Below are 217,798 nucleotides of genomic sequence, written 5' to 3'. Positions count from 1 at the left end.
TACCGCTCGCCCGGGTACCCTTCGGCGTACTTGTTCGTCAGCGCACTCCCCTGGGCTTCTAAGACCGCCTCGCTGGCGTGATTCTCGCTGGCAATCATCGCCAGCGTCTCGTTCTGTCGTCGTACCTCACCCGAAAGGGCGTCTGCGACGGCCGGATCAACGTCGCGGACGTGACTGTAATCCATACGAGATAGGGAGGCCGTGCGTCCAATAAGTGTGTCCACTTTGGCCGCAGTCGCTCACCGGCAGATCGGCGCAGGAATCACCGAACCGGTGGTCGTACAGAAAGCGAATCAGTCGAGTATGTCCCTGGCGACGTCGGCGAGCGTGTTCGCGGAGGCCGCCTGCAGTCGTTCGTCGTCGAGTTTGAGCCGGAGTCGGGGGCGACCGACGTCGATCGGAACCTTCTCCGTTGCGATCACTCCCGCCTCCTCCAGTTCGGATTTCGTCCGGGAGAACGTCGCTTTACTGGCGATCCCGACGTCCTCGCCCCACTTCGAGACGTCGTAGAGCAACACCTCGTTTTTCGCTGCCACGAGGAGGCTGATCGTTACCTCATCCAGCGTTGCGTCCGCAGGTGGAGCCTCCTGTACGGAGTCGAGAACGGCGTCGAAGTCGGCCCGGACCTCGGTTCCGAGGTCCGCTTCGAGCGACGATCGAATCGCAGAGATCGCCGGCGTCCGGAGGGTGAACCGCTCGCCAGCCTCGAAAGCCGACTGACAGGCGTCGTTCGCCGTCCGGACAAAGCCCGCATCCGTAGTCACCAGACCGGCAGCCGCGTCACCGAGGGTGACGACAGCCGTGACCGACTCCTCGGTCACGAGAAGCGCGTTTTCCGTCCGCTCTTCGGTGACACGGAGTTCGAGGACGCCGGCCTCGACGAGATCTGCTGCGTTGCTCGCGAGGAGGAACTCGTCAGTCACCGTCTTCAGGGTTTCCCGGGCAGTAAGCACTCGCAGTTCCGGTACCCCATCGGCGTCGGTCGCAAGTCCAACGAGCGATTCGAGGAGAGCGGGAGTCGGGCCGGTCACGTAGACGACGTCGGCGTCGGATCCGAGCGCGGCGTCGACGACGGTGTCGAGACCGTCGCCGAGCACGTTCGTTTCAGAGGGCATACGCCACAAAATACGTCAGACAGTATTTAATTTAACGGCATAGATGGCGATATATACTCGGCAGCGGCCCGGGCAGATCGTTCCAGCGCGGGGTGTTCAGTTCGCGCGTTTGTCCCGAATAGAGACCGGTCAAGGGGGACCGACTCCGAAAGCCGTCGAACCCGCCGGTTTTTCACGCGCAGCGCCGACAGGGACGGTATGACAGACACGATCGCGGTCGTCGGCAGCGGTCCCGCTGCTGCTGCTGCGGCGGCTGCATTCGAGGACATCGACGCACAGGTCGGCGCTGAACCCGAAGACGCGGTGCTGACGGTCGTCGTCGTGCCGGCGGGTGCGGGGCTCCCGGCGGGCGTCGCCGCCGATGGACGGCTGGTCGTCGTCGAGATCGGCGGCATCGGCGGGCACGCCCGTGAGGACCTCGACGCCGCCGTATCGACGTTCGCGGGATCAGGTGCCCGGTTCGCCGACCTTCGGACGCGCGTCGCCGCGACGACCGAGGACGGGGGATCGCCGTCGGGCGACCGCAGTGCCGTGCGCTTCGCCGGCGCAATCGCGGGACGGCGAGCAGTCGCGCTGCTCGCGGGCGACGGCGCCGTGGCCGGGACCGCCGTCGAGGTCGCCGGTGCGAGCATCGTCGCCGAGCGGCGGGTGCTTCCGGTTCCGGATCCGACCACCCGGGATCGGGAGGTCCGTCGGGACGACCGGACAGTCGACGTCGACGACGCACTCGCTCGCGCGGAGCAGGCGCTGGACGAACGGACGGGGATCATCACACAGGTGGGCGAGCGCGAGTCGTTCCCGGTTCCGTACTATCTCGCGGTGACCGCCGACACGAACGGCTTCAGTGACGCACGGGCGGCCGAGTTCGCCGCCGGAGTCGACCTCGACTGGGATGCCGCGTTTATGAAAGCACTCGGCGAGGGGCTAGAGCGATACTGCGCCGGCGTCTACCGCGGCGCGGAGTTCACCGTCGAGCCTGAACGAACGCGCGCGAACCCTGTCCCCGTATCGCGGTTCGTTCGTCCGGACGATGCAGGCGAGGTCGATGCGGATACGCCGATCCCGTGGGTTCCCGGCATCGACCTCCAAACCGACGAGACGGCGTCGCTTCCGGCGGAGTTCGTCCACTATCCGCCACCCGAGGAACGGTTCAAACCGCCGATCACGACGGGGCTCGGGCTCGGGAACTCCGGTTCCGAGGCGTTGCTCGCAGGCCTCTACGAGGTCATAGAGCGGGACGCGACGATGATCGCGTGGTACTCGACGTTCGAGCCGCTGGCGCTCGACGTCACGGACGATACCTACGACGCGCTCCGCAAGCGGGCGAGCGCAGAGGACCTTTCGGTGACGACGCTGCTCGTCACGCAGGACGTCGACATCCCTGTCGTCGCCGCCGCCGTCCACCGGGACGGCGAGTGGCCGCGCTTCGCCGTCGGGTCCGGCGCGTCGCTGGATCCCACCGCTGCCGCGCAGTCGGCACTCGCGGAGGCGCTGCAGAACTGGATGGAGTTGCGGTCGATGGGGCGGGACCGTGCCGTCGAGGAGGAGGGTGCGATCGGCGAGTATGCCGACTTCCCGGCGGCCGCACGGGAGTTCGTCGACGCCGAGGCGACGGTACCGGCCGAGACGGTCGGCCCGGACGACGCTCCGAGCGGAAGCGCGGAACTCGCGGCAGCTGTGGAGGCGGTCGCCGACGCCGGCCTCGATGCGTACGCCGCGCGGACGACGACAGCCGACGTCGAGGCGCTCGGCTTCGAGGCCGTCCGCGTGTTGTGTCCGGCGGCACAGCCGCTGTTCCAGGGCGGACCGTTCTTCGGGGAACGCGCACGGACTGTCCCGTCGGAATTGGGATTCGAGCCCGAACTCGATCGCCCGTACCACCCGTTCCCGTGATCACAGCCTCGCGGTGGCGGGGGCCGACAGGCGAGGCGGTTCCGCGAGAAGTGGAGCGCTGACAGCAAACGCGATTCCGCCAGAGATGAAGCGCTAACAGCCGACACGCTGTGCGAACACGCGGCGCTGTGTCGGACACCCGCGAGACGCCGCGTGGCGAGGATCAGGTCACACGGCCGCTGGCCGCGTGTTCGGATAAAAAAGTACGGAGGGGATGCAGCCGTCGATCAGACACCGAACGTCGCCCGGATCATATCCCGCGTTCCCGGCCCCAGCCCCACCGCGAGGACGGCGATGAGCAGGAGGATCGTGTAACGGGGGCTCTCCTCGAAGATCTCCTCCTCGAAGACCCACAGGACGAACGTGGCGGCGACCAGTTTCACCACGAGGAAGGGCCAGGTGTCGCCCGTGACCGCGAGCACCGACGACGGGAGCACCGAGCCGGTGACGTCGACGACGAACTGGTTGACTGGATGCTTCGGCACGAGATTCCGGCCGGCGCCGAGCGCGGGCATCCAGTCTAAGCCGACGACGTTGGCGACGCCGTCGACGGCGTGTCCCCAGAGGACGACAAAGCCGATCCGCTCTGTCCCGGCGTTCACTTCGGGGACGAACCGTTCGATGAGCCACCACGTCAGGGCCGCAGCCAGCGTCGCACCGAGGAGGACCGTGACGAGGACCTGCGGGTAGAATTCGACGCCCGAGGCGCCGGTGACGACGAGCGAAACGAGATAGCCGAGCGTCACGAGCAGGATCACCGAGCCGATCGCAAAGAGGAGTCGATCGTACCGCTCGACGACCTCCGCTCGGGTCGCAGCCACGGAGACGAGCACGGCAGCGAGCGCCACAGCGAAGACGGTGAAGTAGATGATCGGGCTGATAAACAGCGTGTTCAGCGGGTAGGTAATGAGCGCCTCCCCGGCGGGAATCGCGTCGTTGGCGTCCTCGACGACCCGGAGCGCACCGCCGAAGAGCACGAACGGGAAGAACGCATAGAAGAACCGTCGATCGGTTCCGAGATCCAGACGGCGCAGGAGGAAGACCACGCCCACGAGCGCGACCAGGAGCGTCACCATATAGCCGACCTCGGAGACGAGCGTGTAGCCGGGGTAGGCGACGGGTTCGGTGGCGCTCGTACACGCGCCCGAGTCGTACAGGTACTCGACGGTGCTCCCGGGGCGAATCGCACAGACGGCGGAGTTGGCGTCCGCCTGGACCGGCCCCCAGAAGTAGTGCCAGATGAAGCCGTCGTAGACGGCCTCCGGGAAGGCGAGCGTTCCGGCGACGAGCGCGACCACGGCGGTCAGCACGCCGCCGGCCCAGAGCCGCTCGGGATCGGCGCCGATGCGGTCGGCGACTGTTGACATACCCGATAGGCCGGCGGCGGGCGTGTTGAGGATTCCGGTCTCCGGCGCGTGCGACGGGCAACCGTCGGTGTCGAGAAAAGGGGGAGCAGGCGGGCCCCTCGCCCTGGGAGCGTGGAGAGTGATCAGGCGGGTCCGTCGGCGTCGACCGGGCCGATGTCGCGGGCGGCCGCGAGCACCGCATCGTGGATACGCCCGTTGGAGGCCACGAGGCCGGCCGAGTCGTGTCGCCACCGGTCACCGGAGAGATCCGTGACAGTCCCGCCCGCGGCCCTGATCATCGAAACGCCGGCCATCGTGTCCCACGGGTGGGGGCGGACGTTCGTCACCACGCCGTCGAGCGAGCCGTCAGCGACGGCCGCCAGTTCAGCCTGCGCACAGCCGATCCGGCGGATGTCGCCGAAGCGCTCGAGGACCGCAGCACACGCCCGCTCGAACTGGCCGCGGTCGTCGAAGTCCCACCACATCGTCGGCGCGACCACGCAGGCCTCCGGATCGGTCCGCTCGGAGACGGTCACAGAATCGCCGTTCAGATAGGTCGCCTCGCCGTCGGTCCAGTAGACGTCCTCGAGTGCCGGGAGGTTCGTCGCGGCCGCGACTGCCTCGCCGTCCTCTACGGCCGCGACAGCGGTCGCCCACGTGCGCGTCCCCCGGACGTAGTTGTTCGTGCCGTCGATCGGATCGATCACCCACGCGCTCCCGCGGTCGGGGACGGTTTCGCGCGTCTCGGCCTCCTCGCCGACGATGACGTCGTCAGGAGACGCATCCGCGATGGTCTCGACGACCGCCGTCTGCGCGTCGCGATCGGCCTGCGTCACGACGTCGGTTTTCGCGCCCTTGCGCTCGACGTCGATGACCGTGCGGAACCGGGAGTCGGCGACGTCGGCGCCGGCCGCGGCCGCCCGCCGAGCGAGCGCCGCTCTGTCTGCTGGTGACATAGGAGACGATTCCACCTGCGGTCCCTAAACGCCCGGGATCCCGAACGCGCCGATCCCGAGGTCCAGCACCGAGTTCACGAGCAGCAGAATGACGAGCGCGGAGAGCCAGGCGCCGAATCCGATGATCGCGGCCTTCACCCAGCCGCCGGGATAGCGCCAGTTGATGACGCCGACCCACACGATCAGTGCGATGAGCGGCCCGACGAGCGGGATCCACGAGGTGAGCGCCCAGCCGACGGCACCGAGAAACGCGGTGAGGATCGCGTGGCCGTAATCGTCGACGTCGCTGACGATCCGGGCGCTGATGTAGATAGCGAATCCGCCGATCAACAGAGCGATCACGAACGCGACGATCGAGCCGACAAACGGGACTGCCATACGCCCACCTCGGCTGCCAGTGGGGTATACTTGTGCATCGATGGCGATATCCGTCGAGTGCGGAGCGAACGAGCGTTGTTCGGGTCATCCGCGACAATTAACTCGATTTCGAGTCTGAGTACACTTTAGTAATCCGGGCACTCATATGCATCTATGCGCCCCTCTGACGCGGCACGCCAACTCCAGTACGCGGTTGCCTCACGGACAGATACCTACGACTACGAGATCAGCCACTGGGAAGCGAACGCCTACGAGGACGTCTTCGCAGACGTCGCCGACCGCGGCGACCTCACCGACGTGATGAGCGTCGTCCAGGAACTCGGCGACCGGTTCGCCGACGGCTCTCGTCCCTCCCAAGCGGAGGCCCGCCAAATCGCCAACGGCATCGTCACCGCAGGCGGCCGTCCCCTCGCCGACGGCGGCGACGAAAGCTAAGCCCGCTGCCCGCGCCGTCGAGGGCGTCCCCGCGACGGTCCCTTCGAGCGTTGCGGCCATCCTTCCGCACTACAGGACAGTCATAGAAGTCCAACTCCAGCAGCCGCCGGCCCACGCGCTCTCACGATCGAATTCGCCCGCTCGATACGTCGATCGTGGATGCTCGCAGTCGACGTCACTCGGCCTTCGACACTAGCTGCAAGTGGTCCGGGTCGACGTCGCCCCCACCCTGCTACACTATAGTAGCGTTTGCAACTGATTGCTCATTCGATCGCACGACCGCGTGCGATCGTGTGAGTGAAGACTTGCGAACGCTACTATAGCTGCAAGTGGTCCCCGGGTCGACGTCGCCTCCGCCTGCTACACTGGCCGCAGATGTTCGCAGTCGCCGGTGTGTACGACCCGTTCGTCGTCGTCGGTCCGGACGACGAGGCTCCCGGGGAACTGGACGTCGATCGCCTCGCCGACGATTGTCTCCCCGGGGGTTTCGACGCGGACCCGTTGCCCGAGCGTCGCAGCGAGCGCGCGCCACTCGTCGAGTATCGCGTGGAGGTCGGTGTCGCCGCCAGTGAGGTCGTGGAACGTCTCCAGGAGACGCTGCAGAAACACGCGGCGATCGACGTCACCGGTCGCCTCCCGGAGGCTCGTCGCCCCGTCCGGGAGTGCGCCGGCGTCGACGTTCGCGTTCACGCCGATGCCGACGACGAGCCACGAGACGCGATCGGCTTCGCCCTCCATTTCGGTGAGGATGCCTGCGAGCTTCCGCTGTGTCGGCTCCTCGCCGGCTAACAGAACGTCGTTGGGCCACTTGATGACCGCTTCGGCGCCCGCCTCCCGGGCCGCGCGGGCGACGGCCACGGCGGCCGCGAGTGCGTAGACTGGGATCTCCGCCGGCGGGCGCTCGGGTCGCAGGAGGAGACTCGCCCAGACGCCGCCCGACGGCCCGATCCATTCGCGGCCGAGCCGTCCGCGGCTGCCGGTTTGCTCGTCGGCGACGACGACGAGGTCGGCTTCGCCCGTCTCGGCGAGTTCGCGGGCGCGGTCGTTCGTGCTCCCGATCTGGTCGTGATACTCGATCCGGTACGGCGCCTCGAGGCCGAACGCGATGGCTTCGGCGCCGTACTCGGGGATCTCGACCACGCGGTAGCCGTCGTCGCCGCTCTCGATCCCGAAACCCGCCTCGCGGAGCGCCTCCACCTGCTTCCAGACGGCCGCGCGGGAGACGTCCAGGCGATCGGCGAGCGCCGGGCCTTCGATCGGCCCGTCCGCGAGCGCATCCAGTAGCGCGCGTCTCGTCTCGTTCATCGTCGCTCACTCCAGGTGACAGCGGTTGTCATCCTCGCCCACTCCGGGTTGGCTGAGAGATTCATCTCCGATCATTCCAGAACGACGAGCGTGTCGCCCATATCGACGCTGTCGCCCTCCTCGATGTGTACCTGAGTCACCGTCCCGCCGCGTTCGGTGACGACATCGTTCTCCATCTTCATCGCCTCGAGGACACAGACGACGTCCCCCGCGGCGACATCATCGCCCGCCGCGACGTCGACCGAGAGGATCGTCCCCTGCATCTCGGCGGTGACCTGCTCGCCGTCGCCCTCGACGACGACCTCGCCGCCGTCGTCGCTCTTCGACTCCTCGGGACGCGAGCGGGCCGATCGCTGCCCATCGCCAGCGCCCCCACCGCCGACGGCGTCGACCGAGGGTATCGGCGGCGCGCCGCGCTCTTCGAGGTTGACCTCGAAGCGTTTGCCGTTGACCTCGACAGTGAACTCCCGTTCAGTCATCTCCTCGGCGTCGCCTTCGTCTGTCGCCTCCTCGGCCGCCGCATCGGCGGCGCCCCACCGTTCGACTGCTTGATCGAGTCGCGCGGGATCGAGTTCCTCATCGAGGTACTTCGTCGTGTGCTCGCCCGCGCGGAACGTGCCGTCGGTCACCATCAATCGGTGGAAGGGAACGATCGTCGGGAGCCCCTCGATATCGAACTCCGAGAGGGCGCGTTCCGAGCGCGCGAGACACTCCTCGCGGTCGCCGGCGGCGACGATCAGTTTCGCGATCATCGAGTCGTAGTCGCCGCCGATCTCGTCGCCCTGCCGGACGGCGTCGTCGACGCGGACGCCGATGCCGCCGGGCGGGTCGTAGGTCTCCAGGGTGCCCGTCGCGGGCGCGAACTCCTCGGCGGCGTTCTCGGCGTTGATGCGGTACTCGATCGCGTGGCCGTCGAAGGTGACCTCGTCCTGTGCGAAGTCGACTTGCTCGCCCGCGGCGATCCGCAGTTGCCACTTCACGACGTCGATGCCGGTGATCTCCTCGGTGACGGTGTGTTCGACCTGGATGCGCGTGTTGACTTCGAGGAAGTAGAACTCCCCGTCCTCCAGGAGGAACTCGACGGTCCCCGCGTTGGTGTAGTCGGCCTCGCGGATCCCGCGCCGGGCCGCGTCGCCGATCTGCTCGCGGAGGTCCGCATCGAGCGCGGGCGAGGGTGCCTCCTCGATGACCTTCTGGTGGCGGCGCTGCAGCGAACAGTCGCGCTCGCCGAGGTGGCGGACGTTCCCGTGTTCGTCGGCCAGGATCTGGATCTCGATGTGTCGCGGCGAGTCGAGGTACTTCTCGACGTACACGGAGGCGTTGTCGAAGTACGCCTCGCCCTCCCGCTTTGCGGCTTCGAGTTGGGACTCGATCTCGTCGGCCGAGCGGACGACTTTCAGCCCGCGACCGCCGCCGCCGCCCTCGGCTTTGATCGCGACCGGATAGCCGTAGTCGTCGGCGATCGCTTTCACCTCGTCGATGGAGTCGACGGGATCGGTCGTCCCCGGAACGACCGGCACGTCGGCCGCCGACATCAGCGACCGCGCCTTCGTCTTCTCGCCGAGGCGCTCCATCGCGTCGGCCGGGGGGCCGACCCACCGCAACTCGCTTGCCTCGACCTTCCGCGCGAACTCGGCGTTCTCGGCGAGGAAGCCGTAGCCGGGGTGGACCGCGTCCGCGCCGGCCTTCCGGCCCGCCTCGATGACGGCCTCGTGGTCGAGATACGAGTCCGCCGCGCGAGCGGGCCCGACGTTGTACGCCTCGTCGGCGAACCGCACGTGCCCGGCGTGTTTGTCGGCGTCGCTGTAGATCGCGACCGTGCGGACGTCGAGATCGCGGCACGCCCGCATCACCCGGAGCGCGATCTCCCCGCGGTTGGCGACGAGAACCTTGTTGAACATTTGCCGATGTGTTCCGATACGTGGCACGTCTATCTGTCGGTTCCGCACGAAGGGGCGTTCGACAATCGTCGAGGTGATCGGGCTTGGCCGGTCGCGGGCGGAACGTTGTCCTTCGGAAGTCGCGGATCGGAGCGCTCTCGAATCCGTCGTTGTTCGCACGCTGATCCCGAAAACTGAACGTTCGTCAGCGAACGGTGTAGCTCAGAGAATAGAGGTGAACGTTCGTGAAAGACGGCGCGAATCCAAACCGCCTTATGTGTGTGTCACCCAGGCTCACGATAATGACAGTACGTGTCGGAATCCTCGGCGCAACGGGCGCGGTAGGACAGCGATTCATCCAACTGCTCGACGACCACCCGACGTTCGAGCTGGCGGCGGTCACGGCCTCCGAAGCCAGCGCGGGCAAGTCGTACCGCGAGGCGGCGAAGTGGCGCGTGAACACACCGATCCCGGACGACGTCGCCGAGATGACCGTCGGCGCGACGACGCCGGAGGACGTCCCGAACGACGTCGATCTGCTGTTCTCCTCGCTGCCGTCGGGCGTCGCTGCCGAGGTCGAACCCGCGTTCCTGGAGGCCGGCTACGTGGTCTCCTCGAACTCCTCGAACGACCGGATGGCGCCGGACGTGCCGCTGACGATCCCCGAGATCAACCCGGGACACCTCGACCTCATCGAGATCCAGCGCGAGCAGCGCGGCTGGGACGGCGCCCTCGTGAAGAACCCGAACTGCTCGACGATCACGATGGTGCCGACGCTCGCGGCGCTCGACGAATTCGGCCTCGAAGCGGTCCAGGTGTCGACGCTGCAGGCGGTCTCCGGCGCGGGCTACTCGGGCGTCACTTCGATGGAGATCATCGACAACGCCATCCCGCACATCGGCGGCGAGGAGGAGAAGATGGAGACCGAATCCCGGAAGCTCCTCGGCAAGTTCGACGGCGCGGAGGTCGAACTCCACGGGATGGACGTCGCGGCATCCTGCAACCGCATCCCGACGCTCGACGGCCACCTGGAGAACGTCTTCGCGGAGACGGCCGAGGACGTCACCCCCGAGGAAGCCGCCGCGGCGATGCGTGAATACTCCGGCGTCGACCTGCACTCCTCGCCGGAGCAGCTCATCCACGTCTTCGAGGATCCCGACCGCCCGCAGCCCCGACTCGACCGCGAGCGCGGCGACGGGATGCAGGTCTCCGCCGGCGGCATCCAGACGACCGAAAACGGCCTGAAGTACAACTGCCTCGCCCACAACACGATCCGCGGTGCAGCCGGCGCCTCGCTGCTCAACGGCGAACTGCTCGTCGAAGAGGGCTGGGTGTAGCGGACTGTCGTCGCCGCTTCCGGGAGCCGAGTCCGGCCCGAGCCTGTCTGTAGCTGGACATATTCCCCGTCAGGTTTTGGTTCCTCCCGATCAACTCATACGGTGACGATGTCAGAGACACCCACAGTCGACGACAAGGCACCGACGTTCACCGCGACGTACAGGGGCGGCGACCACGAGACGTTCGACCTCGCCGACAACCTCGGCGACGGCCCCGTCGTACTCGCCTTTTTCCCCGGCGCGTTCACGCCACCGTGTTCGAACGAGATGGTGGCGCTGCAGGAGCACCACGACGACTTCGCGGCCGCCGGCGCGACGCTGTTCGGCGTGAGCGCCGACTCGTCGTTCTCGCTCGGCGCGTTCGCCGACGAGCACGGTCTCGAGTTCGACCTCGTGAGCGATATGGCCGGCGACGCGATCGAGGCGTACGGCCTCTCGATGGACATCCCCGAGTTGGGGCTGTACGGCATCGCCAACCGCGCCGTGTTCGTCCTCGACGACGAGGGAACGGTGACCTACCAGTGGGTCGCCGACGATCCGACAAACGAACCCGACTACGACGAACTGCTGGACGCGGTCGAGAGCGCGTAGGCGCTCCGAGAGCGGATATTCGGCCGACTCCGACCGCCGGCCGCTCACTCGACGCTGAGCGACAGCCGGTCCCGCGGGATCGACTCGCCCTCGTCGTGGGTAGCGACCCCGACGGTCAGGCTGAGGTCCTCGGCGTCGACAGCCTCGCCGAACGTGACCGCAAAGAGCGTCCGCGTCTCCTCGAAGGCCTCGACCGACTCCGAGATGTCGGCGGCCCGCACCACGACCGAGGGACTGTCGACGCCGCCGTTGATCACCTGGAACTCGTCGCCGTCGACGAGTTCTGATTCGACTGCCGTGATCGGGACGTCCCCGTCCTGTTCGACGGTGCAGCGGTACTTCTGGAGACCGTTCGGCGCGCCGTCGAGGGTGACGGCAGCGACGGCCTCGGAGCCGGCACCCGCTTCGAGGGCGCTTCCACAGCCTGCGAGGCCGACCGAAATGGCCGCCGCCGCGGTTCCGAGGAATCGTCTCCGTGTCGATGCCGACCGGGTCGGTGTGTGTGCGTCCTGCGTCATCATTCGAAGGCGAGTGCGACTGCGTCGTCCATATCGAGGTCACCGTCCTCGTCGAAGTCCAGGGCGGCGACCTGTTCGCTACTCAGTTCCGTGACGTCGACGAAAGAGAGCGCGACTGCGTCGTCGAAGGTTACCTCGCCGTCGCCGTCGACGTCCTCGTAGCGCCCGTCACCGTCGGGATCAGTCGGCGCTGCCCCGGTGTCGGCACCCGGCAGCGACTCCTCGAAGAGCCCGCCGGCCTGCACCTCGACGGAGATGCGGTCGCCGGAGACCGAATCGCCGTCGTCGTTCTGGAGGTTCTCGACCTCGATCTCGACGTCGTCGGCGCTCAGCCGCTGGTCGTAGGTGAGCCGTGCGATCGTTCGGGGCTCCTCGAAGCCGTCGACGTCGCCCGCCAGATCGACAGCCTGCACGGTCGTCGCCCGCGGGCCGTCAGAGACGACCCGCAGTTGACTGTCGGAGACCATCTCGGCCTGCGTGTCGGTCACCGACGCGTCCACGGCGGTCCGCACCGTAACGCCCGCGCGCTCGAAGCCGTTCGGCATCTCCGACACCGAGAGCACGACCGTCGAGGTACCGCCCTCGCTGCCGCCGTCGTCGGCCGATCCGACCGAGAGCGTCGCCGACGGCGTCGAACCGACCTCGTAGCTGTTGCCGTCCTCGTCGCCGAGGGAGTCGACCGACACTGCGGCCTGGGTGGTCCCCGATTCGACACCTTCGACGGTCAGCGTCGCGATGTGGGCGACGCCGGTGTCGTTCGTGTCCATCAGTGCGCCGCGGATGACGGCGCCCGCGCCGTCGCCCTGGATCTCGGTCTGTTCGACGCCCGCGTCGCCTTCGAGTTCGACGTCCGTGATTCTCGCCGTCTCGGTCGATTCGAGACGGATCTGCGCCTCGACGGCACCGACGCCGCCGTCGACGCCGGCCGCGACGAGTCGCCACTCGGTCTCCTCCCCGACGCCGACCGACGCGCTCGCGGGGCGGAGTGTCACCCGCGGGCCGTCACCGGGTTCGGGCGTTTCTGTGTCAGGTGGTGTCGCGGTCGCCGTCCCGGCATCCTCGCCCCCGAGATCCAGCGTCACCGAGTCGTTCCGGAACGACTCCTCGTCGGTGGCTTCCTTCGAGGCGACGGCCGTTATCGTCCCGGCGTCGCTGCCCATCTCGTCTGTGATCCTGACGGTCGCGACGCCGTCGAGGCCGGTCTCGTAGGCCTCGCCGCCAACGTGGACCGTCGCCGAAACCAGCGCGTCGTCGTCGCCCCGCCGGACCTCGAAGTCGACCTGATCGCCGGGTTCGACGGTCGACTCGTCAGCCGAGATCGAAAGTGGCGTCGCGTCGGCGGAGCCCTCGACGGAGAGTGAACTGCCCGGCGTCGCGCCGACGTCGTAGGGGTCACCGTCTTCGTTCCCGAGTGATTCGACGTCGAGGGAGACGTCGGTCGAGCCCTGATCGGTGCCCTCGACCGAGACGGTGCCGATCGTCACCGACCCGGAGTCGTCGGTGTCCATCAGCGCCGCGCGGACGAACACCTCCGAACCGTCGGATTCGACGTCGACGGTCTCGACGCCCGGATCGGCGTTCAGTTCGACGTCGCCGATCGACGCGACGTCGGTGTCGTCGACGGAGATCGTGGCGGTCACGGCCCCCACGCCGCCCTCGGCGTCGGAGACGACGATATCGTACTCCTGGGTCTCACCTGCGGCGACGGTCGCTGTCGTCGGCGTCAGCCGGACGGTCGTCGACCCCGCCGTCTGCGCCCGGATGTCCGCATCCGACAGCGCCGCTGCCGGCGCCTGGGCATCCGTCCCTCCGTCCGCGGCGGCACCGGCCGCCGCGACGCTACCCGCGCCGACGACGCCCGCGACACCACCGAGCGCGACGACGAGAGCGAGGACGACCGCGAGTCGCTTCCCGCGCCGTGTGGAATCAGTGCGTCTCATTGTCACTCGTCGAGTCGGGCGAAGAGCGCTTGCACGTCGGTCACGTCGACGTCGCCGTCGCCGTTGAAGTCGAACCGCTCGACGTTGTCCTGGACCGCGTCGCTGTCGAGGTTGGCGAAGAGCGCCTGTACGTCGACGGCGGTGAACGCGCCGTCGCCGTTGACGTCTTCGTAGAGGCCGTCGCCGTCGAGGTCCTGCGCCGGGTTGCCGTCGCCCGTGACGTCCGGAACCGGTGGCCCCCCGGAGCCCTCGCCGAGGGCGTAGAGGATTCCATCTGTGCTCGCGGCGTAAACGCGGTCCTCGACGACGACCGGCGGGGCGACGACGGCGCCGCCGGTCTGGAAGTTCCACAGTTCGTCCCCGTTGCTGGCGTCGTAGGCGTACACGTAGTTGTCGTCCGCGCCGAAATAGAGCACACCGTCGGCGTAGACTGGCGAGGTCGGCGTCCCGTTGAGGGACTCCCGCCACTGTCGCGTTCCGATCGACGGGTCGATCGCGTGAAGCGCGTTGTCGCCGGTCGAGGCGACGTAGAGCGTTCCGTCGGCGTAGACCGGGATCGTCGAGATACCCGAGATGTCCCCGAACCGCCAGTTGACGCTCCCTGAGTCGGCGTCGACGGAGTAGACGGCGCCCTCGTTTGTTCCGGCGTAGAGCGTGCCGTCCGCGTATGAGAGGCCCCACGTTTTGCTGTCGCCGCCGGAGAGGGTCTGTGTCCACTCTTTTGAGCCGTCGGATTGAGAAAGAGCCGTGATTCGCGCCGGATAATCCCAGCGATCGTCCTTGCGGTTTGTCACGTAGACCACGTCATCGTCGACGATAGGCGTCCCGAGCGGCCCCATATACGCTAGGTCAGTCCGCCACGCTACCTCGCCGTCGGACGGGTCAAGCAAGTACGCGTCGCGAACGTCGTCTTTCGATCCCGTGGCAAACAGTTCACCGTCTACGAGCGTCGGGCTTCGGATGTTGCTCGCGTTGACCGAGGACGCCCAGAGCCCCTCGCCGTTTGCGGCGCCGAACGCCAGAACCCGCCCCGTCGTCGTCGGGAGGTAGACGACCCCGTCACCGACTGCAGGCGACGACGACAGCGACCCGTTCGTCCCGGCAGACCACACCTCGCTCCCGTCGGCCGTCGAGACGGCGTACAGCGTGTTGTCGTGGCTCGCCTGGAACACCCGGCCGTCGGCGACGATCGGCTGTGCGGTCAACCGATCGCCGGTCTCGAACGTCCAGACGTCGTCGGCGCCGTCTTTCGGGCCGCTCGCGGGCGCGACGCCGCTGTTGTGGGCGTCGTACCTGAACATCGGTACCGTGCTGCTGTCGGCCGTCTGGCCGCTGGCGCTCCCGCTCGCGCCGGCAAGCGCGAACGCGCCCCCCGCGGCCGCAGCCAGCCGCATCGCCTCCCGTCGCGTGATGTTGTGCGTCATCCTTATCGTGTCGTTCTATTATCACGATTCGGGGTACAAGTACTTTGTCTCAGTAAGAGACGAGAGTAATCATTATCAACGCGCGCCGATCGGCGTGGCTATCAGTTCCATCGGGTACGCCGTTCCCGGGTTATTCCCGGATGTTGTCGAAAAAACGCGCTTCGGCTACCGCTTCGCGCCCGGATTCGTCACCGCGCCGTTCGCGGCCGACCCGAAGTCGTTGCCGTACTTCGCGAGCACGCCGGAAGTGTAGGCGGGTTCCTTCGGTTCCCACTCCTCACGGCGGGCGTCGAGTTCCGCGTCGGAGACGTCGACGGAGAGTTCCCGATCGGGAATGTCGACGGTGACCTCGTCGCCGTCTTCGAGCAGCGCGATCGGCCCGCCGACCGCGGCCTCGGGTGCGACGTGGCCGACCATCGGGCCGCGGGTCGCCCCGGAAAAGCGGCCGTCGGTCAGGAGCGCGACGTCGTCCTCGTGACCCTGGCCGACGACGGCGGCGGTGACGCCGAGCATCTCACGCATTCCGGGGCCACCTTGCGGCCCCTCGTTGCGGATGACAATCACGTCGCCCGATTCGATGTGGCCCTCCTGGACGTAGCGCATCGCCGCCTCCTCGCCCTCGAAGAGGCGGGCGGGGCCGGTGTGGTGGAACTTGTCGTCGCCGGTCACCTTCAGGACCGCGCCGTCGGGCGCGAGGTTGCCGGTGAGGATCTTGATCGCGCCCTCCGCCTGGTAGGGGTCCTCAACGCTGTAGATGAAGTCGCCGGTGATCTCGTCGTCGCTCGGGAGATCCAGTTCGTCGAGTTCCTCTGCGATCGTCCGCCCGGTGACGGTTAGCGCGTCGCCGTGGAACAGTCCGGCGTCGAGCAGCCGGCGGATCACGACCGGCACGCCGCCCTCCTCGTGGAGGTCGTTCATCGTCTTTGTTCCGCCAGGCTGGAGGTTCGCGATCTTCGGCGTCTTTCGCGAAATCTCGTCGAACTCCTCGATCGAGAGGTCGATGCCCGCCTCCGCGGCGAGTGCGAGCAGGTGGAGGACGGCGTTGGTCGACCCGCCGATGGCGACCTGCAGGGCGATGGCGTTCTCGAAGGACTCCTTCGTGAGGATGTCGGAGGGTCGGACGTCGTTCGCGACGGCGCTGAGGACGGCTTCGCCGGAGCGGCGCGCGACCTCGTAGCGCTCCTCGGATTCGGCGGGCGCGTCGGCGGTGCCGAGCGGGGCCAGCCCCAGCGCCTCGGAGATGGAGGCCATCGTGTTCGCGGTGAACATCCCGCCGCAGGAGCCGGCACCGGGGCAGGCGTGGCGTTCCAGGTCGTCCAGTTCGTCGGCGTCCATCTCGCCTTGCGCGTAGGTGCCGACGCCCTCGAAGACGTTCTGGATGGTGACGTCGCGGCCCTGGTGTTCGCCGGGCATAATCGACCCGCCGTAGAGGAAGACAGTGGGCAGGTCCGTCCGGATCGCGGCCATCATCATCCCGGGGAGGTTCTTGTCACAGCCCGCGACGGTGACGAGTGCGTCCATCCGCTCGCCGAAGGCGACGAGTTCGACGGAGTCGGCGATTACTTCACGGGAGATCAGGGAGGCTTTCATCCCCTCGGTGCCCATCGAGATCGCATCCGAGATGGTGATCGTCCCGAACTCGATCGGCATCCCGCCGGCCGTCTCGATGCCCTCGATGGCGGCGTCGGCGACGTCGTCGAGGTGGACGTTACACGGCGTGATGTCGGCGGCGGGGTTGGCGACGCCGACCATCGGCGAGCCGAGATCCTCGTCGTCGAACCCCATCGCGCGGAACATCGCGCGGTGCGGCGCCTTGTCGGGCCCCTCGGTGACGTCGGTGCTGGGAAGGTCGGGATCCTTCCCGGTGGAGAACGTCTCCTCGTCCTCCTCGCGTTCGGGTGGTTCCTGCTTGCTCATACACGAGAGGTGGTCGCACCGGCATTAAAAGGCCACGGGTAGGCGCTGTCGGTGGTGTTTCGACGAGACTGAGAGGACGACGTCCCCGTGACCGTCTCGAACTCCAAAAGAGCGGCTACCGGTACTTCGATATCGTTCGATACGGGACGTAGTAGCCGGTGTCGTCGATCCACGTCGACAGCCACTCGTCAGCGGTCGATGTATCGATCTTGCCTGCGTCGATCGCGGCCAGTAAGACGCCGACTGAGCCGACAACGTCCAGGTCCTGTTCTTTCGCAAATGCCCGAGCACCTCCGTCGTCAGTCAACAGTCGGCCGTCGTGTGCGTCCGCCAAGGCGAACGCCTGTGCTTCACCGGGGTCGAGATGGTCACTGACGACCGCTTCTCCCTTTGCAACTGCATCCGAGATCGTTGCGACTGGAATCTCGACGTCGAGTATATCGAGTGCTGACTCAAGATACGGATGGTCATCGACGCCGTGTTCGAGTTCCTCGCGAACGACGGGAACCGTACAGATGCCAGAGAGATCTGCAACCACCCACAGCTCGTCGATGTAGGCGAAATTCGAGAGGACAGTCGTGTCGAGAACGCTCAGGTTCGCTGGAATCCCGTCACCGCTCATTTCGCACTCGACTCCTCGTCATCCGAGTCCGCATCATCGAATTCAAGATCCGCCGCTGCCGCAGTCTCGTAGGCCGCATCTTCCTCGTCTGTGAGCCCGATTCGGAGTTCGACGCCGTGCTCACGGAGGATATCACGCATCGTCCAGCGGTCGACATCGGCAAGTCTCGCAGCATCACCGAGCGTGATGCGCTCGCGGTTGTAGAGCGCGACTGCAGCCGCAATACGCTCGTTTTCGTGGTCCTCGAAGTATTCACGCACGAACGCTCGCAACGCATCGCTTTTGCCACCGAACACACCAGCCTCGACTGCCCCCTCGATGAGGAGATCGAGGTCGTCAGGATACGAACCGGTGATTCGCGCCATTGTTCTATGCTGGACTACGTCTTCATACTATTTATGAACCGCGCCGAGCTGCTATTTGCATCCGGAAGAGAGGTTTCGCCTGTCGCTCCCGATGACCGGCGTGTGTGAGCGAAGAATCGTACACGCTATTACAGCCTACTCCTCGGGCCGCGTCGCCAACCCCGCGAGATGCGGCGCCTCGGGCACGATGAGTTCCTCGCTGCCGAGCCGTGCGGCGTTCTCGCTCCCGGGAAGACAGAACAACGGAACGCCCTGGAGGATGCCCGCGGTCGCCCGGGTGCCGACGACGCGCGTACCGATCTCGTCTTCGGAGTAGCGGCGGAACAGTTCGCCGAATCCGGGCAGTTCCTTCTCGAAGAGGCCGCTCACTGCCTCGATCGTGACGTCGTCCGGCGTGACGCCCGTGCCGCCGGTCGTCACGACGACGTCGACCGCCTCGCGGTCCACGAGGCCGTCGACGGTCGATTGCAGGCCGTCGAAGTCGTCCGGGACGACTTCTCTGGTGGCGACCTCGTGGTCGGCGGCCTCGAAAGCCGCCGCGATGGCGTCCCCCGCGGAGTCGTCGTCGAGCGTGCGCGACGTGGAGACGGTGACGATAGCCGCACCGACCGACTCGACGTCGTGGGCGTGGTGGTCGTGATCGTGACCGTGGCCGTCGTGGGTGTGGTGATGCTCGTCGCCACCGTGGTCGTGGGCGTGGCCGTGATGGTCGTCGTTACCCTGATCGTGGTCGTGAGCGTCGCCGTGAGACTCCTCGTGACTCTGATCGTCTTCGGTCATACGACTGGCTTTTCGCGCCATCGACAAAGATTCCCAGTATTCCCGACGAGGACGCGGTCGGTCACTCTCGCCTCCGAGGACCTCTCGGCCGTCTCGATGACCGAACTACGCCAAGAAAACCACGACCGCCGAGAAGCGACGAGAAGCGGGCGAGGGAGACGAAACGGAACGAACGATTCAGTTCAGTTATCGCCGGCTTTCGACTGCCACTCGTAATCGCGGCGCTTGGCCGACTTGCCGAAGCCACACGAGGAGCACTTCTTCTTTTTGACGTGGTAGGATTTCTCGCCGCAGCGGCGACATTTGACGTGCGTCGTCTTGTTCTTCTTTCCTTGGCTTGGGGTTCCTGCACCCGTCATGTTCTTATCGTGACGACGTTGTCGCCGCGTATAATCGTTGTGTCTTCGACCGCCGTGACGTCCAGTTCGGCCAGGACGTCGTCGTCGACGTCGGTCGGTGGCTCCAGGACGGCGTTCATATGCTGGTCGTAGCCGGCGAGGGTGCCGTAGTACGCAGTCCCGTCTTTAAGCGTGACCGTGACGACATCTTCGAGTGCGGCTTCGAGCACGTCCAGGGGTCGTCCGCTCATATTCCAAGCGGCGCCCGTTTCGGTATTAAACCTGCCGGACCGCTGTGCGGTCGCGTGAGTCGATAGCGGCGATAGTCTCGGTAGCGGCACCTCCGCCACTCGCGTCACCGCCTCCGACGCGGTTTTGGGGCCCGCGGGCGTTCGTACGGTCGTGGTATACATCACTCGTGGGCTTCTCGACGCGCTGTTGGAGATGGCGGCGGACGAAGAGCCGTCGTCGATGGAAGTCGTCCTCGCGTCGACACCGGCGGCCGACTTCGAGGCAGATCTGCAGTTAGAACCCGATACGCCGGTGCTGACGCACTTTTATTTCCCCGAAGCGAGCGGCTCGGTACGGGCCGTCTTCGGCGTCGATCTCGGGACGCCCGCGGGACGCGGCCGCGCCCGATTCGTTTCCCATCCGCAAGGGCCGCTCGAAGCCACCCGCGAGGACACCTTCGCCGCCGCGGTCGTGGTCGCAGTGCCGCCCTGGGAGGAGTCGTCGTGTGCCGCCTTCGACCGCAACGACCGCGAACTCGACCTCGACGTGCTGGACGTCGAACCGCCGCGGGAGACGCTCGCGGGCGAGTGATACTGATTACTCTCACTTTTCCCCGCCGAGCGCCATCCCCGGTGGCGGCGCTCGGCGGGAGGACGAGAGTAATCAGTATGAGAGGCAGACGATAGGGGAGACAGAAAGCAGGTCGAACGGGACTTACCGTCGGGTCCGATGCGGTCGATGTACAGACAGAGGCACTACCGTTCAAACGGGTTCTCGGAGGCTGTGAGACGGGTGATGTCGGGAACGCCATCGAACCCGTCGTCGAAGCTGTAGAGATAGCTGAACTCTTCCCGTTTCATCGCCGCGACGATGACCGCATCTGTCAGCGAAAGCGGTTCGTACCGTCGGAACAGCGAGCGGCCGGCGTCAAAGTCGGACTTCGGCGTCCGCTTGAGTGTGAATCCGCTGCTCTCGATGAGCGCATCGAGTGTGTCGGTCGCAACGTCGTGGCCAGCCCGCGCTTGCAGGTAGTTAACCACTTCCTCAAGAACGTCGCTGAGCACGTAGGCGGTCGGGAGCGTGCCGCGATCGATCGCCTGTGTGATCTCCGTACCTCGCTCGTGGTTCTGATCGCTCGCGAGACGGGCCGCGATGAGAACGTTGGCGTCCACGACGACAGCCGGCATCAGTAGTCCCCGGCGACGAGATCGTGATCGTCGGCCGCGTCGGTCGACTCGCCGATATCAACCGGATCTAGCTGTGAAAACGCACCGTACTGTTGCTTGATCAGTTCGACCGAGAGCGTTCCGTCTTCATCGACAGACCAGCGGAGTTTGTCACCCGCTTCGACGCCGGCCTCACGCCGGACCGCTGCCGGGACCGTGATCGAGAAGCTCTCGTTTACGGTCGTTTCGTCTTCGACTTCGTGTGACATAGCCGAACGTTCGCGATACCGACGAAAGTAATTTACCCTCAAATTTGCTTTTTGAAGCAGAGCAGTTCACGTGAGCGACGTCCGAGATTCAGCCCGGAAGATCAGATTCCGGCCTCACCGATCCAGATACCCCAGGTCAGTCAGTTGCTCGGCGATGTCCTCGAACTGCGCCTCGGTGAGTTCGCCCTCTCGCTGGTACTGGATGACGATGCTCCGGAGAAGAAAGCGAACGAGGTCGCTCGTGCTCGAAAAGCTGGTCCCCTCGATGGTCTCGTCGACCCGCTCGGCCAGATCCTTCGGGATCGAGACGGTCGTGTACTCGGTCATCGGCGTGGGTAATGTGTGACGGCGGGTGGACAAAACCCTGTGGAGTCGTGGGCGTAGTCTCGGCCGGAGCCGGGGGTTTTTCCACTCCCCACACCCTACGGTTGGTCGATGGCTGTCAGACCACCGCAACAGGACGGCGACGAGCCCGACTCCTTGGAGTTCGGTATCGCGGCGCTCTCTCCTTATCTCTCGGAGTCGAATCTCACATTTCCTGCGACCACCGACGAGGTCGTCCGCGCGCTCGGCGACCCCGAGATTCCCTACGACGCCAACGACAATACGGTTGCACTCTCAGAGGCGCTTGCGGCCGTCGGTCCGAGCGAATTCGACTCCAAGCGGGAGTTGCTGGACACGCTGCATCCCGTCTTCGAAGAGTATCGCGCTTCGGGCGGGGGGATCTTCTCGCAGCTCCGGGCGCTGTTGCCGTTTTGATCGAGTGATCACTGGACTCCGAGCGGCGGAATTCTTTTGTGACGATACGCCGTCGGTTTATGTATGACAGCGGCTGACGGCGACCCGGAACTGTTCGCCGTCCTCGAAGCGGCAGCCTGTGCAGACGCGGATGTCGAGTTCGCAGTCGCGTTCGGATCAAGAACTACGGGGAAAGCCACCAGTACGTCGGATCTTGATCTTGCTGTCAAGTTCTCCGAAGAGCTGTCAGACAGCGACCGGTTCGAAAAGCGGTGTTTCCTGTCGGGATCGCTCCAGCAGGAGGGTGTCCCATTTATTGATGTCTCGGATATCGAGACGCTCCCGCTTGAGGTCGCCCACGATGCTGTTAATGGACGGCTCGTCTGCGGCGACGAGGACGCGTTCGCGCAGTTCAAAGAGAGTATCGAAGCAACATTCGACGACCGGCGAGACGACCTTCGTCGAGAGCAGCGTGCCGTAATCGACCGTATCGCGGAGGACGGACTGCGTGGCTGACGAGCGTGTCGTCTCGATCAAACTCGAACCGACGAAGATCTCAATAAACCGACCTACTCCTGCTGGTCGTCGATTCGCTGCAACGTCTCCCGATGGAGCGTCAGCACCAGATCCGCGAGTACGCCGAACATCAGCAGTTGGACGCCGACGATGATGCCGAATCCCGAAACCACGGCGAGCACCTCGTGGGAGACGTTCACCGTGACCCACTCGACCACGACATAGACTGCGATCAGGAACCCGGAAACCGTCGAGAGGACGCCCAGACTCCCGAAATAGAACAGAGGATTGTTCGTCTTCGCCCGCCGGTACAGTTCGAGGAAGATGATCCCGCCGTCCCGGATCGGTCGGAGGTTCGTGTCTGACCCGGAGGGCCGGGGGTAATACGTGATCGGGACGACCGTCGTGGGGATGTTTCGCTTTGCGCACTCGACGGCCATCTCGGTCTCGATACCGAAGCCGTCGGAGGTGAGCGTCATCGATCCGAACGATTCGCGCGTGAACGCACGGTAGCCCGAGAGGATGTCGCCGAAGCTCTCGCCGTGGACGAACCTGAACCCGCGGTTGATCATCCGGTTGCCGAGTTGGTTGAAGCGCGTCATCGCGCCCTCTTGGAGGTCCGCGAAGCGGTTGCCGATGACGTGCTCGGCGTCGCCGTCGCGGAGGGGTTCGAGCATCGCGTCGGCGTCGTCCGCGTGGTACGTCGCGTCGCCGTCGAGCATCAGCACGTACTCGCGGTCGATATGTTGGGAGACGGCCTCGCGGACGGCCTGTCCCTTCCCGGAGCCGGACTGGTAGACGACGTCTGCACCGTGCTCGGCGGCGATGTCGTCGGTGCCGTCCTCGGAGCCGCCGTCGACGACGAGGATGCGATCGAAGCCCGCCTCGCGGAAGTCGTCGATCACGCGGCCGACGGTCTCAGCCTCGTTGTAGGTGGGCACGAGGACGCAGACGTCGTCGTAATCCATCGTGGGGACTGCGTCGGGGAGTCCTAAAAGTGGTTCCGGAACGGAGTTGCTACTATTGTGTAGTTGGGAGTGGAACGATCAAGAACGGCGGGGAGAAGGCATCGGAAGCCCCCGCGCTCTCGACTCGATGGGCTCGCTGCGGTCCTCGTCGTTCGCTCCGCTCACTCCTGCGGTCCTGGCATCGCCCGTCTTCGTCGAGAGCGCGGCCCCTTCCAGTCCCACCCGTCGGCGGTTCTCCGGCCAGCAATCGCATAACAAAACAGGGCCCCAGCATTACTGGAGGAACCGAGTTCAGTCGCAGTCGCAGTTCCCCTTTACCACGTGAGCCCTTCGTAGGTGATCTTCGGCGTCGGTTCGATGATGCGTCGGCCGTCGACGACGACTAGCTCTTTCATCGCCTCGAACCCGTCGTCGAGGGCGGCGAACTCGTCCCAGTCGGTGACGACGACGGCGCCGACGGCGCCTTCGAGTGCCTCGGCGGCCGATTCCGCGTATGTCACGTCCGGGAACCGCTCTCGCATATTTTCGGTCGCAACCGGATCGTAGCCGACGACGCGAGCGCCGCGCGCTTGGAGGCCCTCGATGACTTCGATGGCCCGCGAGTTTCGGGTGTCGTCGGTGCCGGGCTTGAACGCGAGACCGAGGACAGCGACGCGCTCGCCCTCGACGTCGACGTGTGAATCGAGGAGTTCAAGCAGGCGTTCGGGTTGTTTGTCGTTGAGTTCGACCGCCGCTTCGAGCACCGTCGGCTCGTAGTCGTTCGCCTTCGCCGCCGCGATGATGGCGGCGACGTCCTTCGGGAAGCAACTGCCGCCCCAACCGACGCCGCTCCGGAGAAACTGCTCGCTGATCCGGTCGTCGAGACCGATCGCATCGGCCACCTCGTAGGCGTCGATGCCGAACTCCTTGCAGATGTTCCCGAGGTCGTTGATGAGGCTGACCTTCGTCGCGAGGAAGGCGTTGTTCGCGTACTTGATCATCTCTGCCGTTCGGGTGTCCGTCTCGACCACGGGTGCGCCAGTTTCGGCTTCGAGCGGGGCGAAGACCTCCTGCATATCGCGTCGGGTGCGCTCGTCGTCAGCGCCGAGCACGATCTTGTCCGGATCGAGGAAGTCGGTGACGGCCGTTCCCTCCCGGAGGAATTCGGGGTTCATTCCGACACCGACGTCCTCGCCCGCGGTCCGTCCGCTGGCGGATTCGATGATGGGTGTGAGGACGTCGTCTGTGGTGCCCGGGACGACGGTGCTCTTGACGACGACGGTGTGCCACCCGGATTTCCCTTTGAGGGTCTCGCCGAGTTGCTCCGCGCCGGTTTCGATGATCGAGAGGTCGATGCTGCCGTCGTCGTACTGGGGCGTCGGGAGACAGAGGAAGGTGACGTCCGTCTCGAGAAGTGCCTCGTAGTTCGTGGTCGCTCGGAGTCTTCCGGTTCCGTTTTCGCCGGCGTGTTTCGCGACGAGTTCCGGGAGTCCCTCTTCGTGAATCAGGGTGTCGCCGGCGTTGATCGCCTCGACGACGTCGGCGTCGACGTCGATGTTGACGACGCTGTGGCCGAGATCGGCGAAGCACGCTGCGATGGTGGTGCCCACGTACCCGCTGCCGATGACGGAGATATCCATCTTATCGAAGACTGGGAGAGCGACCACAAGAAGGCTTAGGTATCAGTAATAGTTCCGAATAACTCTGAGAAATTTCATAGAGAACCCTGTGAATACGCCGGAGCCAGCACTCAGAGCCACTGGACCCCGACGTTCCACCGCGACGAACGACCACGAGAGCAATCCCGCCACCATAGCTCCTGGAAATCAGTAGATCGCTGGGTCAAACTTTCGCGGCGCTCTATAATATGATTCTCTGACCTTGACACCCCTACGGTGGCAAAAGAAAAGATATTTGACTGGAACCGAGGGGCACAAACTACGTATGGAAGTAACGAAGGCAGTGATTCCAGCAGCTGGATTCGGGACGCGATTCCTCCCCGTCACGAAGGCCCAACCGAAGGAGATGATGCCTGTGTTGGACAAACCGACGATTCAGTACGTCGTCGAGGAGGCCGTCGAAGCCGGAATCGACGATATTCTCATTATCACCGGCCGTGGAAAACAGGCCATCGAACGACATTTCGACAAGTCCTACGAACTCGAAGACGCACTGAAAGCCGACGAGAAACACGAGCGACTCGACCGCGTGCGGGAGATCGCCGACCTCGCGGACATCCACTACGTCCGGCAGATAGAGCGGGACGGGCTGGGGGATGCGGTCCGGTACGCCCGCAAGCACGTCGGCGACCAGCCGTTCGCGCTGTTGCTCGGCGATACGATCATCGAAAGCGAAACACCGTGTACAGCAAATCTCATCGATGCTGCGGAAACTCACGAGACGTCGGTCCTCTCGTTGGAACGGGTTCCGTGGGAGGATGTTCCCTCCTACGGGGTCGCCGACGTAAGTGACGTCGAGTCGGCGGGTGAGAGCTTCCCGGTCGCTGACTTCGTCGAAAAGCCACCGCGCGAGGAGGCACCCTCAAATCTGGCGATTTCCGGCCGGTACGTGCTCACTCCGGAAATCTTCGAGCTTCTGGAGGCAACGGAGAAGGGCGTTGGCGGCGAACTCCAGTTGACGGATGCGATCCGGAAACTCGAGTCTGTTCGAGGTTTCGAGCTCGACGGCGACCGCTACGACATCGGGAACATCCCGAGTTGGCTGCGGGCGAACTTCGAGATGGCGCTCAACCACGACGACGGCGAAATGAACGACGCCGTCGAGGACTTCCTGGAGGCCCACTTCGCTTGAGTCGGATTCTCGTCACAGGAGCGGCGGGGTTTCTGGGGTCGTTCCTCTGTGATCGCTTGCTGGAGGATGGCCACGAGGTCATCGGAATGGACAACCGCGTAAGCGGCCAGACTGGAAACTTAGAAGAGGCGTTCTATCACGATCGGTTCTCGTTTTACGATCACGACGTCACGGAGTTCATCCACGTCTCTGGTGAGTTGGACGCTGTGTTACATCTGGCGAGTCTCGCCTCGCCGGTGTTTTATCGAGATTATCCGATCAAGACGCTGAAAGTCGGCGCCTTGGGGACGCACAAAACGCTTGGATTGGCGAGGGAAAAGGACGCGACGTATCTGTTCACCTCGACGAGTGAGGTGTATGGCGATCCGGAGGTAAATCCGCAGCCGGAGTCGTATCGCGGCAACGTCGATCCCTACGGCCCGCGGTCTTGTTACGACGAATCAAAACGGTACGGAGAGGCCCTCGTGCGGGGATATAGTGACAAACACGACCTGGACGTTCGAGTGGCACGTATTTTCAACACGTATGGCCCGCGGATGCGCCTCGATGACGGCCGGGTGATCCCGAACTTTATGAAACAGGCGCTGACGGGGCGGGATCTGACTGTGTACGGTGACGGCGAGCAGACGCGGAGTTTCTGTTACGTGTCGGATATGATCGACGGGCTGGTTGCGTTGCTGGAATCCGGTGTTGAGAACCCGGTGAACATCGGGAATCCCGACGAGCGGACGATTAACGAGTTGGCAGAGGTCGTGTTGGAGGTTACGGAGAGTGAAAGTGGGATTACCTACGAAGAATTGCCGCCGCAGGATCCGCAGGTGCGGCGGCCCGACATCTCGAAGGCGCGGTCGGAATTGGGCTGGGAGCCCGAGGTGTCGCTCCGGGAGGGGCTCGAGCGGTCGGTGGAGTTCTTCCAAGCAGAGATCTGATCGGCTTCGTAGGTGGAGGAGATCGTTTCGTCCCCGATATTCGTTCTGTGGTCGGATCAGTATTGGTCCGACTAGGAGTTGTCTCAGTACACACTTGTAGTTCCGCTGGAACTGTCGTGAAACAATCCCAACCTGAGATATGACTGATTACGACGACCTCTTCGCGGAGACGGCCGCTTCCGAGAGTCTCTTCCCCGACAAGCGGGCGCTCGATCCACTGCGCGAGCCCGAGGAGATCATCGCTCGCGAGCCCCAACAACGGCAGTTGGCGCGGCTGTTGAACGGCGTCCACGAGGGGTATCTGCCGACGATCGTCTCGATTTATGGCCCGCCGGGGACGGGCAAGACGATCACGACTCGGCGTGTCTGTCGGGTGTTTGCGACCCGGAAGGAGTCGTTTGCGTTCGAGTATGTGAACCTCGAGAAGTGTCGATCGCTGTTTTCGGCCGCCAACGAGATCACCCTGGAACTGACTGGCGAGAAGAAGGGCGCCTACGAGGGGTTAGATGGTGTTTTCAAGGGTATCTGGACGGCTCTGGAAGAATATCCTGAGTGGACAGCGCTACTATTGGACGAGATCGATCACATTCAGCACGACACCAATTACGATCCCAACGACTTCTTTTATCGACTGTTGCGCGGGGAGGGCAAACTGCGACGAGAGCTGAACCTCTCGGTGTTTCTTGTGAGCAACGAACTATTGGCTGTGGATCTTCGGTCGGACAGTCGGATACAGAGTGCGATGGACGGCGAGGAGGTGTTCTTTCCGCCGTATGGGATCGATTTGATGGACCGGATCTCCGGCCACGGATCAAGCGGGCGTTCCGCATAGGGGCGGTGCCCGACGCTGTCTTTGAGTATGGGGTTCGGGAGGCTGCCCGCCGGTGGGGCGACGTCCGGAAGGCGTTGCGGCTGTTCCGACAGGCCGGTGAGACCGCGATTGAACGGGGACTAGATCAGGTGACGCTGGACTGTCTCGATGCGAATATAGAGAAGACGGATAAGGAGGCGGTGACGGAGAAGTTGTTGCAGTTACCGTTCAATCATTTTTTGATGTTGTTGGGCATCGTCAGCCGGACTGACCGGCAAAGTGGAGATATTATCCAGCCGGTGACGACGGCTGAAGTCGTCGAGAGTCCCCACGCTCGAGATCTGTCCGAGGAATTTACCCCGGGCGAGCGTGCGGTCCGGGACTTGGTGACCGATCTCGAAACGATGGGGCTTCTCGACACGTGGATCGAATCGCGTGGCCGCGATGGGCGCGTCAAACAGATCGAGACGACGTTCGAGCCCCAATGGGTACGGGATGTCTGGGAACGCTACCTCGACGAGACGGATCAAATCGATCCGGAGGCGCTGTTGGTTGATCCGAACGAGGGCCAGTAGACGGGCTGATGAGTACAGGAATTGCGGTGGGTAGTATCCTGTCGTTGTCGCGCCGACGGGCACGGCCCTCGCGTGCTCGCTATCTTAGATGTGAAATTCCGGAGCAAAACCAACGCGTCACGGTCAGAGGGGCTGTGAAAGAGTTCACCACACGGGAAGGAGGTGATGACAGCGGGTGAACTATCGAAGTGGTGATCCGCCGTCACTGGCGGTGCTCACTTACGTGTAGTTCAGCTGAGGAGGGACCGAATCGAACGGTTCGATAGCTGTGGGGATGGCGACTTCGTCGCGAAAAGTCCGCCCAAATCGTGTACTAAAGTGATTGGAGCCACCCGAAATGGTGTGGTGAACTAGTTCATTTCTCAGTTTTGTATGTAGAAGTAAGAGTGCGATGTTGACAGTGAGGAGCGAGGATGATGCTGATTGCGGACGTTTCAAACGTTTAATATTAAAAACTGGATTTGTTTGATGATGACTCGTCTGTATCAGGGCCGTGTTTGCTCTGTCAACGACTTCGGTGCCAGCCTCAAGATATGCGCCTTGTTCCCCTGGAAATTCAATACGACAGGCCGATAACCTCCTCTGATCCAGCCAGTAGCTACTGATAGTCAGGAAAAACCCATTCGACGCTCGTCGTAAAATGTACTGTCCCGCTGTCAACGAATGTAGACGGAAGGCCAAAACACGCGGACGTTCGACACAAAATATTGATCACTCCGCATCGTGAGTCAGGGAGTATGAAGGCAGTCGTCCTCGCCGCCGGCGAAGGAACGCGGCTCAGGCCGTTGACTCGGACGCGGCCGAAACCGATGCTTCCGATCGGGAATCAGCCGTTACTCGAACACGTACTCGAAGCCGCCCGCGAGGCCGGCATCGACGAATTCGTGTTCGTCGTGGGCTACAAACGCGAGCGGATCCAGAGTCACTTCGGCGACGGCGACGACTGGGACGTCGACATCGAATACGCCGTCCAAGAGACCCAACTCGGCACGGGCCACGCGCTGCTGCAGGCCGAATCGCACGTCGACGGCAACTTTCTCGCGCTGAACGGCGACCGGATCATCGAACCGAGCGCCATCTCCGCGGTGATCGACGAACGAAGGGAAACCGGACAGCCAGTAATGGCGGTGACGCGACACCGGAATCCCGAAAACTACGGCGTCGTCGAACTCGACGGGGAATCGGTGCGCTCGATCGAGGAGAAGCCGCCAGCGCACACCGTTCGGACGGACTACATCAACGCGGGCGTCTACGGGCTGGGCGAGTCGATCTTCGATGCCCTTCGTGAGACCGACACCGAGGGCGAACTCGCGATCACAACAGTGCTAAGGGAGCACCGAGACGCGCTGCGGGCGATCCGCTTCGACGGCCTCTGGCTCGACGTCTCGTATCACTGGGACATCCTCTCGGTCAACAGCCGGATGCTGGATCGGCTTGATAACGACGGGTCAGGCTCCGGAAGTGCTGAGACGGCAGCCGTCCACGACCGCGCGACTGTCGTCGACGGGACCGCGCTGGGTTCGGACGTGCGCGTTTGGCCGGGCGCGACCGTGCTCCCGGGGACGTCGCTCGGCGACAACGTCGAGGTCGGCTCGAACGCCGTCGTCGCCAATTCCGTGGTACTCACGGACGCGACGATCGGCGACGGCGCGATCGTCCGCGACTGCGTCGTCGGCGAGAACGCGACCGTCGGTCCCAATACAACCATCGAAGGCGGCGAGGCGGACGTGGTGGTCGACGGGAGTGTTCACGAAGACGTGCGTCTGGGCGGTGTCCTCGGCGACAACGCACAACTGGGCGGTGCTGTGACCGTCTCACCGGGGACGGTGCTGGGCAATCACGCGTCCGTCGAATCTGGGGCCGTCGTGGCGGGGTGGATCGAGACCGACGCGGTCGTCAGGAGGGGATAAGATGTGTGGAATCATCGGCTACGTCGGAATCGAGGACGCGCTTCCGATTCTCCGCGACGGACTCTCGAACCTCGAATACCGGGGTTACGACTCCGCAGGTGTGGCCTTCTGCGGTGAGGGCGTCGACGTCTACAAGCGGGAGGGCGAGCTGTCTGCACTCAAAGCCATCCTCCCCGAAAGTTCGACGGCGACGACCGGCATCGGGCACACCCGGTGGTCGACGCACGGCGAACCGACCGACGCGAACGCGCATCCTCATACCGACGAGTCAGGCGACGTCGCGGTCGTCCACAACGGTATCATCGAGAACTACGACACGCTGCGGGCGGAGCTGGAGGAACGAGGCCACGAGTTCACGAGCGAGACTGATACCGAGGTCGTCCCGCATCTCGTCGAGGAGGAACTCGACTCGGGGAAGGGGCTGGTAGATGCGGTATCGGCTGCTGTCGAGCGACTGAAAGGGAATTTCGCGCTCGCCGTTGTCGCCGCCGGTCAGGAGGGGATCGTGGCCACCCGGCGAGGCAATCCGCTCGTACTCGGCCACGCCGACCACGGGACCTTCCTCGCGAGCGACGTGCCGGCGTTCGTCGAGCACACGCGGCGAGTAAGCTACCCCGAGGAGGGCGACCTGATCCACCTCACTGACGAGGGGGCGACGGTGTACGCTGACGGCAAGCAGGTCTCCCGGGAGGTCATCGAGGTCGAGTGGGACGCCGAAGCGGCTGAGAAGGGCGGCTACGAGCACTATATGCTCAAGGAGATCCACGAGCAGCCGACGGCGCTCCGGCAGACCATCTCCGGGCGGATCGATCAGGTCCAAGGGGAGGTCGATCTGGAACTCGACCTGCCGGCCGAGTATCTCAATTCCCTGGAGGAGATCCAGTTCGTCGCCTGTGGGACCTCGTATCACGCCGGGCTGTATGCGGCGAAGCTGTTCGAGGAGTACGCCGACGTTCGGGCATCGGCGGAGATCGCCTCCGAATACGAGTTTACCGGTGGTCGGGATCCCTGGCGGACGCTCGTCGTCGCCGTGACCCAGAGCGGCGAGACCGCCGACACGCTGTCCGCGTTGCGGCGGGCGAGACGGGCCGGTGCGCGGACGCTCGCGGTGACGAATACCTTGGGCAGTACGGTGACTCGGGAATCCGACGACACCGTGTTCATCCGCGCCGGACCGGAGATTGGCGTTGCGGCCACGAAGACGTTCTGTTCGCAGGTGGCGACGCTTGCGCTGTTGACTGTGTACGTGGGTCGGCAGCGCGGGACGATGTCGTCGGGAGACGCGCGGGAGTTGCTGTCGGACCTCCGTGGGCTTCCGGGGGCGGTACAGCAGGTGCTGGATAGAGAGGAGCAGGTTCGTGTTGCCGCCGAGGAGTACGTCGACGGCGACGCCTTCTTCTTTATCGGTCGGCGGCTGGGTTCGCCCGTGGCACTGGAGGGCGCGCTGAAACTGAAAGAGATCTCGTACGATCACGCCGAGGGATTCGCTGCGGGGGAGCTGAAACACGGGCCGCTGGCGCTGGTGACGTCGGAGACACCCGTGCTGGCGATCCTGACGGAGGGCGCTAGTGCGAAGGAGACGCTCAATAACGTGAAAGAGGTGGAGTCGCGCGGAGCGCCCGTGATTGGGTGTGCGTCGGAAGTGGTGGATGCGGAGAAGTTTGTCGATGAGGTGTTCGAGGTTCCTAATCTAGGCGAACTGGAGCCGCTGGTGGCCAACGTCTACTACCAACTGTTCAGTTACCACGTGGCGAATTCCGGGGGCCGACCTATCGACAAGCCACGGAATCTGGCGAAAAGTGTGACAGTGGAGTAACGATCCCGACGCGATACTAAGGAGCAATGGCCGGAGAGACAATGAAGTTCGTAGCAATCAACATAACCGACCGCCATACCAGGTGTTGTCCGTATCGCAGTGTTTTTGCACTCGGAGAAGTCTCTGAAACGGTTCAATACTGGATGGTCAATCTTAATGTTTCAGGTGGAGGAAGTAGAATCAATGGTAGCGATTATCTGTGGACGACAGGCTGGGAAAGACAGGAATGACCGCCGATAGGAAAGATTTCGAGGCCGCACGGCTCGGTACAGAAGATCCACACTCAACACTCAATACGGAGGCTGTGCTCTCGGGTGCCACGGTCGTTATCCCCACCAACCGCGAGGATAACTACACCCAGGAATCGATCCCAGAATGGCTCGACGTGGTCGTCGCTACCGAAGAGGGGCTGAACGTGGCGCGCAACCGTGGTATCGAGCGAGCGTCGGGCGAATGGATTGTGCTCGCGGACGACGACATCACCTTCCCGACAAGTCTGACGGCGGCGTTGGTGGACTCGATGCATAAGCGCCACCTCGTCGGCTTGGAAGACTTCTGGCCGATGCGATATGTGATTGGGCGCTTCATAGTGTTCCATCGGTCGCTCTGGGAACTCGTCGGGGGATTCGATGAAACACGGCCACATGGTGGCGACACCGACTTCACAATCCGCTGTGAGAAAGCTGGTGCGCGGGTGATCCGCCTGCCACGCCGCCTAATCCCTCACCATGATGCGACCTCGAGATTCTCAAAATTCCAGCACTTAGAGTGGCTTACATACCTCTTCCGACGTCACCCCCGCCGGGTCGCGATACCCGCAATCAAACTCGCCCTGAAAAACATCGGAGTGCTCACGCCTCGAGAAGCAGACTACCCGGAAGGATGGGCGAGTACCGTTTGGTCACCGCCAAGCGAAAATCGGGGTGAAGAGTAGTTATGAGTGACGCAGGGGCGGGTCCAAACGTTTTGCTAGTCGTGCTCGACAGCGTGCGAGCGCGCAACACGTCGTTGCACGGTCACCACAACGAAACTACGCCCTACCTCGAATCGCTCGCGAAAGAGGGGAGACAATACGAACAGGCGCGAGCACCAGGGACCGAAAGCATCTCAAGTCACACGAGCGCCTTTACGGGCTATCACGTCCGGGAGCACGGGATCACCAACCGCCGCAACAAGCTTATGAATGGCCATACCATCTGGGAGCGGCTAGCTGCGGACGGCTATCACACGGGGGTATTCTCGAACAACCCGTTTCTCACTGAACTCCCTGTCGGTCTATCTGAGGCGTTCGACACCGTGGTTGGTCGGTCGCGGGAGCTTCCATATCCGGACGCTGTAAATCCGAAGGACTTCGTCATCGACGCGGACGACGGCCCTAAGAAGTATTTCGCGTTCTTCCGGGCCGCGTTCGATAACGGCCGTCCCGTCGGCTCCCTTGTGAATGGACTTACGTTCAGACTCCCGGACCGCTACGAACAACGGTTGCCAGCCGCGTTCCGGGCTGACGCCTCAGCGACGGTGTACGCGGAGGAGTTTCTAAATTGGGAAGCACGTGTAGACGGAGCCTGGGCGGCCTGTGTCAACTTTATGGATGCTCACTTCCCTTACGAGGGCGACCCATACGATTTGTGGGGCGATAAAGAACTCGAACGGCTTCAAGATACGATGGATGACCAGGTGTGGGAGTTCGTGGGCGGCCAACGACCCTGGTGGCAGCGCGAGGCACTGGAAGCACTGTACGATGGGGCGATCCGTCGGTGCGACGCCGAACTTGAACGGATTGTAGAGACGCTTCGCCGACGGGGGCAACTGGAGGATACCCTCGTCGTCGTTACGGCCGATCATGGTGAGGGATTTGGGGAACGGAGCCTCGTACGTCCCGACCAGCGTTGTGTCGGCCACGGCAACGGCGGCCTGATGGAGGAACTGCTCCACGTCCCGCTCGTGGTGCGACATCCGGCGATCGAATCCGGAGACGTAGTCGAGACTCCCGCGACGCTAACGGCGTTCCCCACGGTCGTCGATTCGTTCGTCACCGAAGACCTGGATCCGACCACGAAGCCGTTCGTTCCCGAAGGACCAGTTGTCGCTGCCACTGACGGCATCGACCCCGATACCCAAGAACGTGCTCGCGAGTTCCTCGGCGATCTCAACGTGCTGACTGCATCTGCGGACGCAGTCTATACCAGGACAGACGCTGGCGTCAGGAAGGCAGTCAGGTGGGGGAATCAAGAGGCCTTGATTACAGTACAGGACGCCCGCACGCGGTGGCGTGTCGGTAATGCAGCCGATGTCGATGAAGTAACCGAGAGGTTCGAGGACCGGGGAGTTCACGCAGAGGCCGACGATGTAGACGACGCGGTACAAGAGCGTCTCGAAGATCTGGGATACGCGTAGGAGAGTGTTCTCGAAGGCGACCGGATTCGGTAGAGTGCCTCGACAGATGGAGTGGCCTACGGGCAGAACGGCCGTCACGAACGGGAGATAACGGAATGACTCGATGGATCAACCTCAGACGTATCCTAGGTCTTCGAGATGCCTACGCGTCGCGTCGTCGATGTCCTCGTCCCCACGCTGTTTGATTCCTGTATCAGTGATTCCCTCGAAGGCGTCGTCCAGGTCTCGGCTCGGATCGGGAGTTCCATCGGTTTCGGCGACGGCGTAGGAAGTGCGGGGGTCGACGACCTGCACAGTTCGGGTCCGGTCGCGCCAGGCGACGTGCTTTCTAACGCCAGGACCGTGATCAACGTACGCAGCACGCGAACGACCATCAAGCGTGTCAAGTGCCTCCTCGGAAGCGTACTCGCGAGCCCGTATTTTAGCGGACTCCGGAAGCCCGTGATAGGAGACGAGTGTGTCGCCGTCGACGAGCGGACGTGTTGGGTCGTCACCGTCTAGGGCAGCCGCGACGGTGGCGGGGAAGTGGGTAAGTGATACTGGCGCGGAGACGCGTCGCGCACGCTCTTGTCCCGGTTCGCGGACGACAAGTGGCACGTGGATCAGTGGTTCGGCGATACCGGGCCCGTGGCCGGCTAAACGGGCTGGCTGGACGTGACTATATTCCCCGAAACACTCGCCGTGGTCTGAGGTGATGACGACGAGGGTCTCGTCCAGTTCGCCTTGATTATCAAGCTCTTCGACCAAGCGGCGGAGTTGGGCGTCCATCTGGTGGATCGTACCGTCGTACAAGGCTTCTAAGGCCTCGCGCTGCCACCAAGGCCGTTTCCCCCCCACGAACTCCCACACCTGATCGTCCATCGAGTTCTGAAGCTGTTCGAGTACGTCGTCGCTCCATCGATTGTGGCCGGATTCCGGCTGGTAGGGGAGGTGTGCGTCCATCAGGTTGACGCAGGCTGCCCAAGGTCTGCCGACGCGCTTGACCCAGTCGAGAAATAGGTCGACGTAGACATCTGCACTAGTTGTGGGTGAGAACCGACTAGGGAGTAATTGCGGGTAATCCCAGGCAAGTTTCACAAGCGCACCGTTTGCGATCGATCGGATGGGCCGATCGTGGTCGAGACAGGCCTGAAGGTAGGCGCGAAACTGACCCTGTCCCTCCCGTTGGACGAACTCGGTCGGATCAAGCGCGTCCCGGAAGGGAACGTTACGCGGCCCCTCGACAGTGTCGAACCCCCGGTCCAAACCAGAGTCGCTAACGGTAATAAATGGATTTTCAGAGAAGACACCTGTGTCGTAGCCAGCCTCGCGTAGATCCTCGAAGACTGTGTGTCCCGGTTCGAGGATATCAGTAGGGCTCGCAAGCCCGTGTTCCTCGACGTGGAATCTTGTGAACAGGCTCGCGTGACTTGGCAGGCTCCAAGTTCCCGGGCTCCGTGCCTGTTTGAAGACCGTCGCTTGCTCCGCGAATGTGTCGAGGAACGGGGTGGTTTCGTTGTGATGGCCGTGGAGTGATGTATTTCGGGCCCGAACGCTGTCGAGAATCACGAGAAGAACGTTCATTGAGGAAGAGCTGCTGGTACTCCGTTCCATACCTACTGATTGAAATCGGTTCATATACCTACACCGAAATGAGAAATGCTCTCAAGAAACCCCTTCGGATCAAAGATGTCAGTTAAGCAGGTGTGAAGCTTCCGGGCTCACGATCGGATCACCGGCTAAACTGGCTTTGACGATGTGGTCAAAAAGTTCGTTGCCGGGCGTGACGTCGTCGTGAGATACGGGTAACAGTTCGACTTCGCCGGTTTCCTCATTGGTCTCCGAGTACGGCCAATCGATGTGTCGTGTAACGAGTAATCGGTACACATATCTGATCGCCCGTGTGTGCTCTTCTTCGCTCAGTTCGAGCGTCTTGAGCTGATCAAGGTAGTCGAAGTACCCTCTTTTTGTGTCGGCATCAAACGTGAATCCGTGGTCTCGGTAGTGAGTGTCTCCAGCAACGACTACCGGCCCCCCATTGTATGCCATCTCGAACCCGACCGTCGAGTTGTAGACGATTGCAACGTCGATCTCGTCGAGGAGCTGATACGTGTTCACGTCTGTCTCTGGGGGCAACATTTCGATATTCCCGGGAAGTGGTCTGTAGTGTTCAGTGATCCACTCACCCACCCGTTCGTTCGTACCAAACTTCGACTCAGCCGGATGTAATTTTACCACGAGGGTCTCTTCCTTGTGCTCGTTGAACCACTCAATTGTGTCTGAGATCCACTCGAATGGATCGTCGTACGCAGCCTCACCCGCTTCAAGTGAGGCATCCCAGATCAGGTTGGTGAACATCGCCGCAAACGTCCCCGAGCCACCGTCGTCGACAGACTCCGACTCCTGGGTGGTGTAGTGTACCCTGGTGTGGTCGCCCGTTTCCCGACCCGACATAATCCGGTTGACGTGAGCTCGCTGCTCGTCGGACAGTGGCTCGTTGAGCAGCGAAGTGAGAAACTCGTGATCCTCGAACTGGGGGAGCCACGTTGAGTTCGCGGTTCGACCGAATAGGAGGGCCCGGTCGCGATACGCACGGGAACTGCTGTACCCGACTACACCGTTTGCATCTGCTACTGCGAGCGGAACACCCCCGTAGACGTACGCAGGATCGTTCGTGAAGCAGGTCTCGAAGTCATACTCGTCGAAAAGCGTGTAGAACGCATCGGTAAGATGACAGGCGGTTACCAGGAAGCGTCGGACGATTTGTCGTTCCTCTGGATCGCTCATCACATGGTATTTCTGCAGAAATTTTCGAGCCGATGCCGTGGCAAACTCCGCTACGTTGATCCCTCGATAGGTCGATTTGTCGCCGTTGAGGTACGACTCGACGCCGTACGCGACATCGCCGGGGATTAGATTCTGGAGGTCTACTTGGTCAAAGCCGAACGCGTCAGCCAGCACCCGCCCGTGGTGGTTACAAAGGTGACATACTGCGTCGCTGTCCCAGTCTGGCGACTTGCGCATACAGAGTTCAAGATCGGCATTACAGAGTGGGACGATGGGCCGGTATCCACGCGTCCTGAAGGCGTGCCCGATGATGTACGTTCGGTAGGCGTTCCGGTTTGATCCTTCGACCGTCGGGAGCAGAACGTATCCTTCTACCTCGTCATCGGCAAGCGAATACTCGGCGATCCGGGGGTCCACCTCGTAGTCGATCCTGTCCGATAGGTGGTCGTACACTTGGGCGATTCCGTCCCCGAGTCCGAGGATATGGGCGGATTCAAGGGTTTTGCGTTTGAGTTCTAAAGGAAGATCCATATCTCTCGCTCACGCCGGTAGCTATTTAACCACACCGAAGCGGCAGATCTCGTCACGTGTCGTGGTTGTTGGATAGCACGGAGGCTATCCGATGAGACTGTGGTCACTGAACATTCAGATGCAGGGCGGTTATCACGAAAATCATATTCAGTTAGTGGGTTGACTCTACGAGATTCCCGATAACCTCTAGCATATGTATTACCAATAGGATTGAATATTTGTACACCAAAACGGCATTGAGCTAATCAGATAGTCCGATTCAAGACGGGAACAGGATAGTGAAAATTATGCTGTTGCACACGCATAGACATTTCTCTGGTTTACGCTTGATAAGATTGTTAGGTGACTGAATTTAGAACTGGTACACACAGATTGTATTCGTGGTCATTCTTTTCAACGATAACAGTATATATTTGGTTTCGATAACACGAAGTTCCAGTGTCTATCGGTGCAAATTCAGTAGATTGATGAGGAGGCTGGAGAAGCTTTGAGTAAATGACTTCGGGTCAGAATGTCCTCCTCACTGGAGGTGCGGGCTCAATCGGTCGATCTCTCATTCCGAGACTCTTAGATCACAATCCGAATGTTCTCCGAATTCTCGACAATAATGAACCTGGACTCGCCAGATTAAAATCCCAATTCGACGACGACCGTTGTCGCTTTCTGGCAGGTGACGTCAGAGATAAGGACCGGTTAGATCGTGCGATAGAGGACATTGATATCGTCATCCACACCGCTGCGATGAAACACGTCGACGTCTGTGAATACAATCCCTTCGAGGCGGTGAAGACAAATGCACTCGGACTCCAGAACGTCGTTGATGCCGCTATTGACTCCAGCGTAGAGCGTGTTCTATTCACGAGTAGCGACAAGGCGGTCAATCCGGCGAACACGATGGGAACGACAAAACTGCTCGGGGAGAAATTGATTACCGCCGGAAACAAACACAGCGGTCGATCGGATCTACGTCTCGGATCTGTCCGTTTCGGAAACGTCATCAACTCTTCGCAATCAGTGATTCCACTCTTTACTGATCAGATCCGTGAGGGCGGGCCTGTCACGCTTACTGACGAGCGAATGACTCGATTCTTCCTCACATATGACGACGTATTCGACCTCGTACAGCAGGCGATCGAACGGATGCAAGGCGGAGAAGTATTCGTGTACAAGATGCCAGCAATCCGGATCGAAGACCTCGCAGAAGCGATGATTGAGACTATCGCACCGAAATACAACTACGATCCGACCGATATCGATCTCAAACTGATTGGTCGCCGTCCCGGAGAAACGTTCCACGAAGAGATTATGACCGATCGAGAAGCAACACGTGTTTATGAGAACGATTCGTTGTATTCTATCCTGCCGGAAACTACGGAATACCTGTCCTATAATTCACCCGAAGGGTTTGAGGAAGCCAACAGTATCGTCCGGTCGTCGGAAACAGCAGAAAAGTTGACGAAAGGGGAGATCGTAACGCTTCTGCAACGGAACGGTATTGGAGGTGACGAATGAGCGAGACAGTCGTAGTTACCGGTGCTGCGGGGTTCATCGGACGCTGGGTCGCCAAGGAACTCCTCAATCGAGGATATACCGTTCGTGGTATCGACGACCTTTCGAACGGATCCAACCGCAACATCGAAGCGTTTCGCGATCACGACCACTTCGAGTTCCTCAAGGGAGATGTGCGTGACGAACAGATCGTCTCGGATCTATTCGAGAACGATCCAAGCGCCTGTATCCATCTCGCTGCCGAGATCGACGTTCAGGAGAGTTTAGAAGACCCACAGGCCCACTTCGAGACGAACGTGGTCGGGACAAAAAACGTCCTCGAAGCCTGTCGGAAAACGGATACGCGACTTGGGCTCGTGGGAACCTGTATGGTGTACGATGTCGCCGACTCCGATGAAGGAATTGATGAAGAGCATCCAGTCAAGCCTACCTCTCCGTACGCCGGTTCAAAGCTCGCAGCTGAGAATCTGGCGGAGAGTTACTACCACGGGTATGACCTCCCAGTGGTGACGTTACGACCGTTCAATACCTACGGACCATACCAGAAGACGGGGATGGCCGGCGGAGTCGTCTCAATATTCACGAACCGTGACCTCGTCAGTGAGCCGCTCAAGATCTTCGGTGACGGAACGCAGAGTCGGGATCTCCTCTATGCAACTGATTGCGCCCGATTCATAGTAGAAGGGACGTTCTGTGATGAGGCGCTCGGAGAGGTACTCAACGCGGGTACTGGAACCGACATTTCGATCAACGACCTAGCTGAGTTGATCGCAACGGAGGGGACAGAGATTACGCACGTGGAACACCACCACCCTCAGAGCGAAGTCCAGACGCTCCGCTGTAATCCGAGCAAAGCCGAGGAGATGCTGGATTGGAAACCCGAGGTTTCGTTAGAAGATGGAATCAGTCGGCTCCGAACGTGGCTCAGCGAGGCGGATACTGAGTAACTATGTTCGACGAGCTACCGGCATACTACGGCGGTAAGCCGATCCGAGAGTCAGTTCTCGGGTACGGCAGTCAGAGTATCACCGATCACGAAAAAAAGGCGGTCGTCGACGCACTCGACGGCGACTATATTACGCGGGGGCCGACGGTTGAGGAGTTCGAAGACCGTGTTGCCGATTTCGTCGGTGTCGATCACGCCGTTGCGACGACCTCGGGAACGACTGCGCTTCACCTCGCCGGAGAAGCCGCTGGGTTTAGTTCTGGCGACGAGGTGATCACGACACCGCTGACCTTTGCCTCGACAGCCCACGCGGCGACGTATACTGGTGCGACACCAGTGTTTGCTGATATCGATCCGTACCGACGCACGCTCGATCCTGAGGCGGTTCGAGAGCAGGTAACCGACGATACTGAGGGTTTGATTCCGATGTACTACGGCGGCCATCCGCCGGATATCGGGGCGATGCTGGATATTGCAGATGAATATGATCTGACAGTGATCTGGGATGCCTGCCATGCGTTCGGTGGAACGTGGCGTGAGGAGCCAATCGGTGCCCAACGTGATATGGCGATGTTCAGCTTTCACCCAGTCAAGAACATCACCACCGGTGAAGGGGGAATGGTTGTGACCGACGATGACGAGTTGGCCGAACGGCTGCGACGACTACGGTCGTTCGATATGAACTATGATCCTGAAGGCCATAAGGACGAACCGTGGTATCAGGTGGCTGAGGGACTGGGATACAATTACAATTTCACCGAAATTCAGGCTGCACTCGGGTTAGCGCAGTTGGATCGAATTGACGAGTTCAAACAGCGTCGAGATGAGATTATCGCGCAGTATGACGAAGCTCTAGAGGGGATCTCGGGGGTTCGAACGCCACCAGAACCGGTCGAATCCGATCCGATGTATCACTTGTATGCGATCGAGGTGAGCAAGGACTTCGGCTGTGATCGCAAGGAGTTCGTGAACGCGATGCATGCAGAAAACATCGGTGTACAGGTGCATTATGTGCCGTTACACTATCATCCGTACTTTCAAGAGGAGTTTGGATACGAACGCGGGCAGCTCCCTGAAACAGAGGCGGTGTACGACGGGCTCGTGAGTTTACCGTTACATCCAGAAATGAGTGATACAGATGTTGATGATGTCATAACTGCGGTTCGGCAGCTGGCTATGTATCACCAGTAGGAGCGTTTATTTTCTTTCCGCTATGCGATTACAATATGGAGACTCTCAAGATTGGTGATCGGCCTGTTGGTCCTGATGAACCGACGTTCATTATTGCCGAAGCCGGGTCGAACCACAACGGTGATCTGGCGACTGCTAAAGAGTTGATTGATGTCGCCGTTGATGCTGGGGCGGATGCGGTGAAATTCCAGACCTTCCGAGCGGAGGATATGTACGTTGAAGACAGTGGTGAGGTAGAGTATCTTGATGACGACCGCTCGATCTACGAGATAATCGAGTCGATGGAGATGCCACACGAGTGGGTTCCAGAACTCTACGATTACTGTACTGAACGAGGAATCTACTTCCTCTCCACACCGTTCGATGTGCAATCTTCCGAGGTACTCTCGGACTACGTCCCAGCGTGGAAGGTCGCAAGCTACACTAGTAGTCACCATCCATTTCTCCGCAAACTGGCCGATACTAATAAGCCGATCATCATGTCGACCGGAGCCCACGAACTATCAGAGGTTCGGGAGTCGGTCGATGTGTTGGAATCTGCCGGCGTATCGGAGCTCGCACTTCTCCAGTGTGTGGCTGCTTATCCAACTCCACTCGAAGAAATCAACGTTCGCGTCGTTGAGCTGCTCGCCGACGAGTTCGATGTTCCAGCCGGCCTCTCAGATCACACTCTCGATCCAGTGACTGCACCAACAACCGCGGTCGCTCTGGGGGCAAGTATCATTGAGAAGCATTTCACTCTCGACAAGACTATGAATGGCCCTGATCACCAGTTTGCGCTTGAACCCGACGAACTTGATGAGATGATAACGGCAATTCGAGACACAGAAAGCGCGCTTGGAACAGATGAAAAGTCGGTACTCGATGTTGAGTCTGAACTTCACGACAAGGCCCGGCGTACAATTCACGCGGTCGACGATATCGCTGCCGGCGAGACTCTCACGACGGAAAACATCAAAGTGCTCCGGTCGGGTGAGCAGGAAGCCGGACTGCATCCCAAGTTCTACGATGAAGTCGTAGGAAAAACCGCTGTCCGTGACATCCAACGAAGTAGTGGCATACAGTGGGAAGATATCGACGCTCAGTAAGACGATATCAGGCCATCAGATTTTTCATCGTCCTTGTCGTCCTTTTTTCGAATCTCGACATCGACATAGTATCGCTCGCCGTTGATGTCGAGATACGCATTGTCGAATGGTGGGAAAGTGAGTGCTCGTAGCCGATCAAGCAGTGTTTTGACGTTAATTTCTTCGCTCGGATCAAGTTCACACAACTCGACGAAATCTGTCTTTGTGTGGTAGCTCCCGTCTGCGTCGTCTTGGGAACTATATTTGATGTCACCGGACTTGATATTCGGCCATGTTTCGGTGAATAACTCGAACTGTGCGTCTTCAAGACGCTGATGCAGAACCTTTCCGGTATCGGAAAAGTCGGTTTCGACCTGCTTTTGAGCGATAATATCACCAGTATCGAATTCCGTACCCATACTGTGAAGTGTGACTCCGGCTGGCGTCCCCTCGATCAGCGGCCAAACGTTCGGACTCTTGCCACGGTTGTAGGGGAGATACGAGGGATGCAGGTTGATTGCGTCCTCAGACGGGATATTGAGAACCTCGGGCGGAACGAGATGATCGAAACCAACGGAGACGATGAAATCTGGATCAACTTGCCGGACGATATCGAGTTGGTCTGGTTCGGTCAGTAGAGCTCTCACGTCGACTTCGTTTCTATCGCAGAGCCACTCATAAATCTGCATTCCAGCATCGTTTACGCCGAGAAAGACGATATCCATCTTGTCCGGCTGAATGATACAGAACTGCATAATAATGACGAATCGGTATGTTCTATACAGTTAGATGTATGACGGCAACTATGTCCATACTCTGTGTCGTTGCACATCCTGACGACGAAGTACTTGGCGTTGGTGGCACACTCGCCCGACATGCGGTCGATGGAGAAGATGTCCACATCTGTATCCTCTCGGATGGAGTTACCTCTCGCTACAAGCATACAGAGACTGCCGATGATGAGATCGAACAGCGCCGACAGCGAGCCCGACAGGCGGGTAAGACACTCGGTGCAACTGTCAGTCTGTACGGCTTCCCCGACAATAGTTTCGACACCGTTCCGCTGCTCAATATCGTTCAGACTATCGAATCGGAAATCTCCGACCACGACCCTGATATCGTTTATACCCACCATTATGGCGATCTCAATGTCGACCATGAACTAGCCTGTCGGGCAACAATCACAGCTACACGTCCGTTGGCCGATAGCGGTGTCGACCGGGTGCTGGCCTTCGAGACGCTTTCGGCATCGGAGTGGTCGGTCCCACGACCGGATAACGCGTTCCAGCCCACGTCGTTCGTCGACATCAGCGACAGTCTCGATACGAAAATCGATGCTCTCTCAGTGTACGAACGGGAACTCCGCGAGCCCCCTCATCCCCGGACGATCGACACGGTGCGAAAGAATGCGGAGGTCTGGGGAAGCAAGGCAGGCGTTCAGGCGGCCGAACCGTTCGAGATACTTCGGGAGATCCAACGCTGAGGCTATTCGTGGACGAACACCTTGAGATAACGGGTGTCGATACGATTGTCGCCGTTATCGAACCGGACTGTAACCGAGTGTGTTCCAGGCTCGGTTGGTTCATATCCGACGGTTTCTCGATACGCATCTGAAACCGTAGTCGTAGTTTCGAAAATAACCGCATCGTTTAGTACCACCGAAACCGAGAGTTCGAACTCCGATGCGGCCAATGAGACAACAGTCAGCTCGCCACGATCACCAACTGTCAGGTTCGTCTCGAAGTTCGTCGGGTGTTCTGGACCCCTGATACCGGTGTAGCACCAGTCGTCCGGCGCATATTGTTGTCCCAGTTTATCACCCGGAGATAGTCCCCTGTTATGTGCGTATCTGTCTGCCCACCGAGAAGGACTTTCGCCAGGTTTGACACGCGTGAGACGTATCGTACCGCCACCGGTGCGAACATCGATACCCGCCTCCGGAACTACATCAATGACTTCTCCGGGAGTCGCATTCGCTTCCGGTACCTCAACCGGTTCGCACTCCCAGACAATGAGTCGCTCGCCGCTGTAGAACGTATACGCCCCGGGATACGGATCAGTCTGGGCCCTGACCCAGTCGTATTGCTGGTCAGGATCACGGGCCCAATCGATTAGCCCGTCTTGGGGCTGGCGGCGTGGCCTATAGGTCGCGTTCGATACCGTTTGGGGATCAGCAGACACTGAATCCGTTTCGAGCCGTCGTCGAACTGAAGAGAGAAGCTGGCAAGCTTTGCTTGCCAGTGCATCGAAGACGGTTGCGACATCATCGCGATGTGTAACTGGCACGGATCCCTGTGTGATAACATCGCCGGCGTCAACGCCCGCTTCATAGTAGAATAGTGAGATCCAAACCTCGTCTGCGCCATCGATGAGATTCCAGTTTACCGGTGCACCTCCGCGTCCTTCTGGAAGTCGGCTCGAATGAAACCCGAGAAAGCCACGGTCAGGGACATTTAGAACACGTGGTTTGATGATTTGTGACCAGCCACCACACAGACACAGATCCGGGTTGAGTTCTTGGAGCCATTCGAATGTTTCAGAGCTGTTGATGTCTTCGGTCTCGTGTAATCGACAGTTGGTGTCAGAAACGAGTTTGGAAAACGGAACGAAGTTGGCCTGTTTTGACGCTAATTTGCCGTCCGGAACAACCGCCCCGACAACATTCCACCCTTTCGCAAGCGTATGTCGAAGGAGGTGACGAGCGAGTTTTCGGTTACCGACGATGACAGTTCTCATCAGGTGTTCACATTGACGGACGAATCAAAAAACGCGCCGATCCACCAACGACTGGTAGTCAATTTAATCACGAGTGGCTATGTCAAGGATGCATTTTGTAATCCGTTCGGTCCCCTTACAATCTACGAGTCTTCGTCCGCATTGTCGTCGCTCGTATCGTAGTTCGTGGTCGGTGATGTATTCTTCAATCGTGTTTTCGAGCTGTCCTCGTCTCTCAATACAATTGTGCACAGTCGCAATATCGAGTTTCTGGAGGGCCGCCGCAATCGGCTCTTGATTATCCGCAACGGGAACACTGATAATCGGCGTCCCAAGCGCAAGCAGCTCGTAGGTCGTTGAACTTGATGTACTCACAGCGAAATCTGCTTGGAACATCCGGTCGACGAGATCAGTGGGGTCGCGTGCGACCGAGACCTCTGTAGAAACCTCTTCGCCGGCAGCACGGATTGATTGCTCTTGGGCGTCAGAAAATCCAGGACCAACGATTGTGTCAACGTGGATATCGAATCCATCAAATGCACGCACTACAGTCGGCGTCAGATTTGCGATGTCGCTTCCACCCATTATGACAATCGCTCGCTCCGGTTGCTCGCGCCACGGTGGCTCATCGTTAGCCTGCTCGCAAATCTCACGACGCAGGAGGACATAATCTGGTCCAAGACATAGTTGTGGTTCGGTGCCGACGAACTCGTAGTCAAGATCTTCGGCATATAGGTTGCCATTAATGAAAAGGTCGGCACAGATATTATGACAGTCATCGTCTTGTAGTACCGCGAGTGGGACTTGATCGCGGATCTCCCTCTGGTAGTTTGTATCGACAGGATACGAATCGGTGAATACTACATCCGGTGAGTTTGTGTTGACCCAGTTGACAAACGGCCCTGAATCACCTCTGGACGGGAGTTCAGTGACTTCGACAGTATTGGGGAACACCGAGTGGACTGCCTGTGGGGTTGTTGTCGCCACAGTAACTCTATGATTGCGTCTAAGGAACTCTTCTGAGAGTGCGTTTGAACGAATCAGATGGCCATAGCCAATATCTGGACCGCCATCCGCTCGGATGGTAACATCTATCGCCATCTCACGAACGAAATTGTCCTAGGTAATACTTTCCCGAAATACATTGATTCTGTCTGGTATTATTAATTCAAACGTTCGAACTTTGTGTGTGCCACCGGCCCATTGAGCTGCTGCAGAACGGTCCCCGAATTAAGTGCCGTTCCAATCGTCTCGAACACAGTGTCGACTGCGTCAAGGTAGTTAGTTATCATCTCTGGCGTATGGGCGTAGCTTGCATAAAGAGAGTCCGTTGTAAGGTAGCCTTGTTTAAGCATCTCCTGAACGAACAGCGTTTTGGCTGCTTGCCCTTCGTTATGTTCTATTGAGAAGTGTGGAAGCGGGTCGATCCCTGAGGTATGGAGCGGGATATTATGTCTTTCAGCTGCCCCCTCCCAACCTTCTCTCACTGAGCGACCAATCTCGATGAGATGCTTATGAACGTTTTCGGATCGATATTTTTCGATGGTAGCTAATGCCACAGCCGGCCCGATTCGCTCTGTCCAGAACGTACTACTGATGAAGCTTTCCTGTGCTTGATCCATCACGTGTTCACGGCCGACAACCGCTGAAATCGGATACCCGTTTCCAAGTGCCTTTCCGTAGACGGCCACATCTGGTCTGATTCCCAGCTTCTGGTGGTACCCTCCGATGTTTTCTCGGAACCCGGCAGTAATCTCGTCAATAATTAGCGGCGCGTCCTGCTCGTCTGCGATCTCCCGAATCCGCTCAAAAAAGCCCGGTTCGGGCTGCTCGTTTCGAATCGGCTCCATCACAATCGCACCTAGATCGTTCTCCGAGATGATCTGTTCCAATTCCTCTATTTCATTGTAGTGGAACGGGACACTCGTCCCTTCAAGACTCTGAGGGACTCCTTTTGGATCAAGTCCCGGAAGTAGATGATCTTCTAAATTCTCTTCGGCTTCGAGATTCGCCGCGAGATACCAGTCATGCCAGCCGTGATAGCCACAGAAGGCAACGGTCTCATCACCACTATACGCCCGAGCGAGGCGAACTGCTATCGATACTGCCTCACCGCCCGGCCGACCAAACCGCACCATATCCGCCCAGTCGTGCATCTCCACAAGAGTCTCAGCGAGTTCCACTTCCTCCGGTGGATTCAATGTGCTCATTACACCGTTGTCGATTGCGTTCCGTGCGGCAGTGTCGATATCTTCGTCACCGTATCCGAGGACACACGAGCCGATCCCCATATAGCTCATATCGACGTACTCGTTTCCATCCATATCGACAACAGTTGCCCCTTCGGCCTCTGTATAGTAGGCTGGCCACTGCTCAGGGGCGAACAACTCCGCCCGTTTTGAGAGTAACTGTGTCGCCCCCGGAATGAGTTGTTTTGCCCGCTCGTACTGAGCCAGTGTATAGGTGGGTTGCTCACGAGCTGGCTCCGCCTTTTCGTCCATAGTTACAGGTAAGTTGGCTCCAATATAATAAGTACCCGTATCTAGGTGTTAGCGATCCTCATTGATGTCACGGAGTTCGGGTGCGCGTTCAAGAAGTTCAAGTACGGATTGCTGATCAAACACCCAGTGACTGTCCCCGGTCAGTCGGTCGTACACTGTACGAATGAATTCCATATCGTCCGGATAATCAACGGTCCATCGGAGGATCGTATCCTCTTCGACGAACTCATAGGCGGACATATCGAGTACGTTCTCGACGTTTTTCGATCCAAACGCGTCCGACTTCCTAATATACGGGGTCACATGTTCCCGCTCATCCGGCTCAGTCGCCTCCTCCCACGCTGTTTCGAGCGTTTCTATGTCGAAGACTTCGACATCAAGGCCGTCAGGGTGTGTATACTCAAACGTGTTTGAGACGTATTCGCAGTTGGAGGCCTCGTATTCTCTAACAACACGGTCGACGACGGCTGGCGAGAGGAAGGGACAGTCTGCAGTGAGCCTTACCACCGTGTCGGCATCCATTTCTACAGCAGTCTGGTAGTACCGATCAAGCACGTCTGCTTCGCTCCCACGGATACACGGTATCCCACGTTCGGCACAGAATGAGGCTACCTCGTCGTCTGCAGGCTCGGTCGACGTTGCGACTACTACTCCGTCAAGCAATGATGCGTGGCTTGCACGTTCGTGGACGTGCCACAGCATCGGCTCCTCACCAATATCCATCAGTACCTTCTCAGGCAACCGAGTTGATCCCATTCTGGCTTGGATGATGGCAACTGTCTTGTTCATACTGTGGGCCTCTCAAGACAGTTATTTACGCTCTTGGATATCTCTCCTCTGAGATATATTACTCGGTGTTACTTACCGAAGGATTCGGTCATCACTACCGACTCACGAATCGTGTTCTTCACGTTGCATCCCTGTTGGCGTGAAATATACCCTTGTTCGACGCGCCTGTCTGAGCCGTTCAGTCGGGGTATAGAACCGGTCGCCGACGGCGATATCAGAAAGTATCTCTTCCCCGTCTTCGTCTCGAACGCTCTCTACGATAAGACTCCCGTCTGGAGTGGCAACGTAGCCCCGTTGGTCGTCTTTCCGATACAGGATTCCAGTCTGGAACGGATGAAACGTACCGTCACCACGGAAACTCTCAGACTGCTTGAGGCGGACTTCGATTCCGTTTACAAACGTCTTTGCGCCTTCGTATGGATCACTGAACGCCCGGATGAACTGAACGATTTCTTTGAGCGACCATTCCCAGTCGATATACCCATGTTCTTCGGTTGAAAGCCGCGGCCAGTAGGAACTGAGATACTCCGGCTGACTGGTGGTCTCGAACTCGCGCCCGCCAGCAATACCCTCCAACAACTCTGTGACGATCTCCGCCTCTTTCTCGTTTGCGTAGGCTGCGTACTCTACAGGAGTTGTACATGATTCTGGGAACCGGTACTCGTCGGTCAAGAGTATGTTTCCTGTGTCGATACTCGGTGTAACCAAGTGCGCCTGACTGTATCCCAACGGGTCGTCCCGGAGGATCCGCCACGAAAACCCACCGCCACCCCGATCCTGTGGAAGTCGTGACCCATGAAAGTTAACGAGCCTACCATTATGAGCATCGATGACGGATTCGTCAAAAATCCACGCCGCTCCGAACGAGAGTCCGACTGTCTGTCGTCCAACAAGTTCGTTCACCTGACTGCTTTGATTTACATCATCCGTGACAACGGTTTCAACGTCTTGTGACCGAAGCAAGTCGACCATTGCTTCTCCGTCTATCTCAGCTTCGGCCTGCCGAGGCGCGGTTACAACAGCTACTTCGAATCCAAGTTCTCGTGCTGTTTTTATCGCCTCAACTAATACCTCTCCAGCCCCGTACGCTACCACACGTTCAGTTGTATCAAATGACACCATAGTGAAGACTAAATCGCTACGGGTATGAGAATTACTCTCTCAATGTCGCAGGCGAAACGTGCCGACCGGTTGTGGCTGACTTTCGTGCAGCGAGTGCAACAGCGAGGTCGTTCCATCCACATGATATTGGACAAATCGTCTCCTCACCGGTCTGTACACTGGATAAAAAGTGTTCCATCTCATCAACGTACATATCGTTCATCGTCCAGTCACCCGGCCGATCGAATGAGTACCAAGTATCTTCCTTAGAAACGTACCATTCTACCTGTTCGTCCGACCACGACCAGCGGATCGTACCCTCCTCGCCAATGATGTGGCATGATCGACTGTACTCTCTTTGTACATAATCGAGGTGGAACTCACAGATTGTCCCCTTACTCGTCTTGGCGAGGATCCCTGCGACATCGTTCGTCTCGATCTCTAACTGACTCTGTTGGCCTGCCATCGCAGAGACCGTGTGGAACTCGTCGAAAAACCATCGGGCATAATTTATTTCATGGATACAATCGAGAATAACACCGCCGCCTAAATCCTTCCGGGCACTGTAAGATTCTCTGTAGTCCGTATCCGGAAACCAGTCCGGTAAATAACTCCCAACTTCGATTCGTGCTGCGACAATCGGCCCGATAACGTCGTTCTGGAGCAGTTTATGGATCTTTTTTATTTCGGGATGGAACCGGAGATTACAGCCAACGAGTGAAATGAGATCCTGTTCGGAGACAACCGCTTCGAGTTCGGCGACACCGTCCATCCTGTCGGAGAGCGGTTTTTCGATGAATAGGTGGCAGCCCGCTCGTGCGGCTTCCGCTGCAATATGTATATGAAACCGGTTGGGTGTACACACGACGGCGATGTCGGGGTTCTCCGAATCAAGCCCATTGGAAAGCTCTGCAAACGTTTTTACCCCAAGTTCTGTCGCCAGTTCGGTACGTACCTCTGCAACTGGATCCACGACGGCTACTTTTATGCCCAACCGTTGTAGATTTCGTGTATGCCTTCGTCCGATAGAGCCACCACCGACGACCAGAGCGGTCTCTGTAACTCCCATTAATCCATATCTGTATAGGAGTGTGATGATTGTATTGGTCTCGGCTGTTTGCTGTAGTATTGGGGCGGCAGTCATCCGTGTTCGATTAAATCTGAGAACGTCAAATCGTCCGGGCACCAACTCTGACTGATCGCATTCAGATAGACGAATTCGGGTATTCAGCGAGCAAGTACGATCGGCGCTACTGGAAAATATTACTGAAAACGCTCTTGGGTAGCAGATTGTTGGTCAGATCTCAGCAGTAACTGGAAGTCGTAGCGGGCAAGGGTAGCGTGACACGCCACCCGACAAACGATGATCCCACTAAAGGCGTTCGTCTCGGAGCGTCGGGCCGCGAATCTGCTGGCACAGATTTACTGGCGTGACGGCGTCTATTGCCCGCGTTGCCGTACCGAGCCTGTGATTCGGTACGGCAGCTATCAGGTGGTCCAGCGACACCAGTATAAGAATTGCGACCGTACGTTCGGCCGTGTTTAGTCACGCGATGGCGAACGAATGAACCGCTGACGGGTGGGATTGGAAGAGGCCGCGGTCTCGCTGAGCGAGACGACGCAAGGACCGCAGCGAGTCGCAGCCAGAGAGACCGCAGGGGCTTCCGCAATCTTCATTCCTTCCTTCTCATCGATTTCACACCTAACTAAACAGTATCGTACGGAGACGGCATATTTTTTTATTTGATACCCATCTTTTGGTCTAATGAGTGACCGCCCAGAATACTCTATTGCGGTTTGCAACTACAATATGGCCGATACGCTAGAGATATCCCTCCGGAGTATGGCCGACCAAGTCGACCCCGAGCAGTTCGAGGTAGTCGTCGTCGACGGGGGATCGACCGACAGTAGCCAGGACATTCTCCGTCGTCTTGAAGACCAGTACGAACACGTACGCGCAGTGCTCGACCGCCAGGACGAGATGGACTGGCTCGGTGGCGACCGTAATATCTCCTTCGAGGAGTCTCGCGGCGAGTACGTCCTCGAATCACTCGACACCGACGATCGCTACCACGACGGGATCATTAAGGACTTTGTGACAATCTACCACGCTCTTGAACCTCACGTTGACGGCGAGTTCTTCCTTTCGGGGACAGGAATCAATATGGCCCCGCGATCGCTTCTGCTGGAGGTGCCATACTACGATCTCGGCGGCGCCGAGGATCGGGACTTCTGGCGGCGGTTGTATGCTCGCGACGCGCTGATCTGGCTTGATCACGGACCGGTTTCCGATCAGATCGGCTATCACAAGAGTCTCCGTGACCGGATTGGCCGAGATATCCACGGAAAGATTTGTGATTTCCAGTCCGGTATCTCCTTCTGGAGCACCATCGCCTATACTCTCCATCACAAGCACCACTACATCCTCGAAGAGCGTCGATCCACCCCGGTCGAGTTCGTAAAACGGATGTACGATCTCGTCACGTACCCCTACGCCTATCTGAAGTCGCTGTCCCGCCACCATCACGACGCGCCGCCGGAGTTCCGACGACGAGGAGCGCTTGAACGCCGCATCGCCGAAACAAAAATAACGCTTCCGGAACTTGAGGCAGAGTATGACTTCCGGGTTGACCGGGACGCGCTGAGTCCGGCGGGGCGTGAGGCGTATCTCTCAGACTGAGCCCTGAGCAACCGGCAATCAGGATCCATCGCCCGATTTACGGCCGGGCCGGCAGGGACGGCACCCACGGGAGGACCTGCCCGAGCGTCACCCTGAAATGTCGGCTGACGACCAGCAAGACGAGGAAGTATGTGGCCGCACCGATCCCGACGACGACCAGCAGCCAGATCCAACTGCTAATGGTCAGTAGATTCCAAGTGAGCAGCTCCACCATACCGAACATAATTACCCCGGCAAGCACCTGATCGAGCATCGGTCGAGTCAGCACCACGCCTCCGAACAGACGATGTGCGACGACCTGGTAGACGCAAAATCGGGTGAACTCCGCGATGACGGTGCTCGCGATGACTCCAAGCAGCCCGAAGGCGTACCCAAGACCGATGGCGAGCGGGAGATGTAACGCGAGGATCGCGAGGCCGACGCGGAAAGACAGCCGTGGTCTGTCAGTGGCACGCGTGACGGTTCCGAGCGGGCTGCCGTACACTTTGAACAGCTGAAACAATGTCATACCGACGAGTGCTAAACCAGGGGCGTCCCGAAACTCCGGTCCGAACAGCGTCGTCATAAGCGCGTTCGGAATTGCGAGGGCACCGAACACCATCGGAATCGCGATCAAGCCGGCATACGAGATAGAGTTCTTCAAGTCTTCTCGAACACCGAGTCCGGCTGAGTCCCGACCACTGGATTTTACATCGAGCGCGTCGGTAATGCTTGAGGAAAACAGGACCGCGGGCTGTGCGAGCTGATTGGCGACGGTGTAGACGCCGACAGGACCGGGACCGACGAGCCACCGGATGAGCAGTACGTCAGCCGAGCTGTAGGCATTACTGACGAATGACGCGGGTATCACCCAGCGGGCAAAGTCGTAGATCCGTTCGAACGTCCGTCGGGTCGGTCGAGTCGGTAGTTCACCCGCTACCGCGACCGAGAGCACTGCTGACAGCACCGTGCCTACAAAGAAGCCAACGACGAGTCCGAATGCTTCCATTCCGAGCAGGAGGAAGGCAACCTGGAACCCGACGGTAAGCACACTCCGGGCCGAGTCGATCCACGATGAGAGCGCTGGGTACCCGATTCCGGCATAAAATCGATTGGTGATGTTGAACAAGCCGAGCGACAGGACAACCAGAATCACTCCGCCAGCCAACTCGATGGAGCCGAAGTATTCGACCGCAGGACCCTGCATCACGAGAAAGCCGAGAGCGACGAGGACGGAGAACACCAAGTGAATCAAGAGCCCCGCACCGAGGTACTGTGGAACATCGACATCAACCTCGCTTACACGTTTTTTGACTGCCGTTGCCGTCCCTCCAGGGACTTGCGTGAGTACGAACGCCGCTGCGAGAACTGTCCGGTACTCCCCTAATCCCACGTCCCCAAGTTCGTTCGCAAATATCACCACCCCGCCGAAGCCGAGAACGGCGTTTAGCCCCTTCGCCCCCAGCGCGACGAGCGTCTCGCGTCCGATCGATAGCGACACCGTCTCGCTGTCGGAGTCATCAGTCGATCCCGAGTTGTCGTCGTGGCTCGATCCGCTGTCGTTCGAGGAAGCCACCTCGTCACCCGGATCCCCATCGCTCATCGCCGATCATGTCGATGGATCGCCGCGCATCTCTGGCTGTTACGACCGGTATACAGGTTCGTCCGAATCATTCCATATACCCGAGGTCGGAAAGTCGTTCCTCAACGACCGCTTCGCGATCCGCGTCGTCGTCGGTACGAAGGTGAACCGGGGGTAACTCGTCCGAATCCAGAACGCTCGGGTCGACTGGCTCTTCGAGGAGGTCGGTCCTGGCCTCCCCGTCAAAATCCGGGGAAATAGGCTGACCGAGCGCCGCCATCACGGTCGGAAGCACATCGACGATGTTCAGATCCTCGGCGGTGCCGTCCCGAAACAGCGGACCGTCGCCAACGAAGATACCATTGTAGCGGTGCTCGAAGCTCGTCGTCGGGCTAGTGACACCACCCTGGGGAGACCACGCCCGGAGCGGGTGGTGGCCGGGTGCTGGACGGGCGAGCACGTCCGGGGCGTGGGGACCGGGCTCGTTGTACGCCTCCTCCGGCAGGAGCACGTCACGGAAGACGGCGTTCCCATTCCCGTCGGTGAGGGTCCTGAGCCCGTCGCAGATCTCCTCGCGGAGCGGCTCGGGATCCTCGACAGTGGGGGAGTCGAATCGGTCGTCGTTGAGGTAGATCGTGGCATAGCGGAGTTGCCAGGCCGTCGACCGGGTGTAGTCGGGATCGGGTCGGGTCGCAGTCTGGAGCGATGTCCCCCAGTCAAGGCCCAGGATGCGGTTGTGCACCCGTCGCATCGCGCTGTACAGCAGGTCCGACCGCTTGGCGACTGCCATCGCTATGTCGACAGCCACCTCGGACGCCGAGGGGAGACCCTCGGACTGTTTCTCGACGAGGTAGCCCTCATCCCGGAGCCAGTCGGCGATGTGGATCGTCGTGTGCTTCTGCTCGAACCCGTGGTCACTCATCAGAACGACGTTGTCGGCAAAGGCCGACAGCTTCTCGGCCCACTGGTCGACGTGCGTCAGGAGCTCCGTGTAGAAATCGCGGCGCTGGGCTTCGTTATTGAGTGTTCCCAGGATATGTCCGGCCCAGTCCGGGGTCGAAAAGAGCACAAATCCCACGTCCGGGTCATAAGTCTCGAAGGCCTCCGTTGCGAACTGCCCGCGGGCCTCCGAGATGTCGAGCACGTGCTGGAGGTAGCGCTTGGGACTCGTCTTGAGCTTGGGGTTGTGACTGAGGACGTAGTCGTCGTAGGCGTCCAGAGATTTGAGTTCATCCGGAACGGCTGTCGTCTTGTCCTTAGCGTCGAATGCGGAGACCACGTGGGTGTTATTCCCCTGCGGAATACGGTCAGCCGAAGCTGGGAGGTTGATGAAGATGCCGTCATCGAAGAAGTCACAGATCGCCGGATCGTCGGTCGTCGTCTTAACGGATCGGGTCGAATAGTCGGCATCTTGTGCCATCATATCGCAGACGCCGTGGCTTCCGGGGTCCTTCCCGGTCGCAAAGGACGTCCACGCCGGGAAGGTCGTCGGCGTATCGACGCTCATCAGGTCGCCGGATATCCCCCGCTCTCTCACCCGGTCGAAGTAGTCGAGCTCGATGTCAAACCGATCCAACATATTGTAGGAGAGACCATCGAGTCCGATGATGAGGAGGTCCATAGGGAACCAATTTTTCGGGCGCTGTTATGTGGCTTGTGTTTGGACGGTTTACCGCCGGGTTACATATACCCGAGATCCCGGAGCCGGTCCTCGGTCGCAGCGTCGACATCGGGAGTGGCGCTGCCGTCGCCGAGGCGTTCGGCGAACGCAGAGAGCGGGCCAGAAAACAACTCCGATTCGTAGGGCTCGATGTTGAACTCCTCGTCGACGCGCTCCTCCCAGCTAGCGCGGTCGGCATCGAGCCGGTATACCTCCTTACCCCTATTCCCGTCCCAGACGTACTTCCGGTCGCCCTCGTAAACACACCTGAGAGCTCGGTTCTTCTCTTCGGATACCTCGTCCATACGGTGGAGCTTGCCGCTGTACCCCGCTCGCTCGGCCGGAATTCGCTCGCGGCACACGTCCGGGACCTCGCCGTTCGACAGCCCGACGATTAGATCGCCCAGCGAGAGGTGCGAGATGTAATCCGGGACCTGACCGATCGACTCTGGGGCATTCACCACTACCTGCGGGACGTGCAACAGCGCTTCGGAAAGGCTGCTCCGGATGTGGCCCCACTGCTCGTCGTCGCCATCGTGTCTGAGGTTATCGCCGTGGTCGGACGTGATCACGAACGTCGTCTCGCGGTCGGTCGCCGCCTGCACCGCGTCGATGAACGAACAGACGACCCGGTCGAGGTAGTCGATTGAGGCCCCGTAGAGCCCCCGATAGCGCTCAATGAGTGTCTCGTTGCCTGCGTCGAGAACGTCTCCCCAGCTCTCGGTCTCGGAAGTCCAGTCCAGCGGGGCGTCGTGGAGATCGGGGTCGAACCCGACGATGTGCCGGACCGGGCCGTGTGCGTCCATCAGGTTCGCGAAGAGGAAAAACGGCTCCGAGCCGTTCTTGATCATCGACTGTGCCCGTCGGGTGATGGACTTCGCCCCGTCGTCGAGCGGTTTCGGGAGCGGCAGTCGCGCGGTAACATCGTCAAACTGGACGAGCGCTCCGTTGGCGAGGCTCTGTATTGGGTGATCGTGGGACAGCGCTGCTCGGAGGAAGGCGATCTGCTTGCCGAGGCCTTCTCGCTCGCAGTTCTGCCCGAACTGCCCAACGTGGATGCCCTCGGGGAACCGCCGGTCCGGGGAGACATCGGAGAAACTGTCGAACATTCCATCAAAGCCAAAGGCCGAACTCGCCCAGACGTTCGCTGAGATGCCCAGCGTCCGATGGTCTTCGAGCGCCCTCATAAACGTATCCTTGCGCGCAAGCCCCGAGAAGTCGCGGCGGTAGGCGTGGATCCCGTTGTCCGAGGGGAGCTTCCCCGTGAACATACTCGCGTGGCTGGAGACGCTCCAGGAACTCACGGACCGACACTGGTCGTAGACGACGTCGGCCCGGTCCCGGAGCCTAGGGGCGTACTGGTCGAAGTAGTCCTTTCGGACCGTGTCGAGACAGAGGAGCACGACGTTTCGCATAGATAGCGGAATCGACGCGGCGACGGTTGATATGACCTTCGGGAGTCCAAGTCGTCACGGGTGGAAATAGGGAAACGTGCTCAGAAAACCAACGGCTCCACCTTCCAGACCCCAACCTCGGGTCGACTCAGAGGTACCCGAGGTTTCGGAGGCGGTCCGCGGTCGCGGCGTCGACGTCAAGGTCGTCCGCCGCCGCCCGGGCCTCCCGCTTGTACTCGCCGAGGGGCACGTCGAATAACTCCCGTTCGTAAGCCGCAACGTTGACGTTCGTTTCGGCGAGTTCCTCCCAGTTGGGGCGGTCGGGGGCGAGGCGTTTTCGTTCCCGCAGCCCCGAGGAGTCCCAGACATACTTGTCGGTGCCCTCGTAAACGACTCGGATCATACGGTCCCACTGTTCGCGTTCCTCCTCGCTGGCTGCCGCGGCCATATTGGACCCAATCCGTTCGGCGGGGATCTGATCCCGAGTGACTGTCGGAACCTCGCCGTTCGCCAGCCCGACCACGAGGTCGCCTAGTGAAAGGTGCGAGACGTAGTCCGTGAGTTTTCCGACCGTCTCGGGCGCGTTCACAACGATCTGAGGGACGTGCAGCAGCCCCTCGGTTAGCGGCCCCTTGTGGGCCATAAGGGAGTCGTCGGCTTCGAAGCCCATATTTTCGCCGTGATCGGCCGTAATCACGAACGTTGTCTCACGGTCGGTCGCCGTCTGTACCGCGTCGATGAACTCGCTCACCTGTCGGTCGAGGTAGTCGATAGAGGCAGCGTACAGCCCACGGGTGTGCTCGATGTCCTCTTCGTGTCCCTCGATCCCCTCGGTGTTCACCGCGTGGGTACTGAACTCTCCGGAGTGCCAGGACAGCGGCGCATCGTGGAATTCCCGGTCGTAGCCGCGGACGTGTGTCAGCGGGCTATGGGCGTCCATAAAGTTGGTGAAACAGACGAACGGCTCACGGGACTCCCGGGCGAGCCGGGTCGCCTCGCGGGCAACGATCTTTGCCCCGTCGTCGAGCGGATTCGGGACAGGCCACTCGTCGAAGCGGTGTTTGAGTTCCGCAAGCACGCCATTGGCGAGGCTGTGGAGCGGGTGTTCGTGGTCGAGAGCCGCCCGAACGAAGACGACGTATCGGTTGAATCCGCTTTCGTCGCACTGCTGCCCCCACTGCTCGACGTCCATACCATCGGGGAACCGTCGATCGGCCGAAATGCTCACGTAGTCGTCGAACATACCGTCGAAGCCGAACGCCGAACTTGCGTAAACGTTCGCGCTGGCGCCGACGGCACGGTAGTCCGGAAGCCGACCGAAAAACGTGTCCTCGCGCGCCAGTCCAGAGAAGTCGCGGTTGTACACGTGGATGCCGTGCTGATGTGGGAGCTTCCCAGTCATCATCGTCGCGTGGCTGGGGACGCTCCACCCACTGCCGGCGCGGCACTGGGCGAACTCCACGTCGGCCCGCTCCCGCAATCGCGGGGCGTACTTGTCGAAATAGTCCTTCCGGACAGTGTCGAGACAGATGAGGACGACGTTACGCATTGGGTGGACGATGGAAAGCGTCCGTGATGTGTGTTTCGTGTGAGGTTCCCACGGCGTGCGGGACGGAACGATTCGTTGACTGACCAACCGGTCCTCGTAACGACCCGATGGAACGACACGTATAAGAGGTGGATCGCCGGATTACGGATGATGAGCTCGTTACTGGTCACGGTCGACGCGCTCCGGGCGTCACACCTCGCCCAGTACGGCTACGACCGCGACACCTTCCCCGTCCTTGACGACCTGCTGGACACCGGGGGAACCCACTTTCGGGCGGCCTTCGCCAACGGCACCAACACCAAGATCTCCCTACCCTCGATCCTCTGTTCTCAGTACATTGCCCGTGAAGCGATCCAGGAGGGACCGACGGTCGCCTCGGCGCTCCCGGAGTCGGTCAGCACCGCCGGGATCCACTCGAATACCTACTTCGGAGGCGTCGGCACGGACGTGCCGGGGTTCGACACCTTCGAGGACTTCGGTGTATCTGGGACCGACAGCGCGAACCGGGGACCGCCCCACAAGCGCCTGTTCCGCCAGACTATGGATGTTGTGCGTCCCGTCGTCGAGAGGCTGGGCGTCCGGTCGGCCGCCGAGCGGATCCAACAGGTAATCTTCCCGGCGTCGATGATCCACGAGTTCTCAGTTTACGAAGACGCCGAGACGACGACCGACCGCGCGCTCACCTGGCTCGAGGATGTAGACGGGGAGTTCTTCCTGTGGGTCCACTATATGGACCCCCACCGACCGTACGGTATGGACCTCGACGATCCGGTCTACACCCAACCGGCCGACGAGGCCGAGATCGCTGATCTTATGTCCACCGCCGGCGTCCAGCCCGACTCGCTCACCGACGAGCAGCAACGCCGGATCGTCGACCTCTACGACTCAGATGTCCGATACACATCGAACCACGTGGGTAGGCTGTTCGACTGGCTTCGAGAACGTGGGTTGTGGGACGACCTCGACGTGATCCTCACCGCTGACCACGGCGAGGAGTTCTGCGATCACGGGTCGTACTTCCACCGGAACCGCCCGTACGACGAACTGATCCACGTACCGCTGGCCGTCAAGCGCGGCGACGGCAGAGACGGCGACGACGATGCCCCCTCGACCGTCAAGGAGCAGCGCGAACTGCTCGACGTCGCCCCCACCGTCTGTTCGTTTCACGGCGTCTCGCCCCCATCGGCGTTCGAAGGGGAGCCGCTATTCGAGGGCGACCCCCGGACGGTATTTGCGACCGGGTCGTTCAACGATGATGGTCAAGTCGTCGCCGCTCGCGACGGCGACTGGAAGTACATCGATGTTGCCGGCGGGTCCGAAGAACTGTACGACCTGTCGGCCGACCCCGGGGAAGGGGAGAACCTCGCGGAGGAGGACCCGGAGCACTGTGATCGACTCCGGGACACGATCCCGCGACACCTTTTCGAGTCCCAACCCGCCGGGCGGCCGGACGCCGAAGATGTTGACGAGGATGTCGCCCAGCGACTCGAAGAACTCGGATATATGGAGTGACGGGCGGCCATTCGGTGTTCGTGGCTGTGTTGAATCGCCATACTGCGGCAGAATTCACTGTTTCACAGCCCGCTTGATGTTATAGACGACACACATCAGAGCGATTTCTCGGAACTCACGGAACCCAGGAACGCGCTCGCACGGCGAAGCCGAGCGAGCGCTTGACGGCCGAGTTCACGGTTTCTGTCATAGAGCGCTGATTGTAGCGCTGTTCGTCGATTCTGGCGTTGTGCGCGTGATCGTAGGGTGCGAAGATGCGATGTTTGATTAGCGGGCGAATCCCGAGGTCACGAAGGGATTCGCGGAGCGATTTCTTGTCATATCCCTTGTCGGCGGCGAGGGACCGCAGATCGCCCGCGTTCCGGCGGGCGATCTGCTCAGCGAGGTCTGCATCACTTCCCTCACGGTTCGTTGAACAGTGGATGTCAAGAACAGCCTGAGACGCTGTATCGACAAGTTTCGTGACTTTGAGCTTCTGGACGCGGTAGCTTGTTCTCTGGCAGTAGTGGCGGCTTGCCGCCGACCGTTCGTAGAATGTGGCGTCAATCGCACCGTGTTTCGAGGGATCGTGCAGCTGCGCCGACTGGCGCAGCAGCACTCGGCAGACACTCATACTGATCCGGTCGAACGCTTTACACAACGTGGATGGAGAGGGAGGATCGGCCGTTCTGAGGCCGATCTCCGCGGTTATTTGCGGCATCTCCTTCAGCAGGTCGATCGTCATCCGATAGGACGTATCGAGGTAAATCCCCAGACAATGGAGGGAAACGAGCGTATGGTCGGCGAATCCGCCGCCACCTTCCGGGGCGGCGGATTCGTCCTCATCACCAGCAATTCTTTGAGCAATCGAGACAATCTCACCAGTGAAGCGGGAGATTTGGGTCATAGACAACTGAAGTCTCCCGCTTCAACTCCTTCGATTTAGCGAACGATTCCACCGCCGTCTGGTGATTCAACAGAGCCGTGTTCGTGGTTTGCCATCGGGTGATCTCGCCTTACTGATCACTTCGTCTATCCCTACTGCACCGCTCCGTAGACGGTAGCGACCTGCTCGGCGACGTCTCCCCAAGTCGGGAGCGATCCGGTTGGTGCTGGACGCTCGACAGCCTCGCGGACGCCCTCGGCTACCCCGTCAGGAGTGACGCCAACACAGTCGGACCGATCGGCCCAGTCGACCAAGGCACCGGCCTCTCGGACGACACAAGGCGTCCCAGCGGCCAGCGCCTCCGCCACAGTGATGCCGTAAGCCTCGAACGACGACAGTGCGAGAAAAGCGGCGGCGCCTGTATACAGGCTGGGAAGGTCCTCGTCCGGGATGAACCCTGCAAACGTCACGCGATCGTCAACACCTGCCTCGATGGCGATCCGTTGGAGGTCCTCGTCAAACGGGCCCGTCCCCGCTACTACGAGGTCATACTCCGGGAGATCCACAAGTGCCCGGATCGCGTGCTGGACACCTTTGTACCGCTCTAACCGGCCGACACAGAGGAGGTACGGGTGGTCGCTTGGTCCCGTGGCTGGCACCGCTGCTCGGAACCGTCCGACATTAACACCATTAGGGACGACCTGCGCGGACAGGTCAAAGTCATTGGCGAGCTGGCGGGCTTCCCAATTCGAGACCGCGAGTACCGCGTCGGCGCGGTGAAGAGCCCACTTGCCGATCGGACGGTACAGCGAGAGCAAGTGATCCCGGAGCCCAGAGGCGCTGCCGCCGTGGTAGTGGGGCGTGACAACAAGAGGTACGTCGTCAAGGCGCTCGACGGCGGCGGCCGCAAACGTCAGCGGCAGAGAGTGGTAGTTGTGGGCGTGAACCAAGTCGGGGTCGACTCGCTCGACCGCCCGGAGTACAGCGGGCGAGACGTGGACAGCCCCGCCGGGCGCGAGCGCGCGGACTCGTTTGACCCAGACTCCGTCGACGTACTCGTGGGCTGGGAGCCGACGGCCGTCGCCGCGGGTCCCTCGGTCGGCACTGACGACAACAACCTCGTGACCCCGGTCGGCAAAGCGAGTTGCTAGTTCGGCCACGTGGGTTTCGACGCCCCCGATATGAGGGCGGTACCGCGAGGTGACGTAGCAGAGCTTCACCGCCAATCACCCACCCCTTGACCGGACGGCGCCACCGCGGGCCGGCGCAGTCACTCGAATGCCTCCCGAGAGTCGCGGTCGACGGTCCAGGTGCCGTCGCCCGCCCCGCTGGTCAGCAGGTCGACCGAAGCGAGCCAAAGTGACACCTGCGAGTCGAGGACCGCGTACGGAGCGCCGAGCGGGCCAAGCGCGTCGCGCTGACCGAGCCAGACGTACGCTGTGACCGCGGCCGGGAGTACCAGCCCGAAAGGGCCGGCGACGAGCAACGCCGCCAGCGATGCAAGTGCGACGCCAGCCGCGATCAGCCACGGAGAGACGATCATAAACCACCAGTTCACTGGCAGCACCAGACGACCATACGCACCGTACTGCCCGAGCATATCCCGGTTGCGCACGAGCATCTGGAGCAGGCCTTTCGCCCGCCGGTCTTTCCGGGTGCGACGCGTACGGAATGAGGAGACGCCGGACTCGACGAACCGCATAGCCGGGTCCATCACAACTCGCTTGCCAGTCCGCCGGATTGCAAGCGCGAGTGCCGTGTCGTCCGCGATCGCGTCGGTCGGGACAGGTACATAGTCATCCTGCCGGAAGGCGACACAGGGGCCGTGGACAATAAACGTTGAATCGAGACGGGACTCGATGGCCTGAACGATAGTAAGCAGATTACGGTAGTTCGTCTCGACCGTGCTATCGCCCAGTACCTTCGTTTGTCGCCCAGTGACGACGCCCACAGAGGGGTCCACAAGCGTTGCGGCGGCTTCGCGAAGTACTCCCGGATCGAGTGCCGAATCGGCATCGGTCCGAAATATCACTTCGCCAGTCGCGTTAGCGACGGCCTCGTTGACGGCCGCAGCGACCCCCCGACGCTCGTCGTCGTGGAGGACGGTCAGCTCCGGCGCTTCGCAGTCGGCGAAAAACTCTCGCGCTACGGCGATTGTATCGTCGGTGCTTGCGTCCGCGAGAATCACCTCCACCTTCTCCATCGGGTAGTCAAGCGCGACGATGTCTGCTAGTTTGGTGTCGATAATGGCCGCCTCGTTGTATGTAGGGACGACGATACTGACAGTCGGCTCGGCGGTGCCCTTCTCGGCGGGGACGCCCTCCGGATCGAGAACGGCGTGCAGAAGCAGGTACAGGAGATACGGCAGGGCGGTGAGAACCGCAAGTACCCCTGTCAAGGCGAGGAGTCTGATCGCGAGCCGTCGCATACCCTCTTCTTCTCCGACGGCTTCCAAAACGCTATCGATGAGCACTGTTGGGTCCCTGCTGTGGTGTGTCCGCGTGAAGGCGGTTCCAATAAGAAGCGCTCTTAATTTGGCCAAAGAGGCACTGTTCAGACAATATCTAAAAGTGATGCGGGCGTATTTTTGCTCTCCATACAAGAAGTGCCCTCCCTCTTTACTGGAATTATCGGCTTCCCGGAATTAGGATTTATCGGTTGAGAGGCGACACCCGAGCCAGTATTATCGTAACGTTGTAACTGCTTGCTCATTCGATCCCACGGCTGCGTGCGATCAGACGCGTGAAGACTTGCAAACACTACGGCAAAAATTGGTATGTTTGAGGTAATCGATTCCCATACGTGCTGCCTGCTACACGTGCGACTGCCCCCGACCAGAATAATAATTTAGATCGGGTTATTCTTCTCGGAACTCTCAGAGAGACATCTCGTTTCCGACGCTATCTTTCTGAGCGATACCGTCCGCTTAACAAAAGGCTTATTCACGCTTTCCGAAACAATCTCTTCATAATGGGTTCACGTAGCGAAACAGATGGTGAAAGGAGCCAGTCCATCCTTGACATCGCAGAGGACTGGTACCATATCCCCGCCCTCCTCCTCATAATAGTCGCGATGGCGGCTATCCGACTCCAGTCGTATAGCGATTTTATCCGCGACGGCGAAGTATTCTTCTCCGGCAACGACGGGTGGTATCACCTCCGATCGACGATGTACACAGTCCAGAACTGGCCCTCCACGATGCCGTTCGATCCGTGGACGAACTATCCTTATGGGACGTTTGTCGGCCAGTTCGGGACGCTGTACGATCAAATCATCGCGACCGTTGCGCTGATCATCGGACTCGGCTCACCCAGCCCGGAGCTCGTCGCGAAGACACTGTTAGTCACCCCAGCGATCGCGGGCGCACTCGCCGTCGTTCCGGTTTATTTCATCGGTAAGCGACTTGCCGGCCGGCTCGCGGGACTGTTCGGGGTCGTCGTTCTGATGCTCCTGCCGGGCACGTTCCTCAGTCGAACCCTCGTCGGCGCCGCCGACCACAACGCCGTCGAGCCGCTCGCGATGGTCCTCGCCGTCGCCGGCTTCGTTATCGCCCTCCAGACGGCCGAACGCACGATGCCCGTCTGGGAGGTCGTCCACGAGGAACTGATCGAAAAACGCGAGATCGACACGCTCGAATCACCGCTCAAGTGGAGCCTCCTCGCCGGCTTCTTAACCGGACTCTACATCTGGACGTGGCCGCCGGCCGTCATCCTCGTCGGCATCATCGGCGTTTTCACGGTCGTGAAGATCACGAACGACGTCGTCAACAACCAAACTCCGGAACCGACGGCATTCGTTGTCGCAACGAGTATGCTCGTCGTCGCCCTTATGTCGATCCTCGCATTCGATCAGTCCGGATTCTCGACTACGATTCTGTCCTTCCTCCAGCCGCTGGCTGCCCTCGCGGTCGCCATTGCAGCGATCGGCCTCTCCTGGCTCGCTCGTGTGTGGGAAGATGCTGATCTCGATGGGACTCTGTATCCTGTCACAGTCGCCGGTATCATCATAGTCGGTGTCGGCACCCTCGCCGTCCTCCCGATCAGTCTCCTCGATCTCGTCATCAACAACCTTCTCCGCATCGTGGGCTTCTCAGCGGGAGCCGCCACCCGAACTATCGGCGAAGCCCAACCTTTCATCGCCCCCTCCAGCCTCCAGCGCTACGGCGTCGAGGCCGCCGGCCGGATCTCCATCGAATACGGTCTGACCTTCTTCACTGGGCTCGCAGCGGCCGTCTGGCTCCACGCAAGACCTCTCGTCCGAAAAGGAACTACCCGGGCGTATGGCTACATCGCGGGCGCACTCGCAATCATTACTCTTCTGTTCCTGGTCCCGCCGCTCCTCAACGGCATCGAGAGCGTCACCGGCGTCGACGAGCAGGTCGCCGGCCTCCTCATCGTCTCCGCGCTCATCGTCGGCGCGACCTACCTCGCCGAATACGACGCGGACAAACTCTTCCTCGTCGTCTGGGCGGTGTTCATCACCTCGATGGCGTTCACGCAGGTGCGGTTCAATTACTACCTAGCGGTCGTCGTCGCAATCTTCAACGCCTACCTCTTCGGCCAGATTCTCCAATGGCTCAACCTCAACGTCTCCGCACGCGAAGCGGTCGACGATATCGACGGCTACCAAGTGTTGGCCATCGTCGCCACCGTCCTGCTCGTCTTGGGCCCCGCCCTAGCAATCCCGATCACTGTCGGCAACACCCAGACGTCGCCCGCGTGGGAGTCCGCGCAGAACAACGGTCCCGGCGCGGTCACTGTCTGGGACGATTCCCTAGAGTGGATGCAGAGCAACACCCCCGAGGAAGGTAACCTCGGCGGCGCAGGCAACGCCGAGCAGATGGAGTACTACGGCACCTACGAGTACACCGATGACTTCGAGTACCCCGATGGATCCTACGGCGTGATGTCGTGGTGGGACTACGGCCACTGGATCACCGTCCGGGGCGAACGAATTCCGAACGCGAACCCGTTCCAGCAGGGCGCGACCGGCGCCGCGAACTTCCTGCTCGCCCCCAACGAGACCCAATCCGAGGAAGTCCTCGCCTCACAGAGCACCGAGGGCGATAACACCCGCTACGTGATGGTCGATTGGCAGATGGCGACGCCAGGCTCGAAGTTCGGCGCACCGACGGTCTTCTACGACGCCCAGGAGAACGTCTCTCGCGATGACTTCGTCCGGACGCTGTACCGCTTCGACGACGAGAACCAGGGGGAGTTCGTTGGGGCGACCCAGGTCCGCACGCAGCGCTTCTACAACAGCACGATGACGCGGCTCTACTACTACCACGGGAGCGCTCGTGCGCCCTCGCCGGTCGTCGTCGACTGGGAGGACAGACAGGTCCAGACCGGCAGCGGCGACTCGGTGACCGTCCCCTCGAACCCACAGGGCGAGACCTCGTTCGTCCGGACGTTCGACAATATGAGCGCTGCTGAGGAATACGTCGAGGAGGACGGAAGCGCCCAGATCGGCGGCATCGGATCCTACCCAGCAGAACGCGTCGAGGCGCTGGAACATTACCGCCTCGCACAGGTCAGCGAGACCTCCGCCGGGAACTCCATCCTCCGGGAGACCGGCCGCAGCGCACAGATCGCCGGGTACAACCCGCAGGTGGCCGTGCCGAGCAACCCCGCGTGGGTGAAAACCTTCGAGCGGGTCCCCGGCGCGACGGTCGAGGGCAGCGGCGCGCCCCCGAACTCGACTGTCACCGCGCAGACCGAACTCCGCGTTCCGAACACGAACTCGACGTTCAGCTACACGCAGCAGGCGGAGACGAACGCCGACGGCGAGTTCGAGATGACGCTGCCGTACTCGACGGCCGACTACGACGAGTACGGACCCGAGAACGGCTACACGAACGTCAGCGTGCGCGCGACCGGTCCGTACACGGTCTCGACGCCCGGCTCGCTCAACGAGAGCGGATACATCGTCACCTTCCAGTCGAACCTCTCGGTGTCGGAGGGGCAGGTCAACGGTGATCAGGACGGAACTGTCGAGGTCGAACTCGACCGGAACGCACAGCAGCTCCAGCTCGGATCCGGCTCGGGCGGTGACTCCGGCGAAGACTCGACGACCGACGGTTCGACCGACGACACGCAGTCGAGCCTGCGCGACCCGGCTATCACAGCCGACTCAGCGCGCGCGAGCTAACCGGATCACGTCCCCCTTTTTCGTCCGGTCGACAGGAACACGTAGATGAGTGAGAACTACCGTCTCGGTCACGGTGAGGACTTCGAGGGTATCTCAGCCGGCGTCAGTTTCATTTGTCAACGCTGTCAACGCGCTCGTATGGGTACGAGACAGATCCGAGTGAGCGAGGACCTGTACGCGCGGGTGAAATCCGAAAAGCAGCCGGGCGAAACGCTCGGCGAGGCGCTCGAACGGCTCGTGGGTAGCTACTCGCTTATGGACTTCGCCGACGAAGCCGCCGAACTCGACCTCGACTTCAGCGTCGAGGAAGCGACCGACGGGGCGGTCGGAGCGACGCCACCGTCCCAGGAATGATTCTCGACACGCAGTTTCTCGGTGCGCTCGTCGACGGAAGCGACGGCGCTCGTGCGAAAGCGGCGGAAATCGACGACCGACGGGTCCCGACTCGCGTTCCGACGGCGGTTGTCTGGGAGGCGTACACTGGTATCGGAAACGCCGCCTCAGCGGAGACGGCCAGACAGTTACGCGGGTTGTACGAGCGACTGCTGGCAAACCACTCGACAGTAGCGCTGACACCCGATGTTTCTCAGCGAGCCGGCGAGTTGAACGGGACGCACCTGAAGTCAGATACGCTGACCGATCTCGACGGCGCGGACTCGATCGTCGCCGCTCACGGACTGCTCCTCGACGAACCGGTCGTCTCGAACGACGGAGATTTTCAGGACATCGACGGCCTCGAAGTCGTCACGTACTGATACTGATTACTCTCGTCTCTTACCGCCGAGCGCTGCCAACGGGGGTAGCGCTCGGCGGTGAAAAATGAGAGTAATCATTATGAATTACGACACCCGAATCGACACGTCGTCCATCTCCAGAAACGCCGTCTCGTAACCGTCGTGACGGGCGACCTGCGGCGGCACCGTCGTCGCGATCGTCAGTTCGTCGCCGTCGCGGACCTCGTCGACAGCGGCGCCGTAGTGATACCCGATTTCGGGGTCGAGCGTGCGCTGTAGGCGGGACTCGGCAACAATCTCGCCTTCACGACGGAGCGTCGCTTCGAGCCCCATCATCGGGACCACGAACCGATTGTGCGGCGTCCGGGCCGACACGGAGAGATACGGCTCCGAGCCGAATCGCCCGTCTACACTCCCGGGATCGACCGCGAACGTCTCGAAGATGGCATCTCCGCTTCGTGCGCTTCCCAGGTGTCGTCCCGGAAGCGACTCGACGGCAGGCGCCCGGCCGACCGGCACGCCGTCCATCTCCATCGGTGCTATCGCGCCGCGCTCGCCCGCTTTCTCCGGTTCCGACAGCGAGACGTCGTGTAGTTCTTCGGTATCGAAAGCAAAGGAGATCCTCGCCGTCGCTGCCGACTCGAATGCGTCGGTGAAGCCACCTGTCCGACGGAGCGAAACGCCGCCGATCTGAACGCGCGCCTCGTAGTCGCCCTCGCCGTCGAGCGCGTAGTTCGCGCCGTAATGCATCCCCATCTGCTGTGAGAGCATCGGATAGGCGACCTCCTGGGAGACCAGCCCGGAGTCGTCGCGGATCTCGATCGTCACGCCGGAATCCAGCGGGAGCACCTGCCCCGTCTCCGTGTCCCACAGCGAGGCCATCAGGTGGACGTCGTCGTCGGCCTCGACGACCGTCTTCGAGGTCTCCGTGCCCGAGAGCGTCCAGAATCGGTGCGGGTAGGAGTACGTGAGCGCGACGCCGTACCGGTCGACTGTGGTCCGCCCGTACATCCCCATCCCTTCGGTCACCGCGGGCACGTAGACCGCATCGGGGCGATCCTCGGCGAGCGGCGGGTCGCGCCAGGCGGATTCCCGCTGGAAGCCGAGCGTCCCCAGACAACCAGCGGTACTGAGCAGGCCGCCGGCCGCGAGGCTGCCGAGGAACGCGCGTCGGGTCGGCGAGGAACGGGGTCGCGACTGGGGTGATGACTCCATCGTCACTGTTCTGGCCTTCGTTTCCGACGCAAATGACGGTTCCGAAGGGACCTCCCGCGTCGCTGGAGGCGCGCACCTGTTCGTTCGGCTGCAGCCAGTAGACCAGTATAGTCATCCACAGATTATTATATTCTTATTCCGTACCTCGACGTAATGACCGATCACTCGACTGCCCCCGACGACGTAAACGACCGAGCCGTCGACGAGTGGGTCGCCGAGACGACGCCGTTCGAGCGCGTACACAGCGTCGTCCGGCGGACGTACGATCCCCAGTCGGCAAAAGAAATCAGCGACCGTGCCCGTGTTTCGCCGACGACCGCCCGCAAACATCTCCGAACGCTCGCTGATGTCGGGGAAGTCGTGACCGAAGAGGATGGCCGGACGACGCTGTACCGGCGGTCGAAGACCGCAATCGTCACCGAACACGCCCAGCAACTACTCGCCGAGCGGACGACCGAAGAGATCGCGTCCGGGATCGCAGATATGAAGGCCGAACTCAGATCCTGGCGGGAGGAGCACGGCGTCGAGTCGCCCGAGGCGTTCGCCCGGGAACTCGACGTTGGCGACGCAGACACGGAACACGGGGCAGTGCTCAGAGAGTGGCAGACCACGCGTCGCAACCTCGCGCTTGCCGAGGCCGCCCTCGCTATCGACGACGTCTCGGACGTCAACCATCGCTCGGACGTCGATGGCGACGACGGGGAACCCGACTCCTCGGCCGTCGTATGACCGAGCCCGACGAGACGGGCGACGAACGGCCGGAGGGATTCGGCCCGATCGACGCCGGGGCGTTGCGCGAGATCCGCGATCTCTTCGTCGAACGGGAACCGTTCGTCGTCGAGGCGGAATTGGACGACCCGCTGAATCCACAGACGCTGTCGATCGAATTCGCCGACGGGATCAACGACGCGACGGCGGCGCGGTTCGACGTCCGGTGGAGCGTCACCGGACACTACGCGTTCCACTATACCGACAACGACAGTCGCGACTTCCGCTTCGACTGCCACCCGAAACCCGACGCGCCGACGCGGCACTTTCATACACCACCGGATGCACCCACTCACCCAGTCGAGCCGTCGTGCATCGAAGTGACTGAGCTTCCGATCGTTGCCCAAGCGGTGCTGGATCGCTGGCGTGCCGCCTACGAGGAGGGAACGCATCGCCGACTCAACGATGCGGAGAACCCGCCCTGAACACTCATAATGATTACTCTCACTGTTTACCGCCGAGCGCCACCCCCGGTGGCGGCGCTCGGCGGGAAGAGGCGAGAGTAATCAGTATCACTGCACGTCTTCGCGCGTGAGCCAGTCGTACTCCGCGTCGGCCCGCTTGCGCGCGTCGCTTCTGATTCCCCCGTAGTTGCGAACCAGGTCCGTCGTCGAGACGATCCCGACGACGTCGAGGCCGTCGACGACCACGAGCCGGTGGATGTCGTGGTCGTCGAGCATCTCGGCGGCCCGGCGCGCCGTCGTCGAGGGTCCGACCGTGACGAGCGGCGCGCTCGCGGCCGCCCGCACCGGAATCGACGACAGCGGCTCGTCAGTCCGATACGCCGCGCGGAGGACGTCGCTCTTCGTCACGATACCGGCCGGCTCTCCCCCGTCGGCGACGACCGCGCTCCCGACGTCTTCGTCGAGCATCCGCTCGACGGCCGTCGCAAGCGAGTCACCAACGTCTACAGTGACGACAGACGACGAGCAGATGTCGCTGACGCGCATACGACTGAATCGACAGGTGCAGTAATAAAACACCACCCGCATCGGCGACAGAACGAAGAGTGCCGCAGCCGGATACCCCCGTATGGCGGACGGACCGGGCACGGCCGCGCTCTCGGCGGCGCTCGGCGACTGGCGCCGCAACATCGGTGCGCTCCTCTTTGCGGTGGCAGTTCTCGCCCTCGCGGCGGCGATTGGAACGAGGGTTGCGTACTACACCGCGTTACTCCTGCTTTTCGCGACGTGGATGGCCTGGTTCGTGCTCGCCTGTATCGAATGGATCAGGCACGCCGAGTTCTGATACTGGCTGTTTCACTGTTACCGACGAGCGCCCGTCCCGGTGACGGCACTCACCGAAACGAGCACAGTCTGTATCATATCCCCGACGGATCAGTTCGGCGGACGATGCCGTCGAAGTCGTCGTCGAAACTCAGCACTCGGTCGATACCGTGTCGCTCTGCAAGCGCAATGGTCGTCGCGTCCGTGAAGCTCAATCGCTGATCGTCGTATCGTTCGAATATCGTCACCGCATCGTCGAAGACGGCCGCAGAGACGCGAATCATCTCGAAGACAGCCGGGAACGCTCCGGCTCCGCGAAGTCGGTCGCTCAGTTGCTTGGCCGAAGCGAACGATCCAGTCCGTCTACGGGCGAGCGTGATCGCCTCGTCGAACACGTAGTCGCTGATATACGGATGACCCATCTCTCCGTCGTAAACTGCTTCGAGCGCCGCTGCGGCCGACTCGTGTCTCGTCGCGTCCGTATCGTGATCGGCGTACAGGACGCCCGTGTCGACGAGGACGGTCATCCGTACAGGATCTCGTCGACGTCTGCTTCGTCGGTTTCGACGCCCGAACTGATCCGTCCCTCCCGCATCGCTTCTTTCTCTGCTGCCGAGAGCGGGACGGTAGACGCACGAAAGGAGTCGATGACCGCTTCGCGCGATTCGTAGGCATCGTCTATCAGGCGCGTCAGGAGCTCCTGTTGGGTGACCTTCTCGCCCGTTCGGAGACGAATTTCGGCCTGGAGCTCTTCGAGCCGGGACTTCGCGGCCTCGTCGACCTTTACCGCCGTGGCCATACTGAAGGTTCGGCCCGAACTGCGGTAAACGTTTCCACTCAGTTCACTCCGCTACTGATAGAGGTGATACATCGAGATGCCACTGGCGAGGAAAACCTCGGATCTGCGAGAGTACCGCTAGAAAACGAGGAGTAGATCGGTCGTTTCGGCGTCCCGTTAGAGGAAGTCTTCGACGTACTCGGCGACCTCGTCGGGCGTGTCGCCGACGGGGACGCCGGCGTCGTTGAGCGCGTCGATCTTCGATTCGGCGGTGCCCGTCCCCGACCCGGAGACGATAGCGCCCGCGTGGCCCATCCGCTTGCCCGGCGGCGCGGTGCGGCCGGCGATGAAGCCAGCGACGGGCGTGTCCATATTCTCGGCGATGTACTTCGCGGCCTGCTCTTCGTCCTCGCCGCCGATCTCGCCGCACATCACGACCGCCTTCGTCTCCCCGTCGGCCTCGAACGCCTCCAGGGCGTCGACGAACGAGGTCCCGATGATCGGGTCGCCGCCGATGCCGATCGCGGTGGTCTGGCCGATCCCGCGCTCGGTCAGGTTCGAGACGACCTGATACGTGAGCGTCCCCGAGCGGGACACGAGGCCGACGTCGCCGGACTCGAAGATGTTGCCGGGGAGGATGCCCAGTTTCGCCTCGCCGGGCGTGATGATTCCGGGGCAGTTCGGCCCGATGAGGCGCGTGTCGACCTCCGAGAGCCGCTTTTTCACCTTCGCCATATCCTGCGTCGGGATGCCTTCGGTGATGGCGACAGCGAGGTCGAGATCGGTGTCGAGCGCCTCGAAGATGGCGTCGCCGGCGAACGCCGGCGGGACGAAGATGACGGAGGCGTCGGCGTCCTCGGCCTCGACGGCGCTGTCGACGGTGTCGTAGACCGGCACGCCCGCGACCTCCTGGCCGCCTTTGCCGGGGACCGCACCGGCAACGACGTTGGTGCCGTACTCGATCATCTGTTCGGTGTGGAACTTGCCTTCCCCACCGGTGATGCCCTGTACCACGACGCGCGTGTCGTCGTCGACGAAGATGCTCATTGGCGTGCCTCCTGTGCGTTTTCGACCGCTCTCTGGACCGCGTCTTCGAGTGTCGCCTCGACGTCGACGAGATCCGTGTTCAGGATCTCCATTCCCTCCTCGGCGTTCGTGCCGGCGAGTCGGACGACGACCTGCTTGGGGATCTCGTCGAACTGTTCGAGCGCCTCGTTGATCCCTTTCGCGACCTCGTCGCCGCGGGTGATCCCGCCGAAGATGTTGAAGACGACGGCGTCGACGTTCTCGTCGGAGAAGACCATATCCAGGGCGTTCGTAACGCGTTCGGCCTTCGCGCCGCCGCCGATGTCGAGGAAGTTCGCGGGCGCGCCGCCGTAGTGATCGACGAGGTCCAGCGTCGTCATCACGAGGCCGGCGCCGTTGCCGATGATGCCGACGTTGCCCGAGAGGCGGACGTAGTCGAAGCCGTACTCGTTGGCCTTCGCCTCGAGCTCGTCGCCGGCGGCCTCGTCTTCCATCTCCGCGAGGTCCGGCTGGCGGAACAGCGCGTCCTCGTCGATGTTCATCACGGCGTCGGCCGCGACGACTTCTCGATCCGCGGTGACCATCACGGGGTTGATCTCGATCTCGGAGGCGTCCTTCGACTCGTAGAGATCGTAGAGCGTCGAGAGGATCGACGCGACGTCGCCCGCGATGTCGCCGGCGATTCCAGCGTCGTAGACGATCTTCCGCGCCTGGTAGGAGTGCAGGCCGAACGCGGGGTCGATATGCTCGCGTGCGATCGCCTCGGGGGTCTCCTCGGCGACGGACTCGATGTCGACGCCGCCCTCAGTCGAGACCATCGCGACTGGCATCCCCTCGCCGCGGTCCATCGTGATCCCGACGTACAGTTCGTTCTCGAAGTCGACGCCGGCCTCGACGAGGACCTTGTCGACGGTGTAGCCCTTCAGGTCCATCCCGAGGATCTCCTCGGCGTACTGGCGGGCCTCCTCCTCGTTCGTTGCGATCTTGATCCCGCCGGCCTTGCCGCGGCCGCCGACGTGTACCTGTGCCTTGATCGCCGCCGGGAAGCCGATGTCCTCGACCGCCTCGACGACCTCCTCGACGGTGGTCGCGAGGTCCGAATCGGGCACCGGAATTCCGGCGTCGGCGAAGACACCCTTCGCCTGATACTCGTGTAAGCGCATCGTCCGAATGAGGGGTGTGCGCCTGCATAAAGCCCGTCGATATCGGTTTCCGGCACGCGGAATCTCCCGGGGGCCGGAGACACCTGACTCATCCGCTCAGACGGCCGAATCCGTCCGTCTCGACCTCACTCGACGTACCGCTCCGCGTCGGTCAGCCGCTCCGTCAGCGTCCCGAGGAATCGGGCCGCATCGGCACCGTCGACGACGCGGTGATCGAAGCTCAGATCGAGCGTGAGCCGCTTTTCGGTGCCGATGCCGTTCTCGCTGTTCTCCTCGGGCACGACCGTCTCGCTGATCCGGTTCACGCCTAAGATTGCAACCTCCGGCGGGTTGATAACAGGTGTAAAGGAGTCCACGCCGAGCGGCCCGAGGTTCGAGACGGTGAACGTCCCGCCCTGGAAGGTACTCATCGAATACTCCCCCGCCTGCACGCGCGCCGTCAACTGGCGGCGCTCCTGCGAAATCTCCGCGAACGACTTCGAGCCCACGTCTTCGAGCACGGGCGTCACGAGGCCGTCGTCGATGTCGACCGCGACGCCGACGTTGTGCTCCTCGTAGATTCGGTGTGTGCCGTCCTCGAAAGTCGCGTTGAACGCCGGGTGTTCGGCCAGCGTCTCCGAGAGCGCACACAGGAGCACGTCGACGACGGACGGGTCGACGGACTCACCGTCCACGTCGAGTTCGGTATCCGCCGCCGCCAGCATCGATTCGGCCGAGATCTCCCGGCTCACAGTGACGTGAACCGCCTCCTGGTAGCTCTCCTGCAACCGGGAGGCGATCGTCCGCCGCATCGGGCTCAGCGACCGCTCGCTCGCAACCGTCCGCTCGGCTGGCTCGTCACTCGTCATCCTGGACCATCCACGCGAGGGTGTCGCCGCGGGCGAACTCGTCGTCCTCGCCGGCGACGATCTCGTCGAGCGTCCCGGCGACGGGCGCGAGCACGTCGACGCTGACCTTCTCGATCTGCACCTCACAGAGGCTGGCCGCCTCGTCGACCGCGCCCCCCTCGCGGACGAACCAGTTCACGACGACACCCTCGTCGCTGTCTGCGTCGTCCGGCCACGCCGCGAGCGTCACCGCGACGCGATCGTCGTCCGACATCGTCACTGTGTCCGTCGCACGGCCGCTTCGATATCGCTGGCGTCGGCGACGACCTCGTTCTCCAGCGGGCGCGAGTACGGGATGGGGACGTCCGGGAGCGCGACCCGTTCGACGGCGTCGAGCGCGCCGAGCGCCTCGTCGGCGACGCTGGCGACGATCTCGCCGGTCACGCCGTACGAGCGGTAGTCCTCGTCGACGACGACGAGGTTCCCGGTCTTCTCGACCGACTCGACGATCGTCTCGGTGTCCAGCGGGACCAGCGACCGGAGGTCAACTACCTCAGCGTCGATCCCGTCGGCGGCGAGGGATTCGGCGGCCTCGAGCGCCCGGTGGACGTGCAGGCCGAGCGTGACGACGGTCACGTCTTCGCCCGCCCGTTTGACGTCGGCACTCCCGAACGGGATCGTGTAGTCCGTCTCCGGGACGGGCGTCTTCGGCCCGTCCGGCGCGGGCAGCCAGCCGATCCCCATCAGCCGCTTGTGGAACAGATAGACGACGGGGTCGTCGTCGCGGATGGCGTTGTGCATCAGCCCCTTTGCCTCGTAGGCGGTCGAGGGGACGACGACCTTCATCCCCGGCATATGGGCGAACGTGCCGTAGAGGGTCTGGGAGTGTTGGGCGGCGTCGTTGTACGTGCCCCCGACGGCGGCGGTGAGCACCATCGGCACGGAGACGTTCCCGCCGCTCATATACGTGTTCTTGGCCATCTGATTGTAGATCTGGTCCATCGCGACGCCGAAGAAGTCGACGAACATCAGTTCGGCGATGGGTCGCATCCCCTCCTGGGCGGCGCCCACGGCCGCCCCGAGGTAGGCCGTCTCGCTGATCGGCACGTCCATAATCCGGTCGTAGCCGAACTCGTCGAGAAGGCCCTGCGTGGAGTCGAAGATGCCGCCGTAGTCGGCGACGTCCTCGCCCATATAGAACACCTCGTCGTTCTTGCGCATCTCGTCGGCGACGGCCTCGACCATCGCGCGGCTCATCGTCAGTTCGCGGTCGATCGTCTCGGACATCAGTCATCACCCCCCGCGAGGTCGAAGTCGGGCTCGCTATCTGTCACGCCGCTCGGCGGATTGACCCACATATCCTCGTGGGCGGCCGCCGGGTCGGGCTCGGGCTGTTCTTTGGCCCACTCGATGGCCGCTTCGACGCGGGCCTCGGCCTCCTCCCGGAGGGCATCGAGCTCCGCGTCGTCGACGCCGGCGGCGCGGAGGTCCTCGGCGAGCCGCTCGATCGAGTCGCGCTGGGTCGCTGCCGCCTGATCCTCCTCGGGGCGGTAGCTCTCCGGATCGCCCATAAAGTGACCCATCCGCCGGTGGACCTGGATCTCGAGGACCGACGGGCCGTTCCGGTCGCGGGCGCGGCCGACGGCCTCCCGTGCGGCCTCGTAGACGGCGACGGCGTCGTCGCTGTCGACCCGGCGACCGGGCATATCGAAGCCATCGGCCCGTTTCGACCCGTCCTCGAGGTCGGTCACGCGCTCTTTGGGCATACTGATCGCCCAGTCGTTGTCCTCGATGACGAACACGACCGGGAGGTCGTGGACGGCGGCGAAGTTGAGCGACTCCAGGAACGCCCCCTGGTCGATGGCGCCCTCGCCCAGGTACGCGACGGCGATGCTGTCTGTGTTGCGCTTCTTTGCGGCGAGTCCAGCCCCCGCGGCCGGGGGACAGCCCTCGGCGATGATGCCGCTACACGCGAAGTTGACGTCCGGATCGAAGAGGTGCATATGCCCGCCTTTGCCCTTTCCGAGTCCGGTCTCGCGGCCGAATATTTCGGCCGTCATTCGTTTCAGGTCGACGCCCTTCGCGATCGCGACGTGATGCGGGCGGTGCGGCGCGGTGACCGTGTCGTCGTCACGGAGGTGCTGACAGACGCCAGCGCCCGCGGCCTCGTGACCCGCCGCGAGGTGGAGCTCGCCCGGGATCGGCCCCGCGGAGATGTCGAACGCCGGCTGTTTGCCCTCCAGATACTCCTCCTGGAGGCGTTCCTCGTAGTGGCGCGCGGTCACCATGTCGCTGTACATCGCTTTGAGATCGTTAGCTGACAACATATGTCACATACTACAATTAGGAATTCTCGCATATAATAGTGAGTATTGGACTGTCACTTCAAGAGCGACGGCGGCGTGTCGTTCCGGTGCAGGCGGTCTTTCACGTTCCGTGCCGCATCCGCCGTCTTTTATACCCTTCTGTCCCGAACAGCCGTCCGATGCGCGCAGTCAGATTCCACGAACACGGCGGCCCCGAGGTACTGACAGTCGACGAAGTCGACGAACCCGAACCCGAGTACGGTCAGGTCGTCGTCGACGTCGAAGCCGCCGGAGTGAATCCGGTCGATACGTACTTCCGCGAAGGGGCATATCCCGTGCCGCATCTGCCGTTCATCGGCGGCGGGGACCTCGCCGGCACCGTCGCGAACGTCGGTCAGGGGGTCGACGGTTTCGCCGTCGGCGACCGGGTGTACGGCACCGGACTCGGCAAGGGGATGCCGGGATCGTACGCCGAACAGGCCGTTGCACCCGCAGACCACCTCGCACATCTCCCCGCCGAGATAGACTTTATCGAGGGCGCTGCACTCGGCACCGTCGGCGCGACGGCCTGGCAGGCGCTCGTCCACCACGCCGCGGTCGATCCCGCCGAGACGGTGCTCGTCCACGGCGGCAGCGGCGGGGTCGGACATATGGCCATCCAGCTCGCGGAGACGATGGGCGCTCGCGTTCACGCGACGGCCTCGCCCGAGCACGCCGACGACCTCGAAGCCCTCGGCGCCGACGAGGTCTTCGATTACAGCCGCTCGGACCTCGCGGACGCCGTCGTCGACGCCGGCGCCCCGGACGCCGTCGTCGACCTGCATATGGACCAGTACCTCCAGTTCAACACCGACGTCGTCAACACCGGCGCGACGGTCGTCGGCATCGGCAACGACACCGCGGAGGGCGGCTTCGACAACATCGGGGCCACGAAGGGCAAGGAGGTCACGTTCCAGTTTATGTCGCTTTTCAACGCCGACGACCTCAGCGCGATCCTCGCGCCGCTCGCTGATCTCGGTGCCCGCGGGGAACTCTCGCCGGTCGTCCACCGGACGTACGACTTCGAGGATGCCGGTGAGGCCCAGCGCGCGGTGCTGGAGGACAGCTTCGTCGGGAAACTCGTTCTGGAACCGTAGCGACCGGAGCAAACGGGTCGGCTCTCCGACCCGGGCCAGGAAACGGCGCTGGCGGACGAGCCCCTCTCGCCCGGATCTATTTACAATGATCATCCGTAATTCGTCCGCCAATCGCGCCGCTTATCACCCGCGTATCGAGTAGCCCGAGTCAATGAGTCAACGAGAGACGTGGGCGACGCGGGTCGGATTCATCCTCGCCGCGGTGGGCTCGGCGGTCGGTCTCGGGAACATCTGGCAGTTCCCGTTCAAGACCTCCGAGTACGGCGGCGCGACGTTCCTCGTCGTCTATCTGATCGCCGCGGTCGGTATCGGGCTCCCGGCGATGCTCGCGGAGTTCGTCGTCGGGCGGCGGAGCAACCTGAACGCCATCGGCGCGTTCGGGAAACTCGGGCACAGAAAGTGGAAGTGGGTCGGCGTCCTCGGCGTCGGGACCGGCTTCTGGATCCTGTCGTACTACAGCGTCGTCGGCGGGTGGGTGCTCCGCTACATCGGCGGCAGCGTTACCGGGGCGTACTTCGCCGATCCGGGGGCGTACTTCGGAAGCGTCTCGGCGGGCCTCGACGCGCTCGCGCTCCACGCGCTGTTTATGATCCTCGTCGTCGTCATCGTCGCGGGCGGCGTCGAGGACGGCATCGAGAAGGCGACGAAGCTGATGGTGCCGAGCATCGTCGTCATCCTGGCGGTCCTCGCGGTCTGGGTGTTCACGCTGCCGGGCGCCGCCCCGGGCTACAGCTACTTCCTCTCGCCGGACCTCTCGACGCTCAGCCTGAGCGTCTCCTTCGATCCGCTCCCATCGTTTAGTGGGCCGCTCACCGACGTAATCCCCTTCGCGGTGAGTCAGGCGTTCTTTTCGCTGTCGCTCGGGATGGGCGCGATGATCACGTACGCCTCCTACGTCGGCGAGGATCAGAGCCTCTTCGGCGACAGCATCACCGTCGTCGTGTTCAACAGCGCCGTGGGGATTCTCGCGGGCCTTGTCGTCATCCCGCTGCTCTTCGTGCAGGGCGTCGAACCCGGCAGCGGCGGCGCGGGGGCGCTGTTCGTCAGCCTCGCGACCGCGTTCGCGGAGTTGCCGGCCGGTCGCCTCGTCGGCGCCGTCTTCTTCATCGTGGTCCTGATCGCGGCGCTGTCCTCGGCGATCAGCCTCCTGGAGGTCGTCGTCTCCTACGCCGTCGACAACTACGGCGCGCGCCGGCCGCAGGTCGCCACCGCGCTCGGCGGACTCATCTTCCTCCTCGGGATCCCCTCCGCGCTGGACACCGCGTGGCTGACCTGGTTCGACACCCTGGCGTATCAGTTGTTGCTCCCGCTTTCGGTGCTCGGCGTCCTGGTCTTCATCGGCTGGGTGTACGGCCGGCCGGCGGTCGAGGAACTCCTCTCGGGGTCGTCGATGGGTGCGGGCGTCGGTGCGACCTGGCTGTGGCTGGTGCGAACGGTCGTGATCCTCGCCGTCCTCCTGACGCTGTGGCTCGGCGTGCAGACGCTCTTCTTCGCCGAGAGTCCCGCGATAATTCCGCCGCTGTAGCGAGCTGGGATCTCCCCGTCACTGTAGCGGCCCAGAAGGCGGCGTCTTCGGACTGCCCGGAGGGTCTCAGATCTCCGCCGACTCGCCGCGACACTGCCTGATGACTTCGCCGACGACGTCGCGGTCGGCGGCGATGATGTACCGACGCCCCTCGATCAGTTTCGTCGAGTGCTGGACAGCGACGTGGCCGTCGGTCTCGGCGATGACGACCGACCCCTCGGGGAGGGCGTCCGAAACGACTTCGCCCGCGGCGGGAGCGTCGTAGCCGACCCGGATGTCGAGGATTTCGAGGTCGCCGGTCACCTCCTCGATGGTCCGGACGTCGCTCCCGGAGAGGGCGTTGACCGCCGCGCGGACGCTGGCGCGCTCGGGAAAGTAGACCTCGTCGACGTACGCCTCGTACTCGTCGCCGGCTCGCTCTTCGATGCGGGCGACGGTCCGGAGTCCGGTGGCGTACCGCTTTGCCGCCATACAAACGACCAGATTCGTGTCCTGCTTGTCCGTGAGCGCGCCCACGACCCCAGTCCGCTCGGTGATGGCCGATTCGAGCACGGGAGGTTTCGTGGCGTCGCCCTGCAGGACTTCGATCCGTTCCCCCTCGATCCCCCAATCCGGATCGGGGTCGATGACGGTGACGTCCCGCTCTCGGTCGGCGAAGTGCTGTGCGACTCGGTGACCGACACGTCCGCTTCCGGCGATCACGACGTGCTCCGTATCAGTCATATTTGATCATTATAATACTGGTAAATAAGCCTCTCCCCGGACAGTTCGTGGTATTCAAACCGCAGCCCCGTTGTCGCCGCCCCGTCAGCCGTGTCGCGCCAGGACGTCGTCGGCGGATCGGAGCAGCGACCGGAGGTGGTCGGCGTCCGACAGCACTCGGATCTCGGCGTTCGGGAGCCGCGCACAGAGCCGTCGGGCGTCCGCGAGCGGGACATTCGTGTCCGAATCCCCGTGCCAAAGACAGGTGTCGGCGTCGACGTTCGCAAGGTCGATTCCCCACTCGGCCGCCGTCAGCGACAGTTCGGTCACCGCGCCGGCGGCAGTGTGAGCGAATGCCGTCAGGAAGTCGTCTTTCACGACCGCTGCGACCGCGTCGGGAATCCCCTCGGCGCCATCCTCACCCGTGTACTGGGCGATGACGAAAGAGGGTGCAAGCCGTTCTGCGAGCATCGACTGCCCGCGGAGCAGTCCGCCGAGCAGCGTCGGTGTCGTCGAAGCGAGGCCGACGAGTAACCGCTGCACTGCGGGGTACTGATCGGTGGCCTCCGGGGGCGTCGCGCCGCCGACAACGTCGACGCGCGTCACGCGGTCGGGGTGTGTCGCCGCCGTGGCGAGCGCGTGGGGGCCCCCGCCGGAGAACGCGGTCAGGCCGGCAGTTTCGGCCCCGATGTCATCGAGGACGGCAGAGACGAACTGCCCTGCGTCGCTCATCGTACGGTCCGGCCACGCGTCGGAGTCACCGTAGCCAGGGCGGTCTGGTGCGAGCAGTCGGACCCCGTGTGCTGCTGCCGCCGAATCCAACACTGCGCCGAGGCGTCGCGATCCCGGCGTGCCGTGCAGAAACACGACCGGCGTTCCGTCGGGATCGCCGTACGTCGCGTACGCAAGTTGTCGGTCGCCGTCGAGAGAGACCGTCGACGGGGGTGATGAGTCCGGTGATTCAGACGACGAACTGGAGGGCTGTGTCGTCATTACCGGTGGTGACGAGACCCGGCTACGAGAAGGTGGTGATGTGTTCGCGGACGGCCGGATTTCCGGATCGTCGTCGTTGCACGGACGGGGCACTCCGAAAGCGACTTACTCCCGAATTCGAGAGAGGTGATAATGACACGTGAGACGTGGGCGACGCGGGTGGGCTTCATTCTCGCCGCTGTGGGCTCTGCGGTCGGTCTCGGGAACATCTGGCGCTTTCCGTGGGTCACCGCCGACAACGGCGGGAGCGCGTTCCTGCTCGTCTATCTGGCCGTCGTGTTGCTCGTCGGCGTCCCGGGACTCCTCGGGGAGTTCGTGATCGGCCGGCGCGGAAAGCAAAGTCCCGTCGGCGCGCTTCGCAACCTCTCGGGCTCGCGGTCGTGGGGCGCGTGGGGTGTCTTCTACGTCGGCACCGCGGTCGCGCTGCTGTCCTTCTACAGCGTCGTCGGCGGCTGGATCCTCCGGTACTTCGCCGAGAGCGCGGTCGGCATCGTCGGCGGCAGCCCCGCGTACTTCGCCGCGCCCGGACAGTACTTCGGGGGCGCTGCGGCCGGACTCGACGCCCTCGGCTTCCATCTGCTCTTTCTCGGCCTGACCGCCTTGGTCGTCGTCGGGGGCGTCCGCCGCGGGATCGAACTCGGGACGAAAGTGATGATGCCCGCGGTGCTCGCGCTGCTCGTCGGCCTCGCGGTCTGGGCCGGGACCCGGCCCGGTGCAGCCGATGCCTACGCCTTCTACCTCCGGTTCGATCCGACGACGATCAGGGCGAACCTCTTCGACGTCCTCGCGCCGGCGGCCGGACAGGCGCTTTTCACCCTCTCGCTCGGGGCGGGGACGATGATCACCTACGCCTCCTACATCGACGAGGATCGCTCGCTGCCGTTCGACGGGACCGTCATCGCCGTCCTCAACACGCTCGTGGGCGTGCTCGCCGGACTCGTCGTCTTCCCCCTGCTGTTTTCGCTGGGCGTCGATCCCGCACAGACCGAACCGGGGCCGGGCGCGCTCTTCGTCGGACTGGCGGGGGCCTTCTCACAACTCCCGGCGGGCGCGCTCGTCGCGACAGTGTTCTTCGGCGTCGTCGTGCTCGCGGCGCTGTCCTCGTCGATCAGTATGCTCGAAATCCCGGTCTCGTTCCTCGTCGACGAGTACGGGGTCGGCCGGCGGCGCGCCGTGGGGCTGGTCACGAGCACCGTGGTCGTCACGGGCAGCGTCTGCGCGCTCGACCCCACGATCGCCGGGGTCGGGGTGTTCGGGTTCGTCGCGGGCCCGCTCGTCGACACGCTGCTCACGGCCGGCCTCGCGGCGGCGCTGCTGTTCGTCGGCTGGGTGATGGGTCGGGAGGCAGTCGCGGAGTTCCGCGAAGGGGCCGGGCGGGCGGCCGCGCTCGCGACGCCGTGGCTCCTCACCGTCGGCGTCGCGCTTCCGATCTTCCTCGTGTTCACGCTTCTGACGACCTTCGGCGTCGACGCTCGGCTGGGGCTCTGGCCGACGGTCCTCGTCGCCGTCCTCGTCGGCGCCGCTGCATTTCTCGGTCTTCGGACGGAGCGGTCGGTGGTGTGATCCGGACTGTTGTACCTATTGAGCGATCGGGACACCGTCTGTCGCGGCCGGAAACGACGCAGAAGCTCTCACAGTGGCTACAGCGATATGATAAAGTAACTCGTCTACAGTCGTATACATATGGGAACGAAGAGCGTGCGACTCGAAGAAGACGTCTACGAGCGCGTGAAGGCGCACAAACGGGACGACGAGACGTTCTCCGAGGCCGTCGAGCGATTGATCCGCGACGTCTCTCTGCTTGATATCGCCGACGAGGACGAAGCGTACGACGGGGAGCGCGCCCAGGCACAGAAAGCGGCGCTGGAGCGGACTGCTCGTGCGGATTCGGAGGCGACCGAGGAACGCGCGGAGAAGCGGTCCTGATGGTCGTACTCGATACCAACTTCCTCATCGATCTCGACAGCAACCGACCGGCAGCGATCGAGAAGGCACGAGAGATCGAACGGGCGGGGCGTCCCCGGCGGGTTCCACGTATCGTGATCACGGAGCTTTGGATTGCAGTTGGGAAAGGTACCGAGACGGAACAGAACCGCCAGAAATTCGAGCAGCTACTAGCCGGTCTTCCGCAGGTGGATCTCACCGCCCCCATAGCAAAACGGGCCGGCGAGATTGAAGGCCAGACGCAGCTATCCGACGGAAACGGCGTTGGTGTCGGAATGGCCGACGCGATAATTGCTGCAACAGCGATCGAACTCGACGAACCGGTCGTGACCGACGACTCGACGGATTTCGTGACCCGGATGCAGGAAGAGGCTGGCGTCTCCGAATTGCAGACCGAGCGCTACGCGTTGGAGTAATCGGTATGATCGAACCGTCTCGAACTCTCGCCGGTCGATCCGCTACGGGAAGGCGGGTGCGACCGAACACTTACGAATCCAACGAGAGCGTCCGCCGCCGGATCGCACCGCAACTCGGACAGACGTGACGGTACTGGACCGTCCGGCCGGCCGTCGCCGCCTGCCACTCCCCGTCTTTGTCGTCGTAGCCGCATTTCGGACAGACGAGGTCGACGTCGTTGTACTGCGTGCGGAGTCGTTCGAAGGGTGATCGGTGCGTGCTCGCCATTGTGCTAGTGAGTAACACAACGTCGAGCGATATAAACATCACTATTTTTCATATTAGATCCTGCGGAGACAGCCCACAACTATCGACGATCGACGAACCGAGCTGTACGGATTGCGGAAACCCTTTTGCCTCCCGTCGGTACGTACGTGACGATGATCGGAGGTGGTCCGACGTGACGATGGAGGACCGGATCGAGGAGCTGCGCGAGAAGCGCGAGCGCGCGCTGAAGGGCGGCGGCGAAGGCCGTATCGACGCCCAACACGACAAGGGCAAGATGACCGCCCGCGAGCGCATCGACTACTTCCTCGACGACGGGACGTTCAACGAGTTCGACCAGCTCCGGACCCACCGGAACCACAACTTCGGGATGGAGGAAAAACAGCTCCCGGGCGACGGCGTCGTCACCGGCTACGGCGAGGTCGACGGGCGGAAGACGTTCGTCTTCGCCCACGACTTCACCGTTTTCGGGGGTTCGCTCGGCGAGGTGTTCTCCGAGAAGATCACGAAGGTGATGGACAAAGCCGTCGAGGTCGGCGCGCCCGTCGTCGGGCTCAACGACTCCGCGGGCGCACGCATCCAGGAGGGCGTCCAGTCGCTCGGCGGCTTCGGCGAGATCTTCCGCCGCAACACGGAGGCCTCGGGCGTCGTCCCGCAGATTTCGGCGATTATGGGCCCCTGTGCCGGCGGCGCGGTCTACTCGCCGGCGCTCACCGACTTCACGTTTATGGTGAAGGACACCAGCCACATGTTCATCACCGGGCCGGACGTGATCAAGACCGTCACCGGCGAGGAGGTGAGCTTCGAGGAACTCGGCGGTGCGGTCACGCACGCATCCACCTCGGGCGTCGCGCAGTTCGCCTGCGACAGCGAGGAGGAGGCGCTCGACGACATCCGGCGGCTGCTGTCGTATCTCCCCCCGAACAACGTCGAGGACCCCCCGCGGGTCGAACCGTGGGACGACCCCGACCGCGAGGACGAATCGCTGAACACGGTCGTGCCCGACGAGCCCAGAAAACCCTACGATATGCACGACGTCTTCGCGGGCGTCCTGGACTCCGACTCCTTTTTCGAGGTCCACGAGGGCTTTGCGAAGAACGCACTCGTCGGCTTCGCGCGCCTCGACGGCCACTCCGTCGGCATCGTCGCCAACCAGCCCCGCGTCAACGCCGGCACGCTCGACATCGAGGCCTCCGAAAAGGCCGCGCGGTTCGTCCGCATCTGCGACTCGTTTAACATCCCTATCGTCACCTTCGTCGACGTCCCCGGCTTCCTTCCGGGAACCGACCAGGAACACGGGGGCATCATCCGCCACGGTGCGAAACTGCTCTACGCCTACTCGGAGGCGACCGTCCCCCTGCTGACGGTGATCACGCGGAAGGCCTACGGCGGCGCCTACGATGTGATGGCCTCGAAACACCTCGGTGCCGACGTCAACTACGCGTGGCCGACCGCCGAGATCGCGGTGATGGGGCCGCAGGGCGCAGTCAACATTCTCTACGACGAGGAGCTGGCAGCGGCTGAGGACCCCGAGGAGCGCCGCGACGAACTCATCGAGGAGTACCGCGAGGAGTTCGCGAACCCCTACACGGCCGCCGACCGCGGCTTCATCGACGCCGTGATCGAACCGACGGAGACGCGGGCGCGCCTGATCGACGACCTGGAGATGCTCCGCTCGAAGCGCTCGTCGCTCCCGGACAAGAAACACGGCAACCTGCCGATCTGAACCGATGAGGGCTGCAGACGACACCGGCGCCGACGACTTTCTCGATCGGCTCTCGCTCCCCGACGACGCCGACGACGAGGAGGCGGCCGCCATCGCCGCCGCCGTCGCCGCCCACCTACGGGACGGCGAGTTGGCCGCTGCGGCTGTCGCGGCCGCAGCCGGGGAGTCGGAGCCGACGTGGGACAGCGAGAAGTGGACGTTCGCGGGACGCGTCGCCGCGACGACCGGCCGCCGCGTCGACCGCGTCGCCGACGGCGCGCCGCGTGACAAGTGGACCGCCGCGGGGCGGGTAGAGCGATTCTGACATCTCCGGATTTGGCTTCTTCGGGAGGGCGTCATAGAACTATTCGCAAGGGTTCTTTTCACACTATTGAGTCTGAAGCACCCATCAGAACGCGCTTGCGAGTTGATCGTTGGAGCTTCTACCAATTCAGATAGATATTCTGATGGCCGTGCAAGATACAACGCGCGTACCGGTCAAACAGGTTTTTATTTAGAATTGACGATAATCTGTTGTGGAGATAAATAATCTACGTCCTAATCGGCGTTCTTACCGCCAACACAAGAGTTCTCCGGGTTCTTGCCACGACCCACCTTCCGAGTATTCCACGGCGTATAGTCTACGTCGCCAACGGCATTGTTGCCCTTCCCTTTCTTGTTGTCCTCGTCTTCGGGGCCTGTTGCGTGATCCCAATAGTTGCATTCAGCATCTAAGGTGTTGTCACCGTCTTTGTTCAGCGCGCCGATCGGTGTCTTTAGGAAATTGTTGAGATTCGCGGTCGCTTCGCTCGCAAGTGAGTCACCATCAATGGCGAACGCACTGCCGGGGTACGGAGCGCTCCCCGTGTCGTCAAACACGTCATAGACCGAACCGTCATTGACTTCCTCAATCGTATTCATCTCGACAGTCGTGTTCGTCGGGGAGTCGCCGGGGGCACTGCCTGTATGCGTGGTAACGATGCCGTAGGTCCAGCCCGCCGAGTGGACAGACTTGACCGTGTTGCCTGCCACCACGGTGTCCTCAACGACTCCCTGGACCTTGATCGCGGCCGCACCGCCGTAGTTCGGCCAGCCGGCTGCTGCGTCGCCCATATTGTCCATGTCACGCACCGTGTTGTGCTTGACCTCGGTCCCGGTTTGCTGTTCCGGACCATCGTTCCATAGCTGAATCCCGTTGATGGTGACCGAGTCCCCGGTGTTGTCGGCTGTCATCCCCTCGACGATGTTCTCTTTAATCGTGACGTCGCTCAGTTCACCGCTCACTAGGATACCGTGAGGGTCGAGGCCGCCGGCAACAAACGTGTTTGTCGGCGCTACTTTGAGGCGGCTGACCGTCGCATTGTCGGCTGACACCGTTACGCTTCCGTCGACTACGGCGGCGTCGGGACCGTCGGGGTCGTTTTCCCCTGTGACGGTTACTGCCTTGTTAACAGAGACAGACTCGGAATAGGTGCCAGCGCGCACGCATATCCTTTCCCCTTGATTCGCACTGTCTATAGCATCTTGAATCGTCGTATGGTCTTCTCCTCCATCGTCGTCTACGACTCTATCACAGCTCTGGGCTGCTACCCCGCTCGAAAACCCGGCAACACCGCTAACGCCGATTGCCGACGCAAGTGCACTGTTTTTCAATACTTTTCGGCGTGAAACCACCCATTCTCTCGGATTCTCTTGCACCATTGGTAAGTACTCCAGGTGAAAGGTCCATTGAGAACGTCGTAGTTATACATCCCTTACTCAACCTAAAATCAATGTTCGACTGGTTATGACCGGTACATCCTCTATATTCAGCAGCCAGTTCCTGACAGAATTTGGGTAAACAACGACCCTGTGTGATACAGCGTTCGTCTGTACTGACCGATTCCCGTGTGGTGTGGGAGGTCTTCTATGACACCCTTTCCTCGGGTCAAGATACCGGCGGCTACCGAGGCGACGACACCGAGAAGGAAGTCCCGATCAGGCCGACGAGGAGGGCTTCGAGCCGCCCTTCTTCCGCGTAATGTAGCCCGCGATCCGGTTGCGCACACCCTTCGATTCGACGTTCGTCAGGGTCGCGACGCTCTCTTTGTTCGTCTCGAAGTCCGTGTTGAACGCTTCCGGATACTTCTCCAGCAGCACCTTCCCGAGCTGTTTGACGTATTTGGGTTTGATCGCCATATCCACTCTTCCGCCAGCGCGCACAAAAACGATTCGTTCCGACTTGCGGGCCGCAGACGGCTGCAGGGCCACGCGATGGACAGCGGGCGCCGCCCGCAACCCACTATGGCGCCCGGCCGAGCCGCTCGTCGAGGATGAGTCTGGTCTTGGTGTCCTGTACCTCGTCGAGTTCGCGGGCGCGCGTGATCAGTTGATTTACCGCCCCCGTGTCGGCGGCGTCGACGATCAGGACCACGTCCTCCTCGCCGGAGACCTGCCAGACGAAGTCGACCTGCTCCCAGGTGGCCATCTCCTCTGACACCTCGGTCGTATCGACGTCGACTTTCACCGAAATTTCGATCATCGCCTTGATGTTGCCCGTCCGCGTCGAGACGGTGAAGCGCTCGATGATCCCCCCCTCGAGCAACCGTTCGACGCGGTTCCGGATCGTTCCCTCGGAGGTGCCCACCTGCGAGGCGATCTCCGTGTAGGGTGTCCGGGCGTCGCGTCGGAGGATGTCCAGGATCTGCCGATCGAGATCGTCCATACGGGGCCAACGGGTTCGGGGGGCTTACCGATTACGAAATTCGTAACTCAGCTACGAAAGTAACACTTAAACCCCCAGATCACGTCCGTTTCTCGTAATGTCGGACGCCTACCTGGCCCTGGAGGACGGCCGCGTGATCGAGGCCCGCGGGCGCGCTCCGGGACGGACCCGCGGTGAACTAGTGTTCACGACTGCGTATACGGGCTACGAGGAGAGCCTGACGGACCCATCCTACGAAGAACAGGTGCTCACCTTCTCGTACCCGCTCATCGGGAACTACGGCGTCCGAAGCGAGCGGTTCGAATCCGAACGCGTCCACCCGCGTGCGGCCGTCGCCCACGAGTTCACGGAAGACGTCGCCGAGTGGCTCGAAACGGAGAATGTCCCGGCGATCGACCACATCGACACCCGCGAACTGGTCACCTCGATCCGCGAGGGGGGGGCGATGAAGTGCGGCATCGCCGTCGGCGATGACGTCACACCCGAGGACGCGAAGGCCGAACTGGAGCAGTGCAAGGGGATGAGCGAGCACGTCGACATCGGCAAGCGCGTGACGACCGTCGAACACACCACACACGGCGACGGCGACACTGACGTCGCGCTCATCGACTGCGGCGCGAAGAAGTCGATCGTCGACTCGCTGGTCGAACGGAACGCGACGGTTCACGTCCTTCCGTACGACACGACCCCCGCCGAACTCGCCGACCTCGACCCCGATCTGCTTTTCATCTCGAACGGCCCGGGCGACCCGGCGAACTTCGAGGCCGCCGAGACGCTCGTCGACGAGTACGTCGGCGAACTCCCCATCGCGGGCATCTGCCTCGGCCAGCAGGTCGTCGCGCGGGCGCTCGGCGGCACGACCGAGAAGATGGACTTCGGCCACCGCGGCGTCAACCAGCCGGTTCGTGACCTCGACTCCGGTCAGGTCGTGATGACGACACAGAACCACGGGTACACCGTCGGCGAACCCGGCGACGAACTCGACGTCAGACAGGTCAACGTCAACGACGGCACCGCCGAAGGACTCGCAAACGACGACCTCGGCGTCATCACCCGTCAGTACCACCCCGAGGCCCACCCCGGCCCCCACGACTCGCTGGGCTTCTTCGACGACGTCCTGGCGCTGACCGAAGAGAGCACTCGCGCAGTCGCCGGCGACTGATACTGCTTACTCTCACTTTTTATCGCTGAGCGCCACCCCCGCTGACGGCGAATCCGTCCCTGATCGCCGCTACTCCTGTCGACAGATCGACGACAGAACGCTTCCGTTCGGCCGGAATACCCACGGATTTATGGCGAAACGGACGGTGGACCGATTTATGAGCCAACCGGAGATCGTCCAGAACGACCTCGCCGACGAGGACGTGGTCGCCCGCGTCGACCTCGGCAGCGAGGACGAACTGTACGTGACGCCGACGCGGACGCTGGTCTACCGCGCGGAGGGGCTGCTCTCTGACGAGTCCGTCGAGGAATACGCCCACGACGCCGAGCGGATCACGGTCTCGGAGGGGCGTCGGAAAGCGAAGATCACGCTGGACTACGGCCTCGACGGCCAGAAGACGATCTCGTTGCCCGCAAAGCGTCTCGAACGTGCTCTCCAGCCCATCGTCGAGGGGGTGTTCAAGGCGAACGGCGTCCTCTCGGACGAGGAATCGATCGAGCGGCTGTTCCGCTTCAGCGAACTCACGATCGCGATCGCAGAGGAGCGCGTTGTTCGCCACATCGGATCGAACCTCTGGGACGAGGACTTCGAGTCGTACCACTACGAGGACGTGACGGATCTGGCCTTCGAGGACGGCAGCGTCGCCACCTCGGTAGTCCTGAGCGTCGCCGGCCGCAGGGAGCGCTTCAAGGCGCCGAACGAGGACGCCCGCGCCGTCCGCTCCGCGCTCGAATCGACGCTTCTCTCCTATTGGGAGGTAGACTCGATCGAGGAACTCCGCGCGGTCACCCAGCCCGACGACGACGAGACCGACGCGTTCGACGACCCCGGCGAACCCGCGGGCCGGAACGTGTCGTTCGGCGACGGGCCCGATCCGCTGATCGCCGACCCGGCCGAGCCCGACGATCTCCCGGAGAACGCCACGCGCGGGAACTTCGAGGAGCCGGCCACCGGAAACAGGCCCGGCGAATCCGGGGACGTGACTGGGAGAGAGGAGTCGAGCGGAACACAGTCGACCGCGGAACCGAGCGACAGCGAGTCGAGTCCGGACTCGGTCACACAATCCGTCGAGCAAGGGAGCACCGGGTCCGAAACAGGGACTCCAACCGACGCTGGAGGGACCGGACCGACGTCGACAGGCGGATCTGAGCCGGACGCAACCGAGACATCACCGGCGGATCCGCTCGGGGAGACTGCACAGGGTGCGTCCGCGTCGGAGACCCGATCCCCGCCGGAAACGCAGTCCACGTCCACGGAGGGCACGGAGCCGACACCGGGGAGCGAGGCTACCAGCCCGCAACAGGATGACGTGCAACAGGATCCGAGAGAGGTGTCCGAAGAAGGGGCAGCGGCGCCCGCCGAAGCGGTTTCCGAACGAGGGGAGGCGAGAGACGGGAGAGACGACGCCGACTCGCAGGGTAGCGTCGGATCGACCAGCGACAGGTTTGCGGGCTCAGGCTTCGAGTCGGCCGCGCCGGCGGCTGACGAACAGGTCCGCGAGGAACTGTCGGAACTCCGCGGGGTCGTCGAGCGACAGAACGAGGAACTCCGGGCGCAGCGGGAACTCTTAGAACAGCTCATCGAGGAGCTTCGGCTCGGGCGGTAACGGGCGTCTTAAACTGGCTCGTCTCGGAACCGGACGATCGGAACCTCTGGGATACCGTCGTAATCATCATCGGCACCGACAAGCAGCAGCCCGTCGACGGTGGCTGCAGTTCCCAGTGCGAAGGCGTCGCCGAGTGCAGGCGAGTAGCGAGACTTGAAGTCAGCCGCAGTCGCCCACGTCTCTTCGGTATCGACTCGGCGAATCCCGCTTTCCCGGAGGACGTCGACGACAGCATCAGCGCGATCCTCGCCGTCGATCGCACGCACGATATAGTGGACCTCAGCGAGATTGACTGCAGAGATAAATCCCTCCGCAAAACCTTCGACGGCATCGAGGTACCGCTCGACGAGGTCACTGCCCGGTTCGTTGCAAAAATAGGCGACGAGTGGTTCCGTGTCGAAAACGACTGTTTTCGGGATGTCAATCTCGTCGCTCATTCGTCGTCACTGTCTTCGACGTATCGCCGGCGCAACTCGGCCTCGCTGGCCGCGTCGGTGTCCCGCTCGTCTCGCAATCGCTCGGTTGCCGAACGACCTTGCTCGTCGGTTTTGCCTTCCAACACGCCGCGCAGGTCTGTGACCGATGTGATGGGACGAACGACGATCTCACCGTCTTCGGTCCGAACGAACTTCACCCGGCCGGGCGTCTCGATACCTAACTCCTCCCGGAACTCTTTGGGAATTGTCGCCTGTCCGCGGGAGGAGACTGACACAACTTTTTCAGACTCTGCGCTACTCATACTTTTTCACTTCATTACTTTATGTGGTTCACACATAAGTATGTCGTGAGTGTCGAGCGATTCAATCACGGCCGAGAACCTTTTTGACACACGAGGGGCCGAACGGCCCCAGTTCGCCGGCCTCGAATTTGACGAAATGCCCGGTCGAAAGCCCGGCGCCACAGCGCCGGCACTCGTAGTCGCCTTCCCGCTTGACAACCTGCCGTTCGAAGCGGACGTACGTGCCCCCGCGACGCGTTCGGATCCGACCGTCCTCGCGCTCGATGATTCCCCGGAGTTCGGCGGTGTCGAGGATCTCCCGCGTGAGCGCGGGATCGGTGGTCACGGTCTCGATGCGATCGACGGCCGCTGAAAGCGACAGCGATTCGGTTTCGACGTGTGCCAGCAGGTCGACGCCGAGTTCGACGCGCTCTGTGCGGTCGAGTTCGGCGACAGTCGGGCGAGTGGTGTTCGATTCGGCACCCACCTCTACCGGCGGGATATCGGACTCCTCGCCCGTTTCGGGTTCAGTCCCCTCGACTTCGATGTCGTCCGCTTCGGCGTTGGCGTCGCTCTCAGTATCGTTTGCAGACTCGAACGCCGACAGGTCCGGCTGCTCGTCGTCGACCACGGTTCGATCCCTCGTCGGCGCCGCGGGAACAAAACAACTGTTATGCCCGCCCGGCCGCGACGCGGGCACGATGGATCGCTCACGACTCCGAAAGCGGGTCGTCGTCGGTGGCGCCGTTGCAGTCGTCGCTGCGGGCGCGCTCCTGGCGTCGCCCGACGCAGTGCTCTCGCGGGCGGCGTGGCTCGTCGCGGATCCGGTTCGGCTGCTGGTGGCGGCGGCCGTGCTCGCGGTCGTTCGGCCGTTGCTCGCGTGGCCAACGACGCTGCTCGCCGTGCTCCTCGGCTACGGACTCGGGCTCGTGGGTGTGCTACCCGCGCTCGCTTTGGTCACGCTCACGAGCGTGCCCCCGTTCCTCCTCGCCCGACGGTACGGCCGCGGCGGCAGCGTCGCTGACGCGGGCGAGGCGTTCGTCGACCGCGCGGGCGGCGTCCGGAGCGTCGTCGCGAGCCGACTCGTGCCGGCGCCCTCGGACGTGGTCTCGATCGCTGCGGGGATGGCGGGCGTCGGGCTCCCGACGTTCCTGCTCGGGACGGCGATCGGCGAGGTGCCGTGGGTACTCGCTGGCGTCCTCGCGGGGGCGTCCGCAGAGCGGCTGACCGCCGGCGCCGTCGCGGGCGCGGCCGACCTCCGGGTCGTCGTGGCTGCGGGCGCGGTCGCCGTGCTCCTGCTCGGTCCGACCGCGTACAGGTGGGCTGTCGACCGGTTCGCAACCGCCGACGGATCGGTACAGATCGGGGAATCGTGACCGGACTGACACCCGCGCCGTCGTCGGAGTTGCGAAGGTTTAAGAGCGTCATCGGACAACGAGGAGACGAGCCCGGGTGGCTTAGCTGGACATAGCGCCGCACTCATAGGGTTTCCCGAGATTCGGTGCGGTTCGCCTTGGAAGCCTCCGCCGCTCCCCACGGGGCCCGCCGAGCCTCGAACCTGGGACATGCGGAGATCGTGGGTTCGGAGCCCACCCCGGGCACTCGTCGTATTTTTTACACTCAGCGACCTGCAGGTACTTCGATGAAGGCTTCCAGGAGCGGGCGCTGGAGGAAAGCCGGCGATATCAATCTCAGCGTTTCGGACGGGTCAAGATGTATATCCTACCGGACCCTATTACCTCTATGAACCGAAACGTCGGTGCAACCGACCGTCAGCTCAGAACCGCCCTCGGAGCCATCTTTGGTATCGGATCACTCGCGATTCTCGCAGGCGTGGGCTCGCTCCCGACGATACTCTCGCCCGTGCTGGGAGTGATTGCAATTATGATGCTCGGGACGGCAGCGACAGGGACCTGCGGCGTGTACTCGGTCCTCGGCGTCAGTACGTGTCCGGTGGAAGCGGAGAACTGACGGCGGATCCAAAGAGCGGTTCCAGCCACTGATAATGACTACTCTCGTCTCTTCCCGCCGAGCGCCGCCAACGAGGGTGGCGCTCGGCGGTAAACAGTGAGAGTAATCATTATGAGCCACATCCATCAGCCCCAGTACGTTCGCAAAGAGGCAACGGGCAGGAGAGGCGTCACGGACGCGGAGGGATGGAGCCAGACGTGCTCTCGAATTCCGGAGCAGTCGCCACTTTCGCCACTCTCCGAGAGAAATCACTCGCTTAATCAAAATCCTCGCGACCGTAAAAATGCTGACTGTTAATCCATCTCCCGGTGCTAGCCAGTCTGTGAGTGAATCAGGTGACGAAATGGCAGGAGTAGCGCAGGAACTGGACCAGAGCGGTCTCGGACCCGGAGCGATGGCAGCAATGGGCTCGATTGCACTCGCCCTGTACTACTACTATGTTCGTGGTGAAAAACAGCGAGGGCAGTTCGTCGGATTGTGGCCAGCGACGATACTCGGTCTCGCCATCTACCTCAAGCTCGACCAGGTGAAACAGATGCTAGAGGACTCCGAACCCTGAGAGCGAGGGGCTTCCGGCGACCCGCCACGCTTCGGGGTGAGAGGTGGTGTTTTGTCCGTCGATCCCCTCCAGCGGGTAATGAGTGAACGCCCAGAAGCAATCGCCGACGTCGCCGATGTCGACTGTACCGGACTGCAAGCCCTGGTCACAGGATCGACGAGCGGGATCGGTCGTGCCGCCGCCCTGGCGCTCGGTCGACTCGGCGCGGATGTAATCGTCCACGGCCGGGACTCGCAGGCGGGCGCGGCGGTGGTCGACGAACTCGCCCGGATCGACGCCGACGCCAAGTTCCTGCAGGCGGACTTCGCGGATATCGATGCAGTCGAAGCGCTTGCGACCACCGTGCGCGAGGAGACTGACGGGCTGGATCTGCTCGTCAACAACGCCGGCGGGCTGTTTCGGCACGGAAAGCTGACCGACGCAGGCGTCGAGTACACCTTCCACGTCAACCACCTGTCGCCGTACCTGCTGACCGCCGAGTTGCTCGATCACCTCCGTGAGGGTGCCCGGGTCGTCACGACCGCCTCCGGCGCACACCAAGGAGCCTCGCTGAACCTGGATCGAGTACGCGGCCCCGACCAATACACCGGATTCACGGCGTACAGCCACTCGAAGCTCGCAAATATCCTCTTTGCGATGGAACTCGCCCGACGGCTCGACGCAAGGGGTCGCGAGATCACCTCCAACAGCATCCACCCGGGCGCGATTCCGGGAAGCGGGTTCAGTCGGTTTCTTCCCGGCCCGTTGCCGAACCTGTTGCAGCGACTTGAAGCAGTCCCCGGAGTCACGTCCGTCGCCGACGGGGCCGCCGAGATCCTCTTCGTCGCCGTCTCCCCACGCACTGCGGAGGTGTCCGGCCGGTACTTTGCGAATCAGCAGCCACGCACGCCGTCGGAGGCTGCCCGAGGCAGCGAGGCCGCCCGACGCCTCTGGGCGGAGAGTGCGACGCTACTCGGGATCGAGGAACCGCTAGCGGAATACGAGAGACAGCCCGTCGCAGCCGGCGAGGGGAAAGCCCCGGAGGATCCCTGATTCAGGAGGATGACGCACGATCGCATCCACGCGCGGGAGCCCGCACACCACCGCGATCGGTGGTCGGCCGGGACGATCAGATCGATCACGAAGCGGGACGGTCACTGTGTCGTCACGGTCCTTCCCGAGGAAGGCACAGCGGTGGAACTCGTCGTCACGCTCGCCGTTCGGGACCTGTTCGTGAGTCGGCTGGATATCGACGAGGGGGAGTCACCGGTCGGCGAACGTGTCTGGTTCAGGAAGCACGGCGAGGATTAGCGAGTAGGGTAGGGTAGTTCACTGCGAAGAACTCAGCGTTTGGCAAATCGACTCCGTTTCCCAGCAGCAGCCAGGACTACCGGCCGCGACTCCTGGGATGGAGCCGCAAATCCCGGTATTGGGGCGCCTGGGCCTTCGGATACCGACGCCGTTCAGCGGTTCCGCAGTTCGCGATAGCGGGCCTCGACGTCGAGCATCGGCCGTGGATAGTCGGTTCCCAGTTCGAGGTCGTACTCCGCTTGCTCCTGATCGCTCATTCGCCAGGGCCGATGCGCGTACTCCGGCGGGAGATCCGCGAGTTCGGGAAGCCAGGTGGTCACGTAGTCGGCGCCGCCGTCGTAGCGTTCGGCCTGCGAGAGGACGTTGAAGTGGTTGTCCCGGGAGTCGTTGCCGACGCCGGCCTGATAGGCCCAGTTGCCCCAGTTCGAGGCAACGTCGTAGTCGACAAGTCGCTCCTCGAAGTAAGCAGCACCCCACCGCCAGTCGACGCCGAGTGCGTCCGCCAGGAAGGAGGCGACGTTCTGACGGCCGCGGTTGGACAGATAGCCCGTCCGGTTCAGTTCCCGCATATTCGCGTCGACGAAGGGGATGCCGGTCTCGCCGTCGGCCCAGCGCCGAAACGCCTCGCGGTCGCGGTCCCACTCTTTGTGGATGTCGCGGATGCCAGTCGGCGCGAAGAAGTCCGCCCCGTGTTTACGGAACTGGAACTGAAAGAAGTCGCGCCACAGCAACTCGAAGACCAGCCAGTAGGTGTCCTCATTTTCGATGCGTTCGTCCTCGTAGCGTTTGATCTCCCGGTGAATCCACCGCGGGGAGAGACACCCCGCCGCCAGCCACGCCGAGAACTTCGAGGAATAGTCCGCTCCGAGCAGCCCGTTGCGTGTCTGCTTGTACTTACGGAGGTGATCGCCCGCCCAGATGTACTCCCGAACACGCTCTTTTCCTGCGGTTTCGCCGCCCGAAAAGTTGAGGACTGCGCGGTCGTCCACCGGCGAGACTTCCCGATCGCCCGCCGAGAGCGTCGGGACCTCGCCGGGATCGAGTCCACGATCCGGCGTCGACACCGTCTCGGGTGCGGCGACGGGGTCACGAACCGAGGCGCCGGCTTCCACCTCTTTGCGCCACGGCGTGAACGTATCATCGATGCGGTCGTAGGGCGTCGGCAGATCCGCGATGTGGTACAGTGTGTGGGTCCAGCGGCGCTCGAAGGCCACGTCCTCGGGCAGCGCGTCGCCGACCGCGTTTTCCCGCCCCAATTCCTCTGTCGCGGGCTTCGTCTGCGCGTAGACGGCGTCGGCGTCGACCCGCTCGGCGAGATCTGGCACGACCGACTCGACCCGCCCACTGCGCACCAGCAGGTCGCCGCCGCAGTCCCGGAGAGAGTCACGGAGGTCGAGCAAGCTTTCGCTGCGGAACCTCCCGCGGCGAGGACCGCGCTTGTCGGTCCCATAGCGGGTCTCACCTTGCCGACGGGGGTCGGCGACGTAGACAGGGAGGATCTCGTCAGCGGCGGCGACGGCGTCGGTCAGGGTCGGGTTGTCGTCGAGGCGGAGGTCGTCGCGGAACCAGACGACAGCTGTGTCCATACCATCTGCAAGGACCGACTCGGTATGAAATTGGGAGGTGGTGAGTTCGCACGCCGGCCACGGCGGGGGTGCGATCCGCCGTCGGTGCCAGCAAGCCTACTCCCCGTGTTCGCTGGCAGGCGTTCTCTCCGTTCTCGTCAGTGACGCACTCGACGTGGCTCGTCAGCGAGTGTTCCCGGTGCAGTGGCCCGACGGGATCACTCCGCTTCGAGCGCGTACAGTTCCCCGGCAACGGTGCCGACGTAGAGCGTCCCACCGACGACTGCCGGCGAAGACAAGACGGGGCTGCCGGTCTCGAACGACCACTGCCGGTCGCCGCTCGTTGCGTCGATTCCGTAGACGTTTCCGTCGTTACTCCCCGTGTAGACCGTTCCATCGACGATTGCGGGCGAGGAGAAGACGGGGCCGCCGGCCGCAAACTCCCACTCGACATCGCCACTTGCCGTGTCGATGGCGTACAGCTTCCCGTCGTCGCTGCCGACGTAGACGGTCCCGCCGGCCACCGCCGGCGACGAGAAGACGGAGTTGTCGGTCTCGAAGGTCCACAGCGGCTCTCCGCTGGCCGCGTCCATCGCGTACAGCCGTCTGTTGTCGCTGCCGACGTAGAAGGTGCCGTCGGCGACCGCGGGCGAGGAGACACCGCCGGACAGCGTGCCATAGGTCCACCGCGACTTCCCAGTGGCGGTGTCAAGCGCGTACAGGCCCCGGTTGTCGGTCCTGAGATAGACGGTCCCGTCGACCACCGCCGGGGAGGAATACACCGCTCCGTCTGTCTGGTAGGCCCACGTGCGCTCGCCGCTTGCCGCGTCGATCGCGTACGCGTAGCGGTCGGTTCCGCCGACGTAGACGGTCCCGTCGACCACCGCCGGCGACGACTGCACGGCGGCGTCGGTCGCGAAAGCCCACTGCAGGTCGCCGTCGGTCGCATCGAGTGCATAGAGCTTCCCGTCGTTGCTGCCGACGTAGACCGTTCCGTCGACCACTGCCGGCGAGGAGACCACGCCGTCGCCGGTCGCGAACGTCCACCGTCCGCTGCCGTCGTTGCGGTCGACCGCGTACACGTGTCCGTCACGGCTTCCGACGTAGACGGTTCCATCGACGACTGCCGGGGACGACCCCACCGCGTCGTCGGCCGTGACGGTCCACCGGCGCGTGACGCCGTCCGTGGGGCCGATTTCGTTCCGTGCGTGGCCGGTATTCGCGGCGTTGGACCGGTACATCGGCCACTCACCGTCGGCCTGGGTGGGCTGCTCGCTCTCGCCGGCGTCGTTGGAGAGCGCGGAACAGCCGCTGACGAGTGCCACCCCCGCTGTGCCGAGGAACCCGCGCCGTCTCATCGTGTGTGTCTGTGTCTCACAGGCCAAAATGGTTGGTGGCGGGAGCGGCCCCGAGTCAGAGTGCACTCCGGAGGCTACGAATCGATCGCTACACGGACTCGGTGCGACCGATTGGGACGGGTTAGGCATCGGTCAGATCGTCGGTATCCGCCTCGGCACCGCGCTCCGGCAGAAACACGAAGACGACGCCGGCAACACCGGTCAGTCCCGCGAGCAGGAAAAACGATTCCGCGAACAGGTTTGCGTCCGCCAGCGCGCCCACGGCGGTCGAGCCGAACGAGCCGATGACGAAAAAGCCCGTTCGGAGCGCGCCCCACGCGGTTCCCCGGATCTCGGTCGGGAGGAGCGCGACGATGTAGGCGTTCGAGATCGGGCCGACCGAAAGGCGCATCCCGAGGACCGCGACGACGGCAGCGAGTGCGACTACTCCCTCAGCGTACGGCAGCGCGACGAGGGGGACGACGCCCACGAAGGAAACGACTGCGAGCACCCGCCCGTGGCCGTAGCGGTCGGCGAGCGCTCCGCCGCCTGACTGAAACACCGCGGCGCTGAGAAACAGCAGGCCGAAGAGCGTCCCGGCGGTCGCCTCGGAGAGCCCCTTCGCCGTCACGAAGTAGGTCGTCAGGAACGCGGTGACGCCTTGAAAGACGAACAGCATCAGCGTCGCGCCGGCGACTGCAAGTCCGACCTTCCGCGAAGAGACGGCGCGTTTGACAGCTCTTGTGCCGGATTGGACACGTGCGACGATGTTGGTGCGCCAGAAAGTGCGATCGGACGTCTCGCCGGCCCCGACCGAATCCTCGCCTGCGTCGGATTCCGGAACGAACGCGCGAAGCGCAACACCGGCGAACAGGAAGCCGGGCGCGGTCAGTGCGAGCGCACCGCGCCAGCCGACGAGTCCTGTGGCGTAGGTGGCAGCCGGTGGAAGCACGGCGGCGCCGACGCTGCCCGCCGCGAGCACCGTGCCGAAGGCCGCACCGTCGTGTTCGGCGTAGACCCGCGAGAGCAGTGTCCCTCGCGGGGGGCCGAACAGCCCGGAGGCCAGCCCGAATCCGGCGGTCGCAAGCAGGAACACCGCGAACGTCGGCGCGACCGCGAACACCGCCATCGCGAGGGCGCCGCCGACGGCGCTCGTCGACAGCAGCGTCCGTTCGCCGAGCCGGTCGACCAACGCGCCCGCGGGGAACTGCATCGCGGCGTAGGTAACCCACAGCAAGGTGATCGCGGCGCCGGCGACGGTGTCCGAGACCGGGAAGTCTGCCCTGATGGCGGGCAGGAGCGCGGGGATCACGAACCGGAGTCCAAGGACGAAGAACCACCCGCCCGCGACCGCCGACAGCGTCCAGCCGCGGCCATCTCCGCGGAGTGCGTCGGTCGCCGAGGAGATGCGGGCGGTGATGGAATCGGGCACGACTGTGTGTCATCCGAGTCGTCGCCGCACAAAGACCCTGGCGAATTCGGCGGACGTCGGGAGGGCGACGGCGTCGCTGTCGCTCTTCGGTGCCGGCTCCGAAAGAAAGGGTAGTCGAAGGCCGGAATGGTTCCGGTGGTTCACTCGCCCAGCTCAGTCGCGGCGTTCCCATCGAAGATGGAAGCTCGCGAGAACGTTAGCTCTCGCAGCGGACCGAGGCGCGGCTCCAGCTTCTGTTACTGTCGATTCACCTATTTCGAGACATTCTCGTTCCGGTGTCGCGAAATTCTGCATAGTCGACAGTATGAACTCGGGGCAATCCTCGACACGCGGGACCGACCGATCGAATACGAGTCCCGGGTCTCGCGCAGTCCGACTGATCGATAAAATTATACGTATTCTATACTTACCCTATACTAATGAGTACTGACAGACAGCCCGTACCGGTTTCGCTCCCGTCGGAACTCGTCCGCGAACTCGACAAACTCGTCGAAGAGGGGCAGTTCGGTTCGCGATCCGAGGCGCTCAGATACGGGGCCCGGCTCGTCGTTCGCGAGGAATTCCAGAAGCGACTCCACGAACAGACGTCCGAAGAGGCGAAAGACGACATCGAGGAACGGCTGGATCGCAAACGTGTATCTTGACACCGACGTCGTTCTCGCCGTTCTGAAGGCCGACGACTGGCTCAGTTCGTCGGTCGATATCGAGACAATCGACGACCCGAAGACGTCCGTCTCGACGTGTATCGAGGTCCAGTACGCGATGGACGACGAGTGGGATCGCGAGCGGCTCACCACCGTGAACGAAGCGCTCGCGGAGGAGGGAATCGAACTGGTTCCGCTCGAAGAAGCGCACGTCGCTGCTGGAGGGACACTCCAGCGGCGATACGATCGACTCAACCTCTTCGATGCGGTTCATCTCGGTACTGCTGACGTGCTCGACGAAACCCTCGTCTCGACCGATACGCTCTACCCGTCCATCGAGGAGATCGAGACGGTGGATCCGCGGGACCTGTGATCTCGTTTTTATCCTCGCTTCGCCTCCTCTTTCTCCCCTGACGGCTCGCCTACAGGTCGGCAAATCCAGTAGCGGGAGGTGATGATAGAAATCGGTAGCAATCGCTCTTCGATTAGCGTCCGAAAGAAAGGGAAGTCGAAAGGCCGGAATCAGTTCCGGTGGTTCTCTGTTAGCCGGTCAGCCTTAGTCGCGGCGAACCGCGAGCAGGGCTGCGGCGAAGAGTGCGGTGAGCGCGACGACCACACCGAATCCGGGCGTGGAGGTCGGCGTCTCAGTGTCCGGCGCGGACGTGTCCGTACCCGGTGTGGAGTCGGCCGTCGTCGTGTCGGGTTCAGCCGTGGCGGTGTCCGTATCCGACTCGGACGTCGCCGTCTCTGGCTCCGGCGTCGGCGTATCCGTTTCGACTGCTTCGACGACTTCACCGTCTTCAGTCACTTGATCGGCGCCACCGGAACCGTCGTCGATGACGATCTCGTAAGTGTCGCCGACGTTCTGCTCGCTGAAGTCGAACGTCGTGCTCCAGGTGCCGTCGGACTGGACCACGGGCGAGGCGGTCTTCAGGAAGCTCGGACTGGTGTCGTCCGTGCTGCGCACGCGGAGCGTTAGTTCCGTGCCGGGTGCGATGTTCGTGTTACCGCTGATGGTCTGGCCTTCAGCGTTCGACACGTTGTACGGCGCGTCGATGTTCACTTCGGGCTCCTCAACCGTGTACGAGACGAAGGTTTCCTCGTTTTCGTCGTCTTCGTTGGTCGTGAAGTCCCAAGTGGCGCCGTCCTCATCGCCGAGGACGGTGAAGTTCGCTTCGAGCTCAGTGTCGTCGTCGTTCGGGACTGCCTCGGCGTTTGCCCCGGTCTGATCGTCGGCGAGGTTCACGCTTCCGGTGTCAACGATCACGAAGTACGTGTCGTTCGGGCCGTCGGCGATGACAGTCACGTTGTCACCGTAGCCTTTCACGACTTCCTTCGCGTCCTGGTTTGCACCGGGGTCAGCCTCTTCGATCGTCAGGTTGATCGGGCCAGTGCCCTCGTCGATGTTCTGGAACGCAGTCGTGACATCCTCGTTGTCACGTGCGTCGAGTGCGCCCTCGAAGCCGGACGCTTCGAGCTGGTGGATCGCGTAGTCGCCCGCAGCGGTGTCGGACGACTCCGTGATCTGTCCCTCGTCGAGCGCCTCGTTGACGTCTTCGAGGTCGCTAATACTGCTGATTGCTTCGGAGCTACCGGTCCACATCCGGAAGGCGTCCGTGCTGCGCTCTTCGAGCGTAACAGTCGCCACGTCGTCGGCGTTCGTCACACCCGTGCCGACACCCGCGTCACCGGCTTCGACCTCGAGGTCGTAGTCACCGGCGTCGATCAGGTCATCCGTTTTCGTGGGGTTGTTCTGATCGAGGATGTTGTCGTCGCTGTCACTGTCGAGACGGAAGACATCGCTGCCGGTCTGCATCGCGTAGGTGTTGACGTAGACGGTCACTTCGTCGTCACCGTCGTCGTCTTCCACTGTCGCGTTCGCGACAACGCCGTCCTCTTCGGAACCGAAGCTGATGGTCGCTTCGGACGTCTCAGTCATTTCAACGGTCGTCTCGAAGAAGTCACCTTGCGCGGTCGAAAGCGCGTTGTCCGCGAAGTTGACGTCCTCGTCGTCAGCCTGGCTGACCGTAACCTCCGAGGACTCGGAGTCGATACCCGAGAACAAGTCCATCGCTCGGACGGTATATTCGCCTGGGTCAAGTGCGTCGCCCTCGTCGGCGGTCGAGGTATCAAACTCGAAGGTGAATTCACCCTGACCGTCGGTGGTGAGCGTGCTACTCGTGTTGATTTCATCGCCACTGTTATCAAGGAGTTCGAACTCGATAGGACGGTTCCCCGCATTCGCAGTCACATCTGCCTCGATCGTGTCGTCGTCGGTGACGTTCAGGTCGTCGACACTTAGATCGAAGCCGAGATCACGGACGGTGACGTTTGCCGTTCCGGAGGTGCCTTCAACGTCGATATCGAACGTTCCGAGGTTCCGATCTTCGGTAGAGAGCCGGTAGATCTTGCTCGTCGGTCCGGTCGATCCCTCGGCGAAGTACGAGTCGGTGTCTTCACCGGTGCCCTCAACTGTGACAGCGGCGTCAACGCTGTTCGAGATCACCGAAACGTTGCTGCCGCGGTACACCGAGAGTGTGTTGCCGCCCTTGACCGTTGCGGGTGCGAACGTGACGCTCTCGTTCCCGCTGTTCGAGACGGCGTTACCCGACGTATCGGTGACCGAATCCGGAACGTGCACGACTACGTCGCCGGTCCGGAGTTCGTTGCCGTTGAACTCTACGACGACGCGGCCAAGATCAGGTTGGCTGATGCTGTACTCAGATGAGCTGATCTGCGAGTCGTCTTCGTAAATCTCTATGTTACCGAGCGTGCTCGAATCAATCTCCTCGCTGAATGCGAGTTCGATTTCGGGGTCGGTGCTCGATGACGAATCGTCGTCGTAGTGGATCGCACTTTCGAGTGTCGGATTACCGGACTGGCTCCCGACGCCAGAATCAAGGACCGTGATCTGCTGGAAGTTCTCAGGTTTGTTGTCGTTCCCCTCCGAGAAATCACCAGTCGCGTTGAAGTCGACACCGAACTGAGAGTTTACTGTCGTGTCCCCCGCGACTTCCGGAGTGCCAACATTAGTGACATCAAAGGATACGTTTACTGTATCGGGATTACTGCCGGTATCATCCGCTAACGTCATATTAATTACGTTATTTGCAGTATCTACGTTAGTGCTTCCGACTGTTACGTCCCCTTCCCTGACGAAAGTATTCGTTACTGTGCCAGTTTGAGTTGTGAAGTTATCTGGAAGCTTTACAGAAAACACCTGATCTGTGGTGTCTGAGGTGTTGAGTCCGGTCGCATTAAGCGTGAAATTGAGAGTGTTTGTACTCTGTTCATCAAGTGCTGATGGATCGATACTACTGTTATCGGCATCCACGTCAGCCGGTGCTGGCGCTGCAGCAACACTCCCCGAGAACGCTACGGTCCCAGCGAAGACGCTGAAAACCATAAGCGTCGCGAGGAAGACTGCGCGACTTTTGTTTGTATTATCTGTCATATCATTCCCTTTGAAACGGCAGTGTTTCGGACTCGGCCGAATTTTGATTCGGCCGACATCCTACGCCTTGCCGTCTCTAATATGGGATTATCGGACTTTTCGGGACCGGATATAAATAGTTTCTCCCACCTCTACGAAGGTGACAATTCAGAAATAGGAACGCGTCGGGAGTTACGCAACGAGTTTCTCGGAAGCAGGAGACGGTTATCACATTTTCGGGCAGTCGGTGTATATCGGGATAGAACCCAGAAGGTGTGGGTTATCGAGTTGGCCACGAGATATGGCCGTCGCTGGTGAGGTAGCGTCCGAAAGAAATGGAAAGTCGAAAGGCCGGAATCAGTTCCGGTGGTTCAGCCGTTCAGCTCAGTCGCGGCGGATCGCGAGCAGGGCTGCGGCGATGAGCGCGGTGAGCGCGACGACCACACCGAATCCGGGCGTGGAGGTCGGCGTCTCAGTGTCCGGCTCGGGCGTGTCCGTGTCCGGTTCGGGCGTGTCCGTGTCCGGTTCGGGCGTGTCCGTGTCCGGCTCAGGCGTGTCCGTGTCCGGCTCAGGCGTGTCCGTGTCCGGCTCAGGCGTCGCCGTACCGACGGATTCTACGACTTCACCCTCTTCGGTCTCATCCGACGCAAGGATGATTCCCGAGCTACTGACGGTGATATCGTACTCGTCGCCGATGCTCTGCTCGCTGAAGTCCATCGTCGCACTCCAGGTGCCGTCGGACTGGACCACGGGCGAGGCGGTCTTCAGGAAGCTCGGGCTCGTGCCGCTCTGACTACGCACGCGGAGCGTCAGTTCGGTGCCGGGTGCGATGTTCGTGTTACCGCTGATGGTCTGGCCTTCAGCGTTCGACACGTTGTACGGCGCGTCGATGTTCACTTCGGGCTCCTCAACCGTGTACGAGACGAAGGTTTCCTCGTTTTCGTCGTCTTCGTTGGTCGTGAAGTCCCAAGTGGCGCCGTCCTCATCGCCGAGGACGGTGAAGTTCGCTTCGAGCTCAGTGTCGTCGTCGTTCGGGACTGCCTCGGCGTTTGCCCCGGTCTGATCGTCGGCGAGGTTCACGCTTCCGGTGTCAACGATCACGAAGTACGTGTCGTTCGGGCCGTCGGCGATGACAGTCACGTTGTCACCGTAGCCTTTCACGACTTCCTTCGCGTCCTGGTTTGCACCGGGGTCAGCCTCTTCGATCGTCAGGTTGATCGGGCCAGTGCCCTCGTCGAGGTTCTGGAACGCAGTCGTGACATCCTCGTTGTCACGTGCGTCGAGTGCGCCCTCGAAGCCGGACGCTTCGAGCTGGTGGATCGCGTAGTCGCCCGCAGCGGTGTCGGACGACTCCGTGATCTGTCCCTCGTCGAGCGCCTCGTTGACGTCTTCGAGGTCGCTAATACTGCTGATTGCTTCGGAGCTACCGGTCCACATCCGGAAGGCGTCCGTGCTGCGCTCTTCGAGCGTAACAGTCGCCACGTCGTCGGCGTCCGTCACACCCGTGCCGACACCCGCGTCACCGGCTTCGATCTCAAGGTCGTAGTCACCGGCGTCGATCAGGTCATCCGTTTTCGTGGGGTTGTTCTGATCGAGGATGTTGTCGTCGCTGTCACTGTCGAGACTGAAGACATCGCTGCCGGTCTGCATCGCGTAGGTGTTGACGTAGACGGTCACTTCGTCGTCACCGTCGTCGTCTTCCACTGTCGCGTTCGCGACAACGCCGTCCTCTTCGGAACCGAAGCTGATGGTCGCTTCGGACGTCTCAGTCATTTCAACGGTCGTCTCGAAGAAGTCACCTTGCGCGGTCGAAAGCGCATTGTCCGCGAAGTTGACGTCCTCATCGTCAGCCTCGGTGACTTCGACTTCCGAGGATTCGACCGTCACGCCGGTCGCGTTGTCAGTCACTAAGACCGTGTACGTACCGGTTTCAAGTGCCTCATTACCGTCGGCAGTTGCGGTGTTGAAGTCAACGTCTCTCTCGCCCTGGCCGTCTAGCGTTGCCGGGGTTTCGTTGAGGGTGTCACCGCTGCTATCGAGCAGTTCGACATTGACTTGCCGGCCGCCGGAGACGGCAGACACGGTAGATTCGATCGTGTCGTCAGTGGTGACGTTCTGATCGTCAACCTCGACGTTGAGCTCGAGATCGCGAACGTTGATGAACGTCCGGTTGGCCGAATCATCGGAGTCCTGGACGAAGATCCGGTACTCTCCGAGTTCACGGTCAGACGTGTCGAGGGTGTAGACTGTACTGTTGTTTCCAGTGCTACCTTCCGTGAAGTAGTTGTTATCTTCTCCCTCGACGGTGACGGCGGTTCCGGGGAAGCCGTACGTGTTAGCTGGGTCGGTAATATTGCTTGAATTGACAGCGATAGTCACACCCTGGTATACGGTGTGGTTGGCGCTGTTGTCCTGCACGTCAGCGCCGCCGCCGCCGAAGCCACCATCAAATTCAAGCGTTCGTCCGGCGAAGACGACGGATTTCTCGCCCGGATTGGCAATGTCATCGCCAGAGCTGGACTTGACGTTCTCCGAAATTTCGACTTCCAGGTCATTCGAAGCGACGACCCGGTCCAGTTCGATAATGACTGAAGCGTTCTGTTTTCTGTAATCGCTGACAACATCGCTGGTGATGTTGTCATCGTCGTCAAGAACTGTGAAGTTTTGGTGGGTCAGACTCGCATCGCTAACATTCCCATCTTCGAACGGTACCTCAATCACTGCATCTCCGTCACCGCTATCAGTGACGTAGTGGACGGCGTTCCCGCCGTAACTCGGCTCTTCCGCAGCAGCAGTCCCTGCAAACGCCACGGTCCCAGCGAAGACGCTGAAGACCATAAGCGCGGCAAGGATTACTGCGCGCGTCTTGTTTGAATTTCCTGTCATAGTTTGTTGTGTTTACCGCAATCGGCGACAGCAGCTTTGCGCGCACCGAACGCCGGATGCGTGCGTCCGACCGTTCGGACGTGGTCCGCAGTACTCGCTTCTGCCACCATGGGTAGGGGTACGATGCAAACAAGTACGACGCCCGGTAAATACTTTGTGTAGTTGTCTGACGCAAACGGCCGTGAGAACGCCACAGTCGCCGAAATTCTGTGAGAAGAGTTCCCATACAATTTGGGGCGATGGCATCGATTATGTGCTCGGGTGACGAAGGTCGTGATGATGAGCCAGGAACAGCAAGACGACGTCCGCGACGAATGCGAGACGCGCGTCGCCGGGATCATCGAGTGCGACCGGGACTGTCTCGACCGACTAGCGTAGGTCCCCCCGCCGAACGAGGGTTCCCATCCGTCCAGCATTCCGATTGCAGAGCGCGTGATCAGCAGGGATAGAGCGTATTGATTCGCTCGCCCGCGTCAAGCAGTTCGACCGCTCGCTACAATCACTACCCCGGAGTCACAAGGACGAGGTATGACCGAAGCGGACCGACCGGATTCGGCGGAGGTGGACCTCGACGGGATGTGTGCGTTCCTCGGTCGAAAGGACATCGACTTCGCCGTCTTGTTCGGTTCTCACGCCCGCGGAGTCGCAGAAGACTCTTCCGACGTCGACATCGCGCTGAAGTTTCACGACGACATCGACGAGCGCGAGTGTTTCCGCCGTCGCAACCGGATCGACGCCGAAGTACAGGCGTACGCCGACGGATTCGTCGACGTGAGCGACATCGAGACACTCCCCACACACGTCGCACGCGCCGCACTTCGGGAGGGAATTCCGCTCGTCGGAGAGAAATCCGTCATTGATGCGTACAGAGCTCGGACCGAAGCCGAATACGACGCCCGCTCGGGTGAGCGAAAGAACGAACGGGAACAGTTCATCGAACGACTCGCGCGCGGGGACGTCTGATGGAGTGATCCCCCAGCAACGAGCGTTTCGAGAACGATTCCCTAGAGCCGTCACGACAGAACGCTTATTCGATCGGTCACCGAAGTGGGTGTATGGCGAGCACGACACGGGACGCGCCCGACGATGAAGGCGTGATCTTCATCCGCGAGGATGACGGCTCGATTACCGCGAAGGACCTGGAAACGGGACTCGCTCGCGGCGGCGACAGCCGAGCCGAAGCGCTTCGCTACCTCTCGGAAGTCCTGGAACTGCACGAGGGCGGCGGCGAGCCCGTCACGGAAGCGGATCTCGAGGAGTTGGGGCTTGAGGATATCGTAGCCTCCGGTGAGACGAAAGAACTCCCCGATTTTATGAAGTGAATGGTTCGGACGACGTTCTCCGGACGCGAGATCATCGGCGTACTTACTGATTTCGGCTGGACGCCGGTCTCGCGTGAGGGTAGCCACATCCGACTGCGATACGAGAACGCAGATACCGGCGAGATCCGGCTTGTCGACGTACCGCTACACGACGAAATAAAGATCGGGACGCTTCACTCCATTGCTGACCAGTGTGGTGCGGAAGACTTCCACGCCTGGTGTGAGTGGATCGACGAGCACCGTTGAGCCGTGTTGTAAGTGAACGAACAGAAACCTGAGCCGTAGTACTCACGACCCCCGGAATGACACGTGAGGACAAAAAAGCCGTCTCCACTCGGAGCGCTCCGAACCGGCCAAGGTTCCACGTCTCACGCCCTACCCGAATGATCCTTCTATTACGCCTCGATGTCTAGCCCCGAAACCCGCTCGAAGTGCTCGTGGTGGGTCACGATCCGCTCGCCGTGGTGTCGACAGACGCCAGCAATCAGCGTATCGCCGAGATTGATCCGTTCACCGCTATCCAGAAGTTCGGCCTCGACCATCGCGGCCTCCCGGCCAGTCGGCTCGAACCCGGCGCTTGCTGTCAAACTGTCGCCGGATCGAGTCGCTGAATGACACCATCGAAATCGTCGTCAAAACTCAGTACACGGTCGATCCCGTGCCGCTCCGCGATCGCGACGGTCGTCGCGTCGGTGAAACTCAGTTCCTGATCGTCGCACTGCTCGAAGGCTGTGATGGCAGTGGCGAAAACGGCCGGCGACACGTGGAGGAACTCGAATACGGTGGGATACAACTCAGTTACTGTCGTTACCGTAATCGGGTGAAAGGCTCGCGTTGCAGCCCGGAGGGAGTCGATCAGCAGTATTCAACCGCCGACCATCACGGGGCCCTAAAAACCACTCCGTCACGTCTCCGGAATCACGCGCAACGACGAAAAGTACGACCCGTAAAATCCGGTATCGAAACTGACCAGCGCGTCCGCGTCCGCGACTGCGTGGCCGCCGACGAGGAAGTCCGCAGCGATGTGCTGTCGTGGCGCGAGGGCCTCTTCACAACTCTCACACTGAACTGAGCGGACGTCGCCGCACGAGGGACACTGAATCCCGTCGGGGCGCCGGTCCGTGTACCGCTGGAATGCTTCGCCCGCCCGGAATAGCGCGTCTCGCGAGGGCTCTACGACCTGGATACTGAGGTCACCGAGAAACTGATCTACCGCGGAAGCCGTCTCGAACTGTCCGTCGGCCGCGAGTTCGCTGTAAACGATCGGCGTGACGACGACGCGCCCGTTTCGGTACGCCTCCCGCAGCGCGGCTTCGCTGTCGTCGGCGTGGGTGTCGTCGTAGAGCAACGCGAGAAGCGCGTTGGTGTCGACGGCTGTTATCACGCGTCGGCGTCCTCCGTCTCTGAGAGATCCGTCTCGCGGGGATACTCACCGCGGAGTCGGCGCATCCGCTCCGGCATCGTCTCCTCGCCCGCGGCACGTCCGCGATACTTCTCGAACGGATCGGAGCCATCGGATGCGGTCGGTGCCTCTTTCCGAATCTCGTAGCCGGATTCGGTCGGCTCGAAGATGACCTCGTCGCCGGATTCGATTCCGAGTTCCTCGCGGACGTCCTTCGGGATGGTGACCTGGCCTTTCGTGGTAACCCGAGGCATTATTCGCACTTAGTGAGTAATACAATATAAGTATTACTTGATGAGCGCGACGTCGTGGTCGTCGCATCGGATCCGTTCGGCAACACACCGCGGCGGCCCTATCCTCTCGTCAGTCCGCGAGCGATTCCAGTTTCCGCACGATCTTCGCGTAGACGTCGGGCGCACAGTACCACCCCGCGTCGACCATCTCGTCGATGACGGTCCGAGCAGCCTCGGGGGAGATCACACCCAGAGAGGCGAGCAGCAGAATCAGATACGCAGTGCCTCGCGTCTCGATTCCCTCCGTCGCCGCGACGTCACGACCGTACGTCTCGTCCATCACGGCCACCCCGTCGTTTGCCCCGGCGTAAGCGAGCACGGCAGCGTCAGCGTCACTCAGGTTCTGATTCTCCCGCAACCGCGACAGCAACTCGGTCTCGATGACGTCGGCGATTTCAAAAACGCCGTCATCGACGGCGCACTCGACGCGCCGTGCGTCGGGATAGTCCTGCTCGATGCCCGCTTCGACGACCTCACGGTAGACCGGTTCGGGTATCACACACGGCTCGTCGAGGTGGTCCGGAAGCGGGATTCGGTCGGCTTTCGCCAGATAGATGAGCGGCGTCGCGTCGAAGACCCACATTCAGAGGTCCTCGAGATCCTCCCGAAGATGCTCGTCGTCGACCCAGGTGACGTCCCGCTCGTCGGCTAGCTGCGCGAAGTCCCAGACCGACATCCCCGCGATTTCGGCTGCCCTGCTGAAGGTGATCGAGCCCGATTCCAGTCGTTCGAGCGCCTGCTCGCGGCGCCACTGTTCGAGTCCCTCTGCGAGCAGCTTCCGGATAGCCGTACTCCGGTCGAGCTTTTCGGCTTCGAGGTACGCTTCGAGTTCGGCTTCGACCTCGTCGGGCACCCGGGCTGATACCGTCCCCATACTGTATACGTCGTGTGCAACGTATACAAACCTTCGGTTGCACCAATAACGCCGAAGAAAGTAGGGAATCGATCGACTACCAATCCCTTTACCGGACGACGCCCAATCCGACCCTATGGATTCCATCAATCGGATGGCCATCGAACTCGTCGACGAGGCCATCGACTTCGCGGACGAACTCCGCGTCGATCCCTACGAACTGGACTCGGGCGCCACCGTCCTCGATTTCGGTGTCGACAGCGAGGGCGGCCTCGAAGCCGGGATGCTCCTCGCGGAGGTCCAGACCGCCGGCCTCGCGACCGTCCAGGCGCGAATGGACGAGATCGCGGGCGCGCCCACCCCGCACGTCGAACTCGCGACCGACCACCCCGCCGTCGCCCTGCTCTGCTCGCAGAAGGCGGGCTGGGAGCTCACCTTCGAGGACCCGCCGTTCGACGGCCTCGGTTCCGGACCAGCACGTGCGCTCGTCGCCGAGGAGGACGAGTTCCACGCCATCGAGTACGCCGACGAGTTCGATCTCACCGTCCTCTCCGTCGAGAGCATCGACCTCCCGGACGATCGGATCGCCGAACACGTCGCCGAGCGCGCGGGCATCGATCCCAGCGGCGTCTTCCTCCCGGCGTACGCCACGGGCTCGACCGTCGGCAGCGTCACCGCGGCCGCCCGCGCGGCCGAACTCGCGCTCTTCCGCCTCTTCGAACTCGGGTACGACGTCCGGAACGTCAAGTCCGTATTCGGCTCGGCACCCGTCGCACCCGTGAGCTACGACGAGAGCGTCGCGATGGCGCGAACGAACGACGCCTTAGCGTACGGCGGCGAGGTCCACCTCACCGTCGCCGAGGACTTCGAAGAGTTCGAGAACGTGCCCTCGAGCGCCCGCGAGGAATACGGCCGCCCCTTCGCGGAGATCTTCGAGGACGCCGACTGGGACTTCTACGAGGTTCCCGAATCCGTCTTCGCGCCCGCGAAGGTGACGATCGACGTCGTCGACGGCCCGACCCACGTCCTCGGCGAAACCGACGAAGAACTGCTCGCGGAGTCCTTCGAGTACCGATAGAGACGTGCGCTTCAAACTCCTCCCCGAACCGCCCCAGTCGCTCGATCTCGTCGCCGAGGCCCAGCGCGCCGTCCCGCTCGTCCCCGGCTCGGAGGACGACTGCTGCGCCCGCCTGATGCGCCGAGTGGACTTCCCCTCCCGCGACGTCGCGCGAACGTGGCTGACGTTCCTCCGGGCGCTCGAACTCGCCTCGGAGACATCCTCGGGGTTCGTTCGGGAGTCGACCGACCCGACGCCCGAGCAACTCCGAACGGCGTTCCGCGAGCGCGTCTACGGCGCCCGCGAGGTGCTGGAGTCTCTCGACAGCGACGGGCCAAAATCTATCGACGAGGTCTTCGCCGACTTCGAGGAACGCGTCCCGGTCTGGGAGACCCACCGCGCGGCCGGCGACTGGCGCGACGTCTGGCGCGAGCGCGTCGAGCGAATCCTCGGCTGGGCGGTCCTGCTGGATCTGGCCGCCGAGCGCGACGGCGGCTACGTGCGCGTAGAATAGGACGGAGTCGTAGCCGGGTTCCGGCCGCTTACGTCGCCGGCGGCACGTCCGGGCCGCTCCCGTGTTCATCGTCCGCGACTCCGTCGGCACCGTCGCCACCGGGACCCTCGCTCTCGCCGTACTGTTCCCGCAATCGACGGATCCGCTCGGGAATCGGCGGATGTGTCAGGTGGAACGCGGCGTAGGCGGGGTGCGGGAAGGGGTTACTCAGATTCTCGCCCGCGAGCGTGCGCAACGCACGCGCCATCGATTCAACCTCGCCCATCGTCTCGGCGGCGAAGTCGTCGGCCTCCCGCTCGTGCGCCAGAGACAACCGGTTCGTCAGCGGCGCGGTCAGGGACAGCACCGGCGCGGCGTAGAGCAGGCCGATCCCGAGCGCGGCGTAGGTCACCTCCGGCAGCCCGAACGCCGCGTACACCCACTGCGAGGTCGTCACCCACCACAGGAACGCGAAGACGACGGCCATCTGCACCGCGGAGGCGGCCACTTGCTTCCAGATGTGTGCCTTCTTCCAGTGAGCGAGTTCGTGTGCGAGCACCGCCTGGATCGCCTCCCGGTCCATCTGCTCGACCAGCGTGTCGAAAAGCACCACGCGTTTCGCGCGCCCGAACCCGACGAAGTACGCGTTCGAGTGCGAAGACCGACGGCTCGCGTCCATCTCGTAGATCTGCTCGCAGTCGAAGCCGGCGCGCTCGAAGACGTCCTCGACGGCCTCTCTGAGGTCGCCGTCCTCGATCGGCTCGAAGTCGTTGAAAAGCGGCGCGATCACGCGCGGGTAGAGCACCATCATAAGTAGCGAGAAGCCGACGACCAGCACCCACCCGACGACGGGCCACAGCGTCGGCAGCGCCGCGACGGCAAGGAGGATCCCGCCCGCGATGAGGCCGCCGAGGACGAGCGCGACGATCGTTCCGACGACCAGATCGCGCAGCCACAGCGCCGGCGTCTGGTTGTTGAAGTCGAATCGCTCCTCGACGACGAACGTCTCGTAGGCGTCGAACGGCGCCGAGAGCACGCGCCCGGCGAGCACGGCACCCGCGAAGAGGACCACGCCCTGCGCCGCGCTCGGGAGCCCAGTCTCGGTCAGCGCTCTCGCGATGTCGCCGTAGAGCCCCGAAACGACGATCGCGAGGATGAGGACGACGCTGATCCACGACTGGAGCCGCGCGAGAATCGTCTTCGAGCGCTGATACGCCAGCATCGCCTCGGGGTCGTCGACGCCGAGCGCATCCTGCACCCACTCGGCGGCGTCGCGAACGGCCGACGCGCCGTACCGGAGGTTCAGCCGGTCGAGGACCGTCTCAAGCAACTGAACGCCGACGAGGAGTCCGACGAGCGCGAGTACCGCTGTCGATACCATTACTCACTGGTGGGACGTCGCGCAACTTCAACGTCGCGGACGGGAGTGCTTACGGCAAAGAGTAAGAAAGTGCGAATACCGCCGATCTTCGCGGCATTCTTTTGAATCTCCCCCACAAACCACAGCGTGTGTCCGGGGAGATGCTCGATTCTCGGGGACGGTTGACGATCCCGGAAGAGTTGCGGGAGCGGTACGGCGACCATTACTACATCGTTGACGTAGACGGCGGGATCAAACTGATTCCGATTGCCGATGATCCGCTCGCCGCGCTGAGAGATGAGTTCCGTGAAACCGACAAAACTGCCGAAGAGCTTCGTGATGACACACGGCGAGCGGTGTTAGACGAAGAATGACGTCCGCTCTCGGAAAGTATGCTACCGAGTCGACCGCGGTCAGCTACTCCCCGTCTTCAGCTCCCGTAGACCCGCCGCTCTCGCCGTCGCCGACCTCCATCACGGTCCCGACACCCTTCGATTGGCCCTCGCGGAAGACGAACCGCTGGCCCTCCTCGACGAGATACGGCCGGAACTTGAACTCGACCGTCGCCGTCCCGGTGTCGCCCGGCAGGAGTTGACCACCCTCCGGGCGGAAGATGGCCGCCTCACCGACCGTCTCCAGGTGGACGACTGGCTCGTAGCCGTCGCGGATGCGCGTCGGGTGGTTCAGGACCATCACCTCCGCCTCGAACGACCGGACGGGCGTCGGATCGGCGTCAGCGGGGAGCAGCGCCATCCCGCGTTCGATCTCCGCCTCGTCGACGCCTTTCAGCGCGATACCGACGATCCGGCCCGCCTTCGCCCGGTCGACGCGGTGGTGGTGCATCTCGATCGATCGGACCTCGACCTCGCGGAACGAGCCGTCCGACATCGGGCCCAGGAGGAGTTCGTCGCCCGCCTCGACGCTCCCGGAGTTGACGGTCCCCGAGGCGACCGCGCCAACGCCGGTGATCGAGTAGGTCCGGTCGACGTACATCCGGAAGTCTGCTCGCTCTTCGGTCGCGGTCTTCGGGAGGCGCCGGAACATCGCGTCGAGGTCGTCGAGGCCGTCCATCGTGACCGCGCTGGTCTGCAGGATCGGGACGACCGAATCGCCCAGTTCCTCGACGGCGACCTCGACGCCGTGTCTGTCGACCCGCAGTGGGGTCCGTTCGACGTCCCGCAGCAGGCGCTCGACCTCGCGCTCGACCGTTTCGAGACGTTCCTCGTCGACAGCGTCGGCCTTCGTGATTGCGACGACGGTGGGCAGTTCCATCGCGAGTAAGATGCCGAGGTGTTCCCGCGTCGTCTTCGTCGGCCCGTCGTCGGCGGCGACGACGAGCAGCCCGTAATCGAGGCGCTGGCCGACGAGCCCGCGGATCGTCGTCCGCAGCCAGGGCTCGTGGCCGACCGTGTCGACAAAGGAGACCAGCCGGTCGGACTCCTCGACCACGCGCGCACGGTCTGACTTCCGGTGGGGGTTGTCCATGTGGACCGCCTCGCCGTCGGCGAAGCCGTAGACGGCATACGAGAGATCCGCCGAGAGCCCCCGTTCGACCTCGTGCGGCTGGACGTCCAGGAAGCCGCGTGTCCCGCCCTCGCCGTCGTCGGCAGTCCCGGTGACGAGCGAGCCGACCAGCGTCGATTTGCCGTGGTCGACGTGGCCGGCGGTCCCGACCACGATGTGATCCTCGTCGACGTCGAGCACCGCGCCCTCCTCGACTGTCGCGACGCCGACAATCCCGTCCCCGCTGTCCTCACCGTCTGTCCCGTCGTCGCCGACGCCCCAGGTCTCGGCGTCGGCGATGTGTGCGCCGGCCTCTTCGGCGAGGATCGAGAGCACGTCCATCGATTCCGAGAAGGCTTCCGGCGAGATGCCCGCGATCCCGCCGTCGTCGGTGACTCCGACCACGTACGTCGCCGTGCCGTCCCCGGAGAGCACGCGGTGACGGAGCTGTGCCGCGAGGCTCTCCAGCCGACCGTCTGCGAGGTGGAGGTCCCGCGAGAGCCGCTCTTTGAATTCGACGTTGCCACCCTCCTCCTCGCCGCGCTCGAGGGCCGCTTCGAGAACGGCCCGATCAGCGCTCATAGCCGCCGATAGGGAACGCCTTATTAAAACGCTTTTCGTGGTGTGAGTTATCTTGACACAGTAGCGCTCCGGAGCGTCAGAGCCCCCGGCCCGGCGGGCAGGGAGATACGCGGTCAGTCTCTGAGCCGCTCGTAGGCGCGGTTGATCTCCTTGAATTCCTCCCGGTCGCCGGAGTCGGTGTCGGGGTGGGCGGCTTTCACGCGCTCGCGGTAGGCGGCCTTCACCGCGGCCTGGTCGGCGCCCGGGTCGAGTCCGAGCCTCCGGTACGCTTCCGATCGCGTGAGGGCGTTCGCGTCCGGCCCTCGGCCACCCGGCCGTCGCCGTCCGTCACTCCGTCCGCCTGCACCGCGGGCGCGCTCCCCGGTAGCCTCGGCAGCGCGGCGGCCGGGCCCGAACCCCTCGAAGTCGCGTGGACCGCCGGCCGCCGCGTTCCGCCGTCGCCGGGCGCTCCCCGCAGTCCGTTTCACTCGCTCGCCCAGCGACCCGCTGGCGTGGTACCAAAGCAAGTACGTCGCGGCGCCGAAGATGGCCGCAAACAGCAGCAGAAACGGCTGATAGACCGCCGCGAGGACCGTAAAGAGCACAGTCGTCCCGGCGAAGACCGCTGCGATTCCGACGACGATTCCGTCTCCGTCCACGACCGAAGGGAGGAGGCGGAGGCCCGTAAGCGTCTCGGCGGCGAGGCGTGTTTCGCGCCGCGAGGCCCCCCTACCCGTGTCCGAGACGACAGAACGAATACGGCGGTCCGGAAAGGAGCGGCTATGATCGCGCTCGAGGAGACGTACATCGAGAACCGGGTTCTCGTCCATCCCAACGACACGAACAACTACGATATGGCCCACGGCGGCAACGTCGTCAAGTGGATGGACGAGGTCGGCGCGATGTCGGCGATGCGCTTTGCCGGCCAGACCTGCGTCACCGCCCGGATGGAGAGCGTCGACTTCCACCAACCGATCCCCCGCGGCAACGCCGCACTGATCCAGTCGTACGTCTACGCTGCGGGGACGACGAGCGTCAGCGTCTACCTCCGGGTGTTCAGCGAGGATCCCCTGTCCGGCGAGCGGAAGCTCACCACGGAATCACACTTCGTCTACGTCGCCGTCGACGAAGACGGGAGCCCGACACCGGTGCCGGAGCTGGATAGCTCCTCGGAACGAGCGAGGGAACTCAAAGCGGCCGCCGACGGCGACGGGGACGTTCCGCCCGTCGACAAACAGTGGAGCGAGTGACGCGGATCGGGGATCTCTGCGGCTGTGTCAGGGGGATCTCCGGGGGACGGGACCTGAGCTGAGCGCTACTGATCGCCACGCGGATCGCGGCCGGGGAACAGCCCCTGTGAGAGGAGCCGGCGAGCGATCACGATCAGCCCGTTGCGGAACCCGCCACCGAAGATCGCCTGTTCCTGGCGCGAGTCCGGGACGACCGTGCTGACGAGGATGTTCGACCGATCGACCAGCAGGAGCCGACCGATCACCAGGTCGTCGTCGAACTCCGCCTGCGGACGCATCCATCCCAGCCCCGACACGAACGTCGTCGCGTCCGGGAGCGAGTTGTGGATCTTCCGCTCCAGGGATTCGGTGACCGCTCCGACGAGGACGTCGACCTTCTTGTTCAGTTCGGTCAGTGCCTTGACCAGGTCCTCCGTCAAAAGAGCCTCGTCGCCGAGAACCAGGACCACTTCCTCCTTGGCCTCCGTGATCAGCTTCCGCGAGCGGTTCGCTATCGCGTCGTTCCCGGAGAGCGCCCACACCTCCTGGACCGGTCCGTTGGATTCCGGTTCGGCGTCGCCGGCGGTTTCGAGTGCGTCCCCGAGTCGCTCGACGCGGGCTTCGTACTGATCTTGGAGGGTCTCGGTCGCTTCCTCCAACGGGACCGCCCGGAACTGCTGCGGGCTCGAATGCTGAATCTCGACGAGTCCCTGCGCCTCCAGGACCCGGACGGCGTCGTACACGCGGGTCCGCGGGACTTCGGTAATCTCGCTGAGCTGTTTAGCCGTTCCCGTCGAGAGCCGCGAGAGCCCGACGAAACACTTCGCCTCGTACTCTTTTAGCCCGAGTTGCTGCAGTACCTCTGTCGCCTCTTGGAGTGCGTCTTCAGTGCTCATGTGTCCCAACCACAACCCGGGAGAACCCGAGGTCCTTCAAACATCGCGCCGCAAGACTGATATGTGTTGTTACTGCCAAAGAACGGGGATGGGCGTCCCCCGGGGAAACGGCCCGACCGACGATGACAGCGGCATCGGGTTGTCACAGCCGGCGTCACAGTTCTTTTTGACTGCGGCAGGGGGCAGTTCTAGCGCGAGAGAATCAGTCACTCGATTAATCACAAAATCGTTATACGTAGGCGGGAAGTACCCCAATCTGGCACGCCAAACGGATCTGTGTCCCAACCACAACCCGATGCGTGCCGACTCAGTCACGTTCCGTGGCTGAGTTCGTATGGCTGAACGGCGAACCCCCGAGCAGTCGCTATGGACCGCGCTGACTGGGACGTGCGAATTCTCACGAGATTGTCAAAATCTCGCTTCGGCCGTCTGATCCCCGCGCCGACCGTTTCCATATCGCGACATCGGATTTATCGCGGCGTCACTGCGGGACGAATCAGTATTTTCAACACTGCTCGGAGCGAAGGTCGGCCTATGAGTCTCGAACGCGACTACGAGTGCCCCGAATGCGGTCACTCGGGCTTCTGGAAGACGGCGTCGATGAAGCTTCACCTGGGAACGAAAACGAAGTGGAGTTGCAACGAGTGCGGCTACGGGTTCATCGAGATCAACGGGATCAGCACCGCAAAAGCGTGATCGCCCGTTTTATCGGGTCGTAATCCCGGAGCGACTCACGACTCGTCCAGCGCCTGCCAGGAGAGCCGCGGGTTCCGCGCGGCGTCAGCCTGGTCGATCCGTCGTGCGGTCGTCTTCGAGGGCGACGCCGCCAGTTCCGACTCGTCGTCAGTCATCGCCGCGTTGAACGCGGCCGCGAGGTCGTCAAGCGCCTGGCGGTCCTCCGCCTCCGTCGGTTCGGTGAGCATCGCCTCGGGAACGAACTCCGGCCACTTGGTCGTCGGCGGGTGGACGCCGTAATCCAGCATCCGCTTTGCGACGTCGGCCGCGTCGCGGTCGCCGGCGGTCGCCGCGAACTCGTGGTGGAACGGGTCGTACGGGATCTCCATCTCGAGCTGTTCGGCAAGATAGTTCGCGTTCAGCACGGCCTTCGCCGAGGCGTCTTCGAGCCCCGAATCACCCAGGCGGGCGATGTAGGCGTACGCCTTCACGAGGACGAGCCAGTTGCCCTCGTAGCCGTGGACCTTGCCGATGGTCTGCTCGGGGTCGTAGAGTTCGTACTCCCCGTCGGTTTCGCGAACGTGCGGACTCGGCAGGAAGGGCGCGAGTTCCTCACGCACGCCGACCGGCCCCGCGCCTGGGCCGCCGCCGCCGTGCGGCGTCGCGAACGTCTTGTGGACGTTGTAGTGCATCACGTCGAAGCCCATATCACCCGGGCGTGCCCGACCGAGCAGGGCGTTCAGGTTCGCGCCGTCGTAGTAGAGCAGTCCACCGGCTTCGTGGACGATCTCGGCGATTTCGACGATGTCGCGCTCGAAGAGCCCGACCGTGTTGGGGTTGGTCAGCATCAGCGCGGCCGTGTCCTCCGAGACTGCCGCACGGAGGGCATCGAGGTCGACGCGGCCGTCGTCCCCGGAGGGGAGTTCGACCACGTCGTAGCCCGCCATCGCGGCACTCGCGAAGTTCGTCCCGTGGGCCGACGCGGGGACGATCACCTCCGAGCGGTCGTGGTTCTGTGACTCGTGGTAGGCCTTCGCGATATGGATGCCCGTGAACTCCCCGGCGGCACCGGCCGGCGGCTGCAGCGTCACCGCGTCCATCCCGCCGATGCGAGCGAGGTAGTCCTGGAGGGCGTGCAGGAGTTCTAGCGTCCCCTGGACGCTCTCCGGCGAGCGGTCGGGGTGGACGGCCGCGTTCGGGTCCGCCGCGACGGCCTCAGTGAACGAGGGATTGTACTTCATCGTACACGACCCAAGGGGATACGGCCCGCTTTCGACACTCCAGTTCATCTGGGAGAGTCGGGTGTAGTGTCGCGACAGTTTCGGCTCCGACAACCCCGGGAGTTCGAGCTCGTCGCGAGTCAGTTCCGCGGGGAGCGGCGACGCCTCGTCGACGTCGACGCGCGTCGTGTCCTTCTCCGAAAGCAGCGATTCGTAGCGGTCGTCGTCGCCGTAACGTGCCTGATCGTGGTTCATCGGGTCACCTCTCTCGCTGGTTTCCTGCTCGGCTGTCGGTGCAGGCTCGTGACGTTCATACTGCCTCCTCGAACGCGTCGACGAGCGCGTCCGTCTCCGCGGCGTTCACGTCGGTGACACACACCTGGAGCCGGTGTTCGTCGACCACGTGGACCGCAAACCCCTCGGATTCGAGGTCCCCAGCGATGGCCGAAGCGGGCTGGTCCGTCCGGACGAGGAACTCCCGGAAGTGGTGGCGGTCGTGGACGGGCGCTTTGATCCCGCGGACATCGTTGAGCCGCGTTGCCAGCGATTCCGCCTCCCGGACGCACTGACTCGCGAGGTCCACGAGGCCGTCGGGACCGAGCCACGCGAGGTGCATCGCGGTCCGCAACGCCACCCACGCCTGGTTCGTACAGATGTTCGAGGTGGCGCGCTCCTTGCGGATGTGCTGTTCGCGCGTCTGTAACGTCAACGTGTACGCGCGCTTGCCCGCATCGTCCTCGCCCGCCCCGACGAGCCGACCGGGAACCTGCCGCAGGAACGACTCGCGGGTGGCGAACAGTCCCAGTCCCATCCCGTAGGCGGTCGGGAGGCCCAGGGCGTCGGCCTCGCCGACGACGACGTCGGCGCCGACGCTCGCCGGTTCTTCGAGCAAACCGAGCGCGACGACGTCCGTGCCGAGACAGAACAGCGCGCCGGCTTCGTCGGCAACCTCGCCGACCGCCGAGAGCTGTTCTTCGATCGTCCCCCGAACCGTCGGGTTCTCCGCGTAGATCATCGCCGTCTCCGCGTCGGCACTCTCCGAAAGTGCGTCGACGTCGACGTTGCCGTCGTCCGTCGGGTACGTCGCCACGGTCAGGTCCGTGCCGTCGACGTAGTTGTCCAAGACAGCGCGTTTGTTCGCCGAGAGCAGTTCGGGGACGAGCACGGTCGTGCCCGAAACCCGCCGAACCCGCCCGGCGAGTCGCGCCGCCTCGCCGAGCGCCGTCGCGGCGTCGTACATCGAACAGTTCGCGACCGGCAACCCCGTCAGTTCGACGAGCAGCGACTGGTACTCGAACAGCGCCTGCAGGAAGCCCTGGGTGATCTCCGGCTGGTACTGGGTGTAGGAGGTGAGAAACTCCGCCCGCTGGGAGAGGTCGTCGATCACCGAGGGGACGTAGTGAGTGTGGTGCTCCCGGCCGAGGAACTCCGTGAGGTCGGCGTTCTTCGCGAACATCGCCCCGAGTTCGTCACGGAGTTCCCGTTCGCTTCGGGGTTCGATGCCGAGGTCGCCGTCGAATGCGACCGACGACGGCACGTCGAACAGATCCGCCTCGCTGTCGACGCCGACCGCCTCGAGCATCGCCGCCGTCTCCTCGGGCGTGTGCGGCGCGTAGGGACTGCCCGCGACGCGTTCGTGTCGTCCGGTGTCAGTCATCGTCGGTTACACCCCCACGGTCACTCAGTCTGCGCACGGTACTCCTCCGCCGACAGGAGGTCGTCGAACTCGCTTTCGTCTGTGACCTCGACTTCGAGCATCCACCCGTCGCCGTAGGGACTCTCGTTGACCAGTTCGGGCTGGTCGAAGAGCTCGTCGTTCACCGCAGTCACGGTGCCCGATACGGGCGAGTAGAGGTCTGAGACGGCCTTGATCGACTCGATGACGCCGAACTCCTCGTCTCGGGCGATCTCGTCGCCGACCTCGGGCAGTTCGACGAAGACGACGTCGCCCAGTTCGTCCTGTGCGAAGTCGGTGATCCCGACGGTAGCGGTGTCTCCGTCGGTCGTGGCGTACTCGTGCGATTCCTGATACTTGCGGTCTTCGGGTACTTCAAACATTTATGAATCCTCGATGAATGGTGTGGATACGACTTCCGCGCGTTTCTCCTGGCCGCGAACGACGACCGCGAGGTCCGTCCCGGGGTCCGATAGGGCCGTCGGGACGTAGCCGAGTGCGATCGCCTCGCCCAGCGTCGGGCTCATCGTCCCGCTCGTGACGTTCCCCACGACGTCGCCGTCGGCGACGATCTCGTAACCGTTGCGGGCGATCCCGCGCTCGCGCAGGCGCAGGCCGACGAACGTCTCGTCGGGGCCATCGGCGGCGACCTCGGCGAGCGCGTCGCGGCCGACGAACTCGGTGTCGAGGTCGACGGTCCAGCCGATCCCCGCCTCGTAGGGGGTCCGCGGCTCCTCGGCGGGGTCGAAGTCCTGTCCCGAGAGGAGATACCCCATCTCGGTGCGGAGCGTGTCTCGGGCGCCGAGCCCACAGAGTGTGCAGTCCGCTTCGAGTGCGTCCCAGACGGCTTCGGCGTCCTCCCACGGACAGAGGATCTCGAACCCGTCCTCGCCGGTGTATCCCGTGCGGGATACCCACGAGCGAACGCCGCCGACCTCAGCGTAGGCTCCCTCGCCCCACGAGAACGACTCGACGTCCACATCGGACGTCGCGTCCGTGAGGATGTCGACCGCGTCGGGCCCCTGCACTGCCACCATCGCCCACATCTCGGTCTCGTTATCGACCTCGGCATCGAGGTCCCACTCGTCTCTGTGGTCGACCCACCGCCGGTAGATCTCCTCGTCGTGGCCGGCGTTCGGCACGAAGAGGTACCGGTCGGCGTCCGCTTCGGGGAGTCGATAGACGATCGTGTCGTCGATGATTACTCCCGAGTCGTCGGTGATCGCGGAGTACTGGGAATCGCCCGGGGAGAGATCCCGGACGTTGTTTGTCGTGAGCCGTTGCATCAGCGTCGTCGCGTCCGGGCCCGTGACGACGATTTCGCCCATGTGGGAGACGTCGAAGAGGCCGACCGATTCGCGGACAGCAGTATGTTCCGTCCGGATCGAATCGAACTCGACCGGCATCTCCCACCCCCCGAAGTCGGTGAACGTCGCGCGAGCGCCGTACACCTCGGACAGCGGCGGCTTTCGAAGGGCCATACTGGCCCTTGGTACGGGAGAACAAAGGTTTTGGTATGTTTGCTGGGAACGGGGGCAGCCGAGAGAAATAAACCGTCGAGTGCGATATCAAATTCGGAACTGATAGATCGGCTGGGGATTCTTCGCAGAGTCGGTGGTGAAGACGGGCTCTGAGAGATGTGGGGACCGCTGAGGCGATCTCTGGAAAATTGCGAGGGGGTCTCGGCTCTGATACTGATTACTCTCGTCTCTTCCCGCCGAGCGCCGCCAACGGGGATGGCGCTCGGCGGTAAACAGTGAGAGTAATCAGTATGAGACGTCCGACCTGGCATCACTACCTGGTGAGTATCGTTCGAGCGGGCAGCGGCTTCCATCCCAACGACGGGGACAGCGCGGTCATCTCGGGGGCAGTGTTCAACTCCCGGCGGCCGAACCGGCAGGCGAGACGCTCGATTCCGCACGCGGGGCGCCCTCAGCACGCCAGACGTTCCCCCGAGCCCCGACCCGGGAGAGGTGGATCCGTACCGACTCGCCGCTCGCCAGCGACGACAGCGATTCGCGCGTAGACTCGTCGGCGTATTCGACGAGGTGGTACGTTGCGTTCGTCGCGGTCGACCGAACGGTGACTGCACCGTGTGCGTTCATCTCTTTCTCGATTGTGTACAATCCAGGTGATTCAGGCGTATTCGCACTCATTATACCTAATGGAACGACTCAATAGTTGATAAATCTAGGCTATAAGGAGTAATAGGTGTATATTCGGCTACCGAATACGTCGACGCGCCAACGGGCTAGCAGGCAACTGTCGTTCGCCGCATCGTCGCCGTTATGTTGACTCCCGCGGTACCGGGAGTATGGACCTTCTGGGACGGCTGTTCGCCGAGGACGCGCCGGCACCGCGCGTGGCGCTCTTCGTCGACGGCCCGAACGTCCTCCGCGACGAGTTCGACGTCGACCTGGATGACCTCCGGGAGGCGGCCGCGGCGGTGGGGCAGTTGACGGCGACGCGACTCTATCTCGACGAACACGCGACGCCGGGGTTGATTCAGGCCGCGGAAGCGCGCGGGTTCGAGGTGATCGTCACAAGCGGCGACGTCGACGTCCGCCTGGCGGTCGATCTCACCCGTTTTGCCGTCGAGGGTCGTGCGGACGTGATCGCAGTCGCCTCGCGTGATACGGATTTCAAGCCGGCGCTGGAGACCGCAAACGAGTACGGCTGCCGGACGCTCGCAGTCGCCCCCGGTGAGTTCGGACGCTCGGACGCGCTCCGCAATGCCGCGACCGAACGGGTGACGCTGGAAGAAACCGAGGACGACGGGCCGACGCTGGTCGGCTACGATTCGTAGTCGCTCGGTCAGGGGAATCGTCCAGTCCCGACGCGAGTGATGTCCGGTCGACCGAAAGCGGACGGACTTTTGCGCCGGACCACCGATAGCGGTGTATGGACGACCTCGACACGCCAGTCCTCGATAACCACCTCCATCTCGACCCCGAGCACGGGCGCGGCGTCGACGCCGTCCGCGACTTCGCCCGCCTCGGCGGCACCCATCTGCTCGTGGTGAACAAACCCTCTTGGCACCTCGGCATCGAACCGGAATCGGGCGCGGACTTCCGTCCCGTCTTCGAGACGACGCTCGACGTGGTCGACGCCGCCACCGACCTGCTTTCCGGCCGGGCGTGGCCGGTCCTCGGCGTCCATCCGGGACTGATCTCCCGGCTCGTCGACGAGCGGGGCTTCTCGCCGGCGGCGGCGGCCGAGTTGATGCAGGCGGGACTCGACTGCGCCGCGGAGTACGTCGCCGACGGTGACGCGCTGGCGCTGAAGTCCGGGCGCCCCCATTACGACGTGAGCGACGCCGTGTGGGAGGCCTCGAACGACGTGATGCGCCACGCGTTCGCCTTGGGCGCGGACCACGATTGCGCCGTGCAACTGCACACCGAGGCGGCCGAGGACCTAACCGAAGTGGCGGACTGGGCTGAGGAACGCGGCCTCCCGGCCCACCAGGTCGTGAAACACTACGCCGGCGGTCGGCTCGCGGGGCCGACGCCGAGCGTGATGAGCGAGAAGGATCGACTCACGACCGCCGCCGAGTCGGGGGAGCCGTTCCTGATGGAGACCGACTTCGTCGACGACCCCGACCGACCGGGGGCGGTGCTCGGGCCGAAGACCGTCCCGCGCCGCGTCCGGTGGCTCCTCGAATCGGGCCACGAGGAGGCTGTCGAGCGCGCTCACGTGACAACGCCGAAGCAGGTGTACGGGATCGACACGCGCGCAACGCTGTCGCGGTAGGGGGCGCTGGGATCGATCCGCGGGCACCTGGATCGATCCGCCGCCAGCGACCGCTGTCGCGGCAGAAAAACGACCGTCGACAGGAAAGGCATTTGAATCCCGGCGGGAATGGTGGAGTATGACCGAGGCCGAGGAGACCTACTACACCGAAGAACGCTGGCAGAATTGGCTCTCGCGCGTCGAGGAAGAGAATCTCGACCCAGAGAACGAAGACTCCGCCCGCCTGCTTTTGAACCTCCAGGACGACGCCGCCATCGCGGTGGCGAAGATTCTCTCCGCCTACGAGGACGGTCGTCTGGACGACGAGGAGGCCATCGAGGAACTCGAAGGGGTGCGCACGATCGTCCTCTCGGAGCCCGATCTGGACATCGAGGATCCGGACGTGCGCGCGGACAAGGAGATGCTCGTCGACGGCGTCCAGACCAGTCTCGTCTGCGTCTTCTACGCCGCAGAGGAGTACATCGTCGCGGGCGCGGCCGAGGAGGCGCCGCTCGAAGAGTACGTCGACGCCGCCGCCGCGGCCGAGGCCGACGACGATATGGACGCCGCGCTCGGCTATCTCGTGCAGGCGGGTACCCGGATCATCGCGGGCGACGAACTCGACATGACCGTCGTCGACGACCTGGAGTACGGCCTCGTCTCCGAGTGGATCAACGGCCTCGACAGCCTCCAGAGCGCGATGAGCGACCCCGAAGTCGTCGAGGAAGAGGACTGATAATGATTACTCTCACTAAACGAGAGTAATCAGTATGAAACGGTCCGACAGACGGCTGTCCAGTTGTCGTCTCCCTGCGGCGGCGGATCGCGTGAAACGGTCGTGTCCGACCGGATGATCGGCTGACGGCGTCGACGGGACTCCCAGGCCTCGGGCGCTCGGAATCGGCGGCACGTTTTTACACGGCAGCCCCAGACCCGCACGTATGTCGTTCAGGGACGCCGAGAGGGGGGTGACGGTCCAGATCGGGGTCGTCATCCTGCTCGGCTTCCTCGTCGTGACCCTGTCGCTGTACCAGGCGACTGTCGTCCCCGACCAGAACAGGCGAGTCGAGTTCGAGCACAACCAGCGCGTGCAGGCGGACATGCAGGGCGTCAGAAACGCGATTCTCGAGACGGCCGGGACCGGCACCGCCGCGCCAACGAGCGTCGAACTCGGGACTGCCTACCCCTCCCGCGTTGTGGCGGTGAATCCCGGGCCGCCGAGCGGGACGCTCTCGACGAGCGACCTCGGCGCGATCGAGGTGCGGAACGCGACGGCCGACGATCCTACCACGCCCGGGACCGATTATCCGGAGACGGCGGACTTCTGGGACGGATCGACACACAGCTACCCGACGAAATCGCTGGCGTACCAGCCGAACTACGCGAACTACGGCACCGCACCGACGACGATCTACGAGAACGGCGTGGTGTACAACCGTTTCGGATCGGGGAACGTCACACGGACCGGCCAGTCGGTCGTCGCCGGGCGCCGAATCTCGCTCGTCGCGCTCGCGGGGAATCTCTCCCGCGGCGGTTCCGGCACGCTCACTCTCAACCCCCAACCGGTGAGCGTTTCGACGCGGACGATAAGCGTCTCCAACGCGACGGCCGGCGAGAACGTCTCGGTGATCGTCCCCACGCGGCTGAGCGCCAGCGAGTGGACAGACCTGCTGAACGAGACCGGCGAGTACGACCCCGACGCGGACCCAAGTAACGGCGCGCACGTCTACAGGGTCGCCGAGCGCCCGGACGGCGTCGAACTGTACTTCGAGCCCGGAACGACCTATCAGCTGAAACTCTCGAAAGTGGGCGTGGGAACGAGCGTCGAGGACACCGACGCGGCATATCTGACGAGTGCCGAGGACCTGACCGCGAGTCCGTTCGAGGGACGGACGTACCCCTTCGTGGTCGAAGCGCGGGACAAGTACAACAACCCGCTCGCCACACAGGTCGCCGCCTCGGCTGACCGCGGAACCGTTCCGCCGGGGACCGTCAGAGAGCCGGGACGCTACCGCTATGAGTACACCGCACCCGGCGCCAACGGTCCCGACTGGGTGAACGTGAGCTTCCGATCCGCGGCCGACGGCCCCGAGTACGACGTCACCGACCCAGCGTTCGACGGGAGCAACGTCGAGAACGTGCAGTATGGCGTAGAGGTCCAGGAAGCGCCGGGTGGCGGGGGTGCCGCGACGCCGGCCATCACGATCTCCCGGTTCGATATCGACGACAGCAACAGCAACCCCTCGTGGATCCGGGTGGATATCCTGGACGTGACCGCAGACGACAGCGACGGGGACGACGATCTTCGACAGTTGGACGTCGAACTGATCGACGGCGATGGTGACGTCGTCGCGGGGCCACTCACCGCCAGCGGCGATGCCGCGCGGCTCACGATAACAGGCGAGAACTTCGAGGTCAACAGGGAGAACGGCCCGTACGTGGTGCGCGTTACGGTCACTGACGCCGACGGCAACGTCCAAGAAGCGGAGAAAAACGTCGGATAGTCGATAGCCCCACAGCCCACAGCGTCGCTCGCGGGCGATAGCAGGAGCGTCGAGATCGGATCCAGTTTTCAGTTCTGAGATCTCCTCGTAACCTTCTTTCACGGAATAGTCGAATTTCCCGCTAGTGACGGCGTCCTCCACCGACCGCGCGCAGACCGAGTCACTCGCGAGTTTGTTGCTCCTCGGCATCGTCGTCGTCAGCGCGACGACCTTCGGTGCCTACTACGTCGCCTCGGCGACGGGGGGAGCGGGCGACGGCGGCCCCGGGAGCGTGGGGAAAAGCGTCGATATCGAGGCCTCGGTGACAGCGGACGTGCTGACGCTGTCACACAACGGCGGCCCGGCTATGTCGGTCGACGCGCTTCGAGTCGTCGTCGCCAACGACTCCGGGGAGTTCACAGTCGCCTTCGAGGAGGGGACCGTCCGCGACGGCGGCGGCGCGAACGGACAGTTCGATCCCGGGGAGACGTGGCTCCTGGACTGGAATCAGTCCGCCGGAACGGACGTCACTGTCTCGTTGATCAACGACGACGCCGAGACGCTGGTGTTTCAGGATACGATACTGATCCCTGCGGAGTCAACGGACCGCCCGGCAAAGTTAGCGAAGGGTGAAACCGCTGTGGGCGGCGGTAGCGAGGAGGGTAGTGAGGAAGACGGCGACGACGAGGAAGAGGAGGAGGAAGACGAAGAAGACGAAGAGGAGGAGGAAGACGAAGAAGACGAAGAGGAGGAGGAAGACGAAGAGGAGGAGGAGGAGGAGGAAGAAGAGGAAGACGAAGAAGGCAACCCCGGAGTCGGAAATGGATCCGGTAACGGGAACAGGTAAGCGAGCCTTCGGAGCACTGGTCGAACGAAGTCTGGACTCTTCTGATAGGGGCGGTGCTGGGGATTCCTCGGTCGCTTTTCGACGGACGACGTACGGAATCATCGACAAAACCATATGCGCAGCCACGAAACTCGGGGCTATGACCGCCGTCGGCATCGACGCCATCGAGATCCGGACGGGAAAACTGCGACTTGATCTCCCCGAGACCTTCGCCCCGGCGAAGGGCGAAGACCCCGGGAAGTACGCGAAGGGGATCGGGATCCAATACTCCTCGCTCCCCGACGTCTACGAGGACATCGTCACGATGGGCGCAAACGCCGCGAGGGAACTGATGGACCGCAGGGGACTCGTCCCCGAGGACATCGGTCGGATCGACGTCGCGACCGAATCCGCCTTCGACAACTCGAAGCCCGTCTCGACGTACATCGCGGGCTGTCTCGAATCGGTGTACGACGGCGACTTCCACCACGCGAACAAGGGCGAGCGGAAGTTCGCGTGTCTCTCCGGCACCCAGAGCGTCGACGACGCGTACAACTGGATCCGCGCCGGACGGAATCGCGGGCGCGCGGCGCTCGTGATCGCGACCGACACGGCGCTCTACGCACGCGGCGACCCCGGCGAGGCGACCCAGGGCGCCGGGGCGGTCGCGATGCTCATCGACGAGGACCCGAACATCGTCGCGCTCTCGACGGAGCAGGGTTACGGGAGCGCCGACGAGACCGACTTCCTCAAGCCGAACCAGCAGTTCCCGAGCGTCGACGGCAAGCGGTCGATCCAGGTGTACCTCGCGCGGATGCGCGAAGCGCTCGAGGATTACGAGTCCGTCGCGGGCGACACCCACCCCGACGACTTCGTCTACTTCCCGTTCCACACGCCGTACCCGGGGATGGTCCGGAAGGCGGCGCTGCTCGGCTACCGGCACATCACCCGGAACACCGAAGTCGAGGACGCCCTCGCCGAGGACATCGGGATGCAGCCACGCGAGGACGACTACGGGAGCCGGGAAGACTACGAGGAGGCGATCCGCGGGTATATGGACGAACTGAAAGAGACGCGCCGCTATCAGGAGTGGTACGAGCAGGCGATCGATCCGACTGTCGACATCTCGGGACAGGTCGGCAACTGGTACACCGGCTCGGTGCACGTCGCGCGGCTTTCGGCGCTCCGTGCGGCCATCGAAAACGACGTCGCGCTCGCGGGCGAGAAACTCCTGGTCGGCTCCTACGGCTCCGGCGCACAGGCGGAGATCCACGCCGAGACCGTCCAGGAGGGGTGGCACGAGGAGGTCGACGCCGCCGACGTCGACCAGCAACTGGACGGGCGCTACGACCTCTCCTTCGAGGAGTACGAGCTAGTCCACGACGCGCACAACCACGAGAAGGAAGTCGACGTCGACGCGTTCACCCAGCCGTCCGGGGAGTTCGTCTTCACCGGCTGGGGACGGATGAACGAGCGACGTTACGAGTACGTCGAATAGCGGGACGTGAGGAGAGAGCGCCCCGGCGAATCTCGAAAAGCGACCGCCGTCGCTTCAGGGCAACCGACGCAGGTCCTCCAGCATCTCGTCGAGGTCGCGGTTCGAGATCGCGAGCGAAAAGCCGTCGATCGTCGCGAGCGACGGCGCGTGCTCCCAGAGATCGTCCTCGGTGAGTCCGTGGAGGACGACCGCGTTCGGCGTGGGGTTGACGACGCGCATCGCGACCAGCGGCGACTCCCCCCGCGTGACGCCGGTGAACACGAGCGCTCGCGAGGTCGACTGCCCGTAGAGGCGGTAGAACTCCTCGGAGGACAGGCGAGTGATGGCCTCGATGCTGTTGATCACGGTGTGGCCGCTGATGCGGTCCTGATCGCCGCGAACGAGTTCGGTCGCATCCATCGCGTCGTACAGCGTCTCCAGGGGGATCGAGGTCGGATACTCCCGGAGGTCCTGGACGATGTCGCTCTCGAAGCCCGCAGAGATGACGCGGGCGTACTGGCGGATCCGGCCGCCGCCGCGTGACTCGTCGATATCTAAGAGCGCCTCGACCATCCGTCGGACGACGCCGATCCCCGGGCTCTCACGACGGCCGCTCTCGTAGTCCGAGATCACAGAGGAGGAGACCTCCAGTTGCTCGGCGAGGGCTGTCTGTGAGACGTCGAAGTCCGTGCGCCACTTCCGGAGGGTCGCCCCGGGGTCGTCGCTCAGCGTGATCTCCCCCGCGATCCGTCGCGCGAGATCCTCCCGCGGAACCGTGGTCACGGCAGTCCCCTCGCGATCGGCCTCTCTCGGTTCATACCGGTCCCACGTCCGGGAGGCGGGCGCAAAAGGGTGTCGAACGGGGGGTTCGACGACCGCCGAGCCCCCTTGCAGGAGAAACGTCGAGGCGTCCCCGCAGGAAGAACGCTAAGCTGTCCCCGCAGGAAGAACGCTAAGCCCTCCTCGCAGGAAGAAACCCAAGCCTTCCCGGCAGGAACGTTCAAGTCCGCTCGCGCGCCAAAATCAGCCGTGCCGTCGACCCTCGTCCACGTCGCGCTCGCGCTTCTGCTGGCTGCGGCCCTGCTCGGCGAGGAGTTCGACGGGCGGGCCGCACTGGTCGTCGCCGCCGCGACCGTCCTCCCGGACCTCGACGTGGCACTCGAACCGATCGTTTCGGGTGCCCATCGCTCGGTCGGCCACACCTTCCTGTTTCCCGCGCTGCTTTTGGCCGCACTCGTGTGGGACGCACGGCGTCGCGATCGTTCGCAGCTCCGCTCGCGCTTCGGCGACCGCGGGGTCCGTCTCGCGTTCGTCGCCGTCGCTTGCATCTTCGGGGCCGCGATCGTTCCCGACCTCGTCGTCGGCGGCGTCAACGCGTTCTACCCGCTACACGACGCCTTCATTACGGTCGACGGCCGGCTGTTCTACTCGACGGACCGCGGATGGGTCCAGACGTTCGTCGACCTCTCGCCGCCGGAACCGTCCGAGCCGTCCGAGCCGTCCGACCCACGCACGACCGAGAACTTCCGGTTCCGGACGGTGCTGGACGCCGAACCGACACTCGGGGTAGAGGACTCGGGTGGCGACGGCGGGGAGCCACAGCGCGTCGAGCGCCTCTTCCCGGTGGCGATGACGGGCTTTCGCGCGTGGCTGCTCCCGCTTTCGGCGTTCGTGACGGCCGTTCGGCTCCGGCGGGCGTGAGCGGGCGAGGAGAGATGGGAGCGCTCTTGTCGCCGCACGGCCGAGCGTGACCGATGACCGGAGCAACCGACGGGCGCGAGACCGACGCGGTCGACATCGACGTGCGGCCGTACGAGCCGGCGACCGACGACCGCGAACTGTGGGCACTCAAGCGCGGGTTCGAGCGCGGCATCGGCGCGGAGACCGGCAGCGCGGAGAAAGAGGGCGTCTACGAGGCCAAACTGACCGAGGACTACCGCGAGCGGTGGCTTGCGTGGGTGGACCGGTGCGTCGGCGAGGATCCGGACTGCGTCGTCGTCGCCGCCGCGGTAGCAGCGGACGGGGAGACGACCGACACGGGCGGGGCCGACCCGCTCGTCGGCTACGCGTTCGTCCTCCCGGAGTCACTCTCGTTCGTCTGGGATGCCGCCGTCCTAAACGAGATCTACGTCGCGCCCGCGTATCGAGGCACGGGCGTCGCCGACGACCTCTTCGAGGCGGCGCTCGCCCGTGCCCGCGGACAGGACCTGCCGCTCGATCGGATGGTCCTCGACGTCGATCAGGAAAACGATCGGGCTCGGGCGTTCTACGAGCGCTACGGCTTCGAGCACTGGGGTGAGATGGTCGCGCGCGAGTTGTGAGCGCCCGCGGCGTCGACGCCCCGGTCACTCCCCGGACGCGAGCGAACCGAGGACACCGCCCACGGCACCGAAGACGAGCGGGTAGACGATACCGACGAGCAGAATGGCCGTCACGAGCGTCGGGCCGGCGGTGGCGTCGCCGACGTCGATCCCGAAGAGAAAGGCACCGACGACGCCCAGCGGGAGGTAGCCGAGCAGGACCGTCGCGCCACCGAGCGCGCCGGACAGCGGCGTCTCAGCGTGGCTGACCGCTGCCGCCACCCCGCCGGCGAGCAGCAGGAGGATCGGCGGTAGCAGGAACAGCGCCGCGGCGAATCCGTCCTCGCCGCCGACGAAGTTCGTCGCGGTGGATCCGAGCAGCCCGGGAATCTCAGTCGTGACGAAGTGCTCGTTGTAGAACACCCAGCCGACGATCTTCCACGTGCCGGGGTCGCCGGTCGCGACTTCCAGGATTCTGGAAGCGATCGAGTTTTCGATCCGCTGGCCGGTAGCGGCGTACGTGAGCGCGTAACCGAGGAGGTACGCGAGCACGCCGCCCAGCGCACCTGCACCCAGAGTGCGGGTGCTGAGTGCACTGGACTGGGAGGGTGTCGACGAGAGTGAGGACTCGGGCGGTGACATCAATTGACTAAGAACGCGCATCCGTAGGAGTCTTCTGGTCGGCGGATCGCCAGTCGGCGGGTTCTGTCTGTCGAATTTTTCGTCATCCGACAGCCCGGGGTCGGAGCGGAGACGTTGCGAGGCCGCTCACTCGATGCCGGCGGGCGGTTTCTCGCGACGGCCGGTCACCTCGTCAGGCTGCAGCCGGTAGAGCTGATAGTCGAGTTCCTGGACCGGTTCCTCGGTGATCGTGAAAAACGGGATGTCGATCGAACGGATCGCTTCCACGATGGTCCCGTCGATGCTCGCTTCGGAGATCTCCGAGAGCGGGCCGCGGACGACCACCGACTGCCAGCCGCGGTCGCCCTCGACGGTGACGACGACCACCGCCCGTTCGGACTGCTCGACGTACTCCCGCTTCTCGGAGTCGGTCCCGAAGCCGAGGCGGAGGTAGACGTCGCCGGCCTCGGCGTCGTAGCCGTACGAGATCGGGATCGCGTACGGGTCGTTGTCGCCTGCGAGTGCGAGCACGCCGACGCCGCCCCGGCCGAGTAGTTCGTCGATCTCCGTTCGATCCAGCACGACGGATTCGTTGTCTCGAGGCATATGTGAACAGTTGTCCTACAATAGGATAAACTGTCGCTCGACTGGCGGCTCGTCCTCGCGTGTCGGCGGCGGCCGATCGACCCCAGCCCGCAACTACCCCAGTCGCTCACGGTTGGTCTGGCTCGACCAGTGGCGGCGATAGGGCGCAACCACTATACGGGGTTCAGTCCAACTGCGCGTAATGACCGACTGGACGGAGAAGTACCGCCCGACGACGCTGTCTGCGGTCCGCGGCAACGACAAGGCCCGCGACGCGCTGCGGGAGTGGGCGGAGACGTGGTCCGAGCACCGCGAGCCGGTCGTCGTCCACGGGGCCCCCGGCGTCGGGAAGACGTCCGCCGCCCACGCGCTGGCGAACGATATGGGCTGGGGGATCGTCGAGTTGAACGCCTCCGACGAACGGACCGCCGACGAGATCGAGCGGTTCGCCGGGCGTGCCTCGCGGAACACGACGCTCGCGAGCGCGGCCAGCGGCGAGGAGGGCCGGCAGCTCATCGTGATGGACGAGGCCGACAACATCCACTACCAGTACGACCGCGGGGGCAAGCGCGCGGTCACGAGCCTGTTGAAGGAGGCGAACCAGCCGATCGTCCTGATCGCAAACGAGTACTACGATATGTCCCGGGGGCTCCGGAACGCTGCTCGGGAAATCGAGTTCCGTGACATCTCTCCACGGTCGATCGTCCCCGTCCTCCGAGACATTCTCCGAAAAGAGGGGATCGAGTTCGACGAGGAGGCCTTAGAGCGGATCGCCGAGGCGAACAGCGGCGACCTCCGGGCGGCCGTGAAAGACCTCCAGGCGACCGCCGAGGGGAAGTCCCACGTCACCCTCGAGGACGTGACGACCGGCTCGCGAAACCGGGCTGTCGGCCTCTTCGAGTTCCTCGACGCCGTACTCAAAGAGAAGCCCGCCGAGGAGGCGCTCCAGACCGCCTACGACGTCGACGAGACCCCCGACGACCTGCTCAAGTGGGTCGAAGACAAGGTCTCGTTAGTCTACGAGGGCGAGGAGCTCGCCCGCGCCTACGAGTTCCTCTCGAACGCGGACGTCTGGACCAGCCGGGTGTACACGACCGACTTCGACTACAGCTGGTGGCGCTACGCGACCGACAACATCGCCGGCGGCGTCGCGGCCGCGCGGGACCGCACCCGCGGCGGCTGGACCAGATACGGCGGCGCACCCTACCGCTCGACGCGAGATTCGACTCGCGACGAGGTAGTCCGCTCGATCGCCGAATCCGGCGGTTTCTCGATGGCGACCGCGCGGCTCGACGTCCTGCCGTTCCTCGCGGCGATGACGCATCACTGTAAACCCCGGGAACTGACCGTGGCGATGGCCGCGTGGTACGACCTCGACGAGGCCGCAGTCTCCTACATCACCGGGAGCGGGGAGACGACGAACAAGGTGCAGTCGATCGTTGAAGACGCCGCCGAGCTGCGCTCGAAAGCGGTCGAAGACCACGCCGGCGGCGCGTTCGTCGAACGCGAGGGCGGGGACGTCGCGGACGCGGGCGAAGGTGCAGCGGAGGCAGACCCCGACGAGAAGGGAACGGCGGACGACGACGGGGACAGCCAGCAGACGCTCGATGCGGACGTGCTGGATCGTGGGGAGTCCGAGGACGACCCTGGCGACGAATCTGCGGCGGACGCCGGGGAGCCGGAAGAAACGGAGCAGCCCGACGATCAGGCCGGGCTCTCCGACTTTATGTGATCACGGGGTCGGCAGTTGCCGGCGTGTTGCCACCGCTTCGAGCAGAGGAGCGGCGACTGCGACCGGCCCGGCCAGCAGCGCGCCGAACGCAGCCGCTTCGATGGAGCCAGTGAGCGTCAGACCGCTGAGCGCGCCGCCGACACCCCCGAGTGCGTAGCCGACAGTCGCATACCACAGCCCTCGGCGCCACGATGCCTCGCCGACGACCACCGTCAGCGCTGCGCCGACGGCGATGGGGATGCCTTCGGCAACAACTGCGACGACCAGTCCGCCGCCGACGACGGCGAGGGAGAATCTCACGAAGCCGACGGCCGCGCCGATCGGTGCGTCCTGCACACCGTCGATACCGGACGTCGAAACGAAGACGGCGAGGCCGACCAGGATCGCCGCGGTGTGGACACCGAACAGCGTCCAGAGGAGGGATTTGCGGGTCGCTCGCGCGACGAGCAGGCTTCCGCCCGCCAGGAGGGGCAGCGCGAGGAGTGTCACACCCACGGCGAGGAGGGCGACGAAACCGGCGCCGGGGACGTTGGTCACGGGCTGGTGTACACGGGGTGCCGATAAGTGTCTTATCCGCGAGCGGCCGTGAAACGGTACAGCAATCCGGATCAGTCACCACCGGGGACGCCGAGTGTGCCGGCGGACCGACTGCTCTCCCGCGCAGCGTACCACGCGAGTGCGACGAGCGCGAACGCGGTGAGGCTGCCGCCCAGCGAGACGTACTGTAGCGTCCCGCCGTACACGAGCCGTCCGGTGACGAGCAGGGAGACGACGACGAGCGCGGCCGTGCCGGCGAGGCGGCGGACGCGGGACGACGCTCCCACCCCATCCGGAGACGACGACCAGACGGTCGCAGTGAGGAGCGAGGCGTACGTCCCGAGCCCAAGCAGGTAGTACGCCGCCTGTACCGGCGGACCGAACGCGAGGAACGTATGCGGCGTCAGCACGACGAGGACGGGCAGCAGCAGGCCCGCCGCGCCGAGCGCCTTCGTGACCTGCCCCGTTGTCCCCGACGATCCGTAGCTCCACGCGGCCGCCAGCGCGACACCGGTGAAGATGATCGACGCCGTGCCGAAGTGCGCAAGCAGGATCAGCCACTGGTAGGTCGTCACCGTGAGCGCGCCGAGGATGATCTGCGAGGGAAGCAGGATCGTCGACACTGCGAGCGCGAGACGAACCCGGCGGTCGGCACCCTGCCGCCACGCCAGGATCGTCGTCCCGAGGACGACGAAGCCGGTGATCATCGCGACGAGTCGGTGGAACCACTCGACGAAGCTACTCCAGTTCGCCGGAAAGAGGCCGAGATAGCCGTCACAGAACGGCCAGCGGCCGGCGCAGGTCAGGCCGGCACCCGTCGCGGCGGTGTACACCCCGAGTACCATCAGGACGCCGGTGAGGGCGGCGGAGACACCGACGAACCGTCGGAGGCGCGTGTCCATATCCGCAACTCGGGAGCGGAGGCACTTGAATGGCTCTCTCGACGGCGATGGGAGCCTCGCGGCCACGCCGTGGGGGCCCCAATAGATGCGCCGCGGGGCTATCGGCACGTTTCATACTGATTACTCTCACTTTTTCCCGCCGAGCGCCGTCAACGGGGGTGGCGCCCGGCGGGAAGAGACGAGAGTAATCAGTATGAAGTCGCGGCGAGACGAGACTGAGGTATGAACGAGGAGGAGATCGACAGATGAGCGACGAGACGACTCCGGGCCCGCGGTCCGACGAGTCAGTAGCCGATTTCGCCGAGCAGCAACTCGATCACCGACGCGAGCGGCTGTCGGCCTTCCTCGACAGCGAGGGCCTCGACGCCGTCTGGTTCGGCCGCCCGAACTCCTTCGCGTGGCTCACCGGCGGCAGCAACGTCGTCGACCGCGATGCCGACGTCGGCGTCGCAGCCGCCGGCTACACCCGCGAGGACGGCTTCGTCGCCGTCACCGACAACATCGAGGCCGAGCGCCTCGCTACCGAGGAGTTATCCGACCCCTTCGACATCGTCTCCGTTCCGTGGTACGAGTCGTCCCTTCGCGGGGCCGTCGCGGAGGCGACTCCCGGCGCCGGCGCCGCGGATTTCGACGTTCCCGGACTGGCAGCCATCGATGCGAGCCGGCTCCGTCGTCCCCTGTCGGCGACCGACGTCGACCGATATCGGACGCTGGGCCGGGAGGTCGCAGCCGCGATCGAGCGAGTCGCGCGGGAACTCCGGCCCGAGGATACCGAACGCGAGGTGGCCGCGGGTCTGCGTATCGCGCTCGCGACCCGGGGTATCGAGGCGCCGGTCGCACTCGTCGGCGGCAGCGAGCGCGCCCGCACCTACCGGCATTTCACGCCCACGACGGCCGAACTCGGCGAGTACGCGCTGCTGTCCGTGACTGCCGAACGAGGCGGGCTCTACGCGAGTGCGACGCGGACAGTCGCGTTCGAGGACGCCCCTGCGTGGCTCACCGAGCGCCACGAGACAGCGATGCGCGTGGAAGCCACCGCAATCGGCGCCACGGTGCGGGCAGCAGGCGTCGGAGCGAGGGGGCAAACGACCGACAGCGGAACGGCTGAGGGGGGCGAAAGGGCCGCAGACGAAACGACCACTGGGACCCAAACGACTGGTGGCGGAACAGCCGGAGACGTTTTTGCTGCGATCAGCGAGGCCTACGGAACGCTCGGCGAACCCGGCGAGTGGCGGAATCACCACCAGGGCGGCGCAACCGGGTTCGCCGGTCGAGAGTGGTTTGCGATGCCCGAAAGCGACGAACCGGTGGAGACGCCGCTCGGCTACGCGTACAATCCGACGGTCCGGGGCACCAAATCGGAAGACACCGTCCTCGTCACCGACGCGGGCGCCGAAGTGCTGACGACCACGGGTCAGTGGCCGACGCGCTCGGTGGCGTCGGTGGCCGACGAGGAGTTCAGCATCGAGAGACACACGGTATACACCCCGGCCGAGGAGTGACTGGCTGGCGGCCGCGCACAGATCGCCGGACGGCAGCCGGAGCTTGTTATTCGTTGTCTGTCGAAACGGCGTTCGACAGGTAGCTTTTTTTGTGCCGATGTCCTCGCCGCCGCTATGGGACTAGACGACGACGCGCGAGAGTATCACCGCGAGGAGCCAGCGGGGAAGATCGAGATCTCGACGACGAAGCCGACGAACACCCAGCGGGACCTCTCTTTGGCGTACTCGCCGGGCGTCGCCGCGCCGTGTCGAGACATCGACGCCGATCCCGACCGGGCCTACGAGTACACGGCCAAGGGCAACCTCGTCGGCGTTGTCTCGAACGGCAGCGCGGTGCTCGGTCTCGGCGATATCGGCGCGCAGGCGTCGAAGCCGGTGATGGAAGGCAAGGGCGTGCTGTTCAAGCGCTTCGCCGACATCGACGTGTTCGACGTCGAACTCGACCTCGAGGACCCCGACGCCATCGTCGAGACCGTCCGCGCGATGGAGCCGACGTTCGGCGGCATCAACCTCGAAGACATCAAAGCCCCCGAGTGCTTCGAGGTGGAGTCGCGGCTGCGTGAGGAGGTCGACATCCCGGTCTTCCACGACGACCAGCACGGCACCGCGATCATCTCCGGCGCGGCAATGCTGAACGCCACCGACGTCGTCGGCAAGGACCTCTCGGACCTCCGGGTCGTCTTCTCCGGTGCGGGCGCCTCCGCGATCGCGACGGCGCGCTTCTATACCACCCTCGGTGTCCGGAAAGAAAACATCGTGATGTGTGACTCCTCGGGCGTCATCGGCACCGACCGCGAGGAGGTCAACGAGTTCAAAGCCGAGTTCGCCTCCGACATCGAGGCCGACACGCTCGCGGAGGCGCTGGAGGGCGCGGACGTGTTCGTCGGCCTCTCTGTCGGCGGGATCGTCTCACAGGAGATGGTCGCCTCGATGGCGGAGAACCCGATCGTCTTCGCGATGGCGAACCCCGACCCAGAGATCAAATACGAGGACGCGAAGGCCGCCCGCGACGACACGGTGATTATGGCGACGGGCCGCTCGGACTACCCGAACCAGGTGAACAACGTCCTCGGGTTCCCGTTCATCTTCCGCGGCGCGCTCGACGTCCGCGCGACCGAGATCAACGAGGAGATGAAACGCGCGGCCGCGAAAGCGCTTGCGGACCTCGCTCGGCAGGACGTCCCGGACGCCGTGGTGAAGGCCTACGGTGAGCAGCCGCTGCAGTTCGGCCCCGACTACGTGATTCCGAAGCCGCTCGATCCGCGGGTGCTATTCGAGGTCGCCCCTGCTGTGGCGAAGGCGGCGATGGAATCCGGCTGCGCCCGCAGCGAGGTCGATCTCGACGCCTACGAGGAGCGCCTGGAGGCGCGGCTGGGCAAGTCCCGCGAGATGATGCGCGTCGTCCTCAACAAGGCCAAATCCGACCCCAAGCGCGTCGCGCTCGCGGAGGGCGGCGACGAGAAGATGATCCGCGCGGCCTACCAGATGCAAGAGCAGGGGATCGCCGAACCGGTCCTCATCGGTGACACCAACTCGATCACCGGCACGGCGTCGGATCTCGGGCTTGACTTCGAGCCGGAGGTCGTCGACCCGCGAAGCGGCGACTGGGACCGGTACGCCGACCGCCTCTACGAACTGCGACAGCGTGAGGGTGTCACGAAGCGCGAGGCCCACGAGCGGATCCGCGGGAACAGCAACTACTTCGCCAGCGTGATGGTCGAGGAGGGCGACGCCGACGCGATGCTCACGGGGTTGACCCACCACTATCCCTCGGCGCTCCGCCCGCCGCTGCAGATCATCGGCACCGCGCCCGACGCCGACTACGTCGCCGGGGTGTACATGCTGACGTTCAAAAACCGGGTCATCTTCGCCGCCGACACGACCGTCAACCTCGATCCCGACGCGGAGGTGCTCGCGGAGATCACCAAACACACCGCCGACCTCGCCCGGCGGTTCAACGTCGAACCGCGCGCCGCGATGCTGTCGTACTCGAACTTCGGCAGCGTCGAGAACGGCCGGACCAGGAAGGTCCGTGACGCCGTCTCGCTCCTCCACGACGACGCCGAGGTCGACTTCGCCGTCGACGGCGAGATGCAGGCCGACACCGCCGTCGTCGAGGACATTCTCCGCGGGACCTACGAGTTCTCCCAGCTGGAAGAGCCCGCGAACGTCTTGGTCTTCCCGAACCTCGAAGCCGGGAACATCGGCTACAAGCTCCTCCAGCGGCTCGGCGGCGCCGAAGCGATCGGTCCGATGCTCGTCGGGATGAACAAGCCCGTCCACGTCCTCCAGCGGGGCGACGAGGTGAAAGACATCGTCAACCTCGCGGGCGTCGCTGTCGTCGACGCACAGGAGTAGCGAGTTCGGCGGACCGCCGGCCGAGAACAGCCATTCAAAAGTGAGCGTAATCAGTTTCAGCGGCGGTTCAATGTGGATTTCCGGGATCACACGCCGCGACTGGCCCAGTTCTGTAGTGGATCGGTCTCCCAGCGCCTGCAAGATGTAAGGCCTGGGATCGCGTGTGAGATGTAAGGCCTGGGATCGCGTGTGAGATGTAAGGCGTGGGACCGCGTGTGAGATATAAGCGCGGGACCGACACGAGACGAAAATCGGTCTGCGATCGCTGCTATTTGATCAGTGCGAGAGCGTGTGCAGAGCAACTCGGCAGTTGCGTGCGGCTTCCTCGGTTCCGGTGCCGCCCGGAAGACCGGGTCGTGACAGTTACTTCCGTGGCCCGACGAAACCCTCGTAACCGAACGACGTCCCGTTGCCGGCGTCGGTTCCCTGACTCACAGGGTCGACAACGGTATCCCCGGTTCGCCGCGCAGGAACCAGGATATCGGGGTGAATCCGGAGCTCGCCCTCGACGACCCGCGCGTAGATCACCACGCCAAGGAAGCCGAGGAAGCCGGCAGCGACGCCGAGCAGGCCCGCTTCCGGACCGAAGGCGCCGCCGGTCCAGAGCGCCGGACCGGTCACGTCCACTGCGAGGACGCGAGCCGGGACCACGATCCCACTCACGGGGTGGCCGAACAGCACGCCCAGCGCGATGTTCCAGGCGGCGTGGAAGCCGACTGCGAAGCCCAGTCGACCGGTCAGGACGTAACTCGCAGCGACCGTCAGAGCGATGAAGCCGATCACTGCCACGGAGACGACCGACGCGCCCTCGTTCGCCAGGTGGATGGTACCAAACAGGAGACTGGAGAGCAGGACGGCCACGCCAGTAGCCACGACTACCCCCCGCCCGGCGAGCCCCTCGGCAACGTTCGTCAGGACGACCCCCCGAACGACGAGCTCCTCGTAGAACCCGACGACTGCGAACAGGACCACCGAGGCGACCAGCAGGGCCACGAATCCGCCGGGGCCAGCGACGGCGGTATCGACGACGACGGCCCAGCCGGCAGCGAGCTCGACCCCCAGAACGGCGGTCTGCACAGCGACTGCCAGCGTGACACCGGCAAGCAGGTCACGCCACCACGCCTGACCGCCCCGGAAGCCGTAGTCCGCCAGGGACCGCCGATCGATAGTCCGGGCGACGATCGCGACGCCGACGACCGCGCCCAGCGCGAGGCCCACCGTCGTCAGGACGAGATAGTACGCCGGCGAAATCGACGGCCACAGCACGGCTGCGAGAATATCAGCGAGGACCGATCCGACAACGGCCAACAGCGCGATCAGGACGAACCCGACAACGAGGCGGACTGGCGCACGAGGTCGAGCTTCCGTAGTATTCCAGAAGTATGTACGTAATCCCATAACGTGTTAATCGACGTACATCAACGTAAAGACATACTGTCGTGAGATAGCTCTTAGCGCCCGTCCGTGACCTCAGCGCTCGATCCGGTCGGGCGTCGGGGTCGCTTTCAAACAGACGTGAGAGAGGAGCTTCTGCAACTGATTCCGCATCTACTCGCACGACAGCGTGCGATGGTGTAAGTGAGGACTTGCAAACGCTACTCTAGCCGCCGATCGACGGGCTTCGACTCGATCGGAAAGCTTGCTTGCAATCGAACCAGGCGCTTGGGTCGGGCCGTGTTCATCGCTGTGAAGTGTCAAACTGTATTTATGGTGTCATCACACGTCTATAGCCCCCGTAGAACTCCTCGAAGTTCCTCAGCAGACTATGACTCAAACCATCGAACCCACCATCGCTACGGAACCTACCGTCACCCGATCGGGACGCGGACGCACCTTCGCGGTCTCCGTTGGCCTGCTCGTGCTCGCAATCGTCGCCCAGATGGTCGTCACCATCCCCGCCGCGATGGGCTACCTCGCGCTCGGCGGGTCACTCACATCGCCTGTCGCGTTCGTCGTCCTCGCTGTCCTCGGCCAGATCGTCTTCCTCGCAGTCGGCTACCTGTTCGTTACCCGTCGGCTCGGTAGCGTCAGGGCCACGGTTCCTGCTGTTGGACACTTCGGTCTCGTCGCCATCGGATCGGCGCTGATCCTCGCAGTGACCCTCGGCGGCACGGCGGCACTGGCCGCGGTCGGCCTCGCTGCGCCCGACGACGCGATGCTCGTCGTCGCGGAGTCCCAGCCGTGGGTCCTGCTTGTCTTCGCCGCGCTGTCGCTCGTGTTGATCGGTCCCGCCGAGGAACTGTTCTTCCGCGGGGCAGTCCAGGGGAACCTTCGGACGGCCTTCGGCCCCGTCACTGCTATCGGGTTGACCAGCCTGTTGTTCGGGGCAGTCCACGTCACGGGGTTCCTCTCCGCCGGCGTCGCCCTCTCGGCGGCCGTCGTGGGAAGCCTCTCGCTGAATGTCCTCAGTGCCGTCATCTTCGGCGCACTCTACGAGCGGTCGGGGAACCTCACCATCCCCGCCATTGTCCACGGCCTGACAAACGCCGTCGGACTGACCGTCGTCTACCTGACGCTCTGATCCGTCACATCGTTCGGTGTTGACTGTCATACGTCAGCGAGCTGATTTTCCCAAAAACGCCCACCATCTATCGCCGACGACTGATAACGACTGTTGTAGTCACTTACCGGTGCTCCCCGCCAACGGGGGTGGCGCTTGGCGGTAAACAGTGAGAGTAATCAGAATCAGTCGCTCGCCCGACCCTCGTACCGCGACGGCGGCGGGTACTGCGGATCGCTCGACTCGGAAGCGTCAGCCACCGGATCGGCGTCCCCGTCTACGATAGGTTCGGGGACCACACAGCGGTCGGGGCCCTGGTTCACGTGGGCGTAGTCCCGCGGCGTGTTCGCCAGCGGGTGGGCGGGGTTCTCCCGGCCGTCGATGCGTGCGGCCCGCAGTTCCGCGAAGCGCGCGATGCGGGCGCGGATGCCGCGCCAGTGGGACTCGCTGCCCGGCGGGATCCGTCCGCCATCGCCCGGTCGCCAGCCGCCGTCGCCGCCGCTCGCGGCCAGCACCTCGCCGTTGACCGCCCCCGCGAGTTCGTCGTGATCGACGAGGACGCCGACGCGCGCGTGGTCGGGGCTGTGCGCCGCCAGCACGTCGAGGCCGAGGTGCAGCGCCCGATACTCCGCGACGTTGTTGTTCGGCGCTGTGTCGGGAACGGACACGCGCGTTACGCGCGTCCCGTCGCCCGTTTCGATGACCGCTCCCAGTCCGCCCCCGTCGCGGCGATACGACCCGTCCGTTGCGACGTAGAAGTGTCGGTGGTGTGTTCGCGGCGGGTGCGCGATGTGGGGCGTCGGGGAGTCGTCGAACAGGTCACGGAGCGTCTGCCGGCCGTGAGCGGCCATACACTCGCTTGCGACTGGGGGTTCTTAAATATATCCTCGGTAACGGGGCGACAGCGTCGACGGCTGACGACCGAACAGTCGACAGTATTAGACACCGAGGCCCCGAAGACCGGACTATGACTCCGATCGAGACTCTGACCGCCCGCGATCTGATGACGACCGACGTCGAGACGGTCGCCCCCGACGACGACGTGAGCGAGGTGCTCGGCCGACTCGCCCGCGCGGAGTTCAACGGCTTCCCCGTCGTCGACGAGACCGACGCGGTCGTCGGGATCGTGACCCAGACCGACCTCGTCGACCTGTTTCAGACCCGTGATCGGACCCTGTGGATCCCCGTCGGCTTCCCGCCGTTCCTCGAAACGCTCACCTACGCCGTCGACGTCTCGTGGGACGACCTCGATCTGGGGATCGACCTCCTGCGGAACACCAACAAGCCGATCCGCTCGGTGATGACCGAGGACGTCGTGACCGTCGCCCCCGACACCCCGCTCGACGAGATCCTCGACCTCCTGGCCGACGACGAGCGGGACATCAACCGCCTGCCGGTGATCGAAGACGGGCGGCTCGCCGGGCTCGTCGCGCGGCAGGACGTCATCCGAGCGATCCGCGACGAGCGACGGGCCGCCGGGGGCGACGCCAGATAAATCGGGTCGTGACCGGCGACGACTCGGAAGGGCCGCGTGAGCGGCGGCGACTCGGAGAACGTGACAGCCGACGACCCGGGAGGGGCGTCGTGAGCGACCGCGCGACGATGTCGGCGATCCGCGTGATCCAGAGTGCCGCCCCTCGCGGAACGAAACGTTGAGGGCGGCCGCCGCCACAGTTCCGCTGTGACCCGGTATCGGAACCTGCTCCTGTTCGTCCTCCTCGCGGCCGCGTGGGGCTCGGCGTTCATGGCCATCAAGGCCGGCCTCGCGTACATCCCGCCGGTGCTCTTCGCGGCGCTCCGCTACGACGTCGCCGGACTCTTGATGTTCCTGTACGCGTTCTACGCGACGGATCGCCCCATCCCGAGCGGTCGAGCACAGTGGACCGTCGTCGCGGTCGGCGCGACGCTGATCATCGCCGGCTATCACTCGCTGCTTTTCATCGGCGAAACCGATCCGGCGGTCACCTCCGCGGCGGCGGCCGTCATCGTGAGCCTCAGTCCGGTCCTGACGACCGGCTTCGCGCGGCTGTTCCTCCCCGACGAGCGGCTGACGATCGTCGGGATCGCGGGACTGCTGCTCGGCCTCGTCGGCGTCGTGATCCTCTCGAACCCCGACCCCGACAACCTGCTTGCCGGCGGTGCCGTCGCGAAGCTACTGATCTTCGGCGCCGCCACGGCGTTCGCGCTCGGCTCTGTGCTGACCCGGCGGATCGACGCGGATCTCCCGATCGAGACGATGGAGGCGTGGTCGATGATGGGTGGTGCGCTCATTATGCACGGGATCAGCCTCGGACTCGGCGAGTCACCGGCCGAGGCCGTCTGGAACCTCGAATCGCTGGCGGCGCTCGCGTACCTCGCGTTGGTTGCCAGCGCCCTGGGCTTCCTGATCTACTTCGACCTGCTGGATCGACTCGGCCCCATCCAGATCAATCTCGTCTCCTACGTCGCGCCGGTCTTCGCGGCGCTCGCCGGGTGGGTCGTCCTCACCGAGGTGCCGACAGTGTACACCGTCGTCGGTTTCCTCGTCATCTTCGTCGGCTTCGTGCTGGTGAAGCGGCGGGCTGTCCGGGCGGAGCTCCCCAGAATCAGGCGGCTCATCCTCCGGTCGTAGGTGACACTGCCGTACTGAATGTGGCCCGCGAAGGGAGGAGGCCGGTGATGCTGGTCTCACTCCTGGCCGTCGTCCGTCCGCCGGATTGGGAAACGGAGCGGGAACCGAGTCACAGCAGTAGAGCAAGCGTCTCGGGGAGCGATAGCTGTCGATCGCCAGGAGTGTCGTGGTCGCGGCACAGGAGACGTTGGCTGGTACTTTTCTCTCCTCTGATATGATAAAAGATTGGGGATAATATTAAATCATTTAGTTTAGAATTGTAACAGGAGGATGAGTACTGACGACCCGCCAACCCAATCGGAGCACAGTAGCCACGACCACCACGACCACCACGAAGTCGAGGGCCCCGGCTATGCGACCCCCGCTGCGATGCGGACCGAGGGCGGACGGGAGAAGACCGCATACGTGATGGCACCCCGAGTCGGAATGGCGAACGACGGCCCGGACTTCGTCGGCGTCGTCGACCTCGATCCGGAGTCAGACACGTATAGCGAACTCATCGACACGATCGAGATGCCGAACAAGGGCGACGAACTCCACCACTTCGGCTGGAACGCCTGTTCGTCGTCGTGCCACGCCGAAGGGCTGTCCCGCCAGTACCTCGTCGTCCCCGGACAGCGCTCCTCGCGCATCCACATCATCGACGCGGAGGACCCGCGCAACCCCGAGATGGTGAAGGTCATCGAACCCGAGGAGCTCTTCGAGTACGACCTCTCGGCACCCCACACTGTCCACTGTGTCCCCGGCGGCAAGATCGTCATCAGTATGCTCGGCGACGCCGACGGCGAACTCCCCGGCGGCTTCCTGCAGCTCGATCAGGAGGACTTCAGCATCGACGGTCGCTGGGAGGCCGACCCCGGCGGGATGGAGATGAACTACGACTACTGGTATCAGCCGCGCCACGACGTCCTCATCTCGAGCGAGTGGGCCGCACCGAACACCTACTATCCGGGATTCGACCTCGACGACGTCGAGGATGGCAAATACGGGGACAGCATCCACGTCTGGTCCTGGGAGGACCGCGAACACATCCAGACCCTGGAGTTCGGCGAACAGGGCCGGATCCCGCTGGAAGTCCGGATGAGCCACAACCCCGAGGAGACACAGGGCTACGTCGGCGCGGCACTGTCCTCGAACATCATCCGCTTCTACGAGCGGGACGACGGCACCTGGGACTGGGACGTCGTAATCGACGAGGACCCCCGCGAACACGAAGACTGGGATATGCCCGTGCCGCCGCTGATCACGGATATCCTCCTTTCGCTCGACGACCAGTACCTCTTCTACTCGAACTGGCTCCACGGCGACGTCCGGATGTACGACGTGAGCGACTCGGCGAACCCCCGGCTCGTCGATCAGCTCTGGGTCGGCGGGCTGTTCGGCGATCGACAGGAGGTGCAGGGGACCGAGGTCCGCGGCGCACCGCAGATGCTCCAGCTCTCGCGTGACGGACGGCGGCTCTACTGGACGACGTCGCTTTTCTCCTCGTGGGACAATCAGTTCTACCCGGACATCGCCGAGGAAGGCTCGCTGATGCTGAAGGCGGACGTCTACCCCGAGGAGGGACGGATGGAACTGGACGAGGAGTTCCTTGTCGACTTCGGTGACGCACCCGGCGGACCGGCGCGCGCCCACGAGATCCGCTGGCCCGGTGGCGACTGCACCAGCGACGTCTGGCAGTAGATGGTCGCCGACGACGAGGGAACGCACGCCGTCGAACTCTGCTGGTCGGACGGGCGGACCGAGACGGTCCGCGTCGGGAGCGACGAGACCGTCGTCGACGCCGCCGAAGCTGCCGAGATAGCCCTCCCGTACGGCTGTCTGTACGGGGCCTGCGGGACCTGCATCGCCGAACTGCTCGACGGCGAGATGACACACCGGCGTTCGCCGCGAGCCCTGAAAGACCGGACGCTCGAAGCGGGGTACGTCCTGCCCTGTATCGCAACGCCGGAAACGGACTGTCGGCTCCGCATCGGCCACGACATCCAAGCTGAAGTCGTCGGCACACCCTGGAAATGAGCTGCACGCTCTGTGACCTCCCGACGCCGAACCAGCCCGTCACCGCCCCCGACCTAGAGGGCGAGTACTGCTGTCAGGGGTGTCTGGAGGTCGCACGAACGGTCGAGGATCCCACTGCGGCCGGATGCGACTCCGGGGAGTCATACTGATTACTCTCGTCTCGTTCCGCCGAGCGCCACCCCCGTTGACGGCGCTCGGCGGTAAACAGTGAGAGTACTCAGTATCAGTCAGCCACAGCCCGGGCGATACCGAGGGCTAGCCGGCGTATTCTCGGTCTCAGGGACAGACTCAATCCGAGGGTGGAGGCCGTTCTCACCCGCAACGGCGTCGATGTTTTGCCCGCTTTGCAGACGGTAGGATCCGTCCCTGCCGCACCGTACTTCCCCGGCGCTGTCTCCCTATGCAACGCCACAGGGGAAACGGGAGATAGATCAGAGATCGATGTCTTTGGTCTGGAACGCGCCCTCGTCGACCTCGGGATCGTACTCCTCGATCGCCGTGAGGACCATCTCCAGGGTCGCTTCCGGGCTCCAGCGTGCGGTGTTGACCGAGAGGTCGTAGAAGGACTGGTCGGTGACGTCGATGCCGTAGTACGAGCGGTACCGGCCCGCCTCGCTGACCTCGCGGACCCGCATCTCGGCCTCCATCTCGTCGCGATCCCGGGTCCGATCGACGCGAACCTCCTCGGGGGCGTCGAGCCAGATCCGGAAATCGGCGCGGTTGCCGGCAAGCCAGCCGGCGAGTCGCGATTCGAGGATGAACGCCTTGTTCGACGAGCCCCACTTCTCGGCGATCGTCCGGAGGCGACGGTCGAGCGCGCGGTCGATCTCGTCTGTCTCGTCGGTCTTCGCGATGAGCTGTGAGAGCGACATATCCCGATCCTCGGCGAGTTCGCGGAAGATGTCGCCGCCGGAGACGTAGCCGCAGTCGAGCGCGGCCGACAGCCCGTCACAGAGGGTCGTCGCGCCGCAGCCCGGCGGTCCCGAGACGGTGATAAAGAGATTGCTGTCGACCGACCGCGCTGTCGGGACGTGGTCGTCTGTCATATGTGTTGGGAGTCGCGCCCGGATACTAAAAGCCGTGTGACCGAGGACCGCTGTGTCGCCCGCGAACAGCCCCCTCGCTTGCGAACATTTCACGAACCGGTCGCGAACCGGCCGCGTTCGATTGCAACCGTCAGACGTTACGGGTCGGACCGCGTGAGGTCCTGTATGACCGACGACGCCGAAACGGGACCCGACCGCGAGAGCGATTACGAACGCGAACTGGAACGGAAGCGCGAAGAGAAGGACGACTTCTTCGGGTCGCACCCGCAGTCGCCGGTGCCACCGGAGGAACGCGACGACTTCGACGGGCTGTCGTACTTCGCTCCCGCGCCCGAGTACCGAATCGAGACCGTCGCCGACGTCCACGACGACCCCGAACCGGTGCCGATGGCGACGACCGCGGACGGCGAGGTTCGCTACGTCCGCATCGTCACCTTCCGGTTCGACCTCGGCGGCAAGACGTACGAACTCCACGGGTACAGACAGCGTCCCGACGACGAAGAGGAGCCGATCTTCGTCCCGTTCCGCGACAAGACCACGGGCCAGGAGAGCTACCGGGGCGGGCGCTACCTCGAACTCCACCCCGAGGGCGACCTGACCGACGGCGAGACGGTCGTCGTCGACTTCAACCTCGCGTACACGCCGTTCTGTGCGTACAGCGAGGCCTTCGAGTGCCCGCTGCCGCCGGAAGAAAACTGGCTTGAGACCGCGATTCCGGCGGGCGAACGCGACCCACCGGTGTCGGGGTCGCAGTAGCGCTCGACGCCTACAAGCGCATCGCCACTGGGCGGCGCGCAGTCGTAGCCGACAGAGAGCGACCGGACGGCTGTCGCCGACCGGGGACCTCGACCGGGGGCGAAAGGCGTTTGATCCGCACGGACCACCCTCGGGTATGGACCCGCGAATCCGCGAACACGCACGGACCGTCGTCGACCACTCGACCGGGATCGAGTCCGGAGACGACGTCGTGATCAGCGCGCCGTCAGCGGCGTCGGATCTGGTCGTCGCGCTCCACGAGGAGTGCGCCGACCGGGGCGCCCATCCGGTCTCGCTTTCCAGCGACGCCCGCGCGAAGCGGGCCTTTCTCCGGAACCACGACGGCGACTTCGAGACGCCCGAGCATCTGCTCGCGATGTACGAGGAGATGGACGCCTACGTCGCCGTCCGCGGCGACGTCAACGCTTCCGAGACAGCCGACGTCGATCCCGAGACGAACGCCGCCTATCGGCGGGCGATGGAGCCCGTCCTCCAGGAACGGCTCTCGAAGACCTGGAGCCTCACCCAGTATCCCACCTCAGGCAACGCCCAGCTCGCGGGGATGAGCACGGACGCCTACGAGAACTTCGTGTGGGACGCCGTGAGCCTCGACTGGGACGCCCAGCGCGAGCACCAAGAACAGATGGTCGAGATCTTAGACGACGCCGACGAGGTCCGCATCAAATCCGGCGAGGAGACTGACGTGCGGATGCGCCTTTCGGGCAACGAGACGCTCAACGACTACGGCGAGGCGAACCTCCCCGGCGGCGAGGTGTTCACCGCGCCGGTGAAGGAGTCCGTCGAGGGCGAGGTCCACTTCGATATGCCGCTGTACCGACAGGGGCGGGAGATCGAGGACGTCCGAGTCCGCTTCGCGGACGGCCGCGTCGAGTCCTACAGCGCCGGCCGCAACGAGGACGTCCTGGACGGGATCTTCGAGACCGACGAGGGCGCCCGCTACCTCGGCGAACTCGGGATCGGGATGAACCGCGAGATCGACCGGTTCACGTACAATATGCTGTTCGACGAGAAGATGGGCGACACCGTCCACATGGCCGTCGGCTCGGCGTATCCCGAGACCGTCGGCGAGGAAAACGAGCGCAACGAGAGCGCCGAACACGTCGATATGATCGTCGATATGAGCGAAGAGTCCGTCATCGAGGTCGACGGCGAGGTCGTCCAGCGCAACGGGACGTTCCGGTTCGAAGAGGGCTTCGAGTCGGCCTGATACCGATTACGCTCGTCTCTTCCCGCCGATCGCCGTCACCGGGGGTGGCGCTCAGCGGGAAAAAATGAGAGTAATCAGTACGGATCAGCGGCGCCGTCTCCGGCTTCGTCGACACGTACTTACATAACCGGGCAGGGAGTACTCCGGAAAGCAAATGGAACTCTCCCCGTCGCCGACATCTCTCATCCGGCGACTCTCCCGGCTTCCCCTCTTTCCGCGGCTGTTGTTCGCCGGCGGAAGCGCGCTGCTTTTGGCCGCGGTCGCGAAGGTCGCCGTCGCGCTCGTCGGCGGCGGGGACGTCCCTGTCGCCCTCCTGGAGTTCGTCTTTGTCGGGACGCCCGGCGTCGCACTCGCGTACACCGGGCTTCGGCTGCCGGAGTCTGAGATCCACCAGGAGCAGTATCCGCGAGTCCTCGGGTGGGTGCTCGGCGGGGTCCTGCTGATGTACGGGTTCATCCTCCTGCGTGCCCTCCACCCGGCAGTAGCCGTCCAGTGGTCGATCGGAACGCAGGTGATCGCGGTGACGATCGGCTCTCTCGGCGGGCTTGCGGTTGGCATCCAGGAGACGAAAGCCAACACGCGACGGGAGCAACTCCGGGCGCGGACTGAGGAACTCAAAGAGCGGGAGGCGGAGCTCGAGCGGAAAAACGAGGAGTTAGAGCGGTTCGCGAGCGTGCTTTCACACGATCTCCGGAACCCGCTGAGCGTCGCACAGGGGAATCTGGGGCTGGCACGGGAGGACGCAGACAGCGAGCGCCTGAAAACGGTCGCCGACGCCCACGAGCGGATGGCGACCCTGATCGAGGATCTCCTCACGCTCACCCGACAGGGCGACGCCATCCGCGATATGGAGTCGGTCGAACTCGGGGCGCTGGCGACGGCCTGCTGGGAGAACGTCGCGACCGCCGAGGCGACGCTGTCGGTGGAGACAGCCGACACGATCCGTGCCGACCGGGACCGGCTGCAACAGCTCCTCGAGAACCTCTTCCGGAACGCTGTGGAGCACGGCGGCGAGGACGTGATCATTACTATCGGGACGGTCGGCGGCGGCTTCTACGTCGCCGACGACGGGCCCGGGATTCCGCCGGAAGACCGCGATCGCGTCTTCGAGAACGGCTACTCGACGGCGCGGCAGGGGACCGGCCTCGGCCTCTCGATCGTCCGTCAGGTCGCTGCCGCCCACAGCTGGGAGATCGACGTCACGGAAAGCGAGGGCGGCGGCGCGCGGTTCGAGTTCAGCGGCGTCGAGTTCGCGTAGATGACCGCCTGCGGCGGTCCCCCAACTGCGCGGTCACTCCCACGAGAGCCCGACACTGTTTTCGGGGGCTGCGAGCGGACTGGTCGGCAGCCCACCCGCCACCTCCGGGTCGTTGTAACCGCCGGGGGCGACGTCGTTGGGGCCGTCCGGATAGAACAGCGACGCGAGCAGTTGGATGTGGTCACGACCGACACCGAGTTCGAACTGGCCGCCGCCGTACAGCGTGACGTCGTGTGCCGCCGCCCACTCGATCGTCGCGAACAGCGACCGGACGGTGCCGAACCGCGACGGCTTGATGTTCAGCCACGCGGGCTCGAACGGCCGTGCTTCGACCGACTCGACGCCGGTGATCGGGTAGTCCCACGACACCTGCCCCTCCGCGCCGTCGAACAGCGGTCGCGTCTCCGGTGTCAGCGCGGGATCCTCGAAGACCGCCTCGGGGAACGTCGACAGGAGGCGCCGGTAGAGACCGGGATCCGGGTCGGTGTCGACCTCTGTGCCCTCGTAGAGCCCCTTCAGATCGAGTATCCGAACCGCCTCGGTCGCCGCGACCGCGTCGACGACGTCGTCGGTCCACGCCGGCGTCGGATCGAGTTTGAACTCGGCGTCGGGGTAGGCATCGAGGATCGACTCGATCCGGTCTGTCGTCGGCGGGTCCCCGAGCCGCGTCGAGACGACAAAGCGGACGGACGAGGGCTCTCTGTCGAGCACGTCGGCGAGCGACTGGTCGTTCTGTCGCAGGGCGAGATCAAGCGCCGCCGACTCGATCGCCCACCGGCGGTACGGGCGTGCGGTCTCCCGCTCCGGTGGCTTCGTCGGGAAGAGATCGACGTCGGCGAGGTGGGCCGAAAAGGAGGCGAACGTGTACTCGCCAGTGAGATCGAGCGACGGTGCGTCCGCGAGCGCGTCGTGATCCTCGGTGTCGTAGGTGACGTCCTCGCCGCGACCGGTCTCGCCGGCCCCCGAGAGGTGGAAGGTGGTGGTCGTCCGGACGAAGTCGCTGGAGGTGTCGCGGTCGCGCCGCGTCCGCTCGGTCGAGTCGATCACGAGCGGGAGATCGGCGACGGCGTCGAAGAGTTGGCTCATCGGTCACAGGTAGGCGCGACGCGGGGAAAAGCGTGGTCGGTCGGCGCGGCATCGGACCGGGCAAACGCCGTCGCACCCTTCTCATACTGATTACTCTCACTGTTTCCCGCCGAGCGTCACCCACGTTGGCGGCGCTCGACGGGAAGAGACGAGAGTAATCAGTATCAGGCGCACCACGCTTCCACCTTCTTCACGCGAGTCGCGAGCGCGAAGAATGTCGCGAGGAAGGTGAGGACCACGGCTCCGGCGGCCGCGAGCTGCAACACGGTCGAGCCGCCAACCACCGCGCTATCTGCGAGCGGCAGGGCCGTGTGGTGGGGGTCGCCGACGATCGGAACGAAGTAGTCCACGATGTCGTTGAGGCCGTACCACGCGAGGGCGACGGCGACCGCACGGACCGGGAGGTCCGCGAACCGATGGATGACGAAGGCCTCGACGACCATCGCGAGGTGGCTGAAAAAGAGGAACACGTAGAGCGGGAACCACGTCGTCTCCAGGAAGGCGTCGGCGAAGACCGCCAGGACGTACGGCGTCCACAGCCCGAGCTTCCAGCAGCCGAAGAAGGCCAGCGCCGCGAGATACTCGTTCGTCCGCCCGAGCTTCCAGCTAGCGAAGGCCAGAGCGATGAACAGCGTCGCCATCGGGCTGTCGGGGACAAAGGGCCACATCACGACCGGTTCGGCCGCGAACTGCCAGGTGACGAGCGGATCCGAGAGCGGCAGCGGGTGAAAGCCGTAGTACCAGAAGCCGAAAGCGGTCCCGAGAAGGTTTATCGCGACGACGACCCACGCGAACCGGAGGCCGACGTTTTCGAGCCACGTCGGGAGCGGCGCGAGCCATCGCGGGAGGCCATCGGATTCGGGGAGCCCGTCGCCGGCGACCAACCGACGCAGCCTGGATCGTGACGTGCGAGACGATGCCATACTGGAGGCTCGGATTCCGGCGAAAAATGGGTGCCGGTTCCGGGTTGGAGCAGCGGGTGAATTCGCTCTCGGACGAGGCCATCTCGACGACCAGACCGCGGACGAAATCCGGGTCCTCGCGGGCGGGACTAAACTGTTTAAGTGCGTCCAACCCCAACCAAATTGTATGTCTGAGGAGACTGATCTGTCCGAACTCCGCCGCGGGACCGAACTCGTCAAGCGCGGGTTCGCACAGATGCAGAAGGGCGGCGTCATTATGGACGTCGTCGACGCCGAACAGGCACGGATTGCCGAAGAAGCCGGTGCGGTCGCGGTGATGGCGCTCGAAGCCGTCCCCGCAGATATCCGGAAGCGCGGCGGCGTCGCGCGGATGGCCGACCCGGCCGACGTCACGGAGATCGTCGAGTCCGTCTCGATTCCGGTGATGGGCAAATCCCGGATCGGCCACACGAAGGAGGCGCAGATCCTGCAGTCGGTCGGCGTCGATATGATCGACGAGAGCGAAGTGCTCACGCCCGCGGATGACAAATACCACATCGACAAGCGCGACTTCACGGCGCCGTTCGTCTGCGGCGCGCGCAACCTCGGGGAGGCGCTCCGCCGGATCGACGAGGGCGCGGCGATGATCCGCACCAAGGGCGAGGCCGGCACCGGCGACGTGAACCAGGCCGTCCACCACCAGCGCAACATCAAAGGGTCGATCCGCGAAATCCAGGGCAAGACCCACGAGGAGCGCGAGGCGTGGGCCCGCGAACACGAAGCGCCCGCGGACCTCGTTCACGAGACCGCCGAGATGGGTCGGCTGCCGGTCGTGAACTTCGCCGCTGGCGGCATCGCCACCCCGGCTGACGCGGCGCTGATGATGCACCACGGCTGCGACGGCATCTTCGTCGGCTCCGGGATCTTCGGCGCGGAGAACCCCCCGGCGATGGGCGAGGCCATCGTCGAGGCCGTGAACAACTGGGACAACCCCGACGTGCTCGCGGATATCGCCTCGAACCTCGGCAAGGGAATGAAAGGCGAATCCAACGCCAGCCTCCCCGAAGAGGAGAAGATCCAGGGCCGCGGCGTCTGAGTGGGCTGACGGCTTTCTCTGCTGTTTTTAGCGAGTGCTCGCGGGCCGTTTTCGGCACATCGATGAGTCCAATCAGTACAGCGTCGCGCCCGCGCTCACCCGCGTCTGGTACGCGCGGGACTCGACGCCGGCCTGAGCGAAAGCGTCAACCATCGCGGCGGCGACGTGGCGGCGGTCGGCCTCCCGACACGGCGCGATGATCGCCGGGCCCGCCCCCGAGACCGTGACGCCCGTCGCGCCGGCTTCGAGTGCAGCCTCGTGGACGGCGTCGTAGCCGGTGATGAGTTCCGCCCGGGCGGGCGTGACGACCCGCTCGTCCATCCCTGCGCCGACGAGTTCCGGGTCGTCGCGACACATCCCGACCGCAAGCGTCGCCGCGGAGCCGACGGTGTGGACGACGTCCTCCATCGAGGCCGATTCGGGAACGACGCCGCGGGCGTCGCGAGTCGAGACGGCGATTTCCGGCAGGCAGGCCACGAGCGGAATCGAGGCGTCGACGGCCGTGACGGCGTCGCCGCGGGCGACGGTGAAGCCCCCGAGGAGCGCAGGGGCGACGTTGTCGGCGTGCGCTTCCCCGGAGACGACGGCCTCCCCCTCGGCCGCGATGGGAACGAGTTCCTCCCGCGAGAGCCCCCGGTCGTAGAGCGCGTTCAGTGCGAGCGCCGCCGCGGCGGAACTGGCCGCCGAGGAGCCGAGTCCCGACGAGGGACGGACGCCCTTGTCGATCCGGATGTGGGCCGGCGCGTCCAGCGCCTCGGCGACGGCGCCGACGACGTTCTTCTCGGGATCCTCGGGGATGTACTGGCTGCCGACGCCGGTCATCTCGATCGTCGTCCGGTCGGCCTTCTCGACGCGGACGACGTCCGTGGGGCGGTCGAGGGCGACGCCGAAGACGTCGAACCCGCTTCCGAGATTCGCGCTCGTCGCGGGGGCCCTGACCGTCTGCATACGCGTTCGGTTGCCCAACTGCGAATAAAAAGGTAGCGAACGACGGAACCACAGCGGACGGGCCGTAGCCGAACGGAAAGCACTTTCCGGACTGCGGAGTAGTGAGGGTATGATCGGCGTCGTCGGCGGCGGGATCGCGGGACTCGCGGCAGCCTATCGGCTGCAGGAGCGTGGGCACGACGTACAGGTGTTCGAGGCCAGCGGCGACATCGGCGGCCTCGCGGCCACCTACGGGACGGCCGGCGACGACATCGAGAAGTTCTACCACCACCTCTCGAAGTCCGAGGAGACCATCGTCGAACTCGCCGGGGATCTCGGCCTCGGCGACCGGATCGAGTGGCGGGTCGGCACCAACGGCTACTACGTCGACGGCGTCGTCCACCCGCTCGATACGCCCTGGGAGATCCTCGCGTACCCGCACATGAGCCTCTACGACAAGTTCCGGCTGGGGATGCTCACTCTCGGCGTCGACGTCCGCGGCGGGATCCCGGACTTCGACGCCTACGACGACCTCGCGGCCTACGAGGACGTCACAGTCCGGGAGTTCGTCGAGGAACACACCACCACGAGCGTCTACGAGAACTTCGTCGATCCGCTGCTCGACGGGAAGTACGGGGATCGGAAGGACGAGATCTCCGCGGCGTGGTTCCTCGGCCGGGTGCGGTTCCGGGGCGAGCGGGATCCCCTCCGTGGTGAGATCCTCGGCTACTTCGACGGCGGATTCGGCGCCCTGCTCGACGCGCTCGTCGACGCCGTCGGCCGGGAGAACATCACGACGAACGCGCCGGTGACCGACCTCACGGTGGAGGACGGGCAGGTGCAGTCGCTGACGGTAGATCACGGCGAACCGCAGGAATCCGGCGAACCGCAGGAATCCGGCGAACCGCAGGCGTCCGGCGAGACGACCCACGACGTCGACGCCGCCGTCGTCGCGGCGATGCCGAACGTCTTAGAGTCGCTGACGGGCTACGCCTGCGAGATCGACTTCCAGGGCGCAGTCTGTGGGCTCGCCACCCTGGAGGAGTCGCTGTTGAACACCTACTGGCTGAACGTCGCCCACGACGCCCCGTTCGGCGCACTCATCGAGCACACGAACTTCGTCGAGCGGGAGCGCTACGGCGGCGACCACCTGCTGTACGTCGCCGCGTACGTCCAGGACAGCGAGGAGGACCTGTGGCAGATGGACGACGACGAAGTTCGGGAGGCGTGGCTGGCCGAGATCGAATCGATGTTCCCCGACTTCGATCGATCCGCGGTCTCGGAGTTCCGAATCGCCCGCAACCCCCGGGCCGCGCCGATCTACGAGCGCGGCTACCTGGATCTGGTTGTGCCGTACCACCTCGATGCGGAGGTCGGCGAGGGCGTCTACTACGCTGGGATGGCTTCGGCGGCGCAGTACCCGGAGCGGTCGCTCAACGGCGGCATTCTCGCGGGCTACGAGGTCGCCGATCGGATCGACGCGGCGCTGGGAGACGGGAGACAGTCGGATTCCGCGGGCGACGCAGCGCCGGAAGCGGGGTTCGATTTCAGCGGGGCCGACGGCGTCGAAAACGAATAGCTGGCAGGCCGAGCGACTTACGCCTCGGTCTCGTCGGTATCGTCGACCTCGGCGTCGACGTCCTGGAGTCCGGGCGCGACCTCGACGTCGACGTCGTCTGGTTCGTCCTGTCCGCCGACGCGGAGTTCGCCGTCCTCGCCCTCCACGTAAACGTCGTCGGCGAAGCCGCCCTCCGCGTGGGGATGCGCTGGCTCGTCGAGCCGTTCCGGTGTCGACGGCGCGTCAGGGATCTCCCGCGTCCGGAAGTCACCGAGCGGATTCGCGATATCGATGTTGTACCGCTCGAAGAACGACTCGTAGCGCTCGTAGTGCGGTTCCAGTTCCGAGGCGGGGAACTCCATCATCTCGGTCCAGCCGTGGTTGTAGAAGTCGAAGTTGGCCAGGATGTGGGTGATCTCGCGGGCCTCGGCCTCCGTGAAACCTTCTTCGAGCGCTTGCACGTACGTGTCGAACGTGCACTCGAAGAACGCCTCCATATGGGGCTCCCGCTCCTCGCGGCGGTCGTCGTCGGCCCGGTCGCCGAACACGCGGACGTGCAGGTCGACGAGTTTCTCCGTCGCGATGTCGCCGACGACCGGCATCGTCAGCGCCTTCTTCGCCGCGAAGTGGCGGATGTTCTGGTGGATTTTCATTGCACCCACTTGGGACCCGTCGAACTTGAATGACACGCGTCGACTGGGCTGAGCGGTGTCGCTCCTGACGGTGAGAGCCGAGAATGACGTCTCAGATATAGGCGAACAGTCGGCACCTGCACCGACGACGCCCCTCGCGCCGTCGCCATCCGATCCCGCGCCGACGTGCCGAGCAATCGCTGCCCGACGCGGGGCATTTGCTACGTCACGGGGAGGCTGGCCCCCGATCTTTTATAAAATCACGGCTGCGAACGGACGCCAGCGGATCCGACTCAGTCGTCGGCCCGGCCGCCCCACTGCTGGATGCGGCGCGGGCGGTCGGAGACGGCTTCGACGTCGATCGGTTCGTCCTTGGCGCCGAGGGCTTCCAGCGCCGCGGCGGCCGACGCCTCCGTCGAGAAGTACGTGATCTCCTCTTCGACACACACCTTGAGGGGGTCGAGGTCGCGGGAGACCACGAGGTCGATCCGCCCCTCGCGGAGCGCCGAGACGAGTTCGTCGTGATCCTCGAAGGTTTCGAGATCGAAGTACTCCGCGTAGCCGTCGAGCAGTTCCTGCCCGGCCTCGGTGTCGGGGTCGGGGAACTCGTCGGCCGAGAGGTCGATCCACGCGGTGCCGGATTCGGGGATTGGCTTGCCGGTGGAATCCTGGGCCTTGTCGTATGCTTTCGCGAACGTCGACGCCGTGCCCATCACCTCGCCCGTCGACTTCATCTCGGGGCCGAGGCGCGGATCGGAACCGGGCAGGCGGTCGAACGGCAGGACGACCTCCTTGACGCTCACGTCCCCGGGGATCTGCTCGTCGACGTCGAGGTCGTCGAGCGTCTCGCCGGCCATCACCTTCGCTGCGAGCTTCGCGATCGGGACGCCGGTCGCCTTCGAGACGAACGGGACCGTCCGCGAGGAGCGGGGGTTCGCCTCCAGCACGTAGACGTTGCTGCTCGCGGTTTCACCGCTCGCATCCGAGTCGCCCTGCGACTCGCTGTCTTTAACTGCCAACTGAACGTTCAGGAGGCCGACCGTATCGAGCGCGGTCGCGATATCTTCTGTGACCTCGCGGACGCGCGCCATCGTCTCCTCGTCGAGCGCCCGCGGCGGGATCATACACGCGGAGTCGCCCGAGTGGACGCCCGCGCTCTCGACGTGTTCCATCACGCCGCCGATGATCGCCTCCTCGCCGTCGGAGACGGCGTCGACGTCGAGTTCGATCGCGTCGGCGAGGAACTCGTCGATGAGGATCGGCTTGTCGGGGGAGACCCGCACCGCCTCCTCGATGTACTCTTTCAGTTCGTCGTCGGAGTAGACGACCTCCATCGCCCGGCCGCCGAGCACGTACGAGGGGCGGACGAGGACCGGATAGCCGATGTCGTTCGCCAGTTCCAGCGCTTCGGCCTCGCTGGTCGCGGAGCCGCCTTCCGGCTGGAGGATCCCCAGATCGTCCATCAGGCGGTTGAACCGGTCGCGGTCCTCCGCGAGGTCCATCGCGTCCACGCTCGTCCCGAGGATCTCACAGTCGAGGCCGCGGCGCTTGAGCTCCGATTCCAGCGGGTGGCCGATGTTGACGGACGTCTGGCCGCCGAACTGGACCATCACGCCGTCGGCGTCGGCCGCCTCGACGACGTCGGCGACCTCTTCGGCGGTGATGGGCTCGAAGAACAGGCCGTCGGAGGTGTCGTAGTCGGTCGAGACCGTCTCCGGGTTGTTGTTCACGACGTGAGCGTCGATGCCCATGTCCCGGAGCGCCTGCACGGCGTGGACCGAACAGTAGTCGAACTCCACGCCCTGGCCGATGCGGATCGGGCCGCCGCCGACGACGACGACGCTCTCGACGTCGCGATCCACGCGGAGTTCGCCCGCTGCAGCGTCACCCTCGTAGGGCCCGGTGTAGAACTCGGGCCTGCGCGAGGAGTAGTAATACGGCGTCTGGGCGGCGAACTCGCCGGCGCAGGTATCGACCTGTTTGTAGGTGCGCCCCGGCACGTCGGTCTCGACCTCGCTGACAGTCGCGCCCGTCGCGGTCGCTATCTCGGCGTTGGTGACGCCGGCGGTCGCGGCGGTGGTGAAGTCACCCTCCTGGGCGGCGTCCATCGCCTCGGAGACGCGCTGGTAGCGTTCGAGGTACCACTCCTTGATGCCGGTCAGTTCCTGCACCTCCGCGACGGAGTAGCCGCGGTCGAAGGCCTCGAAGATGGCGAACGTCCGGTCGGGGGTCGGCCGTTCGAGCAGTTCCGTCTCCAGGGTCTCGTCGGAGACGGTCTCGACGTCCGTCGCGGGCTCGTACTCCGTCGAGCGGATCGCTTTCAGCATCGACTCCTCGAACGTCCGCCCGATCGCCATCGCCTCGCCGGTCGACTTCATCGCCGTCGAGAGCGTGAAGTCGACGTCGTCGAACTTGTCCTTGGGCCACCGGGGAATCTTGGTGACCACGTAGTCGATCGCGGGCTCGAACGCCGCGGTCGTCTCGCCGGTGATCTCGTTTTCGATCTCGTGGAGGCGCTTGCCGAGTGCGACCTTCGCGGTCACGCGGGCGATCGGGTAGCCGGTCGCCTTCGATGCCAGCGCCGACGACCGGGAGACGCGGGGGTTCACCTCGACGACGCGGTACTCGCCGCCGGGGGTGCCGTCGTCGTGCCACGCGAACTGGATGTTACAGCCGCCCTGGATGCCGAGTTCGCGGATCACCTCCAGCGCCGCGTCGCGCATCTCCTGGTGGCCCTCGTCGGGGATGACCTGCGAGGGCGTGACCACGATGGACTCGCCGGTGTGGATGCCCATCGGGTCGATGTTCTCCATATTGCAGATGATGATACAGGAGTTGTCGGCGTCGCGCATCACCTCGTACTCCAGTTCGACCCACCCGGAGATGGACTCGGTGATGAGCACCTCGCTGTTGCGCGAGAGGCGAAGCCCCTTCCGGACGCGCTCGTACAGTTCCTCCTTCTCGTGGACGACGCCGGAGCCCGACCCGCCGAGCGTGTAGGTCGTCCGCGCGATCACGGGCAGGCCGCCGACCGCCTCGACGGCGTCGTCGACGCGGTCGCGGAGGTCTACCTCCGTCAGGCGCTGGACCTCCTCGTCCTCGTCGAGGGAGATCGTCGTCGATTCGGGGACGGGCTGGCCGATGTTCTCCATCCGCTGCCGGAACAGATCGCGGTCCTCCGTGGCGTAGATGGTGTCCAGCGGCGTGCCCATAATGTCGACGTCGTGTTCCTCTAAGATGCCCTGTTCGGCGAGTTCGGCCGTGACGTTCAGCCCGGTCTGGCCGCCCAGTCCGGCGATGACGCCGTCGGGCTTCTCCTCGCGGATGATCTCGGCGATGGCCTCGGGCGTGATCGGCTCGATGTACACCCGGTCGGCCATCTCCGGGTCCGTCATAATCGTCGCGGGGTTCGAGTTGACGAGGACGACTCGGGCGCCCTCCTCCTGGAGCGCCCGGCAGGCCTGTGCGCCGGAGTAGTCGAACTCGGCCGCCTGTCCGATTTGGATCGGTCCGCTGCCGATGAGCAGGATCGTCCGGTCTTCGGACGCCGCTGCACCGCCGGTCGAAATGTCCTCGTCAGTCATCAGTGAGACGAAGTCCGCACATCGTAATAAGCCCGGCGGATTACTACGAGATACGAAAGTCGATTTCGAAATTCGTAACCGGAGGGAGTGGCACAGCACTCGGACGCGCCGCTCGGCAGCGAGGAGAGGCCACCGGCCGGGGCTCCGCCGTCAGTCCCGTCCCTCGACCCGGTAGCGGTACGGGCTCCCCTCGACGACGACGACCGGGCCGCCACGTTCCGCGATCTTTCCCAGAACGGTCGCGACGCGGTAGGAGGAATCGAACGCGTCGACCTCGCGCTCCCGCAGGCGATCGAGAATCTCGCGTGCAGTCAGCGGTTCGTCCGCGTCGGCGAGCACGTCGTAGAGTTCCTCGAACCCGGAGTGCCGGGTCGCGATCATACTCGGGGACACGTCCTGGGAGGGCTTAGATTCCAGTGCGACAGGCGTCAGACGGCCGCAATACGTCGAATTCGCGGAGCGTTTCGGACGGCGGTTGGAGCGAGGGTGCTACCTCCGCGATTCGGTCGGCTATCGCCCGCCTCGCTCCGAGTGCCCACCTCATACCGAGACGTCGTCGGCGGAGAGATCACGCTCGGCACGGTACTGGCTGACGAACTCGCTCACGTCGAACTCGTGCATCCGTGCTTCGAACTCCGCGATCGCCGAGTCGGCGTCGGCGTGGCTGACGGCGTGTTCCATCAGTTCGACGACGAGTTCGACGACGATCTCGTGGAGGCGCCGGGCGTCGAAGTCGGTCATCCAGACGATCCCGGCGCCGACGTCGCCGTCGTCGCTCACGTCCGCGGAGGCGACTTCTCCGGGGAACTCCTCTAAGACCATCCCCATCAGGTGGGCCGTCCCGAACTCCGGCATCTCCTCGCTCGTCGTCTCGACGGCCTCCCGGAGCACCGAGACCAGGAAGTCGGGGAGGAACCGCTCCGGGGGATGGACGTCCATCACGACCGCGTGGCTGCCACCGCAGTCGCACTCATACTCCCGCATTCCCAGGTCGAGCCGCCGCACGTCGATATCCTCGCCGCACGGCAACTCGAGCGTCTCGCCGCCCCCGCCGGGAACCTGCGGCTGTGTCATACCGGCCGTTCTCGTCGGTCGGGGTTAAACGTCGCGCTCCGGGCTCCCACGGCGTCGTCCCGGCGGTCGGTCAATCGCTCGCGGTCGTGTACAGGACCGGTCCGATGACGAGGAGTCCGAGCCCGAGGAACAGGTAATGGATCGGCACGAGCGACTGCGGCGTCAGTGCGAAGATCACACCGAAGAGCATCACGTTGAGCGCGAGGAGCTTCTGTGATCGAAGGGGCAGCACACCCACCGTCGCGACCACGAACCCGAGCAAGAGTGCCTGCCCGACGTTGTACTGGAGCAGGAAACTGTCGACGAGCTGTAGGGGGAGCATTCTTATCCGGACGTTCGGCGCGAATCGAGTATTAAAGTTCCGTTCTCCGCGGGATCGTGGGAACGAACCCATCCCGCTCGCGGCGACCGCGGGCGACCCGTCGGTCGATCAGTCGAATACTGGTCGTGAGCGATCAGTCGAGGCCAGTGACATCTCTCGGTCGAATACCGGTCGTGAGCGATCAGTCGGGGCCGGTGATGTCCATCGGGCGGATCCAGCCGTACCAGATCGCGAACACCATTCCGCCGTAGCCGAGGATGAAGACGATCGCACCGAGACCGTCGTAGCCGAGTTCGCCGAGCAGCCGGCGAACGATCCCCGAACCCGCGATCCCGACGAAGAGCAACGTCACGAGCAGCAGTTTATCCCGCGTCAGCTCGAAAATGCGTCTCTCCCCGTCGTGTCCGCTCCCGGTGTCATCTTCGGCCATCAATCGCTTTTGGGGCCGCGGGACCCTCAAAGGACCGGTTGGCGAACGGACCGGATTCGGCCGGCCGTACCAGTCGCGAGGATGGTCAGATAGCGCTCGGCGAGTGGCCGGGCGAATGGGGAGCCGTCGGGCGCTCATACTGAGTACTCTCACTTGTTATCGTAGCGTTTGCAACTGATTGCTCAGCCGATCGCACGACAGCGTGCGACCGTGTGGGCAAAGACTTGCAAACGCTACTATACCGCCGAGCGCCGCCAACGGGGATCGCGCTCGGCGGGAAGAGACGAGAGTAATCAGTATCAGAGCTTCTGGCTGAGCTGTTTGAGGTCCGAGGTGACCTTGAACACCTTGGCGGTCTGTTGTTCGTTCGCGGTGGCGACTTCGTCGATTTCCTCGTTGATCTCGTTGATGCGATCTGCTGCTTCATCGAGCATCCGAGCAATCTGATCGCCGCTCCCGGCCTGGTCGTCGGTGGCCTTCGAGACCTCCTTGATCCCGTTTGCGGCCTCCTCGACGACCCTGACGATCTCGTCGAGCTGTTCCATCGCGTCCTCGACCCGGTCGATCCCGGTGTCGATGTCCGCGGCCGTCGCCTCGACGTTCTCGACGGTCCGGTCGATCTCGCCTTGGATGTCCCGGATCGTCGTCTCGATCTGGTCGGCCTGATCCTGGGACTCCTCGGCGAGGCTCTTGACCTCGTCGGCGACCACCGCGAAGCCGTCGCCGGCCTCGCCGGCCCGTGCCGCCTCGATCGACGCGTTCAGCGCGAGCAGGTTCGTCTGCTCGGCGATGTCGTTGATGACGTCGACGATCTCGTCGATCTCCTCGGTGCGGTCCTGGAGGCCCGCGACGCTCGTACCGATCTGCTCTGCGGACGCCTCGATGTCCTCCATCACGTCGATCGCCGTCGCGCCCGAGGACTGTCCCTCCTTTGCGGCATCGACGGCCCGTTCGCTCGTCTTTTCGACCTCGTCGGCGGTGGCGGCGATCTCCTCGATCGTCGCGCTGAGGTTCGACATCTCCGCGCGGATCTCGTCGATGTTACCGGCCTCGGTGTCGGTGAGGTCGCTGATCCGTCGGGAACTCTGGGAGACGTTGTTGGCGAACTCCTGGAGATCCTGGGCGGCCTCGTTCGTCTCCTCGGCGATCTGCCGGCGGCGCTCGATCTCGTCTTCGAGTTCGGCCTCCCGGCTCGCGGTGTAGGTGTCGATCGCCACCTGCATATCGAGGTTCATCAGTTTCAGCGCCGAGAGCGTCTCGTCCACCCCGTCGTCGATCTGCTCGTGGACGTCGAGGATCGTCTCCTCGTCGACGCCGGCGGACTCGAGGACGTCTGTCACCTGCGACTGCATCCGCTGGTTCATCACGTCGAACAGAAGCTCGTAGTAGACACCGTACTGCCCGATATAGTGCTTTTCCGGCATATCGAGCAGTTCGTGAAGTTTGCCGATGCGCGCACGGTTGGTGAAGTACTCCCGGCCGTACTCGCCGTCGGTGAGTGTCCGCCAGTACGCTCGCTGTGTCTGCTTGAGCGCCTCGACATCTTTCGGCGACCGCTCGATCACCTCGACGGTCTCGTCGTGCTCTGTGAGATTGTCGTAGAACGCGTTTGCGACCGCGTCCTCGTGTTGCTCGAAGGTCGCGGCGAGCGACGCAAGCCGGGCGGCGTCGTCGTCGCCGAAGTTCAGGAAGTCCTTCCGCCATTGGATCTCCTCGTCGTCGAGCCCGATCCGTTCGATCAGCTGTGACTCGTCGACCTCGGAGTTCAGTCCGCCCTGTCCGAATACGTCTGCGTATGTGCTCATACGTGCTGATTAGTTGGTCGGGCGTTATCCCTTTCGACGGCGAAGAACCGGCCGTTCGCCCGTCGGGGAGCGGCCGCCGTGCGCGTCGGTGGCTGCCGTCGCGCGGGACCAGCCCTCATACGGACTGTTGTAACCTCCCACCGGTGATCACGGGACTGCGTCGTCCGATCACCGACGAAACGGTACAACCCTCCGTATCACTCGAACTGGTAGTCGTCGACCTCCTCCTTGTAGTAGTCGCCGTAGCTTTGGTCCTGCTGGGTTCCGGCGATGTGGGAGTCGAGCCAGTCGCGCGCGAACTGGAGCACCTCCATCGTGATGTACTCGCCGTTCTCGTGTTTCTCCCGGAGTTCGGTCACCTTCGCGGCGAAGTTCTCGTGCATCTCCTGGTGGTCGTGGAAGCACTCCGAACAGTCTTGGGCGTACCCACAGCCCTCCATAAACTCCTCCTCGTCGCCGAAGTGGTACTCGGTGTACCGCTCCAGTTCCCGCAGGGTATCGCCGAGTTCCTCCTCGGCGTGGCCCTCCTCCATCGCTCCGTGGAGTTCGTTGAGGAGTTCGAATAGCCGCTGATGTTGCTCGTCCATCCGGTCGATATCGGTGCTGTATCGCTCGTCGTCCCACTCAATGAGTGCCATAGGAATCTCCGTCCACTATCAGATTCCGGATTTATACTGTATTGCCGGCCCGATGATTCCCAGTTTCTAAAAATTCCGCCATTTCGGGTTATTTAGGCCCTCTATCGGAATTTCAGGGTAACATCTTCTGCGATAAGGATGGCGGAGAACAGCGTCTAGATATCAGATTTTGTAATAAGGCGGTCTCTGTTGGACAGTAACAACGCGAATGTCCCCCGTTCACGCTGAGGTCCGAATCTCGAACCGGACACCGCCGTCGTCACGGTGAACTGATCGCGTTCGCCCGCCAGTGACGCCGCGACGGCCGCGTCGGGATCAGCGGCAGCGTCGACGTGCAGTACACGGATCGAACTGCCCATACCGGGGACAGTTAAATGCGGCACCAAGGTGAGAATTGGCCACAAGATTATGCTTCCCGCCGTGGAACTAGAGAGTATGGCAGACACCAAGGAAGGACGCGAGAAGCAGGCCGCCGACGAGAAGCGGCGACAGATGCAACGGGACATCAGGGAAGCCCGCGAGCGTGCAGACGAGGAGGAACCGCCGATTCTGCGCACCGACGAGTCTGACGAGGACTGGCCGCCGGAGTGCCGCCGCCGCGACTGTTCGGAGCCGGCGACGTTTCTGGTGCTCGAACGATACCAGGAGGAAACCGGACACGGGGCCGTCGAGGCGACGGCCGCGCTCTGTGAGACGCATACGGCCGCCGAGAGCCCGACGAACCTCGACGGCGTCTACGAGGACTACGTGTTCCGCGTGGAGCCGCTTCCCACGATGGAGTGATAATGATTACTCTCGTCTCTTACCGCCGAACACCGCCAACGGGAGTGGCGCTCGGCGGCAACAAGTGAGAGTAATCATTATGAAACGACGGCTGTAGTCTGACGGGCGGTCGCGGCCCCTGGTTCATATCCGTCCTCGTCGGAAATCGTGTGTTGCGAGCGTCTCCCGACAGTCCGGGAGGGTCGGAGCGTCTCCCGACGGTCCGGGAGGGTGGGAGTCTAGCCGAACAGCCGTTCGGTCGCGACCTCGGCGCCCTCGACGAGCGTTTCGAGTTTCGCCCACGCGATCTCGGGGTGTACCATCGCGAGGCCGGCCTGCGTGTCGAACCCGCAGTCGGGGGCGGCCACGATTCGCGTCGGGTCGTCGACAGCCCCGGCGACGCGCTCGAGGCGGTCTGCGACGACTTCGGGGTGTTCGACGATATTCGTTTTGACGTCGACGACGCCGGGGATCAGGGTCCAGCCGTCCGGAAGCGGGTGTTCGCGAAAGACGCGGTATTCGTGTTGGTGTCGTGGATTCGCCTCCTCGATCGAGAGGCCGCCGACGTCGAGATCGTAGAGGATCGGCAGGATCTCTTCGAGCGGCTTATCCCGGTGGTGCGGTCCCTCGTAGCTCCCCCAGCAGGTGTGGACGCGGAGCTGCTCGTCGGGGATGTCGGCCGTCGCCTCGTTGAGCGCCTCGACGTGCATCCGGACGATCGGCTTGAGCTTCTCGATCGGCCGGTCCCCGAAGCCGCGGTGGCCCGTCGTCAGCAGATCGGGAGCGTCGAGCTGGAGCGTCGCTCCGGTCTCGGCGATCAGTTCGTACTCCCGTTTGAGCGCGTCGCCGACGACGGAGAGGAACTCCTCGTGGGAGTCGTAGTAGTCGTTGACGAGCGTCGCGGCGGCGATGCCGGGTGAGGCGGCCGTCAGGAACGTTCCCTCGAAGTCGGCGTCGGCGGCGTCGAGCAGTTCGACGAAGGTGTCGATCTCCTCGCGGGCGGCCTCCTCGCCCGCGTACTCGACGGGCCCGGTGACCGACGGCTGCTTCGTGAGGTCGATTCCCTCCGCCTCGAAGGCGTCCTCGGCGTACTCGGGGTAGTCCGCGAGGTCGTCCCACAGCGGCGCATCGCGGGTGTCGCCGATCCCGGTGAGGCGGTTCGCGACGTACCAGTTGAACGACACTCGGGGCTGTTCGCCGTTGTTCACGATGTCGAGGCCGATGTCGGCCTGTCGCTCGATGACGGATGCGGTTGCCTCGCGGACGCGGTCGTGCCACTCCTCCTCGTCGACCGTCTCGCCGGCCTGACGCCGCTTCAGCAGTTCGAGCAGGTCCGGCGATCGCGGGAGGCTTCCGATGTGAGTCGTCCGAATACGGTCGGCGGTCATTCGTGTCTGTGGGGATTCCACCAACCCTAATATGAGTTACGGTACTATAATATCTCTGAGTATGCTCAGAAGTAATCAATTGACCGAGGCCGATTCGTCGGCTGGCTACCGGAGACGGTGGGTTACGATCCCGTTTTGACCTCGTTGTCGTCGGCCGCGTTACCCTCGTCCGTTCCGTTGTCGTCGGCCGCGTTACCCTCGTCCGTTCCGTTGTCGTCGGCCGCATTACTCTCGTCCGTTCCGTTGTCGTCGGCCGCATTACTCTCGTCCGCTCCGGCGGCGGCGTCCTCCAGAGCCTCGTCGAGTTCCTCACTAACCGTCTCCTCGACCGTCTCCTCGACTGTTTCTTCCACTGTTTCCTCGACCTTTTCTTCGACTTTGTCAGACACTTCATCGGAGACCGTCTCGGCGACCTCGTCGACCTCCTTGCTGACGGTTTCGCCGACCGTCTTCTCGACTTCTTTGGTGACGGTTTCGCCGACCGTCTTCTCGACCTGCTCGCTGACCGTGTCGCCGACAGTCTTCTCGACCTCCTCGCTGACCGTGTCGCCGACAGTCTTCTCGACTTCCTTGCTTACCGTATCGCCGACAGTCTTCTCGACTTCCTTGCTTACCGTATCGCCGACAGTCTTCTCGACTTCCTTGCTTACCGTATCGCCGACAGTCTTCTCGACTTCCTCGCCGACGGTCTCCTCGATCCGTTCGGCCACCTCGCGGGTCATCCAGTCGGGATCGAACCGCGACATCTTCCAGCCGATGTGGATGACGTAGGAGACCAAGACGCCGAGGCCGAACGCGACGCCGACGCTCGTCCCGACGAGGAGGATCAGTCCGATCGCGACGAAGATCGTCACGCCGTACGCGAGATCGACGATGAAGTCGACACGTGCCGGCGTCATTGCACTCTCGGTGAGGTTTCGTCAGGTTCGCTTTGCGAGTTCATATACGGCCGTTCCTGCTCCAGGTACGAATAGCCGTCTGTTCGGCCACGAGACTCACACTGGACGGGCCGAGGTCCAATCGCTTAAGAGACTGCGACTAATCTTGCATATATGGTCGAAATCCTTCTTCTCGTCGGGATCGCCGTCTCGCTGTTTGTCGGCTTCAACATTGGCGGGGCGACGACGGGCCCCGCGTTCGGCCCGGCCGTCGGGGCGGATGCGATCTCGAAGACCGGGGCAGCAGCGCTGATGGCGGTGTTCTTCTTCGTCGGCGCGTGGACGATCGGCCGCCGGGTCGTCGATACGCTGGGCACCGAACTGGTCACCGACCCCGCCGTGTTCACGATCCAGACCAGCATCGTCGTGCTCTTTTTCATCGGCGGCGCGCTGTTCGTGGGCAACTACTTCGGCGTCCCGGCGTCGACGTCGATGACGGCGGTCGGCGCCATCGCCGGCCTCGGAGTCGCCGCGGGCGAACTGAACTGGGAAGTGATGGGCGAGATCGCGATCTGGTGGATCGTCGCGCCGATCGTCGGCTTCTGGGTCTCCGGGATGATCGGCCGGTACTTCTACACGCGGATCAACGAGTGGGTCGCGATCGAGAACACGCCCGGCCCGCTTTTGGAGATCGACCGCTCCGGTTCGGTTCCCCGCCCGATCACCGGCCCGAACACCACGCGACGCGAACTGGCCGGCGCGGCCGTCGTCGTCTCGATCGGCTGTCTGATGGCCTTCTCCTCGGGCACCTCGAACATCGCCAACGCCATCGCGCCGCTGGTCGGCGTCGGCGTCGACATCAACCTCCTGATCGTTCTCGGCTGTCTGGCCGTCGCGGTCGGGGCGTTCACCATCGCCCGCCGGACGCTGGACACGCTGGGCAACGACATCACGGACCTGCCGCTGACGGCCGCTATCGTCGTGGCCGTCGTCTCCTCGATCATCGTCACCGGGCTCTCGGCGATCGGCATCCCCGCCTCCTTCGTCATCATCGCGACGACGTCCATCGTCGGGCTCGGCTGGGGCCGGGCGACCCGGACGTCCACCATCCCGGACGTGGCGCGCGGCGAAAGCTCGCCGAACGTCTCCGTCGGCGCCCTCAAGGCCGAAGACCCCGGCGAGGAGGCGCCGGCGATCGGCGAGGAGGAGCCCGAGGACATCCCGTCGGCGGCGGATCTGTTCGATCCCGCGACGACCGGGCGGGTGATCGTGATGCAGAACGTCGTTCCGATCCTCTCGACGGCCGGCGCCTACGCGACGTTCACGATCCTGTTCCAGGTCTGGTGAGGACCCGGCAGCAACCGCGCCCGCAGGCGTTACCCGACACTTCTCCCTCAATCGAGCAGACCGGGATAGTCTGCCTGAACCGCCGTGGCGGCGTGTTCCCCGCTGATGAGACACATCGGCATCCCGATCCCCGGAGCGGTGTACGAACCGGTGTAGTAGAGCCCGTCGAGGCCGGTCCGGTGGCCGGGGCGGAACGGCCCGGTCTGCAACAGCGTGTGTGCGAGTCCAAGGGCGGTTCCCTGCGGGTTGCCGTACCGTTCCCCGAACTCGCTCACGCAGGCGCGTTCCTCGACGACGATCCGATCGCGGAGGTCGACGCCGGTCTGGGTCGCCAGATCCGTCAGGATCTGATCGCGAAACGAGGAACGGACGTCCGGTGTGTCGTCTAATCCCGGCGCGATCGGGACGAGAACGACGACCGCGTGGTGGCCGTCGGGCGCGACCGCGTCGTCGGTCTTCGATGGCACGGAGAGGTAGTACGCGGGGTCGTCGGGCCACGCGGGATCGTCGAAGATGGCTCTGAAATGCTTGTCCCAGTCGGTCGGGAAGACGAGGGTGTGGTGTTCGAGCGGGTCGACGTCGCCCTCGACGCCCAGATAGAGCATCAACGCCGACGGCGCGTACGTCCGCGACTCCCAGTAGTCGGCGCTGTGGTCGCGCGACGACGGCGGCAGGAGTTCCTGCTCGGTGTAGGCGGGGTTGGCGTTGCTGACGACGAGATCCGATTCGAGCGTCCCGGAATCGGTCCGGAGGCGGAAGTCGCCGGCGGCGCCCTCGATCCGTTCGACGGTCACGCCGGTCGTGATCTCGGCCCCCCGCTGGCGTGCGAGGTCGGCGAGAGCGTCGACGACACCGGCGATCCCGCCCTCCGGGTAGAAGACGTTCAGGTTCAGATCGACGTGGCTCATCACGCTGTAAAGCGCGGGCGTGTTGTGCGGGGAGCCGCCGAGGAACACGAGCGTGTACTCCAGCAACTGGCGGAGTTTTGGGTGTTCGACGTAGCGGGAGACGTAGCGGTCCATATTTCCGAACAGTCGGAACCGCGGAACCAGCGGCAGCAACTCGGGATCCAGAAACTCGCGGAACCGCTCTCTGCCCGCGTACAGGACCCGATCCATCGCCAGTTCGTAGTTCCGTTCGGCGCGGTCGAGATACGTCGCGAGCGCATCGCCCGCGCCCGTCTCGTACGATTCGAAGAGGTCGTGGACGTTCGCCCGGTTCGGCCGGATCGTCGCGCTGTCGCCGTCTTTCCAGAACACCCGATACTGCGGATCGAGCCGTTCGAGGTCGTAGAAATCCTCCGGCGAGCGGCCGAAGTGGGCGAAAAAGCGCTCGAAGACGTCCGGCATCAGGTACCACGAGGGGCCGGTGTCGAACCGGAACCCCTCGCGTTCGAGGACGCCGGCGTGACCGCCGAGGCGGTCGTGCTGTTCGAGCAGGCGGACGTCGGCGCCCGCGTCGGCGAGGTAGGCGGCCGTCGCAAGCCCGCCGAAGCCCCCACCGATAACGGTGACCGTCGTGTCTCCCGAGAGCCGATGCGACATACACGCTCGTTCGGACCGGACGCTTATCGGCGCGACCGCCGTTTTCAATCCATTGGAGTTTGGGTGATCGTTTATAAGCGACCGGTCCTGACCGCCCGATGATGAACGCGCTAGGGATCAGTTCCGTCCGTCGGTTCTGGCTGGACAGTGACACCCACCCGTCGCTGCCGCTCTCGCGGGCGGCACTGCTCGTCCTCGCCGTCGGGTTCGCCGCCGCAGGGGCGGCGGGAGCGAGTGTCCCGCTTCGGGCGCAGATGGTGGTCTACCTCGTCGGGATGGTCGCGCTGAACCTCCCGCACGGCGGGTACGAACACTTCGAGAACCTCCGGCGGCGACGCCCGTCGTTCCGCTGGCGCTACGTCGCGATCTACCTGGGGGCGATCGCCGGCTTCGTCGGCCTGCTGCTCGTGGCGCCCGTGCTGGGGCTCGCACTCGCGGTGACCGTCGCGATGGCGAAGGGCGGTCTCGGCGGTGTGAAGGTACTGGATGCCACGTCCGGGACCGAGCACCTCCGGACGCGGCCGCAACGCTGGCTCGCAGCGGGCGTCAGGGGCGGTGCGGTGATGCTCGTGCCGATTGTCTTCCACCCCGATACGTTCGCGACGTTCAGCGCGCTGATGGTCGGCCTCGTCGATCCGAGCGCGTTCGGGCCCTACGCGGCGCACTTCGGGACGACACGGCCCCTGATCGCGGCGGGCTACGGCCTCGCGCTCGCGACGCACGTCGGCCTGGGGTACGTCCGCGGCGGCGGCCGGTCGTGGCTGGTCGACGCCGGTGAGAGCCTCCTGCTCGCGGCGTACTTCGCGGCCGTGCCGGTCCTGATCGCAGTCGGGCTGTACTTCCCCTTCTGGTACTCCGCGCGGCAGGTCGCCCGGACGGTCACCGTCGACTCGGAGCCGGTCGGCGACGAGGAGTGGGACATCATCGGCGGCGGCGGGGCGTCGGCGGTCGCCCTCCGTGCGTGGGGCGTGCTCGTCGCCGGCGCGCTCGCGACGTTCCTGGTCCTCGCGGCAGTCTACTGGGCCGTGCCGAACCCGCTGGCCGGGAGCGACCTCCTCCCCGGAGCCGTAGCTTTCTGGAGCATCTTCATCAGTATCGTCGCGCTCCCGCACGTCGTCGTCGGCTCCCTCTTCGACACCGAACGCGGGATCTGGTACGTGCCCTAAGGTCGCCTGCGGACGTCCCGAGAATCATCCGAGAGTGCCGGCGACCTCGAAGACAAAGAGGAGGTAGTACAGCGATATCGCGAGGAGCACGACCCCGGTCCCGACGTTGACTGCCCGCCTGTGTGTCGTGAGTGCGGTCAGGACCCGGTTCCGGACGGGTTCGGAGGCGACACCGAAGAGCAAAAGCGGCGTTCCCATCCCCATCCCGAAGGCGCCGAAGTTCGTGATGCTCGCCACCGGATCAGAAAACAGGAACGCGCGGGCGAAAAACACCGAGATGAAGCCGGGATTACACGGCAACACGATCGCCCCGAAGAACGCACCGTAGACGAAGGCCGAAAGCGACGGATACCGCGTGCTCGGGGGGTCCAGCGTCGGCAGGCGTGACTGCGGGTGGAGGTCGGCGATCAGCACCACACCCAAAAGCGCCAGCAGGCCGAACGCGACGGGAGAGACGACCTCGACGACGGCGGTCAGTGACGTCTGCAGGAGCGTGGTGAACAGGATCCCGACGACGCCCATAAAGACCACTACCCCAAGCGCGACCAGCGCCGCAAGCGCGGCGACCGATCGTCCGTCCTCGCCCTGGTTCGAGAGAAACGCCAGAAACCCCGGATACAGGGGGATGACACAGACGGCGGAAAGTGGCGTCGCAAGCCCAAGCGTGAACGAGGTCACAGCCTCGCCGAGGAGCGACATCTCAGCACTCCTCGGCGGTCTGACGGATGGTCGGGCGCGTGCTGTCGGAGCCCGACAGGAACGTCGCGGTTCCCGACTCGCAGACGACGATCACCGGCGTGCTCGGGGCGTTCACCACCGTCGAGCCGAACCGGTCGACCAGCGACTGGGTCATTTCCGTCGGTGCGACCGCAAATCGCCAGCCGAAGTCGTTCTCCTCCGCGTGCTGCCGGACTTTGGCGGCGTCCTCGTTGGGATCCGTGTTGAGTCCGAGCAGAGTGTAGGTCCCGTCCAGTTGGGCGAGTTGGTTCGAGAGCCGCTTGCATTTCGGACACCAGACTGCGAACGACTGGATCACCACCGGGGCCGTGAGGCTATCGACGGTGAACGTCTCCCCACTACGCACGGCCGAGAGCTCGGTGGAGAGCCACTCGTCCGATGTGGGCGTGGCTGTCTCTGTCGCCATCCCGCCGGTCGTCGACCCGCCGTCGCTCGCGCCGGCTTCGGTGTCGCTGTCGGCCGACCCACCGCTGCCCAGGCACCCCCCGAGTAAACTCGTCGCCAGCGTGCCGCCTGCGGCGAGGAGTGTCCGACGGCTGCTCCTGCCGGAGCGATCGTGTGAGTCGTTCGTCATACTCGGAGTACTGACGGCAGTATACAAAGCGATTGTTCAAACTCCGTTCAAATTCTGTTCGGCCTCACTGACAAGTTCGTCCTGGTCACTCCTCGGTGGCTTCCAGGTCGTCGCCCTCGCGGATCCGCACCGTCGAGATCCGGGTGCCGTCGATGCCCGTGACTTCCAGCACGTGACCCTCGACGTCGACGCTGTCGCCGACGGTCGGCGCGCGGTCGAGCCGGCTGAGCACCAGTCCGCCGATCGTCCCGACCTCGTCGCTCTCGAAGTCGGTGTCGAGGGTGTCGTTGACCGTGACGATGGGGACGCCGCCGTCGACGTCGTACTCGCCGTCGTCGCGCTCTTTGATCGAGTGTTCCCGTTCGTCGACGTCGAAGTCGTCGCGGAGATCGCCGACCACGGCCTCGACGACGTCCTCGACGGTCGCGATCCCCTCGAAGGAGCCCCACTCGTCGATGACGGCGGCCATCTGCTGTCGGTCCTCCCGGAACTGGATCAGGAGATCGCTGATCGTCGTCGTCTCCGGGACGACGACGATGTCGCGGGCGATGTCCGAAGCGGTGGCGGCGTCGCCATCTTCGCTTGCTCGCAGGACGTCTTTGACGTCCACGAAGCCGACGATCTGGTCGTTTTCGTCTGCGTCGAGCACGGGGTAGCGCGTGTGACCGGCCGCGAAGACGGTCTCCCGGAGATCCGAAAGCGTGGTGTCCGTCGATACGCTCACCACGTCGGGGCGCGGGACCATCACCTCCCGGACGACGGTATCGTCGAGGTCGAACACGCGTTCGATCATCGCTACCTCCGTCGTGTCGATTTCGCCCTCCTCGCCGGACTGCGCCAGCACCCGCCGGATCTCGCCCTCGCCGAGCGTCTCGTCGGCCTCGGTGGCCGCCGGCACGCCGAGCAGTCCGGTGAACGCGTTGGCTGTGCCGTTGAACACGATAATGCCGGGGTAAAAGAGATAATAGAAGAAGATCATCGGCGGGGCGAGCGCGAGAGACAGCGTCTGCGTCCGGGCGATCGCGAGCGTCTTCGGCGCGAGTTCGCCGAAGACGACGTGGAGAAACGTGATGATGCTGAACCCGACCGCGAAGGCGACCAGGTGGATCAGACTCGCCGGGAGCAGGGGTTCCAAGACGGGTTCCAAAAGCGACGCGACGGCGGGTTCGCCGACCCACCCCAGTCCCAGCGAGGCGAGGGTGATCCCGAGTTGCGTCACTGCCAGGTAGTTGTCGAGGTTGCCCATCACCGTCTGGAGCGAGCCGGCACCGGCCCGTCCACTTTCGGCGAGCTGGTCGACCGACGTCCCGCGGATCCGGACGAAGGCGAACTCGGCGGCGACGAAGAAACCGTTCAGGACGACGAGAAACAGCGCGATGGCGAGCTGACCCACCGAGAGTGCGACGTTTACCATCGGTGGAATCGGCTGGCTGCGGCTGTCGGTCGTGACGCGTTCATACCCGTATCTCTCGGCCGACGTACTAAAATGGTAGACTGAACGGATACGGGATGACTGGTTGGTCGGCAGCACCCGGGAGCCGGGGATTCACCGGTACCATCGAGCGCCACCCTCGTTGGCGGACCTCGGCGGGAAGAGACGAGAGTAATCAGTATCAGGGCAGTGAGGATGTCAATTTTTCGAGTATCGGCGGGAGCGTTGGCGTCTCGAACCGCCGCCGGTACTCCCGTTCGAGTTGTCCGACCCCGAGCGGGAGCAGACTCATTCCGAACACGACCAGCCATCCGTCAAGCCCGATAGGCGTTGTCCGGAGCGCCAACGAGATGCCGGGGAGGTAGACGGCACCGAAAAGAATCAGCGTCGAGAGGCCGAGTGCCCCCCAGACGTACAGATTTTCCGTCACTTCGTTTCGGAGAATTCCCGATGTGATCTCCCGCATATTGAACACGTGCCAGAGTTGCGCGAACGCAAGCGTCAGGAAAGAGATCGTGACGGCCTCTCTGGTCTCCAAGCCGCCGACGTACATCCCACCAGCGATGACGAATGCGCCGATCGTCGAGGCTGAAATGAGCAGTCCGTACACCCCCAACTCGCCCCAGTGCGTTCGGGTCATAATCGGTTCCTCGGGATCCCTGGGTGGGCGATCCATAATATCTCTGCTTCCTTCACAGGCGCCGAGTGCAAACGCCGGGAAGATATCGGTCACAACGTTGAGGAAGAGAATCTGCAACGGGAGCAAGGGGAGCGGAAACCCGAGCAACGCCGCGATCAAAATGGCCAAAAGCTCGCTAAGGTTGCACGACATAAGATACAGCACGAACTTTCGGATGTTGTTGAATATGGTCCGTCCTTCCCTGACTGCGTGGTAGATGCTCCCGAAATTGTCGTCTCTGAGGATCATATCCGCCGCTTCCTGGGCGACCTGCGTCCCTCGCTGTCCCATCGCGACGCCGATATCGGCCTTCTTCAGCGCTGGTGCGTCGTTGACTCCGTCGCCGGTCATCGCGACGATAGAGCCGGCCGTCCGGTGAAGGTCGATCAGATCGAGCTTGTTCTCGGGGTTCACCCGCGCAAACACGGACGCGTTCACGAACCGGTCCGTTTCCGCCTGAGAGAGGGTCTCCGGGTCGTCGAGTTCGCGGCCTTCGATCACCTCCACATCGGCGGAGTCGACCAGCCCGACACTGTGAGCGATATTCCTCGCGGTCCCCGCGTGGTCACCGGTCACCATAACGACCCGCATCCCGGCGTCCTGACACCGCTGGATGGTCGGCTTGACCTCCTCGCGCGGCGGATCGATGAATCCGACCAGGCCGAGTAGCGTCAGGTCCTCGTACGGGGGGGTCTCCGTGCTGTCAACCTCCTTCCGGGCGAGAGCGAGGACTCGTAACCCGTCTTCAGCCATCCGGTCGCCCTTTTCGAGCCACTCCGCTCGGTCGCTGTCAGTCAGCGCCTCGGTATCGCCGTCAGTCTTCACGTGCGTGGCCGAGTCAATGACGGCTTCCGGAGCCCCTTTCACAGCAACTGTGTACGCTCCGTTCAGTTCGTGGTAGGTCGCCATCATCTTGACCGACGGATCGAAGGAGACTTCGCGGGCTTCCGGCATCGAGTCGAGGAGTTCGTCCCGGTCGAGTCCGCCCTTGATCCCCGCGATGAGGAGCGCAACCTCCATCGGGTCCCCAGACGTTTCGATTTCGCTTTCGTGCTCGGTTACGGACGCGTTGGTACACAGCACTCCCACTTCGAGCGCTTCTTGCACGATTGGATCCTGCGGTTCGTCCAGTTCCTGATCGTCCTGCTTGAACGTCCCGTCAGTCTCGAGCCCGGTTCCGGTGACCTCGACGGTGCCGTTCGCCAGCTCGTATTCGGCGACGGTCATCCGATTTTCCGTCAGCGTTCCCGTCTTGTCGGTGCAGATGACCGTGGTAGAGCCGAGTGTTTCGACGGACGCCAGATTGGTGACGAGCGCGTTGCGATCCGCCATTCGCCACATCCCCCGTGCCAAGACCAGCGTAGCGACGATGGGGAGTCCCTCCGGGACGGTCGCAATCGCGAGCGCGATGGCGGTTTCGACCATCAGGAACAGATCCTGCCCACGGAGCCACCCGGACACGAGGACAATCGTCGCAACCACGAGGAGGAAGGGGACCAGTTTCTGTCCCAGCTCGTCGAGTTTCTCCTGCAAGGGCGTCTCTTCTTCGGCCGCTTCCCGAAGCGAGGCCGAGATGTGTCCCAGTTCCGTGTCCGGGCCGGTCGAGACGACGACCGCTTCGACGGACCCTCGCGTTACGTACGTCCCCTTGTAGAGCATATTCTCCCGCTCGGCGAGCGGAACGTCCTCCTCGAGCGGGTCACTCGTCTTCCCCACGGGAACCGATTCGCCAGTGAGCGCCGACTCGTCGACCTGGAGCTTGGACGGTTCGATGATCCGTAGGTCGGCCGGAACGAGGTCGCCGGCTTCGAGAATCACGATGTCGCCCGGGACGAGATCGCCTGCTGGGATCGTCGTTTCCGCACCGGTTCGGCGGACCCGAGTTTCGATCTCCGTGATCTCCTGAAGGCTCTCTATCGAGCTGATAGCGCGCATCTCGGTGACGAAGCCGATCGCACCGTTGATGGCGAGGACGGCGAAGATCGCGACCGCCTCGACGACGTCGCCCATCACGAACGCCGCCAGTCCCGCGACTGCGAGTAACAGGATGATGAAACTCTTGAACTGATCCGCGAGCACCGCCGTCCAGTGTCGTTTTTCGGCCTCGCGAAGCTCATTGGGGCCGAACTGCTCCAGTCTCCGCGTTACTTCCTCGTCCGACAACCCTTCGTCACGAGAGACGTCCGCCCACGCCAAGACGTCAGTAATCGACTGCGACCACGGGGTTTGGTCATCGGATTTGTCTCGTGTCATTATTCACTGAGATTCTCCGTTCCCAGACGTGTTCGGGCCCGGCTTCGGCAACCTTCATCGTTCGCTGTTCGGGCCGGCTGTGTCGAGCGCAGACAGTCGCCGGTCGGATCGGATAACCGACCTCCCGTAATCACCGACATATTGTGTAAGTATATCATACCTGAGTACTCTCTTCCAGGGACGCGCTGCGACGACGAGATGTCACAGACGCTATGGTTCTCTACTACAGCCCCATTTCCCGCCGTAACTCCGATTGAACCCGCTCCGCAGTCGTCGTGAGCCCGTCACTCACGTCCACGGGATACGCAGCAGGATTCTCGACGGCCCGAACCTCAGGGGGCAGTCGTTCCAGAGTCGACATCGTCTCCTCGCGGATCTCATCGAGGGCCGGGAAGTCGTACACGACCTCGCCATCGGTCACGACCTCGACAAGGAGTTCTCGCCCGCCGATGTCCTCGTCGGTGCGCGCCAGAACATCGCGGTGGAACGTCTCGTCGCCGAACCGGTGGACACGCTTCGCTCCGGGATAGGTCACTTTCCCTTTCGAGAGTTTCATACTCGGCTGCATCGTGCCCTTTTCTTCGACGGCGACGAGTTTGTACACCGGATTGAGCGTTGGCGCGTCTTTGCTCGTCGTCAGCGACGTTCCCGGTCCGAACCCGTCAGCGACACCGGCATCGTCGAAAAACTCCTGCAGGAAATACTCGTCGACGCCTGAGGAGACGAACACATCCATATCGGCCGGCAGGATCTCGCGAACCTCCTGTGAGAGTGCGGCGAGATCACCGGAATCGAGGCGAACGCCCCGCACGTCGATATCCAGTTCCTGGCACACGTCACGCGCGGTTTTCGCCCCGGCAACCGTATCGTAGGTGTCGATCAGCAGTACTGTCTCCTCGCCGTAGACCTCGGTAAATGCCTCGAAGGCGGCTCGTTCGCTCGGGAAGCTCTGGATCCACGAGTGCGCCATCGTTCCGTAGACCGGGATGCCGAACAACGCTCCGGCGGCTTCGTTCGAGGTGCCGTCGACGCCCCCCACGTAGGCGGCACGGGCAGCCTTGACACCGGCATCCGTCCCGTGGGCTCGTCGGCTGCCGAAATCGACGAGCTGCTGGTCGTCACCCTCTCGGCGGACGACGTCGCGCATCCGGGCGGCTTTCGTGGCGATCAGGCTCTGAAACCCGATCTGATTGAGAAACAGCGTCTCGAACAGTTGCGCTTGGTCGATCGGTGCTGTTACCTCGAGGAGCGGTTCGTTCGGGAAGACAGCGGTTCCTTCGGGGACAGCACGAACATCGCCGGTAAATTCGAAATCCGCCAGGTACTCGAGGAAGTCCTCCGGAAACCCCTCCTCTCGAAGGTAGGTGAGTTGACGGTCATCGAACGTGAGGTCCTGGAGGTAGGCGATAGCTTGTTCGAGACCGGCGGCGATGACGTACCCGCGGTTTTCGGGCAACGACCGGTAAAACAGTGAGAACGTTGCCCGTGGGGTGTGGCCGGTGTCTCGGTATCCCCGGAGCATCGTCAGTTCGTATCGATCGGTGAACAGGCCGATGTTGTCCGGCGAAAGGTAACCGAATCCGACGGTTGCATTAGTCCCCATACCTGTGTGGCTCGTTATCATAAACCAAGTATCTGGTGTCGGTTCCGCGTTGCAGAAGTGGATCTCCTCCCCGACTGCCCTCCGCTTTCCTTCGCAACCACGAGTATCGCCTCCCCTCCAGCCGTGACGGTTGTGGAACGTCAGAATCGCTGCTGCCACGACGAGGGCCCGGCTGCCGATTATTCGAAATTGTAATCACCCGTTCTGGGTGCCTCAACTGTGTCTGTACGGACGGCTATGTCTGTACGGACGGCTATCGTAGCGTTTGCAAGTCTTCACTCACTTGATCGCACGACTACGTGCGATCAGATGTGCAATCAGTTGCAAACGCTACGATAGTTCGCCACGTTCGAGCCGGTACAATGCTCCCTCCCGGCAGAATTCCCGTCACTCCTCGTCCTGGAGGGATTCGAGCCGCTGCTCGAGGTCGTCAATCGCGTCCTCGACGCTCTCGCGTGCCTGGCCGCTCAGTTCTTCGGCCTCACTCACTGCCTCGTCGAAAGCGTCACGTACCCGCTGGACGGCCGTATCCACGTCGTCGGAGTCACTCATAATGGTTACTCTCACTGTTTACCGCCGAACGTCACCCCCGTTGACAGCGCTCGGCGGGAAAAGACGAGCGTAATCAGTAGCAGAGAGCGATCCAGAACCCACAATATCCCACGCGGGAATCCGCACTCACCAGAGCGGGGAGGGTGTCAACCTTCGCTCTCGAGTAGCCAGCCGAAGCGTTTCTCCCAGAACTCCTCGCTTCGGGGTTTTTTGCTCCGGCCGTGCGTCTTCTTGTCCCGAATCTGGCGTTCCAAGACGTCCCGTGCCTCGTTGATCGCGTGATTCGCGCCGTATCCCTCCCCGGAGGCGATGTACAGCCCCCGGTCGGTGTGGAGACGAATCCGGGCGAGCAAAAGCGGCGTCCCCCGGCGTTTCTCGTCGTGCTTGTGGAGGTGAATCTTGGCGTCGAGGACGCTCATACCGTGATCCCTGTCGTCGAATTTATCGATCATCGCGACGATGTCATCGTAGCTCATATCGTCGACCAGATCGATGCCGTAGACCTGGACACCCCGGTTACCGCCCGCCTCCCAAGTGAGCGCGTCGAGAATGTCGGTCTTCGTGACGATTCCGTCGGGAGTTCCGTCTTCCGTGACGACCAGCGACGACGCGTCGATCTCGAGCATCTCATCGGCGGCCTCGTCGAGCGTTGCCGCCGGGGTGATCGTCCGCACCGGCGAAACCATAATGTCCCGCACGGGGAGGTCCAACAGTCGTGCGAGTTCCCCCTCGCGGGCACCGTACCCACCACCTCGTGCACGACCAGCACTGGCGGAGATATCCCCGCCGAACGAGTCGACACCCGCTGCGTCGCCGGACTGACTCTGTTCCGTGGCACGGACGGTGAAATCCGTCACGTCGTAGAGACTCACGATGCCGACTGCGGAATCGTTCTCGACGACAGGAAGGTGGGTGATCCGCTGTTCCCGGAAGACGTGAAGTGCTTCTCCGAGCGTCGAATCCGGATCGATCGAAATGAGGTCGCTACTGGCGGCTTCGGCGACAGTCGCTGCATCGAGGAACGGTTTGACCGCCTCGAGGATACCATCGACTGTGACGACGCCGATCAGCTCTCGTCCCTCGAAGACGGGGAGCAGATGGGAGTCGCTGTCGATCATCAGCTGTGCGACCTTCCGAACGTCTTCGTCGGGAGCGAGTCGGGGGACGTGCCATACCAACGAGCCGAGCTTTTCGTTCGGCTGGTGGTGAGAGGTTGCGAGCTGTCGCCTCGTGACCACTCCTTCGAATTCATCGCCGTATACGACCACACCCTTGACGGTCGGATCCTCGAACGTACTGGCGAGCTTCGAGACGCGAGTCTCCGGGGACAGTTCGACGTAGTCGTCTGAAACGATGTTTGTAATGTCCATAGTAGGTGTCTCTCCGTTCCGGTTGGCTGCGCTTCACTGCAGATGGATCTGTACTGCCAACAAATGGTCTTTGTTGCCGTATCACAAAGACCCGCCGACTATTCTTACCATCTGAAAAACGTCTATATGGCCTCGGGACTCACGTCCCAGGATCTATCCATTGTGAATATGTTCAGCGCGCCTGTAGAGTCCGCTCGTTCCATTACTGTTCGTCAAGCATCTGGATGCCGCGTTCCACAACCGCCTCGGTCACGAAGAGACTCGTCTCACGCTGGAGTGCTCGCATACGGGATGCCGCTTCGTGTCCGTCGAGCAACCCGCGACCATACCCGAGCGCGATGACGCCGATAGAACCGCGTACTTCGACGCCCGCGTCGGACGCTACCTCTCGGGCAGCGAGGTCGTCAGTTAGGAGAATGACCCCCGCTCTTCAGCGACTGCAATCGCGGCGCGTTCTCCGGCATCCAGCACTTCAGTTCCGACTTGGCTTGCATCGGCTTCGACGAGTTCGTACGAGAGATCGACCAACCCGTCGGGAACACCACCGGCATCGACCTCTCTGTAAACCGTCTCTGGAACGAGGAGTGTGTCGAACGTCGTGAGCAGTTCGAGCGAATCGATTTCGGCGAGGTGAATGAGCGGCCCCGCGTCCGAGACAGCCGCAAGCATCACGCGTTCAAGCCCCAGTCGACGTCTTCCTCGACGACCGCACGCTCTCGCTCCGCTCGCTCAACTTTCGTCCGACCGACACGTTCGATTGCTTCCTCGCGGTCAAGTTCGCCGTCGAGATACCGAGCGAGGATGAGATCTACCCACAGATCTTCGAGACCGCGCTCGAGTGCCTGTTCGAATACTTTGGACTCCGGAAGGCCGCGGGCTTCGGCGATTTCTCGAACTCGGTCGGAGATTTCGGCGGCCATACCGTGTGATTGCTCGGCAACGTTCTTAAATCCGTGTCTACCTTCTATGCGGGAGCCTGACCGGGGCCTATGTCTCCCGTGACCACAACCAGATTACGTCAGAGATACCCTCTACCGCCAAAAATAGTGGCCTCTGCACTCGAACCAGTGATTATCACCGACTTACGAAAGTATCTATAGAATAACTCTACTCTCACTCAAATCGACAGACGGAGCGAGGTTGGCTACTCCGGAAGATTCTCTGTAGGAGAAGTGTCGATTGCATCACGAACCCTGGTAATCGCTTCAGAAAGCTGTTCCATAATGTTGGAGTAGGTCTCGCGATAGTCCGCCGTATCAGGAGAGATGCCGAATGAGTCCATTCCTCGCTCCCACTTGCTTGACGCACTCCGATGGTCTGCTACGACTCTCAGGTCATAGACTCCGTTTATTGGCTCAAAAACTTCTGCCGCCTCCTCATTACCCATATGGTCAGCTGCAAGTTCAAATAAGGCTGATTTTGACCCCCTAACATCTCCCTTCCGTTCCTCAGGGAGGATTTCTCGAATGCTCCCCGTGTCAATTCTCTCAAAAAACACCTTATTTAGCGCATCCATGCTGTCTAAAAGGGCATCTCGCTCGTTCCGCGAAGGCATAATTACGAGATGACTGGGGTCGGACTCCTCTAAAGCATCAAAAATTGAGTTACTGTATTCGTCTTCAACTACCTCATTTAGTGATGTAATTGCATTCAGTACTTGACCGCTGTACGACTCCGTATCGACAAAATCACCCAATACAAAATTCGTAATTCCCTCCTCTGGAATACCACCGGACGGGGCAATATTATGAGTCTTCCAGTGAGGAATCTCTTGGTCAGGAATATGTGCTAAATCGTCAAGTAGTAACGCCACTTCGAACTCGTCGTTCCGATAAACTCGTTCAGAGAAGATATCCTTCCAAGCAACGTCCCCACCCTGCCGTGACCACCAATTCACATCTCCGTCATCGGCCTGGATGTATTTTTCCAGCACGCTCATATCGAAGAAGACCCAATCGTAGAAGCTCATTGCCTCTTCTAAGCTCTGTGCACCATATGCTGGGCGTTTTAATCCGGCATCCTCGAACCCCCGCTGATTTTCCGCATCATCTGGAGAATAGGAATCTCCACGAATTGTTCTAAAGGGAATCTCTCGATTCTGGCTAGCTTCCTCCTCTGCACTCCGGTTTGCTGAAGAAGGCAAAATAGCATAGAAGCAATGTAATTCTATATGCGGATATCGCTCATCTAACCCATCAACATATCCTGAGAGCTTCTTTGCAGGAAATCCATCAATCTCTAACTCAGTCCACCCGTTATCGTCAATATCGACTTCTACAGTTGATTCGCGGAGACTCCGTGATTGGAAATATGCTAGAACGAGCGCTGCATTCCGAGCATCAAGATAGTCTAATAGATATCCAGTCTGAATATCCATCGACAGTAGATTGTCTGTAATGAACCCAGATTGTTCCGCCCGTTCCTTCCAAGCATCCTCATCAAACCGGATGACATGGTCGTCGGTTTCGTGGGAATGAAAATTCCTCAGACCATCTTCTACGAGTGTGTGGAAGCTCAGAATACCGTGTTCGACTCGCGGTGCATCATATCTGAGCTTTGTGAGAAAACGGCGTGCTTCTACTCCGTTGACGGACTTCGTAGATTCGTCGTCCCAGTGGTCGCCCTCTTCAGAACTCCAAGCAGGAGTCCCCCCGGAGAATATTAAGTGAGGGGCTTGCGATTTGGGGTCCCCATCAAGGAATTCATCAATATCGTCTAAGTCGACTAGCACAGGCTGGACATTGTATGCTTGCCGAAGCCTGCCGTAATCCGTCTCAAAGCTCTTATCGCCTGACTGGTACACTCGCGTCCAATTTCCCAAGATAGGCGAAAACGAACTTGCATCTTCGAATTCTAGCCATTGAGAAAGGGCATCACGAGGCACGGGGGATGAACGAGTGGAAAACATAGCTATAGATGACCACTTTCGTACGAGTCCATTAGAAGCTTTTCTGGGAGACCGCAGTACTACATAGAACGAAAGAACTGAATAGTCGGTAGTAGTTCGGCCTCGGCACTCATAGGGTTCGTCGTCGCCGAGCGCCACCCCGGCTCGGAACGGTGCTGTCGTCATCGGCCACCTAGTGATACGAAAGCGATTACAAAGAGCGTTCCGAGGCCCGTCGCCGCAGTTGCTGTGCTATACGACTCGGGCGAACGCGAGCGTCCCGCTGGTTCGCTCGACGATCGCGCGGACGGTCTGCCCCTCGCGTGCGCCGGTCACGAAGATCGTGAACTTCCCCTTCTCGGCGACGCCGTCGCCCTTCCGGCCGGTGCCGGTGATCTCCAGTTCGTAGGTCTGGCCCTCCTCGACGGCCGGGCCGGACTGCGATTGCGTCTGTGCGGCGCGCTTTGCGACGGGGCGGAACGCCCCACAGGCCTCGCAGCGAAGCATATCCACGCCGTCTTCGGTGACCAGTCGGGTGTCCGGCAGCCCACACTCAGAACAGGAGACGTATTCGGTGACGTACTCGTCGATCGCCGCCTCGAAGTCCGAGACGGTGAAGGAGCCGTTGTACCGCGCGCGGTCGCCCTCGAGTTGGCCGCTGGTCCCGAGTTCGCCCTGGATGTTCCGGTGGACGTGTTCGACGTCGCGGCCGAGCGCCTCGGCGATGTCGCCGAGGTTCGTCAGTCGGGTGAACGCCCCGTCGGTCTCGCCCGCGGGGTCGGGCACGTCGAGGCGCGATTGCTCCTCGTTCCGCTCCGGGAGCGAATCGAGCGCCCGATCGAGTGAATCAGCGTAGTCCATACGGGAAAGAGAGGATGGGCCCGTATAGCCGTTCCGTGTCACGGATTCGCGAGCGGGAGGATGGGGGGTTGTGCTGTCGCTGCCGCGATTACTCTGCCCCGTCGCTCTTCGCTACAGCACGCTCCCGTGCGGCCGCGACGACGAGCGGGAGCGTGATCGTCGCGTCGCCGACGACCGTCGCGTTCCGCGCGGAGCGTTCGAGTTTGCCCCACGAGCGCGCCTCGTCCAGCGTCGCCCCGGAGAGGCCGCCGGTGTGGTCCGGATCCATCGTCAACTGGACCGCGTAGTCGTACGCGTCGGGGATCGTCAGCATCGTCTGCAGGACGTAGTTCTTCGGCACGCCGCCGCCGACGACCATCGCCCCCGCCCGCTCTGCGTCGAACGCCAGATCCGAGAGGTGGGTCATATCGCCGAGCGCGTCCAGCCCGAACTCCGAGGTCTGCGAGTAGATCCACGCCTGGATGCCGAGCACGGAGTCCTGGATCGCCGGGCAGTAGATCGGGACGTCGTGTTCGTAGGCCGCGGCGGCGATGCCCGGATCCTCCGCGACATCCCGGGCGTCGTTCTGCTCTGCGTTCGCCCGCCCGAGTTCGGCGGTGAACTCCTGGATCGACACGCGGCGTTCGACCGCCGGGAAGACGTTCTCGCGGAGGTGCGTCTCGAACAGCGCGAAGTGCTCTTGGGGGAGATAGACGTTGTAGATCCGGTCGACACCCTCCTCGCGCAGGCTCTCGTCGTGTTCGCGGGCCGTCGCCGCCGAGTCGCCGCCGTGGGCCGCGGGATGGTCGTCCTGTGGGTTCGCCCGGCCGTGGTGGTGTTTGCCGCCGACCGCCTCGATGGCGTCGTGGGTCAGATTCGCCCCGGTCGTCACGAGGGCGTCGATGTGGCCGTCGCGAATCAGGTCCGCGACGATCGCCCGCATTCCGGTGGGGACCATCGCGCCGGCGAGACCGAAGAAGTTCGTCACGTCCTCGCGGGCGAGCATCTCGGCGTAGATGTCGACCGCGCGGTCGACGGTCGCCGCGCCGATCCCGGCCTTTCCATACTCGGTTGCCAACTCGCCGACGCTCATCCCGGCCCGGACTTTCGCGTGCCCGATCGGGGCCTCGTGAAACTCCTCGCGGTCCGGTTCGGCGTGCCCGTTGCCGTCCTGTGTCGTCTCGTCGGGGGCGTTGCCGTCCTGTGTCGACTCGTCGGGGGCGTCCTCGCTCATACCCCCTCGTCGACGGTCCGATCGGTTAGGTGTCGCGGTCCTGCGGCGACGTTGCCCGAAGAAAGAATCCGGTAGCTAGTCGGCGACTGTGCTCACCTCGGCGCCGACGTCGGTGAGCACCTCCATCCCGCGGAGCGCGACGGCGACGAAGCCCACCTTCGAGACGATGTCGAGGTACGTCAACACGAGCGCCTCCGTCTCCGGCAGCAGGAGGCCGGCACCCGTCGGCGCGAGCAGCCACACGACCGGGTACAGGGTCCACACGATGACCGTGAGGTTCCGCAGAGTCGTGAACGTCCCCGCGACGCGGGAGGAGTCGAACGACGCCCGGCGCGGGAGCGTCACTATCAGCAGCCACACGAGGCCGATGTACGCAACGACACCGAGGCCAAAGAGCGCGTAGCGCGTGACGCCGCCGGTCGCAGTCGCGGCGATGCCGGCCAGGACGACCACCGCGTCGACGGCGATCAGCGCGCCGAGGATCCGCCGCCCCGACTGCGCCAGCAGACCCAGATACAGCACCATCAGCGGCGTCGTCAGGAGCCAGTCGATATAGCGGACGATCTCGATTTCGGTCCCGCCGACGGAGGCGTACCCATAGCCCGTCGCCATCAGCAGATACGCGACCGAGGCGATCCCGGTCACGCCGGCCAGGACGGCCGTGAGATCACGCGTCTTCGACTCGATCAGGAACCGGTAGGCCGACGGGAGCGTCCCCGCAGTCATCCCCGCGAGGCCCACCCACAGCCACAGGGTAGTATCGAACTGCATCTCAGACACCTCCCCCGTCGCCGTCGAGATCCCACGATTCAGATCCGTCGGCGCCGTCAGCGCGCAGTTCGACGTCCGAGTCGGCGTCGCTCCCGAACTCGAACCCGGCGTCGTCGCCGTCGTCGCCGTCGTCGCCGGAGGCAAGTTCGTCGCCAACGCCGTCGGTGGAGTTCAGTCCGTCACCGACGGTCCCGCCAGCAGCTAAATCGCCGCCGGTCTCCTCGGGGACCCGGAAGTCTTCGAGTACCGTCCGGAGTTCGCGTGCCTGTGCGGTCAGTTGTTCGGCCGCGTCGCTCACTGTCGTCATCGTGCTCGTCTGTTGTTGGGCCGCGGCCGCCGCGTCGGCCGCCTCGTCGGCCGTCTGGTCGCCGATGGCCGCGACGTCGTCGACGCGATCGACGACGGCAGTCGCCGAGGACGCCTGCTGGGCCGTCGCGTCGCGGATCTCCTGAATCGACTCGTCGGTCTCCTCGGCGGCGTCCGCGATGCTGTCGAGCGCGTCGATCGCCGATTCGACCGTCTCGACGCCGCTCTCGATCCGTTCTCTGGTCTCGGTCATCGCCGTCGTCGTCTCGCCGGCGCGCGACTGGATCCGCTCGATACGGTCTTCGATCTCGGCGGCGGAACTTGCTGTCTCCTCGGCGAGTTCTTTCACCTCGTCGGCGACGACTGCGAAGCCGGCCCCGTCGGCACCGCCGGAGCCGTTGCCCACGCGGGCGGCCTCGATCGATGCGTTCAGCGCGAGCAGGTTCGTCTCCTCGGCGATGTCGCGGATGACCTCGACGACCTCGCCGACGGCGTCGAGTTCCTCCGCCAGGGCGGTGACTTCCTCGGCGGTTTCGGCGGTGGTCCGCTCGACGGCGTCCATCTCTTCGAGCGCGCGCTCGGCGTACGCGCCGCCCTCCTCGCCGATCGAGGCGGCGCGTTCGGAGGCCTCCGCGACCTCGTCGACGGTCGCGGCAATCTCCTCAGCGGAGGAGGAAAGCGCGTCGACCTCCTCGGAGACGTCGTGCAGCGCTTCCGTCTGCTGCTCTGCGCCGGCCGAGATTTCGGTCGTCGCGTCGGTGACCTGTTCGGAGGCGTCGGTCACCTCGTCGGCGCCGTCGTCGACCCGCTCTGCGGCGGTGACGACGTGCTCCGAGAAGGCTTTGACCTCGGCCATCGTCTCGGCGACCGCATCGAGCATCTGGTTGAACGAGACGGCGATGTCGCTCATCGCCTCGTTGTCGGTGTCGGTGTCGAGTCGCCGGGTCAGGTCGCCGTCGGCGACGGCGTCCATTACGTCACCGTACTCGGCGGCGGTCGCTTCCAGCGCCCGGTTTTTCTCCTCGATCTCTCCTTTCCGTCGCTCTGTCTCACGGATCTGTGACCGGAGTTCCCCGCGCATCTGGTCGAAGGAACCGTACAGCGTCCCGAACTCGTCGATCCGCGTCGTCGAGAGGTCGACGTCGAGATCGCCGTTCGCCATCGCGTCGGCACGCTCCGCGAGGTGGCGCAGCGAGACGATGGTGTTCGAGCCGACGACCACGCCGACGAAGGCGAGACTCACGAGCGCGAGCAGGATCAGACCCACCACAGAGGAGGTGATCTGATCGCCGAGCGCGAACGCCGCCGCCCGGTCGGTCCGCACGATCACCGTCCAGTCGTGCGACTGCATCCCGGCGCCGGCCACGAGCAGTTCACCCTGCCCCGCGAAGCCCCCGTCGGATAGCACGGCAGGATCGCCCTGGTAGTCGGTGAGGATACGCTCGCCGTTCGGGTGCGCGACAATCTGCCCCTCACCGTCGACGACGACCGTCGAGCCCACACCCGCGGAGTCGGCGAACGACTGGGTGTGTGCCTTGAGGTTGATCATGTAGACGAGCGCCTTCCCGTCTGCCCCCTCGACCGGCGAGATCACTGCCACGACCGGGAAGTCGACGACCGGGACGGTGAACGGCGACGTGACGTACGTGTCGTCGTCGGTCTCGAACGTCGGCGGATCAGTGGCGAAGGGCGCGCCCTCGTCGCCCGGGTTCACGCCCTCCATCATCTCCATCGAACTGGCCTCGATCGTCTGCGACTCCATATCGTAGTAGTGGACGGCGACGACTCCCTCCGGCAACGCATCGTGTTCGGCTGTATGTCTCAGATGGTCCGATATCGCCTCCGTGTCCCCACTTTTGATCACGTCCCGGGTGGAGTGAAGCCGAATCTGCCCCTCGATACCGCTCAGCCACGTATCGAGTTCCGCGGCCCGCGTCTCGGCCGACGTGCGGAGGTCTGTCTCCACCTCGTCCTCCAACGTCGCTGACGTCTGCTCCTGGACGACGAACCCGAACCCCACCACGAGTGCGACGACCGCGAGCAGCGCCACGCCGAGTTTTGCCCCGTAACTCGACCGGATATATTCGAACGGGTCTGATCTTGGCATCTGAGATTTCCTTGCCAGACCCGAAGTAAAAATCCGACTCGCCGATTATCCGACGTGATAATCGTCGGCCAGTAGATATATTATCGCGTCTCGGTGGTGGGATCGAGAGGGCGTCCCGGCCCCCGCTGTGGGAAGCGAACGCCTTCGGACAGCCACGAGCGGCCCCCCGTCCGCTGGCGGCGTGTCGCGGTCGTCAGAGCCCGGTTGGGTGAGAGAGCGTCGTCGTCTCGACACCCCACTCCGAGAGCAACTCACCCAGCCGTTCGACCCCGAAGGTCTCCGTCGCGTAGTGGCCGGCGAGGAACACGTTGATCCCCGCCTCCCGCGCCTCGTGGTAGACCTGTTGTTTCCCCTCGCCGGTGACGAAGGCGTCGGCGTCCGCGGCGACCGCCTCGTCGAGCCAGTCGACCCCCGAGCCGGTGACGATGGCGACGTCCGAGATCGTCTCGGGCCCGAAGTCGAGCACTTGCGGCTCCCGTCCGCCGGTGTCGAGTCCCGCCAGCTCCGACCGGAGCTCCGAGACGGTGTACGGATCCGTGGCCCGTCCGCGCTGTCCGATCGTCACGGGGCCGAGCGTCCCGAACGGCTCCCGGTCGTCGAGCCCGAGGTAGTCCGCGAGGCCCGCGGCGTTGCCCAGCGACTGGTGGCCGTCGAGCGGGAGATGCGAGACGTACAGCGCGATGTCGTGTTCGGCCAGAGCGGCGATGCTGTCGTAGTCGCGCCCGGTGACGCGGTCGAGCCCGCCCCAGACGAGACCGTGATGTGTGACGAGCAGATCGACGTCCGCGTCGGCGGCGTCAGCAATCGTCGCCCCGGCGGCGTCGACCGCCACGGCCGCCCGGTCGACGGTACCGGTCTCGGGGCCGACCTGCAGACCGTTGGGGCTGGCGTCGACGTCCGCGTACGCGTCGGTGTCGAGTCGATCGTCGAGTCGATCTGTGAGTGCCGGAAGTTGCATACGCCACCGTCGAGCGCCCAGGTGGTAGATACTTTCTGTCGACTCGTCCCCCGACCAGCGCCTATACAGAGGTTTCATTGCGGAGCCGTCCCCACATCCAGAGAGGATGTCCCTCGAAGAGTACGGCGTCGCGATGGACGACGACGAGATCGCGCGGTGCCTGGAATCGATGGGGGTCGGGACGCTGGCGTTCGGCGACGAGCGCGGGGGGTACGCGATCCCGATGTCGTTCGGCTACGACAGTGTCAACGACCGGTGTATCTTTCAGTTCTCCTTCGGCGAAGACAGCCGGAAGGCCACGTACATCGAGCAGGACAACCGGGTGTCGCTGTCGGTCTTCGAGTGGAACTCGGTGACCGACTGGCGGAGCGTCGTGGTACAGGGTACTCTCGAACCCGTCCCCGAAGAACGAAACGCCAAAACCGCAGGAATCTTCGCGGCCCACGCCAAGATCGCGTCCCTGGAAGTGTTCAGACGGCCCTACGACGAACTGGAGTTCGAGTGGTACGAACTCCGGATCGACGAGAAGCAGGGTCGACAGAGCATCCAGTAGGCGGCCGATCGCTCACTTTCCTGCCGCTGCGTGCGTGTAGACGAACTCCCGACAGAGTTTCGCAGCCAGCGACGCGGCCTGGCCGTCGTCCCGGTCGTTGACCTCGACGACGTCGAACCCGGCGGCGTGGGGGGCGACGGTCCGGACGACGTCGCGCATCTCACGCGAGGTGAGCCCGAACGGTTCCGGCGTGCCGGTCCCCGGCGCGAACCCGGGGTCGGCGGCGTCGATATCGACGCTCAGATACGCGGTGCGGCCGTCGAGCCGCCCCGCGAGATCGAAGTCGGGGACGGCTTCGGGTGCGACGACGGTCACGTCGTCGCCGTCCGCGCGGTCCCACTCCTCGGGTGATCCCGTCCGGGCCCCGAGGATGATCGCCTCCTCCACGCCGGTGGGGGCGGCAGCCGCCTCGGTGTCGCCGCCGGTCTCGGGCGCTCGATCGCTGTTGGTCGACGGTCCCCGGGTGTCGTTCTCCGTAACGCCCTCCAGGTCGTCGAGAATCCGCCGCGTGACGGTGGCGTGACTGTACTCGTTGCCGTCGAAGTCGGTCCGGAGATCGAGATGCGCGTCGAGACAGATGAAGACGTCCGGGTCGACGGCGCCGACGCCGGCCGCGGTGACGGTGTGCTCCCCGCCGAACAGCACCGGGACGGCGCCGTCCCGAACGACGTCGCGGAGTTCGCCCCGCAGCCAGGCGAGATACCCCGCGGCGTCGTCCCAGGCGCGGACGTCGCCGTGATCGTGGACGGAACAGTCCGAGAAACGCAGGTCGGTTCGCCGGTCGTAGTCGTCGAACGGCCGGGCGAACCGCCGGATCCGCTCGGGCCCGAACCGGGTGCCGGGCCGAAACGAGGTCGAGAGGTCCAGCGGGGCGCCCACGACAACGTACGCGGCGTCCTCACGCGCTGCGGTCGCCCCTGGGAACATCAACGGTCAGACGATCTTCCGCTGGCCCTCGTACTCGAGGTACTCGATCTCGTCGTCGGGCGAGAGGTCCTCGCCCTCGGGGATGCGCATCGTGAACGTCTGGTAGGTCTCTAAGTCCATAATCTGGGCGTCGTCGTCGGTCACGGAGACGACCTGCCCCTGCTTGCGCTCGATGATCGGCACCCACACCTTCGCGTCGACCGGCTGGCTCAGCGAGCGCTTCTTCTCGTCGAAGACCCCCTTCCCCTCGACCCGGGCCTTCGCGCTCCCGTGTTTGCCGGGTTTCGCGGTGCTGTAGGCGTTGATCTTGCACGGCGAGTCCTCCATCATCACGTAGCTGCCTTCCTGCAGATCGCGGACCTGCTTCTGCTCTTTCGGCATACCTCCGGATTGTCGTGTGTCAGGTATAAACGGTTTGGAAACGCGCCGTCCGCGTGTGTGACGGGCTACGCGACCGAACGGGCCGACCGCCGCGATCAGATCTCGTCGGGATCGCCGTCCGAGGGGCTCGGGTTCGAGGTGCCGTCCGCCGACTGCGTCCGGTCGTCCTCCCGCCGCGCGACGCTGCCGAGGGCGCCGGCCGCGACGTTCGGGAGGCTCGCGCTGAGGAGGATCATCGCCGTCGCCTCGCCGGGCGTGTTCAGGAGCGGAAGCAGATACTCGATCGGGAACGGCAGCGGCGCGTCGGCGATGACGGAGAGCGCGACCAGCCCCGGAATGAGGACGATTCCCCACGCCATCGCCGTCAGAAGGCCGTGCCACGCTCCGTCGTCAAGCCGCCCGCTGGCGAGGTAGCCCGCGAGCGCACTGCCGGCCAGGCCCCCAACGAGCGTCACGCGGCCGGTACCGAGAAAGACGAGCGTCTCACTACAGGCCGCGAGTGCGAACCCGGCCGCGACGGCTCGCCACCGTGTCATACCCGTCGCTCGTTTCTCTCCCTGCATAAACGTACGTATCAAATATTCAACCGTGATAACAGTAGCTGGACCGCAGACGCTCATATCGGGCCGCAGCCGCCCCGATTACTCGCGACGGTCGCGCATACTCTGTCTGGTGAACTGCGGTTTCGCCCGGATACCGCGTTTCCGCCGGAACGACCGGTAGAGTGCGAAAAGCGGCGGCAGCGTCAGCACCGCGGCGACGGCCGCCGGCAGAACGCTCGTTCCCTCGAACGCGTAGAGGATCGCCGTCGACAGCGCGCCGACGGCGACGAAGAGGCCGTAGACGATCCGCCGTGCGAGCCGGTCGAGGACGTCGTTTTCGTCCTCAAGCCGAACGTTGACAGAGAGGTTCCCGTTCTCCACCCGGTCGAGCGTGCGGTTCAGTTTCGGCGGGACCTCGAAGAGGGCCCGCGAGGTCTGCTGGAGTTGTTGTCCGCCCTCCTGGATCAGCTGTCGCGCGGTCTCCTCGTAGTACCCCTCTTCCTGCAGATAGTCGGTCGCGACCGAGATGAAATCGAAGTCGGGATCCAGCGTCACACACACGCCCTCGACGACGGTGGCGACCCGGAGGATCAAAGCGAGGTTCCGGGGGAGCCGCAGCGGGAACTCGTAGATCGTCGACTCGACCTGCTCGATGATCTGCTGGACGCGGTACTGTTCGATGTCCTCCCCGCGGGCGTCGGCGATGGCCAGTTCCATCACGTCGCCCATCACCTGCCGGTCGGCGCTCGGCGAGAGCGTCCCCATCTCGATGAGGGTATCCAGGATGGCGTCGATATCCTGGTTGGCGACGGCGAGGTAGAAGTCGATGATCTTGTCCTGGATGAACGAGTCGACCGTCCCGGACATCCCGAAGTCGTAGAAGATGATCTTCCCGCCGTCGGTCACCGCGAGGTTGCCCGGATGCGGGTCAGCGTGAAAGACGCCATCGTCGACGATCATCTGCAGATAAACCCGCTGGAGCGTCGTCGCGAGTTCCGTGCGGTCGATCCCTTTCCGGTCGAGGGTCTCGATGTCGTTGATTTTCGTCCCCGGGAGATACTCCATCGTGAGCACCCGCGGGCCCGAGCGGTCGTCGATCGGTTCCGGGATGAGGATGCGCTCGTTGTCCGCGAAGTTCGCTTTGATCTCCTGGAGGATCCGCTTTTCGCGGCTGTAGTCCATCTCCTGGCGGATCGTCTTCGCGAACTCGTCGGAGAGGTTTTCAAGCGAGAAGGCCCGACCCTGGCCGATGAACCGGCGGACGATCGGCAGCGACCAGCGGACCACCCGCAGGTCGGCCTCGACGAGCGCTTCGATCCCCGGCCGGCGGACCTTCACCGCGACGGGGTCACCCTCGTATTCCGCGGTGTACACTTGGCCGAGGCTCGCGCCGCTGATCGGGTCGCGGTCGAAGTCGTCGAACGCCTCGTCGACCGGCCCGAGTTCGTCCTCGATGACCACCTGGGATTCGTCCCAGGGCGCCGGCGGGACGTCGTCCTGGAGGCTCGACAGCACGTCGACGTACTCCGGCGGGAGGATGTCCGGCCGGGTCGACAGCAACTGCCCCAGCTTGATGAACGTCGGTCCGAGCGTCAAAAGCGTCTCGAGAAGCATCTCCGCCCGTTCGAGTTGCGTCTCGGTGCCGACGCTTCGGCCGCCGCCGAAGAGGATGTACTTCCGGCGGTCCCGCGTGTACGCGACGATCAGCGGGAAGAACTGTCGGATAACGACCAGAAACCGCCAGTACGCGCGGAGGTTCACTTGCGTGACCACCCGGCGGTTACTCGTCCTCGCCGGCCGACGAGATCGGAATCGTCTGATCGGGCGCGGACCCGCGCTTCGGCACGCGGACGGTGAACACGCCGCGATCGACCTCGGCGGACGCGCCGGCACCGGTCGCATCCGGCGGCAGCGGGAGTTCGGCGTCGACGAACAGGGGCCGGTCCTCCTCGACGTAGTGGAACTCCGCCGGGACGTCCTTCTCCCGCCGGGCCTCGACGACGAGTCGCCCGCGTTCGACTTTGAGGTCGGCAGTATCGGCCGTCACGCCGGGGAGGTCGAGGACGATCAGATACGCCTCCTCGGATTCGAGTAGATCGGCGAACACCGACTCCGGTAGTTCCTGAAGCGCATCCCGCAGTGCAGACATACATACTGGTACGGGCGGCGGATCGAAAAAGGCCGCGGTTGAACCGTCCGAGATTGGCCACAAGAGATACAATGCGCTGTTCTTCAGGCCGACGATCCGTCCCGGAGTTCATAGATTCCGGCGAAGGAAAGCGCCACTGATAATGATTACTCTCGTCTCTTCCCGCCGAACGCCGCCAACGGGGGTGGCGATCGGCGGTAAAAAGTGAGAGTAATCATTATGGACGAGGCGGGCCGTGCCGCGGCTCTTTTTGTACTCGCGCGCCACCGTCCGGTATGGACTCCCCGGACGCAGACGAGACACCACCCGATCGGCGAACGGCCGGTTTCAAAGACCGGACGCGTATCGACGCGGCCCGCCGCCGGGTTCTCGACGCGGCAACGCCACACAAACGCATAGAACGACTCTCACTCGTCCCCGCGGACGGCCGGGCGCTCGCGGAAGCGGTCACCTCCCAGCGGGCCGTCCCGGACTACAGGCGGGCGGCGATGGACGGGTGGGCGGTCCGCGCCGAGGACACCTTCGGCGCTTCGGACCGCTCGCCGGGAATCCTCCGCGTCGCCGACGACGAACCCAGTTCGTCCCCCGAGACGGCCGTCGGCCCCGAGCGCGCGGTCCGCGTCCACACCGGGAGCGAACTGCCGGATGGCGCGGACGCCGTCGTGATGATCGAACACGTCGAGCGCGTCGGCGAGGAACTGGAGGTGTTCGACGCCGTGACCGACGGAGAGAACGTCGCGCCGGTCGGCGAGGACGTCGCCGAGGGCCAGCTGCTGTTCGAGCCGGGTCACCGCCTCCGCCCGTCGGATCTCGGGCTCCTGAAGTCGGTCGGGATCGACCGCGTGCAGGTGTACGAGCGCCCGACGGTCGGCGTGATCCCGACCGGCGAGGAACTGGTCCAGTCCGACCCCGCGCCGGGCGAGGTGATCGAGACGAACGGGCTCACCGTCTCCCGACTCGTCGAGCGCTGGGGCGGCGTCCCGACCTACCGCAACGTCGTCACCGACGACGAGTCGGCGCTCCGGGCGGCGATCCAGCGAGACCTGACGAAGGATATCGTCGTCACGACCGGCGGCTCCTCCGTCGGCGCCCGCGACCTCCTCCCGGAGGTCGTCGACGACCTCGGCGAGGTGTTGGTCCACGGCGTCGCGCTCAAGCCGGGGCACCCGGTCGCTCTCGGCATCGTCGAGGAGACGCCCGTCGTGATGCTGCCGGGGTATCCGGTCGCGGCGATCGTCAACGCCGTCCAGTTCCTCCGGCCGCTCGTGAAACACATCGGCCATCTGCCGGACGACCCGCCGCCGACCACGACGGCGCGCCTCGATCAGAAGATCCCGAGCGAACCCGGTGTCCGGACCTTCGCCCGGGTCAAAGTGGCTGACGGGGCGGCCGGGTCCGACGACGATAGCGAGCGCGACGACGACGGGAGCGCCCGGGAGGACGAAGAATCGGACTCCCTCCCGACCGCGACACCGACTCGCGCGTCCGGGTCGGGCGTGCTCTCCTCGGTCGCGCTGGCCGACGGCTGGGTGGCCGTGCCCGAGGACCGTGAGGGGTACGACGCGGGCGAACGCGTCGCGGTCGAACGCTGGGAGTGGTCGGCGTGAGCGACCGAAAGCAGTTCCGCGACCTCGTCGCTCCCGAGGTCGCACGCGAGACCATCGCGTCACTGGACCTCACGCCCGAACCGGAAACCGTCCGACTCGCCGACGCGCGGGGCCGCGTCCTCGCCGAGCGGATCGACGCCGACCTCGACGTGCCGGGGTTCGACCGCGCGAGCGTCGACGGCTACGCCGTCCGCGGGCGAGACACCTTCGGCGCCGACGAGGCCGACCCGATCGAACTGGATCTGGTCGGCGCGGTCCACGCGGGCGTCGAACCCGACGTCGTAGTCGGGGACGGCGAGGCGGTCGAGATCTCGACCGGCGCGGTGATGCCGGACGGAGCTGACGCCGTCGTGATGGTCGAACGCACCGAGACGCGCTCGGCGGGGGGCGAAGGGAGCGATGAGAGCACGGCTGAGGTCGTCGCGGCGCGCACCGCAGTCGCCCCCGGCGACAACGTGATGCTCGCCGGCACGGACGTCGCGGCGGGTGCCCGCGCGCTCGGTCCGGGGACGCGACTGACACCGCGGGAGATCGGGCTGCTCTCTGCGCTCGGGATCGACGAGATCCCGGTCCGCGGGCGGCCGACGGTCGGGATCGTCTCCACCGGCGACGAACTCGTCCGACCGGGAGAAAAACTCCACAGCGAGCGCGGCGAGATCTACGACGTCAACAGCTACACCATCGCCGCAGGCGTCGAAGAGGCGGGCGGAGAGGCGAAACTCTATCCCCACGCTGGCGACGACTACGACGAGATGGAGCGGCTCCTCCTGACGGCGGCCGAGGAGTGCGACCTGGTCCTCTCCTCGGGGTCGACCTCCGCGTCGGCGGTCGACGTCATCTACCGCGTCATCGAGGAGCGCGGCGAACTGCTCCTGCACGGTGTCGCGGTCAAGCCCGGCAAGCCGATGCTCGTCGGCGAACTCGGGGCGAGCGCCTACATCGGACTGCCGGGCTACCCCGTCTCCGCGCTCACCATCTTCCGCACGTTCGTCGCGCCCCCGATCCGCGAGGCCGCCGGGCTCCCGGAGCCGGAGTCCGCGACCGTCAGCGGGCGGATGGCCGTCCGCGAGCGCTACGGCGAGGGACGACTCCGACTGATGCCGGCGGGGCTCGTGACGGACGCCGACGGCGAGATGCTGGTGTATCCGGTCGACAAGGGCTCCGGCGCGACGACCTCCCTCGTCGAGGCCGACGGCGTCGTCGCGGTCGATCCCGACACCGAGTACCTCGATCAGGGCGAGACTGTCGAGGTGCAACTGTTCTCCCCGGACGTCCGCGCGCCGACTCTGCTTGCCGTCGGCGAGGACGACCCCGCGCTCTCGCGACTGCTGGATCGCCTCGAGAACCCCCGGTTCCTGCCGGTGGGGAGTCGCGAGGGGCTGCGCCGCCTCGGTGGCGGCGTCCCGGACGTTGCCGTCGTCGCCGGCCCGGTCGAGCGCGACGTCCAGAGCGTCGACCTCGGCGGCTGGACGCGCGAGTGGGGGCTTGTCGTCCCGGAGGGCAACCCTGACGGCGTCGAGGGGCTCTCGGACCTGGTCGACCGCGACCTCGCCTTCCTCAATCGCGGCCGTGACGCCGGGCTCCGCCGAAGTCTCGACGTGGCGCTCGACGATCTCGCGGCCGACCGCGACGTCGAACGCCGCGATCTCACGGAGTCGATCCGCGGCTTCGAGGTGGGAACGAAGGGGTTCGAGAGCCCCGCCCGGGCGGTCGCCCGCGGCGAGGCCGACGCCGGACTCGGGCTCCGGGCCACGGCCGCCGAACTGGGACTCGGATTCGTCCAGGTCGGGACCGAGTCGGTCCGGGTCCGCGCGAACCCCGACCGCGCGGCGAAGGCCGGCGTCGAAGAGTTCGCCGCGGTGCTCGGCACGGCAGCGGACGTCTTCGACGGGCTCGCAGGCTACGAACAGGAGCAAAACCAGGACTGAACCGGCCGAAATCGGGTGAGGACGGTTACCTGACGCTACCGCCGTCGGCAGCGACGTTGTGGCCGCTCGGGCCCAGGGGCAGTTCGTCGAACGAGGAGACGCGGTGATCCGCGAGGACGCAGTGCCCGCGCCGCTGCGGCGAGTGTCGTTCCACGTGGATCCCGTCCAGGCCGGCGTTCCAGGCGGCGCCGACGTCGCTCGCGCCGTCGCCCGCGAGGACGCCCCGACCGGGAGCGTCGGGGTCGAGACCGAGCCCGTCGATCGCTTGTCGGACCGGCTCGGGATCCGGCTTCCAGCCGAGTTCGGGCGTGCAGGTGACGAACGCGTCGAACCAGTCGCCGACCTCTAATCGATCGACGACCGGTTCCGCGAGGAACGCCTGGCAGTGGGTGACGACGCCGACAGGCACGTCCGCGGCGACCAGATCGGAAACCAGCGCCGCGGCGTCGTCGTGGAGGAACGTCGCTTCCGCGCGGGCCTGCGGGTCCTCGATGTCGTGGAACGCGGGCCAGAAGGTCCCGGGGTCGATCCCCCACGCGCGGAGCTGGGCGTCGCGCGCCCCGCCGAGGCCGTGCCAGAGTACCTCGGCCTCGCGGTCGGTGAACTCCCGGCCGAGTCGCTCGCCGACCCGATCGAAGGTCTCGCGGGTGTAGGCCCACTCGACGTCGACGAGCGTCCCGTCGAGGTCGAACAGCCAGAAGTCATAGGAGTCCATCGGAGAGACACGTACGCGCGGCCACCGTAAGTGGGTTTCGGCGGGACCGGCCTCAGTGCGGGATGCTCCGGTATGGGCCCGTTTCCGGTCAGTATTCGGCGTTGAACAGGTTCGCGAGTCGGATGTCCTTCTCGGTGATCCCGCCCTCCTCGTGGCTCGAGAGCCGGACTTCGACTTCCTCGTAGCGCACGATCATCGTCGGGTGGTGGAACTCCTCCTCTGCGACCTCGCCGGCCTGCGTGACGAAGGCGATCCCGCTCAGGTAGTCCTGGAACTCGTACGTGCGGGCGATCTCCTCGCCGTCGAGCGTCCACCCCTCGGGGACCTTCGATCGGATCTCGTCGTCGGACAGTAATTCGGCCATACTGGAGGGCTCGACCGCCGGGCGCATAATATTTCTCCCCGCCCCCGCCGCGGTGTCAGGCGCCCGGTACTCGTTCCGCTGTCTGTCTCAGTCCCAGTCTCGTCACTCGTGGTGTAGACAGAAAACACGCGATCCGGCGGGTGGAGGTCGCGCTCAGTCGTCGGAGACGCTCTCGAAGACGTGCTTCGGCACGTCCTCGCGGCCGCAGTCTGAGACGTCTTCGCCCCGCCGGTCGCCCGGTTCGGCCGCCTCCCCATCGCCGTCGGTCGCCGGGGCGGCGTCGCCGACGCTGTCGGGGTCGGCGATCGACTCCGCCACCGCCGAGAAGTTCTCGAACTCTGGGTCGAAAAGCGCCATCGCCGCCTGGATCGTCGACCAGTCGTCCTCGACGGCGGCCTCTCTGAGGCTCTTGGTCGGCGCCGAGAGCAACTGGCCGACGAGCGCGTCGGCCATCGACTCGACGACCTCGCGCTGCTCGTCGTTCAACTCGCCTTTCGCATCGAGTCGGGAGAGCGCGGTGTCGACCTCCCGGGATTTGATCCGCTCTGCGGATTCGTACATCGTGCTGATGACCGCGTCGGCCTGCCGCCGTTTGTAGTCCGCGAGCAGCCGTTCGAACTCCGCGTCGATCATCGCCTCGACCTCCTCGGCGGCGGCTTTGCGGGCCGCCTTCGTCTCCTCGGTCACCGATTCTAAGGCGTCCATATCGTGGACGACCGCATCCGCTACCGTCGCGGCCTCTGGGTGGACGTCACGCGGCTGTGCGAGGTCGATGACGACCGTCTCGCCGGCGGCGACGAGGTCGACCGGATCGAGCAGATACTCCGAGCGGCTCGTCGCGGTCACGACGAGGTCTGCGGACTCCAGGGCGTCCCGCAACGAGTCCAGCGAAACCGCCCGCGCGTCGGTCTCGACTGTCGTCGCGACGTGTTCCGCGTGCGGGACCGTCCGGTTTGCGACCACCAGTTCGTCGACGGCGGTATCCGCGAGCGCTTCCGCGGCGAGCGTTCCCATCTCGCCGGCGCCGACGACCAAGGCGGTCGCCCCTTCGAGGTCGAGTTCGGTCGACGCGAGTCGCGCGGCCGCCGATCCGATAGAGATCGCTCCCTCGTTGATCCGGGTCTCGGTCCGCGCGCGCTCGCCGACGTGGACGGCCTTCGTCAGCCCGGTCTCCAGCGTCGGGCCGAGCGCGCCGACGCCACGTGCGGTCTCGACCGCGCGCTTGAACTGGCCGAGGATCTGGTCCTCGCCGAGCACCAGCGATTCCAGCCCCGCGGCCACGCGCATCAGGTGCCGGAGGCTCTCCTCGTGGGTCATCTCGACGACCGCCTCGGGGCGGACGTCGGCGACGTACTCCGCCAGCGCGCGACGTCCGGCGTCCTCGCTCTCGGCGACGACGTAGGCCTCCGCGCGGTTGCACGTCTGGAGCGCGAAGGCCTCGCTGACTCCGTCGGTGTCGAGGAGCGATTCGACGAACGTCCGGACGTCCGCGGCGGCGACGGTCTCGATCTCGTCGACGCTCGCTTGCTCGTGCGACACACGGACCCCACGGATCACTCCTGCGTCCATCGGTCACCCCCCGTTGTGTTGCGTATCACGCGTGTCGCCTCTTGGCGGGGATTGGACGTCCCCGTACGTAAAGCCTTCCAAACCTCCGGGTCGCGAACCACCGCCCGAATTGCATCACGGCGCGTCGACGGACCGAGGTCTGCGGTTCGCAACTCGGCGCGGAGTTCACCCGAGAGCGCCGCCATCGCCTCCGCCCCCTCGATCTCCGCTTCGATCCGTTCGCGCAGATACTTCGCGAGCGCCGGGCTCCGGCCCCCCGTCGATATCGCGACGCGGACGTCGCCGTCGGCGACGGTTGCGGGGACGACCACGTCGGCGACGCCGTCGCCGGCCGCCTCGCTCGCGCCGCTGTCGACGCTATCGCTCGCGCTACTGTCGACGCTATCGCTCGCGCTGCTGTCGGCGCGGTTGACCAGCACGTCCCGCTCGCTGGCGGCATCGGCGATTGACTCGTTCACCGCGTCGTCGTCGGTGGCTGCAACGACGAGCGCCGGCGCGGCCCGCTCGATCCATCCTGCGATATCTTCGGGCGTCGGTCGCGCCCGAACCAGCTCCGCGCTCCCGAAGTCCTCGCCGTCGAACGCCGGACTGACGACGACGACGCGGGCCTCTGTCGCGAACCGGCGGGCCTTCCGCGCGCCGACAGGGCCGCCGCCGAAGACCAGCACCGTCTCGTCCGTGAAGTCGTGATACAGTGGGATCATCGGCCTCGCGTCGCCCCCGTCACTCCGTGTTGGCCGCGGCGCGCTCGTCGAGGCGGATCCCCGTCTTCTTCAGAATCGCAGTCGAGAACAGCGAGTCCCAGTCGTCGTCGCCGACTTCCCAGTACTGCGCCATCGTCTCGCGCACCTGCTCGATGCGGCGATCGCTCTCGGCCTCGGAGCGGCCGTGCGTCATCGCGAAGAAGTTGTACGGCCAGACGCCCTCGTGGCGCGGGCGCTCGTAACAGTGCGTCACGAAGGGGAGCGACGCCACCGCGGGACCGACCTCGTCGACGACGTCGTCGGGGACGTCCCAGACGGTCATCCCGTTCTCGGTGTAGCCGAGCGCGTAGTGGTTCGGAACGACGCCGACGCGGCGGATCTTCCCCTCGCGCTCGAAGCGCTTGATCGTCTCGACCACCCACGCGGGCTCGCGGCCGATCGCGTCGGCGACATCGGCGTACGGCGTCGCAGTGATCGGCAGGCCCCCCTGGATCTCGACGATCAGGTCGCGCTCGCCGGGCGTGAGCGTCCGCCGGTCTGTCGGGGTCACGTCGGGGCCGAGACCCGAGAGGTCGACGTCGCCGTCGGAAATCGGCCCGTCGAGGAGGAACTTCGCCTCGACACGGAACTCCTGCTGTTTGGGGAGGTTGTACGTTTCCTGGCCGGTCTCGGCCTCGATCTCGTCGAGGACGTCCCGGACCCGCTCGTCGTCGGCGATGCTGACGACGAACCACATATTGAGATGCGGATGTTCGCGCTCGTAGTTGTGCGCGACCTCGCGGTGGGCGTTGACCGTCTCGGCTACTTCCTCGAAGCGCTCCTCGGGGGCGTGCATCGCCACCAGCGTCGCCGTGCCGCCGATCTCCTCGGCGTTGACGAGCGCCCCGAACCGGCTCAGGGTGCCCGCCTCGTCGAGCGCCCGGACGCGTTCGAGTAGTTCTGTCGCCGATACGTCGATCCCGCGCTCTCGCAGTTCGGCCGCGGCCGGCTCGAAGGGCCGTTCGACGACGGGGAACCCCCCCTGGAAGGCGTTGACGACGGCGCGATCGAGTTCCGTCAGGGCCGCCGTCTCCGCGTCTGCCTCGCTCATACCGTCGAGTCGGGGTTCCGGGAGGATAAGCGTCTCGAAGGGCCGGATCGACCCTCGCCACGTGACTGCCTGCGACGCACCGCTACGCCGGATCCGGAGAGTGATCGGTCACGGCCCCGAGCGGGAGTTCGATCCGGACGCGGCTGCCGGTCTCGGCTGCGGGGAAGGTCAGCCGCCCGTGGGAGTTCTCGGCGATCCACTTCACCATCCAGAGACCGATCCCGCGGCCGTGCTGAAGCGGCGTCTCCTCGCCGGTCCGGAGCGCGCGCTTGTCGTCTTCCGGAATCGGCTCCCCGGGGTTACTGACTTCCAGAACCACCGCGCGGTCGCCCTCCCGTCTGTCGAGCGAAACCGTTACTACCGGCGGCGAACGGTCCTGGTGTCGGACGGCGTTTTCGAGCAGTTCGTCCACGCCCTCCCGGAGGTTCCGGTCGGCCAGGACCGTCGGCGAATCGGTGACCGACGTCGTGACGTCGACGGCGGGGAACTTCCGTCGGAGTTGCTCGACCGACGTGGAGACGACCGCCCCGAGGTCGATCGGTTCGAGTTCGTCGTCCGTCAGGGTCGCCTCGACGTATCGCGCCTTTTCGGAGGTCCGGGAGATCTTCTCGACGTACTCCCGTGCGATCTCGATCCGGCGTCGCTCCGCCTCGGTGAGTCGATCGGACTCTAACACCCCTTCGAGGTGGCCCAGGACGATGTTCGTCTCGTTTCTGATGTTGTGTCTGAGCGTCCGGTTGAGGACCTCGATCCGCTGCTCGCGGATGTCGAGATCTCGGCGCGCCTGCGAGAGGCTCCGTGCCTGCTCCAGCATCAGTCGGGCTTCCGACTGGGACGGTTCCGACTCCCGGAACTCCGAGGGCGGGACGTAGAAGGGGTTCTCACAGATCCGCCCGCGGTAGACGATCTGTTCGTGCGTCCACAGCGCCTTCCCGATCGACTCCTGGTCGAACCGGTCGAGACTGTACTGACAGAGGGTCGTGATCGGAAGCTCCGGCGCGTGGGCGTCGAACTGGGACTCGAAGTCGATGATGTGATCGAACGAGAGACTCGTGTGGAAACACCACGTGTTCTCCCCTGCGACGCTCAGCCCGTTGTACCCTGCATCGAGCGCTGCGCCCGTCGCGTCGTCGAGCGATTGGATCATCGAATCCGGGTCGAACTGCCCATTCAGATACACGTCGGCAGCGTCCTCGAGTTTGAGGTCGCCGTCGGCAAACCGCGTTTCGACGTCGATGTCGGCCATCCCCAACGCCAGCCTGACGTCGGCTTCGTCGTTGTCCTCGTACAGATAGAGAAACCGCCGCCCCCGCTGGAGTTCGTGCTTGGCGAAGGCTGCTGAGACGACGAGTTGCATCTCTCGGGAGTCGTAGAAGAGCGCGAGATGGCGACAGAGTTCCTGGCTGCGGAACTCCGAGAGGATCCGACTCGACTCGGGGACGCCCTCCGGATTCGGCTCTTCCCGTGTCGTCGTCTCAGGATCCATACGCAGTCACACTCACTGAAGCCGTATTTACCTTTGTTACTCAGATTCGAATGAATGCGATCGCCACCAGCGTCGTTGCGGTGGGAGATGGTGTCGTCGCCGGGAGCGTTCCGGCGGCACAGACCTCGGGACCGCTGGCCCGGATCGGGACGCGGAACAGCGCAGGACGCTACGGGACCGTCGTGACGTTGCCGACGCCGTCGAGCGCCGCCAGATCCTCGGCGAGTGCCGCCTGATCGGGACCGACCTCGTAGTAGAACACGGCGTCGAAGGTCCCCTCACGCAGGAGTTGCTGACACTCCCAGACGAACGCATCGTCCTCAAGGGTCAGCCCCTGGAACTGGTTCGATGCGAACTCGTCGGTGTCGTTGCCGGCGTAGATGTACGTCTCGCCCTTGTCGGCGTGGTCGGCGATGACCTCGTTCACGTCGACCGTGAGTTCCTGCAACTCCAGATCCTCATCGCTGGAGAGCGTGGTGTGGACGATGGCGCCGACGAGTTCGATCTCGCCGGGTTCCAAAAGGTGCAGCGTCCGTTGGTAGAGATCCTCGTCGAGTGTCTCGCTCATACCCGGATGTCGGCCGCGCCGGATAAACGGGTGGCGGTTTCCGCCAGCGACGAGGCGCCGGACGGAACGCTTTTTTCGCCGCGCCCCGCCGGTTCGCTATGGCTATCGGTGATCTCGCCGCAGTACCGGGAACGGACGACGTCTACTACGTCGACGTCGGAACCCACGGCGTGCCGCGGTACGGCACGGTGTATCTCCTCGATGCGGCCCAGCCGGCGCTCGTCGATACCGGAACGGGCCAGAACCGCGAACTGGTGTTCGATGCCCTCGACGAAGTCGGGATCGACCGCGAGGCGGTGCAGCATATCCTCCCGACGCACGTCCACCTCGATCACGCGGGCGGTGCGGGCTACGTCGCCGCTGCGTGCCCGAACGCGACGGTCCGGACCCACGAGATCGGCGTCCCCCATCTCGTCGATCCAGACCGGCTCGTCGCCGGGACGAAAGACGCCGTCGGCGAGCAGTGGGAGTTCTACGCCGATCCCGAGCCCGTCCCGGAAGACCGGATCGAGGGACTCGCCGACGGCGACGAGATCGATCTCGGCGACCGCACGCTGTCGGTGATCCACACGCCCGGCCACGCGCCGCATCAGACGGTCTTTCTGGATTCCGGCGACGATCTGCTCTTCACCGGCGACGCCGCGGGTATCTACGTCCCGGAGCGGGACACGATCCGGGAGACGTCGCCGCCGCCGCAGTTCGATCTGGAGGGCTGTCTCGCCGATGTCCGGACGATCGAGGACGTCGCGCCGGAGACGCTGTGTTTCGGACACTTCGGGCCGCGGGAGTACGAGCCCGAACTGCTCGAGGGGTACAAGCGGACCCTCGTCGAGTGGGTCGAGGCCGTGCGGGGGAAGCGGGCGGAACTCGGCGACGACGAGGCCGTGATCACCCACTTCGAGGACCACTCAGATATGGTCGAGATCTGGGGCGAGCGGAAGGCGCGCGCCGAGGACGGGCTGAACGTACGCGGCGTGTTGGCCGCGCTGGATCGGGCCGATAGCGACGACTGACGGGTCGGGGGGAGAGACGAGAAGACACGGACGACAGGCGCCGCTGCCGAGCGAGCGCAAAGAAAATGGGGTTCGTTCGTAAAGCCGGAGCGGAATCGGCTGCGTCCTCAGTCGTCGGCCGGGGCCGCGCCCTCGCCGCTGGAGACACCGGTGCCGGGGCCGACGTCGATACCGAGTTCGTCGAGCCGGTCGTCCGGGACGACGCCGTCGACCCAGCTACGCCGGTCGTAGTACTCTTCTTTCATCTCTTCGAGCTCACACAGCTCACCCTCGGAGCCGCCCTGTCCCGGGATCGCCTCCTCGTGGCCTTCCACGAAGCGCCCCGGCAGCGAGTCGTCCTCGCCGTCGAAGCCGGCGAGGTTGTTGTAGTAGCGTTCGAGGGTGTAGATGCGGTCGCCCGTCTCCATCAGTTCGTCCTCGCTGACGTCGAGCCCGGTCATCCCGTTGTACTGGTCGACGTACTCGTCGATGCCCTCCGCGAAGGCGTTGAACTTGCAGATGTCGAAGGAGTCGGAGATGGCGTGGAGGTCCTGGAAGAGCGCACACAGCTCGCCTTTGCCCTCCCACTCGGTCGGGTCGACCTTCTCCGGAATGCCCAGAATCTCCGCCGACGGCGTGTAGCCGCGGAGGTGACACGCGCCGCGGTTCGAGGTCGCGTAGCCGATGCCCATGCCCTTCATCGAGCGGGGATCGTACGCCGGGATGGTCTGGCCCTTGACGGCCAGGGAGTTGTCGTGGGCGTCGCGCGCTTCGGCGATGCGCCGGGCGCCCTTCGCGAGGAGCTCACCCAGCTCGGAGCTGTGGTGAGCGATCTCGTCGAGGAGGTCGATCATGTGCTCGGTGTCGCCCCACTCGAGGTCGTCGTCGAGGTCGTCGAGTTTGCCCTGCTCGGTCATCTCCATCGCCATCGCGAGCATATTGCCCGCCTCGATGGTGTCGATCCCGAGGTCGTTGCACTTGTTGATCATCACCGCGATGCTGTCGCGGTCGTCGTTCATCGAGTTCGGGCCGAGCGCGAACGCCGACTCGTACTCGTAGGACTCGCCGCGAACGTTCATCTCCTCGCCTTTGTGCTCGTAGGTGACCTCGGTCTCCTTCTTGCAGGCGACCGGACAGGAGTGACACGTCGGCTCGTCGACGAGGATGTTCTCGCGGACGTTCTCGCCGGAGACGTTCTCGGCGTCGATGTTGGGTGCGCTCGGGTCCTCGTCGGCCTCGGAGTGGGTGGAAGTGTACCGACCGTTCCGGGTCGGGAGCCCGTCCATCTCCTCGGTGAGGTTCATCAGCACGTTCGTGCCGTACATCGAGAGTCCGCCCTCGTTGGGCGCGGTGACGTCGGACTCGCGGATGAGCTGCATCGCCTGCTGGTAGCCCTCGGTGAACCGCTCGGGGTCCGCGGGCTTCGGCATCCGCGTGCCGGACTTCACGACGACCGCCTTCAGGTTCTTCGAGCCCATCACACAGCCGGTGCCGCCGCGGCCGGACGCGCGGTCGTCCTCGTTGACGATGCAGGCGTACTTGGTGCCGTTCTCGCCGCCCGGGCCGATCGCCATCGCCGAGAGGTTCTTGCCGAACGCGCCGTCGTGTTCTTCCTCGATCGCGTCCATCGTGTCGTGGACGCCGTTGCCCCACAGTTCCGAGGCGTCGCGGAGTTCGACCTCACCGTCCTCGACGTACGCGTAGACGGGGTCGTCGGCCTGTCCCTCGAACAGCAGGCCGTCGAAGCCCGCCCACTTGAGTCGGGCGCCCGACCAGCCGCCGTGGTGGGAATCGGTCACTGTCCCCGTGAGCGGGGATTTCGTACAGACCGCGATTCGTCCGCTCATCGGAGCCTGCGTGCCCGTGAGCGGGCCATTCATAAACGCGAGCAGGTTCTCCGGGCCCTCCGGATCGACGTCGGGACCCTGGTCGAACACGTATTTCACGCCGAGGCCGCGCCCACCGATGTACTTCTTCGCGTCCTCGTCGTCGATACTCTCGTATTGCACGTCGCCCTCCGTCAGGTCGATCCGTGCAACGTGGTCGTTGAATCCTCCCAGATCAGTCATAGTTAATATCCGTAGTTTACTACGGACTGAAATCAATTATGCGTTACCACGACTGAGTAATCAGAATAGGTTACGTCCGTCGGATCGTAACGGGTTTTCGAAACCGTCAATACGCGCGAATGACGCGTCGTCTCACAGCCCGACCGACAGCCGACGGAGATTTACCGGCCGGTGGGCTACATCGGGGCAATGAGCCGACCGAGCCCCGAGAGCTACGAGCGCGGGCGGGGGATGGACGCCCACAATCAGGTGATGCGGGAGATCAGAGCCGAGAAGGACAAACACTACGATCCACACGAGCCGACCCGGGTGTGGCTCGACGAGGACAACACCCCCGACGGGGTAGTCGACTCGCTGACGATCATCCTCAACACGGGCGGCTGCCGGTGGGCCCGCGCCGGCGGCTGTACGATGTGCGGCTACGTCGCAGAATCCGTCGAGGGCGGCAGCGTCACCCACGAGGCCCTGCTGGACCAGATCGACGTCTGTCTCGAACACGAAGCCGAAAACGCCGCGGAGCCGGCCGACCTGATCAAGATCTACACCTCCGGATCGTTCCTCGACGAGCGGGAGGTCGGCGCCGAGACGCGGGCTGCGATCGCCGAGACGTTCGCCGACCGCGAGCGGATCGTCGTCGAGTCGCTCCCGGACTTCGTCGACCGGGAGAAACTGGCCGACTTCACCGACGTCGGACTGTCGACGGACGTCGCGGTCGGACTGGAGACCGCGACCGACCGCGTCCGGCACGACTGCGTGAACAAGTACTTCGACTTCGCAGACTTCGAGGCGGCCTGCGAGGAGGTCGCCGAGGCCGACTTCGACGCCGAAGACGTCGACGCGGGCGTGAAGGCGTACCTCCTCCTGAAGCCGCCGTTCCTCTCCGAATCCGAGGCGGTGGAGGATATGATCTCGTCGGTCCGCCGGTGTGCCGCCGTCGAGGGCTGTCACACGGTCTCGATGAACCCGACGAACGTCCAGCGGTACACGATGGTCGACGAACTGTTCTTCCGGGGCGGCTACCGCCCGCCGTGGCTCTGGTCGGTCGCGCGGGTCCTCGAAGCGACGGCCGGCGTCGACGCCATCGTCGTCTCCGACCCCGTCGGCCACGGCTCCGACCGCGGCCCGCACAACTGCGGCGAGTGCGACGATAGAGTCCAAAAGGCGATCAAGGACTTCGACCGCCGGCAGGATCCCGCGGTCTTCGAGCAGGTCTCCTGTGAGTGTGAGGCCACCTGGGAGTACGTCCTCGACGAGGAGACGAGCTACGGGATGCCGCTCACGCGGTAGCGACCCCGTTCGGTTCGGAGAGGGAACGATTCGACGAGGATAGCCCTGCCAGTGACGAAGATGGCGTTGGCGAGGGGGATTTTGCTGACGAAGGTGACGTTGGCGAGGGGGATTTTGCTGCCGATGCGGCGTCTGCGGCGGGGTGCTATCACAGTTCACTACGAGTATATCTCCTCAGCGCGCCTCTGTAGGGGTAGTCAGACGACGCAGGCGCCCGAGGTTGTCGTATCGGAGGCGAGTGCGCGACGATTTGACGAAGGAGTTACAACAATGTCCACATTCGAGCACACGATCGAGATCCAAGCACCCGTCGAGACCGTCTTCGCCTTCGACACCGACCCGCACAACTGGACGCGGACGATGTCCAGCCTGCGCAACCTCGAAATCGTCGAGGAGATGGAGACAGGAGCCCGGATGCACGCCGTCTACAAGATTCTCGGGATCTCCCAGGACGTCGAGATGGAGATGAACATCGTCGAACCCAACGAGCACCTGCACATCTCGGTGGAAGGGTCCGGAATGGGTAGCGAGATCGACATCCACTACTCGGAGACCGACGCCGGGACGCAGATCGCCCACGGGGCGACCTACGAGTTCGGCGATTCGCTCCTCGACAGCGTCCTCGAACCGGTCGCGACGCGCTACACCAACCGCCAGTTCAGAATGCACCTGGAGAACACGAAAGACATCGTGGAAGCAGAAGCAGAGGCAGAAGTGGAAGCAGCAGCCGAAGCCGATGCACGCTCCGCGGCCTGAACCACGAGCCTCGGGCGTTCGCTACTGAGTTTCCCAGAACACGGGAAGCCCTGTTTTTCCGACGCAGTTTCGCTCTTCGAAAGGCAGTGAATCGAGTTTCCGAAGGCCGCAGTCCGCTCAGGCGAACGTCGATAGCACGCCCTGGCCGTCCACGCTCCGGCCGAGATCGGGGAGCGTCGCCCGCTCGGGATGCGGCATCATCACCGCGACGTGCTCGCGGTCGCCGAGGATGCCGGCGACGTTCCCCCGGGAGCCGTTGGGGTTCGCGTCGGCCGTGACGTTGCCGTCGGCGTCGCAGTAGCGGAAGATGATCCGATCCTCGGCGACGAGGTCGTCGTAGCGATCCTCGCCGATCTCGAAGCGACCCTCGCCGTGGGCGATCGGGATCTCGACGACGTCTCCCTCGTCGTAGGCGGCCGTCCACGGCGTGTCGGCGTTCTCGACGCGGAGGTGGACCGACTCACACTGGAAGCGCGCGCTCGCGTTCGTGGTGAACGCGCCCGGCGTCAGTTTCGCCTCACAGCCGATCTGGGCGCCGTTGCAGACGCCGAGAACGGGGACGCCATCGTCGGCGGCCTCGCGGACGTCCGCCATAATCGGCGAGTGGGCGGCCATCGCGCCCGCACGGAGGTAGTCTCCGTACGAGAAGCCGCCGGGGATCACAACCCCCTCGACGTCCGCCGGCAGGCCCTCCTCGTGCCAGACCCGTTCGGCATCGACGCCGACGTGGGCGAGCGCACGGACGGCGTCGCGGTCGCAGTTCGAGCCGCCGAAAGTGATGACAGCGACCGTCACGGCGATCGACCTCCGTGTCGTGCGACGACGGTCGGTGTCAGTGAAGCGACCGTCACGGCGATCGACCTCCGTGTCGTGCGACGACGGTCGGTGTCAGTGAAAGGACGCTCATCAGGCTTCTGCCACCTCGACGTCGTAATCGTGGATGGTCGGGTTCGCGAGCAGGCGTTCGGCCATCTCGTCGGCGCGGTCGGCGGCGGCCTCCGCCGAGGCGGCGTCGAGGTCGACCTCGAACTGGTCCGCCGAGCGGAGCGCATCCAGCTCGAACCCCAGCCGTTCGAGCGCGCGCTTCGTGGTCTCGGCTTCGGGGTCGAGCACGCCCCGTTTCAGGCGGACCGTCACCGTCGCGGTGTACGTCGTCATCGAATCGTAGTGCGCGGTCGTGTGTAAAAGACGTTTTGGACTGCTACGGGTATACACGAACGTGAGATTCCGTCGCGGCGGTTCCCGGCGTTGTCGGGGCCGTTACAGGCCCCGCACGCGGTCGACCGCCGCGTCGATGTCGGGCGCATCGAACCACGCCGTGCCGGTGTAGGCGTTCGTGCCCGACGCGTAGAGATCCGAGACGGCATCGAGGACGTCGCTGGGGAGCGGGTCGGGCGAGCGGTCGCAGAGGGATCGCCAGTCGGCGACGCCCGACTCGCGCGCTTCCGATTTGGCCGCGGCGACGGCCTCGACCCAGTCGGGATCCGTCCGCTTGTAGTACTGCCGGACGACCTCCTTCGAGACCTCCTGGCCGTCGTAGGAGAAGCGGTTCTCATCGAAGGTGCCGACGACGTCGGCGACTTTGACCGTCCCGTCGTGGAAGAGACACTCGATCTTGCCGTCCTCGTGGACGAATCCCTGCGCCGCCGCGCGGTCGTTCAGGACGTCGTTCACGGCGAGTGCGAGGTCCTCCAAGTCGTCGAGGTCGGCGGTCCCGGCGATCCGGTCGGCCTCGGGCCGGGCGAGATAGCGGTCCTGCTCCTCGTATTTCGTGGAGAACTCCACGACCGGCTCCGGAAGGTCGACGACCTGGTCGGGCCACTCGGCGATGTCGAGGCCGTACTCCGCGGGCGTGCCCCGGGAGCGGAGACTCGATCCCACCGGAACGGTGTTCCGGAAGACGATCTCCAGGGGGATCAGGTAGTTCTCTTCCGCCGCGTCGTGGTAGGCGTCGTAGTCGTACTCGTCGTCGCCGAGGTACGGGAGATCCGGCACCTGCGTGAGTTCGATCGCCATCTCGCGCGGGGGTTCGGTACACTCGCCGAGCGCGATCGGACCGCGGTCGTCTTCCTCGGCCGCACCGTCGCCGTCGCTTCCGTCCCCCTCACTCGGTGGATACACGCCGGCGTAGTGCGTTGGGATGTCGTTGTCGGCGAGTAACTCGAAGTTGTACGCGCCCATCGTACACAGCGACGCCCCCTTCCGCGGGACGTGATCGGGCATCTCCCCCCAGTCGAAGACGGAGTACTGGTCGGTGAAGACGAACCGTCCACGACCCAGTTCCGTGGCCGTCGGCTCCGTCCCGATGCGGAACTCTTTGACGCTGGTCATACGCCGAGTGGCGTCGCCGCGGCACAAGAAGGCTTCCACTCCCGCCGTTTGACACACCGGCCGCGAGATCGACCCAACCGGAAGCGACGGCTCCGGTACCGCCTCACTTTTTGTCGACGGCCGCCCTGTCGCCAGTATGCGCGAGCCAGTAGGGCCGGCCGACGACGGGTCCGTCCCCGACTTCGACTTTTCGGTCGTCCCCGAGACGGACCAGTCGTTCGAGAACGCGCTGGCGAAAGCCCGGGCGGAAGAACGGCTCACGGTCCCAGACGGGATCGAACTTCTGACCACGGGCACCGATCACGACGGGATCGATCCGGTTCGGAAGGAGGCGGTGCTCGAGGCCGCCGACAGACGCCGCGCGGCGGTCGTCGGCGAGGACGTGACGTTCGTCGCGAACCTGAACAACAACGTCACCACCGCCTGCAACACCGGCTGTCTGTTCTGCAATTTCAAGGACACCGCCCACCAGTTCGAGGCCGACCACGACGGCGAGCACGCCGGGTTCACGAAGACGCCCGCGGAGTCACGAACGATCGTCGAAGACGCCCTGGAGATGGGGATCTACGAGGTGACGTCGGTGTCGGGACTCCACCCGGCGTTCGCACTGAGCGACGAACACCACGAGATTCTGGCGGCCCACGACGACCCCGCCACCGACGTCGACTACAAACCGCCCGCCGTCTACGAGACCGATCCGGGAACCTACCTCGAACAGATGCGCGCGATGTCCGTCGGCGACGTCCACCTCCACTCGATGACGCCCGAAGAGGCCCAGCACGCCCGACGGGGGACCGAGTGGTCCTACGAGGACGTCTACCGCGAACTTGCGGCCGCCGGCCTCGACTCCGCGCCCGGAACCGCCGCGGAGATCCTCGTCGAAGAGGTCCGGGACGTCATCTGTCCCGGCAAGATCTCGACCAGAGAGTGGGTCGCGGCGATGGAAGGCGCGATCGCCGCCGGCCTCGACGTCACCGCGACGATGATGTACGGGCACGTCGAGAACGAGGCCCACCGCGTCGAGCACCTGAAGGTGCTCCGCGACCTCCAGGATCGAACGGGCGGGATCACCGAGTTCGTGCCGCTCTCCTTTGTCCACCAGAACACCCCCCTCTACGAGCGCGGCGTCGTCGCCGGCGGCGCGAGCGACGCCGAGGACGAACTGCTCGTGGCAGTCGCACGGCTCTTCCTCGACAACGTCGAGAACATCCAGTCCTCGTGGGTGAAGTTCGGAGACGAGAAGGGGCTGAAGCTGCTCAACTGCGGCGCGAACGACTTCATGGGGACGATCCTCTCCGAGGAGATCACCACGCGGGCCGGCGGCACCTACGGTGAGTTCCGCTCCTTTTCGGACTACGTCGAGATGCTGTCGGCGATCGGCCGGCCGCCGGTCGAGCGCTCGACGGACTACCGCAAACGACGGCGGGTCGATCCCGACGATCCTCCACACGGGCCGCGGCTCGGCCCGCGCGCCGACGGGACGCCGCTGCTCGATGAGGCCGAACGCGGATCGAGGCCCGCGGCGAGCGCCGACGACTGATTCCGGCGAAAGACGGGCGCTTCCCCGCCGAGAGTTTCGGCGCGACTGTCCGACGTGACGATACACCGTTTCCGACGTGACGATACACCGTTTCCGACGTGACGACGCACCGGGATTAGGGGAAATCCGCTGCACCGGTTTTGAAGAAAATTCGATGCATCGGTTCTGAGGGAAATCCGAGACAGCAGGTCGGACGACCGGACGGGAGACGCTGCCGCTGATACAGCCGACACTTATTGACCTCGGCGACGAACCTCGACCCGTCAATGAAGATCGCACTTCTGGGCGTCGGGCAGGCCGGCGGCAAGGTCGCCGACGCAATCTTGGACTACGAGGCGGCGAGCAGGGTCGACTTCGTCACCGACGCCGTGGCGATCAACTCCGCCAGGGCGGACCTGCTCGGGCTCAGAATGATCCCGGTGGACAGGCGCGTGCTCATCGGCCAGTCGCGCGTGAAAGGGCACGGCTGCGGGGCCGACAACGAACTCGGCGTGACCGTCGCCGAGGAGGACATCGACGAGGTACGGGGCGCGATCGACGATCTCCCCGTCCACGAGGTCGATGCGTTCCTCGTGATCGCCGGCCTCGGCGGCGGGACAGGCTCGGGCGCCGCACCCGTGATCGCTCGCGAACTCTCCCGGCTCTACACGGAGCCGGTGTACGGCCTGGGAATCCTGCCCGGCAGCGACGAGGGTGGCATCTACACGCTGAACGCCGCGCGATCCTTCCAGACGTTCGTCCGGGAGGTCGACAACCTCCTCGTCTTCGACAACGACGCCTGGCGGCGCTCGGGCGAGAGCCTCCAGGGCGGCTACGCGAGCACCAACGAGGAGATCGCGCGACGCCTCGGCGTCCTGCTGAGTGCCGGCGAGGTGTCGGAGCCCCCGGTGCCGGAGTCGGTCGTCGACGCCTCGGAGATCATCAACACGCTCGCCGGCGGCGGCGTGACGACGATCGGCTACGCAAACTCCCGTCTGGATCGACCCTCCCGCGGGCTGTTTGGCCGGCGCGCCCCGGATCCCGACGAAACGGACGTCGTGAACCGGATCACGACCACCGTGCGCCGGGCGACGCTGGGAAACCTGATGCTCCCGGCGAACGTCGAGAGCACGGAGCGCGCACTCGTCGTCGTCAGCGGTCCACCGCAGTACCTCAGCCGGAAAGGGATCGAGGGGTCGCGCCGGTGGTTAGAGGAGGCGACCGGCACGATGGAGGTCCGCGGCGGCGACTATCCGATCCCCGAATCGGACTACGTGTCTGCGCTGGTAGTTCTCTCGGGCGTCACCGACGTCCCGCGGATCAAGGAGCTACAGCGGATCGGCACGGAGACGCAGCGAAACCTCGAAGCCCGGGCGGCGGAGCGCCCAGAGGCCCTCCGTGACCTCATCTGGGGCGGCGACGGGGATATCGAACCGCTGTTTTAGCCGGCCTCGCGCGGCTCCGCTGCCGCTGTTACAGGGCGGCGTGGCCGACCACAGACTCAAATCCGTCGCGCCCCTTCACCAGTTCGATGATGGTCACCACGCACGTGGCCGCCGGTCTCCTGCTTGCGGTGCCGGTCGCAGCCGTCGCACCACACCTGACGCTCCCTGCCGCAGTCGGGGCGATGCTCGGCGGCGTCCTCCCGGATCTGGATCTCTTCGTCGGCGTCCACCGCAAGACGCTGCACTTCCCGATCTACTACTCGATCGTCGGAGTTGGTGCCGCCGCCATCGCGGTGGTAGCTCCGGGACCGCTCACTGTCGGAGTTGCCCTGTTCCTGCTCGCGGCGGGCCTGCACTCGGCGTCCGACTGGCTCGGTGCGGGCGAGGAACTCCGGCCGTGGGAGCGGACCTCCGATCAGGCGGTCTACCTCCACCCGTGGCGGCGGTGGGTCCGTCCGCGCTACCTTGTCCGCTACGACGGTGCACCCGAGGACCTCCTCCTGACCGCTGTCTTGGCTGTCCCCGCGGCCCTGACGTTCGACGGATGGCTGCGCGCGCTCGTCGTCGGTGGCGTCCTCCTCGCGGCAGCGTACTCGCTGGTCAGAAAGCGAGTGCCAGACTGGATCGGTCTGTAGCTGTCAGTCGACTGTGAGCCTTAGTCGGCCGATTCCGGCGATCGTTCGACTGCGAGCGGGCCGTCCCGGCGCGCGACGCCCCGGTACCGTTCCCCGTGAACGTCATCGGCAGTGATCGCTCCGAGAATCCGATCGGAGATCCACTGACCCGCGGCTGGCGTACCCGCGAAGTCGTCGCGCCGGATCGTCGACGGCAGATAGCGGTCGTACACCGGGAGCCGTTCGTAGAGCGGAACGCCGGCCGCGTCGGCGATGCCTTCGAGTTCCGCAAGTTCGGGCCAGGCGTACTCGGGGTTGATGTAGTCCTCGGTGACCGGGGAAACGCCGCCGAGGTCGTCGACGCCGCACTCGATCAGTTCCCGGGTCGGCGAGAGGTTCGGCGGGACCTGCACCGACACCTCCGACGGGAGGGCTGCACGCGCCATCGCGACGGTGCGGCGCATCGTCTGAACGGACGGTCGCTCGAAATCCGAGCGCTCGTTGGGGACGACGTTCTGGACGATCACCTCCTGGACGTGGTCGTACCGATCGTGGAGAGTCGCGATGGCAAGCAGGCTCTCGGCGCGGTCGCGCCACGTCTCCCCGATCCCGACGAGGAGCCCTGTCGTGAACGGGACGCCGACCTCACCCGCCGCGCGGATGGTGTTCAGCCGTTGCCCGGGCGTCTTGCGGCGGGTCCCGGAATGTGCGCGGACGTCCGCCGTCGTCTCCAGCATCACGCCCATACTGGCGTTGACTGGCGCGAGCCGCTCGAAATCCGCGACCGTCAGATCGCCGGGGTTCGCGTGCGGAAGCAGTCCTTCGTCGAGCGCCATCTCACAGCAGTCCCGGAGGTAGCCGAGGATGTCATCGTAGCCCCACTCGGCCAGTTGGTCGTGGATCGCGGTGTAGCGCTCGTCGGGTTCGTCGCCGAAGGTGAAAAGCGCCTCCGTACAGCCGGCGTCGGCGCC

Annotated in this window: 212 protein-coding genes, 1 tRNA gene and 5 pseudogenes (1 of these 218 running past the window's edge); 88 read left to right on the top strand and 130 right to left on the bottom strand. The window is 63.9% G+C overall.

The window, feature by feature from the left end:
- Both RJT48_RS12605 and tbsP read right to left on the bottom strand, forming a co-directional pair.
- Positions 1 to 185, bottom strand: a pseudogene (locus tag RJT48_RS12605) (serine hydroxymethyltransferase); the annotation flags it as partial.
- A gap of 108 nt (positions 186 to 293) precedes the next feature.
- Positions 294 to 1,115, bottom strand: a complete 822-nt coding sequence (gene tbsP / locus RJT48_RS12600; RefSeq protein WP_311172642.1) for a transcriptional regulator TbsP — start codon at positions 1,113 to 1,115, stop codon at positions 294 to 296.
- A 198-nt stretch (positions 1,116 to 1,313) separates the two neighbouring features.
- On the opposite strand from tbsP, the gene RJT48_RS12595 reads away from it, so the two are divergent.
- Positions 1,314 to 3,008 carry a YcaO-like family protein gene (locus RJT48_RS12595; RefSeq protein WP_311172641.1) on the top strand — a complete coding sequence of 565 codons (1,695 nt, stop codon included), beginning with the start codon at positions 1,314 to 1,316 and terminating at the stop codon, positions 3,006 to 3,008.
- 227 nt (positions 3,009 to 3,235) lie between these two features.
- Here the strand turns inward: RJT48_RS12595 and RJT48_RS12590 are convergent, their stop codons facing one another.
- The 3 genes from RJT48_RS12590 to RJT48_RS12580 all read right to left on the bottom strand — a co-directional run bounded on the left by RJT48_RS12590 (position 3,236) and on the right by RJT48_RS12580 (position 5,688).
- A complete protein-coding gene (locus RJT48_RS12590) occupies positions 3,236 to 4,375 on the bottom strand; it encodes a DUF63 family protein (RefSeq protein WP_311172640.1) in 1,140 nt (379 codons plus the stop codon).
- A 122-nt stretch (positions 4,376 to 4,497) separates the two neighbouring features.
- Positions 4,498 to 5,310 carry an inositol monophosphatase family protein gene (locus RJT48_RS12585; protein ID WP_311172639.1) on the bottom strand — a complete coding sequence of 271 codons (813 nt, stop codon included), beginning with the start codon at positions 5,308 to 5,310 and terminating at the stop codon, positions 4,498 to 4,500.
- Positions 5,311 to 5,334: 24 nt separating this feature from the next.
- On the bottom strand, positions 5,335 to 5,688 hold the full coding sequence (locus RJT48_RS12580; RefSeq protein ID WP_311172637.1) for a hypothetical protein: 354 nt from the start codon (positions 5,686 to 5,688) through the stop codon (positions 5,335 to 5,337).
- Positions 5,689 to 5,841: 153 nt separating this feature from the next.
- Between RJT48_RS12580 and RJT48_RS12575 the strand changes: the two genes are divergently transcribed.
- Positions 5,842 to 6,123 (top strand): hypothetical protein, encoded by a 282-nt coding sequence (locus RJT48_RS12575; RefSeq protein ID WP_311172636.1) that lies wholly within the window; start codon positions 5,842 to 5,844, stop codon positions 6,121 to 6,123.
- A gap of 360 nt (positions 6,124 to 6,483) precedes the next feature.
- Here the strand turns inward: RJT48_RS12575 and RJT48_RS12570 are convergent, their stop codons facing one another.
- Complete coding sequence (locus RJT48_RS12570; protein WP_311172635.1) at positions 6,484 to 7,428, bottom strand: biotin--[acetyl-CoA-carboxylase] ligase; 945 nt, start codon at positions 7,426 to 7,428, stop codon at positions 6,484 to 6,486.
- 71 nt (positions 7,429 to 7,499) lie between these two features.
- The gene (locus tag RJT48_RS12565; protein ID WP_311172634.1) at positions 7,500 to 9,329 is read right to left on the bottom strand and encodes an acetyl-CoA carboxylase biotin carboxylase subunit; all 1,830 of its coding nucleotides are present in this window, start codon (positions 9,327 to 9,329) and stop codon (positions 7,500 to 7,502) included.
- Positions 9,330 to 9,610: 281 nt separating this feature from the next.
- On the opposite strand from RJT48_RS12565, the gene asd reads away from it, so the two are divergent.
- Together asd and RJT48_RS12555 are read left to right on the top strand one after the other, a co-directional pair.
- Complete coding sequence (gene asd, locus RJT48_RS12560) at positions 9,611 to 10,645, top strand: aspartate-semialdehyde dehydrogenase (RefSeq protein WP_311172632.1); 1,035 nt, start codon at positions 9,611 to 9,613, stop codon at positions 10,643 to 10,645.
- Between the two features lie 108 nt (positions 10,646 to 10,753).
- Positions 10,754 to 11,236: a redoxin domain-containing protein gene (locus RJT48_RS12555; protein WP_311172631.1), complete on the top strand. Its 483-nt coding sequence runs from the start codon at positions 10,754 to 10,756 to the stop codon at positions 11,234 to 11,236.
- A 44-nt stretch (positions 11,237 to 11,280) separates the two neighbouring features.
- On the opposite strand, the gene RJT48_RS12550 is transcribed toward RJT48_RS12555, so the two are convergent.
- The 9 genes from RJT48_RS12550 to RJT48_RS12510 all read right to left on the bottom strand — a co-directional run bounded on the left by RJT48_RS12550 (position 11,281) and on the right by RJT48_RS12510 (position 19,391).
- Positions 11,281 to 11,754: a hypothetical protein gene (locus RJT48_RS12550; protein ID WP_311172630.1), complete on the bottom strand. Its 474-nt coding sequence runs from the start codon at positions 11,752 to 11,754 to the stop codon at positions 11,281 to 11,283.
- On the bottom strand, positions 11,754 to 13,694 hold the full coding sequence (locus RJT48_RS12545; RefSeq protein ID WP_311172629.1) for a hypothetical protein: 1,941 nt from the start codon (positions 13,692 to 13,694) through the stop codon (positions 11,754 to 11,756). Before RJT48_RS12545 ends, RJT48_RS12550 begins: the two co-directional genes overlap by 1 nt.
- 2 nt (positions 13,695 to 13,696) lie before the next feature.
- Positions 13,697 to 15,118, bottom strand: a complete 1,422-nt coding sequence (locus tag RJT48_RS12540; RefSeq protein WP_311172628.1) for an outer membrane protein assembly factor BamB family protein — start codon at positions 15,116 to 15,118, stop codon at positions 13,697 to 13,699.
- Between the two features lie 165 nt (positions 15,119 to 15,283).
- On the bottom strand, positions 15,284 to 17,035 hold the full coding sequence (gene ilvD / locus RJT48_RS12535) for a dihydroxy-acid dehydratase (protein ID WP_311172627.1): 1,752 nt from the start codon (positions 17,033 to 17,035) through the stop codon (positions 15,284 to 15,286).
- 115 nt (positions 17,036 to 17,150) lie between these two features.
- Positions 17,151 to 17,657: a PIN domain-containing protein gene (locus RJT48_RS12530; protein ID WP_311172626.1), complete on the bottom strand. Its 507-nt coding sequence runs from the start codon at positions 17,655 to 17,657 to the stop codon at positions 17,151 to 17,153.
- Complete coding sequence (locus RJT48_RS12525; RefSeq protein WP_311172625.1) at positions 17,654 to 18,022, bottom strand: UPF0175 family protein; 369 nt, start codon at positions 18,020 to 18,022, stop codon at positions 17,654 to 17,656. Before RJT48_RS12525 ends, RJT48_RS12530 begins: the two co-directional genes overlap by 4 nt.
- A 135-nt stretch (positions 18,023 to 18,157) precedes the next feature.
- Positions 18,158 to 18,802 (bottom strand): MogA/MoaB family molybdenum cofactor biosynthesis protein, encoded by a 645-nt coding sequence (locus tag RJT48_RS12520; RefSeq protein WP_311172624.1) that lies wholly within the window; start codon positions 18,800 to 18,802, stop codon positions 18,158 to 18,160.
- 182 nt (positions 18,803 to 18,984) lie between these two features.
- Positions 18,985 to 19,161, bottom strand: coding sequence for a 50S ribosomal protein L37e (locus tag RJT48_RS12515; protein ID WP_159669710.1), 177 nt, complete (start codon positions 19,159 to 19,161; stop codon positions 18,985 to 18,987).
- On the bottom strand, positions 19,158 to 19,391 hold the full coding sequence (locus RJT48_RS12510; protein WP_311172623.1) for an LSM domain-containing protein: 234 nt from the start codon (positions 19,389 to 19,391) through the stop codon (positions 19,158 to 19,160). The genes RJT48_RS12515 and RJT48_RS12510 overlap by 4 nt, the downstream gene beginning before the upstream one ends.
- A 151-nt stretch (positions 19,392 to 19,542) precedes the next feature.
- Here RJT48_RS12510 and RJT48_RS12505 point away from each other — a divergent pair, with 151 nt between their 5' ends.
- A complete protein-coding gene (locus tag RJT48_RS12505; RefSeq protein WP_311172622.1) occupies positions 19,543 to 19,962 on the top strand; it encodes a JAB/MPN domain protein-containing protein in 420 nt (139 codons plus the stop codon).
- A gap of 164 nt (positions 19,963 to 20,126) precedes the next feature.
- Here the strand turns inward: RJT48_RS12505 and RJT48_RS12500 are convergent, their stop codons facing one another.
- From RJT48_RS12500 to RJT48_RS12490, 3 genes are all read right to left on the bottom strand, one after another.
- The gene (locus RJT48_RS12500; protein ID WP_311172621.1) at positions 20,127 to 20,558 is read right to left on the bottom strand and encodes a type II toxin-antitoxin system VapC family toxin; all 432 of its coding nucleotides are present in this window, start codon (positions 20,556 to 20,558) and stop codon (positions 20,127 to 20,129) included.
- Complete coding sequence (locus RJT48_RS12495) at positions 20,558 to 20,806, bottom strand: AbrB/MazE/SpoVT family DNA-binding domain-containing protein (protein WP_311172620.1); 249 nt, start codon at positions 20,804 to 20,806, stop codon at positions 20,558 to 20,560. The genes RJT48_RS12500 and RJT48_RS12495 overlap by 1 nt, the downstream gene beginning before the upstream one ends.
- Before the next feature lie 114 nt (positions 20,807 to 20,920).
- Positions 20,921 to 21,133 (bottom strand): ribbon-helix-helix domain-containing protein, encoded by a 213-nt coding sequence (locus RJT48_RS12490; RefSeq protein WP_311172619.1) that lies wholly within the window; start codon positions 21,131 to 21,133, stop codon positions 20,921 to 20,923.
- A 108-nt stretch (positions 21,134 to 21,241) separates the two neighbouring features.
- Between RJT48_RS12490 and RJT48_RS12485 the strand changes: the two genes are divergently transcribed.
- Complete coding sequence (locus RJT48_RS12485; protein ID WP_311172618.1) at positions 21,242 to 21,565, top strand: DUF5789 family protein; 324 nt, start codon at positions 21,242 to 21,244, stop codon at positions 21,563 to 21,565.
- A 63-nt stretch (positions 21,566 to 21,628) separates the two neighbouring features.
- Positions 21,629 to 22,060: a type VII toxin-antitoxin system MntA family adenylyltransferase antitoxin gene (gene mntA, locus RJT48_RS12480; protein WP_311172617.1), complete on the top strand. Its 432-nt coding sequence runs from the start codon at positions 21,629 to 21,631 to the stop codon at positions 22,058 to 22,060.
- 53 nt (positions 22,061 to 22,113) lie between these two features.
- Here the strand turns inward: mntA (RJT48_RS12480) and aglJ are convergent, their stop codons facing one another.
- Entirely contained in the window at positions 22,114 to 23,028 is a 915-nt protein-coding gene (gene aglJ / locus RJT48_RS12475) for an S-layer glycoprotein N-glycosyltransferase AglJ (protein WP_311172616.1), read from the bottom strand.
- Positions 23,029 to 23,342: 314 nt separating this feature from the next.
- Positions 23,343 to 24,647, bottom strand: a complete 1,305-nt coding sequence (aglM, locus tag RJT48_RS12470; protein ID WP_311172615.1) for a UDP-glucose 6-dehydrogenase AglM — start codon at positions 24,645 to 24,647, stop codon at positions 23,343 to 23,345.
- A 304-nt stretch (positions 24,648 to 24,951) separates the two neighbouring features.
- On the opposite strand from aglM, the gene galU reads away from it, so the two are divergent.
- The 8 genes from galU (at position 24,952) to RJT48_RS12430 (ending at position 34,256) form a co-directional block, all read left to right on the top strand.
- A complete protein-coding gene (gene galU / locus RJT48_RS12465) occupies positions 24,952 to 25,818 on the top strand; it encodes a UTP--glucose-1-phosphate uridylyltransferase GalU (RefSeq protein WP_311172614.1) in 867 nt (288 codons plus the stop codon).
- Positions 25,815 to 26,747 carry a UDP-glucuronic acid decarboxylase family protein gene (locus RJT48_RS12460; RefSeq protein WP_311172613.1) on the top strand — a complete coding sequence of 311 codons (933 nt, stop codon included), beginning with the start codon at positions 25,815 to 25,817 and terminating at the stop codon, positions 26,745 to 26,747. The genes galU and RJT48_RS12460 overlap by 4 nt, the downstream gene beginning before the upstream one ends.
- Before the next feature lie 139 nt (positions 26,748 to 26,886).
- Positions 26,887 to 27,579, top strand: coding sequence for a Cdc6/Cdc18 family protein (locus RJT48_RS12455; RefSeq protein WP_311172612.1), 693 nt, complete (start codon positions 26,887 to 26,889; stop codon positions 27,577 to 27,579).
- A gap of 5 nt (positions 27,580 to 27,584) precedes the next feature.
- The gene (locus RJT48_RS12450) at positions 27,585 to 28,133 is read left to right on the top strand and encodes a Cdc6/Cdc18 family protein (RefSeq protein WP_311172611.1); all 549 of its coding nucleotides are present in this window, start codon (positions 27,585 to 27,587) and stop codon (positions 28,131 to 28,133) included.
- A 737-nt stretch (positions 28,134 to 28,870) separates the two neighbouring features.
- Entirely contained in the window at positions 28,871 to 30,043 is a 1,173-nt protein-coding gene (gene glmU, locus RJT48_RS12445) for a bifunctional sugar-1-phosphate nucleotidylyltransferase/acetyltransferase (protein WP_311172610.1), read from the top strand.
- Position 30,044: 1 nt separating this feature from the next.
- Positions 30,045 to 31,859 carry a glutamine--fructose-6-phosphate transaminase (isomerizing) gene (gene glmS, locus RJT48_RS12440; RefSeq protein WP_311172609.1) on the top strand — a complete coding sequence of 605 codons (1,815 nt, stop codon included), beginning with the start codon at positions 30,045 to 30,047 and terminating at the stop codon, positions 31,857 to 31,859.
- A gap of 199 nt (positions 31,860 to 32,058) precedes the next feature.
- Entirely contained in the window at positions 32,059 to 32,793 is a 735-nt protein-coding gene (locus RJT48_RS12435) for a glycosyltransferase family 2 protein (protein ID WP_311172608.1), read from the top strand.
- A 2-nt stretch (positions 32,794 to 32,795) separates the two neighbouring features.
- The gene (locus RJT48_RS12430) at positions 32,796 to 34,256 is read left to right on the top strand and encodes a sulfatase-like hydrolase/transferase (RefSeq protein WP_311172607.1); all 1,461 of its coding nucleotides are present in this window, start codon (positions 32,796 to 32,798) and stop codon (positions 34,254 to 34,256) included.
- A 114-nt stretch (positions 34,257 to 34,370) separates the two neighbouring features.
- Here RJT48_RS12430 and RJT48_RS12425 read toward each other — a convergent pair whose 3' ends face one another.
- The gene (locus RJT48_RS12425; RefSeq protein WP_311172606.1) at positions 34,371 to 35,819 is read right to left on the bottom strand and encodes a sulfatase; all 1,449 of its coding nucleotides are present in this window, start codon (positions 35,817 to 35,819) and stop codon (positions 34,371 to 34,373) included.
- A 108-nt stretch (positions 35,820 to 35,927) separates the two neighbouring features.
- The gene (locus RJT48_RS12420) at positions 35,928 to 37,553 is read right to left on the bottom strand and encodes a capsular polysaccharide export protein, LipB/KpsS family (RefSeq protein ID WP_311172605.1); all 1,626 of its coding nucleotides are present in this window, start codon (positions 37,551 to 37,553) and stop codon (positions 35,928 to 35,930) included.
- A gap of 495 nt (positions 37,554 to 38,048) precedes the next feature.
- Here RJT48_RS12420 and RJT48_RS12415 point away from each other — a divergent pair, with 495 nt between their 5' ends.
- The 4 genes from RJT48_RS12415 to RJT48_RS12400 are packed head-to-tail and all read left to right on the top strand — an operon-like array spanning position 38,049 to position 42,287.
- Positions 38,049 to 39,065 (top strand): SDR family NAD(P)-dependent oxidoreductase, encoded by a 1,017-nt coding sequence (locus RJT48_RS12415; protein ID WP_311172604.1) that lies wholly within the window; start codon positions 38,049 to 38,051, stop codon positions 39,063 to 39,065.
- Positions 39,062 to 40,009 carry a dTDP-glucose 4,6-dehydratase gene (locus RJT48_RS12410; protein WP_311172603.1) on the top strand — a complete coding sequence of 316 codons (948 nt, stop codon included), beginning with the start codon at positions 39,062 to 39,064 and terminating at the stop codon, positions 40,007 to 40,009. Before RJT48_RS12415 ends, RJT48_RS12410 begins: the two co-directional genes overlap by 4 nt.
- A gap of 2 nt (positions 40,010 to 40,011) precedes the next feature.
- On the top strand, positions 40,012 to 41,199 hold the full coding sequence (locus RJT48_RS12405; protein ID WP_311172602.1) for a DegT/DnrJ/EryC1/StrS family aminotransferase: 1,188 nt from the start codon (positions 40,012 to 40,014) through the stop codon (positions 41,197 to 41,199).
- Positions 41,200 to 41,234: 35 nt separating this feature from the next.
- Positions 41,235 to 42,287: an N-acetylneuraminate synthase family protein gene (locus RJT48_RS12400; protein WP_311172601.1), complete on the top strand. Its 1,053-nt coding sequence runs from the start codon at positions 41,235 to 41,237 to the stop codon at positions 42,285 to 42,287.
- Here RJT48_RS12400 and RJT48_RS12395 read toward each other — a convergent pair.
- Positions 42,281 to 43,021: a methionyl-tRNA formyltransferase gene (locus RJT48_RS12395; protein WP_311172600.1), complete on the bottom strand. Its 741-nt coding sequence runs from the start codon at positions 43,019 to 43,021 to the stop codon at positions 42,281 to 42,283. The genes RJT48_RS12400 and RJT48_RS12395 overlap by 7 nt on opposite strands.
- A 17-nt stretch (positions 43,022 to 43,038) precedes the next feature.
- Here RJT48_RS12395 and RJT48_RS12390 point away from each other — a divergent pair, with 17 nt between their 5' ends.
- Entirely contained in the window at positions 43,039 to 43,749 is a 711-nt protein-coding gene (locus tag RJT48_RS12390) for a PIG-L deacetylase family protein (RefSeq protein WP_311172599.1), read from the top strand.
- Between the two features lie 2 nt (positions 43,750 to 43,751).
- Here RJT48_RS12390 and RJT48_RS12385 read toward each other — a convergent pair whose 3' ends face one another.
- The 6 genes from RJT48_RS12385 to RJT48_RS12360 form a co-directional block, all read right to left on the bottom strand.
- Positions 43,752 to 45,002, bottom strand: coding sequence for a methionyl-tRNA formyltransferase (locus RJT48_RS12385; protein WP_311172598.1), 1,251 nt, complete (start codon positions 45,000 to 45,002; stop codon positions 43,752 to 43,754).
- Positions 45,003 to 45,065: 63 nt separating this feature from the next.
- Positions 45,066 to 46,082 (bottom strand): UDP-2,4-diacetamido-2,4,6-trideoxy-beta-L-altropyranose hydrolase, encoded by a 1,017-nt coding sequence (pseG, locus tag RJT48_RS12380; RefSeq protein ID WP_311172597.1) that lies wholly within the window; start codon positions 46,080 to 46,082, stop codon positions 45,066 to 45,068.
- A gap of 62 nt (positions 46,083 to 46,144) precedes the next feature.
- Positions 46,145 to 47,482 (bottom strand): aminotransferase class III-fold pyridoxal phosphate-dependent enzyme, encoded by a 1,338-nt coding sequence (locus RJT48_RS12375; protein WP_311172596.1) that lies wholly within the window; start codon positions 47,480 to 47,482, stop codon positions 46,145 to 46,147.
- 48 nt (positions 47,483 to 47,530) lie between these two features.
- Positions 47,531 to 48,271 (bottom strand): cytidylyltransferase domain-containing protein, encoded by a 741-nt coding sequence (locus RJT48_RS12370; protein WP_311172595.1) that lies wholly within the window; start codon positions 48,269 to 48,271, stop codon positions 47,531 to 47,533.
- 102 nt (positions 48,272 to 48,373) lie between these two features.
- Positions 48,374 to 49,393, bottom strand: a complete 1,020-nt coding sequence (locus RJT48_RS12365; RefSeq protein WP_311172594.1) for a hypothetical protein — start codon at positions 49,391 to 49,393, stop codon at positions 48,374 to 48,376.
- Positions 49,394 to 49,424: 31 nt separating this feature from the next.
- Positions 49,425 to 50,441 (bottom strand): Gfo/Idh/MocA family protein, encoded by a 1,017-nt coding sequence (locus RJT48_RS12360; RefSeq protein WP_311172593.1) that lies wholly within the window; start codon positions 50,439 to 50,441, stop codon positions 49,425 to 49,427.
- Between the two features lie 294 nt (positions 50,442 to 50,735).
- On the opposite strand from RJT48_RS12360, the pseudogene RJT48_RS12355 reads away from it, so the two are divergent.
- Together RJT48_RS12355 and RJT48_RS12350 are read left to right on the top strand one after the other, a co-directional pair.
- Positions 50,736 to 50,906: pseudogene (locus tag RJT48_RS12355) on the top strand (transposase-like zinc-binding domain-containing protein); the annotation flags it as partial.
- Between the two features lie 231 nt (positions 50,907 to 51,137).
- Positions 51,138 to 52,052, top strand: coding sequence for a glycosyltransferase family 2 protein (locus RJT48_RS12350; RefSeq protein ID WP_311172592.1), 915 nt, complete (start codon positions 51,138 to 51,140; stop codon positions 52,050 to 52,052).
- 37 nt (positions 52,053 to 52,089) lie between these two features.
- Here the strand turns inward: RJT48_RS12350 and RJT48_RS12345 are convergent, their stop codons facing one another.
- The 4 genes from RJT48_RS12345 to RJT48_RS12330 form a co-directional block, all read right to left on the bottom strand.
- Complete coding sequence (locus RJT48_RS12345) at positions 52,090 to 53,634, bottom strand: lipopolysaccharide biosynthesis protein (RefSeq protein WP_311172591.1); 1,545 nt, start codon at positions 53,632 to 53,634, stop codon at positions 52,090 to 52,092.
- Between the two features lie 67 nt (positions 53,635 to 53,701).
- Positions 53,702 to 55,234, bottom strand: coding sequence for an alkaline phosphatase family protein (locus RJT48_RS12340; RefSeq protein WP_311172590.1), 1,533 nt, complete (start codon positions 55,232 to 55,234; stop codon positions 53,702 to 53,704).
- A 59-nt stretch (positions 55,235 to 55,293) separates the two neighbouring features.
- Positions 55,294 to 56,688 carry a sulfatase-like hydrolase/transferase gene (locus RJT48_RS12335; RefSeq protein WP_311172589.1) on the bottom strand — a complete coding sequence of 465 codons (1,395 nt, stop codon included), beginning with the start codon at positions 56,686 to 56,688 and terminating at the stop codon, positions 55,294 to 55,296.
- Positions 56,689 to 56,815: 127 nt separating this feature from the next.
- Positions 56,816 to 58,216: a sulfatase-like hydrolase/transferase gene (locus RJT48_RS12330; protein WP_311172588.1), complete on the bottom strand. Its 1,401-nt coding sequence runs from the start codon at positions 58,214 to 58,216 to the stop codon at positions 56,816 to 56,818.
- Between the two features lie 150 nt (positions 58,217 to 58,366).
- Here RJT48_RS12330 and RJT48_RS12325 point away from each other — a divergent pair, with 150 nt between their 5' ends.
- Positions 58,367 to 59,728 carry a sulfatase family protein gene (locus RJT48_RS12325; RefSeq protein WP_311172587.1) on the top strand — a complete coding sequence of 454 codons (1,362 nt, stop codon included), beginning with the start codon at positions 58,367 to 58,369 and terminating at the stop codon, positions 59,726 to 59,728.
- Between the two features lie 54 nt (positions 59,729 to 59,782).
- On the opposite strand, the pseudogene RJT48_RS12320 reads toward RJT48_RS12325, so the two are convergent.
- The 3 genes and pseudogenes from RJT48_RS12320 to RJT48_RS12310 all read right to left on the bottom strand — a co-directional run bounded on the left by RJT48_RS12320 (position 59,783) and on the right by RJT48_RS12310 (position 63,021).
- Positions 59,783 to 60,614, bottom strand: a pseudogene (locus RJT48_RS12320) (IS5 family transposase).
- Between the two features lie 131 nt (positions 60,615 to 60,745).
- Positions 60,746 to 61,813 carry a glycosyltransferase family 4 protein gene (locus tag RJT48_RS12315; RefSeq protein ID WP_311172585.1) on the bottom strand — a complete coding sequence of 356 codons (1,068 nt, stop codon included), beginning with the start codon at positions 61,811 to 61,813 and terminating at the stop codon, positions 60,746 to 60,748.
- 50 nt (positions 61,814 to 61,863) lie between these two features.
- Positions 61,864 to 63,021: a glycosyltransferase gene (locus RJT48_RS12310; protein ID WP_311172584.1), complete on the bottom strand. Its 1,158-nt coding sequence runs from the start codon at positions 63,019 to 63,021 to the stop codon at positions 61,864 to 61,866.
- Between the two features lie 542 nt (positions 63,022 to 63,563).
- On the opposite strand from RJT48_RS12310, the gene RJT48_RS12305 reads away from it, so the two are divergent.
- The 3 genes from RJT48_RS12305 (at position 63,564) to RJT48_RS12295 (ending at position 67,498) form a co-directional block, all read left to right on the top strand.
- Entirely contained in the window at positions 63,564 to 66,743 is a 3,180-nt protein-coding gene (locus RJT48_RS12305) for an oligosaccharyl transferase, archaeosortase A system-associated (protein ID WP_311172583.1), read from the top strand.
- A 138-nt stretch (positions 66,744 to 66,881) separates the two neighbouring features.
- Positions 66,882 to 67,097 carry a hypothetical protein gene (locus RJT48_RS12300; protein WP_311172582.1) on the top strand — a complete coding sequence of 72 codons (216 nt, stop codon included), beginning with the start codon at positions 66,882 to 66,884 and terminating at the stop codon, positions 67,095 to 67,097.
- Positions 67,094 to 67,498, top strand: coding sequence for a PIN domain-containing protein (locus RJT48_RS12295; protein WP_311172581.1), 405 nt, complete (start codon positions 67,094 to 67,096; stop codon positions 67,496 to 67,498). Before RJT48_RS12300 ends, RJT48_RS12295 begins: the two co-directional genes overlap by 4 nt.
- A gap of 84 nt (positions 67,499 to 67,582) precedes the next feature.
- Here RJT48_RS12295 and RJT48_RS12290 read toward each other — a convergent pair whose 3' ends face one another.
- Positions 67,583 to 68,692: a DUF7350 domain-containing protein gene (locus RJT48_RS12290; protein WP_311172580.1), complete on the bottom strand. Its 1,110-nt coding sequence runs from the start codon at positions 68,690 to 68,692 to the stop codon at positions 67,583 to 67,585.
- A gap of 153 nt (positions 68,693 to 68,845) precedes the next feature.
- On the opposite strand from RJT48_RS12290, the gene RJT48_RS12285 reads away from it, so the two are divergent.
- Entirely contained in the window at positions 68,846 to 69,421 is a 576-nt protein-coding gene (locus RJT48_RS12285; protein ID WP_311172578.1) for a helix-turn-helix domain-containing protein, read from the top strand.
- Complete coding sequence (locus RJT48_RS12280) at positions 69,418 to 69,885, top strand: toxin-antitoxin system TumE family protein (protein ID WP_311172577.1); 468 nt, start codon at positions 69,418 to 69,420, stop codon at positions 69,883 to 69,885. Before RJT48_RS12285 ends, RJT48_RS12280 begins: the two co-directional genes overlap by 4 nt.
- Before the next feature lie 87 nt (positions 69,886 to 69,972).
- Here the strand turns inward: RJT48_RS12280 and RJT48_RS12275 are convergent, their stop codons facing one another.
- Positions 69,973 to 70,410, bottom strand: a complete 438-nt coding sequence (locus RJT48_RS12275; protein WP_311172576.1) for a CBS domain-containing protein — start codon at positions 70,408 to 70,410, stop codon at positions 69,973 to 69,975.
- Between the two features lie 82 nt (positions 70,411 to 70,492).
- Here RJT48_RS12275 and RJT48_RS12270 point away from each other — a divergent pair, with 82 nt between their 5' ends.
- Positions 70,493 to 70,708, top strand: a complete 216-nt coding sequence (locus RJT48_RS12270) for a hypothetical protein (RefSeq protein ID WP_311172575.1) — start codon at positions 70,493 to 70,495, stop codon at positions 70,706 to 70,708.
- Positions 70,709 to 70,781: 73 nt separating this feature from the next.
- On the opposite strand, the gene RJT48_RS12265 is transcribed toward RJT48_RS12270, so the two are convergent.
- From RJT48_RS12265 to RJT48_RS12230, 8 genes are all read right to left on the bottom strand, one after another.
- Entirely contained in the window at positions 70,782 to 71,213 is a 432-nt protein-coding gene (locus tag RJT48_RS12265) for a type II toxin-antitoxin system VapC family toxin (RefSeq protein ID WP_311172574.1), read from the bottom strand.
- A complete protein-coding gene (locus RJT48_RS12260; protein ID WP_311172573.1) occupies positions 71,210 to 71,485 on the bottom strand; it encodes a hypothetical protein in 276 nt (91 codons plus the stop codon). Before RJT48_RS12260 ends, RJT48_RS12265 begins: the two co-directional genes overlap by 4 nt.
- Positions 71,486 to 71,641: 156 nt before the next feature.
- Entirely contained in the window at positions 71,642 to 72,511 is an 870-nt protein-coding gene (sucD, locus tag RJT48_RS12255) for a succinate--CoA ligase subunit alpha (protein WP_311172572.1), read from the bottom strand.
- Positions 72,508 to 73,653 (bottom strand): ADP-forming succinate--CoA ligase subunit beta, encoded by a 1,146-nt coding sequence (gene sucC, locus RJT48_RS12250; RefSeq protein ID WP_311172571.1) that lies wholly within the window; start codon positions 73,651 to 73,653, stop codon positions 72,508 to 72,510. The genes sucD and sucC overlap by 4 nt, the downstream gene beginning before the upstream one ends.
- A gap of 125 nt (positions 73,654 to 73,778) precedes the next feature.
- Positions 73,779 to 74,501: a 2-oxo acid dehydrogenase subunit E2 gene (locus RJT48_RS12245; protein ID WP_311172570.1), complete on the bottom strand. Its 723-nt coding sequence runs from the start codon at positions 74,499 to 74,501 to the stop codon at positions 73,779 to 73,781.
- Positions 74,491 to 74,754, bottom strand: a complete 264-nt coding sequence (locus tag RJT48_RS12240) for a lipoyl domain-containing protein (protein ID WP_311172569.1) — start codon at positions 74,752 to 74,754, stop codon at positions 74,491 to 74,493. Before RJT48_RS12240 ends, RJT48_RS12245 begins: the two co-directional genes overlap by 11 nt.
- 2 nt (positions 74,755 to 74,756) lie before the next feature.
- Positions 74,757 to 75,767 (bottom strand): alpha-ketoacid dehydrogenase subunit beta, encoded by a 1,011-nt coding sequence (locus RJT48_RS12235; protein ID WP_311172568.1) that lies wholly within the window; start codon positions 75,765 to 75,767, stop codon positions 74,757 to 74,759.
- Positions 75,767 to 76,780: a thiamine pyrophosphate-dependent dehydrogenase E1 component subunit alpha gene (locus RJT48_RS12230; protein ID WP_311172647.1), complete on the bottom strand. Its 1,014-nt coding sequence runs from the start codon at positions 76,778 to 76,780 to the stop codon at positions 75,767 to 75,769. The genes RJT48_RS12235 and RJT48_RS12230 overlap by 1 nt, the downstream gene beginning before the upstream one ends.
- A 185-nt stretch (positions 76,781 to 76,965) precedes the next feature.
- Between RJT48_RS12230 and RJT48_RS12225 the strand changes: the two genes are divergently transcribed.
- Positions 76,966 to 77,922: an NADPH:quinone reductase gene (locus RJT48_RS12225; RefSeq protein ID WP_311172567.1), complete on the top strand. Its 957-nt coding sequence runs from the start codon at positions 76,966 to 76,968 to the stop codon at positions 77,920 to 77,922.
- Positions 77,923 to 78,073: 151 nt separating this feature from the next.
- Complete coding sequence (locus tag RJT48_RS12220) at positions 78,074 to 79,447, top strand: sodium-dependent transporter (RefSeq protein WP_311172566.1); 1,374 nt, start codon at positions 78,074 to 78,076, stop codon at positions 79,445 to 79,447.
- A 66-nt stretch (positions 79,448 to 79,513) separates the two neighbouring features.
- Here the strand turns inward: RJT48_RS12220 and RJT48_RS12215 are convergent, their stop codons facing one another.
- Together RJT48_RS12215 and RJT48_RS12210 are read right to left on the bottom strand one after the other, a co-directional pair.
- Positions 79,514 to 80,170 (bottom strand): potassium channel family protein, encoded by a 657-nt coding sequence (locus RJT48_RS12215; protein ID WP_311172565.1) that lies wholly within the window; start codon positions 80,168 to 80,170, stop codon positions 79,514 to 79,516.
- Positions 80,171 to 80,254: 84 nt separating this feature from the next.
- Entirely contained in the window at positions 80,255 to 81,142 is an 888-nt protein-coding gene (locus RJT48_RS12210; RefSeq protein ID WP_311172564.1) for an alpha/beta fold hydrolase, read from the bottom strand.
- A gap of 132 nt (positions 81,143 to 81,274) precedes the next feature.
- Between RJT48_RS12210 and RJT48_RS12205 the strand changes: the two genes are divergently transcribed.
- From RJT48_RS12205 to RJT48_RS12195, 3 genes are all read left to right on the top strand, one after another.
- The gene (locus RJT48_RS12205) at positions 81,275 to 82,705 is read left to right on the top strand and encodes a sodium-dependent transporter (RefSeq protein WP_311172563.1); all 1,431 of its coding nucleotides are present in this window, start codon (positions 81,275 to 81,277) and stop codon (positions 82,703 to 82,705) included.
- Positions 82,706 to 82,825: 120 nt separating this feature from the next.
- Positions 82,826 to 83,068 carry a DUF7557 family protein gene (locus RJT48_RS12200; protein WP_311172562.1) on the top strand — a complete coding sequence of 81 codons (243 nt, stop codon included), beginning with the start codon at positions 82,826 to 82,828 and terminating at the stop codon, positions 83,066 to 83,068.
- Positions 83,068 to 83,502, top strand: coding sequence for a PIN domain-containing protein (locus RJT48_RS12195; RefSeq protein ID WP_311172561.1), 435 nt, complete (start codon positions 83,068 to 83,070; stop codon positions 83,500 to 83,502). Before RJT48_RS12200 ends, RJT48_RS12195 begins: the two co-directional genes overlap by 1 nt.
- 70 nt (positions 83,503 to 83,572) lie before the next feature.
- Here the strand turns inward: RJT48_RS12195 and RJT48_RS12190 are convergent, their stop codons facing one another.
- The gene (locus RJT48_RS12190; protein ID WP_311172560.1) at positions 83,573 to 83,770 is read right to left on the bottom strand and encodes an HVO_0649 family zinc finger protein; all 198 of its coding nucleotides are present in this window, start codon (positions 83,768 to 83,770) and stop codon (positions 83,573 to 83,575) included.
- A gap of 178 nt (positions 83,771 to 83,948) precedes the next feature.
- On the opposite strand from RJT48_RS12190, the gene RJT48_RS12185 reads away from it, so the two are divergent.
- Positions 83,949 to 85,493, top strand: a complete 1,545-nt coding sequence (locus tag RJT48_RS12185; protein WP_311172646.1) for an acyl-CoA carboxylase subunit beta — start codon at positions 83,949 to 83,951, stop codon at positions 85,491 to 85,493.
- A 4-nt stretch (positions 85,494 to 85,497) separates the two neighbouring features.
- Complete coding sequence (locus RJT48_RS12180) at positions 85,498 to 85,797, top strand: DUF8022 family protein (protein WP_311172559.1); 300 nt, start codon at positions 85,498 to 85,500, stop codon at positions 85,795 to 85,797.
- Between the two features lie 233 nt (positions 85,798 to 86,030).
- Here the strand turns inward: RJT48_RS12180 and RJT48_RS12175 are convergent, their stop codons facing one another.
- From RJT48_RS12175 to RJT48_RS12165, 3 genes are all read right to left on the bottom strand, one after another.
- Positions 86,031 to 87,173: a right-handed parallel beta-helix repeat-containing protein gene (locus RJT48_RS12175; protein WP_311172558.1), complete on the bottom strand. Its 1,143-nt coding sequence runs from the start codon at positions 87,171 to 87,173 to the stop codon at positions 86,031 to 86,033.
- A 276-nt stretch (positions 87,174 to 87,449) separates the two neighbouring features.
- Complete coding sequence (locus tag RJT48_RS12170) at positions 87,450 to 87,650, bottom strand: 30S ribosomal protein S17e (RefSeq protein WP_311172557.1); 201 nt, start codon at positions 87,648 to 87,650, stop codon at positions 87,450 to 87,452.
- Between the two features lie 103 nt (positions 87,651 to 87,753).
- Positions 87,754 to 88,176: an Lrp/AsnC family transcriptional regulator gene (locus tag RJT48_RS12165; RefSeq protein WP_311172556.1), complete on the bottom strand. Its 423-nt coding sequence runs from the start codon at positions 88,174 to 88,176 to the stop codon at positions 87,754 to 87,756.
- A 97-nt stretch (positions 88,177 to 88,273) separates the two neighbouring features.
- Here RJT48_RS12165 and carA point away from each other — a divergent pair, with 97 nt between their 5' ends.
- Positions 88,274 to 89,338, top strand: a complete 1,065-nt coding sequence (gene carA / locus RJT48_RS12160) for a glutamine-hydrolyzing carbamoyl-phosphate synthase small subunit (protein WP_311172555.1) — start codon at positions 88,274 to 88,276, stop codon at positions 89,336 to 89,338.
- A gap of 157 nt (positions 89,339 to 89,495) precedes the next feature.
- Positions 89,496 to 90,944 carry a DUF7115 domain-containing protein gene (locus RJT48_RS12155; protein ID WP_311172554.1) on the top strand — a complete coding sequence of 483 codons (1,449 nt, stop codon included), beginning with the start codon at positions 89,496 to 89,498 and terminating at the stop codon, positions 90,942 to 90,944.
- 8 nt (positions 90,945 to 90,952) lie between these two features.
- Here RJT48_RS12155 and RJT48_RS12150 read toward each other — a convergent pair whose 3' ends face one another.
- The 3 genes from RJT48_RS12150 to RJT48_RS12140 form a co-directional block, all read right to left on the bottom strand.
- Complete coding sequence (locus RJT48_RS12150; RefSeq protein ID WP_311172553.1) at positions 90,953 to 91,381, bottom strand: PIN domain-containing protein; 429 nt, start codon at positions 91,379 to 91,381, stop codon at positions 90,953 to 90,955.
- Positions 91,378 to 91,683, bottom strand: a complete 306-nt coding sequence (locus RJT48_RS12145; protein ID WP_311172552.1) for an AbrB/MazE/SpoVT family DNA-binding domain-containing protein — start codon at positions 91,681 to 91,683, stop codon at positions 91,378 to 91,380. The genes RJT48_RS12150 and RJT48_RS12145 overlap by 4 nt, the downstream gene beginning before the upstream one ends.
- A gap of 61 nt (positions 91,684 to 91,744) precedes the next feature.
- The gene (locus RJT48_RS12140; RefSeq protein ID WP_311172645.1) at positions 91,745 to 92,149 is read right to left on the bottom strand and encodes a DUF5830 family protein; all 405 of its coding nucleotides are present in this window, start codon (positions 92,147 to 92,149) and stop codon (positions 91,745 to 91,747) included.
- A gap of 214 nt (positions 92,150 to 92,363) precedes the next feature.
- Between RJT48_RS12140 and RJT48_RS12135 the strand changes: the two genes are divergently transcribed.
- From RJT48_RS12135 to RJT48_RS12110, 6 genes are all read left to right on the top strand, one after another.
- Entirely contained in the window at positions 92,364 to 93,038 is a 675-nt protein-coding gene (locus RJT48_RS12135) for a VTT domain-containing protein (RefSeq protein ID WP_311172551.1), read from the top strand.
- Positions 93,039 to 93,108: 70 nt separating this feature from the next.
- Positions 93,109 to 93,263 (top strand) — tRNA-Met (locus tag RJT48_RS12130).
- 142 nt (positions 93,264 to 93,405) lie between these two features.
- Positions 93,406 to 93,633 (top strand): YgaP family membrane protein, encoded by a 228-nt coding sequence (locus tag RJT48_RS12125; protein WP_311172550.1) that lies wholly within the window; start codon positions 93,406 to 93,408, stop codon positions 93,631 to 93,633.
- 322 nt (positions 93,634 to 93,955) lie between these two features.
- Positions 93,956 to 94,192, top strand: a complete 237-nt coding sequence (locus RJT48_RS12120) for a hypothetical protein (RefSeq protein WP_311172549.1) — start codon at positions 93,956 to 93,958, stop codon at positions 94,190 to 94,192.
- 78 nt (positions 94,193 to 94,270) lie between these two features.
- Complete coding sequence (locus tag RJT48_RS12115) at positions 94,271 to 95,224, top strand: SDR family NAD(P)-dependent oxidoreductase (protein WP_311172548.1); 954 nt, start codon at positions 94,271 to 94,273, stop codon at positions 95,222 to 95,224.
- Positions 95,225 to 95,233: 9 nt separating this feature from the next.
- The gene (locus RJT48_RS12110) at positions 95,234 to 95,482 is read left to right on the top strand and encodes a DUF7861 family protein (RefSeq protein ID WP_311172547.1); all 249 of its coding nucleotides are present in this window, start codon (positions 95,234 to 95,236) and stop codon (positions 95,480 to 95,482) included.
- A 152-nt stretch (positions 95,483 to 95,634) separates the two neighbouring features.
- Here the strand turns inward: RJT48_RS12110 and RJT48_RS12105 are convergent, their stop codons facing one another.
- The 3 genes from RJT48_RS12105 to RJT48_RS12095 form a co-directional block, all read right to left on the bottom strand.
- Entirely contained in the window at positions 95,635 to 97,068 is a 1,434-nt protein-coding gene (locus RJT48_RS12105; RefSeq protein WP_311172546.1) for a DASH family cryptochrome, read from the bottom strand.
- A 197-nt stretch (positions 97,069 to 97,265) separates the two neighbouring features.
- Positions 97,266 to 98,405 carry an outer membrane protein assembly factor BamB family protein gene (locus tag RJT48_RS12100; protein ID WP_311172545.1) on the bottom strand — a complete coding sequence of 380 codons (1,140 nt, stop codon included), beginning with the start codon at positions 98,403 to 98,405 and terminating at the stop codon, positions 97,266 to 97,268.
- 121 nt (positions 98,406 to 98,526) lie between these two features.
- Positions 98,527 to 99,816 carry an MFS transporter gene (locus RJT48_RS12095; RefSeq protein WP_311172544.1) on the bottom strand — a complete coding sequence of 430 codons (1,290 nt, stop codon included), beginning with the start codon at positions 99,814 to 99,816 and terminating at the stop codon, positions 98,527 to 98,529.
- A 419-nt stretch (positions 99,817 to 100,235) separates the two neighbouring features.
- On the opposite strand from RJT48_RS12095, the gene RJT48_RS12090 reads away from it, so the two are divergent.
- Positions 100,236 to 100,460 carry a ribbon-helix-helix domain-containing protein gene (locus RJT48_RS12090; RefSeq protein WP_311172543.1) on the top strand — a complete coding sequence of 75 codons (225 nt, stop codon included), beginning with the start codon at positions 100,236 to 100,238 and terminating at the stop codon, positions 100,458 to 100,460.
- Positions 100,450 to 100,833: a PIN domain-containing protein gene (locus RJT48_RS12085; protein ID WP_311172542.1), complete on the top strand. Its 384-nt coding sequence runs from the start codon at positions 100,450 to 100,452 to the stop codon at positions 100,831 to 100,833. The genes RJT48_RS12090 and RJT48_RS12085 overlap by 11 nt, the downstream gene beginning before the upstream one ends.
- Before the next feature lie 183 nt (positions 100,834 to 101,016).
- On the opposite strand, the gene RJT48_RS12080 is transcribed toward RJT48_RS12085, so the two are convergent.
- On the bottom strand, positions 101,017 to 103,554 hold the full coding sequence (locus tag RJT48_RS12080; protein WP_311172541.1) for a DUF7827 domain-containing protein: 2,538 nt from the start codon (positions 103,552 to 103,554) through the stop codon (positions 101,017 to 101,019).
- 723 nt (positions 103,555 to 104,277) lie between these two features.
- The gene (locus RJT48_RS12075; RefSeq protein WP_311172540.1) at positions 104,278 to 106,779 is read right to left on the bottom strand and encodes a DUF7827 domain-containing protein; all 2,502 of its coding nucleotides are present in this window, start codon (positions 106,777 to 106,779) and stop codon (positions 104,278 to 104,280) included.
- 528 nt (positions 106,780 to 107,307) lie between these two features.
- Here RJT48_RS12075 and mntA (RJT48_RS12070) point away from each other — a divergent pair.
- From mntA (RJT48_RS12070) to RJT48_RS12060, 3 genes are all read left to right on the top strand, one after another.
- On the top strand, positions 107,308 to 107,742 hold the full coding sequence (gene mntA, locus RJT48_RS12070) for a type VII toxin-antitoxin system MntA family adenylyltransferase antitoxin (protein ID WP_311172539.1): 435 nt from the start codon (positions 107,308 to 107,310) through the stop codon (positions 107,740 to 107,742).
- 92 nt (positions 107,743 to 107,834) lie between these two features.
- Positions 107,835 to 108,101: a type II toxin-antitoxin system HicB family antitoxin gene (locus RJT48_RS12065; RefSeq protein WP_311172538.1), complete on the top strand. Its 267-nt coding sequence runs from the start codon at positions 107,835 to 107,837 to the stop codon at positions 108,099 to 108,101.
- Complete coding sequence (locus RJT48_RS12060) at positions 108,102 to 108,347, top strand: type II toxin-antitoxin system HicA family toxin (protein ID WP_311172537.1); 246 nt, start codon at positions 108,102 to 108,104, stop codon at positions 108,345 to 108,347.
- A 149-nt stretch (positions 108,348 to 108,496) separates the two neighbouring features.
- On the opposite strand, the gene RJT48_RS12055 is transcribed toward RJT48_RS12060, so the two are convergent.
- The 6 genes from RJT48_RS12055 to RJT48_RS12030 form a co-directional block, all read right to left on the bottom strand.
- Positions 108,497 to 108,688 carry a PIN domain-containing protein gene (locus RJT48_RS12055; RefSeq protein WP_311172536.1) on the bottom strand — a complete coding sequence of 64 codons (192 nt, stop codon included), beginning with the start codon at positions 108,686 to 108,688 and terminating at the stop codon, positions 108,497 to 108,499.
- Complete coding sequence (locus RJT48_RS12050; protein WP_345784750.1) at positions 108,685 to 108,918, bottom strand: type II toxin-antitoxin system VapC family toxin; 234 nt, start codon at positions 108,916 to 108,918, stop codon at positions 108,685 to 108,687. Before RJT48_RS12050 ends, RJT48_RS12055 begins: the two co-directional genes overlap by 4 nt.
- Positions 108,919 to 109,005: 87 nt before the next feature.
- Complete coding sequence (locus RJT48_RS12045; RefSeq protein ID WP_311172534.1) at positions 109,006 to 109,485, bottom strand: type II toxin-antitoxin system VapC family toxin; 480 nt, start codon at positions 109,483 to 109,485, stop codon at positions 109,006 to 109,008.
- Entirely contained in the window at positions 109,482 to 109,757 is a 276-nt protein-coding gene (locus RJT48_RS12040; RefSeq protein ID WP_311172533.1) for an AbrB/MazE/SpoVT family DNA-binding domain-containing protein, read from the bottom strand. The genes RJT48_RS12045 and RJT48_RS12040 overlap by 4 nt, the downstream gene beginning before the upstream one ends.
- A 109-nt stretch (positions 109,758 to 109,866) precedes the next feature.
- A complete protein-coding gene (locus RJT48_RS12035) occupies positions 109,867 to 110,379 on the bottom strand; it encodes a PIN domain-containing protein (protein ID WP_311172532.1) in 513 nt (170 codons plus the stop codon).
- Positions 110,380 to 110,670, bottom strand: a complete 291-nt coding sequence (locus RJT48_RS12030) for a UPF0175 family protein (RefSeq protein ID WP_311172531.1) — start codon at positions 110,668 to 110,670, stop codon at positions 110,380 to 110,382.
- A 115-nt stretch (positions 110,671 to 110,785) separates the two neighbouring features.
- Between RJT48_RS12030 and mch the strand changes: the two genes are divergently transcribed.
- The gene (gene mch / locus RJT48_RS12025; protein WP_311172530.1) at positions 110,786 to 111,727 is read left to right on the top strand and encodes a methenyltetrahydromethanopterin cyclohydrolase; all 942 of its coding nucleotides are present in this window, start codon (positions 110,786 to 110,788) and stop codon (positions 111,725 to 111,727) included.
- 4 nt (positions 111,728 to 111,731) lie between these two features.
- Entirely contained in the window at positions 111,732 to 112,220 is a 489-nt protein-coding gene (locus tag RJT48_RS12020; protein WP_311172529.1) for a double winged helix-containing putative transcriptional regulator, read from the top strand.
- Positions 112,221 to 112,248: 28 nt separating this feature from the next.
- On the opposite strand, the gene RJT48_RS12015 is transcribed toward RJT48_RS12020, so the two are convergent.
- Positions 112,249 to 113,580, bottom strand: coding sequence for a M48 family metallopeptidase (locus RJT48_RS12015; protein WP_311172528.1), 1,332 nt, complete (start codon positions 113,578 to 113,580; stop codon positions 112,249 to 112,251).
- Between the two features lie 128 nt (positions 113,581 to 113,708).
- Between RJT48_RS12015 and RJT48_RS12010 the strand changes: the two genes are divergently transcribed.
- On the top strand, positions 113,709 to 113,933 hold the full coding sequence (locus tag RJT48_RS12010; protein WP_311172527.1) for an AbrB/MazE/SpoVT family DNA-binding domain-containing protein: 225 nt from the start codon (positions 113,709 to 113,711) through the stop codon (positions 113,931 to 113,933).
- Between the two features lie 43 nt (positions 113,934 to 113,976).
- Here RJT48_RS12010 and RJT48_RS12005 read toward each other — a convergent pair whose 3' ends face one another.
- Both RJT48_RS12005 and RJT48_RS12000 read right to left on the bottom strand, forming a co-directional pair.
- Positions 113,977 to 115,644: a GTPBP1 family GTP-binding protein gene (locus tag RJT48_RS12005; protein ID WP_311172526.1), complete on the bottom strand. Its 1,668-nt coding sequence runs from the start codon at positions 115,642 to 115,644 to the stop codon at positions 113,977 to 113,979.
- Between the two features lie 113 nt (positions 115,645 to 115,757).
- The gene (locus RJT48_RS12000; protein WP_311172525.1) at positions 115,758 to 116,282 is read right to left on the bottom strand and encodes a J domain-containing protein; all 525 of its coding nucleotides are present in this window, start codon (positions 116,280 to 116,282) and stop codon (positions 115,758 to 115,760) included.
- A gap of 123 nt (positions 116,283 to 116,405) precedes the next feature.
- On the opposite strand from RJT48_RS12000, the gene RJT48_RS11995 reads away from it, so the two are divergent.
- Positions 116,406 to 116,873: an acyl-CoA thioesterase gene (locus RJT48_RS11995; protein WP_311172524.1), complete on the top strand. Its 468-nt coding sequence runs from the start codon at positions 116,406 to 116,408 to the stop codon at positions 116,871 to 116,873.
- Between the two features lie 65 nt (positions 116,874 to 116,938).
- Here RJT48_RS11995 and RJT48_RS11990 read toward each other — a convergent pair whose 3' ends face one another.
- On the bottom strand, positions 116,939 to 117,748 hold the full coding sequence (locus RJT48_RS11990) for a TrmB family transcriptional regulator (RefSeq protein ID WP_311172523.1): 810 nt from the start codon (positions 117,746 to 117,748) through the stop codon (positions 116,939 to 116,941).
- A gap of 534 nt (positions 117,749 to 118,282) precedes the next feature.
- On the opposite strand from RJT48_RS11990, the gene RJT48_RS11985 reads away from it, so the two are divergent.
- Positions 118,283 to 118,444, top strand: coding sequence for a DUF7838 family putative zinc beta-ribbon protein (locus tag RJT48_RS11985; protein WP_311172522.1), 162 nt, complete (start codon positions 118,283 to 118,285; stop codon positions 118,442 to 118,444).
- 35 nt (positions 118,445 to 118,479) lie between these two features.
- On the opposite strand, the gene gcvPB is transcribed toward RJT48_RS11985, so the two are convergent.
- The 5 genes from gcvPB to RJT48_RS11960 form a co-directional block, all read right to left on the bottom strand.
- Positions 118,480 to 119,898, bottom strand: coding sequence for an aminomethyl-transferring glycine dehydrogenase subunit GcvPB (gene gcvPB, locus RJT48_RS11980; protein WP_311172521.1), 1,419 nt, complete (start codon positions 119,896 to 119,898; stop codon positions 118,480 to 118,482).
- Between the two features lie 55 nt (positions 119,899 to 119,953).
- Positions 119,954 to 121,300, bottom strand: a complete 1,347-nt coding sequence (gene gcvPA, locus RJT48_RS11975) for an aminomethyl-transferring glycine dehydrogenase subunit GcvPA (protein WP_311172520.1) — start codon at positions 121,298 to 121,300, stop codon at positions 119,954 to 119,956.
- A gap of 20 nt (positions 121,301 to 121,320) precedes the next feature.
- Entirely contained in the window at positions 121,321 to 121,701 is a 381-nt protein-coding gene (gcvH, locus tag RJT48_RS11970; protein ID WP_311172519.1) for a glycine cleavage system protein GcvH, read from the bottom strand.
- Positions 121,702 to 122,799: a glycine cleavage system aminomethyltransferase GcvT gene (gcvT, locus tag RJT48_RS11965; RefSeq protein WP_311172518.1), complete on the bottom strand. Its 1,098-nt coding sequence runs from the start codon at positions 122,797 to 122,799 to the stop codon at positions 121,702 to 121,704. It lies immediately after the preceding gene.
- 393 nt (positions 122,800 to 123,192) lie between these two features.
- The gene (locus tag RJT48_RS11960) at positions 123,193 to 123,474 is read right to left on the bottom strand and encodes a DUF7999 family protein (RefSeq protein WP_311172517.1); all 282 of its coding nucleotides are present in this window, start codon (positions 123,472 to 123,474) and stop codon (positions 123,193 to 123,195) included.
- Positions 123,475 to 123,632: 158 nt separating this feature from the next.
- On the opposite strand from RJT48_RS11960, the gene RJT48_RS11955 reads away from it, so the two are divergent.
- The 6 genes from RJT48_RS11955 (at position 123,633) to hmgB (ending at position 129,854) form a co-directional block, all read left to right on the top strand.
- Positions 123,633 to 124,124 carry an NYN domain-containing protein gene (locus RJT48_RS11955; RefSeq protein WP_311172516.1) on the top strand — a complete coding sequence of 164 codons (492 nt, stop codon included), beginning with the start codon at positions 123,633 to 123,635 and terminating at the stop codon, positions 124,122 to 124,124.
- A 95-nt stretch (positions 124,125 to 124,219) separates the two neighbouring features.
- Entirely contained in the window at positions 124,220 to 125,068 is an 849-nt protein-coding gene (locus RJT48_RS11950) for a TatD family hydrolase (protein WP_311172515.1), read from the top strand.
- 118 nt (positions 125,069 to 125,186) lie between these two features.
- Positions 125,187 to 125,783, top strand: a complete 597-nt coding sequence (locus RJT48_RS11945) for a DUF2150 family protein (RefSeq protein WP_311172514.1) — start codon at positions 125,187 to 125,189, stop codon at positions 125,781 to 125,783.
- Between the two features lie 205 nt (positions 125,784 to 125,988).
- Positions 125,989 to 127,551, top strand: a complete 1,563-nt coding sequence (locus RJT48_RS11940; protein WP_311172513.1) for a hypothetical protein — start codon at positions 125,989 to 125,991, stop codon at positions 127,549 to 127,551.
- A gap of 124 nt (positions 127,552 to 127,675) precedes the next feature.
- Positions 127,676 to 128,377: a hypothetical protein gene (locus RJT48_RS11935; RefSeq protein ID WP_311172512.1), complete on the top strand. Its 702-nt coding sequence runs from the start codon at positions 127,676 to 127,678 to the stop codon at positions 128,375 to 128,377.
- A 139-nt stretch (positions 128,378 to 128,516) separates the two neighbouring features.
- The gene (hmgB, locus tag RJT48_RS11930; protein ID WP_311172511.1) at positions 128,517 to 129,854 is read left to right on the top strand and encodes a hydroxymethylglutaryl-CoA synthase; all 1,338 of its coding nucleotides are present in this window, start codon (positions 128,517 to 128,519) and stop codon (positions 129,852 to 129,854) included.
- Positions 129,855 to 129,908: 54 nt separating this feature from the next.
- On the opposite strand, the gene RJT48_RS11925 is transcribed toward hmgB, so the two are convergent.
- The gene (locus RJT48_RS11925; protein WP_311172510.1) at positions 129,909 to 130,616 is read right to left on the bottom strand and encodes a helix-turn-helix domain-containing protein; all 708 of its coding nucleotides are present in this window, start codon (positions 130,614 to 130,616) and stop codon (positions 129,909 to 129,911) included.
- A gap of 246 nt (positions 130,617 to 130,862) precedes the next feature.
- Between RJT48_RS11925 and RJT48_RS11920 the strand changes: the two genes are divergently transcribed.
- Positions 130,863 to 131,534 carry a metal-dependent hydrolase gene (locus RJT48_RS11920; protein ID WP_311172509.1) on the top strand — a complete coding sequence of 224 codons (672 nt, stop codon included), beginning with the start codon at positions 130,863 to 130,865 and terminating at the stop codon, positions 131,532 to 131,534.
- Positions 131,535 to 131,587: 53 nt separating this feature from the next.
- Positions 131,588 to 132,154, top strand: coding sequence for a GNAT family N-acetyltransferase (locus RJT48_RS11915; RefSeq protein ID WP_311172508.1), 567 nt, complete (start codon positions 131,588 to 131,590; stop codon positions 132,152 to 132,154).
- 24 nt (positions 132,155 to 132,178) lie between these two features.
- Here RJT48_RS11915 and RJT48_RS11910 read toward each other — a convergent pair whose 3' ends face one another.
- Positions 132,179 to 132,775 carry a DUF7978 family protein gene (locus tag RJT48_RS11910; RefSeq protein WP_311172507.1) on the bottom strand — a complete coding sequence of 199 codons (597 nt, stop codon included), beginning with the start codon at positions 132,773 to 132,775 and terminating at the stop codon, positions 132,179 to 132,181.
- A gap of 126 nt (positions 132,776 to 132,901) precedes the next feature.
- Complete coding sequence (locus tag RJT48_RS11905; RefSeq protein ID WP_311172506.1) at positions 132,902 to 133,360, bottom strand: pyridoxamine 5'-phosphate oxidase family protein; 459 nt, start codon at positions 133,358 to 133,360, stop codon at positions 132,902 to 132,904.
- Positions 133,361 to 133,541: 181 nt separating this feature from the next.
- Here RJT48_RS11905 and RJT48_RS11900 point away from each other — a divergent pair, with 181 nt between their 5' ends.
- Entirely contained in the window at positions 133,542 to 135,071 is a 1,530-nt protein-coding gene (locus RJT48_RS11900) for a replication factor C large subunit (protein ID WP_311172505.1), read from the top strand.
- Here RJT48_RS11900 and RJT48_RS11895 read toward each other — a convergent pair whose 3' ends face one another.
- Together RJT48_RS11895 and RJT48_RS11890 are read right to left on the bottom strand one after the other, a co-directional pair.
- On the bottom strand, positions 135,072 to 135,608 hold the full coding sequence (locus tag RJT48_RS11895; protein WP_311172504.1) for a hypothetical protein: 537 nt from the start codon (positions 135,606 to 135,608) through the stop codon (positions 135,072 to 135,074).
- Between the two features lie 71 nt (positions 135,609 to 135,679).
- On the bottom strand, positions 135,680 to 136,510 hold the full coding sequence (locus tag RJT48_RS11890; protein ID WP_311172503.1) for a COX15/CtaA family protein: 831 nt from the start codon (positions 136,508 to 136,510) through the stop codon (positions 135,680 to 135,682).
- A 245-nt stretch (positions 136,511 to 136,755) separates the two neighbouring features.
- Here RJT48_RS11890 and RJT48_RS11885 point away from each other — a divergent pair, with 245 nt between their 5' ends.
- Together RJT48_RS11885 and RJT48_RS11880 are read left to right on the top strand one after the other, a co-directional pair.
- Positions 136,756 to 138,012, top strand: coding sequence for a M24 family metallopeptidase (locus tag RJT48_RS11885; protein WP_311172502.1), 1,257 nt, complete (start codon positions 136,756 to 136,758; stop codon positions 138,010 to 138,012).
- 114 nt (positions 138,013 to 138,126) lie between these two features.
- Positions 138,127 to 140,370, top strand: a complete 2,244-nt coding sequence (locus tag RJT48_RS11880; protein ID WP_311172501.1) for an NADP-dependent malic enzyme — start codon at positions 138,127 to 138,129, stop codon at positions 140,368 to 140,370.
- Between the two features lie 363 nt (positions 140,371 to 140,733).
- On the opposite strand, the gene RJT48_RS11875 is transcribed toward RJT48_RS11880, so the two are convergent.
- Entirely contained in the window at positions 140,734 to 141,768 is a 1,035-nt protein-coding gene (locus RJT48_RS11875) for a CPBP family intramembrane glutamic endopeptidase (protein ID WP_311172500.1), read from the bottom strand.
- A 367-nt stretch (positions 141,769 to 142,135) separates the two neighbouring features.
- Between RJT48_RS11875 and RJT48_RS11870 the strand changes: the two genes are divergently transcribed.
- Complete coding sequence (locus RJT48_RS11870; RefSeq protein ID WP_311172499.1) at positions 142,136 to 142,891, top strand: CPBP family glutamic-type intramembrane protease; 756 nt, start codon at positions 142,136 to 142,138, stop codon at positions 142,889 to 142,891.
- A 164-nt stretch (positions 142,892 to 143,055) separates the two neighbouring features.
- Here the strand turns inward: RJT48_RS11870 and RJT48_RS11865 are convergent, their stop codons facing one another.
- Positions 143,056 to 143,721 (bottom strand): reverse transcriptase-like protein, encoded by a 666-nt coding sequence (locus RJT48_RS11865; RefSeq protein WP_311172498.1) that lies wholly within the window; start codon positions 143,719 to 143,721, stop codon positions 143,056 to 143,058.
- Between the two features lie 116 nt (positions 143,722 to 143,837).
- On the opposite strand from RJT48_RS11865, the gene RJT48_RS11860 reads away from it, so the two are divergent.
- The 5 genes from RJT48_RS11860 (at position 143,838) to RJT48_RS11840 (ending at position 147,649) form a co-directional block, all read left to right on the top strand.
- Entirely contained in the window at positions 143,838 to 144,365 is a 528-nt protein-coding gene (locus tag RJT48_RS11860; protein WP_311172497.1) for a CBS domain-containing protein, read from the top strand.
- Between the two features lie 186 nt (positions 144,366 to 144,551).
- Positions 144,552 to 145,481, top strand: a complete 930-nt coding sequence (locus RJT48_RS11855; RefSeq protein ID WP_311172496.1) for a DMT family transporter — start codon at positions 144,552 to 144,554, stop codon at positions 145,479 to 145,481.
- Between the two features lie 270 nt (positions 145,482 to 145,751).
- Entirely contained in the window at positions 145,752 to 147,164 is a 1,413-nt protein-coding gene (locus RJT48_RS11850) for a selenium-binding protein SBP56-related protein (RefSeq protein WP_311172495.1), read from the top strand.
- Positions 147,165 to 147,500, top strand: coding sequence for a 2Fe-2S iron-sulfur cluster-binding protein (locus RJT48_RS11845; RefSeq protein WP_311172494.1), 336 nt, complete (start codon positions 147,165 to 147,167; stop codon positions 147,498 to 147,500).
- A complete protein-coding gene (locus tag RJT48_RS11840) occupies positions 147,497 to 147,649 on the top strand; it encodes a hypothetical protein (protein WP_311172493.1) in 153 nt (50 codons plus the stop codon). The genes RJT48_RS11845 and RJT48_RS11840 overlap by 4 nt, the downstream gene beginning before the upstream one ends.
- Before the next feature lie 282 nt (positions 147,650 to 147,931).
- Here the strand turns inward: RJT48_RS11840 and cmk are convergent, their stop codons facing one another.
- Positions 147,932 to 148,546, bottom strand: a complete 615-nt coding sequence (cmk, locus tag RJT48_RS11835; RefSeq protein WP_311172492.1) for a (d)CMP kinase — start codon at positions 148,544 to 148,546, stop codon at positions 147,932 to 147,934.
- A 165-nt stretch (positions 148,547 to 148,711) separates the two neighbouring features.
- Here cmk and RJT48_RS11830 point away from each other — a divergent pair, with 165 nt between their 5' ends.
- From RJT48_RS11830 to RJT48_RS11820, 3 genes are all read left to right on the top strand, one after another.
- Entirely contained in the window at positions 148,712 to 149,302 is a 591-nt protein-coding gene (locus tag RJT48_RS11830) for a DUF1684 domain-containing protein (RefSeq protein ID WP_311172491.1), read from the top strand.
- Between the two features lie 136 nt (positions 149,303 to 149,438).
- On the top strand, positions 149,439 to 150,530 hold the full coding sequence (locus RJT48_RS11825) for an aminopeptidase (protein WP_311172490.1): 1,092 nt from the start codon (positions 149,439 to 149,441) through the stop codon (positions 150,528 to 150,530).
- A 154-nt stretch (positions 150,531 to 150,684) separates the two neighbouring features.
- Complete coding sequence (locus RJT48_RS11820) at positions 150,685 to 151,788, top strand: sensor histidine kinase (RefSeq protein WP_311172489.1); 1,104 nt, start codon at positions 150,685 to 150,687, stop codon at positions 151,786 to 151,788.
- A 33-nt stretch (positions 151,789 to 151,821) separates the two neighbouring features.
- On the opposite strand, the gene RJT48_RS11815 is transcribed toward RJT48_RS11820, so the two are convergent.
- Positions 151,822 to 152,874, bottom strand: a complete 1,053-nt coding sequence (locus tag RJT48_RS11815) for an enolase-like domain-containing protein (protein WP_311172488.1) — start codon at positions 152,872 to 152,874, stop codon at positions 151,822 to 151,824.
- A 164-nt stretch (positions 152,875 to 153,038) separates the two neighbouring features.
- Positions 153,039 to 153,797, bottom strand: coding sequence for a DUF1405 domain-containing protein (locus RJT48_RS11810; RefSeq protein WP_311172487.1), 759 nt, complete (start codon positions 153,795 to 153,797; stop codon positions 153,039 to 153,041).
- A gap of 166 nt (positions 153,798 to 153,963) precedes the next feature.
- Between RJT48_RS11810 and pdxS the strand changes: the two genes are divergently transcribed.
- A complete protein-coding gene (gene pdxS / locus RJT48_RS11805; RefSeq protein ID WP_311172486.1) occupies positions 153,964 to 154,872 on the top strand; it encodes a pyridoxal 5'-phosphate synthase lyase subunit PdxS in 909 nt (302 codons plus the stop codon).
- A gap of 72 nt (positions 154,873 to 154,944) precedes the next feature.
- On the opposite strand, the gene RJT48_RS11800 is transcribed toward pdxS, so the two are convergent.
- Positions 154,945 to 155,820, bottom strand: coding sequence for a homoserine kinase (locus RJT48_RS11800; protein WP_311172485.1), 876 nt, complete (start codon positions 155,818 to 155,820; stop codon positions 154,945 to 154,947).
- Between the two features lie 109 nt (positions 155,821 to 155,929).
- On the opposite strand from RJT48_RS11800, the gene RJT48_RS11795 reads away from it, so the two are divergent.
- On the top strand, positions 155,930 to 157,378 hold the full coding sequence (locus RJT48_RS11795) for an NAD(P)/FAD-dependent oxidoreductase (RefSeq protein ID WP_311172484.1): 1,449 nt from the start codon (positions 155,930 to 155,932) through the stop codon (positions 157,376 to 157,378).
- A 17-nt stretch (positions 157,379 to 157,395) separates the two neighbouring features.
- On the opposite strand, the gene RJT48_RS11790 is transcribed toward RJT48_RS11795, so the two are convergent.
- The 8 genes and pseudogenes from RJT48_RS11790 to RJT48_RS11755 all read right to left on the bottom strand — a co-directional run.
- Positions 157,396 to 158,010, bottom strand: a complete 615-nt coding sequence (locus tag RJT48_RS11790) for a DUF6149 family protein (protein WP_311172483.1) — start codon at positions 158,008 to 158,010, stop codon at positions 157,396 to 157,398.
- 272 nt (positions 158,011 to 158,282) lie between these two features.
- The gene (gene carB / locus RJT48_RS11785; RefSeq protein ID WP_311172482.1) at positions 158,283 to 161,573 is read right to left on the bottom strand and encodes a carbamoyl-phosphate synthase large subunit; all 3,291 of its coding nucleotides are present in this window, start codon (positions 161,571 to 161,573) and stop codon (positions 158,283 to 158,285) included.
- Between the two features lie 150 nt (positions 161,574 to 161,723).
- Complete coding sequence (locus RJT48_RS11780; protein WP_311172481.1) at positions 161,724 to 161,954, bottom strand: hypothetical protein; 231 nt, start codon at positions 161,952 to 161,954, stop codon at positions 161,724 to 161,726.
- Positions 161,955 to 162,113: 159 nt separating this feature from the next.
- Entirely contained in the window at positions 162,114 to 162,647 is a 534-nt protein-coding gene (locus RJT48_RS11775; protein ID WP_311172480.1) for a DUF5815 family protein, read from the bottom strand.
- Between the two features lie 70 nt (positions 162,648 to 162,717).
- A complete protein-coding gene (locus tag RJT48_RS11770) occupies positions 162,718 to 162,969 on the bottom strand; it encodes a DUF8006 family protein (protein WP_311172479.1) in 252 nt (83 codons plus the stop codon).
- Between the two features lie 181 nt (positions 162,970 to 163,150).
- The gene (locus tag RJT48_RS11765; RefSeq protein WP_311172478.1) at positions 163,151 to 163,399 is read right to left on the bottom strand and encodes a DUF7996 family protein; all 249 of its coding nucleotides are present in this window, start codon (positions 163,397 to 163,399) and stop codon (positions 163,151 to 163,153) included.
- Between the two features lie 299 nt (positions 163,400 to 163,698).
- Complete coding sequence (locus RJT48_RS11760; RefSeq protein WP_311172477.1) at positions 163,699 to 165,204, bottom strand: globin-coupled sensor protein; 1,506 nt, start codon at positions 165,202 to 165,204, stop codon at positions 163,699 to 163,701.
- A 200-nt stretch (positions 165,205 to 165,404) separates the two neighbouring features.
- Positions 165,405 to 165,842 (bottom strand): annotated as a pseudogene (locus tag RJT48_RS11755) (bacteriohemerythrin); the annotation flags it as partial.
- Between the two features lie 435 nt (positions 165,843 to 166,277).
- On the opposite strand from RJT48_RS11755, the gene RJT48_RS11750 reads away from it, so the two are divergent.
- Positions 166,278 to 166,625: a hypothetical protein gene (locus RJT48_RS11750; protein WP_311172475.1), complete on the top strand. Its 348-nt coding sequence runs from the start codon at positions 166,278 to 166,280 to the stop codon at positions 166,623 to 166,625.
- Between the two features lie 218 nt (positions 166,626 to 166,843).
- Here RJT48_RS11750 and RJT48_RS11745 read toward each other — a convergent pair whose 3' ends face one another.
- Both RJT48_RS11745 and RJT48_RS11740 read right to left on the bottom strand, forming a co-directional pair.
- Entirely contained in the window at positions 166,844 to 167,992 is a 1,149-nt protein-coding gene (locus RJT48_RS11745) for a cobalamin-independent methionine synthase II family protein (protein WP_311172474.1), read from the bottom strand.
- Positions 167,993 to 168,114: 122 nt separating this feature from the next.
- Entirely contained in the window at positions 168,115 to 168,891 is a 777-nt protein-coding gene (locus RJT48_RS11740; RefSeq protein WP_311172473.1) for a DUF485 domain-containing protein, read from the bottom strand.
- A 153-nt stretch (positions 168,892 to 169,044) separates the two neighbouring features.
- Here RJT48_RS11740 and RJT48_RS11735 point away from each other — a divergent pair, with 153 nt between their 5' ends.
- Positions 169,045 to 170,217: an inorganic phosphate transporter gene (locus RJT48_RS11735; RefSeq protein WP_311172472.1), complete on the top strand. Its 1,173-nt coding sequence runs from the start codon at positions 169,045 to 169,047 to the stop codon at positions 170,215 to 170,217.
- A gap of 47 nt (positions 170,218 to 170,264) precedes the next feature.
- Here RJT48_RS11735 and RJT48_RS11730 read toward each other — a convergent pair whose 3' ends face one another.
- Positions 170,265 to 171,761 carry a phytoene desaturase family protein gene (locus tag RJT48_RS11730; protein WP_311172471.1) on the bottom strand — a complete coding sequence of 499 codons (1,497 nt, stop codon included), beginning with the start codon at positions 171,759 to 171,761 and terminating at the stop codon, positions 170,265 to 170,267.
- A gap of 101 nt (positions 171,762 to 171,862) precedes the next feature.
- Between RJT48_RS11730 and RJT48_RS11725 the strand changes: the two genes are divergently transcribed.
- A complete protein-coding gene (locus RJT48_RS11725) occupies positions 171,863 to 172,927 on the top strand; it encodes a Brp/Blh family beta-carotene 15,15'-dioxygenase (protein WP_311172470.1) in 1,065 nt (354 codons plus the stop codon).
- Positions 172,928 to 172,951: 24 nt separating this feature from the next.
- On the opposite strand, the gene RJT48_RS11720 is transcribed toward RJT48_RS11725, so the two are convergent.
- The 15 genes and pseudogenes from RJT48_RS11720 to RJT48_RS11650 all read right to left on the bottom strand — a co-directional run bounded on the left by RJT48_RS11720 (position 172,952) and on the right by RJT48_RS11650 (position 191,231).
- Positions 172,952 to 173,626: a cytochrome c biogenesis protein CcdA gene (locus tag RJT48_RS11720; protein ID WP_311172469.1), complete on the bottom strand. Its 675-nt coding sequence runs from the start codon at positions 173,624 to 173,626 to the stop codon at positions 172,952 to 172,954.
- Between the two features lies 1 nt (position 173,627).
- On the bottom strand, positions 173,628 to 174,239 hold the full coding sequence (locus RJT48_RS11715) for a TlpA family protein disulfide reductase (RefSeq protein ID WP_311172468.1): 612 nt from the start codon (positions 174,237 to 174,239) through the stop codon (positions 173,628 to 173,630).
- Between the two features lie 85 nt (positions 174,240 to 174,324).
- On the bottom strand, positions 174,325 to 175,653 hold the full coding sequence (locus RJT48_RS11710; protein ID WP_311172467.1) for a hemolysin family protein: 1,329 nt from the start codon (positions 175,651 to 175,653) through the stop codon (positions 174,325 to 174,327).
- Positions 175,654 to 175,852: 199 nt separating this feature from the next.
- Entirely contained in the window at positions 175,853 to 178,603 is a 2,751-nt protein-coding gene (locus RJT48_RS11705; RefSeq protein ID WP_311172466.1) for a cation-translocating P-type ATPase, read from the bottom strand.
- A 223-nt stretch (positions 178,604 to 178,826) separates the two neighbouring features.
- Positions 178,827 to 180,206, bottom strand: a complete 1,380-nt coding sequence (locus RJT48_RS11700; protein WP_311172465.1) for a nicotinate phosphoribosyltransferase — start codon at positions 180,204 to 180,206, stop codon at positions 178,827 to 178,829.
- A 387-nt stretch (positions 180,207 to 180,593) separates the two neighbouring features.
- Positions 180,594 to 180,758: a hypothetical protein gene (locus RJT48_RS11695; protein WP_311172464.1), complete on the bottom strand. Its 165-nt coding sequence runs from the start codon at positions 180,756 to 180,758 to the stop codon at positions 180,594 to 180,596.
- Positions 180,759 to 180,904: 146 nt separating this feature from the next.
- Entirely contained in the window at positions 180,905 to 182,128 is a 1,224-nt protein-coding gene (locus RJT48_RS11690; RefSeq protein ID WP_311172463.1) for a CBS domain-containing protein, read from the bottom strand.
- Between the two features lie 202 nt (positions 182,129 to 182,330).
- Positions 182,331 to 182,797, bottom strand: a pseudogene (locus RJT48_RS20635) (PIN domain-containing protein).
- A complete protein-coding gene (locus RJT48_RS11680; RefSeq protein ID WP_311172461.1) occupies positions 182,797 to 183,048 on the bottom strand; it encodes a hypothetical protein in 252 nt (83 codons plus the stop codon). The pseudogene RJT48_RS20635 and the gene RJT48_RS11680 overlap by 1 nt, the downstream one beginning before the upstream one ends.
- A 224-nt stretch (positions 183,049 to 183,272) precedes the next feature.
- Positions 183,273 to 184,931 carry a hypothetical protein gene (locus RJT48_RS11675; RefSeq protein ID WP_311172460.1) on the bottom strand — a complete coding sequence of 553 codons (1,659 nt, stop codon included), beginning with the start codon at positions 184,929 to 184,931 and terminating at the stop codon, positions 183,273 to 183,275.
- 336 nt (positions 184,932 to 185,267) lie between these two features.
- Positions 185,268 to 185,876, bottom strand: coding sequence for a translation initiation factor IF-2 subunit beta (locus tag RJT48_RS11670; RefSeq protein WP_311172459.1), 609 nt, complete (start codon positions 185,874 to 185,876; stop codon positions 185,268 to 185,270).
- A gap of 88 nt (positions 185,877 to 185,964) precedes the next feature.
- Positions 185,965 to 187,089: a deoxyhypusine synthase gene (locus RJT48_RS11665; protein WP_311172458.1), complete on the bottom strand. Its 1,125-nt coding sequence runs from the start codon at positions 187,087 to 187,089 to the stop codon at positions 185,965 to 185,967.
- Positions 187,090 to 187,164: 75 nt separating this feature from the next.
- On the bottom strand, positions 187,165 to 187,860 hold the full coding sequence (locus tag RJT48_RS11660; RefSeq protein ID WP_311172457.1) for a bacteriorhodopsin: 696 nt from the start codon (positions 187,858 to 187,860) through the stop codon (positions 187,165 to 187,167).
- 1 nt (position 187,861) lies between these two features.
- On the bottom strand, positions 187,862 to 190,273 hold the full coding sequence (locus tag RJT48_RS11655; RefSeq protein WP_311172456.1) for a methyl-accepting chemotaxis protein: 2,412 nt from the start codon (positions 190,271 to 190,273) through the stop codon (positions 187,862 to 187,864).
- A 193-nt stretch (positions 190,274 to 190,466) separates the two neighbouring features.
- Positions 190,467 to 191,231 carry a Nif3-like dinuclear metal center hexameric protein gene (locus RJT48_RS11650; protein ID WP_311172455.1) on the bottom strand — a complete coding sequence of 255 codons (765 nt, stop codon included), beginning with the start codon at positions 191,229 to 191,231 and terminating at the stop codon, positions 190,467 to 190,469.
- A gap of 106 nt (positions 191,232 to 191,337) precedes the next feature.
- Between RJT48_RS11650 and RJT48_RS11645 the strand changes: the two genes are divergently transcribed.
- Positions 191,338 to 191,784 (top strand): pyridoxamine 5'-phosphate oxidase family protein, encoded by a 447-nt coding sequence (locus tag RJT48_RS11645; protein WP_311172454.1) that lies wholly within the window; start codon positions 191,338 to 191,340, stop codon positions 191,782 to 191,784.
- A gap of 12 nt (positions 191,785 to 191,796) precedes the next feature.
- Here RJT48_RS11645 and RJT48_RS11640 read toward each other — a convergent pair whose 3' ends face one another.
- The 5 genes from RJT48_RS11640 to RJT48_RS11620 all read right to left on the bottom strand — a co-directional run bounded on the left by RJT48_RS11640 (position 191,797) and on the right by RJT48_RS11620 (position 195,783).
- A complete protein-coding gene (locus RJT48_RS11640) occupies positions 191,797 to 192,711 on the bottom strand; it encodes an arginase family protein (RefSeq protein WP_311172453.1) in 915 nt (304 codons plus the stop codon).
- A 6-nt stretch (positions 192,712 to 192,717) separates the two neighbouring features.
- The gene (locus tag RJT48_RS11635) at positions 192,718 to 193,092 is read right to left on the bottom strand and encodes a translation initiation factor IF-5A (RefSeq protein WP_311172452.1); all 375 of its coding nucleotides are present in this window, start codon (positions 193,090 to 193,092) and stop codon (positions 192,718 to 192,720) included.
- 95 nt (positions 193,093 to 193,187) lie between these two features.
- Positions 193,188 to 193,628 carry a DUF5518 domain-containing protein gene (locus RJT48_RS11630; RefSeq protein WP_311172451.1) on the bottom strand — a complete coding sequence of 147 codons (441 nt, stop codon included), beginning with the start codon at positions 193,626 to 193,628 and terminating at the stop codon, positions 193,188 to 193,190.
- Between the two features lie 105 nt (positions 193,629 to 193,733).
- Entirely contained in the window at positions 193,734 to 195,407 is a 1,674-nt protein-coding gene (locus RJT48_RS11625; RefSeq protein ID WP_311172450.1) for an ABC1 kinase family protein, read from the bottom strand.
- 7 nt (positions 195,408 to 195,414) lie between these two features.
- The gene (locus RJT48_RS11620; RefSeq protein ID WP_311172449.1) at positions 195,415 to 195,783 is read right to left on the bottom strand and encodes an Hsp20/alpha crystallin family protein; all 369 of its coding nucleotides are present in this window, start codon (positions 195,781 to 195,783) and stop codon (positions 195,415 to 195,417) included.
- Positions 195,784 to 196,058: 275 nt separating this feature from the next.
- Here RJT48_RS11620 and RJT48_RS11615 point away from each other — a divergent pair, with 275 nt between their 5' ends.
- Both RJT48_RS11615 and RJT48_RS11610 read left to right on the top strand, forming a co-directional pair.
- Complete coding sequence (locus tag RJT48_RS11615; RefSeq protein WP_311172448.1) at positions 196,059 to 197,390, top strand: molybdopterin molybdotransferase MoeA; 1,332 nt, start codon at positions 196,059 to 196,061, stop codon at positions 197,388 to 197,390.
- Complete coding sequence (locus tag RJT48_RS11610) at positions 197,387 to 199,318, top strand: molybdopterin biosynthesis protein (RefSeq protein ID WP_311172447.1); 1,932 nt, start codon at positions 197,387 to 197,389, stop codon at positions 199,316 to 199,318. The genes RJT48_RS11615 and RJT48_RS11610 overlap by 4 nt, the downstream gene beginning before the upstream one ends.
- 25 nt (positions 199,319 to 199,343) lie before the next feature.
- Here RJT48_RS11610 and RJT48_RS11605 read toward each other — a convergent pair whose 3' ends face one another.
- From RJT48_RS11605 to RJT48_RS11575, 7 genes are all read right to left on the bottom strand, one after another.
- Entirely contained in the window at positions 199,344 to 200,033 is a 690-nt protein-coding gene (locus tag RJT48_RS11605; protein WP_311172446.1) for an HAD family hydrolase, read from the bottom strand.
- Positions 200,034 to 200,121: 88 nt separating this feature from the next.
- The gene (locus tag RJT48_RS11600) at positions 200,122 to 200,397 is read right to left on the bottom strand and encodes a 4a-hydroxytetrahydrobiopterin dehydratase (RefSeq protein WP_311172445.1); all 276 of its coding nucleotides are present in this window, start codon (positions 200,395 to 200,397) and stop codon (positions 200,122 to 200,124) included.
- Positions 200,398 to 200,550: 153 nt separating this feature from the next.
- Positions 200,551 to 201,966 (bottom strand): glutamyl-tRNA reductase, encoded by a 1,416-nt coding sequence (gene hemA, locus RJT48_RS11595; RefSeq protein ID WP_311172444.1) that lies wholly within the window; start codon positions 201,964 to 201,966, stop codon positions 200,551 to 200,553.
- Positions 201,951 to 202,670 carry a precorrin-2 dehydrogenase/sirohydrochlorin ferrochelatase family protein gene (locus RJT48_RS11590; protein WP_311172443.1) on the bottom strand — a complete coding sequence of 240 codons (720 nt, stop codon included), beginning with the start codon at positions 202,668 to 202,670 and terminating at the stop codon, positions 201,951 to 201,953. The genes hemA and RJT48_RS11590 overlap by 16 nt, the downstream gene beginning before the upstream one ends.
- A 19-nt stretch (positions 202,671 to 202,689) precedes the next feature.
- A complete protein-coding gene (ahbB, locus tag RJT48_RS11585) occupies positions 202,690 to 203,760 on the bottom strand; it encodes a siroheme decarboxylase subunit beta (protein WP_311172442.1) in 1,071 nt (356 codons plus the stop codon).
- Positions 203,761 to 203,842: 82 nt separating this feature from the next.
- The gene (locus RJT48_RS11580; protein WP_311172441.1) at positions 203,843 to 205,246 is read right to left on the bottom strand and encodes an MEDS domain-containing protein; all 1,404 of its coding nucleotides are present in this window, start codon (positions 205,244 to 205,246) and stop codon (positions 203,843 to 203,845) included.
- Between the two features lie 169 nt (positions 205,247 to 205,415).
- Positions 205,416 to 205,814: a DUF5778 family protein gene (locus RJT48_RS11575; RefSeq protein WP_311172440.1), complete on the bottom strand. Its 399-nt coding sequence runs from the start codon at positions 205,812 to 205,814 to the stop codon at positions 205,416 to 205,418.
- Positions 205,815 to 205,912: 98 nt separating this feature from the next.
- Between RJT48_RS11575 and RJT48_RS11570 the strand changes: the two genes are divergently transcribed.
- On the top strand, positions 205,913 to 206,827 hold the full coding sequence (locus RJT48_RS11570; protein ID WP_311172439.1) for an MBL fold metallo-hydrolase: 915 nt from the start codon (positions 205,913 to 205,915) through the stop codon (positions 206,825 to 206,827).
- Positions 206,828 to 206,934: 107 nt separating this feature from the next.
- On the opposite strand, the gene RJT48_RS11565 is transcribed toward RJT48_RS11570, so the two are convergent.
- Positions 206,935 to 208,875 (bottom strand): aldehyde ferredoxin oxidoreductase family protein, encoded by a 1,941-nt coding sequence (locus RJT48_RS11565; RefSeq protein WP_311172438.1) that lies wholly within the window; start codon positions 208,873 to 208,875, stop codon positions 206,935 to 206,937.
- Between the two features lie 189 nt (positions 208,876 to 209,064).
- Between RJT48_RS11565 and RJT48_RS11560 the strand changes: the two genes are divergently transcribed.
- Both RJT48_RS11560 and RJT48_RS11555 read left to right on the top strand, forming a co-directional pair.
- Positions 209,065 to 210,162 (top strand): archaeosine biosynthesis radical SAM protein RaSEA, encoded by a 1,098-nt coding sequence (locus tag RJT48_RS11560; protein WP_311172437.1) that lies wholly within the window; start codon positions 209,065 to 209,067, stop codon positions 210,160 to 210,162.
- 270 nt (positions 210,163 to 210,432) lie between these two features.
- Positions 210,433 to 210,918, top strand: coding sequence for an SRPBCC family protein (locus RJT48_RS11555; RefSeq protein WP_311172436.1), 486 nt, complete (start codon positions 210,433 to 210,435; stop codon positions 210,916 to 210,918).
- A gap of 117 nt (positions 210,919 to 211,035) precedes the next feature.
- Here the strand turns inward: RJT48_RS11555 and purQ are convergent, their stop codons facing one another.
- The 3 genes from purQ to RJT48_RS11540 form a co-directional block, all read right to left on the bottom strand.
- The gene (gene purQ, locus RJT48_RS11550) at positions 211,036 to 211,713 is read right to left on the bottom strand and encodes a phosphoribosylformylglycinamidine synthase I (RefSeq protein WP_311172435.1); all 678 of its coding nucleotides are present in this window, start codon (positions 211,711 to 211,713) and stop codon (positions 211,036 to 211,038) included.
- 111 nt (positions 211,714 to 211,824) lie between these two features.
- Complete coding sequence (purS, locus tag RJT48_RS11545) at positions 211,825 to 212,076, bottom strand: phosphoribosylformylglycinamidine synthase subunit PurS (RefSeq protein WP_311172434.1); 252 nt, start codon at positions 212,074 to 212,076, stop codon at positions 211,825 to 211,827.
- A 102-nt stretch (positions 212,077 to 212,178) separates the two neighbouring features.
- Positions 212,179 to 213,249 (bottom strand): phosphoribosylaminoimidazolesuccinocarboxamide synthase, encoded by a 1,071-nt coding sequence (locus tag RJT48_RS11540; protein WP_311172433.1) that lies wholly within the window; start codon positions 213,247 to 213,249, stop codon positions 212,179 to 212,181.
- 136 nt (positions 213,250 to 213,385) lie between these two features.
- On the opposite strand from RJT48_RS11540, the gene cofH reads away from it, so the two are divergent.
- From cofH to RJT48_RS11525, 3 genes are all read left to right on the top strand, one after another.
- Complete coding sequence (gene cofH, locus RJT48_RS11535) at positions 213,386 to 214,789, top strand: 7,8-didemethyl-8-hydroxy-5-deazariboflavin synthase subunit CofH (RefSeq protein WP_311172432.1); 1,404 nt, start codon at positions 213,386 to 213,388, stop codon at positions 214,787 to 214,789.
- Positions 214,790 to 215,055: 266 nt separating this feature from the next.
- Entirely contained in the window at positions 215,056 to 216,213 is a 1,158-nt protein-coding gene (locus RJT48_RS11530; RefSeq protein ID WP_311172431.1) for a tubulin/FtsZ family protein, read from the top strand.
- Between the two features lie 86 nt (positions 216,214 to 216,299).
- Entirely contained in the window at positions 216,300 to 216,848 is a 549-nt protein-coding gene (locus RJT48_RS11525) for a metal-dependent hydrolase (protein ID WP_311172430.1), read from the top strand.
- Positions 216,849 to 216,868: 20 nt separating this feature from the next.
- Here the strand turns inward: RJT48_RS11525 and cofG are convergent, their stop codons facing one another.
- Positions 216,869 to 217,798, bottom strand: the 3' portion of a protein-coding gene (gene cofG / locus RJT48_RS11520) for a 7,8-didemethyl-8-hydroxy-5-deazariboflavin synthase subunit CofG (RefSeq protein WP_311172429.1). 240 nt of this gene lie beyond the right edge of the window; the window shows 930 of its 1,170 coding nt (coding positions 241–1,170); its start codon lies off the right edge, out of view; the stop codon is at positions 216,869 to 216,871.

Origin of the sequence: Halobellus ordinarius, from assembly GCF_031823395.1 — an archaeon.
GTDB lineage: Archaea > Halobacteriota > Halobacteria > Halobacteriales > Haloferacaceae > Haloquadratum > Haloquadratum ordinarius.
Note: the sequence above shows the minus strand (reverse complement) of the source record. Positions and strands in the feature narration are given on the sequence as shown.

Bases quoted from the DNA above. Each gene is read 5' to 3' on its own strand.
- RJT48_RS12090 (WP_311172543.1), top strand. From the start codon at position 100,236: ATGAGTACTGACAGACAGCCCGTACCGGTTTCGCTCCCGTCGGAACTC.
- RJT48_RS11795 (WP_311172484.1), top strand. From the start codon at position 155,930: ATGATCGGCGTCGTCGGCGGCGGGATCGCGGGACTCGCGGCAGCCTAT.
- RJT48_RS12170 (WP_311172557.1), bottom strand. From the start codon at position 87,650: ATGGCGATCAAACCCAAATACGTCAAACAGCTCGGGAAGGTGCTGCTG.
- RJT48_RS11910 (WP_311172507.1), bottom strand. From the start codon at position 132,775: ATGTCACCGCCCGAGTCCTCACTCTCGTCGACACCCTCCCAGTCCAGT.
- RJT48_RS12490 (WP_311172619.1), bottom strand. From the start codon at position 21,133: ATGACCGAGTACACGACCGTCTCGATCCCGAAGGATCTGGCCGAGCGG.
- RJT48_RS12385 (WP_311172598.1), bottom strand. From the start codon at position 45,002: ATGAGAACTGTCATCGTCGGTAACCGAAAACTCGCTCGTCACCTCCTT.
- RJT48_RS12210 (WP_311172564.1), bottom strand. From the start codon at position 81,142: ATGACGACACAGCCCTCCAGTTCGTCGTCTGAATCACCGGACTCATCA.
- cmk (WP_311172492.1), bottom strand. From the start codon at position 148,546: ATGACAGACGACCACGTCCCGACAGCGCGGTCGGTCGACAGCAATCTC.
- RJT48_RS11990 (WP_311172523.1), bottom strand. From the start codon at position 117,748: ATGAGCACTGAAGACGCACTCCAAGAGGCGACAGAGGTACTGCAGCAA.
- RJT48_RS12035 (WP_311172532.1), bottom strand. From the start codon at position 110,379: ATGTGGGTCTTCGACGCGACGCCGCTCATCTATCTGGCGAAAGCCGAC.
- RJT48_RS11950 (WP_311172515.1), top strand. From the start codon at position 124,220: ATGGACGACCTCGACACGCCAGTCCTCGATAACCACCTCCATCTCGAC.
- RJT48_RS11620 (WP_311172449.1), bottom strand. From the start codon at position 195,783: ATGTCTGCACTGCGGGATGCGCTTCAGGAACTACCGGAGTCGGTGTTC.
- carA (WP_311172555.1), top strand. From the start codon at position 88,274: ATGTCGGACGCCTACCTGGCCCTGGAGGACGGCCGCGTGATCGAGGCC.
- RJT48_RS12415 (WP_311172604.1), top strand. From the start codon at position 38,049: ATGACTTCGGGTCAGAATGTCCTCCTCACTGGAGGTGCGGGCTCAATC.
- RJT48_RS12165 (WP_311172556.1), bottom strand. From the start codon at position 88,176: ATGGACGATCTCGATCGGCAGATCCTGGACATCCTCCGACGCGACGCC.
- RJT48_RS11605 (WP_311172446.1), bottom strand. From the start codon at position 200,033: ATGGACTCCTATGACTTCTGGCTGTTCGACCTCGACGGGACGCTCGTC.
- gcvPA (WP_311172520.1), bottom strand. From the start codon at position 121,300: ATGACTGACACCGGACGACACGAACGCGTCGCGGGCAGTCCCTACGCG.
- RJT48_RS11570 (WP_311172439.1), top strand. From the start codon at position 205,913: ATGGCTATCGGTGATCTCGCCGCAGTACCGGGAACGGACGACGTCTAC.
- aglM (WP_311172615.1), bottom strand. From the start codon at position 24,647: ATGGATATCTCCGTCATCGGCAGCGGGTACGTGGGCACCACCATCGCA.
- RJT48_RS12075 (WP_311172540.1), bottom strand. From the start codon at position 106,779: ATGACAGGAAATTCAAACAAGACGCGCGCAGTAATCCTTGCCGCGCTT.
- RJT48_RS11840 (WP_311172493.1), top strand. From the start codon at position 147,497: ATGAGCTGCACGCTCTGTGACCTCCCGACGCCGAACCAGCCCGTCACC.
- RJT48_RS12245 (WP_311172570.1), bottom strand. From the start codon at position 74,501: ATGACGAGTGACGAGCCAGCCGAGCGGACGGTTGCGAGCGAGCGGTCG.
- RJT48_RS12365 (WP_311172594.1), bottom strand. From the start codon at position 49,393: ATGGTGTCATTTGATACAACTGAACGTGTGGTAGCGTACGGGGCTGGA.
- RJT48_RS11560 (WP_311172437.1), top strand. From the start codon at position 209,065: ATGAGCCGACCGAGCCCCGAGAGCTACGAGCGCGGGCGGGGGATGGAC.
- sucC (WP_311172571.1), bottom strand. From the start codon at position 73,653: ATGCGCTTACACGAGTATCAGGCGAAGGGTGTCTTCGCCGACGCCGGA.
- RJT48_RS12080 (WP_311172541.1), bottom strand. From the start codon at position 103,554: ATGACGTTAGCGGATGATACCGGCAGTAATCCCGATACAGTAAACGTA.
- RJT48_RS12520 (WP_311172624.1), bottom strand. From the start codon at position 18,802: ATGACCGAAGACGATCAGAGTCACGAGGAGTCTCACGGCGACGCTCAC.
- RJT48_RS12190 (WP_311172560.1), bottom strand. From the start codon at position 83,770: ATGGCGAGCACGCACCGATCACCCTTCGAACGACTCCGCACGCAGTAC.
- RJT48_RS12420 (WP_311172605.1), bottom strand. From the start codon at position 37,553: ATGGATCTTCCTTTAGAACTCAAACGCAAAACCCTTGAATCCGCCCAT.
- RJT48_RS11860 (WP_311172497.1), top strand. From the start codon at position 143,838: ATGACTCCGATCGAGACTCTGACCGCCCGCGATCTGATGACGACCGAC.
- RJT48_RS12485 (WP_311172618.1), top strand. From the start codon at position 21,242: ATGGCTGTCAGACCACCGCAACAGGACGGCGACGAGCCCGACTCCTTG.
- RJT48_RS11900 (WP_311172505.1), top strand. From the start codon at position 133,542: ATGACCGACTGGACGGAGAAGTACCGCCCGACGACGCTGTCTGCGGTC.
- RJT48_RS11565 (WP_311172438.1), bottom strand. From the start codon at position 208,875: ATGACTGATCTGGGAGGATTCAACGACCACGTTGCACGGATCGACCTG.
- RJT48_RS12555 (WP_311172631.1), top strand. From the start codon at position 10,754: ATGTCAGAGACACCCACAGTCGACGACAAGGCACCGACGTTCACCGCG.
- RJT48_RS11735 (WP_311172472.1), top strand. From the start codon at position 169,045: ATGGTCGAAATCCTTCTTCTCGTCGGGATCGCCGTCTCGCTGTTTGTC.
- RJT48_RS11650 (WP_311172455.1), bottom strand. From the start codon at position 191,231: ATGCAACTTCCGGCACTCACAGATCGACTCGACGATCGACTCGACACC.
- RJT48_RS11710 (WP_311172467.1), bottom strand. From the start codon at position 175,653: ATGGTAAACGTCGCACTCTCGGTGGGTCAGCTCGCCATCGCGCTGTTT.
- RJT48_RS11830 (WP_311172491.1), top strand. From the start codon at position 148,712: ATGACCGACGACGCCGAAACGGGACCCGACCGCGAGAGCGATTACGAA.
- RJT48_RS12350 (WP_311172592.1), top strand. From the start codon at position 51,138: ATGAGTGACCGCCCAGAATACTCTATTGCGGTTTGCAACTACAATATG.
- mntA (WP_311172617.1), top strand. From the start codon at position 21,629: ATGACAGCGGCTGACGGCGACCCGGAACTGTTCGCCGTCCTCGAAGCG.
- RJT48_RS11745 (WP_311172474.1), bottom strand. From the start codon at position 167,992: ATGACCGCCGACCGTATTCGGACGACTCACATCGGAAGCCTCCCGCGA.
- RJT48_RS11790 (WP_311172483.1), bottom strand. From the start codon at position 158,010: ATGAAAATCCACCAGAACATCCGCCACTTCGCGGCGAAGAAGGCGCTG.
- RJT48_RS12425 (WP_311172606.1), bottom strand. From the start codon at position 35,819: ATGAACGTTCTTCTCGTGATTCTCGACAGCGTTCGGGCCCGAAATACA.
- RJT48_RS12240 (WP_311172569.1), bottom strand. From the start codon at position 74,754: ATGTCGGACGACGATCGCGTCGCGGTGACGCTCGCGGCGTGGCCGGAC.
- RJT48_RS11575 (WP_311172440.1), bottom strand. From the start codon at position 205,814: ATGAGCGAGACACTCGACGAGGATCTCTACCAACGGACGCTGCACCTT.
- hmgB (WP_311172511.1), top strand. From the start codon at position 128,517: ATGACCGCCGTCGGCATCGACGCCATCGAGATCCGGACGGGAAAACTG.
- RJT48_RS12325 (WP_311172587.1), top strand. From the start codon at position 58,367: ATGAGCTCGTTACTGGTCACGGTCGACGCGCTCCGGGCGTCACACCTC.
- RJT48_RS11660 (WP_311172457.1), bottom strand. From the start codon at position 187,860: ATGCAGTTCGATACTACCCTGTGGCTGTGGGTGGGCCTCGCGGGGATG.
- gcvH (WP_311172519.1), bottom strand. From the start codon at position 121,701: ATGTTTGAAGTACCCGAAGACCGCAAGTATCAGGAATCGCACGAGTAC.
- RJT48_RS11960 (WP_311172517.1), bottom strand. From the start codon at position 123,474: ATGAGTGCGAATACGCCTGAATCACCTGGATTGTACACAATCGAGAAA.
- RJT48_RS12005 (WP_311172526.1), bottom strand. From the start codon at position 115,644: ATGAGCGCTGATCGGGCCGTTCTCGAAGCGGCCCTCGAGCGCGGCGAG.
- RJT48_RS11700 (WP_311172465.1), bottom strand. From the start codon at position 180,206: ATGGGGACTAATGCAACCGTCGGATTCGGTTACCTTTCGCCGGACAAC.
- RJT48_RS12570 (WP_311172635.1), bottom strand. From the start codon at position 7,428: ATGAACGAGACGAGACGCGCGCTACTGGATGCGCTCGCGGACGGGCCG.
- RJT48_RS11945 (WP_311172514.1), top strand. From the start codon at position 125,187: ATGACCGAGGCCGAGGAGACCTACTACACCGAAGAACGCTGGCAGAAT.
- RJT48_RS12400 (WP_311172601.1), top strand. From the start codon at position 41,235: ATGGAGACTCTCAAGATTGGTGATCGGCCTGTTGGTCCTGATGAACCG.
- RJT48_RS12300 (WP_311172582.1), top strand. From the start codon at position 66,882: ATGGGTACGAGACAGATCCGAGTGAGCGAGGACCTGTACGCGCGGGTG.
- RJT48_RS12230 (WP_311172647.1), bottom strand. From the start codon at position 76,780: ATGTACAGCGACATGGTGACCGCGCGCCACTACGAGGAACGCCTCCAG.
- RJT48_RS12510 (WP_311172623.1), bottom strand. From the start codon at position 19,391: ATGAGCGGACGACCCCTGGACGTGCTCGAAGCCGCACTCGAAGATGTC.
- RJT48_RS12185 (WP_311172646.1), top strand. From the start codon at position 83,949: ATGGAGGACCGGATCGAGGAGCTGCGCGAGAAGCGCGAGCGCGCGCTG.
- RJT48_RS12155 (WP_311172554.1), top strand. From the start codon at position 89,496: ATGAGCCAACCGGAGATCGTCCAGAACGACCTCGCCGACGAGGACGTG.
- RJT48_RS12195 (WP_311172561.1), top strand. From the start codon at position 83,068: ATGGTCGTACTCGATACCAACTTCCTCATCGATCTCGACAGCAACCGA.
- RJT48_RS11820 (WP_311172489.1), top strand. From the start codon at position 150,685: ATGGAACTCTCCCCGTCGCCGACATCTCTCATCCGGCGACTCTCCCGG.
- RJT48_RS11725 (WP_311172470.1), top strand. From the start codon at position 171,863: ATGAACGCGCTAGGGATCAGTTCCGTCCGTCGGTTCTGGCTGGACAGT.
- RJT48_RS12260 (WP_311172573.1), bottom strand. From the start codon at position 71,485: ATGGCCACGGCGGTAAAGGTCGACGAGGCCGCGAAGTCCCGGCTCGAA.
- RJT48_RS12395 (WP_311172600.1), bottom strand. From the start codon at position 43,021: ATGCAGTTCTGTATCATTCAGCCGGACAAGATGGATATCGTCTTTCTC.
- RJT48_RS11890 (WP_311172503.1), bottom strand. From the start codon at position 136,510: ATGGACACGCGCCTCCGACGGTTCGTCGGTGTCTCCGCCGCCCTCACC.
- RJT48_RS11670 (WP_311172459.1), bottom strand. From the start codon at position 185,876: ATGGACTACGCTGATTCACTCGATCGGGCGCTCGATTCGCTCCCGGAG.
- RJT48_RS12135 (WP_311172551.1), top strand. From the start codon at position 92,364: ATGGATCGCTCACGACTCCGAAAGCGGGTCGTCGTCGGTGGCGCCGTT.
- RJT48_RS12545 (WP_311172629.1), bottom strand. From the start codon at position 13,694: ATGAGACGCACTGATTCCACACGGCGCGGGAAGCGACTCGCGGTCGTC.
- RJT48_RS11715 (WP_311172468.1), bottom strand. From the start codon at position 174,239: ATGACGAACGACTCACACGATCGCTCCGGCAGGAGCAGCCGTCGGACA.
- RJT48_RS11770 (WP_311172479.1), bottom strand. From the start codon at position 162,969: ATGCTCCCCCTACAGCTCGTCGACAGTTTCCTGCTCCAGTACAACGTC.
- RJT48_RS12015 (WP_311172528.1), bottom strand. From the start codon at position 113,580: ATGGTATCGACAGCGGTACTCGCGCTCGTCGGACTCCTCGTCGGCGTT.
- ilvD (WP_311172627.1), bottom strand. From the start codon at position 17,035: ATGAGCAAGCAGGAACCACCCGAACGCGAGGAGGACGAGGAGACGTTC.
- purS (WP_311172434.1), bottom strand. From the start codon at position 212,076: ATGACGACGTACACCGCGACGGTGACGGTCCGCCTGAAACGGGGCGTG.
- RJT48_RS12345 (WP_311172591.1), bottom strand. From the start codon at position 53,634: ATGAGCGATGGGGATCCGGGTGACGAGGTGGCTTCCTCGAACGACAGC.
- RJT48_RS11690 (WP_311172463.1), bottom strand. From the start codon at position 182,128: ATGGACATTACAAACATCGTTTCAGACGACTACGTCGAACTGTCCCCG.
- RJT48_RS12405 (WP_311172602.1), top strand. From the start codon at position 40,012: ATGTTCGACGAGCTACCGGCATACTACGGCGGTAAGCCGATCCGAGAG.
- RJT48_RS11845 (WP_311172494.1), top strand. From the start codon at position 147,165: ATGGTCGCCGACGACGAGGGAACGCACGCCGTCGAACTCTGCTGGTCG.
- RJT48_RS12540 (WP_311172628.1), bottom strand. From the start codon at position 15,118: ATGACGCACAACATCACGCGACGGGAGGCGATGCGGCTGGCTGCGGCC.
- RJT48_RS12290 (WP_311172580.1), bottom strand. From the start codon at position 68,692: ATGGAGTCATCACCCCAGTCGCGACCCCGTTCCTCGCCGACCCGACGC.
- RJT48_RS11540 (WP_311172433.1), bottom strand. From the start codon at position 213,249: ATGACCAGCGTCAAAGAGTTCCGCATCGGGACGGAGCCGACGGCCACG.
- RJT48_RS11885 (WP_311172502.1), top strand. From the start codon at position 136,756: ATGAGCGACGAGACGACTCCGGGCCCGCGGTCCGACGAGTCAGTAGCC.
- RJT48_RS11985 (WP_311172522.1), top strand. From the start codon at position 118,283: ATGAGTCTCGAACGCGACTACGAGTGCCCCGAATGCGGTCACTCGGGC.
- RJT48_RS11635 (WP_311172452.1), bottom strand. From the start codon at position 193,092: ATGCCGAAAGAGCAGAAGCAGGTCCGCGATCTGCAGGAAGGCAGCTAC.
- RJT48_RS12530 (WP_311172626.1), bottom strand. From the start codon at position 17,657: ATGAGCGGTGACGGGATTCCAGCGAACCTGAGCGTTCTCGACACGACT.
- RJT48_RS11615 (WP_311172448.1), top strand. From the start codon at position 196,059: ATGGACTCCCCGGACGCAGACGAGACACCACCCGATCGGCGAACGGCC.
- RJT48_RS11645 (WP_311172454.1), top strand. From the start codon at position 191,338: ATGTCCCTCGAAGAGTACGGCGTCGCGATGGACGACGACGAGATCGCG.
- RJT48_RS12550 (WP_311172630.1), bottom strand. From the start codon at position 11,754: ATGACGCAGGACGCACACACACCGACCCGGTCGGCATCGACACGGAGA.
- RJT48_RS12370 (WP_311172595.1), bottom strand. From the start codon at position 48,271: ATGAACAAGACAGTTGCCATCATCCAAGCCAGAATGGGATCAACTCGG.
- RJT48_RS11940 (WP_311172513.1), top strand. From the start codon at position 125,989: ATGTCGTTCAGGGACGCCGAGAGGGGGGTGACGGTCCAGATCGGGGTC.
- cofH (WP_311172432.1), top strand. From the start codon at position 213,386: ATGCGCGAGCCAGTAGGGCCGGCCGACGACGGGTCCGTCCCCGACTTC.
- RJT48_RS12430 (WP_311172607.1), top strand. From the start codon at position 32,796: ATGAGTGACGCAGGGGCGGGTCCAAACGTTTTGCTAGTCGTGCTCGAC.
- RJT48_RS11530 (WP_311172431.1), top strand. From the start codon at position 215,056: ATGAAGATCGCACTTCTGGGCGTCGGGCAGGCCGGCGGCAAGGTCGCC.
- RJT48_RS12335 (WP_311172589.1), bottom strand. From the start codon at position 56,688: ATGCGAAACGTCGTGCTCCTCTGTCTCGACACGGTCCGAAAGGACTAC.
- RJT48_RS11630 (WP_311172451.1), bottom strand. From the start codon at position 193,628: ATGACACGGTGGCGAGCCGTCGCGGCCGGGTTCGCACTCGCGGCCTGT.
- mntA (WP_311172539.1), top strand. From the start codon at position 107,308: ATGACCGAAGCGGACCGACCGGATTCGGCGGAGGTGGACCTCGACGGG.
- RJT48_RS11875 (WP_311172500.1), bottom strand. From the start codon at position 141,768: ATGGGATTACGTACATACTTCTGGAATACTACGGAAGCTCGACCTCGT.
- RJT48_RS11780 (WP_311172481.1), bottom strand. From the start codon at position 161,954: ATGATCGCGACCCGGCACTCCGGGTTCGAGGAACTCTACGACGTGCTC.
- RJT48_RS11905 (WP_311172506.1), bottom strand. From the start codon at position 133,360: ATGCCTCGAGACAACGAATCCGTCGTGCTGGATCGAACGGAGATCGAC.
- pdxS (WP_311172486.1), top strand. From the start codon at position 153,964: ATGTCTGAGGAGACTGATCTGTCCGAACTCCGCCGCGGGACCGAACTC.
- RJT48_RS12580 (WP_311172637.1), bottom strand. From the start codon at position 5,688: ATGGCAGTCCCGTTTGTCGGCTCGATCGTCGCGTTCGTGATCGCTCTG.
- RJT48_RS12105 (WP_311172546.1), bottom strand. From the start codon at position 97,068: ATGGACACAGCTGTCGTCTGGTTCCGCGACGACCTCCGCCTCGACGAC.
- glmS (WP_311172609.1), top strand. From the start codon at position 30,045: ATGTGTGGAATCATCGGCTACGTCGGAATCGAGGACGCGCTTCCGATT.
- RJT48_RS11750 (WP_311172475.1), top strand. From the start codon at position 166,278: ATGGCAGACACCAAGGAAGGACGCGAGAAGCAGGCCGCCGACGAGAAG.
- sucD (WP_311172572.1), bottom strand. From the start codon at position 72,511: ATGAGCATCTTCGTCGACGACGACACGCGCGTCGTGGTACAGGGCATC.
- RJT48_RS11525 (WP_311172430.1), top strand. From the start codon at position 216,300: ATGATGGTCACCACGCACGTGGCCGCCGGTCTCCTGCTTGCGGTGCCG.
- RJT48_RS11720 (WP_311172469.1), bottom strand. From the start codon at position 173,626: ATGTCGCTCCTCGGCGAGGCTGTGACCTCGTTCACGCTTGGGCTTGCG.
- carB (WP_311172482.1), bottom strand. From the start codon at position 161,573: ATGACTGACGAGGACATTTCGACCGGCGGTGCAGCGGCGTCCGAAGAC.
- RJT48_RS12310 (WP_311172584.1), bottom strand. From the start codon at position 63,021: ATGCGACGGCTCGCGATCAGACTCCTCGCCTTGACAGGGGTACTTGCG.
- RJT48_RS12100 (WP_311172545.1), bottom strand. From the start codon at position 98,405: ATGAGACGGCGCGGGTTCCTCGGCACAGCGGGGGTGGCACTCGTCAGC.
- RJT48_RS12150 (WP_311172553.1), bottom strand. From the start codon at position 91,381: ATGAGCGACGAGATTGACATCCCGAAAACAGTCGTTTTCGACACGGAA.
- RJT48_RS12590 (WP_311172640.1), bottom strand. From the start codon at position 4,375: ATGTCAACAGTCGCCGACCGCATCGGCGCCGATCCCGAGCGGCTCTGG.
- RJT48_RS12145 (WP_311172552.1), bottom strand. From the start codon at position 91,683: ATGAGTAGCGCAGAGTCTGAAAAAGTTGTGTCAGTCTCCTCCCGCGGA.
- RJT48_RS11765 (WP_311172478.1), bottom strand. From the start codon at position 163,399: ATGGCCGAAGATGACACCGGGAGCGGACACGACGGGGAGAGACGCATT.
- RJT48_RS11760 (WP_311172477.1), bottom strand. From the start codon at position 165,204: ATGAGCACATACGCAGACGTATTCGGACAGGGCGGACTGAACTCCGAG.
- RJT48_RS12375 (WP_311172596.1), bottom strand. From the start codon at position 47,482: ATGGACGAAAAGGCGGAGCCAGCTCGTGAGCAACCCACCTATACACTG.
- galU (WP_311172614.1), top strand. From the start codon at position 24,952: ATGGAAGTAACGAAGGCAGTGATTCCAGCAGCTGGATTCGGGACGCGA.
- RJT48_RS12575 (WP_311172636.1), top strand. From the start codon at position 5,842: ATGCGCCCCTCTGACGCGGCACGCCAACTCCAGTACGCGGTTGCCTCA.
- RJT48_RS12515 (WP_159669710.1), bottom strand. From the start codon at position 19,161: ATGACGGGTGCAGGAACCCCAAGCCAAGGAAAGAAGAACAAGACGACG.
- RJT48_RS11870 (WP_311172499.1), top strand. From the start codon at position 142,136: ATGACTCAAACCATCGAACCCACCATCGCTACGGAACCTACCGTCACC.
- RJT48_RS11810 (WP_311172487.1), bottom strand. From the start codon at position 153,797: ATGGCATCGTCTCGCACGTCACGATCCAGGCTGCGTCGGTTGGTCGCC.
- RJT48_RS12235 (WP_311172568.1), bottom strand. From the start codon at position 75,767: ATGTCCGAGACGATCGACCGCGAACTGACGATGAGCCGCGCGATGGTC.
- RJT48_RS11680 (WP_311172461.1), bottom strand. From the start codon at position 183,048: ATGGCCGCCGAAATCTCCGACCGAGTTCGAGAAATCGCCGAAGCCCGC.
- RJT48_RS12500 (WP_311172621.1), bottom strand. From the start codon at position 20,558: ATGCCGGCTGTCGTCGTGGACGCCAACGTTCTCATCGCGGCCCGTCTC.
- RJT48_RS11695 (WP_311172464.1), bottom strand. From the start codon at position 180,758: ATGAGTGACTCCGACGACGTGGATACGGCCGTCCAGCGGGTACGTGAC.
- RJT48_RS11640 (WP_311172453.1), bottom strand. From the start codon at position 192,711: ATGTTCCCAGGGGCGACCGCAGCGCGTGAGGACGCCGCGTACGTTGTC.
- RJT48_RS12330 (WP_311172588.1), bottom strand. From the start codon at position 58,216: ATGCGTAACGTCGTCCTCATCTGTCTCGACACTGTCCGGAAGGACTAT.
- RJT48_RS12305 (WP_311172583.1), top strand. From the start codon at position 63,564: ATGGGTTCACGTAGCGAAACAGATGGTGAAAGGAGCCAGTCCATCCTT.
- pseG (WP_311172597.1), bottom strand. From the start codon at position 46,082: ATGGCGATAGATGTTACCATCCGAGCGGATGGCGGTCCAGATATTGGC.
- RJT48_RS11740 (WP_311172473.1), bottom strand. From the start codon at position 168,891: ATGACGCCGGCACGTGTCGACTTCATCGTCGATCTCGCGTACGGCGTG.
- RJT48_RS12390 (WP_311172599.1), top strand. From the start codon at position 43,039: ATGTTCTATACAGTTAGATGTATGACGGCAACTATGTCCATACTCTGT.
- RJT48_RS11600 (WP_311172445.1), bottom strand. From the start codon at position 200,397: ATGGCCGAATTACTGTCCGACGACGAGATCCGATCGAAGGTCCCCGAG.
- RJT48_RS11865 (WP_311172498.1), bottom strand. From the start codon at position 143,721: ATGGCCGCTCACGGCCGGCAGACGCTCCGTGACCTGTTCGACGACTCC.
- RJT48_RS12495 (WP_311172620.1), bottom strand. From the start codon at position 20,806: ATGTCACACGAAGTCGAAGACGAAACGACCGTAAACGAGAGCTTCTCG.
- RJT48_RS11995 (WP_311172524.1), top strand. From the start codon at position 116,406: ATGATCGCGCTCGAGGAGACGTACATCGAGAACCGGGTTCTCGTCCAT.
- tbsP (WP_311172642.1), bottom strand. From the start codon at position 1,115: ATGCCCTCTGAAACGAACGTGCTCGGCGACGGTCTCGACACCGTCGTC.
- RJT48_RS12270 (WP_311172575.1), top strand. From the start codon at position 70,493: ATGGCGGACGGACCGGGCACGGCCGCGCTCTCGGCGGCGCTCGGCGAC.
- RJT48_RS12215 (WP_311172565.1), bottom strand. From the start codon at position 80,170: ATGACTGATACGGAGCACGTCGTGATCGCCGGAAGCGGACGTGTCGGT.
- RJT48_RS12200 (WP_311172562.1), top strand. From the start codon at position 82,826: ATGGGAACGAAGAGCGTGCGACTCGAAGAAGACGTCTACGAGCGCGTG.
- RJT48_RS12280 (WP_311172577.1), top strand. From the start codon at position 69,418: ATGACCGAGCCCGACGAGACGGGCGACGAACGGCCGGAGGGATTCGGC.
- RJT48_RS11825 (WP_311172490.1), top strand. From the start codon at position 149,439: ATGGACCCGCGAATCCGCGAACACGCACGGACCGTCGTCGACCACTCG.
- RJT48_RS12340 (WP_311172590.1), bottom strand. From the start codon at position 55,234: ATGGACCTCCTCATCATCGGACTCGATGGTCTCTCCTACAATATGTTG.
- RJT48_RS12525 (WP_311172625.1), bottom strand. From the start codon at position 18,022: ATGGCGCGAATCACCGGTTCGTATCCTGACGACCTCGATCTCCTCATC.
- gcvPB (WP_311172521.1), bottom strand. From the start codon at position 119,898: ATGAACCACGATCAGGCACGTTACGGCGACGACGACCGCTACGAATCG.
- RJT48_RS12565 (WP_311172634.1), bottom strand. From the start codon at position 9,329: ATGTTCAACAAGGTTCTCGTCGCCAACCGCGGGGAGATCGCGCTCCGG.
- RJT48_RS11730 (WP_311172471.1), bottom strand. From the start codon at position 171,761: ATGTCGCATCGGCTCTCGGGAGACACGACGGTCACCGTTATCGGTGGG.
- mch (WP_311172530.1), top strand. From the start codon at position 110,786: ATGGATTCCATCAATCGGATGGCCATCGAACTCGTCGACGAGGCCATC.
- RJT48_RS12110 (WP_311172547.1), top strand. From the start codon at position 95,234: ATGACGCACGATCGCATCCACGCGCGGGAGCCCGCACACCACCGCGAT.
- RJT48_RS11955 (WP_311172516.1), top strand. From the start codon at position 123,633: ATGGACCTTCTGGGACGGCTGTTCGCCGAGGACGCGCCGGCACCGCGC.
- RJT48_RS11580 (WP_311172441.1), bottom strand. From the start codon at position 205,246: ATGGATCCTGAGACGACGACACGGGAAGAGCCGAATCCGGAGGGCGTC.
- glmU (WP_311172610.1), top strand. From the start codon at position 28,871: ATGAAGGCAGTCGTCCTCGCCGCCGGCGAAGGAACGCGGCTCAGGCCG.
- RJT48_RS12295 (WP_311172581.1), top strand. From the start codon at position 67,094: ATGATTCTCGACACGCAGTTTCTCGGTGCGCTCGTCGACGGAAGCGAC.
- RJT48_RS11800 (WP_311172485.1), bottom strand. From the start codon at position 155,820: ATGCAGACGGTCAGGGCCCCCGCGACGAGCGCGAATCTCGGAAGCGGG.
- hemA (WP_311172444.1), bottom strand. From the start codon at position 201,966: ATGGACGCAGGAGTGATCCGTGGGGTCCGTGTGTCGCACGAGCAAGCG.
- RJT48_RS11555 (WP_311172436.1), top strand. From the start codon at position 210,433: ATGTCCACATTCGAGCACACGATCGAGATCCAAGCACCCGTCGAGACC.
- RJT48_RS11775 (WP_311172480.1), bottom strand. From the start codon at position 162,647: ATGACACAGCCGCAGGTTCCCGGCGGGGGCGGCGAGACGCTCGAGTTG.
- RJT48_RS12595 (WP_311172641.1), top strand. From the start codon at position 1,314: ATGACAGACACGATCGCGGTCGTCGGCAGCGGTCCCGCTGCTGCTGCT.
- aglJ (WP_311172616.1), bottom strand. From the start codon at position 23,028: ATGGATTACGACGACGTCTGCGTCCTCGTGCCCACCTACAACGAGGCT.
- RJT48_RS11590 (WP_311172443.1), bottom strand. From the start codon at position 202,670: ATGATCCCACTGTATCACGACTTCACGGACGAGACGGTGCTGGTCTTC.
- RJT48_RS12225 (WP_311172567.1), top strand. From the start codon at position 76,966: ATGCGCGCAGTCAGATTCCACGAACACGGCGGCCCCGAGGTACTGACA.
- RJT48_RS12265 (WP_311172574.1), bottom strand. From the start codon at position 71,213: ATGACCGTCCTCGTCGACACGGGCGTCCTGTACGCCGATCACGATACG.
- RJT48_RS12275 (WP_311172576.1), bottom strand. From the start codon at position 70,410: ATGCGCGTCAGCGACATCTGCTCGTCGTCTGTCGTCACTGTAGACGTT.
- RJT48_RS12060 (WP_311172537.1), top strand. From the start codon at position 108,102: ATGGTTCGGACGACGTTCTCCGGACGCGAGATCATCGGCGTACTTACT.
- RJT48_RS11705 (WP_311172466.1), bottom strand. From the start codon at position 178,603: ATGACACGAGACAAATCCGATGACCAAACCCCGTGGTCGCAGTCGATT.
- RJT48_RS12220 (WP_311172566.1), top strand. From the start codon at position 78,074: ATGAGTCAACGAGAGACGTGGGCGACGCGGGTCGGATTCATCCTCGCC.
- RJT48_RS11665 (WP_311172458.1), bottom strand. From the start codon at position 187,089: ATGAGCGAGGACGCCCCCGACGAGTCGACACAGGACGGCAACGCCCCC.
- RJT48_RS11850 (WP_311172495.1), top strand. From the start codon at position 145,752: ATGAGTACTGACGACCCGCCAACCCAATCGGAGCACAGTAGCCACGAC.
- RJT48_RS12175 (WP_311172558.1), bottom strand. From the start codon at position 87,173: ATGGTGCAAGAGAATCCGAGAGAATGGGTGGTTTCACGCCGAAAAGTA.
- RJT48_RS11815 (WP_311172488.1), bottom strand. From the start codon at position 152,874: ATGAGCCAACTCTTCGACGCCGTCGCCGATCTCCCGCTCGTGATCGAC.
- RJT48_RS12040 (WP_311172533.1), bottom strand. From the start codon at position 109,757: ATGCCTCGGGTTACCACGAAAGGCCAGGTCACCATCCCGAAGGACGTC.
- ahbB (WP_311172442.1), bottom strand. From the start codon at position 203,760: ATGAGCGAGGCAGACGCGGAGACGGCGGCCCTGACGGAACTCGATCGC.
- RJT48_RS12410 (WP_311172603.1), top strand. From the start codon at position 39,062: ATGAGCGAGACAGTCGTAGTTACCGGTGCTGCGGGGTTCATCGGACGC.
- RJT48_RS12180 (WP_311172559.1), top strand. From the start codon at position 85,498: ATGAGGGCTGCAGACGACACCGGCGCCGACGACTTTCTCGATCGGCTC.
- RJT48_RS11880 (WP_311172501.1), top strand. From the start codon at position 138,127: ATGGGACTAGACGACGACGCGCGAGAGTATCACCGCGAGGAGCCAGCG.
- RJT48_RS12030 (WP_311172531.1), bottom strand. From the start codon at position 110,670: ATGGGGACGGTATCAGCCCGGGTGCCCGACGAGGTCGAAGCCGAACTC.
- RJT48_RS12585 (WP_311172639.1), bottom strand. From the start codon at position 5,310: ATGTCACCAGCAGACAGAGCGGCGCTCGCTCGGCGGGCGGCCGCGGCC.
- RJT48_RS12205 (WP_311172563.1), top strand. From the start codon at position 81,275: ATGACACGTGAGACGTGGGCGACGCGGGTGGGCTTCATTCTCGCCGCT.
- RJT48_RS11655 (WP_311172456.1), bottom strand. From the start codon at position 190,273: ATGCCAAGATCAGACCCGTTCGAATATATCCGGTCGAGTTACGGGGCA.
- RJT48_RS12455 (WP_311172612.1), top strand. From the start codon at position 26,887: ATGACTGATTACGACGACCTCTTCGCGGAGACGGCCGCTTCCGAGAGT.
- RJT48_RS12360 (WP_311172593.1), bottom strand. From the start codon at position 50,441: ATGGGAGTTACAGAGACCGCTCTGGTCGTCGGTGGTGGCTCTATCGGA.
- RJT48_RS11915 (WP_311172508.1), top strand. From the start codon at position 131,588: ATGACCGGAGCAACCGACGGGCGCGAGACCGACGCGGTCGACATCGAC.
- RJT48_RS12065 (WP_311172538.1), top strand. From the start codon at position 107,835: ATGGCGAGCACGACACGGGACGCGCCCGACGATGAAGGCGTGATCTTC.
- asd (WP_311172632.1), top strand. From the start codon at position 9,611: ATGACAGTACGTGTCGGAATCCTCGGCGCAACGGGCGCGGTAGGACAG.
- RJT48_RS12125 (WP_311172550.1), top strand. From the start codon at position 93,406: ATGAACCGAAACGTCGGTGCAACCGACCGTCAGCTCAGAACCGCCCTC.
- RJT48_RS12285 (WP_311172578.1), top strand. From the start codon at position 68,846: ATGACCGATCACTCGACTGCCCCCGACGACGTAAACGACCGAGCCGTC.
- gcvT (WP_311172518.1), bottom strand. From the start codon at position 122,799: ATGGCCCTTCGAAAGCCGCCGCTGTCCGAGGTGTACGGCGCTCGCGCG.
- RJT48_RS12115 (WP_311172548.1), top strand. From the start codon at position 94,271: ATGAGTGAACGCCCAGAAGCAATCGCCGACGTCGCCGATGTCGACTGT.